Source organism: Arthrobacter sp. BG3, from assembly GCF_056680185.1.
In genome coordinates, this window is sequence record NZ_CM155270.1 from 3,714,591 (window position 1) to 3,938,346 (window position 223,756).

205 protein-coding genes, 8 tRNA genes, 1 other RNA gene, 6 pseudogenes and 1 riboswitch (2 of these 221 only partly in view) are annotated in these 223,756 nt (G+C 65.7%); of the genes and pseudogenes, 136 read left to right on the plus strand and 84 right to left on the minus strand.

Annotated elements, in window-relative coordinates; genetic code table 11:
• The 14 genes from rpsP to AC1MFL_RS16730 form a co-directional block, all read left to right on the plus strand.
• Window positions 1-150 carry the end of a 30S ribosomal protein S16 gene (rpsP, locus tag AC1MFL_RS16665; protein WP_463962816.1) on the plus strand. The gene continues 273 nt to the left of window position 1, outside the view, so the window shows 150 of its 423 coding nt (coding positions 274-423); its start codon lies off the left edge, out of view; it ends in the stop codon at window positions 148-150.
• Window position 151: 1 nt separating this feature from the next.
• On the plus strand, window positions 152-394 hold the full coding sequence (locus AC1MFL_RS16670) for an RNA-binding protein (protein WP_056426755.1): 243 nt from the start codon (window positions 152-154) through the stop codon (window positions 392-394).
• Between the two features lie 113 nt (window positions 395-507).
• Window positions 508-1,122 (plus strand): ribosome maturation factor RimM, encoded by a 615-nt coding sequence (gene rimM / locus AC1MFL_RS16675; RefSeq protein ID WP_479811240.1) that lies wholly within the window; start codon window positions 508-510, stop codon window positions 1,120-1,122.
• A complete protein-coding gene (gene trmD, locus AC1MFL_RS16680) occupies window positions 1,123-1,932 on the plus strand; it encodes a tRNA (guanosine(37)-N1)-methyltransferase TrmD (RefSeq protein ID WP_479811242.1) in 810 nt (269 codons plus the stop codon).
• A 257-nt stretch (window positions 1,933-2,189) separates the two neighbouring features.
• A complete protein-coding gene (gene rplS / locus AC1MFL_RS16685; protein ID WP_301227500.1) occupies window positions 2,190-2,549 on the plus strand; it encodes a 50S ribosomal protein L19 in 360 nt (119 codons plus the stop codon).
• Window positions 2,550-2,654: 105 nt separating this feature from the next.
• Complete coding sequence (lepB, locus tag AC1MFL_RS16690; protein WP_479811245.1) at window positions 2,655-3,335, plus strand: signal peptidase I; 681 nt, start codon at window positions 2,655-2,657, stop codon at window positions 3,333-3,335.
• Complete coding sequence (gene lepB, locus AC1MFL_RS16695) at window positions 3,336-4,271, plus strand: signal peptidase I (RefSeq protein WP_479811247.1); 936 nt, start codon at window positions 3,336-3,338, stop codon at window positions 4,269-4,271. It begins immediately after the preceding gene.
• A gap of 12 nt (window positions 4,272-4,283) precedes the next feature.
• Window positions 4,284-4,955, plus strand: coding sequence for a ribonuclease HII (locus tag AC1MFL_RS16700; RefSeq protein ID WP_479811249.1), 672 nt, complete (start codon window positions 4,284-4,286; stop codon window positions 4,953-4,955).
• A 99-nt stretch (window positions 4,956-5,054) separates the two neighbouring features.
• Entirely contained in the window at window positions 5,055-5,381 is a 327-nt protein-coding gene (locus AC1MFL_RS16705; RefSeq protein ID WP_226761804.1) for a DUF2469 domain-containing protein, read from the plus strand.
• A gap of 136 nt (window positions 5,382-5,517) precedes the next feature.
• The gene (locus AC1MFL_RS16710) at window positions 5,518-5,874 is read left to right on the plus strand and encodes a YraN family protein (RefSeq protein ID WP_479811251.1); all 357 of its coding nucleotides are present in this window, start codon (window positions 5,518-5,520) and stop codon (window positions 5,872-5,874) included.
• Window positions 5,875-7,416 (plus strand): YifB family Mg chelatase-like AAA ATPase, encoded by a 1,542-nt coding sequence (locus AC1MFL_RS16715; protein WP_479811253.1) that lies wholly within the window; start codon window positions 5,875-5,877, stop codon window positions 7,414-7,416. It begins immediately after the preceding gene.
• Between the two features lie 76 nt (window positions 7,417-7,492).
• Window positions 7,493-8,683 (plus strand): DNA-processing protein DprA, encoded by a 1,191-nt coding sequence (gene dprA, locus AC1MFL_RS16720; protein WP_479811255.1) that lies wholly within the window; start codon window positions 7,493-7,495, stop codon window positions 8,681-8,683.
• Between the two features lie 112 nt (window positions 8,684-8,795).
• Window positions 8,796-9,722, plus strand: coding sequence for a tyrosine recombinase XerC (locus AC1MFL_RS16725; RefSeq protein WP_479811257.1), 927 nt, complete (start codon window positions 8,796-8,798; stop codon window positions 9,720-9,722).
• Between the two features lie 297 nt (window positions 9,723-10,019).
• Entirely contained in the window at window positions 10,020-10,523 is a 504-nt protein-coding gene (locus AC1MFL_RS16730) for a DUF3145 domain-containing protein (protein WP_024368243.1), read from the plus strand.
• Between the two features lie 120 nt (window positions 10,524-10,643).
• Here the strand turns inward: AC1MFL_RS16730 and fabF are convergent, their stop codons facing one another.
• The 6 genes from fabF to aceE all read right to left on the minus strand — a co-directional run bounded on the left by fabF (window position 10,644) and on the right by aceE (window position 18,698).
• On the minus strand, window positions 10,644-11,879 hold the full coding sequence (gene fabF, locus AC1MFL_RS16735) for a beta-ketoacyl-ACP synthase II (protein ID WP_301227482.1): 1,236 nt from the start codon (window positions 11,877-11,879) through the stop codon (window positions 10,644-10,646).
• Between the two features lie 155 nt (window positions 11,880-12,034).
• Window positions 12,035-12,280, minus strand: coding sequence for an acyl carrier protein (locus AC1MFL_RS16740; protein ID WP_011692310.1), 246 nt, complete (start codon window positions 12,278-12,280; stop codon window positions 12,035-12,037).
• 131 nt (window positions 12,281-12,411) lie between these two features.
• Window positions 12,412-13,473, minus strand: a complete 1,062-nt coding sequence (locus AC1MFL_RS16745; RefSeq protein ID WP_479811259.1) for a beta-ketoacyl-ACP synthase III — start codon at window positions 13,471-13,473, stop codon at window positions 12,412-12,414.
• Window positions 13,470-14,399: an ACP S-malonyltransferase gene (locus AC1MFL_RS16750; protein WP_479811261.1), complete on the minus strand. Its 930-nt coding sequence runs from the start codon at window positions 14,397-14,399 to the stop codon at window positions 13,470-13,472. Before AC1MFL_RS16750 ends, AC1MFL_RS16745 begins: the two co-directional genes overlap by 4 nt.
• An 87-nt stretch (window positions 14,400-14,486) precedes the next feature.
• Window positions 14,487-15,731, minus strand: a complete 1,245-nt coding sequence (locus AC1MFL_RS16755) for a PucR family transcriptional regulator (protein WP_479811263.1) — start codon at window positions 15,729-15,731, stop codon at window positions 14,487-14,489.
• Window positions 15,732-15,917: 186 nt separating this feature from the next.
• Window positions 15,918-18,698 carry a pyruvate dehydrogenase (acetyl-transferring), homodimeric type gene (gene aceE / locus AC1MFL_RS16760; RefSeq protein WP_479811265.1) on the minus strand — a complete coding sequence of 927 codons (2,781 nt, stop codon included), beginning with the start codon at window positions 18,696-18,698 and terminating at the stop codon, window positions 15,918-15,920.
• A 398-nt stretch (window positions 18,699-19,096) separates the two neighbouring features.
• Between aceE and AC1MFL_RS16765 the strand changes: the two genes are divergently transcribed.
• From AC1MFL_RS16765 to AC1MFL_RS16805, 9 genes and pseudogenes are all read left to right on the plus strand, one after another.
• The gene (locus AC1MFL_RS16765) at window positions 19,097-19,513 is read left to right on the plus strand and encodes a DUF3052 domain-containing protein (protein ID WP_226761795.1); all 417 of its coding nucleotides are present in this window, start codon (window positions 19,097-19,099) and stop codon (window positions 19,511-19,513) included.
• Window positions 19,510-20,028 (plus strand): peroxiredoxin, encoded by a 519-nt coding sequence (locus tag AC1MFL_RS16770; RefSeq protein WP_479811267.1) that lies wholly within the window; start codon window positions 19,510-19,512, stop codon window positions 20,026-20,028. The genes AC1MFL_RS16765 and AC1MFL_RS16770 overlap by 4 nt, the downstream gene beginning before the upstream one ends.
• Window positions 20,029-20,059: 31 nt before the next feature.
• Window positions 20,060-20,953 (plus strand): NAD-dependent protein deacetylase, encoded by an 894-nt coding sequence (locus tag AC1MFL_RS16775; RefSeq protein WP_479811269.1) that lies wholly within the window; start codon window positions 20,060-20,062, stop codon window positions 20,951-20,953.
• A gap of 81 nt (window positions 20,954-21,034) precedes the next feature.
• Window positions 21,035-21,110: transfer RNA gene (locus AC1MFL_RS16780), tRNA-Val, on the plus strand.
• A 96-nt stretch (window positions 21,111-21,206) separates the two neighbouring features.
• On the plus strand, window positions 21,207-22,325 hold the full coding sequence (locus AC1MFL_RS16785; RefSeq protein ID WP_479811271.1) for an acyltransferase family protein: 1,119 nt from the start codon (window positions 21,207-21,209) through the stop codon (window positions 22,323-22,325).
• A 92-nt stretch (window positions 22,326-22,417) separates the two neighbouring features.
• The gene (locus AC1MFL_RS16790) at window positions 22,418-22,696 is read left to right on the plus strand and encodes a hypothetical protein (RefSeq protein WP_301231347.1); all 279 of its coding nucleotides are present in this window, start codon (window positions 22,418-22,420) and stop codon (window positions 22,694-22,696) included.
• 249 nt (window positions 22,697-22,945) lie between these two features.
• Window positions 22,946-23,776, plus strand: coding sequence for a fumarylacetoacetate hydrolase family protein (locus tag AC1MFL_RS16795; RefSeq protein ID WP_479811273.1), 831 nt, complete (start codon window positions 22,946-22,948; stop codon window positions 23,774-23,776).
• 173 nt (window positions 23,777-23,949) lie between these two features.
• Window positions 23,950-24,747, plus strand: coding sequence for an IclR family transcriptional regulator (locus AC1MFL_RS16800; protein WP_479811275.1), 798 nt, complete (start codon window positions 23,950-23,952; stop codon window positions 24,745-24,747).
• Window positions 24,748-24,908: 161 nt separating this feature from the next.
• Window positions 24,909-26,257, plus strand: a pseudogene (locus AC1MFL_RS16805) (MFS transporter).
• Between the two features lie 806 nt (window positions 26,258-27,063).
• On the opposite strand, the gene AC1MFL_RS16810 reads toward AC1MFL_RS16805, so the two are convergent.
• Entirely contained in the window at window positions 27,064-28,128 is a 1,065-nt protein-coding gene (locus AC1MFL_RS16810) for a D-2-hydroxyacid dehydrogenase (protein WP_479811276.1), read from the minus strand.
• A gap of 63 nt (window positions 28,129-28,191) precedes the next feature.
• Between AC1MFL_RS16810 and AC1MFL_RS16815 the strand changes: the two genes are divergently transcribed.
• Genes AC1MFL_RS16815 through AC1MFL_RS16825 form a run of 3 tightly spaced genes read left to right on the plus strand, consistent with a single transcriptional unit; the run spans window position 28,192 to window position 30,978 of the window.
• A complete protein-coding gene (locus AC1MFL_RS16815; protein ID WP_479811277.1) occupies window positions 28,192-29,109 on the plus strand; it encodes an NAD(P)-dependent oxidoreductase in 918 nt (305 codons plus the stop codon).
• Window positions 29,110-29,122: 13 nt separating this feature from the next.
• The gene (locus AC1MFL_RS16820) at window positions 29,123-29,893 is read left to right on the plus strand and encodes an SDR family oxidoreductase (RefSeq protein WP_479811278.1); all 771 of its coding nucleotides are present in this window, start codon (window positions 29,123-29,125) and stop codon (window positions 29,891-29,893) included.
• The gene (locus AC1MFL_RS16825; RefSeq protein ID WP_479811279.1) at window positions 29,893-30,978 is read left to right on the plus strand and encodes an L-idonate 5-dehydrogenase; all 1,086 of its coding nucleotides are present in this window, start codon (window positions 29,893-29,895) and stop codon (window positions 30,976-30,978) included. The genes AC1MFL_RS16820 and AC1MFL_RS16825 overlap by 1 nt, the downstream gene beginning before the upstream one ends.
• A gap of 58 nt (window positions 30,979-31,036) precedes the next feature.
• Here the strand turns inward: AC1MFL_RS16825 and AC1MFL_RS16830 are convergent, their stop codons facing one another.
• Window positions 31,037-31,765 (minus strand): FadR/GntR family transcriptional regulator, encoded by a 729-nt coding sequence (locus AC1MFL_RS16830; RefSeq protein WP_479811280.1) that lies wholly within the window; start codon window positions 31,763-31,765, stop codon window positions 31,037-31,039.
• Window positions 31,766-32,005: 240 nt separating this feature from the next.
• Here AC1MFL_RS16830 and gndA point away from each other — a divergent pair, with 240 nt between their 5' ends.
• Complete coding sequence (gene gndA, locus AC1MFL_RS16835) at window positions 32,006-33,442, plus strand: NADP-dependent phosphogluconate dehydrogenase (RefSeq protein WP_479811281.1); 1,437 nt, start codon at window positions 32,006-32,008, stop codon at window positions 33,440-33,442.
• Between the two features lie 125 nt (window positions 33,443-33,567).
• Complete coding sequence (locus tag AC1MFL_RS16840; RefSeq protein WP_479811283.1) at window positions 33,568-34,401, plus strand: oxidoreductase; 834 nt, start codon at window positions 33,568-33,570, stop codon at window positions 34,399-34,401.
• A 39-nt stretch (window positions 34,402-34,440) separates the two neighbouring features.
• Here AC1MFL_RS16840 and epsC read toward each other — a convergent pair whose 3' ends face one another.
• The 3 genes from epsC to msrA all read right to left on the minus strand — a co-directional run bounded on the left by epsC (window position 34,441) and on the right by msrA (window position 36,592).
• Entirely contained in the window at window positions 34,441-35,025 is a 585-nt protein-coding gene (gene epsC / locus AC1MFL_RS16845; RefSeq protein ID WP_479811285.1) for a serine O-acetyltransferase EpsC, read from the minus strand.
• A gap of 38 nt (window positions 35,026-35,063) precedes the next feature.
• On the minus strand, window positions 35,064-35,999 hold the full coding sequence (cysK, locus tag AC1MFL_RS16850) for a cysteine synthase A (protein ID WP_479811286.1): 936 nt from the start codon (window positions 35,997-35,999) through the stop codon (window positions 35,064-35,066).
• Between the two features lie 68 nt (window positions 36,000-36,067).
• Window positions 36,068-36,592: a peptide-methionine (S)-S-oxide reductase MsrA gene (msrA, locus tag AC1MFL_RS16855; protein ID WP_479811287.1), complete on the minus strand. Its 525-nt coding sequence runs from the start codon at window positions 36,590-36,592 to the stop codon at window positions 36,068-36,070.
• Between the two features lie 79 nt (window positions 36,593-36,671).
• On the opposite strand from msrA, the gene AC1MFL_RS16860 reads away from it, so the two are divergent.
• A complete protein-coding gene (locus tag AC1MFL_RS16860) occupies window positions 36,672-37,595 on the plus strand; it encodes a Nif3-like dinuclear metal center hexameric protein (protein ID WP_479811289.1) in 924 nt (307 codons plus the stop codon).
• Between the two features lie 62 nt (window positions 37,596-37,657).
• The gene (locus tag AC1MFL_RS16865) at window positions 37,658-38,395 is read left to right on the plus strand and encodes a zinc ribbon domain-containing protein (protein WP_479811291.1); all 738 of its coding nucleotides are present in this window, start codon (window positions 37,658-37,660) and stop codon (window positions 38,393-38,395) included.
• A gap of 74 nt (window positions 38,396-38,469) precedes the next feature.
• Here the strand turns inward: AC1MFL_RS16865 and AC1MFL_RS16870 are convergent, their stop codons facing one another.
• Window positions 38,470-39,234: a YaaA family protein gene (locus AC1MFL_RS16870; RefSeq protein WP_479811293.1), complete on the minus strand. Its 765-nt coding sequence runs from the start codon at window positions 39,232-39,234 to the stop codon at window positions 38,470-38,472.
• 67 nt (window positions 39,235-39,301) lie between these two features.
• Window positions 39,302-40,153, minus strand: coding sequence for a slipin family protein (locus AC1MFL_RS16875; RefSeq protein ID WP_479811295.1), 852 nt, complete (start codon window positions 40,151-40,153; stop codon window positions 39,302-39,304).
• A gap of 113 nt (window positions 40,154-40,266) precedes the next feature.
• On the opposite strand from AC1MFL_RS16875, the gene rnpB reads away from it, so the two are divergent.
• Window positions 40,267-40,660: RNase P RNA component class A (gene rnpB, locus AC1MFL_RS16880), an RNA gene on the plus strand.
• A gap of 192 nt (window positions 40,661-40,852) precedes the next feature.
• Here rnpB and AC1MFL_RS16885 read toward each other — a convergent pair.
• Window positions 40,853-40,999 (minus strand): hypothetical protein, encoded by a 147-nt coding sequence (locus tag AC1MFL_RS16885; RefSeq protein WP_202129072.1) that lies wholly within the window; start codon window positions 40,997-40,999, stop codon window positions 40,853-40,855.
• Between the two features lie 214 nt (window positions 41,000-41,213).
• On the opposite strand from AC1MFL_RS16885, the gene AC1MFL_RS16890 reads away from it, so the two are divergent.
• The gene (locus AC1MFL_RS16890; RefSeq protein ID WP_479811297.1) at window positions 41,214-42,824 is read left to right on the plus strand and encodes a GMC family oxidoreductase; all 1,611 of its coding nucleotides are present in this window, start codon (window positions 41,214-41,216) and stop codon (window positions 42,822-42,824) included.
• On the opposite strand, the pseudogene AC1MFL_RS16895 reads toward AC1MFL_RS16890, so the two are convergent.
• Window positions 42,796-42,954 (minus strand): annotated as a pseudogene (locus tag AC1MFL_RS16895) (ISL3 family transposase); the annotation flags it as partial. The gene AC1MFL_RS16890 and the pseudogene AC1MFL_RS16895 sit on opposite strands and share 29 nt — an antisense overlap.
• A gap of 190 nt (window positions 42,955-43,144) precedes the next feature.
• On the opposite strand from AC1MFL_RS16895, the gene AC1MFL_RS16900 reads away from it, so the two are divergent.
• From AC1MFL_RS16900 to AC1MFL_RS16915, 4 genes are all read left to right on the plus strand, one after another.
• Window positions 43,145-43,726, plus strand: coding sequence for a dihydrofolate reductase family protein (locus tag AC1MFL_RS16900; RefSeq protein WP_479811299.1), 582 nt, complete (start codon window positions 43,145-43,147; stop codon window positions 43,724-43,726).
• A 480-nt stretch (window positions 43,727-44,206) separates the two neighbouring features.
• Window positions 44,207-45,703, plus strand: a complete 1,497-nt coding sequence (locus AC1MFL_RS16905; protein ID WP_479811301.1) for a glyceraldehyde-3-phosphate dehydrogenase — start codon at window positions 44,207-44,209, stop codon at window positions 45,701-45,703.
• 77 nt (window positions 45,704-45,780) lie between these two features.
• Window positions 45,781-45,990 (plus strand): hypothetical protein, encoded by a 210-nt coding sequence (locus AC1MFL_RS16910; protein ID WP_479811303.1) that lies wholly within the window; start codon window positions 45,781-45,783, stop codon window positions 45,988-45,990.
• Window positions 45,991-46,139: 149 nt separating this feature from the next.
• Entirely contained in the window at window positions 46,140-46,943 is an 804-nt protein-coding gene (locus AC1MFL_RS16915; protein WP_479811305.1) for an HNH endonuclease family protein, read from the plus strand.
• Between the two features lie 247 nt (window positions 46,944-47,190).
• Here the strand turns inward: AC1MFL_RS16915 and AC1MFL_RS16920 are convergent, their stop codons facing one another.
• Together AC1MFL_RS16920 and AC1MFL_RS16925 are read right to left on the minus strand one after the other, a co-directional pair.
• Window positions 47,191-47,712, minus strand: coding sequence for a hypothetical protein (locus AC1MFL_RS16920; protein ID WP_479811307.1), 522 nt, complete (start codon window positions 47,710-47,712; stop codon window positions 47,191-47,193).
• Window positions 47,709-48,689 carry a 1-phosphofructokinase family hexose kinase gene (locus AC1MFL_RS16925; protein ID WP_479811309.1) on the minus strand — a complete coding sequence of 327 codons (981 nt, stop codon included), beginning with the start codon at window positions 48,687-48,689 and terminating at the stop codon, window positions 47,709-47,711. Before AC1MFL_RS16925 ends, AC1MFL_RS16920 begins: the two co-directional genes overlap by 4 nt.
• Before the next feature lie 196 nt (window positions 48,690-48,885).
• Here AC1MFL_RS16925 and ppk2 point away from each other — a divergent pair, with 196 nt between their 5' ends.
• Window positions 48,886-49,734: a polyphosphate kinase 2 gene (ppk2, locus tag AC1MFL_RS16930; RefSeq protein ID WP_479815535.1), complete on the plus strand. Its 849-nt coding sequence runs from the start codon at window positions 48,886-48,888 to the stop codon at window positions 49,732-49,734.
• A 67-nt stretch (window positions 49,735-49,801) separates the two neighbouring features.
• On the plus strand, window positions 49,802-50,506 hold the full coding sequence (locus tag AC1MFL_RS16935; RefSeq protein ID WP_479811311.1) for an alpha/beta fold hydrolase: 705 nt from the start codon (window positions 49,802-49,804) through the stop codon (window positions 50,504-50,506).
• Between the two features lie 9 nt (window positions 50,507-50,515).
• On the opposite strand, the gene def is transcribed toward AC1MFL_RS16935, so the two are convergent.
• The 4 genes from def to orn form a co-directional block, all read right to left on the minus strand.
• Window positions 50,516-51,088: a peptide deformylase gene (gene def / locus AC1MFL_RS16940; RefSeq protein WP_479811313.1), complete on the minus strand. Its 573-nt coding sequence runs from the start codon at window positions 51,086-51,088 to the stop codon at window positions 50,516-50,518.
• Between the two features lie 38 nt (window positions 51,089-51,126).
• Entirely contained in the window at window positions 51,127-52,281 is a 1,155-nt protein-coding gene (locus tag AC1MFL_RS16945) for an acyl-CoA dehydrogenase family protein (RefSeq protein WP_479811315.1), read from the minus strand.
• A 106-nt stretch (window positions 52,282-52,387) separates the two neighbouring features.
• Window positions 52,388-52,460: transfer RNA gene (locus AC1MFL_RS16950), tRNA-His, on the minus strand.
• Between the two features lie 156 nt (window positions 52,461-52,616).
• Window positions 52,617-53,264: an oligoribonuclease gene (gene orn / locus AC1MFL_RS16955; RefSeq protein WP_479815537.1), complete on the minus strand. Its 648-nt coding sequence runs from the start codon at window positions 53,262-53,264 to the stop codon at window positions 52,617-52,619.
• Window positions 53,265-53,464: 200 nt separating this feature from the next.
• On the opposite strand from orn, the gene mptB reads away from it, so the two are divergent.
• A complete protein-coding gene (gene mptB, locus AC1MFL_RS16960; protein WP_479811317.1) occupies window positions 53,465-55,021 on the plus strand; it encodes a polyprenol phosphomannose-dependent alpha 1,6 mannosyltransferase MptB in 1,557 nt (518 codons plus the stop codon).
• Between the two features lie 6 nt (window positions 55,022-55,027).
• On the opposite strand, the gene AC1MFL_RS16965 is transcribed toward mptB, so the two are convergent.
• The gene (locus AC1MFL_RS16965; protein WP_479811319.1) at window positions 55,028-55,708 is read right to left on the minus strand and encodes a DNA alkylation repair protein; all 681 of its coding nucleotides are present in this window, start codon (window positions 55,706-55,708) and stop codon (window positions 55,028-55,030) included.
• 44 nt (window positions 55,709-55,752) lie between these two features.
• Between AC1MFL_RS16965 and map the strand changes: the two genes are divergently transcribed.
• Window positions 55,753-56,520: a type I methionyl aminopeptidase gene (gene map, locus AC1MFL_RS16970; protein ID WP_479811321.1), complete on the plus strand. Its 768-nt coding sequence runs from the start codon at window positions 55,753-55,755 to the stop codon at window positions 56,518-56,520.
• 13 nt (window positions 56,521-56,533) lie between these two features.
• Here the strand turns inward: map and AC1MFL_RS16975 are convergent, their stop codons facing one another.
• Window positions 56,534-56,860: a GNAT family N-acetyltransferase gene (locus AC1MFL_RS16975; RefSeq protein WP_479811323.1), complete on the minus strand. Its 327-nt coding sequence runs from the start codon at window positions 56,858-56,860 to the stop codon at window positions 56,534-56,536.
• 119 nt (window positions 56,861-56,979) lie between these two features.
• Window positions 56,980-57,504, minus strand: a complete 525-nt coding sequence (locus AC1MFL_RS16980) for a LapA family protein (protein WP_479811325.1) — start codon at window positions 57,502-57,504, stop codon at window positions 56,980-56,982.
• Between the two features lie 347 nt (window positions 57,505-57,851).
• Here AC1MFL_RS16980 and AC1MFL_RS16985 point away from each other — a divergent pair, with 347 nt between their 5' ends.
• Window positions 57,852-58,868 (plus strand): magnesium and cobalt transport protein CorA, encoded by a 1,017-nt coding sequence (locus AC1MFL_RS16985; protein ID WP_479811326.1) that lies wholly within the window; start codon window positions 57,852-57,854, stop codon window positions 58,866-58,868.
• Between the two features lie 83 nt (window positions 58,869-58,951).
• Here the strand turns inward: AC1MFL_RS16985 and AC1MFL_RS16990 are convergent.
• Window positions 58,952-59,024, minus strand: a tRNA-Arg gene (locus AC1MFL_RS16990).
• Window positions 59,025-59,273: 249 nt separating this feature from the next.
• Here AC1MFL_RS16990 and AC1MFL_RS16995 point away from each other — a divergent pair.
• Both AC1MFL_RS16995 and ettA read left to right on the plus strand, forming a co-directional pair.
• The gene (locus AC1MFL_RS16995) at window positions 59,274-59,846 is read left to right on the plus strand and encodes a single-stranded DNA-binding protein (protein WP_479811327.1); all 573 of its coding nucleotides are present in this window, start codon (window positions 59,274-59,276) and stop codon (window positions 59,844-59,846) included.
• A 129-nt stretch (window positions 59,847-59,975) separates the two neighbouring features.
• Complete coding sequence (gene ettA, locus AC1MFL_RS17000; RefSeq protein ID WP_301230150.1) at window positions 59,976-61,658, plus strand: energy-dependent translational throttle protein EttA; 1,683 nt, start codon at window positions 59,976-59,978, stop codon at window positions 61,656-61,658.
• Between the two features lie 85 nt (window positions 61,659-61,743).
• Here ettA and tesB read toward each other — a convergent pair whose 3' ends face one another.
• Window positions 61,744-62,724: an acyl-CoA thioesterase II gene (gene tesB, locus AC1MFL_RS17005; RefSeq protein WP_479811329.1), complete on the minus strand. Its 981-nt coding sequence runs from the start codon at window positions 62,722-62,724 to the stop codon at window positions 61,744-61,746.
• Window positions 62,725-62,787: 63 nt separating this feature from the next.
• Between tesB and AC1MFL_RS17010 the strand changes: the two genes are divergently transcribed.
• On the plus strand, window positions 62,788-63,447 hold the full coding sequence (locus AC1MFL_RS17010; RefSeq protein WP_479811331.1) for a DUF8185 domain-containing protein: 660 nt from the start codon (window positions 62,788-62,790) through the stop codon (window positions 63,445-63,447).
• A gap of 87 nt (window positions 63,448-63,534) precedes the next feature.
• Complete coding sequence (locus AC1MFL_RS17015; protein ID WP_479811333.1) at window positions 63,535-64,239, plus strand: Pr6Pr family membrane protein; 705 nt, start codon at window positions 63,535-63,537, stop codon at window positions 64,237-64,239.
• Window positions 64,240-64,278: 39 nt separating this feature from the next.
• On the opposite strand, the gene AC1MFL_RS17020 is transcribed toward AC1MFL_RS17015, so the two are convergent.
• The 4 genes from AC1MFL_RS17020 to pepN form a co-directional block, all read right to left on the minus strand.
• Window positions 64,279-64,737 (minus strand): globin, encoded by a 459-nt coding sequence (locus tag AC1MFL_RS17020; RefSeq protein ID WP_479811335.1) that lies wholly within the window; start codon window positions 64,735-64,737, stop codon window positions 64,279-64,281.
• 4 nt (window positions 64,738-64,741) lie between these two features.
• Window positions 64,742-65,401, minus strand: a complete 660-nt coding sequence (locus AC1MFL_RS17025; protein WP_479811337.1) for a mechanosensitive ion channel family protein — start codon at window positions 65,399-65,401, stop codon at window positions 64,742-64,744.
• Between the two features lie 243 nt (window positions 65,402-65,644).
• The gene (locus tag AC1MFL_RS17030; RefSeq protein WP_479811339.1) at window positions 65,645-66,130 is read right to left on the minus strand and encodes an OsmC family protein; all 486 of its coding nucleotides are present in this window, start codon (window positions 66,128-66,130) and stop codon (window positions 65,645-65,647) included.
• A complete protein-coding gene (pepN, locus tag AC1MFL_RS17035) occupies window positions 66,127-68,685 on the minus strand; it encodes an aminopeptidase N (protein WP_479811341.1) in 2,559 nt (852 codons plus the stop codon). Before pepN ends, AC1MFL_RS17030 begins: the two co-directional genes overlap by 4 nt.
• 144 nt (window positions 68,686-68,829) lie before the next feature.
• Between pepN and AC1MFL_RS17040 the strand changes: the two genes are divergently transcribed.
• The 3 genes from AC1MFL_RS17040 to AC1MFL_RS17050 all read left to right on the plus strand — a co-directional run bounded on the left by AC1MFL_RS17040 (window position 68,830) and on the right by AC1MFL_RS17050 (window position 71,358).
• On the plus strand, window positions 68,830-69,831 hold the full coding sequence (locus AC1MFL_RS17040) for a hypothetical protein (protein ID WP_479811343.1): 1,002 nt from the start codon (window positions 68,830-68,832) through the stop codon (window positions 69,829-69,831).
• Between the two features lie 118 nt (window positions 69,832-69,949).
• A complete protein-coding gene (locus tag AC1MFL_RS17045) occupies window positions 69,950-70,441 on the plus strand; it encodes a ribose-5-phosphate isomerase (protein ID WP_301230168.1) in 492 nt (163 codons plus the stop codon).
• Complete coding sequence (locus AC1MFL_RS17050; protein WP_479811345.1) at window positions 70,441-71,358, plus strand: Fpg/Nei family DNA glycosylase; 918 nt, start codon at window positions 70,441-70,443, stop codon at window positions 71,356-71,358. Before AC1MFL_RS17045 ends, AC1MFL_RS17050 begins: the two co-directional genes overlap by 1 nt.
• A gap of 309 nt (window positions 71,359-71,667) precedes the next feature.
• Here AC1MFL_RS17050 and AC1MFL_RS17055 read toward each other — a convergent pair.
• Window positions 71,668-71,738, minus strand: a tRNA-Gly gene (locus tag AC1MFL_RS17055).
• Between the two features lie 131 nt (window positions 71,739-71,869).
• Here AC1MFL_RS17055 and AC1MFL_RS17060 point away from each other — a divergent pair.
• From AC1MFL_RS17060 to AC1MFL_RS17095, 8 genes are all read left to right on the plus strand, one after another.
• Window positions 71,870-71,944, plus strand: a tRNA-Pro gene (locus AC1MFL_RS17060).
• A gap of 68 nt (window positions 71,945-72,012) precedes the next feature.
• Complete coding sequence (tig, locus tag AC1MFL_RS17065) at window positions 72,013-73,407, plus strand: trigger factor (RefSeq protein ID WP_479811347.1); 1,395 nt, start codon at window positions 72,013-72,015, stop codon at window positions 73,405-73,407.
• A 244-nt stretch (window positions 73,408-73,651) separates the two neighbouring features.
• Window positions 73,652-74,293, plus strand: a complete 642-nt coding sequence (locus tag AC1MFL_RS17070; RefSeq protein WP_226761225.1) for an ATP-dependent Clp protease proteolytic subunit — start codon at window positions 73,652-73,654, stop codon at window positions 74,291-74,293.
• Between the two features lie 38 nt (window positions 74,294-74,331).
• Entirely contained in the window at window positions 74,332-74,991 is a 660-nt protein-coding gene (locus AC1MFL_RS17075; RefSeq protein WP_226761217.1) for an ATP-dependent Clp protease proteolytic subunit, read from the plus strand.
• Window positions 74,992-75,207: 216 nt separating this feature from the next.
• Window positions 75,208-76,488 (plus strand): ATP-dependent Clp protease ATP-binding subunit ClpX, encoded by a 1,281-nt coding sequence (gene clpX, locus AC1MFL_RS17080; protein WP_479811350.1) that lies wholly within the window; start codon window positions 75,208-75,210, stop codon window positions 76,486-76,488.
• A gap of 104 nt (window positions 76,489-76,592) precedes the next feature.
• A complete protein-coding gene (locus AC1MFL_RS17085) occupies window positions 76,593-77,237 on the plus strand; it encodes a mycothiol-dependent nitroreductase Rv2466c family protein (protein ID WP_479811352.1) in 645 nt (214 codons plus the stop codon).
• Between the two features lie 403 nt (window positions 77,238-77,640).
• Entirely contained in the window at window positions 77,641-79,491 is a 1,851-nt protein-coding gene (locus AC1MFL_RS17090; protein ID WP_479811354.1) for a glycoside hydrolase family 15 protein, read from the plus strand.
• A 136-nt stretch (window positions 79,492-79,627) separates the two neighbouring features.
• Complete coding sequence (locus AC1MFL_RS17095) at window positions 79,628-79,924, plus strand: putative quinol monooxygenase (RefSeq protein WP_479811356.1); 297 nt, start codon at window positions 79,628-79,630, stop codon at window positions 79,922-79,924.
• Window positions 79,925-80,016: 92 nt separating this feature from the next.
• Here the strand turns inward: AC1MFL_RS17095 and valS are convergent, their stop codons facing one another.
• Window positions 80,017-82,635, minus strand: a complete 2,619-nt coding sequence (valS, locus tag AC1MFL_RS17100) for a valine--tRNA ligase (protein ID WP_479811358.1) — start codon at window positions 82,633-82,635, stop codon at window positions 80,017-80,019.
• A gap of 72 nt (window positions 82,636-82,707) precedes the next feature.
• Here valS and AC1MFL_RS17105 point away from each other — a divergent pair, with 72 nt between their 5' ends.
• Both AC1MFL_RS17105 and AC1MFL_RS17110 read left to right on the plus strand, forming a co-directional pair.
• On the plus strand, window positions 82,708-83,082 hold the full coding sequence (locus tag AC1MFL_RS17105) for a DUF488 domain-containing protein (protein WP_479811360.1): 375 nt from the start codon (window positions 82,708-82,710) through the stop codon (window positions 83,080-83,082).
• Between the two features lie 91 nt (window positions 83,083-83,173).
• A complete protein-coding gene (locus AC1MFL_RS17110; RefSeq protein ID WP_479811362.1) occupies window positions 83,174-83,935 on the plus strand; it encodes an SDR family oxidoreductase in 762 nt (253 codons plus the stop codon).
• 106 nt (window positions 83,936-84,041) lie between these two features.
• Here AC1MFL_RS17110 and AC1MFL_RS17115 read toward each other — a convergent pair whose 3' ends face one another.
• On the minus strand, window positions 84,042-85,028 hold the full coding sequence (locus AC1MFL_RS17115) for an endonuclease/exonuclease/phosphatase family protein (protein WP_479811364.1): 987 nt from the start codon (window positions 85,026-85,028) through the stop codon (window positions 84,042-84,044).
• Between the two features lie 364 nt (window positions 85,029-85,392).
• Between AC1MFL_RS17115 and ileS the strand changes: the two genes are divergently transcribed.
• From ileS to ndk, 4 genes are read left to right on the plus strand one after another with little or no spacing between them, the layout of a single operon-like run.
• On the plus strand, window positions 85,393-88,770 hold the full coding sequence (ileS, locus tag AC1MFL_RS17120) for an isoleucine--tRNA ligase (protein ID WP_479811366.1): 3,378 nt from the start codon (window positions 85,393-85,395) through the stop codon (window positions 88,768-88,770).
• Window positions 88,771-88,773: 3 nt separating this feature from the next.
• The gene (locus tag AC1MFL_RS17125; RefSeq protein WP_479811368.1) at window positions 88,774-90,132 is read left to right on the plus strand and encodes a bifunctional folylpolyglutamate synthase/dihydrofolate synthase; all 1,359 of its coding nucleotides are present in this window, start codon (window positions 88,774-88,776) and stop codon (window positions 90,130-90,132) included.
• A 3-nt stretch (window positions 90,133-90,135) separates the two neighbouring features.
• A complete protein-coding gene (locus tag AC1MFL_RS17130; protein WP_479811370.1) occupies window positions 90,136-90,579 on the plus strand; it encodes a DUF4233 domain-containing protein in 444 nt (147 codons plus the stop codon).
• Between the two features lie 39 nt (window positions 90,580-90,618).
• A complete protein-coding gene (gene ndk / locus AC1MFL_RS17135; RefSeq protein WP_479811372.1) occupies window positions 90,619-91,038 on the plus strand; it encodes a nucleoside-diphosphate kinase in 420 nt (139 codons plus the stop codon).
• A gap of 159 nt (window positions 91,039-91,197) precedes the next feature.
• On the opposite strand, the gene AC1MFL_RS17140 is transcribed toward ndk, so the two are convergent.
• The gene (locus AC1MFL_RS17140) at window positions 91,198-91,869 is read right to left on the minus strand and encodes a vitamin K epoxide reductase family protein (protein WP_479811374.1); all 672 of its coding nucleotides are present in this window, start codon (window positions 91,867-91,869) and stop codon (window positions 91,198-91,200) included.
• 473 nt (window positions 91,870-92,342) lie between these two features.
• On the opposite strand from AC1MFL_RS17140, the gene AC1MFL_RS17145 reads away from it, so the two are divergent.
• From AC1MFL_RS17145 to AC1MFL_RS17205, 13 genes are all read left to right on the plus strand, one after another.
• Window positions 92,343-95,654 (plus strand): Rne/Rng family ribonuclease, encoded by a 3,312-nt coding sequence (locus AC1MFL_RS17145; RefSeq protein ID WP_479811376.1) that lies wholly within the window; start codon window positions 92,343-92,345, stop codon window positions 95,652-95,654.
• Between the two features lie 105 nt (window positions 95,655-95,759).
• Window positions 95,760-95,857, plus strand: a riboswitch (TPP riboswitch).
• Window positions 95,840-97,432 (plus strand): bifunctional hydroxymethylpyrimidine kinase/phosphomethylpyrimidine kinase, encoded by a 1,593-nt coding sequence (locus tag AC1MFL_RS17150; protein WP_479811378.1) that lies wholly within the window; start codon window positions 95,840-95,842, stop codon window positions 97,430-97,432. (Overlaps the previous riboswitch by 18 nt.)
• A gap of 354 nt (window positions 97,433-97,786) precedes the next feature.
• The gene (gene rplU / locus AC1MFL_RS17155; protein WP_024368343.1) at window positions 97,787-98,095 is read left to right on the plus strand and encodes a 50S ribosomal protein L21; all 309 of its coding nucleotides are present in this window, start codon (window positions 97,787-97,789) and stop codon (window positions 98,093-98,095) included.
• 61 nt (window positions 98,096-98,156) lie between these two features.
• Complete coding sequence (rpmA, locus tag AC1MFL_RS17160) at window positions 98,157-98,420, plus strand: 50S ribosomal protein L27 (protein ID WP_120949928.1); 264 nt, start codon at window positions 98,157-98,159, stop codon at window positions 98,418-98,420.
• A 117-nt stretch (window positions 98,421-98,537) separates the two neighbouring features.
• Window positions 98,538-100,124: a GTPase ObgE gene (gene obgE / locus AC1MFL_RS17165; protein ID WP_301230200.1), complete on the plus strand. Its 1,587-nt coding sequence runs from the start codon at window positions 98,538-98,540 to the stop codon at window positions 100,122-100,124.
• Window positions 100,114-101,283 carry a glutamate 5-kinase gene (gene proB / locus AC1MFL_RS17170; protein WP_479811380.1) on the plus strand — a complete coding sequence of 390 codons (1,170 nt, stop codon included), beginning with the start codon at window positions 100,114-100,116 and terminating at the stop codon, window positions 101,281-101,283. Before obgE ends, proB begins: the two co-directional genes overlap by 11 nt.
• An 89-nt stretch (window positions 101,284-101,372) precedes the next feature.
• Window positions 101,373-102,665: a glutamate-5-semialdehyde dehydrogenase gene (locus AC1MFL_RS17175; RefSeq protein WP_479815539.1), complete on the plus strand. Its 1,293-nt coding sequence runs from the start codon at window positions 101,373-101,375 to the stop codon at window positions 102,663-102,665.
• Between the two features lie 80 nt (window positions 102,666-102,745).
• Entirely contained in the window at window positions 102,746-102,988 is a 243-nt protein-coding gene (locus AC1MFL_RS17180) for a hypothetical protein (RefSeq protein WP_479811382.1), read from the plus strand.
• A gap of 55 nt (window positions 102,989-103,043) precedes the next feature.
• On the plus strand, window positions 103,044-103,703 hold the full coding sequence (nadD, locus tag AC1MFL_RS17185; protein WP_479815541.1) for a nicotinate-nucleotide adenylyltransferase: 660 nt from the start codon (window positions 103,044-103,046) through the stop codon (window positions 103,701-103,703).
• 7 nt (window positions 103,704-103,710) lie between these two features.
• A complete protein-coding gene (locus AC1MFL_RS17190; protein ID WP_479811384.1) occupies window positions 103,711-105,168 on the plus strand; it encodes a hypothetical protein in 1,458 nt (485 codons plus the stop codon).
• A 99-nt stretch (window positions 105,169-105,267) separates the two neighbouring features.
• On the plus strand, window positions 105,268-105,669 hold the full coding sequence (gene rsfS, locus AC1MFL_RS17195) for a ribosome silencing factor (protein WP_226759703.1): 402 nt from the start codon (window positions 105,268-105,270) through the stop codon (window positions 105,667-105,669).
• Between the two features lie 142 nt (window positions 105,670-105,811).
• Window positions 105,812-105,884 (plus strand) — tRNA-Ala (locus AC1MFL_RS17200).
• A gap of 196 nt (window positions 105,885-106,080) precedes the next feature.
• A tRNA-Ala gene (locus tag AC1MFL_RS17205) sits at window positions 106,081-106,153 on the plus strand.
• A 113-nt stretch (window positions 106,154-106,266) separates the two neighbouring features.
• On the opposite strand, the gene AC1MFL_RS17210 is transcribed toward AC1MFL_RS17205, so the two are convergent.
• A complete protein-coding gene (locus tag AC1MFL_RS17210) occupies window positions 106,267-106,725 on the minus strand; it encodes a DoxX family protein (protein ID WP_479811386.1) in 459 nt (152 codons plus the stop codon).
• Window positions 106,726-106,811: 86 nt separating this feature from the next.
• On the opposite strand from AC1MFL_RS17210, the gene AC1MFL_RS17215 reads away from it, so the two are divergent.
• The 4 genes from AC1MFL_RS17215 (at window position 106,812) to AC1MFL_RS17230 (ending at window position 110,988) form a co-directional block, all read left to right on the plus strand.
• Window positions 106,812-107,165 (plus strand): zinc ribbon domain-containing protein YjdM, encoded by a 354-nt coding sequence (locus AC1MFL_RS17215; RefSeq protein ID WP_479811388.1) that lies wholly within the window; start codon window positions 106,812-106,814, stop codon window positions 107,163-107,165.
• A gap of 5 nt (window positions 107,166-107,170) precedes the next feature.
• The gene (locus AC1MFL_RS17220) at window positions 107,171-108,403 is read left to right on the plus strand and encodes an FAD-dependent oxidoreductase (RefSeq protein ID WP_479811390.1); all 1,233 of its coding nucleotides are present in this window, start codon (window positions 107,171-107,173) and stop codon (window positions 108,401-108,403) included.
• 16 nt (window positions 108,404-108,419) lie between these two features.
• Window positions 108,420-109,652 carry a class I SAM-dependent methyltransferase gene (locus AC1MFL_RS17225; RefSeq protein ID WP_479811392.1) on the plus strand — a complete coding sequence of 411 codons (1,233 nt, stop codon included), beginning with the start codon at window positions 108,420-108,422 and terminating at the stop codon, window positions 109,650-109,652.
• 133 nt (window positions 109,653-109,785) lie between these two features.
• Window positions 109,786-110,988 (plus strand): ROK family transcriptional regulator, encoded by a 1,203-nt coding sequence (locus tag AC1MFL_RS17230; protein WP_479811394.1) that lies wholly within the window; start codon window positions 109,786-109,788, stop codon window positions 110,986-110,988.
• A gap of 46 nt (window positions 110,989-111,034) precedes the next feature.
• On the opposite strand, the gene AC1MFL_RS17235 is transcribed toward AC1MFL_RS17230, so the two are convergent.
• Complete coding sequence (locus tag AC1MFL_RS17235) at window positions 111,035-111,238, minus strand: hypothetical protein (RefSeq protein WP_479811396.1); 204 nt, start codon at window positions 111,236-111,238, stop codon at window positions 111,035-111,037.
• Between the two features lie 412 nt (window positions 111,239-111,650).
• Here AC1MFL_RS17235 and AC1MFL_RS17240 point away from each other — a divergent pair, with 412 nt between their 5' ends.
• Together AC1MFL_RS17240 and metE are read left to right on the plus strand one after the other, a co-directional pair.
• The gene (locus AC1MFL_RS17240; RefSeq protein ID WP_479811398.1) at window positions 111,651-112,610 is read left to right on the plus strand and encodes a methylenetetrahydrofolate reductase; all 960 of its coding nucleotides are present in this window, start codon (window positions 111,651-111,653) and stop codon (window positions 112,608-112,610) included.
• 61 nt (window positions 112,611-112,671) lie between these two features.
• Complete coding sequence (gene metE, locus AC1MFL_RS17245) at window positions 112,672-115,014, plus strand: 5-methyltetrahydropteroyltriglutamate--homocysteine S-methyltransferase (RefSeq protein ID WP_479811400.1); 2,343 nt, start codon at window positions 112,672-112,674, stop codon at window positions 115,012-115,014.
• Window positions 115,015-115,107: 93 nt separating this feature from the next.
• Here metE and AC1MFL_RS17250 read toward each other — a convergent pair whose 3' ends face one another.
• Window positions 115,108-115,614, minus strand: coding sequence for a DUF2004 domain-containing protein (locus AC1MFL_RS17250; RefSeq protein WP_479811402.1), 507 nt, complete (start codon window positions 115,612-115,614; stop codon window positions 115,108-115,110).
• A gap of 99 nt (window positions 115,615-115,713) precedes the next feature.
• Between AC1MFL_RS17250 and AC1MFL_RS17255 the strand changes: the two genes are divergently transcribed.
• Entirely contained in the window at window positions 115,714-117,132 is a 1,419-nt protein-coding gene (locus AC1MFL_RS17255) for an aldehyde dehydrogenase family protein (RefSeq protein ID WP_479811404.1), read from the plus strand.
• Between the two features lies 1 nt (window position 117,133).
• Here AC1MFL_RS17255 and AC1MFL_RS17260 read toward each other — a convergent pair whose 3' ends face one another.
• The gene (locus tag AC1MFL_RS17260; RefSeq protein ID WP_479811405.1) at window positions 117,134-118,078 is read right to left on the minus strand and encodes a LysR family transcriptional regulator; all 945 of its coding nucleotides are present in this window, start codon (window positions 118,076-118,078) and stop codon (window positions 117,134-117,136) included.
• Window positions 118,079-118,258: 180 nt separating this feature from the next.
• Here AC1MFL_RS17260 and AC1MFL_RS17265 point away from each other — a divergent pair, with 180 nt between their 5' ends.
• The 16 genes from AC1MFL_RS17265 (at window position 118,259) to AC1MFL_RS17340 (ending at window position 135,398) form a co-directional block, all read left to right on the plus strand.
• Entirely contained in the window at window positions 118,259-119,656 is a 1,398-nt protein-coding gene (locus AC1MFL_RS17265; protein ID WP_479811406.1) for an NAD(P)/FAD-dependent oxidoreductase, read from the plus strand.
• Window positions 119,653-120,384, plus strand: a complete 732-nt coding sequence (locus AC1MFL_RS17270; protein ID WP_479811408.1) for a DUF1365 domain-containing protein — start codon at window positions 119,653-119,655, stop codon at window positions 120,382-120,384. The genes AC1MFL_RS17265 and AC1MFL_RS17270 overlap by 4 nt, the downstream gene beginning before the upstream one ends.
• Complete coding sequence (locus AC1MFL_RS17275; protein ID WP_479811409.1) at window positions 120,381-121,757, plus strand: class I SAM-dependent methyltransferase; 1,377 nt, start codon at window positions 120,381-120,383, stop codon at window positions 121,755-121,757. Before AC1MFL_RS17270 ends, AC1MFL_RS17275 begins: the two co-directional genes overlap by 4 nt.
• A gap of 526 nt (window positions 121,758-122,283) precedes the next feature.
• A complete protein-coding gene (nrdH, locus tag AC1MFL_RS17280; protein WP_226759717.1) occupies window positions 122,284-122,523 on the plus strand; it encodes a glutaredoxin-like protein NrdH in 240 nt (79 codons plus the stop codon).
• Window positions 122,524-122,564: 41 nt separating this feature from the next.
• On the plus strand, window positions 122,565-123,071 hold the full coding sequence (nrdI, locus tag AC1MFL_RS17285) for a class Ib ribonucleoside-diphosphate reductase assembly flavoprotein NrdI (protein ID WP_479811410.1): 507 nt from the start codon (window positions 122,565-122,567) through the stop codon (window positions 123,069-123,071).
• Between the two features lie 38 nt (window positions 123,072-123,109).
• Window positions 123,110-125,230, plus strand: coding sequence for a class 1b ribonucleoside-diphosphate reductase subunit alpha (gene nrdE, locus AC1MFL_RS17290; protein WP_479815543.1), 2,121 nt, complete (start codon window positions 123,110-123,112; stop codon window positions 125,228-125,230).
• A 36-nt stretch (window positions 125,231-125,266) separates the two neighbouring features.
• Window positions 125,267-126,061 carry an NUMOD3 domain-containing DNA-binding protein gene (locus AC1MFL_RS17295; RefSeq protein WP_479811412.1) on the plus strand — a complete coding sequence of 265 codons (795 nt, stop codon included), beginning with the start codon at window positions 125,267-125,269 and terminating at the stop codon, window positions 126,059-126,061.
• Entirely contained in the window at window positions 126,058-127,032 is a 975-nt protein-coding gene (gene nrdF, locus AC1MFL_RS17300) for a class 1b ribonucleoside-diphosphate reductase subunit beta (RefSeq protein ID WP_479811414.1), read from the plus strand. Before AC1MFL_RS17295 ends, nrdF begins: the two co-directional genes overlap by 4 nt.
• Window positions 127,033-127,593: 561 nt before the next feature.
• Complete coding sequence (locus AC1MFL_RS17305) at window positions 127,594-128,823, plus strand: SAVED domain-containing protein (protein WP_479811415.1); 1,230 nt, start codon at window positions 127,594-127,596, stop codon at window positions 128,821-128,823.
• 45 nt (window positions 128,824-128,868) lie between these two features.
• Window positions 128,869-130,020, plus strand: a complete 1,152-nt coding sequence (locus tag AC1MFL_RS17310; RefSeq protein WP_479811417.1) for an SMODS domain-containing nucleotidyltransferase — start codon at window positions 128,869-128,871, stop codon at window positions 130,018-130,020.
• A complete protein-coding gene (locus AC1MFL_RS17315; RefSeq protein WP_479811419.1) occupies window positions 130,001-130,426 on the plus strand; it encodes a type II CBASS E2 protein in 426 nt (141 codons plus the stop codon). The genes AC1MFL_RS17310 and AC1MFL_RS17315 overlap by 20 nt, the downstream gene beginning before the upstream one ends.
• Before the next feature lie 98 nt (window positions 130,427-130,524).
• Complete coding sequence (gene istA / locus AC1MFL_RS17320) at window positions 130,525-132,114, plus strand: IS21 family transposase (RefSeq protein ID WP_479810432.1); 1,590 nt, start codon at window positions 130,525-130,527, stop codon at window positions 132,112-132,114.
• Window positions 132,114-132,881, plus strand: coding sequence for an ATP-binding protein (locus AC1MFL_RS17325; RefSeq protein WP_479815314.1), 768 nt, complete (start codon window positions 132,114-132,116; stop codon window positions 132,879-132,881). The genes istA (AC1MFL_RS17320) and AC1MFL_RS17325 overlap by 1 nt, the downstream gene beginning before the upstream one ends.
• 348 nt (window positions 132,882-133,229) lie before the next feature.
• The gene (locus AC1MFL_RS17330; protein ID WP_479811421.1) at window positions 133,230-133,409 is read left to right on the plus strand and encodes a hypothetical protein; all 180 of its coding nucleotides are present in this window, start codon (window positions 133,230-133,232) and stop codon (window positions 133,407-133,409) included.
• Between the two features lie 388 nt (window positions 133,410-133,797).
• Entirely contained in the window at window positions 133,798-134,751 is a 954-nt protein-coding gene (locus AC1MFL_RS17335) for a hypothetical protein (RefSeq protein ID WP_479811423.1), read from the plus strand.
• Between the two features lie 149 nt (window positions 134,752-134,900).
• Window positions 134,901-135,398 carry a hypothetical protein gene (locus AC1MFL_RS17340; RefSeq protein ID WP_479811425.1) on the plus strand — a complete coding sequence of 166 codons (498 nt, stop codon included), beginning with the start codon at window positions 134,901-134,903 and terminating at the stop codon, window positions 135,396-135,398.
• On the opposite strand, the gene AC1MFL_RS17345 is transcribed toward AC1MFL_RS17340, so the two are convergent.
• On the minus strand, window positions 135,371-135,685 hold the full coding sequence (locus tag AC1MFL_RS17345; RefSeq protein WP_479811427.1) for a PASTA domain-containing protein: 315 nt from the start codon (window positions 135,683-135,685) through the stop codon (window positions 135,371-135,373). The two genes, AC1MFL_RS17340 and AC1MFL_RS17345, sit on opposite strands and share 28 nt — an antisense overlap.
• A 234-nt stretch (window positions 135,686-135,919) precedes the next feature.
• Here AC1MFL_RS17345 and AC1MFL_RS17350 point away from each other — a divergent pair, with 234 nt between their 5' ends.
• Window positions 135,920-136,267 carry a hypothetical protein gene (locus AC1MFL_RS17350; RefSeq protein WP_479811429.1) on the plus strand — a complete coding sequence of 116 codons (348 nt, stop codon included), beginning with the start codon at window positions 135,920-135,922 and terminating at the stop codon, window positions 136,265-136,267.
• A gap of 434 nt (window positions 136,268-136,701) precedes the next feature.
• Here AC1MFL_RS17350 and AC1MFL_RS17355 read toward each other — a convergent pair whose 3' ends face one another.
• From AC1MFL_RS17355 to AC1MFL_RS17370, 4 genes are all read right to left on the minus strand, one after another.
• Complete coding sequence (locus AC1MFL_RS17355; RefSeq protein WP_479811431.1) at window positions 136,702-136,902, minus strand: hypothetical protein; 201 nt, start codon at window positions 136,900-136,902, stop codon at window positions 136,702-136,704.
• Between the two features lie 173 nt (window positions 136,903-137,075).
• On the minus strand, window positions 137,076-137,201 hold the full coding sequence (locus tag AC1MFL_RS17360; protein ID WP_268753761.1) for a hypothetical protein: 126 nt from the start codon (window positions 137,199-137,201) through the stop codon (window positions 137,076-137,078).
• Window positions 137,202-137,473: 272 nt separating this feature from the next.
• Window positions 137,474-137,908, minus strand: a complete 435-nt coding sequence (locus AC1MFL_RS17365; protein WP_479811433.1) for a helicase associated domain-containing protein — start codon at window positions 137,906-137,908, stop codon at window positions 137,474-137,476.
• A 287-nt stretch (window positions 137,909-138,195) separates the two neighbouring features.
• Window positions 138,196-138,513 carry a hypothetical protein gene (locus AC1MFL_RS17370; protein ID WP_479811435.1) on the minus strand — a complete coding sequence of 106 codons (318 nt, stop codon included), beginning with the start codon at window positions 138,511-138,513 and terminating at the stop codon, window positions 138,196-138,198.
• Window positions 138,514-139,297: 784 nt separating this feature from the next.
• On the opposite strand from AC1MFL_RS17370, the gene AC1MFL_RS17375 reads away from it, so the two are divergent.
• Window positions 139,298-139,822 carry an HAD domain-containing protein gene (locus tag AC1MFL_RS17375; protein ID WP_479811437.1) on the plus strand — a complete coding sequence of 175 codons (525 nt, stop codon included), beginning with the start codon at window positions 139,298-139,300 and terminating at the stop codon, window positions 139,820-139,822.
• Here AC1MFL_RS17375 and AC1MFL_RS17380 read toward each other — a convergent pair.
• Window positions 139,819-140,622 (minus strand): metallophosphoesterase family protein, encoded by an 804-nt coding sequence (locus AC1MFL_RS17380; protein WP_479811439.1) that lies wholly within the window; start codon window positions 140,620-140,622, stop codon window positions 139,819-139,821. The genes AC1MFL_RS17375 and AC1MFL_RS17380 overlap by 4 nt on opposite strands.
• Window positions 140,623-141,040: 418 nt before the next feature.
• Complete coding sequence (locus tag AC1MFL_RS17385; protein ID WP_479811441.1) at window positions 141,041-141,505, minus strand: hypothetical protein; 465 nt, start codon at window positions 141,503-141,505, stop codon at window positions 141,041-141,043.
• Between the two features lie 298 nt (window positions 141,506-141,803).
• Here AC1MFL_RS17385 and AC1MFL_RS17390 point away from each other — a divergent pair, with 298 nt between their 5' ends.
• From AC1MFL_RS17390 to AC1MFL_RS17405, 4 genes are read left to right on the plus strand one after another with little or no spacing between them, the layout of a single operon-like run.
• Entirely contained in the window at window positions 141,804-142,583 is a 780-nt protein-coding gene (locus AC1MFL_RS17390) for a TnsA-like heteromeric transposase endonuclease subunit (RefSeq protein ID WP_479811443.1), read from the plus strand.
• A 5-nt stretch (window positions 142,584-142,588) separates the two neighbouring features.
• Window positions 142,589-144,814: a Mu transposase C-terminal domain-containing protein gene (locus AC1MFL_RS17395; protein WP_479811445.1), complete on the plus strand. Its 2,226-nt coding sequence runs from the start codon at window positions 142,589-142,591 to the stop codon at window positions 144,812-144,814.
• Entirely contained in the window at window positions 144,811-145,923 is a 1,113-nt protein-coding gene (locus AC1MFL_RS17400) for a TniB family NTP-binding protein (RefSeq protein WP_479811447.1), read from the plus strand. Before AC1MFL_RS17395 ends, AC1MFL_RS17400 begins: the two co-directional genes overlap by 4 nt.
• Complete coding sequence (locus AC1MFL_RS17405) at window positions 145,907-147,928, plus strand: zinc-ribbon domain-containing protein (protein WP_479811449.1); 2,022 nt, start codon at window positions 145,907-145,909, stop codon at window positions 147,926-147,928. The genes AC1MFL_RS17400 and AC1MFL_RS17405 overlap by 17 nt, the downstream gene beginning before the upstream one ends.
• 275 nt (window positions 147,929-148,203) lie before the next feature.
• Here AC1MFL_RS17405 and AC1MFL_RS17410 read toward each other — a convergent pair whose 3' ends face one another.
• The 5 genes from AC1MFL_RS17410 to AC1MFL_RS17430 form a co-directional block, all read right to left on the minus strand.
• Window positions 148,204-149,934 (minus strand): ATP-dependent nuclease, encoded by a 1,731-nt coding sequence (locus AC1MFL_RS17410; protein WP_479811451.1) that lies wholly within the window; start codon window positions 149,932-149,934, stop codon window positions 148,204-148,206.
• 93 nt (window positions 149,935-150,027) lie between these two features.
• Window positions 150,028-153,255, minus strand: a complete 3,228-nt coding sequence (locus tag AC1MFL_RS17415) for a type I restriction endonuclease subunit R (RefSeq protein ID WP_479811453.1) — start codon at window positions 153,253-153,255, stop codon at window positions 150,028-150,030.
• A gap of 66 nt (window positions 153,256-153,321) precedes the next feature.
• A complete protein-coding gene (locus AC1MFL_RS17420; RefSeq protein WP_479811455.1) occupies window positions 153,322-154,542 on the minus strand; it encodes a restriction endonuclease subunit S in 1,221 nt (406 codons plus the stop codon).
• Window positions 154,539-156,167, minus strand: a complete 1,629-nt coding sequence (locus AC1MFL_RS17425) for a class I SAM-dependent DNA methyltransferase (protein WP_479811457.1) — start codon at window positions 156,165-156,167, stop codon at window positions 154,539-154,541. Before AC1MFL_RS17425 ends, AC1MFL_RS17420 begins: the two co-directional genes overlap by 4 nt.
• Entirely contained in the window at window positions 156,167-158,230 is a 2,064-nt protein-coding gene (locus AC1MFL_RS17430) for a hypothetical protein (protein WP_479811459.1), read from the minus strand. Before AC1MFL_RS17430 ends, AC1MFL_RS17425 begins: the two co-directional genes overlap by 1 nt.
• Before the next feature lie 237 nt (window positions 158,231-158,467).
• On the opposite strand from AC1MFL_RS17430, the gene AC1MFL_RS17435 reads away from it, so the two are divergent.
• The 3 genes from AC1MFL_RS17435 to AC1MFL_RS17445 all read left to right on the plus strand — a co-directional run bounded on the left by AC1MFL_RS17435 (window position 158,468) and on the right by AC1MFL_RS17445 (window position 160,320).
• The gene (locus AC1MFL_RS17435) at window positions 158,468-159,124 is read left to right on the plus strand and encodes a hypothetical protein (RefSeq protein WP_479811461.1); all 657 of its coding nucleotides are present in this window, start codon (window positions 158,468-158,470) and stop codon (window positions 159,122-159,124) included.
• 45 nt (window positions 159,125-159,169) lie between these two features.
• On the plus strand, window positions 159,170-159,829 hold the full coding sequence (locus tag AC1MFL_RS17440) for a DUF4352 domain-containing protein (RefSeq protein ID WP_479811463.1): 660 nt from the start codon (window positions 159,170-159,172) through the stop codon (window positions 159,827-159,829).
• A gap of 131 nt (window positions 159,830-159,960) precedes the next feature.
• Window positions 159,961-160,320 carry a DUF898 family protein gene (locus AC1MFL_RS17445; protein ID WP_479811465.1) on the plus strand — a complete coding sequence of 120 codons (360 nt, stop codon included), beginning with the start codon at window positions 159,961-159,963 and terminating at the stop codon, window positions 160,318-160,320.
• Window positions 160,321-160,523: 203 nt separating this feature from the next.
• On the opposite strand, the gene istB is transcribed toward AC1MFL_RS17445, so the two are convergent.
• The 5 genes and pseudogenes from istB to AC1MFL_RS17470 form a co-directional block, all read right to left on the minus strand.
• Window positions 160,524-161,303 carry an IS21-like element helper ATPase IstB gene (gene istB, locus AC1MFL_RS17450; RefSeq protein ID WP_479811467.1) on the minus strand — a complete coding sequence of 260 codons (780 nt, stop codon included), beginning with the start codon at window positions 161,301-161,303 and terminating at the stop codon, window positions 160,524-160,526.
• Window positions 161,300-162,840: pseudogene (istA, locus tag AC1MFL_RS17455) on the minus strand (IS21 family transposase). Before istA (AC1MFL_RS17455) ends, istB begins: the two are co-directional and overlap by 4 nt.
• A 257-nt stretch (window positions 162,841-163,097) precedes the next feature.
• Window positions 163,098-164,948, minus strand: a complete 1,851-nt coding sequence (locus AC1MFL_RS17460; RefSeq protein WP_479811469.1) for a hypothetical protein — start codon at window positions 164,946-164,948, stop codon at window positions 163,098-163,100.
• A 159-nt stretch (window positions 164,949-165,107) separates the two neighbouring features.
• Window positions 165,108-166,796 (minus strand): hypothetical protein, encoded by a 1,689-nt coding sequence (locus tag AC1MFL_RS17465; protein ID WP_479811471.1) that lies wholly within the window; start codon window positions 166,794-166,796, stop codon window positions 165,108-165,110.
• Window positions 166,797-167,040: 244 nt separating this feature from the next.
• Window positions 167,041-168,237: a DUF805 domain-containing protein gene (locus tag AC1MFL_RS17470; protein ID WP_479811473.1), complete on the minus strand. Its 1,197-nt coding sequence runs from the start codon at window positions 168,235-168,237 to the stop codon at window positions 167,041-167,043.
• Between the two features lie 425 nt (window positions 168,238-168,662).
• Here AC1MFL_RS17470 and AC1MFL_RS17475 point away from each other — a divergent pair, with 425 nt between their 5' ends.
• The gene (locus AC1MFL_RS17475; RefSeq protein WP_479811475.1) at window positions 168,663-168,887 is read left to right on the plus strand and encodes a transposase; all 225 of its coding nucleotides are present in this window, start codon (window positions 168,663-168,665) and stop codon (window positions 168,885-168,887) included.
• A 93-nt stretch (window positions 168,888-168,980) separates the two neighbouring features.
• A complete protein-coding gene (locus tag AC1MFL_RS17480; RefSeq protein ID WP_479815545.1) occupies window positions 168,981-169,310 on the plus strand; it encodes a helix-turn-helix domain-containing protein in 330 nt (109 codons plus the stop codon).
• Window positions 169,311-169,409: 99 nt separating this feature from the next.
• Here AC1MFL_RS17480 and AC1MFL_RS17485 read toward each other — a convergent pair whose 3' ends face one another.
• Complete coding sequence (locus AC1MFL_RS17485) at window positions 169,410-169,607, minus strand: hypothetical protein (protein WP_479811477.1); 198 nt, start codon at window positions 169,605-169,607, stop codon at window positions 169,410-169,412.
• A 597-nt stretch (window positions 169,608-170,204) separates the two neighbouring features.
• Between AC1MFL_RS17485 and AC1MFL_RS17490 the strand changes: the two genes are divergently transcribed.
• Window positions 170,205-170,879 (plus strand): PspA/IM30 family protein, encoded by a 675-nt coding sequence (locus tag AC1MFL_RS17490; RefSeq protein ID WP_479815547.1) that lies wholly within the window; start codon window positions 170,205-170,207, stop codon window positions 170,877-170,879.
• Between the two features lie 131 nt (window positions 170,880-171,010).
• The gene (locus tag AC1MFL_RS17495) at window positions 171,011-171,490 is read left to right on the plus strand and encodes a hypothetical protein (RefSeq protein WP_479811479.1); all 480 of its coding nucleotides are present in this window, start codon (window positions 171,011-171,013) and stop codon (window positions 171,488-171,490) included.
• 234 nt (window positions 171,491-171,724) lie between these two features.
• On the opposite strand, the pseudogene AC1MFL_RS17500 reads toward AC1MFL_RS17495, so the two are convergent.
• Window positions 171,725-172,606: pseudogene (locus AC1MFL_RS17500) on the minus strand (IS3 family transposase); the annotation flags it as partial.
• Window positions 172,607-173,378: 772 nt separating this feature from the next.
• Window positions 173,379-174,290, minus strand: coding sequence for a MurR/RpiR family transcriptional regulator (locus tag AC1MFL_RS17505; protein ID WP_479811481.1), 912 nt, complete (start codon window positions 174,288-174,290; stop codon window positions 173,379-173,381).
• A gap of 134 nt (window positions 174,291-174,424) precedes the next feature.
• Between AC1MFL_RS17505 and AC1MFL_RS17510 the strand changes: the two genes are divergently transcribed.
• The 4 genes from AC1MFL_RS17510 to AC1MFL_RS17525 all read left to right on the plus strand — a co-directional run bounded on the left by AC1MFL_RS17510 (window position 174,425) and on the right by AC1MFL_RS17525 (window position 179,399).
• On the plus strand, window positions 174,425-175,816 hold the full coding sequence (locus AC1MFL_RS17510) for an MFS transporter (RefSeq protein WP_479811482.1): 1,392 nt from the start codon (window positions 174,425-174,427) through the stop codon (window positions 175,814-175,816).
• Complete coding sequence (locus tag AC1MFL_RS17515; protein ID WP_479811484.1) at window positions 175,803-176,258, plus strand: GAF domain-containing protein; 456 nt, start codon at window positions 175,803-175,805, stop codon at window positions 176,256-176,258. The genes AC1MFL_RS17510 and AC1MFL_RS17515 overlap by 14 nt, the downstream gene beginning before the upstream one ends.
• Window positions 176,255-177,487 (plus strand): metal-dependent hydrolase family protein, encoded by a 1,233-nt coding sequence (locus tag AC1MFL_RS17520; RefSeq protein WP_479811486.1) that lies wholly within the window; start codon window positions 176,255-176,257, stop codon window positions 177,485-177,487. The genes AC1MFL_RS17515 and AC1MFL_RS17520 overlap by 4 nt, the downstream gene beginning before the upstream one ends.
• 553 nt (window positions 177,488-178,040) lie before the next feature.
• A complete protein-coding gene (locus tag AC1MFL_RS17525) occupies window positions 178,041-179,399 on the plus strand; it encodes an IS110 family RNA-guided transposase (RefSeq protein WP_479811488.1) in 1,359 nt (452 codons plus the stop codon).
• Between the two features lie 180 nt (window positions 179,400-179,579).
• On the opposite strand, the pseudogene AC1MFL_RS17530 reads toward AC1MFL_RS17525, so the two are convergent.
• From AC1MFL_RS17530 to AC1MFL_RS17540, 3 genes and pseudogenes are all read right to left on the minus strand, one after another.
• A pseudogene (locus tag AC1MFL_RS17530) lies at window positions 179,580-180,344 on the minus strand (ISL3 family transposase); the annotation flags it as partial.
• A 222-nt stretch (window positions 180,345-180,566) separates the two neighbouring features.
• A complete protein-coding gene (locus AC1MFL_RS17535) occupies window positions 180,567-180,770 on the minus strand; it encodes a cold-shock protein (protein ID WP_479811490.1) in 204 nt (67 codons plus the stop codon).
• Window positions 180,771-180,879: 109 nt separating this feature from the next.
• Complete coding sequence (locus AC1MFL_RS17540) at window positions 180,880-181,086, minus strand: hypothetical protein (protein ID WP_479811491.1); 207 nt, start codon at window positions 181,084-181,086, stop codon at window positions 180,880-180,882.
• A gap of 63 nt (window positions 181,087-181,149) precedes the next feature.
• On the opposite strand from AC1MFL_RS17540, the gene AC1MFL_RS17545 reads away from it, so the two are divergent.
• Window positions 181,150-181,332 (plus strand): hypothetical protein, encoded by a 183-nt coding sequence (locus AC1MFL_RS17545; protein ID WP_479811493.1) that lies wholly within the window; start codon window positions 181,150-181,152, stop codon window positions 181,330-181,332.
• A gap of 136 nt (window positions 181,333-181,468) precedes the next feature.
• On the opposite strand, the gene AC1MFL_RS17550 is transcribed toward AC1MFL_RS17545, so the two are convergent.
• From AC1MFL_RS17550 to AC1MFL_RS17565, 4 genes are all read right to left on the minus strand, one after another.
• Entirely contained in the window at window positions 181,469-182,548 is a 1,080-nt protein-coding gene (locus AC1MFL_RS17550; protein ID WP_479811495.1) for a hypothetical protein, read from the minus strand.
• Window positions 182,549-182,601: 53 nt separating this feature from the next.
• Window positions 182,602-184,392, minus strand: coding sequence for a selenocysteine-specific translation elongation factor (gene selB / locus AC1MFL_RS17555; protein WP_479811497.1), 1,791 nt, complete (start codon window positions 184,390-184,392; stop codon window positions 182,602-182,604).
• A 3-nt stretch (window positions 184,393-184,395) separates the two neighbouring features.
• Window positions 184,396-185,727 (minus strand): L-seryl-tRNA(Sec) selenium transferase, encoded by a 1,332-nt coding sequence (gene selA, locus AC1MFL_RS17560; protein ID WP_479811499.1) that lies wholly within the window; start codon window positions 185,725-185,727, stop codon window positions 184,396-184,398.
• A 37-nt stretch (window positions 185,728-185,764) separates the two neighbouring features.
• A tRNA-Sec gene (locus AC1MFL_RS17565) sits at window positions 185,765-185,859 on the minus strand.
• Window positions 185,860-185,922: 63 nt separating this feature from the next.
• Between AC1MFL_RS17565 and selD the strand changes: the two genes are divergently transcribed.
• The gene (gene selD / locus AC1MFL_RS17570) at window positions 185,923-186,927 is read left to right on the plus strand and encodes a selenide, water dikinase SelD (protein ID WP_479815548.1); all 1,005 of its coding nucleotides are present in this window, start codon (window positions 185,923-185,925) and stop codon (window positions 186,925-186,927) included.
• Between the two features lie 34 nt (window positions 186,928-186,961).
• On the opposite strand, the gene nrfD is transcribed toward selD, so the two are convergent.
• From nrfD to AC1MFL_RS17600, 6 genes and pseudogenes are all read right to left on the minus strand, one after another.
• The gene (gene nrfD / locus AC1MFL_RS17575) at window positions 186,962-188,050 is read right to left on the minus strand and encodes an NrfD/PsrC family molybdoenzyme membrane anchor subunit (RefSeq protein ID WP_479811501.1); all 1,089 of its coding nucleotides are present in this window, start codon (window positions 188,048-188,050) and stop codon (window positions 186,962-186,964) included.
• The gene (locus AC1MFL_RS17580) at window positions 188,047-189,057 is read right to left on the minus strand and encodes a 4Fe-4S dicluster domain-containing protein (protein ID WP_479811503.1); all 1,011 of its coding nucleotides are present in this window, start codon (window positions 189,055-189,057) and stop codon (window positions 188,047-188,049) included. Before AC1MFL_RS17580 ends, nrfD begins: the two co-directional genes overlap by 4 nt.
• Complete coding sequence (fdh, locus tag AC1MFL_RS17585; protein ID WP_479811505.1) at window positions 189,058-192,372, minus strand: formate dehydrogenase; 3,315 nt, start codon at window positions 192,370-192,372, stop codon at window positions 189,058-189,060.
• Window positions 192,373-192,514: 142 nt separating this feature from the next.
• A complete protein-coding gene (locus AC1MFL_RS17590; RefSeq protein WP_479811507.1) occupies window positions 192,515-193,189 on the minus strand; it encodes a phosphatidylserine decarboxylase in 675 nt (224 codons plus the stop codon).
• A gap of 145 nt (window positions 193,190-193,334) precedes the next feature.
• Window positions 193,335-193,649: pseudogene (locus AC1MFL_RS17595) on the minus strand (phophatidylserine decarboxylase associated domain-containing protein); the annotation flags it as partial.
• A 109-nt stretch (window positions 193,650-193,758) separates the two neighbouring features.
• On the minus strand, window positions 193,759-194,013 hold the full coding sequence (locus AC1MFL_RS17600) for a hypothetical protein (RefSeq protein ID WP_479811509.1): 255 nt from the start codon (window positions 194,011-194,013) through the stop codon (window positions 193,759-193,761).
• Window positions 194,014-194,595: 582 nt separating this feature from the next.
• On the opposite strand from AC1MFL_RS17600, the gene AC1MFL_RS17605 reads away from it, so the two are divergent.
• The 6 genes from AC1MFL_RS17605 to AC1MFL_RS17630 all read left to right on the plus strand — a co-directional run bounded on the left by AC1MFL_RS17605 (window position 194,596) and on the right by AC1MFL_RS17630 (window position 199,920).
• A complete protein-coding gene (locus AC1MFL_RS17605; RefSeq protein ID WP_479811511.1) occupies window positions 194,596-194,955 on the plus strand; it encodes a hypothetical protein in 360 nt (119 codons plus the stop codon).
• Between the two features lie 916 nt (window positions 194,956-195,871).
• On the plus strand, window positions 195,872-197,053 hold the full coding sequence (locus AC1MFL_RS17610; RefSeq protein ID WP_479811513.1) for an NAD-dependent formate dehydrogenase: 1,182 nt from the start codon (window positions 195,872-195,874) through the stop codon (window positions 197,051-197,053).
• A gap of 119 nt (window positions 197,054-197,172) precedes the next feature.
• Complete coding sequence (locus tag AC1MFL_RS17615) at window positions 197,173-198,087, plus strand: LysR family transcriptional regulator (protein ID WP_479811515.1); 915 nt, start codon at window positions 197,173-197,175, stop codon at window positions 198,085-198,087.
• Window positions 198,088-198,142: 55 nt separating this feature from the next.
• Window positions 198,143-198,727, plus strand: a complete 585-nt coding sequence (locus AC1MFL_RS17620) for an HPP family protein (RefSeq protein WP_479811517.1) — start codon at window positions 198,143-198,145, stop codon at window positions 198,725-198,727.
• Between the two features lie 296 nt (window positions 198,728-199,023).
• The gene (locus AC1MFL_RS17625; RefSeq protein WP_479811519.1) at window positions 199,024-199,197 is read left to right on the plus strand and encodes a hypothetical protein; all 174 of its coding nucleotides are present in this window, start codon (window positions 199,024-199,026) and stop codon (window positions 199,195-199,197) included.
• Between the two features lie 108 nt (window positions 199,198-199,305).
• Entirely contained in the window at window positions 199,306-199,920 is a 615-nt protein-coding gene (locus AC1MFL_RS17630) for a carbonic anhydrase (protein ID WP_479811520.1), read from the plus strand.
• 165 nt (window positions 199,921-200,085) lie between these two features.
• On the opposite strand, the gene AC1MFL_RS17635 is transcribed toward AC1MFL_RS17630, so the two are convergent.
• Window positions 200,086-201,408: an alpha-amylase family glycosyl hydrolase gene (locus AC1MFL_RS17635; protein WP_479811522.1), complete on the minus strand. Its 1,323-nt coding sequence runs from the start codon at window positions 201,406-201,408 to the stop codon at window positions 200,086-200,088.
• A 237-nt stretch (window positions 201,409-201,645) separates the two neighbouring features.
• Complete coding sequence (locus AC1MFL_RS17640) at window positions 201,646-202,419, minus strand: hypothetical protein (RefSeq protein WP_479811524.1); 774 nt, start codon at window positions 202,417-202,419, stop codon at window positions 201,646-201,648.
• Window positions 202,420-202,757: 338 nt separating this feature from the next.
• Between AC1MFL_RS17640 and AC1MFL_RS17645 the strand changes: the two genes are divergently transcribed.
• The 4 genes from AC1MFL_RS17645 to AC1MFL_RS17660 all read left to right on the plus strand — a co-directional run bounded on the left by AC1MFL_RS17645 (window position 202,758) and on the right by AC1MFL_RS17660 (window position 205,952).
• The gene (locus AC1MFL_RS17645; RefSeq protein ID WP_479811526.1) at window positions 202,758-203,894 is read left to right on the plus strand and encodes an acyl-CoA dehydrogenase family protein; all 1,137 of its coding nucleotides are present in this window, start codon (window positions 202,758-202,760) and stop codon (window positions 203,892-203,894) included.
• Window positions 203,895-204,206: 312 nt separating this feature from the next.
• Entirely contained in the window at window positions 204,207-204,812 is a 606-nt protein-coding gene (locus AC1MFL_RS17650) for a DUF1326 domain-containing protein (protein WP_479811528.1), read from the plus strand.
• 67 nt (window positions 204,813-204,879) lie between these two features.
• Window positions 204,880-205,602, plus strand: coding sequence for a DUF2182 domain-containing protein (locus AC1MFL_RS17655; protein WP_479811530.1), 723 nt, complete (start codon window positions 204,880-204,882; stop codon window positions 205,600-205,602).
• A 29-nt stretch (window positions 205,603-205,631) separates the two neighbouring features.
• Window positions 205,632-205,952: a hypothetical protein gene (locus AC1MFL_RS17660; protein WP_479811532.1), complete on the plus strand. Its 321-nt coding sequence runs from the start codon at window positions 205,632-205,634 to the stop codon at window positions 205,950-205,952.
• Window positions 205,953-206,018: 66 nt separating this feature from the next.
• Here AC1MFL_RS17660 and AC1MFL_RS17665 read toward each other — a convergent pair whose 3' ends face one another.
• The 3 genes from AC1MFL_RS17665 to AC1MFL_RS17675 form a co-directional block, all read right to left on the minus strand.
• Window positions 206,019-206,678, minus strand: coding sequence for a DNA alkylation repair protein (locus tag AC1MFL_RS17665; RefSeq protein WP_479815550.1), 660 nt, complete (start codon window positions 206,676-206,678; stop codon window positions 206,019-206,021).
• A gap of 103 nt (window positions 206,679-206,781) precedes the next feature.
• Window positions 206,782-207,648 (minus strand): PhzF family phenazine biosynthesis protein, encoded by an 867-nt coding sequence (locus AC1MFL_RS17670; RefSeq protein WP_479811534.1) that lies wholly within the window; start codon window positions 207,646-207,648, stop codon window positions 206,782-206,784.
• A 131-nt stretch (window positions 207,649-207,779) separates the two neighbouring features.
• On the minus strand, window positions 207,780-208,424 hold the full coding sequence (locus AC1MFL_RS17675) for a hypothetical protein (protein WP_479811536.1): 645 nt from the start codon (window positions 208,422-208,424) through the stop codon (window positions 207,780-207,782).
• A 270-nt stretch (window positions 208,425-208,694) separates the two neighbouring features.
• Between AC1MFL_RS17675 and AC1MFL_RS17680 the strand changes: the two genes are divergently transcribed.
• Window positions 208,695-209,366, plus strand: a complete 672-nt coding sequence (locus AC1MFL_RS17680) for an endonuclease/exonuclease/phosphatase family protein (protein ID WP_479811538.1) — start codon at window positions 208,695-208,697, stop codon at window positions 209,364-209,366.
• A gap of 352 nt (window positions 209,367-209,718) precedes the next feature.
• Here the strand turns inward: AC1MFL_RS17680 and AC1MFL_RS17685 are convergent, their stop codons facing one another.
• Together AC1MFL_RS17685 and AC1MFL_RS17690 are read right to left on the minus strand one after the other, a co-directional pair.
• A complete protein-coding gene (locus tag AC1MFL_RS17685; protein WP_479811540.1) occupies window positions 209,719-210,015 on the minus strand; it encodes a hypothetical protein in 297 nt (98 codons plus the stop codon).
• 125 nt (window positions 210,016-210,140) lie between these two features.
• Entirely contained in the window at window positions 210,141-210,587 is a 447-nt protein-coding gene (locus AC1MFL_RS17690) for a cupin domain-containing protein (protein WP_479811542.1), read from the minus strand.
• 3 nt (window positions 210,588-210,590) lie between these two features.
• On the opposite strand from AC1MFL_RS17690, the gene AC1MFL_RS17695 reads away from it, so the two are divergent.
• The 3 genes from AC1MFL_RS17695 (at window position 210,591) to AC1MFL_RS17705 (ending at window position 212,428) form a co-directional block, all read left to right on the plus strand.
• Window positions 210,591-210,920 carry a hypothetical protein gene (locus AC1MFL_RS17695; protein WP_479811544.1) on the plus strand — a complete coding sequence of 110 codons (330 nt, stop codon included), beginning with the start codon at window positions 210,591-210,593 and terminating at the stop codon, window positions 210,918-210,920.
• The gene (locus AC1MFL_RS17700; protein WP_479811545.1) at window positions 210,920-211,996 is read left to right on the plus strand and encodes a phenylacetate--CoA ligase family protein; all 1,077 of its coding nucleotides are present in this window, start codon (window positions 210,920-210,922) and stop codon (window positions 211,994-211,996) included. The genes AC1MFL_RS17695 and AC1MFL_RS17700 overlap by 1 nt, the downstream gene beginning before the upstream one ends.
• 216 nt (window positions 211,997-212,212) lie before the next feature.
• Window positions 212,213-212,428 carry a hypothetical protein gene (locus AC1MFL_RS17705; RefSeq protein ID WP_479811547.1) on the plus strand — a complete coding sequence of 72 codons (216 nt, stop codon included), beginning with the start codon at window positions 212,213-212,215 and terminating at the stop codon, window positions 212,426-212,428.
• 39 nt (window positions 212,429-212,467) lie between these two features.
• Here AC1MFL_RS17705 and AC1MFL_RS17710 read toward each other — a convergent pair whose 3' ends face one another.
• The gene (locus tag AC1MFL_RS17710) at window positions 212,468-214,882 is read right to left on the minus strand and encodes an alpha/beta fold hydrolase (protein WP_479811549.1); all 2,415 of its coding nucleotides are present in this window, start codon (window positions 214,880-214,882) and stop codon (window positions 212,468-212,470) included.
• Window positions 214,883-214,951: 69 nt separating this feature from the next.
• Between AC1MFL_RS17710 and AC1MFL_RS17715 the strand changes: the two genes are divergently transcribed.
• Both AC1MFL_RS17715 and AC1MFL_RS17720 read left to right on the plus strand, forming a co-directional pair.
• Entirely contained in the window at window positions 214,952-215,584 is a 633-nt protein-coding gene (locus tag AC1MFL_RS17715) for a TetR/AcrR family transcriptional regulator (RefSeq protein ID WP_479811551.1), read from the plus strand.
• Between the two features lie 26 nt (window positions 215,585-215,610).
• Complete coding sequence (locus AC1MFL_RS17720; protein WP_479811553.1) at window positions 215,611-216,468, plus strand: 3-hydroxyacyl-CoA dehydrogenase; 858 nt, start codon at window positions 215,611-215,613, stop codon at window positions 216,466-216,468.
• A 31-nt stretch (window positions 216,469-216,499) separates the two neighbouring features.
• On the opposite strand, the gene AC1MFL_RS17725 is transcribed toward AC1MFL_RS17720, so the two are convergent.
• Window positions 216,500-218,662: a transglycosylase domain-containing protein gene (locus tag AC1MFL_RS17725; RefSeq protein WP_479811555.1), complete on the minus strand. Its 2,163-nt coding sequence runs from the start codon at window positions 218,660-218,662 to the stop codon at window positions 216,500-216,502.
• A 366-nt stretch (window positions 218,663-219,028) separates the two neighbouring features.
• On the opposite strand from AC1MFL_RS17725, the gene AC1MFL_RS17730 reads away from it, so the two are divergent.
• The gene (locus AC1MFL_RS17730) at window positions 219,029-219,286 is read left to right on the plus strand and encodes a hypothetical protein (RefSeq protein ID WP_479811557.1); all 258 of its coding nucleotides are present in this window, start codon (window positions 219,029-219,031) and stop codon (window positions 219,284-219,286) included.
• Window positions 219,287-219,296: 10 nt separating this feature from the next.
• Here the strand turns inward: AC1MFL_RS17730 and AC1MFL_RS17735 are convergent, their stop codons facing one another.
• Together AC1MFL_RS17735 and AC1MFL_RS17740 are read right to left on the minus strand one after the other, a co-directional pair.
• On the minus strand, window positions 219,297-220,145 hold the full coding sequence (locus AC1MFL_RS17735; RefSeq protein ID WP_479811559.1) for an SDR family NAD(P)-dependent oxidoreductase: 849 nt from the start codon (window positions 220,143-220,145) through the stop codon (window positions 219,297-219,299).
• A gap of 122 nt (window positions 220,146-220,267) precedes the next feature.
• Window positions 220,268-220,864 (minus strand): TetR/AcrR family transcriptional regulator, encoded by a 597-nt coding sequence (locus tag AC1MFL_RS17740; RefSeq protein WP_479811561.1) that lies wholly within the window; start codon window positions 220,862-220,864, stop codon window positions 220,268-220,270.
• A 141-nt stretch (window positions 220,865-221,005) separates the two neighbouring features.
• Between AC1MFL_RS17740 and AC1MFL_RS17745 the strand changes: the two genes are divergently transcribed.
• Both AC1MFL_RS17745 and AC1MFL_RS17750 read left to right on the plus strand, forming a co-directional pair.
• Window positions 221,006-221,518: a cupin domain-containing protein gene (locus tag AC1MFL_RS17745; protein WP_479811563.1), complete on the plus strand. Its 513-nt coding sequence runs from the start codon at window positions 221,006-221,008 to the stop codon at window positions 221,516-221,518.
• Window positions 221,519-221,530: 12 nt separating this feature from the next.
• Entirely contained in the window at window positions 221,531-222,631 is a 1,101-nt protein-coding gene (locus AC1MFL_RS17750; protein ID WP_479811565.1) for a HoxN/HupN/NixA family nickel/cobalt transporter, read from the plus strand.
• Between the two features lie 16 nt (window positions 222,632-222,647).
• Here the strand turns inward: AC1MFL_RS17750 and AC1MFL_RS17755 are convergent, their stop codons facing one another.
• On the minus strand, window positions 222,648-223,436 hold the full coding sequence (locus AC1MFL_RS17755) for a glycoside hydrolase family 16 protein (RefSeq protein ID WP_479811566.1): 789 nt from the start codon (window positions 223,434-223,436) through the stop codon (window positions 222,648-222,650).
• 15 nt (window positions 223,437-223,451) lie between these two features.
• Window positions 223,452-223,756 carry the 3' end of an SDR family NAD(P)-dependent oxidoreductase gene (locus tag AC1MFL_RS17760; protein ID WP_479811568.1) on the minus strand. The gene runs 466 nt beyond the window's last position, so the window shows 305 of its 771 coding nt (coding positions 467-771); its start codon lies off the right edge, out of view — the gene reads right to left on this strand; it ends in the stop codon at window positions 223,452-223,454.

Genomic DNA, 223,756 nt, shown 5'->3' on the forward strand with positions numbered 1-223,756 from the left:
ACCTTGAAGACCAAGGCTCCCAAGGCTGCCTTTGTGACCCCGGAAAAGGGTTCCGTGATTATCCCGGAAGCCATCACCAAGAAGGCCAAGAAGGATGACGCTGCCGAGGCTCCCGCCGACGCCGCAGCAGAGACCACCGAGGCTGAGTAACTTGCTGGCAGAAGCGCTCGAACACCTCGTCCGGGGGATCGTTGACAGTCCTGAGGATGTCAAGGTCAGTGCGAAGAACAACCGCCGCGGGGACACCCTCGAAGTGCGCGTTCATCAGGACGACCTCGGACGGGTGATCGGCCGCCAGGGCCGCACCGCACGCGCCTTGCGCACTGTGGTGGCAGCGCTGGCGGACGGCGAGCCGGTCAGGGTCGACGTCGTCGACACCGACCGCCGCCGGTAACGCTTTCAGCAATACTTGTCTTGAGCCCGGCCCCTTCACCAGATAATGGTGGAGGGGCCGGACTGCTTTCCCCAGTAGATCCACAGAATCACCAACCCCGAACAGAGGAACAGATGCAGCTTCAGGTGGCACGAATCGGCAAGCCCCACGGCATCCGCGGCGAAGTAACCGTCCAGGTGCTCACGGACGCGCCCGGCGACCGCTTCGTCGCGGGGACCCAGTTCGTGGTGGAGCCGGCCTCGGCCGGTCCGCTCACCATCATCAGCGCACGCTGGAACAAGGACATCCTGCTGCTCGCCTTCGAGGAAATTGAGACGCGCAACGAGGCGGAGGCCATCCGCGGCGCCAAGCTGTTCGTCGAAACCGAAGAACTCAACGACGATGAGGACGACGAGGGCTGGTACGAGCACGAGCTCGAAGGCCTGGAAGTCCGCGTCGGCGACCAGGTGGTCGGCAAGGTCTCCGGCCTGCACACCCTCCCGGTCCAGGACCTGCTCGTCGTCACCGCCACGGACGGCCAGGAAGTCCTGATCCCCTTCGTGGAACAGATCGTCCCCGAGGTCAACGTCGGGGACGGCTACATCCTAGTCACCCCGCCTCCGGGCCTCTTCGAGGTCAACGCCGAGGACGAGGCCAAGTCCGAGGAGGAGCCGAAGCCGGTGGACGGGCCGAAGCCCGCGGGAACCGACACCACTGAAGGCCGCGCCGGCGCCGGGGACAGCGCCTAGATGAGGATCGACGTCGTCAGCATCTTCCCCGACTACCTGGCACCGCTGGAACTCTCGCTGATCGGCAAGGCCCGCCAGGACGGCCTGCTGGAGCTGAACGTCCACGACCTCCGGGACTTCACCACGGACCGCCACCGGACCGTCGATGACACCCCGTACGGCGGCGGCGCCGGCATGGTCATGAAGCCCGAGCCCTGGGCGCAGGCGCTGGCAGCCGTCGCGGCCGACCGTCCTGCGGGGGCTGCGAAGCCGGTCTTGATCGTGCCCTCACCGGCGGGCGAGCGGTTCACCCAGGCCACGGCCCACGAACTGGCCGAAGAGGACCGGCTGGTGTTTGCCTGCGGCCGCTACGAAGGCATCGACGAACGCGTTATGGAATGGGCCGCCGGGCACTTCACGGTCCGGCCCGTGAGCCTTGGCGACTACGTCCTCAACGGCGGCGAAGTGGCGGTGCTGGCCATGGTGGAGGCCATCGGCCGCCTCCTGCCTGGCGTCGTCGGCAACCCGGAGTCACTCGTGGAGGAATCACACGCCGACGGGCTGCTGGAGTACCCCGTCTACACCAAGCCCTCCAACTGGCGGGACCGCGAGGTGCCTGCGGTGCTGCTCAGCGGCAACCACGGCAAGATTGCCCAGTGGCGCCGGCACGAACAGTACCGGCGCACCGCCGAACGCCGCCCGGACCTGCTTGAGGCGTTCGACGCCGCCAAGCTGCCCCGCGCTGACCGCACCGCTTTCGCGGACCTCGGGTACGACGTCGTCGACGGCCACCTGGTGCGCCGCGCCGCCGCCGGCGGCGATTCCGGCTGAGCGGACCGGCCTGAGCGGACTGGCCTGGGCGGATTGGCTGGAAAGCCCCGGATGTGGCAAAATTGGTCCTTGTGCCTGCTGGGTGCGAACCTGCCACAGGGGGAGCGTCACCAACAGCGCGGCACCCCGGCCCCGCCAATTCCTGGCAGTGCCGGATTCACAAATTTTCGACGGGACGTTCCGGGCCGCATTTGCGCCTGGGCTTCGCCGCCGTGACCCAACGTGAAGGACCTGTGGCGTTCACCAGGAGTGAATCAATGCATATCCTCGATTCCGTAGATGCAGCGTCGCTGCGCACCGATGTTCCCGTCTTCCGCGCGGGTGACACCCTCAAGGTTCACGTGAACATCATCGAAGGCAAGAACTCCCGCGTCCAGGTCTTCCAGGGCTTCGTCCTGGGCCGCCACGGCGACGGCCTGCGCGAAACCTTCACCATCCGCAAGGTCTCCTTCGGTGTTGGCGTGGAGCGTACCTTCCCGGTGCACTCCCCGATCATCGATAAGATCGAGCTCGTCTCCAAGGGCGACGTGCGCCGCGCCAAGCTGTACTACATGCGCAACCTGCGTGGCAAGGCCGCGAAGATCAAGGAAAAGCGCGACTTCCAGCCCTCAAAGTAAGTCCTTTCAGGCTTCCACCGCGGGTCCACGGACCGTGTCCGGCCAGCGCCGGAGCATCCGCAACAGCGCTGTTCACGTCAGAAAAGCGCAATAAGGATACGGACCATGGAACACACAAAACGCCAGCCCAGGAAACTCGGCTGGCGTTTTGTGTTGCCGGCTGTGGTCCTTGCCGTCATCATCAGCGGACTGGTCCGGTCACTGTGGCTCGACGTCTACTACATCCCCTCCGCCTCGATGGAGCCCCTCTTCCGCGAGGGGGACAGGATCCTCGTGTCCCGGACGGACTTCCAGGCCGAACCGGTGGGCCGCGGCGACATCGTCGTCTTCGACGGCCGCGGCTCCTTCGCCCCGCTGAACAGCGGCCAGGGCCCGGTTCTGGATTTTCTCGGCGGCGTCGGGCACTGGATCGGCCTCTCCGGCGGCGAGAACACCTACATCAAACGCGTCATCGGGCTCCCCGGTGACCACGTGGCCTGCTGCGACGCGGGCGGCAAACTCACAGTCAACGGCCAGCAAGTTGCGGAACCCTATCTCTATGCGGGCGACGCGCCGAGCGAACAGAAGTTCAGCGTGACCGTACCCCCGGGGCGGCTCTGGCTGATGGGGGACCACCGGTCCATGTCGGCCGATTCCCGCAGTCTCCTGGGGGCCCCTGGCGGCGGCATGGTGCCGCTGGAGCGGGTCGTCGGCAGGCCCATCCAGATCATCTGGCCGCTTGATAGATTTACAGCAGTAGCACGGCCCGCCGAGGCCGCCACGACAACAGCGAAGAACGGACAGTAGATGCCCGAGACCGGACCCCGGACTCCTGATCCGCGGGAGCAGGACCCGCCCAGGGTTACCGCCTCAGCGGTCCCCGCCGCCGAGCACCCAACCCCTGCTCCGGCGCAGGAAACTCGGGAGCGGGAAACTCCGGCGCAGGACGCTCGGGGGCAGGATGCTGCGGCGGGCTCGGCCCCGGACCGTGACATCCCGGCTGCGGGCGGCCCGTCCCATGCGGGAGCCACATCGAAACGTGCGCGCCGGGCGAAGTCCCGGGAGCGCCACAGCCCGCTGTTCCTCTGGGTGAAAGAGGTGGCCACGGTGGTGCTCGTCGCCATCGCGCTGTCCTTCCTGATCAAGACCTTCCTGTTCCGGGCCTTCTATATCCCGTCCGAGTCCATGGTCAACACCCTGGACGTGAATGACCGGATCTTCGTCAACCTCCTGGTCCCGGAGCCGTTCGCCCTGCAGCACGGCGATGTCGTGGTGTTCCGGGACACGGAGGGCTGGCTCGCCCCTGCGGCGGAGAAGGCATCCGGCCCGTTCACGTGGGTGCAGGACGGACTGACTTTCATTGGCCTGCTGCCGGATAATTCGGAACAGCACCTCGTCAAGCGCGTCGTCGGGCTGCCCGGGGACCATGTGGTCTGCTGTGATGCCGGCGGCAGGCTTATGGTCAATGGCGCGCCGCTGAGCGAGAGCTACATCAACCCTGCCGAAGTGCCCCAGGTCCGGAATTTTGACGTAGTGGTCCCTGCGGGCAAGGTCTGGGTCATGGGCGATAACCGGAACCACTCCGCCGACTCGCGCTCCCACGCGGACAGCAACGGCGGCTTCGTGAACATCGCCGACATCGAAGGCAAGGCTGCGGTCATTGCCTGGCCGCTTAACCGCATCACCGCCCTTGACAACTACCCGGACGTCTTCCGCGACGTGCCTGCCCCGGCAGGAAAGTAGCTGGAGCCAGACATGTCCGACGCCCCCACCCTTGACTACGAGCGACGCTTCCGCAGCTCCGGCGCCCGGCTCCTCGCCGGCATCGACGAAGTGGGCCGTGGCGCCCTCGCCGGGCCCGTTAGCGTGGGCATCGCCGTCGTGGATCTCTACCAGCAGAAGCTGCTTGCGGACGTGCGCGACAGCAAGCTGCTCAAGGTGTCGGACCGTGAACGTCTCGTGCCGCTCGTCCAAAGCTGGAGCGTGGCGTCCGCCGTCGGGCATGCCTCGGCGAACGAAATCGACGCGCTCGGCATCATTGCCGCCCTCCGGCTTGCCGGCACGCGTGCCTGGCTCGCGGTCCTCGCCGCCGGGGTGACCCCGGACGTCGTGCTCCTGGACGGCAGCCACAACTGGCTCTCGCCCGCGGCCCAGCCGTCCCTGTTCGACGACGGGCCGGCGGAGCCTGGTTGCGACGCGCCCGTGCACACGCTGGTCAAGGCGGACATGCAGTGCCTGAGCGTGGCCGCGGCATCCATTCTGGCCAAGGTGGAACGTGACGGCATGATGCGCGAACTGCACCGTGAATATCCAGCCTTCGGCTGGGACGAGAACAAGGGCTATGGCACGGCCACACACAAGGACGCGCTCCGGGCCGCCGGACCCACGCCCTACCACCGGGTGAGCTGGCAACTGCTCGCAGACTGACGCCAGCGCCGGGTTGCCGGCAATGCAACCGGGCGGGCCGGACGTGCTGCGGGAGGCATCGTGGCGCGCGGGCGCCGCCGGATGGTGCAAGATGGAATCATGAGTGCCGAGGACCTTGAAAACTATGAGACCGACATGGAGCTGCAGCTCTACCGCGAATACCGCGACGTTGTCGGGCTGTTCAGCTATGTGGTCGAGACCGAACGGCGTTTCTATCTGGCCAACCACGTTGACCTGCAGGCCCGCAGCGCCGATGGCGAGGTCTACTTCGACCTGACGCTGCAGGACGCCTGGGTCTGGGACGTCTACCGATCCGCCCGATTCGTCAAGAGCGTCCGCGTGATCACGTTCAAGGACGTCAACGTCGAGGAGCTCCCGCGCAGCGAGGAACTCGCCCTGCCCAAGGTCGGCGACCTGGGGAACTGATATTTCACGGTAACTAGCGCGGCGCAGCCGGGCGGCGGCGGCTCACTCCTCCTCCACACCCCGGCCCTTGCAGCGGCTATCCACATAGCGCACTGACGCTCTGGGATGCCCGCCCGCGGCGGTGCACGCTGGTTCCATGAGAGCTAAAGACGTGCTGGGGCGGCGCGGTGAGGAACTCGCAGCCGGTTATCTCACAGCCCAGGGCATGCGGATCGTGGCGCGGAACTGGCGGTGTTCTGCGGGTGAAATCGACATTGTCGCGCTCGACGGCGAGACCCTGGTCATCGCCGAAGTGAAGACCCGCAGGTCCCTCGCCTACGGCCATCCTTTCGAAGCCGTCGGCGTGGACAAGGTGGCGCGGCTGCATCGGCTGGCCAATGCCTGGTGCCGGGACCATGAGCTCCGGATGCCGCTGCGCCGGATCGATGTGATCGCCGTCCTCGACGACGGCATCGGCGACCCCGCCGTGGAACACCTTAAAGGGGTGGGGTAGGTGGCGCTGGGCCGGACCTACTCGGTGGCCCTCGTCGGGCTGAACGGCTACATCGTGGAGGTAGAGGCCGACATCGGCCAGACCCTGCCGGCATTTGTCATCCTGGGACTTCCCGACGCGGCGCTTAACGAGGCCAAAGAGCGGATCCGCTCCGCTGCCCAGAACTCCGGAATCCCCTTGAGCCGCCGGAAGATCACGGCCAACCTCATCCCGGCGTCGCTGCCCAAGCGGGGGTCCGGCTTCGACCTGGCCATCGCCATGGCCGTCCTGCTGGCCTCCCGCGATGTCCGGTCCACCGGCCGGACCGTCTTCATCGCGGAACTGGGGCTGGACGGCAGGCTGCGGCCGGTCCGCGGAGTCCTGCCCGCCGTCATGGCCGCGGTGCGCGCAGGCTACTCGGACGTTGTCGTGGCGCAGGCAAACGCCGCCGAGGCGGAACTCGTGCCCGGCGCCCGCGTGCAGGGCTACGCCACACTGGCCCGGTTGGCCTTTGATTTCGGCGCCGATCCGCAGCGGCTCGCCCTCGACTTTGAACCCGAGCCAGAACCTGGTGAACCTGACGCCGGAGCTGACACGCACTCCTGCGCACCACCGGACATGCGTGACGTCGCCGGGCAGGGGGACGCCAGGAGAGCCCTCGAAGTCGCCGCCGCCGGCGCCCACCATCTGCTGCTGACCGGGCCGCCGGGCGCGGGGAAAACGATGCTGGCTGAACGGCTGCCCGGGCTCCTGCCGGACCTGGGTGATGCCGAGGCCATGGAAGTGACCGCCATCCATTCGCTGTGCGCACTGGGCTCAGCTTCCCTTCAGCTCGTGCGCAGGCCGCCCTACGAGAGCCCGCACCATACCGCCACGGCGGCCGCGATCATCGGGGGCGGCACCGGGCTGCCGCGGCCCGGGGCCGCCTCGCGGGCGCACCGCGGGGTGCTGTTCCTCGATGAGGCCCCCGAATACGAACGCCGGGTGCTGGACGCGCTGCGGCAGCCGCTGGAGAGTGGCGAGCTGGTGCTTCATCGTTCGGCAGGAACAGCAGCCTACCCGGCCCGCTTCCAGCTGGTTCTTGCGGCCAACCCGTGTCCCTGCGGCAAAGCAACCGGCAAGGGGATCGACTGCATCTGCACCCCGACGATCCGCCGGCGCTACCTGGCCCGGCTCTCGGGGCCGCTGCTGGACCGGGTCGACATCCAGCTGCAGCTTGAGCGGGTGTCGCTGGCCGACTTTGGCCGGCCGGGGGCCGAGGAGGACACCGCCACCATCGCAGCCCGCGTCCACGCCGCGAGGCAGCGCCAGCTCGGGAGGCTGCTGCCGTTCGGAATGGAGACCAACGCCCAGGTGCCCGGCCGGTTGCTACGGGGTGCCCTTCGGCTCGGCGCCCCCACCACCCGGATCCTGGACCTCGCGATGGAACGCGGGGTGCTCACGGCCCGCGGCTACGACCGCGTGCTGCGTCTGGCTTGGACCCTGGCTGACCTCGGACACCGGGATATCCCCGCGGCCGACGATATCGGACTGGCCCTTAGCCTTCGGCAGGCCGCCGCGTGACCGGGGGCCGCACGAAGCCGCCGCGGGAACTGCGGCGGCACGACCAACCGCCACCCAGTGAAAGGACAACAGCACCATGACAGAGAGCGAACGGACCGCACGGGCGGCGTTGTCCCGACTGTTCGAGCCGCAGGACGCCGCAGGCCTCGCACTCGTGCATATCGCCGGGGCGGAGGACGGACTGCGGATCGCCACCGGCGAGCTGGCCGCCGGTGCGGAGATGGAACGGGAGATGTTCCGGCTGCTGGACCAGAACAGCCAGGGCAGCGGCTGGAGCGGCGTGGCGGTCGCCCGAAAGCGCTGGGCGCCGAGGGTGCCGGACCTTGCCCCGGCGCGGGACCTCGCAACCATGCAACGGCTCGGCGGGCGGGTGATTATTCCTTCGGACGACCTGTGGCCCCGGCAGCTGGCCGACCTCGGCCTGCAGGAGCCGATTTGTCTTTGGTGGCGCGGCGTCGAGCAGCAGCTCCCCCCGGCCAGCAAATCGATTGCCCTCGTCGGCTCCAGGGACAGCACCGCCTACGGCTCCGCCGTGACCGGCGACCTTGCATATTCGCTGGCCCAGCGCGGATTCACGATCGTCTCGGGCGGCGCCTACGGGATCGATGCGCACGCCCACCGGGCTGCCCTCGCCGGCGGCTCCGCCGGCAGCATCCCCACGATCGCCGTAATGGCGGGGGGAGTGGACCGTTTCTATCCGTCCGGCAATGAGGATCTGCTCCGGGCAGTCGCGAACCAGGGCGCGGTCCTGGCCGAGGTCCCGCCCGGGTCCGCGCCGACGCGGTACAGATTCCTGCAGCGCAACCGGCTGATCGCCGCGCTGGCATCGGTCACCGTGGTGGTGGAGGCGAGATGGAGATCCGGTGCGCTCAACACCGCGCACCACGCGGAAACCCTGGGCAGGGCCGTCGGCGCAGTGCCCGGCTCTGTGCACAGCGCCAATTCCGCCGGTTGCCACCGGCTACTCCGGGAAGGCGGGGCGGTCTGCGTCACCGATGCGGCGGAGATTGCGGAGCTGGCCTCGCCCAGCGGTGAAGCGCTGCCCGAGGCCAGGGCAGGCCGGGCGGCAGTGCAGGACGGCTTGACCCTGGAGGACCTCATTCTGCTGGATGCGCTGCCCCTGCGGTCCACCACCTCGGTGGAAAAGCTCACCGTTGTCGCGGGACTGAGCGCGGATTCGGTGCGGGCGGGCCTGGGCCGGCTCGGGCTGCTGGGTCTGGCAGAGTCGCAGCGTGGAGGCTGGAAGCGGTCAGGCAGCGCAGGATAAGTACTGGCCGGGTTCCCGACGCTGGACGGGCGCGCATCCGCAGGGACCGTGCAGACCAGCGGCTCGCCGCAGGGATCCTTGACCGCCGGGCGAATCCTGCAAGAGTGGGGGAGTGCCCACCCAACAGCTCCCGACCGGCCTGGCCACCGCAGCCCGGGGCTTCGGCCGCTACTTGGAGGCGGAGCGGGGACGTTCGGCGCACACGGTGCGCGCCTACCTCTCCGACGTCCGCAGCCTCCTGGAGCATGCGGCCTCCGAAGGAGTTGACGACCTCCCCGGGCTGGAGCTCGGCACCCTGCGGCGCTGGCTCGGAGCCCAGAGCGAAGGGGGCATGTCCCGCGCCACCCTGGCCCGGCGCTCCGCCACCGCCAGGGCCTTCACCGCCTGGGCCGTCCGTGAGGAATTCATCCAGGCGGATCCCGCCCTGCGGCTGAAGGCACCAAAAAGGGAAAAGTCCCTGCCCGGAGTGCTGCACCAGCAGCAGGTCCTTCGGCTCGTGGAAGATGCTGAGTCTGCAGCCGCCGAGGGCGGGACCATGCCGCTGCGGGACCGGGCCATGGTTGAACTGCTGTACGCCACCGGCATCCGGGTCGGCGAGCTGGCCGGCCTCGACGTGGACGACCTCGATCCCGACCGCAGGACCCTGCGGGTGCTGGGCAAGGGCAACAAGGAACGCACCGTGCCCTACGGCCTGCCCGCCGCGCTCGCCGTCGACGACTGGCTGCGCCGGGGCCGGCCCTCCCTCGCCACGGACACCTCCGGCCCGGCGCTCTTCCTCGGTGCGCGCGGCCGGCGGGTGGACCAGCGGCAGGTCCGCACTGTCGTCCACGACCTGCTGGCGGCCCTGGGGGACACCGCCGCGACCGGGCCCCATGCCCTGCGGCACACCGCCGCGACGCACCTGCTCGACGGCGGGGCAGACCTCCGCGCGGTGCAGGAAATCCTGGGCCACAGCAGCCTGGCCACCACCCAGATTTACACCCATGTCTCCGTCGAGAGGCTGCGGCAAAGCTACCAGCAGGCCCATCCGAGGGCCTGAACCCGCAGCATCCGGCCGCCCCGGACCCCGGCAGAGTCCATACGTGACGCCGCGCGGCGCGCCGGTAAAGACGCGCCGAATTGCACTGGCGTAATTAGGTGGGGTACGGCAGAATAAGATTCACGTCCGGCAACTTTCAAGTGTCGCTTGAAGCCCTTTGGCATCAGGTTCCACGGGGAAACCGGGTATTAACTTAATAGTCTGGCAAGGACCACCGCTCACTACGGACCCGCGCAACAGACAGACATCCAGGCAGAGGTCGTTGGGGAAGACGTACCTACAGCTATGGAGGATGGAATGTCTGTTGCACTAACCCGCGGTGTGTTGTTCGTTCACTCGGCCCCAACTGCCCTGTGCCCCCACGTTGAGTGGGCCATAGGTTCTGTTGTGGACAAGCGGACGGATCTTGAGTGGACCGCTCAGCCAGCAGCGCCCGGAATGTTCCGGGCCGAGCTGTCGTGGACCGGAAACCCGGGCACGGGGGCGCAGTTGGCGTCCGCTCTCCGAGGCTGGGCGCACCTGCGCTACGAGGTCACCGAAGAGCCCAGCCAGGGTGTTGATGGCGGCCGCTGGTCGCACACGCCCGAGCTTGGCATTTTCCACGCCGCCACGGACGTGCACGGCAACATCATGGTCTCCGAAGACCGCATCCGCTACGCCTACGAATCCGGCGCCGGCGACCCCTCCGCGGTCTACCATGAGCTCTCCCTCGCCCTCGGCGAAGCCTGGGACGAGGAACTCGAGCCGTTCCGGCACGCTGCCGAAGGCGCCCCGGTGCGCTGGCTCCATCAGGTCGGCTAGCTCCCACCGCAGCCGGGACACCGCAAAGGCCCCATAGCAGCCCCAGACGACAGATGGCGGCAAATGTTCCCGAGGAACATTGCCGCCATCTTGGCGTACAGCGCCGGATCCGGTCCGGAGCTAGATGCTCCGCACCGCTATCACGGCGTTGTGGCCGCCGAAGCCGAAGGAATTGCTCAGCGCCGCGATGCTGCCGGACGGCAGGTCGCGGGCGGTCGTGACGACGTCGAGCGGGATCTCCGGATCCTGGTGTTCGAGGTTGATGGTCACCGGCGCCTTGCGGTCGTAGATGGCCATGACGGTCAGCACGGCTTCCACCGCACCCGAAGCGCCCAGCAGGTGCCCCATCTGCGACTTGGTGGCGGAGACTGCCACGCTGTCCAGCTGCTTGCCCAGGGCGGCCTTGAGGGCCGCGTACTCGGGCTTGTCGCCGACGGGGGTGGAGGTGGCGTGCGCGTTGACGTGCACCACGTCCTCAGGCTGGATCCGGCCGTCGAACATGGCGGCCTTCAACGCCCGGGTGGCGCCGAGGCCCTGGGGGTCGGGTGCCGTGATGTGGTACGCGTCGGCGGTGACCGAGGTGCCGGCCAGCTCGGCGTAGATCCGGGCGCCGCGGGCCAGGGCGTGTTCCTCGGCCTCCAGCACCAGGGCGCCGGCGCCTTCACCCATGACGAAGCCGTCGCGGTCGAGGTCGTAGGGGCGGGAGGCGTGCTCGGGATCGTCGTTGCGGCGCGAGAGCGCCTGCATGGAGGCGAACGCTGCGATCGGCATCGGGTGGATGGCGGCTTCCGCGCCGCCGCAGACGACGACGTCGGCCTTGCCGGAGCGGATCAGGTCCAGGCCCATGTGCACGGCTTCGGTGCCGGACGCGCAGGCGGAGACGGGGGTGTGGGCGCCGGCGCGGGCGCCCAGGTCCAGGCTGACGGCTGCTGCGGGGCCGTTGGGCATCAGCATGGGCACGGTCATCGGCAGGACGCGGCGGGGGCCCTTTTCGCGCAGGGTGTCCCAGGCGTCAAGGAGGGTCCAGACTCCGCCAATGCCGGTGGCGAAGGCCACGGCCAGGCGGTCGTGGTCGACTTCCGTGATGCCGGAGTCGGCCCAGGCCTCGCGGGAGGCGACGACGGCGAACTGGGTGGAGGGGTCCATGCGCTTGGCCTCGACCCGGCTCAGGACCTCAGTGGCGGGGGTGGTGGCGCGTGCGGCAAAGTGGACGGGCAGTTCGTACTTGGCCACCCAGTCATCTTCAAGCGTGTGCGCGCCGGAGACGCCCTTGAGCGCATTCTTCCACATCGTGGGGACATCGCCGCCAATGGGTGTGGTGGCACCCAGACCGGTAATGACTACTTTGCGTGCCATGGGATCACTCTCTGTCGGTGCGCCAGCCGTGTCCGGCACCTGGGAGAGGTTGCCGGGGCCCGCGTTTGAAAAACTCTGGGGTGGTGCAGTGGATGATGCTGCAGTTGGCGCGGTCCGGGGGTGCAGTTGCGCCCCCGGACCGGCCGTGGCCTGAACTAGGCCTGTGCGTTCGCGATGAAGCTGACGGCGTCGCCGACGGTCTTGAGGTTCTTGACCTCTTCGTCCGGGATGCGTACGCCGAACTTCTCTTCAGCGTTGACGACGATGGTCATCATTGAGATGGAGTCGATGTCCAGGTCCTCGGTGAAGGACTTGTCCAGTTCGACGGCCTCGGTGGCCAGGCCGGTCTCTTCGTTGACGATTTCAGCCAGGCCGGCCAGGATCTCTTCGTTGCTCGCCATTGATGGCTCCTTTTCTGTTGTTGTCCCGGGCTGCCGGGGTGCCGGCAGCCCGGGACGGAAATGATTCAAACCGAGGGTTCGGCTTGCGGTGCGATTTAAGGCTGGGGGAAAGCTGGGGGGAGCAAGGACTCCTACGGAAGCACGATCACTTGGGCACCGAAAACCAGCCCGGCGCCGAAGCCGATCTGCAGTGCAAGCCCGCCGCTGAGCTGCGGGTTTTCCTGCAGCAGGCGGTGGGTGGCGAGGGGGATGGAGGCTGCGGAGGTGTTGCCGGCGTCGGCGATGTCCCGCGCAATGATGACGTGCTCCGGCAGCTTGAGTTTCTTGGCCATCTCGTCGATGATCCGCATGTTCGCCTGGTGCGGGATGAAGGCCGCGAGGTCCTCGGCAGTGATCCCGGCGACGTCCAGTGCCTGCTGGGCCACCTTGGCCATTTCCCAGACTGCCCAGCGGAAGACCGTCTGGCCGTCCTGGCGGAGCGTGGGCCAGACGGCCGCGTCGGTGACGGCAGCTTCTTCGGCGCTCAGGGCGCCTCCCTGCCGGCCGGCGGTGGCGAGCTCGCGGAGGTCCAGCATGGAGTGGGTCATGCCGATCGCATCCCACTTGCTGCCGTCCGAGCCCCACACCGACGGGCCGATGCCGGGCGTGTCGGAGGGGCCGATCACGACGGCGCCCGCGCCGTCGCCGAGCAGGAAGGAAATGGTGCGCTCGGTGTTGTCGATGACGTCGGACAGCTTTTCCGCGCCGACCACGAGGACATAGTTGGCAGCGCCGGAGCGGACCAGCGCGTCGGCCTGGGCAATGCCGTAGCAGTACCCGGCGCACGCGGCGGAGATGTCAAAGGCCGGGGCCGGTGTCGCGCCGAGGCGGTCGGCGAGGCTCGCTGCGGCGGACGGGGTCGCGTAGGGGTGCGTCACGGTGGAGACGATGACGGCGCCGAGCTGGGACGCCTCGATGCCGGCTTTTTGCAGGGCCTCGCGGGCAGCGCCTTCGGCCATGTCGATGACGCTGACGTCGGCGGGGGCGCGGTGGCGGGTGATGATGCCGGTGCGCTGGCGGATCCACTCGTCGGAGGAATCGATCCACTGGCAGACGTCATCGTTGGTGACGATCACGTCCGGCCGGTACGCGCCGACTCCCATAACGCGGGTGTTCTCGTGCAGGGGAGCCTGCTTCAAGGTGGGAACGCTCATGCCTGTCCTTCCAGTTCTGCGAATAGAGCCAGGGCGGCGGACAGGTCGTCCGGGGTCTTGACGGTGACGGTCTTCACGCCCGGCATGCCGCGCTTGGCGAGGCCGGCCAGCGTTCCGGCGGGGGCAAGTTCAATGACGCCGGTCACGCCACGCTTGACGAGTGTTTCCATGCATCGGTCCCAGCGGACCGGGCGGGACACCTGGGCAATCAGGCTCTCCACGGCGGTGTCACCGTCGGTGACTTGCGCGCCGTCGAAGTTGGAGAGCAGGGGGACCTGCGGGTTCCGCGGGTGCAGCTTGGGCCGGAGCGCCCGCAGCGCCGCGACGGCGGGGGACATGTGCGAGGTGTGGAACGCGCCGGCGACTTTCAGCGGAATGACCCGGGCCTTGGCCGGGGGGTTTTCCGCGAGGGCCTTGAGCTGGTCCAGGGTTCCGGCGGCGACGGTCTGGCCCGCGCCGTTGACGTTGGCAGCCGTGGCACCGCAGGCCTCGATCGCGGCCAGCACCTCGGCGGGGTCGCCGCCCACCACCGCGCTCATGCCGGTGGGCGTGGCCGCCGCGGCGGCTGCCATGCCGTTGGCACGTTCCCGGACGAAGGTCATGGCTTCGGTTTCCGTCAGCACGCCGGCCAGGGCGGAGGCCGTGATTTCGCCGACGGAGTGGCCGGCGAGGATGACCGGCAGAGTGGCGAGTTCGACGTCGAACAGCGACTGCGCGGTCACCAGCCCGGCGGCCACGATCAGGGGCTGCGCCACGGCGGTGTCCTTGATCGTCTCTTCATCCGAGGTGGTGCCGTGGGCGGTGAGGTCGATGCCTGCGATTTCGCTCAGGGCGGCCAAGTGGCCTGCGACGGGGGGCAGTTCCAGCCAAGGGGCGAGAAAGCCGGGGGTCTGGGAGCCCTGTCCAGGGCAGACGATTGCAAGCACGTATCCAGCTTTCCAAACTACGGCGTGATTATCGGTGCATTCATGCACCAAGCTCACAGGGTCACTTTGTAGGAAGTCTACAACTGCTCAGGGGTTGTTACGCGACGGCTGCCGTTCGGTGGCGGGCTTCGGCGGGGTCGCGAGCCGGCCCACGACGAGGGCGGTCTGGAGCACAAAGGCCTCCCGCGGCAACAGCGGATCCCAGCCCGTGACGTCACAGACGCGCTTGAGCCGGTAGCGCACGGTGTTGGCGTGGACGAAGAGTTCACGCGCCGTGGCTTCGAGGGAATGGCCGAGCTCGAGATAGGTGCCCAGGGTCTCCACCAGCCCGTTGGAGGCCGCGAGCAGGGGCCGGTAAATATTTTTGACCAGGGAACGCCGGGCGGCGTCGTCGCCGGAGATCACGCGTTCGGGCAGGAGGTCATCGGCAGCCACCGGACGCGGCGCGGCGGGCCAGGCGCGGGCAGCAGTCAGCCCGGCAAAGGCGGACTGGGCGGAGCCGCTGGCCTCCAGCAGCGAAGCCGCTTCGGCGCCGTAGACGACCGGCCCCGGGGCGAAGAGTTCAGCGAGTTTCAGGTAGGCGGTCTCGCGGTCGTGGAGCCCGCCGAGGATGAGTATGAGCCGGTCGCCCTGGATCCCGACGAGGGCGTCTTCGGCGAAGCGCCCGGCGGTGCGGCGCAGTTCGCTGACGTAGCTGGCGTTCGGTTCGGACGGGGAATTGCCCACCATGACGGTGAAACGCTCCTGTGCCTTCCAGCCCAGGGCGGCAATCCGGGACCGCAGCGCATCGGTATTTTCGCCGCGCAGGATCGCATCCACGATGAGGGCTTCGAGCCGGGTGTCCCACGATCCGCGGGTTTCGGCGGCTCGGGCGTAGACGTCTGCGGCGGCGAAGGCCACTTCCCGGGAGTACCGCAGCACCGCCTCGCGCAGCGCGCCCTGGTCCGCTTCGGGGGCGATCACGGGGACCTGGTCCTCGACCACCTCAACGACGATCCGGATCAGCTGGAGGGCCTTTTGCAGGCTGATGGAGCGGGTGAGTTCGGTCGGCGCGGTGCCGAAGACGTCGGACAGGATCCACGACGGCGAGCTGGGGCGCTCGTACCAGGTGACGAAGGCGGCGATGCCGTTCTGGGCCACCATGCCCAGGGCGGAGCGTTCGTCCGAGTTCAGCCGGCTGTACCACGGCAGGGACTTCTCCAACTGGCGCAGCGTCGTCGTGGAGAGCTGCCCGACGCTTCCCCGAAGCTTCTTGAGCGTCTCGACCTTCTCCGGGGGCATCGCCCTCGAGGCGGGCTTGCGTTTCGCGGGAGTGGTGATCGGCTCGGCCATGTATCGAGCATACGGTGCGGCCCGCCCAAGCTCCATTTGTGCGAAGGCTACAAGGCGCCTTGTGCTGGATCACAGCGGCGCTCCGCAGCCGTGCCGGTTCCCGGACGGGCACCGGAATGCTGTTTAACGCCGACGGCGGCCCCCGCCTTCCGGTGGGGACCGCCGTCGTACGCTGTTGGACTGACCCTAGGAGTCGCCGCCGGCGTTGCCGGTGGTGCCGGCGTTGACGTTGTGCAGGCGGTACTTCTCGATTGCCTGGGCCGGAGCCTGGGCATCGACCTCGCCGCGGCGGGCCAGCATCTGCAGGGAACGGACAACCACGGAGTGGATGTCGTTCTTGAAGAAGCGGCGGGCTGCGGCGCGGGTGTCGGAGAAGCCGAAGCCGTCCGCGCCGAGCGAGGCGAACTCGTTCGGGAGGAACTGGCGGATCTGGTCCGGGACGGCCTTCATGTAGTCGGTCACGGCCACGATCGGGCCGGTGGCGCCGGCGAGCTGCTGGGCCACGAACGGGACGCGGGCCGGCTGGCCGGGGTTGAGGAAGGCTTCTTCCTCGGCGGCCATGGCGTCGCGGCGCAGTTCGGTCCAGGACGTGACGGACCAGACGTCCGCGGAGACGCCCCAGTCCTCGGCGAGGATCCGCTGGGCCTCCAAGGCCCAGGGCACCGAGACGCCGGAGGCCAGGATCTGCGTGCGCGGGCCGTCAATCTTGGCCGGTGCCAGCAGGTAGATGCCCTTGATGATGCCCTCGACGTCGACGTCCGCCGGCGCTACAGGCTGGGAGATCGGCTCGTTGTAGACCGTGATGTAGTACATCACGTTCCGCGACGGGTCGTTGTCCGCCAGGCCCGGACCATACATGCGGTTGAGGCCGTCGCGCATGATGACGCCGATCTCGTAGCCGTAGGCAGGGTCGTAGGTCAGGACCGCCGGGTTGGTGGCGGCCAGGATCGGGGAGTGGCCGTCGGCGTGCTGCAGGCCTTCGCCGGTCAGCGTGGTGCGCCCGGCGGTGGCACCGATGATGAACCCGCGGGTCATCTGGTCCGCGGCGGCCCAGAAGGAATCGCCCGTGCGCTGGAAACCGAACATCGAGTAGAAGACGTAGATCGGGATCAGCGGCTCGCCGTGCGTGGCGTAGGACGTGCCGGCGGCGGTGAAGGCCGCCACCGAACCGGCCTCGTTGATGCCGGCGTGCACGATCTGGCCGGAGATGGACTCCTTGTAGGCCAGGACGAGCTCGCGGTCCACCGACAGGTAGTTCTGACCGTTCGGGTTATAGATCTTCGCCGTCGGGAAGAACGCGTCCATGCCGAAGGTTCGCGCCTCGTCCGGGATGATCGGCACGATCCGCTGGCCGAATTCCTTGTCCCGCATGAGGTCCTTGAGCAGCCGGACGAATGCCATGGTGGTGGCTGCCAGCTGCTTGCCGGAGCCGCGGTTCGCGACCTCGTAGACCTTCTCCTCCGGGAGCTTGACCTCTGAGTGCTTGGAGCGGCGTTCGGGGACGAAGCCGCCGAGCGCGCGGCGGCGTTCCATGAGGTACTGGATCTCGGGGGAGTCCATGCCGGGGTGGTAGTACGGGGGCCGGTAGAGGTCCGCTTCGAGCTGGTCGTCGGTGATCGGGATGCGCAGGTGGTCGCGGAAGGCCTTGAGGTCCGCGAGGGTGAGCTTCTTCATCTGGTGCGTCGCGTTGCGGCCCTCGAAGTGCGTGCCCAGGCCGTAGCCCTTGACCGTGTGGGCCAGGATGACGGTGGGTTTGCCCTTGAACTCGGTCGCGGCCTTGTACGCGGCGTAGACCTTGTTGTAGTCGTGGCCGCCGCGCTTGAGGTTCCAGATCTGGTCGTCGGTGAGGTCCTGGACCATTTCCTTGGTCTGCGGGGTCTGCCCGAAGAAGTGCTCGCGGACGAACGCGCCGGACTCGGCCTTGTAGGTCTGGTAGTCCCCGTCGACGGTTTCGTTCATGATCTTCACGAGCGAGCCGTCCTCGTCCTTGGCCAGCAGGTCATCCCACTCCCGGCCCCAGACGACCTTGATGACGTTCCAGCCCGCGCCGCGGAAGAACGCCTCGAGTTCCTGCATGATCTTCCCGTTGCCCCGCACGGGCCCGTCAAGGCGCTGGAGGTTGCAGTTGATCACGAAGTTGAGGTTGTCCAGCTTGTCGTTCGCGGCGAGCTGGAGCAGGCCGCGGGACTCGGGCTCGTCCATTTCCCCGTCACCCAGGAACGCCCAGACCTGCTGGTCGGAGGTGTCCTTGATGCCGCGGTTCTGCAGGTACCGGTTGGACTGGGCCTGGTAGATCGCGTTCATCGGCCCGATGCCCATCGAGACCGTGGGGAACTCCCAGAACTCCGGCATCAGCCGCGGGTGCGGGTAGGAGGAGAGGGCATGTCCTTCCTTGGACTTCTCCTGCCGGAACCCGTCCAGGTCCTCCTCGGAGAGCCGGCCCTCCATGAAGGCCCGGGCGTACATGCCGGGGGAGGCGTGGCCCTGGAAGAAGACCTGGTCCCCGCCGCCGGGGTGGTCCTTGCCGCGGAAGAAGTGGTTGAACCCGACCTCGTACAGGGTCGCGGCCCCGGCATAGGTCGAGATGTGCCCGCCGACGCCGATATCGGCCCGCTGCGCCCGGTGCACCATCACCGCGGCATTCCACCGCAGCCACGCCCGGTACTTCCGCTCGATTTCCTCGTCCCCGGGGAACGGCGCTTCCTGGTCCACCGGGATGGTGTTGACGTAGTCCGTGGTGGTCACCATCGGAACGCCCACACTCTGCGCGCCGGCCCGCTGGAGCAGGCTGCGCATTATGTACTGGGCACGCTCGGTGCCCTGATCCTGAATCAGCGAATCCAGGGACTCCAGCCACTCGGCGGTCTCTTCCGGATCACGATCAGGCAGCTGGTTAGTCAACCCGCTGAGGATATGGGAGGTCTCTTCTCCTGCAGCCACGTCCAACCTCTCTTTGAGCGCATTCATCGGCACCCTCAGCTCCGGCAGGGTAACTGCCTGGCGTGAACGCGACGTGTGCGACATATCGGTTACAACTGCCCGGTCATGTGCGCCGGGCAAGGTCCAATCACAACTACTCCCGCCGGGTGTCAGCGGGACGGTTGCCCTCGCGGGCGTAGTCGTCATCAGCCACTCTAGCTCTCACGTCTCGGGGATGCGTAGCTGTCCCGTGGGGGTCCAGTCGTATTTGACCGGCATACTGGTTGTGTGACGACGCACCGCCCGGCGGTGCTCGGATCGCCGTGTGTGACGCAGAATATGGCGGATCGCGGGGCCAACAGCTTGAAGCGCAGGCGCAAAGGGTGTTGGCTTGGAGTAATGGAAATCACTAGAGCTTTTGAAAACACCAAGCATAGGAGCAACACGTGAGCGAGGCCGACGCCGCCACTTCGGTAAATGTGGCGGAAAAACTGGGTTTCAAAACCGGTGACCTGATTCAGGAATTCGGTTATGACGACGACGTCGACTTCGACTTGCGCGACGACATCGAAGATCTCACCGGCTCGGAACTCTTCGATGAGGACGACCACGAAGTAGTAGATGCCGTCATTCTTTGGTGGCGTTCCGGCGACGGTGACCTCGTTGACACCCTGGTTGACTCGCTGACCACCCTGGCTGAGGGCGGCGTGATCTGGGTGCTGACCCCGAAGTCCGGCCGGGTGGGCTATGTTTCACCGGCGGACATCCAGGACGCCGCACCCACCGCAGGGCTGCACTACACCACCTCCGCCGGCGTCTCCAAGGACTGGAGCGCCACCCGGGTCACGCGGAAGAACAAGTGACCCAAGCCGGCGCGGTCCGCATCATCGGGGATGAGGCAGTCCGGGCACAGGCTGTGCCGGCTGTCGGCGATGTTGCCCCCGACTTCGTGCTGCTGAACCAGTTTGGCGAACCCGTGGCGCTCTCGGAGCTCCGCGGCCGGAACGTCGTGCTGGTGTTTTTCCCGTTCGCCTTCTCCGGCATCTGCACGGGTGAGCTGTGCGAAATCCGGGACAACCTGGCCTTGTTCGAGGGTGCCGACGCCGTCGTGCTGGGGATCTCGGTGGACAGCAAGTTCGCCCAACGGGCCTACGCGGAGAAGGAAGGCTATGCCTTCGACCTGCTGGCGGACTTCTGGCCGCACGGGGCCGTCGCCGAACAATACGGGGTGTTTGACCCCGCAAGCGGCATGGCCAAGCGTGGAACCTTCATCATCGACGCGAACGGCATTGTGCGCTACGTGGTGGTGAATCCCCGCGGCCAGGCCCGGGATTTCGCAGAGTACCGCTGCGCCCTGGCAGGACTCGGCCGGAGCTGACGCGGTGAGGACGCGGCGGCCCGGGATCGGCATGACTGGTTTTGCCAGCCTGCCCCCGGTCCCCGCCGGGACGCCGGCCCGGGACGAGCTTGCGGTCCTGCAGGAAATCCATGACGTTCTCGCGGGGGAGCGATTCGCCCTGTTGACCGGTGCTGGACTGAGCACAGACTCCGGCATTCCGGATTACCGCGGGCCGGGCGCCGCCCCCCGGGCTCCCATGACGTACCAGGAATTCATCGGCGAGGCGGACAACCGGCGCCGCTACTGGGCCCGAAACCACATTGGCTGGTCCCACCTGCGCCGGGCCGATCCCAATGACGGCCACGCCGCCGTCGCCCGGCTGGAGCACCGCGGCCTGCTCACCGGACTCATCACCCAGAACGTGGACCGGCTCCACGAGGATGCCGGAAGCGTCAACGTGGTGGACCTGCACGGCCGCTTCGACCAGGTGGTCTGTCTCGCCTGCCACCGGCGTTACAGTCGGACACTGCTGGCCGGGGTGCTGGAGGAGCTCAACCCGGGCTTCCTGGAACGGGCGCTCTCCGGCGGCATGGTCGAAATGGCCCCGGACGCCGACGCCACCGTCGAGGACGCCGCCCTGATCGAGAGTTTTGTCGTGGCCCACTGCCCGGCCTGCGGGGGCACACTGAAACCTGATTTCGTCTACTTCGGCGAAAACGTCCCGAAAGACCGGGTGGAACGCTCGTACGCCATGGTGGACGAGGCCGGCGCGCTCCTCGTTGCCGGATCCTCACTGACCGTGATGAGCGGCCTGCGGTTTGCCCGGCACGCTGCCAAGCACGGGAAGCCCGTGGTGATCATCAACCGGGGCCAGACCCGCGGGGACGAGCTCGCCGCGGTCAAGCTCGACGCCGGCGTCAGCGAGGCCCTCACCTGGCTTGCCGACGAGCTCCCGCCGCTCTGAACCCGATTGGCGTTCTGCCCGCTGCATCCGGTACAGTAACTGTTCGTTGGTTCAAGCGCTGAGGCTTGGAACCAGCAGTTTGGGTCTTTAGCTCAGCTGGTAGAGCGCCACGTTTACACCGTGGATGTCATCGGTTCGATCCCGGTAGGACCCACCAAAGAAAACCCCGCTGTTGCAGGCCGAAAAGCCCGCACGGCGGGGTTTTGCATGCTCCGGCAGCCGGTAACATCGATCCCTGACGCTAGGAAGTCCCATGAGCTCGCCAGTGTCGGAAATGCGTTTGAATTCGTTGACCGGACTGCGGTTCATCGCCGCACTGATCGTAGTTTTGTACCACATTTCGGCGTTCTTGATTCCTGAAATATCACGCTTCATCGTGCTCGGGTACACGGGCGTCGCGTTTTTCTTCGTATTGTCCGGCTTCGTTCTTGCCTGGTCCTACCGGCCAACGACCGGCAAGCGCGTGTTCTACTGGCGCAGACTGGTCAGGATTTGGCCTCTCCATGCACTGACAACCCTGCTGGCCGCTGCCTATTTATCCGTCAACGACGGCGCCGTGTCCTTTGACCGGCTTCCGGCCGTACTGCTGCTGGCTCACGCGTGGAATCAGGAATGGGCCAACGCCTTCAATGGGGTCTCCTGGTCGCTCTCGGCCGAGGCGTTCTTTTACCTGTGCTTTCCCCTTCTCGCCGCGTGGCTGTCCCGCTTCAACGTCCACGCGGTGCTGGGTGCAGCGGCCGCGATCTTCGGCACTGCTGCTGTCGCCTACTCGCTCCTGTTCACCTTCTCGAAGGCTGCGCCGTGGGGGGATCTTCTGTACATCCTGCCGGCATTCAGGATGGTGGACTTCGCCATCGGCGTGTGCCTGGCGTTCGCATTCCGCAGGGGGTGGCGGCCAAAGTTCGGAGCAACCACCGGGGCGCTTATCGCGGGTGGATCCTTCGTGCTGTGGGAGGCGATCGTTCCGTTGGTCCCGTCTCTCTTCCGACCGGAAACTGCAACCCTGCTGATGATTCCCGGCATCGCTGCCCTGGTGGCGGGTTTTGCCAAGCGCGACCTCGCCGGAGGCGCGGGACTATCCAGCACGCCTGTGATGGTCCGCCTGGGGGAGTGGTCTTTTGCCCTGTACCTCATCCATGAACTGGTTATCCGGGCGGCATTGATGCTGCACCCGCTTCGCCTGCACCAACGTGTTGGCGTTTCCCTGGGCGTCCTTGCCGTGTCCATCGCTGTGTCGGCACTGCTCTACACGCTCGTCGAACGTCCCATCGAGAAGCGGCTGAGGCCGCTGGTTGGACGGCGCAAGGCCGACTCCGGCGTCAACGGGCAGGGCAACAGCTCCGACCGACAGGAGACGCTCTCGCGGCTGTAGCGCGCAGGGTCTGCCGGCAGGATCCGGCTCCCGGTCCGCCAGGCCGCAAAATGTCACAGCCCCGCCCTACATTGGCTGCTATGGAACACATCATGGTGAAATCTGGTCCCGATGGCAGGCCCCGGGCAGTTGTGCGCGGCGGCCGCGAATGGATCATCGGTGCGGAGCCGGTCCGCTGGTTCGAGCGGGTGAGTTGGTGGGAGGCGGAGCGCCGGATGCCCAAGGGGCTGAGCCGCGTCGACGTCGAGGTCTGGCAGATCCAGGCGAGACTGGGTCGGAATTCGGGTTCTGCCCTCACCACGATGGAAATCATCCGTGACGGTCTGGGCGGCGGCTGGCGGCTGCGGGAGGCCGTCGCGGACGCGGCGTAGGCGCGGCATCGCGGGCCGGAAGTGCCGGGGCATTGGAAAGGCTTTCCACCGCGACTATTGGGGGATGCCGCGGTGGAAAGCCTGTAATGAATATACCGTGAATTTTCGGAAATGTGAAACAGGGGGCGGAAATTCGAAGCCGCAGAAATGCCTATTCGCTGGCGTAACTGCCAGCATGGGCGGCCGCGTAGGAGTGGCCTGGACTGACTCATTCCGTCCGTGCCGCGGCGCGCGCCCTAGGATGTCTTCATGAACGCCACGAGTACCCGTCGAATGGCCCGGGTCCGTCCGCTCTCGCACGTTTCCAAGGCCGAGCAGTTTTTCGTCGCCAACGTCGCCCCGGACTTCGACAGCGATGCCGGAAGGGTTTGGACGGTGATCGACTCGCCGTTCCCGGGTTCCCCGGCGAACGCCGGGAGCGTCCCGCGCAGTGGTTGGGGAACCGGCGACACGGTTGAGGAGGGCTCGTTCATTTTCCTGTCACCAAGCGTCCCGGCCAACGTCTTGGGGATGGCGCACAACACCGGCCCGTCCGGCCGCAATCTCCCGCCCCGGGCCTTCCTCAAGGCCGCAACCAGCGTGGTCGGCCCGGGAGATGGAATAGAACTGGGGCCAGGCGTCGGCCGTGTTGAACCGGAAGCGGAACTGACAATCGTCATCGGAAGCAAAGTCCGGGGGCTGACGCTCAGGAACGCTCGGAGTGCAGTTCTGGGTTTCACCATTGGTAACGATGTCTCCGCCCGGGACCTGCAGAAGTCGGACGAATTGTGGACCAGCGCCAAAAGCCAAGATACGTTCACTCCGGCAGGCCCCTGGACTGTAACGGGACTGAACGACGCCGACCTGGTTATCGGGATCAGGCACAACGGCGTTGAGCTCAAAACGGCGAGCTCCGCTGACCTCGGCTGGGGGGTGGACGAAATCCTCGTGTACCTGACGTCCTTTATGACGCTGTACCCTGGCGATCTTGTACTGACGGGCTTCCCGGCCGAATGCGCGCGGCTAGTCCCTGGCGACACCGTCACTTGTCATATCGAAGGCATCGGCGAGCTCACGAATCCCGTGGTGGCCGTCGCCTGATGGCGGGCGGCTCCCGTCCCGCCGCTCGTACGTATCCCCTTCCCCCATCGAGTTTCAGTCCCCTGAGGGCGCGCTGCTGTGCGCCTTCACACTATGATGGTTAGTGTTCAACTGACTGAACAGCACCGAATGTGTGGCGCCGTCGCCATACGCGCGATCCGTGAAGGAGAATCATGGCCGATTCCCGAGTTTCCCGCACCACTGACGGGCCGGGGAGCGCCTCACCCGCGCCGGCGGTCACCCGTGCCGCTGCTGTGCTGGAGGCGCTGGCCTCCTCTGCCACCGGGCGACTGACGCTGAGCGACCTCGCCAGGGAACTGGGCATCCCCAAATCCTCGACCTCGAACCTCCTGCTTGCGCTCGAGGAGGCAAGGCTCATCAACCGCCAAGGTGCCGAATTCACGCTCGGACGGAAGCTGGTTGAGCTGGGCGCGGCATACCTGAGCAGGCTTGACGAGGTCCAGGAGTTCTACCGGTTCTGCGAACAGGCGCCTACCCTTTCCGGCGAAACGGTCCGCATCGCCATGCTTGATGGAAGCAACGTTATCTACCTGGCGCGGTACGAAGGTCATCCCGCAGTCCGCCTCACTTCGAACATCGGGGACAGGATGCCGGTGTCTCTCTGCGCTGTTGGCAAGGCGCTCATTGCGCGGCTTCACGACCATGACGTGGCAGGGATGTTCCCTGATGACGCACAGCTGCCGGTCCTGACTCCGAAGTCCCTGCGCACCGGGGCCGAGCTAAAGGCCCAGCTCGCCGTCATCCGGGAACAGGGCTACGCCTTCGAGGATGAGGAATCAACCACGGGGGTCGTATGCCTGGCCGTCGCGGTGCCCACCCGTGGGGCGCACGGTCCCAGTCTGGGCTTGTCTGTCACCGCGCTGAAGGCGACCTACTCGGAGGAGCAGGGCGCGTTGATGGTGAAGGAGCTCAAGGAGCTGGCCCGGTCCCTGGGTAATCCCATGGGGTAGCGCCGGCCAACGAGAGCACGTGCCCGGAAAATAAATCTGATTAGTCATAGGCCAAGTGATCAGCCTGCTGTACGCTGTTCAACATGGTGATCGCCCCTTTTGAGGGTTGGTCATATCCCACCAGGCCAACGGGGGTCTGGAGTGTTCTTAAGGGAGTGCTTGTGACAACTAGTACTAATACACCGCTGGCCGAAGCGGACGGCGCCGTCGTCGATCCGGAACAGCTGCGAAGGGCAACTCTTGCCAGCTCCGTGGGCTCCGCCCTGGAGTACTACGATTTCTACATTTACGGCCTGGCCTCGGCCCTGATCTTTGGCCCGCTCTTCTTCAAACCTCTTGGCGACGACGGTGCCCTGATAGCATCATTTGCCACCTACGGGGTGGGGTTTGCGGCCCGGCCCTTCGGCGGAATGATCTTCGGGCACATCGGCGACAGGTTCGGCCGCAAGCTGGTTCTCATCCTCACGATCGGTCTGATGGGCACGGCAAGCTTTGCCATCGGGCTGCTGCCGACGTTTGAACAGGCAGGCATGCTGGGAGCCGTACTCCTCGTGACGCTGCGCATCCTTCAGGGACTGGGCGCCGGAGCTGAGCAGGCGGGCGCCACCACGCTGATTTCCGAAGTCGCACCGCGGAGCCGCCGGGGCTTCTTCGCCTCGCTGCCCTTTGTCGGGATCCAGCTCGGTACTCTCCTGGGCGCCGGAACGTTTGCCCTGATAGCCATGGCGGACAAGGCGGTCCTGGAGGGCTGGCTGTGGCGGGTGCCGTTCCTGGCCAGCCTGATCCTGATTGCGGTGGCCATCTTCATTCGGCTGCGGCTCAAGGAAACACCGGTCTTTCAGGAGCTGGAAAAGCACAAGAGCGTGGCCAAAAACCCCCTGGGCCAGCTCTGGAAGCACTCCAAGAAGAACGTGCTGATCGGCATCGGCCTGCGGATGGGCGAGAACGGCAATTCCTCGATCTACTCCGCCCTGCTCATCGCCTTCATGGCGTCAAAGGACGGGGTTTTCCCGGGGGACAAGTTCATTGGCCCGGTGGGCCTGCTTATTGCCGCCGGCTTCGCCGCCGTTATGGTGGTGACTTTCGGTGCGCTGTCTGACCGGTTCGGACGCGTACCCGTCTACCGCTACGGTGCGCTCTTCCAGGCCCTTATCGCACTGCCGGCGTTCTACCTGGTGACGCTGGGCAATGTCACCCTGGTCTGGATAGTCATGGTGGTGGGCATCGCCCTGGGCGTTCAGTCCATGCTCGGGCCGCAGTGCCCGCTCCTGCCCGAACTCTTCGGCTCCCAGTACCGGTTCACCGGCGTGGCCATGAGCCGGGAACTCTCCGCGGTCTTCGCCGGCGGACTGGTGCCCCTGGTGGGCGCCGCACTCCTGGCCGCCACTGATCATTCCTGGCTGGTGCTCGCTATCTACTCATTGGTTCTGGCCGCCATCTCCTTTGTCACCACATTCTTCACCCCGGAAACCGTGGGGGCGACCTCCTCCTGACGGAGGACGCCAGCTAGGCGCTCCGTGGCGCCCAGCCGCCAGCTGCCGGTACCACGGCCGCGGCCCTTCCACCCGGGAGGGCCGCGGCCTTCCCGGGTTTCGGGGCGTGCCTGGTGTGCGGGATGGCTGCGGTGCAGAGATGCTTGGGGATGTGGGAATTGCACAGCCGCAGGGCTGACTTTGCGACGCTGCAAATGCCCGGTGAGGCGGGAAATATCGGGCGACATGGGTTTTTCGGGGCGCCGAATAGGCCGGAGGGCGCCGAGAACGAGTCGCGTCGCGGGGAAGAAGCCGTGTCGCCGGACGGAAATTGTGGGCTCCGGAGTGGCATGGTGACGCGGAGAATGCCTGATGACGCGGCACATTCCAGGTGACGCGGTAATACCGGGGCGCCGGGCAAGCAGGGCGTCGCAGGGCGGGCAGCGCGTCGCAGGGCGGCCAGCGTGTCGCAGGGCGGACACCGTGTCGCAGGGCGGCCAGCGCGTCGCAGGGCGGCCAGCGTGTCGCAGGGCGGACACCGTGTCGCAGGGCGGACACCGCGTTGCCGGGGGCGAACCCGGTCGTCAGTCCTCCCGCACGCTTACGCGCCAGGGGCGGCCCCGCCGTTTGACCTGCACCTCCGAAAGCCAGATTCCCTTTTCGAATCCAAATTCTTGGGGTTGCAGTTCGTTTCGGAGGGACCGCCCTGATGGGCGCGGAACTGGCCACCCGGCCAGGACCTCAGGACCGGACCGCCGGCCCGGACCTCAGGACCGGACCGCCGGCCGCGGAAGGCCCGGCGGATGGACCGGCGGAAGGCCCGGCGGAAGGCCCGGTGAAAGACCTAGTAGAAGTGAACCGTGTCCACGACGTGGGGGAGCTCGCCGCCGTCGAGGAACGTGCGCAGGTTGCCGCAGAAGCGTTCCGTGATCAGCCGGTTCTCGGCAGCACTGAGGGCCGAGGTGTGCGGGGACACCATCACCCGGGGGTGGTCCCACAGCGGGCTGTCCTGCGGCAGCGGCTCCACGGCAAACACGTCGAGGCATGCGTACGAGACCTGGCCGTTGTCGAGTGCCTCCAGCAAGGCCTCCTCATCCACAACCGTGCCGCGCCCCACGTTCACCAGAATTGTCCTTGGCTTCATCGCCGCAAATATCTCGCGGCTGAAGAGCTTCTCGGTGGACGGCGTGCCGGGCAGCGTGTTCACGACGGCGTCCGCCGTGGCCAGCAGAGCCGCGAGGCCATCGTTGCCCGCGATTTCCTCGATGCCGTCGATGGGCTCCACGGACCGCTTGGTGCCGCTGACGGTCATTCCCAGCGCACGGGCGATCCGCGCCGTCTCAAGCCCGATCTCGCCGAGCCCGGTCACCACCAGATGGGAGCCGTTGACCAGCCGGGTGGGAGTGCGCAGCTCGGGCCAGACCCTGGCCGCCTGGTCCTGGGCCAGTTCCGCGCTGCGCTTGAAGCCGTTGAGGATCCCCAGCGCGGCGAACTCGGCGAGCGGCAGCGCGTGAACGCCGGCGGAGGTGGTCACCTTGAACTTCTGCAGTGTCCCGGCGTCGAGCCCCGACGCCTTCACGGCGCCGCCGGCGCCGGCCGCCATCGCATGGATCCATTCGAGGCGGGGGTTGCTGCCGGCAATCCGGGCGAGGCCCGCCGGGCTCTCGTTGGGGAACCCGTACAGGACCTGCGCCTTGTTGAGCATGTCCCAGTAGCGTTCCTCCTGCTCCGGGGTGCGGCGGAAGGCCGGATCCCCGGAGTGGTCAGCAGGAAAGCGTTCCGGCGGCAACAGCCCGGGTTCGTAGAGGACGGTTACGGAGGGATCTACGGCGCGGATGCGCTCCACAAGCTCTGCTGCGAGCGGGACTGCGATCGCGACGGTGGTTTTAGGCGTCATGGTGTTCATCATACTGAATGGAGGCTAGGATACTGAACGGATTTCGGAGAGAAAACCACAACGAAGTGAGGCAGCATGGATTGGCACCGGAAGAAAGCCGGCTTTGTGGGCCTGGGCCTGATGGGTTCGCCGATGGCGGCGAACCTCCTGAAAGCCGGCTGGGCCGTCACGGCCTGGAACCGGTCCCCGGCGGCCCTTGAGCGGTTCGAGGCCCTCGGCGGCGCCCGGGCGGCCGCGGTCGAAGAGCTCCGCGACGCGCCGGTCATCATTTTCATGCTTCCGGATCTGTCCTATGTCGAGGAGGCGGCCGCGGGACTCCTGGCCGCCTGGGCTGCGGAACCGCCGGCGCCCGGGACCACCGTGGTCGTCATGAGCAGCGTCTCGCCGGCCGCGGTGCAGGACTTCGGCGCCAGGGTGGCCCGGGAGAGCGGCGGAAACGCCGTCGTCGTCGATGCTCCCGTCAGCGGCGGGACCCAAGGCGCCGTCGACGGGACGCTGGCCATCATGGCCGGTGCAAGCGAAGGGGACTTCCAGCGGCTCCTGCCGCTTTTCAGCGCGATGGGCCGCACGGTGCGCAGACTCGGACCGCTGGGGTCGGGATCGCTTGCCAAGGCGTGCAACCAGCTCATCGTGGGAACCACGACGGCGGCCCTCGCCGAAGCCGCGGAGCTCGCCGAACGCTCCGGCCTGGACGTGGCGGCACTCTACGAGGTGCTCGCGGGCGGACTGGCCGGCAGCAGTGTCCTGGACAAGGTGGGGCCGCGGCTCGCCGCCAAGAACTACGACCCCACCGGCCCCGCCAAGTTCATGCACAAGGACCTCTCCTTTGTGCTGGAAAGCGCCGCCGCCGTCAACTCAGCGGTACCGATGGCGGAGGCCGGCGTCGGGCTGTATGCGGAGCTGGTGCGGCAGGGGCTGGGCGAGAAGGACCTCGCGGCCGTCCGCCAGACCATCTCAAATCTCAGCGGCATCACCGCAGCCCCGACGAAGTGAGGAACAGCGAACCATGAGTGGACTATTTGACCTGACTGGCCGGACCGCACTGGTCACCGGCTCCAGCCGGGGAATCGGCAATGCCCTGGCCCGTGCGCTGGCCGACGCCGGCGCCACGGTGGTGCTCAACGGCATGAACGCCGAACGGCTCAAGGCAGCGGAAGCTGCTTTGGCTGCCGACTACCCGCCCGGGCGGGTCCACAGCTGCGCCTTCGACGTCACCAGCGACGACGAGGCAGCCCGGGGCGTGGCCTGGGTGGAAGAGAACGTCGGCCCGCTGGAAATCCTGGTCAACAACGCCGGCATCCAGCACCGTGTCCCGATGCTCGAGCTCGATGTCGCGGACTGGGACCGGGTGATCTCCACGGATTTGACCAGTGCGTTCCTCGTGGGGCGTGCCGCCGCGCGGCACATGATTCCCCGCCGCCGGGGCAAGATCATCAACATCTGCTCGGTGCAGACGGACCTCGCCCGGCCCACCATCGCCCCCTACGTCGCGGCCAAGGGCGGCCTCCGGAACCTGACCCGGGCAATGACGGCGGAGTGGGCCGGATCCGGGCTGCAGATCAACGGCATTGCACCGGGCTACATCCACACCGAAATGACGCAGAACCTCGTGGATGATGAGGAGTTCAACGCCTGGATCCTGGGCCGGACCCCGGCGAACCGGTGGGGGACAGTGCAGGACTTGGCCGGCCCGGCGGTGTGGCTTGCATCCGCCGGCTCGGATTTCGTCAACGGCCAGACCATCTTCATCGACGGTGGAATGACGGTGGTGGTCTGATGGGTGGTGGTCTGATGGCCGGGGGCGTCCCGGAACTGCCGGCAGCAGCGGCTGCGGTGGTGGCCCACGCAGCGGGCGACCTCAGGATCGAGGATGTGCCCGTGTCCGCGCCGGCTCCCGATGAAGCGGTGGTCGAAGTCGCATTCGGCGGCATCTGCGGTTCGGACCTGCACTACTGGATGCACGGCGCTGCCGGTGAGTCGGTCCTCCGGCAGCCCATGATCCTGGGCCACGAGATTGTGGGAACCGTGCTCGTCGCCGCCGCCGACGGCACCGGGCCAGGGCCGGGCACGGCTGTCGCCGTGCATCCCGCCACACCCGGCCCGGGCGCCGTCCGGTACCCCGAAGACCGTCCGAACCTGTCCCCGGGCTGCACCTACCTGGGCAGCGCCGCACGCTTCCCCCACACCGACGGGGCCTTCACCCGGTACGCCACCCTTCCGGCCCGGATGCTGCGTCCCCTGCCCGAAGGCCTGGGGCTGAGGACGGCCGCGCTGGTGGAACCGGCCAGCGTCGCGTGGCATGCAGTCTCGCGTGCCGGCGACGTGGCGGGAAAAACGGCACTCGTGATCGGCTGCGGCCCCATTGGCGCCCTGGCCGTGGCTGTGCTCAAACGCGCGGGAGCGGAGCGGATCGTGGCAGTGGACATGCACACCATGCCGCTGGAGATAGCCCGTGCCGTGGGCGCGGACGAAACCCTCAAAGGCGGCGATGCGGAGGCCATCGCCGCGGTGGAGGCAGACATCGTCATCGAGTCCTCCGGCAGCCATCACGGACTGGCGTCCGCGGTCCAGGGTGCAGCCCGGGGCGGAAAGGTCGTGATGGTGGGGCTCCTGCCCTCCGGCCCGCAGCCGGTCCTGATCTCGCTGGCGATCACCCGCGAACTGGAGCTGCTGGGTTCTTTCCGCTTCAACGACGAAATCGACGAGGTCGTGGCCGCCCTCGCGGACGGGTCACTGTTCGTGGACCCGGTGGTCACCCACACGTTCACGCTGGACCAGGGGCTGGAGGCCTTCGAGGTGGCCCGGAACGCGGCCGAGTCCGGCAAGGTATTGCTGGACTTCAGGCCCTCCGCTGACAACTGAGCGGTGGGCTGTGGACCGGGCTGTGGACCGAGCCGCAGGCGTGGCGGTGCCTGCGGTCCTAGGGCCGTTGCACCGGGACGAACACCCTGGGCTGGTCCTTCCACTCGGGTTCCATTTCCGAAATGGTCTCCCGCATGATCCGGTCCGAGGCCCCGCGGGCTGCCGCGGGGTTGCCGCTGGCGATCGCCTCGGCCAGGTCCACGTGCCACAGCAGCGCCGTCGCCCGCGGGTGGTCCGGCATCAGGCCGTGCACGGTGCGCCCGGTCAGCGTCTCAGCCACCTGGCCCACCAGGTTTGCAAACATTTCGTTTCCGGAGCCGGTGAGCAGCAGGGAATGGAAATGGATGTCCAGCTCCAGGAACCTCGGCACGTCCCCGGCCTGCCCGGCGTCGCGCATCGCGTGCGACACCTCCACGAGCTCGCGGCGGATCTCCTCGGGGGCGTTGGCGGCGGCCAGTTCGGCGGCCACGGGTTCGACGGCGGTGCGCAGCTCTGCGAGGGAGCGCAGCTGCGCGCCGCGGCCTTCCCCGGCGAGGCGCCAGCGGATGACCTGGGGGTCGAAGGGGTTCCAGCGGTTGGCCGGCAGCACGCGGATGCCCACACGTTTCGTCGTTTCGACGAGGCCGAGTGACTGAAGGACACGCACCGCCTCGCGGACCACCGAACGGGAAACCTTGAGTTCATCCTCGATGTGCTCGGCCAGCATGATGTGGCCGGCCGGGAGTTCGCCGGCGACGATGCGTGTGCCGAGGTGCTCGATCGCACGCTGGTGGAGGCTGGTTGACATAGTCGTAAGCATAGTGCGGCGCACCCTGTTCCAGCCGCCGTTTCGCCAAGGACCGGCGGAGAGGGCGCCGAAAATCATAGACTGTTTGTGACGCGCCATATTCCGCCACGTGGGCAGGGCTTTCCAGCTCCCCCCGGAAATACATATGGTCTATTGACAGCCACTGATCCCAAGAAGATGGGTCCCGCCTCCCGCGCGGGACGAACTGCACGAGTTGCACAGAAATGAATTGGAGTTTTGATGTCAGCACACATCGGTGTCACCGGCCTTGCGGTGATGGGGGCCAACCTCGCCCGCAACCTGGCCCGGAACGGCTTCACCGTTGCCCTGCACAACCGGTCCGTCGAGAAGACCGACGCCCTGCTGGAGAAGCATGGCACGGACGGCGACTTTGTCCGCACGGAGACCCTGCAGGAGCTCGTCGACGCGCTGGAGAAGCCGCGCCGCGTGCTGATCATGGTCAAGGCCGGCAAGCCGGTCGATTCCGTGATCGAACAGCTCGAGCCGCTCCTGGAACCGGGCGATATCATCATCGACGCAGGCAACTCCCACTATGAGGACACCCGCCGCCGGGAGGCCGCGCTTGCCAAGAAGGACCTGCACTTCGTCGGCATCGGCGTCTCCGGCGGCGAGGAAGGTGCCCTCAACGGCCCCTCGATCATGCCCGGCGGCTCGAAGGAGTCCTACGACGCCCTGGGCCCGCTGCTGGAGAAGATCGCCGCCCACGTCGACGGCAAGCCCTGCTGCGCCTGGATCGGCACCGACGGCGCCGGCCACTTCGTCAAGATGGTCCACAACGGCATCGAATACGCCGACATGCAGGTCATCGGTGAAGCGTTCGACCTGCTGCGCTCCGGCGCAGGGATTGAACCGGCCGAGCAGGCCAGGATCTTCGCCGAATGGAACCAGGGAGACCTCGCCTCCTTCCTGATCGAGATCTCCGCCGAAGTCCTCGGCCACGTGGACGCGAAGACCGGCAAGCCGTTCGTCGACGTCGTGGTGGACGCGGCCGGCCAGAAGGGCACCGGCCGCTGGACGGTCATCTCCGCACTCGAGCTGGGCTCCCCGACGTCGGGCATCGCCGAATCGGTCTTCGCCCGGGCCCTGTCCTCCCAGACGGAGCAGCGGAAGCTGGCCCAGGAACTGCTCGCCGGCGGCGAGGCCGACGTCGAGATCCCCGAGAGCTTCGTCGAGGACGTCCGGCAGGCGCTGTACGCCTCCAAGCTGGTCTCCTACGCGCAGGGGCTGGACATGCTCACCTCGGCCGCCAAGGAATACGGCTGGGACCTGAAGCTGGACGAGATCGCCTCCCTGTGGCGCGGCGGCTGCATCATCCGCGCCGAACTGCTCAAGGAGATCACCAAGGCCTACGCCGCGGCGGAGAAGCCGGCCAACCTGCTCTTCGCCCCGGCCTTCACCAAGGCGATCGCCGACGTCCTCCCGGCCTGGCGCCGCGTGGTCTCCACCGCGGTCCAGCTCGGCATCCCGGTGCCGGTGTTCTCCTCCTCGCTGGCCTACTACGACGGCCTGCGCCGCAAGCGCCTGCCGGCCGCCGTGATCCAGGGCCAGCGTGACCTCTTCGGGGCGCACACCTACGGCCGTGTCGATGCCGAAGGTACCTTCCACACCCTCTGGGGCGAGGACAAGTCTGAAATCGAGGCAGTGGACACCCACTAGTCTTCCCGCCGACGCGAACGGCCGGTGCTCCCCGTTACTCTGGGAGCACCGGCCGTTCGTGTTCCCCCGGGATCCTTCCCGGCGTCCGTCCCACCACCCGCCCCCGCAAGCCAGGAGACCCGCAGATGTCCCAGCCCGTAGCATTCGTCACCGGTGCGTCCACCGGAATCGGTTATGAGACCGCCTGGAAGCTCGCGGCGCACGGATTCACCGTCTATGCCGGGGCCCGCCGCGTCGAGAAGATGGAGCCCCTCAAGGCCCACGGGGTGACGGTCCTGGCGCTGGACGTCACGGACGAGGAGTCCATGGCCGCCGCCGTGGAGCAGGTTATTGCCGCCCACGGCCGGGTCGACGTGCTGGTCAACAATGCCGGCTACGGTTCCTACGGCTCGCTGGAGGAAGTGGAGCTGGCCGAGGGCCGGCGGCAGTTCGACGTCAACCTCTTCGGGCTGGCGCGGATGACCCAGCTGGTGCTCCCCGGAATGCGGGCCGCGGGGCGGGGGAGGATCATCAACGTGTCCTCGATCGGCGGAAAGATGTACGAACCGCTGGGTGCCTGGTACCACGCCACGAAGTTCGCCGTCGAGGGCCTGAGCGATTCACTGCGGATCGAACTCAAGCCCCACGGCATCGACGTGTCAATCATCGAGCCGTCGGGGACCGAATCCGAATGGGGCGCCATCTCCGGCGACAGCCTGCTGGCCACGTCCGGCCACGGGCCCTACATGGACCAGGCGAAAGTCGTGGCGGCTGCGCTGGCCTCCACCGTGGGTTCCACCATGTCCACGCCGCCGCACGTCATTGCCGACGCCATCGTGCACGCCGCGACGTCCCCGAAGCCCAGGACCCGGTACCCGGTCGGCAAGGGCGCCCGGGCCATCCTGCTGCTGCGGCGGCTGCTGCCGGACCGTGCCTTCGACGTCGTGATCTGGAACATCTACAAGCGGTTTCCCGCATAGCGTCCGCGCCGGGGCCCGTCCCGGCGGCAGCTGGGCCTACTAGATCCGGTATTCGATCAGGTATTCGGCCGGGTCGACGGCGGCCTTGGTCTCACGCTGCGCGTCCCGGTGCCGCCAGGTGGCCGGCACCCCCGTGAGGATCGATTCCGCCGGGGCGTCCTTGACCACCACGGCGTTGGCGCCCACGGCGCTGTCCCGGCCGATGGTGATGGGTCCCAGAATCTTGGCCCCGGCCCCGATGACGACGCGGTCCTCAAGGGTGGGGTGGCGCTTGACCTTGGCCAGGGAGCGGCCGCCGAGGGTCACGCCGTGGTAGATCATGACGTCCTCGCCGATTTCGGCGGTCTCCCCGATGACCACCCCCATGCCGTGGTCGATGAAGAAGCGGCGGCCGATCGTGGCCCCGGGGTGGATCTCGATCCCGGTGAGAAACCGGGCCAGCTGGGAGATCAGCCGTGCCGGAAAGCGGAGCGCCGGGTTCTGCCACAGCCGGTGCGTCAGCCGGTGCGCCCAGATTGCGTGCAGGCCGGAATAGGTGAAGAAGTTCTCGACAGAGCCTCGAGCCGCCGGGTCGTGCGACCGGGCGGCATCGAGGTCTTCCTTCAGTCTCGCGAAGAAGCTCACAAAGACCTTTCTACGAAATCGGGGATAGCGGGCTGGACTCAGCCACGGATGTCGTCGTACAGCACGGTGGAGATGTACCGCTCACCGAAGTCGCAGACAATAGCAACAATCAGCTTACCGGCGTTCTCCGGGCGCTTGGCGAGCTCAAGGGCTGCCCAGACAATCGCGCCTGAGGAGATGCCGCCGAGGATGCCTTCCTTGACGCCGAGCTCGCGGGCCACGCGGACCGAGTCCTCCAGGGTGGCGTCGATGACCTCGTCATAGACGTTCGTGTCCAGGATTTCCGGGACGAAGTTGGCGCCGAGGCCCTGGATCTTGTGCGGGCCCGGAGCCCCGCCGTTGAGGATGGGGGAGTCCTTCGGCTCGACGGCGATGATCTGCACCTCGGGCTTGCGCTCCTTGAGCACCTGTCCGACGCCGGTGATGGTTCCGCCGGTGCCGACGCCGGCGACGAAGATGTCTACCTTGCCGTCGGTGTCCGACCAGATTTCCTCGGCCGTGGTCTGGCGGTGGATCTCCGGGTTGGCCTCATTGGCGAACTGCTGGGCCCAGATCGAATTTTCCGTGTTCGCGACGATCTCCTGGGCCTTCTCAACGGCGCCACGCATGCCCTCGGAGCCGGGAGTGAGCACAATTTCGGCGCCATAGGCGCGGAGCATGACACGGCGTTCGGTGGACATTGTCTCCGGCATGGTCAGGATGACCTTGTAGCCGCGGGCAGCGCCGACCATGGCCAGGGCGATTCCGGTGTTGCCGGACGTGCCTTCAACGATGGTGCCGCCGGGCTTGAGTGCACCGGACTTCTCCGCGGCGTCGACGATCGCGACACCGATCCGGTCCTTGACGCTGTTGGCCGGGTTGTAGAACTCCAGCTTGACCGCCACGGTGGCGTCAAGGCCTTCGGTCAGCCGGTTGAGCCGGACCAGCGGGGTGCCGCCGACCAGCTGGGTAACGTCGTCATAGATCCGTGCCATGGGTGTCTGCGCCTGTCTGTTGAGGAGGGGATACTGAGGTCAGCCTAACGAGGGGCCGCGGGCCCCAGCTAAGCATTAAGCCATGCTGAGTAATATTTCCTGGCTTTGGCCAGTTTCGGGTTGATGATCACCTGACAGTAGCCCTGCTCCGGGAACTTGGCGAAGTAGTCCTGATGGATTTCCTCGGCCCGGTGGAACACCGGCAGCCGGCTCACCTCCGTCACGATCGGATGCGCCCACAGCGACTGGTTCCGCTCGATCGCCTCCTCGAAAAGGATCTTCTCCTCGGTCGTCTCATAGAACATCGAAGAGCGGTACTGGGTCCCGACGTCGTATCCCTGACGGTTGAGCGTGGTGGGGTCATGGAGTGCGAAGAACATGTCCAGGATGACCTCCGCCGGGGTGACCTCCTCGTCGAAAGTCACGGCCACCACCTCGGCATGGCCGGTGGTTCCGGAGCAGACGGTGTAGTAGTCGGGATTGCGGTGATGGCCTCCGGTGTAGCCCGAAACTACAGCGCTGACACCCTTGGTTTTCTGGTAAACGGCGTCGAGGCACCAGAAGCAGCCTCCGCCGAGGACAAAAGTTCTCATGCTCTCTTCAATGGTTGAAGGGCCCCGATGATTCCCGACGGCTGCGGGGAGGGCCCGCCGATAGGGTAAAAATGGGGGTATGGAACCTGTACACACCGACGTTTCAGCTGGCCCCCCCGAGGGAACCAACGGTGCCGGCGACGGATCCGGGGAATCCCCCGAGGCGCCCACCCTGGGCATGGTCCTGCTGGCCGTGGAAGAACTCTGGCCCGAATCCCTCGCGGAGGACTGGGACGAGGTGGGGCTCGTCGTCGGCCGCCCCGCCGCCGAAGTGCACAGGATCCTCTTCGCCGTCGACCCGACCCTCGAGGTGATCGAGGAGGCCATCGACTATGGCGCCGAGCTGCTGATCACCCACCATCCGCTGCTGCTCAAGGGGGTCACCTCGGTTGCGGCAACCACCGCCAAGGGCCGGGCCGTGCACCGCCTGATTGAATCGGGGACGGGGCTGCTCACGGTACACACCAACGGGGATTCAGCCGTCGGCGGAGTCTCTGATGTCCTGGCCGACGCCCTGGGGCTGCAGAACGTTGCCCCGCTGACCCCGGCCGCGAACGGCCTGCCGGAGGAAGGCATCGGACGGGTCGGTGACCTGGCCGAGGTCCAGACCCTGGGCGACTTCGCCGCCCGCGTCTTCGGCATCCTGCCCTCGGTTGCCGGCGGGGTGCGCGTGTCCGGGGACCGGGACGGGCTGGTTCGGCGCGTGGCGCTCTGCGGCGGCGCGGGTGATTCGCTCTTCGGCCAGGTCCGGGCCAGTAACGCCGATGTCTTCCTGACCGCCGATCTGCGGCACCATCCGGCGTCGGAGGCCCGCGAGGCGGCGGTCAACGACCGGCCGTACCTGATCGACGTTTCCCACTTCGCCAGCGAGTGGCTGTGGCTGCCTGCCGCGGCGGAGGCGCTGGGCAATGTGCTGAACGACCAGGGGCACGACGTCGACATCCGGGTCAGCACCACCAACAGCGATCCGTGGGACTTCATTCTGACTCCGGGCGGGGACTAGAGTCTAGGGAGCGCCGAATAGGTGCCCGGCTCCGGCCGGCAGGGAACAAGCGGAGGTAAATAGTGGCCAAGGCAGCACCGGCGGAACAGTTGAAGTTGCTCGAATTGCAGGGACTTGACGCAAAACTCAAATCCCTGTCCAACCGCCGCCGAAGCCTTGAAAGCGACTCCCGGATCACCGATCTTGAAGCAGCACTCAGTGTGGCCACCGGTGAACTCGGGGCTGCGAAGATGGCTGTCCACGACGCGGAACTCGAGCTCAAACGTGCCGAAGCGGACGTGGAGCAGGTTGCCACCCGGATCGAACGCGACGAGGCCAGGCTTAACAGCGGCACCGGCCTTTCCAAGGACCTCGTGGCCCTGCAGCGCGACCTGGTGTCCCTCAACAAACGCCGCTCGGACCTTGAGGACGTCGAGCTGGAAGTGCTGGAGCGGCTGGACTCCCTCCGCCTGCGCCAGGCCAGCCAGCAGCAGATCGTGGATGACATCCAGGGCTCCTTCGGCTCCATCCGCTCCGAGCTGGACGAGCAGCTCGCCGAGATCGCCGCCGAGGCCACGGTGGTGCGCGGCAAGCGCGCCGAGTTCGCCGAGGGGCTCGACGCCGGCCTGCTGGCCATCTACGAGAAGACCCTCGCCAAGCGCGGTGTTGGAGCAGCCCGCCTGTTCCACGGGACATCCGAGGGCTCGGGCATGCAGTTGAGCCCCGGCGACCTCGCCGAAATCAAGGCCGCGGCCGAGGACGACGTGGTGTTCTGCCCGGATTCCGGCTGCATCCTGGTGCGTTCCGCCGAATGGGCCTAGCCACCCATCTAGCTCGCAGCAGGGGCCGTTTTGAACACTCAAAACGGCCCCTGCTGCGGTATTAGTGCTGCGGGTTAGGCGGGGAGGATGAGGTTGAGGGTGTGCGGCTTCCGGGCCGTGCCCGCGACCAGTTCGGTGGTCCACTTCTCGGCGGCGGCTTGTCTCAGCTGGGAGGGAGTCTGCGGCGCCTTGCCCCGGCGGGCCAGCATGTGCCGGGCGAGTTCGCCCCGGGTGTGCTTGGCGAAGTGGCTGACCACTTTCCGTACCCCGTGGACCTCGGTGAACACGTTGACGGCAACGGTCTGCGCCGGCGGGGGAGTCCACGCGGCGGCGTAGGTGCTGGAGCGGCAGTCCACCAGCAGTTCCCCTTCCGCGGCGACGGCGAGGGCCGCAGTGAGCTGCGGCTTCCAGAAGGACGCCAGGCGCCCGACGTCGGGCAGCGTGGTCGCCATCGACAGCCGGTAGGCGGGCACCCGGTCGCCGAAGCGGATGGCCCCCCAGAGCGCGGAAATGACCAGGACGCACCCGTCGGCTTTCTTCCGCTGCGCCGGGGTGAGGGAGTTGTAGTCCAGTGCGTCGTAGAGCACGCCGGAGTAGACCTGATGGGCGGGGGCCGCCGGCTCGGCGTGCAGCCTCGTGTTGCGTTCGACGTCGGCCCGCAGCGAGGCACCGACGCCAAGAAGCGCCAGCGCGTCCTCATGGGCACTGACCGTGCCGAGCCCCTCCAGCACCTTGGCCCGGTACGCGTTCAGCCCGGGGAAGCTCAGGGTGGTCCAGTCGACGGCGTCGCCGGCCGTGGCAGGGGTCTTGCCTTCGGAGGGCGGCAGCAGAATCAGCACCGTCCAATCTTAGCCGCGCCCGTGGTTCCGAAGGCGCCCGTCTGGACGGGGCCGGGGTACCCGCGGGCTACACCGCCTTGAATGGTGGAGCCTGGGCCGGGGGAGCCGGTGGAGCCTGTGCCCTGGAAGCCTGGGCTGCCTGGGCTGCCTGGTTTTCGCGGGCGAGGAAGGCGGACAGCTCCCCGATGGTGCTCATCAGCGGTGCCGGGAAGACGACTGTCGAGTTCTTGTCCACGGCGATTTCCACCAGGGACTGCAGGTTCCGCAGCTGGAGCGCGAGCGGGTGCGCCATCATCGTGTCCGAGGCGTCACCCAGGGCCGTAGCGGCTATCGACTCACCCTCGGCGGAAATAATCTTCGCCCGCTTTTCACGCTCGGCTTCGGCCTGGCGTGCCATGGCGCGCTTCATGGTCTCCGGCAGCTGGATGTCCTTGAGCTCCACGAGGGTAACCTCGACGCCCCACTCCAGTGTGAGGGCGTCGAGGATCTCGCGGATATCGCTGTTGATGCGCTCCGTTTCCGAGAGCGTCTGGTCCAGGCTGTGCCGTCCGACGACTTTCCGCAGGGTGGTCTGGGCGATCTGGTTGATGGCCGCCGACACGTTTTCGATCGCCACCACGGACTTCACCGCGTCAACGACCCGGTAGTAGGCCACCGCGGAGATGTCCACGCTCACATTGTCCTGGGTGATGATTCCTTGTGACTGGATGGGCATCGTCACGATCCGCAGGCTGACGAGGGTGAGCTTGTCGATAACCGGGATAATAAGACGCAGACCGGGCATCCGGACGCCGACCACCCGGCCGAGCCGGAACAGGACCCCCTGCTCGTACTGCCGCACAATTCGGATCGCCATTTTGGCCAGTATGATTACCAGAGCCGCGGCGACCAGCCACATGATAATGGCGGTCCAGTCCATCGGAATCGTTCCTTACCTGGGAGGATACTTCCTTTCTAAATTCTCCCACCGGAGGCCCGAAAAGGATCCGGCGGGAGGGCAGTTGCCGGGGAGACCGTAGAATGAACAGCGGATGGGTTGACCAGGCGGCCGCGCGTCACGCAAGTGGCTCGAGGAACGTCCGGGCTCCGCAGGGCAGGGTGGTGGGTAACGCCCACTCGGGGTAACCCGCAGGCCAGTGCCACAGAGAACAGACCGCCTGCATGCGGCGCGTGCGTGCACGGGCTGCAGGGCAGGTAAGGGTGAAACGGTGGTGTAAGAGACCACCAGCTTCCCGGGTGACCGGGAAGGCTAGGTAAACCCCACCCGGAGCAAGGCCAGACAGGGCACGTTTGAGGGCTGCTCGCCCGAGTGCCCGGGTAGGCTGCTGGAGGGCGTCGGCAACGGCGTTCGTAGATGGATGGCCGCTACTCCCGCGCTGGCAACGGCGCGGGAACACAGAACCCGGCGTATCGGTCAACCCATCCATTCACACCGCAGGGAGTATCCCTGCGCCCCCGCTGCTTGCTTCGCCCGGGGGCGCCCCCGCTTCGCCGGGGTAGTCCCCGCAAGGCCGGGCCGCCGGGCATTCGCCGCCGCCCTCCTTGCAGGCAAACGAAAGCGGCGCCCGGCACCGTGTGGTGCAGGACGCCGCCGAAAAAACCGGGCAGAGAATCAGGCCTAAGCCTTCCGCTTCACCCAGCCCCAAACCCCGGTTGCCACAAAAAGGACCAGGCCAATGACGGCCAGCCAAAGCAGGCCCTTGACGGCAAAGCCAAGAATCGAAAGAACGAGCCAGATGATAAGTAGTGTGATTATAAGTCCCATGCGAACATCCTACGGGGCAAGGCTCCCGATCCGCGGATTCTAGGGCACTGGCGGGTCCTGCCGGCCTCCTTCGACGTCCGGATGGCCGCTCACGCAGTGGACCCCCCGCGGCGCTGGAGGCTGAAGCAAATGCTTGACATCATCCCTGCGGCGCCAGAGACTGCAGTCAACGTTTCAAGCAACGGTGCAGCCAACCAGAAGCATAGGAGTCAACGTGCCGGATGAGGAAGCATACGACTATGTCATTGCCGGGGGCGGCAGCGGTGGCAGCGTCCTGGCCGGCCGGCTCAGTGAAGACCCCTCCGTCCGGGTCCTCCTGCTCGAGGCGGGCAGGTCCGACCGGCACCCGTTCATCCACGTCCCAGCGGGATTCCCGAAACTCAAGGGCGGACCCTACCAGTGGGACTACGCAAGCATTCCGCAGCGGCACAGCAACGGCCGCCGCATCCCGCTCGCCCAGGGCCGGGTGCTGGGCGGCGGGGGGTCCATCAACTCGCAGGTCTTCACCCGCGGCGTGGCCGAGGACTATGACAGCTGGGTGACGGACTTCGGCTGTGAAGGGTGGTCTGCCGATGAGGTGGGCAAGTACTTCGTGCGCTCGGAATCGAACAGCCGTCTCTCGGCACCGCACCACGGGACCCTGGGCCCGCTCGGGGTCTCCGACCTGCTGCGCCCGCACAAGCTCTCGGCGGCCTTCGTGAAAGCGGGGCAGGAATTCGGCCTGCCCTACAACAGCGACTTCAACGGTGCCGAGCAGTACGGCGTCGGCTTCTACCAGACCACCACGAAGAACGGCCGCCGGTGCAGCGCGGCTGTTGCCTATCTCAAGCCGGCCCGCAAGCGGCCCAATCTCACCATCCGCGCCAACGTGACCGTCTCCAGGGTGATCATCCGGGATGGCCGGGCCATCGGAATCCAGGCGATCGAAGGCGGCAGTGCGCGAACGTACAGCGCCAACCGCGAAGTGATCGTCTCCGCCGGCGCCTTCGGCTCGCCCAAGCTGCTGCAGCTCTCGGGCATCGGGGACCCGGCGGATCTTGCCGCAGCCGGCATCGACACCGTCCACGCCCTGCCCGGCGTCGGCAAAAACCTGCACGACCACTGCGATGTCGACATCGTCTACGAACTCAGGGACTACCACAGCCTGGACCGGCTCAACCAGATGCGCCCCGCAACGGTCCTGGCCGGCGTCGAGTACCTGGCTTTCCGTTCGGGACCGTTCGCGTCCACCCTGGTGGAGGCCGGGGGCTTCAGCTACGCAAACAAGGACGAGAAGACCCCCGACCTGCAGTTCCACTTCCTGCCCGCCGCGCGGGTGGGGACCGGCGCAGCGGCCCTGCGGCCCGGATTCGGGGCCACGTTGAACTCGTATTTCCTGCGGCCCAGGAGCCGGGGAACGGTGCGTCCCGCGTCCTCCGACCCGGCACAGGCGCCGCTCATTGATCCGAACTACCTCGCCGACGACTACGACCTCGAGATGGCCATCGCCGGCGTGCAGCAGAGCCGCGAGATCATGGAGCAGTCATCAATGGCCGCGCTGGTTAAGGCGGAGCACATTGGCGACGGCACCCGGGTGGAAACCGTCGACGAGTACGTGAAATTCGTACGCTCCTACGGGCGGACCTCGTACCACCCGGTAGGCACCTGCGCCATGGGAACCACCGACGAGTCTGTGGTGTCGCCGCGGCTCAAGGTCCATGGGCTGGAGGGGTTGCGCGTCGTTGACTCCTCGATCATGCCCCGGCTTGTGAGCGCCAATACGCAGGCACCGACCATCATGATCGCGGAAAAGGCCGTCGACATGATCCTTCAGGACGCCCGGTAGGACACCACCTCTCATCCGACCCGCCGGGCTCGACGACGCGACAGGCCAGAACAGCACGGTCCGGCTCGAACCGCTGTCCGGTCACTTCGGGACCGGGCTCGGCGAGTCGGCAGAACACGGTCAGATCAGGGCGGCAAAGCCCGCCCCGGGGGTAGCGTCAGGCTCGTCGAGGTCTTCCGGATGGGCAGCGTGAGAACTTCCATCTTCGGGAGACCTCGACCCCTACCCGGCCACCGGCGCGCCGGCCGCCGCTGTCGACGACATCACACGCCCGCTACTCACGCGCTATTAGGGGGCACCCCAAAGCAAAGGAGAGCCCCGTGGGGAAGGTGGTCATGTACAGCTCGGTGTCGGTGGACGGCTTCATTGCGGACGAGAACGACCAGCCCGGGCCGCTGTTCGACTGGTTGTCCAGCGGTGACGTGCCGTTGGACGAGAGCGGCGAGGTTAAGGTGTCGCAGACGTCCTACGACTACACCCGGCCGTACTGGGACCAGATCGGGGCGACAATCGTGGGCCGCCACGTCTTCGACATGACGGACGGCTGGGACGGGAAGCCTCCGGGCGGGGTCGACCACGTGGTCGTAGTGACGCACCGGCCGAAGCCCGAGGGCTGGGACCCCGAGGCGCCGTTTCACTTCGCCGACGGCGTCGAGGTTGCCGTGGCCAAGGCGCAGGAGTTCGCGGGTGACCGCATCGTCGAGGTCGCCGCTGGCGATGTCGGTGGCCAGGTGCTTGCCGCGGGCCTGGTCGACGAGGTGCGGATGGACGTCGTACCCGTCGTGTTCGGGTCGGGCAAGCGCTACTTCGGGTCGGTCCACGCGCAGCACCTGTTGGAGGATCCCGACGTGGTGATTCAGGGCAACCGGGTGCTTCACCTGCGCTATCGGGTGCGCCGTTGACCGGTCTGAGCGGGTACGCGAAGAAGTCCACTGCGAACGGTGACACAAGATCGGGCCTCCGGCTGCGTTTGCACATGGCTGCCCCGGGACCGACTCGCCAGCCAACATCCAGCCAGCGATGACGACGCCGGAACCTCCGACGCCGGAACCTCCGGCGGAGCCGCCGAGGGGCAGCCGGTACACAGCAAGACCCCCGTCAGGAGTGCCCCAATCTTGAACATCATCCCAGCGCCGGCGGCGCGCTGTGTGAGTCATTTCACGCGTCACCGGGGACCGGGCTGAGCAGTGCCGCCGGTAGACTGGATGCTGAACGTAGAAGTTCTGCCGCCGGGTCTGCGTTCGCAGCCGGTGGCTTTTCTTTGCTCGACACAGGCGCCCGGGGTGGACCGAATCCCCGCCGGCGCCGAGGTTCCGGACACCCTCCGGCAGCCGACTTCCGCATACGACGTCGTATGCAGTGGATTCTAGGAAGGTATTTCTGTGAGCCAGACGTCAGATTCTTGTCTTGATACGTGGATGGGCCGGGAGGCGCTCGCCGAGGCCATGATCCCGGTGATCGGCCGGCTGTACCGCGAGAACAATGTGGTCACCTCCATCCACGGTCGCAGCCTGATCAACAAGTCCACCATGAACATCCTTAAGGCGCACCGCTTCGCCCGCCGGATGAGCAAGGAAGAACTGCGCCTCGAGGAAACGGCTCCGCTGCTGGACGCCCTGACCAAGCTTGAGCTCGGCGCTGCTGCCATCGACATTGCCCGACTCACCGAGAAGTACCGGGTCGAGGGAAATGGCGCCACCCTGGACGAGTTCCTCCGTGTGGAACTCGCCGAGGTTGTTGGCAAGCGCGGCGGCGACGACCGCACCAGCACCGACGTCGTCCTCTACGGCTTTGGCCGGATCGGCCGGCTCCTGGCCCGCCTCCTGATCGAAAAGGCCGGCGGCGGCCATGGCCTGCGCCTGCGCGCCATCGTGGTGCGCCGCGGCTCGGACAACGACCTCGCCAAGCGCGCCAGCCTGCTGCGCCGCGACTCGGTCCACGGCTCCTTCGAGGGCACCATCAAGGTGGACCTCGAGAACGACACCATCACCGCCAACGGTGTCCAGATCCAGGTCATTTACTCGGACAACCCCGCGACGGTGGACTACGCCGCCTACGGCATCCACGACGCTCTTGTCGTCGACAACACGGGACGCTGGCGCGACGCCGAGGGCCTGTCCCAGCACCTGCAGAGCAAGGGCGTTTCCCGCGTGCTGCTCACCGCTCCGGGCAAGGGCGAACTGAAGAACATCGTGCACGGCATCAACCACGGCACCATCACTGACTCGGACAGGATCGTCTCCGCGGCATCCTGCACCACCAACGCCATCACCCCGGTGCTGAAGGCGATCAATGACCGCTACGGCGTGGTGCACGGGCACGTCGAGACGGTCCACTCCTTCACCAACGACCAGAACCTGATCGACAACTTCCACAAGGGTGACCGCCGCGGACGCTCCGCCGCGCTCAACATGGTCATCACCGAGACCGGGGCCGCCAAGGCCGTGGCGAAGGCCCTGCCGGAACTGCTGGGCAAGCTCACCGGCAGCTCCATCCGCGTCCCCACCCCTGACGTGTCCCTGGCCATCCTGAACCTGAGCCTGGAAAACGGCACCACCAAGGACGAGGTCAACGACTACCTGCGGGAAATGTCGCTGCACTCGGAACTGCGGAAGCAGGTCGACTACATCGATTCGCCCGAGGTTGTCTCCACGGACTTCGTCGGCTCCCGCCGCGCCGGGATCGTCGACGGCCTGGCCACCATCTCCAACGACAAGAACCTCGTGCTCTACGTCTGGTACGACAACGAGTTCGGCTACAGCTGCCAGGTGGTCCGCGTCATGGAGGAAATGGCCGGCGTGAACCCGCCGTCATTCCCGGCCAAGGATGCAGCAGCAACCCTGGAGGCGGCCGGCCTTCCCGTCGAGGTCACGGCCTGACGGCACGCCGCTGACTTTGTTCCGCCTTCCCGGCCGGTCCTCTGGAATCGGCCGGGAAAGGGCACCACAATGGTGCAATGGAACAGAACTCTGCAGTAGAGCACGAAACCACCCTGGAACACGCGCTCGACGTCGCGCGGCGGAACGTCAAGGAAGCCAAACGGCTCCTCGATGACGCCCGTGCCAAGCATGCGGCTGGTGAGGTAGACGATGCGCGGGTCCAGCAACTTGAATCGCTGATGGCCCTCGCCAACGAAGACCTTGTGCGCGTGACGAAAGAGAATTAGCAGGGCACCCTTCCTCCACACTGTGGACAACGGCCCCGGCGGCGGGCGCCGGGCCTAAGCTTCGGGGGTGGAAGGACTTCGCACCACCCCGGACCCCACGGCGCGGCCCGGAAAAGGCACGCCGGGGAGCATTCTTCCGGGATGAGCGCATGAGCCTCACCTGGGCCGAATTCCGGCGGGCACGACGGCGGTCCCGCCAGGCGTGGGTCCTGTTGACCGCCGCCGCAGTCGCGCTGGTCGCAGGGCTTGGCTGGTTCTTCACCGCCGGGCAGTTTGCCGCACTCGACGCGCCCGCTGACGGACCCCGTGAGGCGCCCGTGCTGGCAGCCGGCTGGATGAACGCCGTCCCCTCCGTACGGTCCGTTCCGCCGGGCCCGGCCGCGGAGTTGCTGGAAACGCTGGAAGTCAAGGGCCGCGCGGCCCAGGACAATTACGACCGGAGCGCCTTCGGCCAGGCCTGGCTGGACGCAGACCGCAACGGCTGCGATACCCGCAATGACATCCTCCGCCGTGACCTGCCGGACGCCGAATTTGCCGAGGGTTCCCGCTGCCTGGTGGCCGCCGGATCCTTCCGGGAACCGTACACCGGCCGGCAGACCACGTTCCGACGGGGAGCCGCGAGCAGCAAGGCGGTGCAGGTGGACCATGTCGTGGCCCTGGGGGATGCGTGGCAAAAAGGTGCCCAGCAGTTGACCGCGGGGCAACGCGAACACCTGGCGAACGATCCGCTGAACCTGATCGCCGTTGACGGCCGGGCCAATCAGGACAAGGGCGCATCCGACGCCGCCACCTGGCTTCCGCCGAACAAGTCCTTCCGCTGCCACTATGTCGCCCGGCAGATCTCCGTCAAGGCGGCCTACCGGCTGTGGGTCACCCCCGCGGAGAAGGAGGCGATGAAGCGGATCCTGGGCTCCTGTCCCGGGCAGCAGACGATTGGTGCGGCCGCTCAGTAAGCTTCAGCCATGGATATCGGCGTACCTGAGCGGCCGCGTGGGCGGGGACGGCGTCCTCCGGCTGAGCGGCTCCTTCTCCGCCCCAGCCGCCCCGGACCGGGGCTGGCAGATCAACATCAGCCCGGGGGAAGGGCGGGTCACCATGCACAACGTCGTCCCCGGGAACGATCCCTACAGGTCATTGAACTCAACCTGGTGACCCGGGGCCTCGCGCTGAGCCCACCGTCCTTTCATTCGGCGGGCGCCGCTAGATCAACAGCCTTACGGGGCCGGCGGTTTCCGGGCCACCGCAGGCCTCACTGCCGCCCACCAGGGTCCAGCCCGGCTCCAGTTCGCGCTGGGCCAGGACGCTCCCGTCCGCGGAGTATGCCTTGAGGGTCACCGTCCGCGGGGACCGCATCAGGAGGCTGACCTCCCAGGTCCGGTCATCGACCCGGGACGCTGTGAAGGGGCTGTCAGCCAGCCCGGACGGAGCCGGTCCGGACCGAGTCGGTTCAGGCGTCACCGGCAGGGTTGCGGCTGGCGGTGGCGCGGCGCCCGGGCTGACCGCGGTCTCAGGAATGCGGACCGGGCCATCAGCGCGGACCGAGCAGACGTCCTCTGCGCAGAACTCAACCAGGCTGACCGTCTCAATGCTGCCGTCCAGCGACACCGTCAGGGAATTGAACCAGGCCAAGGCTGGGCAGGCGTTCGGCACGGAGCCGGAACAGCCCGCAGTTGCCACGGCAAGAACCAGGGCCACCGCCAGCCTGGCCAGTCCGGGATTCACCGCGCCGTGCTCCCGTCCATGGCATGGGCCGCCAGTTCGGCTTCCAGGCGTTCGACGTCCTCGCGGTGGCAGAGTTCGGTGGCGAGTGTGGTCACCGTGGCGCTGCCGGCGGCGACAGCGGCCCGGAGCGCGTCCTCCACGTTGCGGCCCTGGGCCAGGCGGAGCACGAAAGCGGCCAGGAAGCTGTCGCCGGCCCCGACGGTGCTGGTCACCTTCACCCGGGGCACGGCCATCCGCAGAACCCCGGATTTCGAGGCGAGCACGGCCCCTTCGCCGCCGAGGGTCAGGGCGACGTGTTCCGCGGAGCCGTCCGCGACGAGCGCCGCGGCCGCCTCGACCTGGCTTTCGTCGCCCTCCAGGGTGGTGCCAAAGTGCAGCCCCAGCTCCCGCCGGCTCGGCTTCACCAGGAAGACCCCCTCGGCGAGGGCTTCGGCCAGGGCCGGTCCGGAGGCGTCCACGATGCAGCGCGCATCCTGCTGCCGTGCCAGCCGGGCCACCCGGGCGTAGAAGTCCTCGGGGACGCCCGGCGGCAGGCTTCCGCTGGCCACGACATACCCGCCCACGGGAATCGAATCCGCCACGAGCGCCAGGAACAAACGCCACTCGGGCTCACTCAGCTCGGGGCCCTGCAGCACGAAGCGGAACTGCTTGCCCGTCGTCGTCTCATCGACGGTGAAGTCCTGGCGGGTGCTCCCTTGGATCGGCACGGCCAGGGTGGGGACGCGTTCGGCTTCGATGAGCCGGCGGTACGCCTCTCCGGTGGGTCCCCCGGCAGTGTAGACCGCCAGGGTCCTGCCGCCGAGGCGCTGGACCACCCGGGAGACGTTCACGCCGCCGCCGCCCGGGTCCAGGCGGCTGGCGCCGCAGCGCAGCTTGTGGCCGCTGATGACCTGCTCGGTGGTGGTGCTGACGTCAAGCGCGGGGTTTACGGTGAGCGTGAGGATGGGCTGCATCGCCATCGGTCGGGGGGCTTCCATGGCCCAAGCATAGGAGCATGGCGTCGCCCGTGTCCCCGGCCGGCCATCCCCTTGTGCCGCAGCCGCCCGCTCCGCGAGAATGGGCGCGGCAGGATATGCGGCACGAACGTCCGCCGCAACGAGTGGATCGGGAACCATGGCACAACGCAAGGGCGGCGACGGCAAGGCCGGCGGCGGCAAGGCCCGGTCCGGCAAGATGAAGTCCGGCCGGAAGGGCGGCAAGGAGCGCGCGTCGGACCGGTCCGGGCGGTTGCCCCTCAGCGTCTATGAAGCCGAACTTTTCCGGCTCCAGGCCGAGCTCGTCGCGCTGCAGGAATGGGTCACCAGCACGGGCGCGCGCGTGCTGGTGATCTTCGAGGGACGCGACGCCGCGGGCAAGGGCAGCGCGATCAAGCGGGTCACGGAGTACCTGAACCCGCGCGTTGCCCGCATTGTGGCGCTGCCGGCCCCGACGGAGCGGGAGCGCGGTGAGTGGTATTTCCAGCGCTACGTAAAGCATCTTCCCGCCGCCGGGGAGATCGTCCTGATGGACCGTTCCTGGTACAACCGGGCCGGCGTGGAACATGTGATGGGGTTCTGCACCCCGACGGAGCACAAGCGCTTCATGGCCCAATGCCCGGTCTTTGAACGCCTGCTGGTGCAGGACGGCATCCTGCTGTTCAAGTACTGGTTCTCGATCAGCCACGCCGAACAGGAACGCCGCTTCAAGTCCCGGCTGGATGATCCGATGCGGCAATGGAAGCTCTCGCCGATGGACCGGGAGGCGATCCTCCGCTGGGAGGACTACTCCCGGGCCAAAGATGACATGTTCATGCAGACGGATACCGCCGAATCGCCCTGGTACGTGGTCGAGGCGGAGGACAAGCGCCGGGCACGGATCAACCTGATTGCCCATCTGCTCTCCAGCATCGACTACACGGAGGTCCGGAGGGAGCCGGTGACCCTGCCGGAAAGGCCGAAGGCCGTCAACTACACACGCCCGCCCCGGGATCTGTTCCGTTACGTTCCGGACCACGCCTCCATCCTGCAAAAACCGGAGGAATAGCCGGCGGGCCGGGGAATCCTGAAACGGACGGGTGCCGCGCGCCGTCCGGGGCAGGTAGGGTACCGGCATGGACATCATCCTGGTACCCGGATTCTGGTTGGACGCCTCTTCCTGGGAGGAGGTGACCCCTGCGCTGGTTGCGGCCGGGCACCAGGTCCACCCCCTGACACTTCCCGGGCTGGAATCGGCCGGAGCGACGCGGGCCGGCATCGGGTTGCGCACCCACATTGACGCCGTCGTGGCGGAGATCGATGCCATTGAGGCCCCGGTGGTCCTGGTGGGCCACTCGGGCGGGGGAGCCATCATTCACGGCGCCGTCGACGCCCGGCCGGACCGGATCGTCCGGGCCATCTACGTTGACAGCGGTCCGCTCGGCGACGGCGGCGTCATCAACGATGACCTGCCGGATGACGGCGACGAGATCCCGCTTCCGCCGTGGGAGATGTTCGACGATGAAGACCTCACCGATCTTGACGGGGAGCTGCGGGCGATGTTCCGGGCCCGTGCCATCCCGCAGCCGAAGGGGGTGGCCCAGGACCGGCAACGGCTGCACAACGAGCGCCGCTACGACGTCCCGGCGACCGTCATCGCCTGCGAGTTCCCCTCCGCCATGCTCATCGAAATGATCGGGGCCGGGCACCCGTACGTCGCGGAGCTTGGGCGGGTCCGCGACGTCGACTACGTGGACCTTCCCACCGGGCACTGGCCGCAGTTCACCAAGCCGGCGGAGCTGGGCGCGGCGATCCTGGCCGCCGTCGACCGGAGCGGGTGAGCCAGTACTTTAGTGCCCGAACGGGTCCGGATCCACGCCGGGCATCCAGGTCAGCCCGGGGACGCCCCAGCCGCTCTTCTTCGCCTGCTTCATCGCCTTGCGGGCGTAGCGGTCGATCAGCCGGTTGATGTAGAGCTTGCCGTCGAGGTGGTCGTACTCGTGCTGGATTACCCGGGCAAACCAGCCCGTCGCCTCGAAATCGACCGGGTTGCCGTCCCCATCGAAGCCCTGCACCCGGGCCCATTCCGCGCGCTGGAGCGGGTACTGGCCGCCGGGGAAGGACAGGCAGCCTTCCTCGTCCTCGTCCGGATCCGGCAGCGCGCCGGAAATCTTGGAGAGGGTCAGGACCGGGTTGACGACGACGCCGGACGGCGGGGCGCCGTCGTCGTTGTCGTACTTGTAGATGAACAGGCGTTTGCCGACTCCCACCTGGGGCGCGGCGAGACCGACGCCGTTGGCGGCGTCGTTGGTCTCGAACATGTCGGAGATCAGGGTCCGGAGCTCGTCGTCGAAGACTTCAACCTCGGCGGCCCTGCGGTGCAGTACGGGCTCGCCCCAGATCGTGATGGGCAGAACGGTCATATCGGGAAAGTTCCTCAGGTGCTGTGTTGAGCGGCGGGTCAGCCGGCGATGGTGCGGCCGACGACGTCGCGCATGATTTCGTTGGTGCCGCCGAAGATGGTCAGCAGCCGGGCGGCCAGGAAGGCCTGGGCCACGGGATATTCCAGGATGTAGCCGTAGCCGCCGTGCAGCTGGAGGCAGCGGTCGGTGACTGACTTGGCGCGCTCGGACGCCCACAGCTTCGCGCGGGCGGCGGAGGCGGCGTCGAGCTCCCCGGCGTTGAACGCCCGGATGGCATGGTCCACGTAGGTTTCGGTCACCTCGACCTCGGTAAGGATGTCGGCGAGTTCGAAACGGGTGTTCTGGAAATCGATGACCCGCTCGCCGAAGGCGTTGCGGTCCTTCGTGTAGCGGACGGTCGCTTCGTAGATGGCGCGGACGACGGCGGAGCCCGCCACAGCGATCGCGAGCCGGCCCTGGGGGAGCTGCTCGGCGGCATATTGCAGGCCCTTGCCCTCGTCGCCGACGAGGTCCGCGTGCGGAACCCGGACGTTGTCGAAGAACAGCTCGGCGGTGTCCGAAGCCTTGAGGCCCATCTTGTCCAGCTGCTTGCCGGTGGCGTAGCCCTCACCCTTGCGGACCATGAACAGGGAGAAGGAGTCCTGCTTGCCCCGGCCGGTGCCGCCGTCGGTGCGGGCCAGGACCAGCGAGGCGTCCCCGGAGATGCCGTTGCCAATGAAGGTCTTCTGGCCCGTGATCAGCCAGTCGTCGCCGTCGCGGACGGCCTTGGTGCGGATGCCGCGGAGGTCCGAACCCGCGCCGGGCTCGGTCCAGGCGATCGAGGTAACCGTCTCGCCGGAGACCATGCCGGGAAGCCAGCGGCCCTTGAACTCGTCGGAGCCGTAGGCCAGCAGATGGGGGAGGACCATGTCATCGTGCAGGTGGAAAGCCAGTCCCACGGCGAGGTGGTTGCTCTTGGCGAATTCCTCGTCCAGCACGGCGCGGAAGCGGTAGTCGTCCATGCCCATGCCGCCGAACTCCTCCGGAACGGCCAGGCCCAGCAGGCCCTGCTCGCCGGCTGCTGTCCACAGGTCCCGGGACATCATGTGGTCCTGGTCCCACTGGGCGTAATGCGGCGCCACGGCCCGGGTGTTGAACTCGGTCGCCATCTCACGGAACATCTCGTGGTCTTCTTCAAAAAGCGTGCGCTTCATCGCGTTTCCTTCCGGTCACGATTCCATGGACAGACAACAAAGGCCGCACCGGATATCCGGTACGGCCTTCGTCTAAGGTCGGACAATTACTGCCGTCCTTCATGAGGGTGAGCGACGGGGGTTGAACCCGCGACCTCCTGGACCACAACCAGGCGCTCTGCCAACTGAGCTACGCCCACCATGTGCCCCGCCATGCCCTCCGGCGGACCGGCTGGCTGAAAAGGCAACGACAAATAGCTTACCTGCTCTTGGGGGCTGCTTTTGCCATTTTTCGGCATTTCGCCAAAATTTTCCTGAAACGTGGCGCAGATTACTTACTGGCAGCCGCCCGGGGGTTACGTCCCCGGCGTTACGGCGGGGGCCTCGGCGGTCGCCTCGCCGGGGGCATTGGGGGTCGCCTCGGCGGAAGCCGGTTCGTCCGCCGTCCCCATGACCTTCCTGGCGATCCCCTGCGCCGTGGCGCTGTCCGGCCCCGGCGCGGGGACGAACACGGCCTCGCGGTAGTAGCGCAACTCATCGATGGAATCCTGGATGTCGCCGAGGGCGCGGTGGCCGCCGAGCTTCGCGGGGGACTGGAAGTAGGCCCGCGCGTACCAGCGCCGGGAGAGTTCCTTGATGGTGCTCACATCGATAACCCGGTAGTGCAGGTGCTCCACCAGTTCGGGCATGTCGCGGACCAGGAAGACCCGGTCCGTTCCCACCGAGTTGCCGCCCAGCGGGGCCTTCTTGGGGTCCGGCACCCACTTCTTGATGTAGTCCAGGACGATGGTCTGGGCCTCTGCCATGGTCTTGCCGTGGGGGAGTTCGGCCAGGAGGCCCGAGCGGGTGTGCATGTCGCGGACGAAGTCGTTCATCTGCGCCAGGGCCGCGTCATCGGGTTTGATGACGACGTCGACGCCGTCGCCGAGGATATTGAGCTCCGAGTCCGTTACCAGCGCGGCCACCTCGATGAGGGCGTCGTTGATGGTGTCCAGGCCGGTCATTTCGCAGTCGATCCAGACGATGCGTTCATTAGATATAGGCACGCGCCCAGCCTACCGTTTCGTTGCCGCCGGGCGGTCCGGTGCTAGGATTTCGGTTACGCGGGCGTCGATATTTTTCGTAATCGCGGCGTGCCCCGGGCCGGTTCCCACGGCCGGCTGAGGGTGCAGAAGAGCCCCACAACAGATTGGACGATCCTGAGATGACGGTGCCTGTGCCTGCGGCGGGGAAAACGGCTGCCGGCACGTCCCCGACGGCGGCTGTTGCTGAAGTGGACAATGCCCGCTCACCGCTGCTCGCGGGATTCGTCGGCTCCCTGTTTATGGCGTTCGGGTCGCTTGGCGTGGGCTGGCTTGCGCCGGTTTCCGAGCTCCGCCGCGTTCCGCTGTTCATCTGGATGCGCACCGAAGCGGTCGGCGTCGCCCTGTGCATAGTGCTGCTGGCGGTCGGCGGCATGCTCCTCGTCCGTGCCTGGCTCAGGCTGGGCCAGCGCGTGCGGGTCTGGGGAGCCGAGGCCCGCAAGGCCACGCTGCAGGCTGTCGCCCTGTGGGGGCTGCCGCTGATGTTCTCCGTGCCCCTGTTCAGCCGCGACGTCTACGCCTACATCGGGCAGGGCCGCCTCATGGTGGAGGGCTTCAATCCGTACGAAAACGGCATCTCCGCGCTGTCGAACTATTTCCAGCTCGGGGCCGACAAGATGTGGACCGAAGCGCCGGTACCGTACGGCCAGCTCTTCCTCTGGATCGAGCAGTTCGTGGTCTGGTCCACCAACGTGCACCCGGAAGCCGGCATCATGCTGTTCCGTCTCGCCGCGCTGGCCGGGATCATCCTGTGCATTATCTACGTGCCGAAGCTAGCCGAACTGCACGGCGTCAACCCGCACCGCGCCCTGTGGCTGACCGCCGCCAACCCCCTGTTCCTCACCAACTTCATCGCCAGCGTCCACAACGACGCGCTGATGATCGGACTGGCCCTGGCCGGGCTGTACTACTGCGCCACCCGCCGGGTCATCCTCGGACTGGTCCTGGTGACGCTGTCCATCTCGGTCAAGCCCATCACGATCGTCTTCCTGCCCTTTATCGGCCTGCTCTGGGCGGGAAAGAATGCCGGCTGGCCGCGGAAGTTTATGTTCTGGGCCCTCACTGCCGGCATCAGCGTGGGCCTGCTGTACGCCATGAGCATGGTCAACGGCTTCGGTTTCGGCTGGATCAACGGGCTCTCCGCCCCGGGCAGCATCTGGATCTGGTACGCTCCGGTCGGGCTGCTGGGCCTCATGGTCGCCTCGATTTTCAACGCCTTCGGGCTCGACGGCTGGGGGCTGGCCAAGTGGGTGTACGACGCCGGGAAGCTGCTGGCGCTCGGCATCATCGCCTGGCAGATCTTCCGCGGCGACTATGACCGGCTGATCCGCCGGCTGACGCTCGCGTTCGCCGCCGTCGTCGTCCTGGCCCCGATGATCCAGTCCTGGTACGTCGTCTGGCTTATTCCGCTCTTCGCGGTCACCGGTATCCGTGACGACTGGCAGGTCAAGGCCCTGTACTTCATCGTCTCCTTCTTTATGGTGTACGCGATCTCGGACCAGCTCGAAGTCTTCCCCTACCTGCAGACCGCTGACCTCGGCCTGGCGCTGGCCCTCGCCCGCAACGCCGCCGCGATCATCGCCCTGCTCTTCGCCCTGTACCTGATCTTCCTCGACCCCAAGACCAAGCTGCTCTTCAGCAAGTCCGAGGAACCGGTCACCACCCGCCCGGTTATCTGAGCCCGGTCAGCTGAGGTTGCGCACGGCTTCCCGGCGGGAGAGCGGGCTCAGCGCCTCGCCGTGCCGCGCCGTGAAGTCCCGGACCCAGTCCGGGTCCGTGGCGGAATAATCACGCAGGGCCCAGCCGATCGCCTTCCGGATGAAGAACTCCGGGTCGGCCAGGTTGGGTTCGATGACCGCGGCCAGCAGGGCAGGATCCGTGGCCGATCTGGCGCCCAGTTGCGCCGTAATGGCGGCCCGCCGGATCCAGAAGTCGGGGTCTGTGCTCCAGCGGCGGAGCGCCGCGGACATTTCCTGCCGGTGCGTCTGCAGCAGCCGGCAGAGCCGGTGTGAGACCCCGTCCACCAGATCCCACCAGGCGCCGCTGCGGATGATCTCCTCGTAGAGCGGCAGCATGCTCAACTCGCCGGCGGCCAGCCTCAGCCCGGTGAGGTCGATGGCCGCATAGCGTTCCTCCCGCCAGCCTGCGTCCCGCCACAGCTCCAGTACGGTGGACTGCAGCTCCCCGAGGGAGCCGGGGGGCGCGTCCTTCGCGGCGGCCCTGACGATCCGCCGCACCTCCGGAACCCGCACGCCCAGCGAGGGCATCACGGACTTTAGATAGGCCTGCGCCCCTGCCGCCCTGGCGGGATCGGCGGCACCGCGCAGCTGTGACCGGATGGCGGAAATCAGTTCAGCGTTGGCCATGAGGCAACTTTAGCCATGCCTCGGCTGGCCCTACAGTTGAAGGCATGTCGATGATCAAGAGCCCAGCCGAGATTGCCCTGATGCGCGAAGCCGGCAGGGTGGTGGCAAACACGCTGGAACGCGTCCGGGCTGCTGCCGCCGTCGGCGTGTCCCTGAAGGAACTGGACGGGCTGGCCGCAGCGACGATCGCCGACGCCGGGGCGACGCCGGCGTTCCTGAACTACAAACCGCGGTGGGCTTCGGTGCCGTTCCCCGGGGTGATCTGCACGTCCGTGAACGACGCCGTGGTGCACGGCATCCCCAACGACTACCGGCTCCGGGACGGAGACCTGCTCAGTGTGGACTGCGGCGCGTTCCTTGACGGGTGGTGCGGCGACGCGGCGATCAGCTTCATCGTGGGAACCGCCGACCCCGTGGACCAGGCCCTGATCGATGCCACCGACGCAGCCCTGGCCCGCGGCATCGAGGCCGCCCGGATCGGGAACAAGATGGGGGACCTCGGCTACGCGATCGGCGGGGCATCCCGCCGCGCGGGCTACGGCCTGCTGGCCGACCACGGCGGCCACGGCATCGGCACGACCATGCATGCCGAACCGCATGTCCCCAACGACGGCCGGCCCGGCCGCGGAATCAAGCTGACCGAGGGGCTGGTTATCGCAATCGAGCCGATGCTGATCCTGGGCGGCAAGGACGACTACTTCCACGACGACGATGAATGGACCCTCCGCTCGGCCAACGGCCGCCGCGCGGCCCACAGCGAGCACACCGTGGCCATCACCAAGGACGGCCCGGTCATCCTGACGCTTCCATAGCGTCCGTTGGCCCTTAGGCCCTTAGGCCCTTAGGGCTATTGGAGCTCTTGGGCCTCTTGGACGGCGCCGGCCCGGGCGGAGCCAGGCGGACGACGCCGTGGGCGAGGGCGTGCTCGACGGCGGCCGCCAGCAGCGCCCGCGCCACACCGGTCCGGCGGCGTCCGGGAGCGACCACAAAGCAACTCACGGACCATACCTGGTCCCCGCCGGGATTCCCGGCGCGGAAGGCCAGCACCCCGGGAGCCGGGGCACCGCCGTCGAACTTGTCCCGCAGCTGGGCTTTCCGTTGCTCCGGGGTCGATGCTGACCACTGTGTCCGGTCAGGGCGAAGAACCGGCACCAGTAGCGGGACGGCTCACCGCGGACGCCGAAGAGACGCTCGACGTCGGCCCAGCCGCCGCGGCAGTGGTCACGGCCACCTGCCGGCCGGGTTCAGCCCATGGTTGGCGCCCGGGGGCGTCAGCGCGTGCGGGTGCCGTTGCCGGCCGGCCGGTTGACGCGCTGGCGATGGGCTGCGAGCCGCAACTGGATGATGCGGGCGGCTCCGGCGATGGCGACCAGCACACCGCCGCCGACTGCCGCGATGAACAGGGCGATGCCGAGCGGGACCGAGCCTTCGAGGCCAAAGAACTTCACCTGGACATATTCCTGGTTCTGCAGGATGAACGCGATCAGCAGGATCAGCACCACCAGCGCGCAGGCAACCGCGGCCCAGACCATTCCCGCACGGGTGACCTGACGCGTTTCAGGGGCCGGAGCCGGCGTTTCCGGCTCCGCTGCACGGGGAGTTTCCACACGCGGGGCTGCCGTTGCGGAAGCCGGCGCGCCGGAAACAAGGTCGGTGCTGCCGGCAGGGGCCTCGGTGCTGAAGCCCTCCTCGGCGTACCCCGACGGGCCGTCAGCCGCTGCCGGGTACTGGGCGGGCACAGCATCGGTGGAACCGTTGGGATCGTGCGGATCGAATCCGCGGGGTGTCTGGGTCATAGCGGCCATACCTTTCGCTTGCGGGCAGGGCGCGCAGGCTTTCCCTGGAGGTCCTGCCTGTCCACTTAATACTAAGTGTGCTGATGTCAGGCGGGGGTATTCGGGAGAGGGCGCGTTGCAACAAGGTGTGGGCCGCGGATGCGGCCCTCATTGGGAGGCGGTCCAGGCGAACCGCACCATGCCGATGATATGGCCAGGATGTCCGCGAGGAGTGCTGACGGGCGGGCGGCGGCACCGGAATTCGCGTGGAGCCGCCGGGGGGGGGGGGGGGGGGGAAGGCGGCTGTTGGCATGGGGCGGAGGACGGTATAGCGTCGCAGCCAAGGGATGCCTGGAGGAGGCGCGGCCGTGAGCATTGTCGACAACGCGGTGTACGTGGACGGTCACCGGACCGCGGACCCGGAAAGCCTCGATGAGACATATTTCATCCTGCGGCAGCGCCAGGGCATGGCCTGGATCGGGCTCTACCGGCCGGATGCGGAAGAACTGCAGTCCGTGGCCGACGAATTCGATCTCAACCATTTGGCCGTCGAAGACGCCCTTGCCGGCCATCAGCGGGCCAAGCTGGAACACTACGGCGAAACGCTTTTCCTGGTCCTCCGCCCGGCGCGGTACCTGGAAGCCCAGGAGAAGGTTGAGTTCGGCGAGATCCATGTCTTCCGCGGGGCCGACTTCCTGATTACTGTCCGCCGGGCCGAATCGCCGGACCTGGCCCGGGTCCGGCGCCGGATGGAATCCGAGCCCGGGTTCCTGGCCCTGGGCCCGGACGCCGTGCTTTACGCGATTCTGGACCAGGTGGTGGATGAGTACGAGCCGGTGGCCGCCGGCGTGGAAAACGACGTCGACGAAATTGAGGACGAACTTTTCGCCGCGGATCCGGGCGTGTCGCGCCGCATCTACGAACTCTCCCGCCAGGTCATCATGTTCCAGCGGGCAACGGCGCCCCTGACCATGATCCTGCAGTCATTGATGGCCGAGACGCCGGACCATCGGCCCAATTCCGACCTGCTGGACCACTACCGGGACGTCCTGGATCACGTGTTGCGGCTCAGTGAGCGGATCGCTGCTTTCCGCGCCCTGCTGCAGAATGCGCTCGCCGTCAACTCGGCGCTGGTGGCCCAACGGCAGAACGACGAAATGCGCTTGCTCACGGAGTCGAGCTACGCCCAGAACGAGCAGGTCAAACGGATCTCCTCGTGGGCGGCCATCCTGTTCGCGCCGACGCTGATCGGCACAATCTATGGCATGAATTTCCGCAGCATGCCGGAGCTCGACTGGGCCTTCGGCTATCCGATGGCGCTGGGACTGATGGTGGCCATGGGCCTGGTGCTCTACTGGACCTTCAAGCACAACAAGTGGATCTAGCGGTCAGTGCCGGCGCCCGCGCCTGCCGGCCGTGGCCGCGGTTCCGGCCCGCGGCAAGTGCCGCAGGCCAGAGCCGCTCTGTGTGCCCCAGGAGGGAATCGAACCCCCGACCGGCGGATTAGAAGGCCGCTGCTCTATCCCCTGAGCTACTGGGGCACGTCGGCGTGCCAGCCCGGCTGCTGCCGGGGGACGCCTCAAAAAGTTTACATTGCCCTGCGGGTGTCCGCCGTCAGGAACACCCGGCCGCCCCGGCACCCGCATGCCAGGGCTGCAGCTTGGCCTTACTCGGCGGCGGCCCAGCTTCGGGTTATCCACATGGCGCAGCTGGCCCCTCGCGGAGGGCCGTCCCTGGCGCGAAGCTGAAAGAGCCTGCTAGGGCACGACATTTCGAGACAGGACATGAGCATGAGTGACAACATCACGGTCCGTGGCTTCGTGGCCACGGAGCCCAAGAGCTCGACGACGCCGGGCGGCGTGGCGACGGCGAACTTTCGGCTGGGGTCCAACCCGCGGCGCTTCGACCGCGCCACGAACGCCTGGATTGACGGGGACACCAACTGGTTCACGGTTCAGGGGTACCGGCAACTGGCCGGAAACATCGGCTGCAGCATCAAGAAGGGCCAGAAGGTCATCGTCGTGGGGCGGCTTAAGCTGAGGAGCTGGGAACATGAGGGTCGGATCTATCACTCGGCTGAAATCGACGCCGAGTCCGTCGGCCACGACCTCACTTGGGGTTCCGCCAATTACATCCGCACCGCCGGCAACGGCTCGCAGGCCGCGGCCAGTCCAAACGGCCGGGAAGCAGACTTCCCTGAGGGAAACCGCGACGGTGGCCAGGAGGACGACCTGTCCTACGACGAGCCCGACGACAACGACGGCGACGAGACCGCAGCCCACAATGTCTTCGTCGATGACATCAGTGGCGAGGCGGAGGAGTTCGACGAAGAGACTGGCGAGCTGAAAGGGGCGGCCGCCTGAAGCGCCACGGTTCTGCACCGCCCAGCCCCGGTGTCACTCCACCTGGGGCTGGGCCAGGGCCGCGGGAAGGTGGCGGATCATAACGGCGTGAATGTGAGTTATCCCGGCTGAACCACTAGATTTGTAGGCATGGCGGAATTTATCTACACAATGACCAAGGCCCGCAAGGCTGTTGGCGAAAAACTCATCCTCGATGACGTAAGCATGTCCTTCTTCCCGGGGGCCAAGATTGGCGTCGTCGGCCCGAATGGTGCAGGTAAGTCCACCATTCTCAAGATCATGGCCGGTCTGGACACGCCCTCCAACGGCGAGGCCCGGCTCAGCCCCGGCTACAGCGTCGGCATCCTGCTGCAGGAACCGCCGCTGAACGAGGAAAAGACCGTCCTGGGCAACGTCCAGGAAGGTGTCGGTGAGATCTACGGCAAGATCCAGCGTTTCAACGAGATCTCCGAAGAGATGGCCAACCCCGACGCCGACTACGATGCCCTCCTCGAGGAAATGGGCCAGTTGCAGGAAGCGATTGATGATGCTGATGCCTGGGACCTCGATTCCCAGCTCGAGCAGGCCATGGACGCCCTCCGTTGCCCGCCGGCCGACGCCGACGTCACCCTGCTCTCCGGTGGTGAGCGTCGCCGTGTCGCCCTCTGCAAGCTCCTGCTCCAAAAGCCTGACCTGCTGCTCCTCGACGAGCCCACGAACCACCTTGACGCCGAGAGCGTGCTTTGGCTGGAACAGCACCTTTCCAGCTACCCCGGCGCAGTGCTTGCAGTAACCCACGACCGGTACTTCCTTGACCACGTGGCCCAGTGGATCGCCGAAGTGGACCGCGGCCACCTGTACCCGTACGAGGGCAATTACTCCACGTACCTCGAGAAGAAGCGCGCCCGTCTGGAAGTCCAGGGCAAGAAGGACGCCAAGCAGGCCAAGCGGCTCACCGAGGAACTGGAGTGGGTCCGTTCCAACGCCAAGGGGCGCCAGACGAAGTCCAAGGCCCGGCTGGCCCGCTACGAGGAGATGGCCGCCGAGGCAGACCGCACCCGCAAGCTGGACTTCGAAGAGATCCAGATCCCGCCGGGACCGCGCCTGGGTGGCCTCGTCCTGGAGGCGAAGAACCTGCAGAAGGGCTTCGAGGACCGCACCCTGATCGACGGACTTTCCTTCACCCTGCCGCGCAACGGCATCGTCGGCGTCATCGGCCCCAACGGCGTCGGCAAAACCACCCTGTTCAAGACCATCGTCGGGCTCGAGCCCCTCGACGGCGGCGAACTCAAGGTTGGCGACTCCGTCAAGATCTCCTACGCGGACCAGAGCCGCGGCGGCATCGACCCGAACAAGACCCTGTGGGAGGTTGTCTCCGACGGCCTCGACTTCATCCAGGTCGGCCAGGTCGAAATGCCGTCCCGTGCCTATGTCGCCGCCTTTGGCTTCAAAGGCCCGGACCAGCAGAAGAAGGCAGGGGTGCTCTCCGGTGGTGAGCGCAACCGCCTGAACCTGGCCCTGACCCTCAAGCAGGGCGGAAACCTGCTGCTGCTCGATGAGCCGACTAACGACCTCGACGTCGAAACCCTCAGCAGCCTCGAAAACGCCCTGCTCGAATTCCCGGGCTGCGCCGTCGTGGTTTCGCACGACCGTTGGTTCCTTGACCGGGTTGCCACCCACATCCTCGCCTACGAAGGCGACGAGGAGAACCCCTCGAAGTGGTACTGGTTCGAAGGCAACTTCGAATCCTACGAGGAGAACAAGGTCGAGCGCCTGGGCCCGGATGCAGCCAAGCCGCACCGGGTGACCCACCGCCGCCTCACCCGCGACTAAGCCACCGGCTGTGACCGCGAGGCACTGAGCGGAATTGAAGAAGGCCGGCTCCCCACGGGGGAGCCGGCCTTTCGCATGCCGCGGGTCAGGCGCGTTCAGCCTTGCGCATCTGGTGCTGGAGGACCTTTGACTGGACGGCACCCTTGACCTTGTTCTTGAGGTCCGTGGGGACCCGGATCATGCCCTCCTGGGCCACCGTGGCCACGTGCCGGCCGTCGCGGCTGAAGATCTTGCCGGTCGCGAGGCCGCGGGCACCCTGGGCGCTGGGGGACTCCTGGACGTAGAGCAGCCACTCGTCCACCCGGACCGGCCGGTGCCACCACATGGCGTGGTCGAGGCTGGCCACGGACATGCCCGGGGTAATCCAGCTCATCCCATGCTTGCGGAGGATGGATTCCAGCAGGGTGTAGTCGCTGGCATAGGCCAGAGCGGCGCGGTGCAGGTCCGGATCGTCCGGCATGGGCCCGAAAGTCTTCATCCAGACTGCGTTGCGCGGTTCCTTGGTGCCCTTGGCCGAGACGTACAGGGCCGGGTCGACGTGCCGGATGTCGAAGGGCCGCTCGTAGGCCCAGTGGCGTGCCACGGGGTGGTCGAACTTGCCCAGCAGGTCAGCCGTGCTGGGAAGCGACTCCGGCCCGGGGATGCCGGCGGGCATTTCCGACTGGTGTTCGATTCCCTCGTCCTCGTCCTGGAACGACGCGATCATGGACAGGATGGGCATGCCCTCCTGGTATGCGTGGACGCGCCGCGCCGAGAAAGACCGGCCGTCCCGGAGCCGCTGCACGCCGAAGGTGATCGGCTTGTTGGCGTCCCCCGGGCGCAGAAAATATCCGTGCATCGAGTGCACGCCGCGCCCCTCGGGAACCGTCCGGCTCCCGGCGACCAGCGACTGCGCCAGGACCTGGCCGCCGAATACCCGGTGCCGGGGCTGCTGCTGGGAGGGGCCCATGAAGATGTCTTCGTCTGTCCGGGCGCCTTCCAGATCGCCAAGGTTCAACAATTGGAGGAGCGAGGAGGTGGGGTCCTGTGTCGGCGGCCCCTGCAATCCGGCTTCGGCTTCAGTCATGGTTCGACTCTAGACGTCCCGTCGGCGCGGTCCCAAAGAGGCACAGCCGGTAGAGTCGATATTGTGTCTGACGTCCTAACCCAGCCCCTGCAGTTCACCGATCCGCGCGACCTTGCCGATCTGCGCACCTTCGCGACCCGCGCCCGGTCGATCGACGACGGCGCCATCCGCCTCCAGGCGTCCGGCCCGGTGCTCGCCGCCTACGTGTGCGTGCTGCGGCCGCGCCTGCTGGGGGAGTCGACCCCGACGATCCTCGGGCTGCGCACCATGGCCCTGGCGCAGCCGGCGGACACCGATGTCACCGTTCCGATCTCGGCAGTGCTGGACAGGCTGGCGCGTGCAGGGGAGAACGACGTCGAGCTGCCGCTGCCGCCGGTGACCGTCACCGAATCGTGGGCCGGCGTCGGTGCGCCCCGCACCGGTTGGGCAGCCGTTGCCACGCTCCGCGACTCCGCGCTGCGCCAGTCCGCCGAAGCCGGCATCACCGAGGTCGCCGCCATCATCCCGGACAAGCCCGGAGCTTTGATCGTCAACAACGCCCGGGCCGCGGTCTGGGGCAGGGAACTGCCGGGTGCCTCCGGTCTCCCGCTGGGCGCCGCGTTTGCGGCCCTCACCCTGGGCTTCCTGGCGGACGGCGAACAACAGCTTTTCCGGGCCGGCCGCTGGTTCCGGCTCAGCGGAGCCCGCGGGCACGTGCTGGCCCGCACCGGCTCGGGCCTCTAGGGCCCCGTGCTGGCCCGCACCGGCTCGGGCCCCAGGACCGTTCGTTCTGGCCTGTGCCGGCCTTGACGGGCCTGACATACTAAGCGCATGAGCGGCTTGTCGGTGCTGGATCCCCCGGTTGAACGACACCTTGGCTTCAACGATGCGCTGCATCCGGACCGCATCTGGATCCGCGCGCTCCGCTTCGTGGTCGGCGTTTTCGTACTCGTCGCCCTCGTCCGGAAGACGTACGATGCGACGCTCCCCGGCAATGACGTGGACGTCGCCCAGCTCTACTCGGAATTCACGGTCCAGTCGAACCTCGTCCTCGGACTGGTGCTCGTCGCGTCCGCAGCGCTGCCGCGGACCCGGCTGCCGGGGTGGTGGGACCGCCTGTTCGGGGCGCTTGCTTTGTACCTGGTGATGACGGGCCTCATTTACGTCCTACTCGTGGCGCCGCCGGGGGAGCCGTGGTGGAGCCTGGACATGTACTGGCCCCAGCTCGTACACCACCGCGTGGCCCCACTGTTCGCCGCGCTTGACTGGCTGCTCATCACGCGGACCGTGCGCGGCACATGGCGGCGGCCGATCGTGTGGCTCGCCTACCCCGCGGCTTTCCTCGTCTTTTCGTGGGTGCGCGGAGCCATCGACGGCTGGTACGTCTACGACTTCCTAGATCCGACGCTCGGCGGTTGGCCGGCCGCGCTGACGACGACGGCGCAGGTGCTCGTGGCGTTCCTCATCGTCGCGGTCCTATTGCATCTGGCCGGGAATGCGCGCTCCGCGCTCGCAGTGCGGAGCGGGCGCCGCTGATCCCGGCCCCACGCCTCATAGGACGGCGGAGGACCGCCCTCAGGCTCCGGACGGGCTGTTCACCATGGAGAGGGCCGCCCGCTCCATGTAGTCCCATAGCGTCCCCTCGTGCAGCGGCGGGAGCTCCAGCGAATCCACCGCGCTGCGCATGTGATGCAGCCAGCGGTCCTTGGCTTCCGGCGTCACCCGGAAGGGCTGGTGCCGCATCCGCAGGCGGGGGTGCCCGCGCTCCTCGCCGTACGTCGTCGGGCCGCCCCAATACTGCTCGAGGAACATCAGAAACCGCCGTTTGGCGGGGCCCAGATCCTCTTCGGGATACATCGGCCGCAGCAGCGGATCAGCCGCCACGCCGTCGTAGAACACGTCGATGAGCTTCACGAACGTCTCGTGGCCGCCCACCGCGTCATAGAAGTTGTCCGTGTAGCCGGGCTTGCTGAACGGATCGTTCTGCAGCAACTGCTGGGGCTGGCGGGGTTCGCCGGCGCTGGGGATTGTCATGGCTCTATTCTCCGGCCTTCTGCTGCGGGGTGCTGTCGGCCTCGCCCGGCGCCGGTGCATCGGGCGGAACGTACGTGCCCTGGGAGCGGTTGCCCACCCGCAGGATCTCGCCGTTGCGCAGGTACCAGATGGTGCCGTCCTCCGCCCGGACCCGGGTGATCCGCAGGTTCATCGCCTCCACCGTGCCCACGACCTCGGAGGTCTCGATGACGTCGCCGATGCCGTACTGGTCCTCCATGGTGATGAAGATGCCGGCCAGGAAGTCGCGGATCAGCTGCTGGGCGCCGAAGCCGATGGCGATACCGAGGATTCCGACGCTGGTCAGGATCGGCGCCACGTCCACGTTGAGGTTCTTGAGCACGTACACGCTGGTGAGGACGGCCACCAGGACGCCCACTACGCTGTTGAGCAGTGCTCCGATGGTGTTGGCCCGCTGCTCCCGGCGCTCGTGGTCCAGGGCACGGAAAGCGGGAGCCACCCAGCGGAAGTGCGGCTTCTTGAAGAACGTGCTGCCCGCGGCGACGCGCTTGGTGATTCCGACGATCACGAACGACGCCACCAGCCAGACGGCAATGCCCACCCCCACGCTGATGAGGACACCGGGCACGTTGATGGCTGAAATGTCCGGAGGGGTGATGGGATCTGTCGTGGTCATGCTGAACATCGGCGGGGGTACTCCTTGTAGCTGCGGTCCTGCTGCCGGCCGTTAGCGCCGGCCTGCGCGTGCTGCGCGGCGGCCGGCTTTCGGCGGGCGCACAACGCTCTGGTCTCATTCAACATTAGCGCCGTGGCGCGCCTCCATGCGCATCCTGGCTGTCACCCTGCCGGGTCAACGCCTCCCAACGGCCCGGACCGTTCAGCCGGACCGTTCAGCCGGACTAAAGCCGGACCGTGCAGCCCCGGCCGTTCAGCCCGTCTGGCCCCCGACCAGGGAGCCCGGCTCGTGCAGCACCGGGAAGTTGACGCTCCGGGCGATGAAGCAGAGCCGGTTCGCGCCGGCGTGCAGCTCCGCCATAAGTTCCTCCGCCACCGGGACCGCCAGCGTCACCCGGGGCTTGAGCGTGGCCGATTCAAACTGTCCGCTGCCGTCGCGGTTGGTCCGCATCAGGGCCTCGGCCCGGTCCTCGTACGCCGTCACCACCACCCCGTGCTTCACCGCGACGTGCAGGAAGGAGAGCATGTGGCACTGGGACAGGGCCGCCAGCAGCAGCTGTTCCGGGTTGTAGCGGCTGCGGTCGCCGTGGAAGGCCGGGTCGGCGGAGCCGTGCAGGACGGGCAGCCCGGGGATTTCAACGTCGTGGTCCCGTGAATAGCCACGGTACGACGCCGTCCCCTCTCCGAGGTTCCCGGTCCAGCGGACTGTCAGCGCATAGCGGTGTTCATCGAGGCTCATGCGCCGACGTCCGCCTGGCGGGCCCGGAGCGCGCGCGCCACGCCGTCGCGGTTCTCCAGCATCATCCGCCGCAGGGCCGAGCTGTCTTCCGGCAGCGCGGCCAGGAACTCGTCGGTGCGGTCCACGGTGGCCTGCGTGGTCAGCTGTGCCGGGTAGAGCCCGACGACGATCTGCTGGGCGAGCGCGTGCGTGCGGTCCCGGACGATCCCCGGGACGGCGTCGAAGTATTTCTCGGCGTACGGCTCCAGCAGGGAAGTGTCCAGCACCCGGGTGAACCCGCTGACGGCCGAACCCTGCAGCGCGTTGGACAGATCGCCCCTGACCACAATCGAGTCCCAGGCCGCGGCCTTGGCCTCCGGCGTCGGGATGGCGGCCGTGGCGAGGGCCGCCGCGTTCTGCCCGGTGGCCGTGTTGTCGTGCTCCAGCTCGGCGTCGATCTTCGCCTGGCCGGCGCGGCCGCCGGCGACCAGGGAGGTAATCAGTTCCCAGCGCAGGTCCTGGTCCACGGTGAGACCGTCCAGTGTGAGGCTGCCCTCCAGCAGTCCGGACACGGTGTCGAGCTGGCCGGCGCTGCGGGCCAGCAGTGCATAGGACTTGACGAACTGCAGCTGCGCGTCGGAGCCGGCCGGGACGCCTGCGGCGAGCTCCCAGAGCCGGTCGGCGGCGGCAACCGTGGTGGCCTCCTTGTGCTCCGCGGCCACATAGAAATTCAGTGTGGTGGCCAGCTGGCGCAACTGGACCAGGATCACGGAGGAATCGGATTCCTCGGCGATGTTGGCCAGGATCAGTTCCACGTAGCCGCGGGCCGGGGTTTCGCCGTCGCGGGCCGCATCCCAGGCCGAGCCCCACACGAGGGTGCGGGGAAGGCTCTGGCTGAAGTCCTTGAGGTGGGCCGTGGCCGCGGCGAGGGACGCCGGGTCGAGGCGGACCTTGGCGTAGGCGAGGTCGTCGTCGTTGAGCAGCACCAGGTCCGGCCGGGGGAGCCCGGCCAGCGTCGGCACCTCCGTGCGCGCGCCGTCGACGTCGAGTTCCTCGCGGTGCACGCGTTCCAGCTTGCCGGCGCCGTTGAGGTTGTAGAAGCCGACGGCGAGCCGGTGCGGGCGGATGGTGGGCTGGGCCTCGGTGGCGGACTGCAGGATCGCGAAGGAGGAGATGGTGCCGTCCTCGCCCACGGACAGCTCGGGCTTGAGCGTGTTGACGCCGGCGGTCTCCAGCCAGAGCCGCCCCCACTGATCCAGGTCGCGGCCGCTGGCCTTCTCAAGCTCGGCCATCAGGTCACTGAGTTCGGTGTTCTGCCAGGCGTGCTTGCGGAAGTACTCGCGGACGCCGGCCATGAATTCCTCCGGACCCACCCATGCCACGAGCTGGCGGAGCACCGAGGCGCCCTTGGCATAGGTGATGCCGTCGAAGTTCACCTCGACATCCTCCAGGTCATTGATCTCCGCGAAGATCGGGTGGGTCGTGGGGAGCTGGTCCTGGCGGTAGGCCCAGGACTTCTCCACCGAGGCAAAGGTGGTCCAGGCGCGGTCGAATTTGGTGTTTTCCACAGCGGCCAGGTGGGACATGTACTCCGCGAAGGACTCATTGAGCCAGAGGTCGTTCCACCAGCGCATGGTCACGAAGTCCCCGAACCACATGTGGGCGAGCTCGTGCAGCACGGTGATGGCGCGGCGCTCCACCTGGGCGTCGGTGACCTTGCTGCGGAAGACGTAGCCTTCCAGGATGGTCACGGCCCCGGCGTTCTCCATTGCCCCGGCGTTGAACTCCGGCACAAAGAGCTGGTCGTACTTCTCGAACGGGTAGGGGCAGCCGAACTGCGCTTCGAAGAACTCGAAGCCCTGACGGGTCAGTTCGAAGATGTTGTCCGCGTCGAGGTACTGCATGAGGGACTTGCGGGCGAAGACGCCCAGCGGGGTGACTTTCCCGTCGGCGGAGACGACCTCGCTGCGGACGGACTGGTACGGCCCGGCGATGAGCGCCGTCACGTAGGAGGAGAGCCGCGGGGTCGGGGTGAATTCCCAGACGGAGCGGGCGCCGCCGTCGGTGCCGGGGATGGTCTCGACCGGCACGGGAGTGGGGGAGTTGGACACGACATCCCAGTGCGAGGGGGCGATGACCGTGAACGTGAAGCTGGCCTTGAGGTCGGGCTGTTCAAACACGGCGAACATCCGCCGGGAATCCGGTACCTCGAACTGGGTGTAGAGGTAGACCTCATGGTCCACCGGGTCCACGAAGCGGTGCAGGCCTTCGCCGGTGTTCATGTAGCGCGCTTCGGCGACGACCAGCAGCTCGTTCTCCGCCGCGAGGTCCGGCAACTGGATGCGGACGCCGTCGGAAACCTCTGCCGGGTCAAGCTCGCGCCCGTTAAGGGTCACGCCCAGCACGGCGTGGGTCACGGCATCGATGAAGGTCGAGGACCCCGGCTTGGCCGAGAACTTCACGGCGGTTGTGGTGCCGAAGACTTTGTCCCCGCGGCTCAGGTCGAGTTCGACCTCGTAGGAGTCGACGGCGATCAGTTCGGCACGCTCGCGTGCCTCGGCGCGCGTCAGGTTCATTCCAGGCAAAGTTGGGCCTCCGGGGATGCTTAGGGACGGGAAACTCGTTACTGTGAAATCATTCTTTCACTTCTGCGGTGCTTGGCAAGTTGTCCGGGTCACACCAAGATACAACGCCGAACCGCCGGGGGTAGCGTTGGGGATATGGGAAAGCTTCGGGATTCTGTGGACGCCAGGGCAATGCGCTTCGCCATCGGGTTCCCGGTGATGCTCGCGGCGGCGTTTGTGGTCTGTTCGTTGCTGATCCGCTCCGACCTGCCCGAGCCGCTCGCGGTCCGCTGGACCGGGAGCGTTGCGGTGGACTTCGCCCCGTTCGGGGTCGTCGTCGGAGCCGGGGCGGCCATGATCGTGCTGATCGGCTGGGCCGTGCTGGTGCAGGCGGCGCCGCTGTCCCGTCCGGCCATCATGCGCCGGATCATGATGGGCGCCGGACTGTTCGTCAGCCTCTTCGTCACCACCGTTCTTGCCGCAGTGCTGGTCGGGCAACTCGGCCTGCAGGATGCGAGGCAGGCCCAGGTGGACGTTGCCGTGCTCGCCATGGGCAGCGGCGCAGCCCTCGGCCTGGGCTTCGTCATGGGTTTCGTCTTCAAGGCCGACGAGCGCTGGTCCACGGACGACGACCGGGCCATCCAGGCCGCCCTGGACCGCGAACGTGATCCCGATCTGGCCCGGGACTCCATGAGCCTGTGGGTGCACGCCCGCAGTTCGGTCTTCGTGATGCTCGGGATCGCCACCCTGCTTCCGGCCGCCCTCCTCACCGCCGCAGTGCCCTGGCTGGCTGCGCTGCTCGCCGCGCTGGCCCTGCTCGCCGCCGCCTGCCTGTTTGCCCGCCTCCAGGTGGACCGGAGCGGTCTCCGGGTCTTCGCCGCCGGAATCGTCCGGGTCATGGATGTCCCGGCGGCTGCCATCGAGGCCGCGACGCCGAAGGAGGTCAGGGCCGCCGACTATGGCGGCTGGGGTTACCGGAGCAAAGGCCCCTCCACAGCGCTGCTGGTCAGCAGCGGACCCGCCGTCGTCGTCGACCGCTCGGACGGGCGGACCCTGACCGTCAGTGCCGGCAGTGCCACGACGGCGGACAATGTCGCACAGGTGATCTCGCGGGTCGCGGCGCGGGCCCGCCGGGCCGGCGGCGGCACTGCTTTGTGAAGCCCGGCCGGCCGCTGAACAAGCCCGCCGGCCCGCGCCCTAGTAGGCTGGTCACTGCCCTCCAGACCGCCGGCAGCCCACGTGATTCCACTGATCTGCCCCACTGAACGGAAATGCCGTGACCCCAACCGATCTCCCGCGCGTGCACATCGCCACCGACCACGCCGGTATGGAACTCAGCGCCCATCTCGTCCGGCACCTCGGCGCCAAGGGCTACGAGGTGGTCGACCACGGACCCAAGGTCTACGACGCCCTGGATGACTACCCGTCGTTCTGCATCAACGCCGCGCTCGCAGTGGTGGCGGACCAGGAAGCAGGAACCAGCGCCCTCGGGATCGTCCTGGGCGGCTCCGGCAACGGCGAGCAGATTGCCGCCAACAAGGTCAAGGGCGTCCGGGCAGCACTGGCCTGGAACCTGTCCACCGCGAAGCTGGCGCGCGACCACAATGACGCCAACGTGGTCGCCGTCGGCGGCCGCCAGCACAGCGTCGACGAGGCCACTGAAATCATTGAAGCGTTCCTGGCCGAACCCTTCAGCAACGACGAACGCCACGTCCGCCGGATCGGCAAAATCGCCACCTACGAGCGCACCGGCGAGGTCGTCGCCTAGTGCCGGAAGGGCATTCCGTCCACCGGCTGGCCCGACAGTTCGGGGACGTCTTCACGGGGGAGCGGCTGGCGGTGTCCAGCCCGCAGGGGCGTTTCGCCCAGGGCGCGGCGCTGCTGGACGGCCACACCCTCGCCGGCTCGGCCGCGCACGGCAAGCACCTCTTCCTGGAGTTCGAGCACGGGCTGCTGCTCCATGTCCACCTCGGCCTCTACGGCGCCTGGGACTTCGGCGGCGACGCAAGCTTCCGTGGAGCGTCCAGCATCGGCGCGCCCCGCAAGGTGGGGGAGCGGGAGGTCTACGACGACGGGGAAGCGGCTGGGCCGGCCCAGTACCAGGGGCCGCCCGCACCGGTCGGTGCCGTCCGCGTCCGGATCGCCAGTGCCCACGGCTGGGCCGATCTCCGCGGTGCGACCACCTGCGAGACGGTCACGGAAGCGGAGGCGGAGGCCGTGCTGGCACGGCTCGGTCCTGATCCGCTGCGCAACCTGCCCGGCGACCGGGAGTCATTCGTCACCGGGCTCCTGGCCAGGCGCACGCCGCTGGCGGCCCTGCTGATGGACCAGAAGGCCATTGCCGGCGTCGGGAATGTCTACCGCGCCGAACTGCTGTTCCGGCAGCGCCTGGACCCCTGGCTGCCGGGGCAGCGGCTGTCCGAGGAGGCAGCGGGCCGGCTCTGGGACGACACCGTCGCAGTGATGTCCGACGGCGTCCGCGACGGCCGGATCATCACCACGCCCCCGCGCTACTGGGACTCGGCCGGGGCCGGGGGATCCCGCGGCGGCCTGCCCGCCCCGGAGGAGTCCCACTTCGTCTACCGGCGGCAGGGACTCGACTGCCGTGACTGCGGAACGCCGGTGGCCCTGACCGAGCTCGGCGCCCGCAAGCTGTACTGGTGCCCGGCCTGCCAGACCGGCTGACGCACAGGCTGGGAGCTGACGCACAGCCTGGAACAGCGGTGGGACCCGACGTGAGCCGGCGTTACCCCCGGCGGGGCGCCTTTGGCTGCGCCCGGGGGCGCCTTTGGCTGCGCCCGGGGGCGCCTTTGGCTGCGCCCGGGGGCGTCTTTGGCCGCATTTCCGGGCCTTAGACCCGCTATTTGCGGCGTGTCCGTGTCAAAGTGGCCCCGAACCGCGCCCAAGGCGGCATGGGCGGACGCCCGGGAGCCGTGGCTCGGCACCGGAGATGAAAAAAGCCCCTCCGGAGAGGGGCATTTCGTCATATTTCGGAGGGGACGACGGGAATCGAACCCGCATCATCAGTTTGGAAGACTGAGGCTTTACCACTAAGCTACGTCCCCGGGAATATGCTGGAACTTCAGCAAAACTTCCGGACGGCTGTTGAAGCCGGATACAACTAAACCTAATTCAGGGCCCTGGTGTCAAATGTGCAAACCGGCGCAATTTGACCGTAGACTGTTCTGTGCACTTACGGGGTGTAGCTCAGCTTGGCTAGAGCGCCTGCTTTGGGAGCAGGAAGTCGCAGGTTCAAATCCTGTCACCCCGACTCTGCAAGTACTGCCAGACCCTTGGCAGTGCAGAACCCCACCCCCTAAAACCAGGAGTACTTAGACTGTGAAGAGCGCTGTCGAGAACCTCACCCCCACGCGGGTCAAGCTCAATGTTGAGGTCCCCTTTGAGGAATTGAAGCCCAGCATCGCAGAGGCATACAAGACTGTTGCTTCGCAGATCCAGGTTCCCGGTTTCCGCAAGGGCAAGGTCCCCTCCAAGCTCATTGATCAGCGCGTTGGCCGCGGCTACGTGCTGGAGACTGCCATCAACGACGGCCTCAACGGCTGGTACCAGGCAGCCGTTCAGGAAACCGGCATCCGCCCGCTGAGCCGCCCCGAGGTCGAAATCACCGAGGTGCCGGACCCGTCCGCCACCGACGGTGAACTCAAGTTCCACGCCGAGGTTGACGTCCGCCCCGAGATCGAACTGCCCGACTACGCCGGCATCAAGGTTGAGGTTGCCGCCGCCGAGTCCACCGACGCCGACGTCGACAAGGCCCTGGACGAGCTCCGCGGCCGCTTCGGCACGCTGAAGTCCGTGGACCGCCCCGCCGCGGACAAGGACTTCCTGACCATCGACATCACCGCCACCATCGACGGCGCCGAGGTTGATTCCGCCACCGGCCTGTCCTACCAGGTTGGTGCCGGCACCATGCTTGAAGGCCTCGACGAAGCCGTCACCGGCCTCAGCGCCGACGAGGACGCCATCTTCGACACCACCCTCGTGGGCGGCGAGCACGCCGGCGAGTCCGCCCAGGTCAAGGTGGTCGTCAAGTCCGTCAAGGAGCGCGAGCTTCCCGAGGCTGACGATGACTTCGCCCAGCTGGCCTCCGAATTCGACACCCTGGCCGAACTGCGCGAGGACCTTGCCAAGCAGGCAGCAGAGTCCAAGGTCGTCGAGCAGGGCGTCGAAGCCCGCGACAAGGTCCTCGACAAGCTCGTCGAACTCGTAGCGGTACCCGTCCCGGACTCCGTCGTCGAAGAGCAGCTCGAGCAGCACTTCAACGCCGAGAACGCCCACGGCGAAGGCGACCACGACACGGAGGAGCACCGCGCCGAGGTCAAGGCCAACACCGAGCGCGCCTTCCAGAACGAGATCATCCTTGACGCCATCGCGGAAAAGGAAGAAGTCAACGTCAGCCAGAACGAGCTGATCGACTACATCGTCACCACCGCCGGCCAGTACGGCATGGATCCGAACCAGTTCGCCCAGATCATCGATCAGAGCGGCCAGGTCCCGATGATGGTCTCCGAGGTGCGCCGCCGCAAGGCACTGGCCGTTGTCCTGGGCCAGGCCGAGGTCACCGATTCCGAGGGCAACAAGGTTGACCTGAGCGACTTCGTCCGCCCCGGCGGCGAAGAGGCGCCGGTTGAGGCTGCCGAGACCGAGGAAGCCGCTTCCGGCGAAGCTGCCACCGAGACCGCGAAGAACGATGACCCGGCAGCAGTGAAGTTCTAACACTTTCTGTTCCCGTAATTCCGCCGCACCCCCGGATCTTTGATCCGGGGGTGCGGCTTTTTAAGCCCACGATGAACCCTCCCGGCCAATCGTGCGCCGTCAGCGAACAGCCCCGCGCCTGAGCACAAAGCAGGCGCGAAAACCGTTAGTGTCCATGTAGGAAAGTTCAGTGATGTCGTCCAGTGGCGTCACCGTCGCCAGCGAGAGGTAAGTACATATGTCACAGCAAGCAGGGGCACCCCGGATGGCTACTGTCGATCCGGCAGCCCAGGATAACTACATTTACAACCGCCTGCTGAAAGAGCGCATCATCTGGCTCGGCTCCGAGGTCCGCGACGAGAACGCCAACGCGATCTGCTCGCAGCTGCTGCTGCTCTCGGCCGAGAACCCCGAGAAGGATATCTACCTCTACATCAACTCACCGGGCGGCTCCGTCACCGCCGGCATGGCCATCTACGACACCATGCAGTTCATCCCGAACGACGTCGTCACCGTCGCCACCGGCCTGGCCGCCTCGATGGGGCAGTTCCTGCTCTCCTCCGGCACCAAGGGCAAGCGCTACGCCACCCCCAACGCCCGCATCCTGATGCACCAGCCCTCCGGCGGCATCGGCGGCACGGCCTCGGACATCAAGATCCAGGCCGAGCTCATCCTGCACATGAAGAAGGTCATGGCCGAACTGACGGCCGATCAGACCGGGCAGACCGTCGAGACCATCCTCAAGGACAATGACCGCGACAAGTGGTTCACGGCCAAGGAAGCCCTCGAGTACGGCTTCTTCGACAAGATCGCGGCGCACGCCGGATCCGTGGCCGGCGGCGGCGGAACCAACGCAGACTCCACCGGCTCGGTCACCGACTCGACCGACACTGCCACCGAGAACTGACCGGCACGTAGACAGCAATGAATTCAGGAGCAATGAACATGAACTACAACTTCGGTTCGACTGCCGGTAACCTGCCGAGCAGCCGCTACGTGCTGCCGCAGTTTGAAGAGCGCACCCCCTACGGCTTCAAGCGCCAGGACCCGTACACCAAGCTGTTCGAGGACCGCATTATCTTCCTCGGTGTCCAGGTTGACGACGCCTCCGCTGACGACGTGATGGCACAGCTGCTGGTGCTCGAGTCCACCGACCCGGACCGCGACATCACGCTGTACATCAACTCCCCGGGCGGCTCCTTCACCGCCATGACCGCGATCTACGACACCATGACGTATATCCGCCCGGAGATCCAGACCGTCTGCCTCGGCCAGGCCGCCAGTGCCGCCGCCGTCCTCCTGGCCGCCGGAACGCCGGGCAAGCGCCTCGCCCTGCCGAACGCCCGGGTCCTGATCCACCAGCCCTCGCTGTCCGGCGGCCAGGGCGGCCAGGCCTCCGACCTCGAAATCCAGGCCGCCGAGGTCATGCGCATGCGGTCCTGGCTCGAGGACACCCTGGCCAAGCACTCCGGCCGGACGCCGGAGCAGGTCAATAACGACATCGAGCGCGACAAGATCCTCACTGCGGCCGAGGCCATGCAGTACGGCCTGATCGACCAGGTGCTGGATTCCCGCAAGATGAAGCCCCAGGCAATCACCAAGTAGCGGATCATCGTGTAACAAGCAGTACCCGACGCCGGTGCGGCCCACTTTTAAGTGGCCGCACCGGCGTCGGCTTTCCACCCAACAGGCCCAAAGTGACCTAGAGTGGAACATGTCACGGCTCCGTCCCGGAGGGATGGTCCGTGATTCCAGTAATGGGTGCAGCGCTGCGCAGGAGAACTACAGAGCCGGCAGCAAGATACTAAAAGGGGTTCACATATGGCTCGGATTGGCGAGAGCACGGATCTGCTGAAGTGTTCTTTCTGCGGAAAGAGCCAGAAGCAGGTCCGGAAGCTCATTGCCGGGCCCGGCGTCTACATCTGCGACGAGTGCATTGAACTCTGCAACGAGATCATTGAAGAAGAACTCGCCGAAGTAGCCGACCTGGGCAGTTTCGAACTGCCCAAGCCCCGCGAGATCTTCGATTTCCTGCAGGAATACGTGATCGGCCAGGAGCCTGCCAAACGCTCGCTCGCCGTCGCCGTCTACAACCACTACAAACGCATCCAGGCCGGGCACGCCCCCAAGAGCGGCAGCCTCGCCGAGGGTGTGCACCACGACGACGTCGAGATCGCCAAGTCCAACATCCTGCTGATCGGCCCGACCGGCTGCGGCAAGACCTACCTCGCGCAGACCCTGGCCCGCCGCCTCAACGTCCCGTTCGCCGTCGCCGACGCCACCGCGCTGACCGAAGCCGGCTACGTCGGCGAGGATGTCGAGAACATCCTGCTGAAGCTCATCCAGGCCGCTGACTACGACGTCAAAAAAGCCGAACAGGGCATCATCTACATTGATGAGATCGACAAGATCTCGCGCAAGAGCGAAAACCCCTCCATCACCCGGGACGTCTCGGGCGAGGGCGTGCAGCAGGCCCTGCTGAAAATCCTGGAAGGCACGGTCGCCTCGGTCCCGCCGCAGGGCGGCCGCAAGCACCCGCACCAGGAATTCATCCAGATCGACACCACCAATGTGCTCTTCATCGTTGCCGGCGCGTTCGCCGGACTCGAGGAAATCATCGGTTCCCGCTCGGGACGCAAGGGCATCGGATTCGGGGCGCCGCTCAACGAGGTCAAAAACAACACCGACTCCTACGGCGAGGTCATGCCCGAGGACCTGCTGAAGTTCGGGCTGATCCCGGAATTCATCGGCCGGCTCCCGGTCATCACCACGGTCTCCAATCTGGACCGGGCAGCGCTGATCCAGATCCTGTCGACCCCCAAGAATGCCCTCGTGAAGCAGTACCAGAAGATGTTCCAGCTCGACGGCGTCGAACTGGTCTTCGAGGAGGAGGCGCTGAACACGATCGCCGATCAGGCGCTCGAACGCGGCACCGGCGCCCGCGGGCTCCGCGCCATCATGGAGGAGGTCCTGCTCCCCGTGATGTTCGACCTGCCCAGCCGCGACGACATCGCCACTGTCGTCATCACCGAGGACGTCGTCTCCACGAAGGCAGCGCCCACGCTGATCGCCCACGACGTCAAGCGCCGCAAGTCCGCCTGATCCGGAATAAACACGCGGCACGCACCGCTGCCACCTGTGACACGCCATGCCGTTGACCCGGCGCAGTGCACCGTTTCCCCGCAGACTTCCCTAGGAGATCACCTGTGTCTGAATCCCTGAACAATCAAGCAGAGACCACAGCAGAGACCAAAAGCGCGGACTTCTGGTTCGACCCGATGTGCCCTTTCGCCTGGGTGACGTCCCGCTGGATCGGCGAGGTGGAGGGCGTCCGTGACATCCGCACCGAATGGCACGTCATGAGCCTGGCCGTGCTGAACGAGGGCCGTGACGAACTGCCCGCGGAGTACAAGGAGTTCCTGGTTAAGGCCTGGGCCCCGGTCCGGGTGATCACCGCGGCCGCCGAGCAGCACGGCAACCAGTACGTCAAGGCGCTCTACGACGCCATGGGCACCAAGATCCACAACGAGGGCAACAAGGACATCGCCGACGTCATCGCCAAGTCCCTCGCCGAGGTTGGCCTGCCGGCGGAACTGGCGGCGGCAGGAGAAAGTGAAAAATTCGACGCCGCGCTGCGCACAGCCCACGAGGCCGGGATCACCCTGGTGGGCCAGGACGTGGGCACGCCTGTCGTCTCATTCAACGGAGTTGCTTTCTTCGGCCCCGTCCTTACCCGCATCCCGCGGGGCGAGGAAGCAGGGCGCCTGTGGGATGCCTCGGTGACGCTGGCGTCGTTCCCGTATTTCTTCGAGATCAAGCGCAGCCGGACCGAAGACCCGGTCTTCAACTAGCGCCTCCCGCAGGGCGCAGAACGGCGCTCCCGGGCAGCGACGGGCCCCGGAAGAACTACTCCCATGTAGTTCATCCGGGGCTCTTGCGCATCCGGAACGACGGGAGAACAATTGAACTTACCCACTTCGCAAGAAGCGGGACGCAGGAACCAAAGATTCAGTGACACTCATCCGACGCAGCCTTCGGCAAAGTCAGATGTTGGCTACCAGTGACGAGGTAGGAAGACCTGAAAATCCAAGGATCTTGCCAGATTGCCTAAGACGTCACGTGGCAATCGAAAAGTCGAAGCCCCACCAACGGCAACACGCTGATGGGGCTTCCCCTTTGCCCCAAAACAGGCAGGCCCACCAACAGCCGGCCCAGGAACAGGCCCACGAACAGGCCCACGAACAGGGTGTGCCCATGAGCAGTGAGCCCATTGACAGCTACGCGCTGCTGTCCGACTGCTCCTCCGCGGCGCTGGTCAGCGCGTCCGGTTCCGTTGACTGGCTGTGCTTCCCGCGTTTTGACAGCCCCTCGGTGTTCGGACGGCTGCTGGGCCGGGAGGCGGGGTTCTGGTCGATCCGGCCCGTTGGGGCGCACACCGTTACCCGCCGCTACCTGGGCCCGACCATGGTGCTCGAGACGACCCACACCACGCCGGAGGGCAGCGTCACTGTCACCGACGCCCTCGTGCTCGGCGACGGCAGGCGGGGACATGACCTCGGGGCGGATTCGCCCGGAACCCTGCTGCGCCAGGTGTCCTGCCGCCAGGGCGCCGTCGACGTCGACACTGTCCTGAGCGCCCGGCCGGACTATGGCCTGTCCCGGCCGCGGCTGGACGCAGTGGATGGCGGCATCCTGATCAGTGCGGGTGCGATGACGCTGTCATTCTCGACACCGGTTCCCTTCCGGACCGCCACGGACTCCGCCCTGGCCAGGGTGGCCCTCCGCCCCGGGGACGTCCTCGGCTTCGCCCTCCACTCCCGAGCCGGGGCGGGCGGGGATCCTGTGTTGTGGAGCCAGGCCGAGATCACCCGCCGGCTCGAGGACACCGTGCAGGGCTGGAGCAGCTGGTCCGGCATGCACCAGAACTACCGCGGCCCCTGGCAGGACCTCGTCGCCGGCAGCGGACGCCTTCTACAAGCGCTCACCTACTACCCGACCGGGGCCATCGTGGCCGCCCCGACGACGTCGCTGCCCGAGGTGGCGGGAGGCGCCCGCAACTGGGACTACCGGTACACCTGGATCCGGGACGCGAGCATGACGCTGCAGGCACTCTGGGTGGCCGCGTGCCCGGATGAGGCCGGAAAGTTCTTCCAGTTCCTGGCGACGGCCGCCGCACGCCAGCTCGCCGCTGGCGAGGAGCTGCAGATCATGTTCGGTGTCGGCGGGGAACGCGAGCTCCCCGAGCGCGACCTTGCGCACCTGCCCGGCTGGCGCGGCAGCACTCCGGTCCGGGTGGGCAACGGCGCGTGGAACCAGCGCCAGCTCGACGTCTACGGGGAGCTGCTCGACGCCGCCGCCACACTGCCGGAGTATCTCGCGGAACTCGCACCGGAGACCCGCCTGTTCCTGGCCGATGCCGCCGATGCCGCCGCCGCACGGTGGCGTTCCGCCGACCACGGCATCTGGGAGGTGCGCGGGGAGCCGCGCCACTACCTCCACTCCAAACTCATGTGCTGGGTGGCCGTCGACCGGGCCATTGGGCTCGCCGGCATCCTCGGGGCACCCGGGAGGGTGCGGCGCTGGTCAGCGGCGCGCGGGCAGATCGCGGCCTCCATCCACACCGAGGGCTGGAGTCCCGCCGCGAATGCCTACACCCAGGCCTACGGCTCCGATGATCTCGACGCATCGGCCCTGATGCTCGCCATCGTGGGGTTCCTCCCGGCGGACGACCCTCGGATGCTTGCCACGATCGACGCGGTCGAACAACGGCTCACCGATTCACGGGGCCTGGTCTACCGCTACCGGGCCGACGACGGGTTCGCGGGGGAGGAAGGGACGTTCCTGCTGTGCACGTTCTGGCTGGCCCATGCCCTGGCCCTCGCGGGACTGACGCGGCGCGCCCGCGCCGTCTTCGAACGGGCCGCCGGGTTCGCCACCGACCTGGGCCTCATGGCCGAAGAAGTCGCCCCGGACAGCAGCGAGCTGCTGGGAAATTTCCCGCAGGCATTCAGCCACATCGGCCTGGTCAATGCCGCCTGGGCCATCAGCGAAGCGGAACGGCAACGCCCGGGTCCCGGCGCCGGGCAGCGGAAGCAAGCGCGCTGAGCGGATCCGAAGGAACAACCCCGGTGGCGCCGCTGTTGCTTCCAGTGGCAGGGCATCGGTCCCGGTGCCGGGAGGCCCAGGTATCCCGTCCGGTAGTGTCCTGTGTCCCGTGCCCATCTGCGAACATTGGAGCGACATGCCCATCACTGCCCACCTTGACCTGTTCCTCAAAGCGGAATCCCTGCCCACTGCGCCCGCCGTGCTCCGCGACGTCCTCACCGATACGCGGGCGTTTGACGGATGCCTCGGCGTCGAGGTGCTGGTCGACAGCACCGATCCGGCGCACGTTCTGGTGGTGGAACAGTGGGCGTCGCTGGAACACGACTCCGCCTACCGCGCGTGGCGGGCAAGCGACGACGGCGCGAGCGGGCTGGGAGAGCTCCTGGCCGCCTCGCCGGTGCTGACGCGCTTCGAGACCTCCTTCGGGGTCTAAGCCCCAGGACCGCAGGACCCTGTCAACACAGCGGGGGCTCCCCGCCCGGCCTGAGCCGGGCCGGGAGCCCCCTTGTGTCGCTGCGGCTGCCGCTATGCCTGCGCGGGCTCCTCGGCCGGCGCCAGGACCACGTCGCTGACGGTCAGCTCGCCGTCGCCGCCCACCAGGGTCAGCTCCCGGGCGTTGGCGGCTGCCTTGAGGTCGGCCAGGCCGGCCTTCAGCTGCATGGTGAGCGAGTCCGGGGCGGTAATGGTCGCGGAGAGCACCTCGGTGCGCTGTTTGACCTTTGCCTCGGACTTGGCCTTGCGGATGCCGCTGAGTGCGGTCCCGACGGTGGCCAGCAGGCTGGTGTCGCCGTCGATCGCGATGGCGTACGGCCACTCGGCCCGGTGCACGGAACCGGCCCGCCACCAGCTCCAGACTTCCTCCGTGGCGAAAGGCAGGAACGGGGCGAAGAGCCGCAGCAGCGTGTCCAGGCTCGTTGCCAGCGCTGCCAGCACGGAGGCCTGTTCGGCCTCACCCGCGGCACCGTAGGCACGGTCCTTGATGAGCTCCACGTAGTCATCGGTGAAGTGCCAGAAGAAGCTCTCGGTGATCTGCAGTGCCCGGGCGTAGTCGTAGTTCTCGAACGCCTTTGTGGCCTGCTGGACCACGTCGGAGAGCTGGGCCAGCACGGCCCGGTCCAGGGGGTTGCTGAGCACGGAGAGATCCCGGGAAACCACGGAGTTCTCGGTGGCGCCCAGGTTCAGCACAAATTTCGAGGCATTCAGCAGCTTGATCGCGAGCCGGCGGCCGATCTTCATCTGCGCGATCTCGTAGGCAGTGTCCGCGCCCAGCTTGGCCGAGGCCGCCCAGTAGCGGACAGCATCCGAGCCGTACTCCTCCAGCACGTCGGTCGGAACGATCACGTTGCCCTTGGACTTGGACATCTTCTTGCGGTCCGGGTCCAGGATCCAGCCGGAGATGGCGGCGTGCTTCCACGGCGCGGAGTCCTGCAGGGCGTCGGCGCGCACCGCGGAGGAGAACAGCCACGTCCGGATGATGTCGTGGCCCTGCGGGCGCACGTCGAAGGGGTAGACCTTGGCGAAGAGCGCCTCGTCGGTGCTCCAGCCGCCCACGATCTGCGGGGTGAGCGAGGAGGTCGCCCAGGTGTCCAGGACGTCGGCGTCGCCGGTGAAGCCGCCCGGCACGTCACGCTGGGCTTCCTCGTAGCCGGGGGCCGCGTCCGCTGCGGGGTCCACCGGCAGCTGCGCGTCGGACGGCACGATCGGAGCTGCGAAGTCCGGGTTGCCGTCGGCGTCCAGCGGGTACCAGACCGGCACCGGCACGCCGAAGAAGCGCTGGCGGGAAACAAGCCAGTCGCCGTTCAGCCCGGAGATCCAGTTCTCGAAGCGGGAGCGCATGAACGCGGGGTGGAAGTCGATCTCGTGGCCGCGGGCAATGAGCCGCTCACGGCGTTCCGCGTCGCGGCCGCCGTTGCGGATGTACCACTGGCGGGAGGTCACAACCTCGAGGGGCTTGTCGCCCTTCTCGAAGAAGTTCACCGGGTGCATGATCTTCTTCGGTTCACCCTCGAGGAGGCCGGCGGTGTTCAGGAGTTCCACCACGGCTTCCTTGGCGCTGAAGACGGTCTTGCCCGCGATCGCACCGAAGCTGGCGCGGCCTTCGGCGGTGGCGATCCACTCCGGGGTTTCGCCGATGATGCGGCCGTCGCGGCCCACGATCGCGCGGGTGGGCAGCTGGAGTTCGCGCCACCAGGTGACGTCGGTGAGGTCGCCGAAGGTGCAGACCATGGCGATCCCGGAGCCCTTGTCCGCCTTGGCAAGCGGGTGGGCCCGGACTTCCACCTCGACGCCGAAGAGCGGGGAGGTGACCTTCTTGCCGAACAGCGGCTGGTACCGCGCGTCGTCGGGATTCGCCACGAGGGCGGCGCAGGCGGCCAGCAGTTCCGGGCGGGTGGTCTCGATGTAGATCTTCTCGCCGTCCTCGGTGAAGAACGGGTACCGGTAGTAGGCGCCCGCGACCTCGCGGTCCTCGAGTTCGGCCTGGGCCACCGCGGTGCGGAAGGTGACATCCCAGAGGGTGGGTGCCTCGGCCATGTAGGCGTCGCCGGCGGCGAGGTTCGCCAGGAATGCGCGCTGGGAGATGGCCCGGGACTTGTCATCGATCGTGCGGTACGTCAGGTCCCAGTCCACGGACAGGCCCAGCGTCTGGAAGAGGTTTTCGAAGACTTTCTCGTCCTCGACGGCGAGTTCCTCGCAGAGTTCGATGAAGTTCCGGCGCGAGACGACGTCGAAGTCGCGCTGGTTCTTGGCGGGCTCGGCGGGCGGCCGGTAGCCGGCGTCGTACGCGGTGGTCGGATCGCAGCGCACACCGTAGTAGTTCTGCACGCGGCGCTCGGTGGGCAGCCCGTTGTCGTCCCAGCCCATCGGGTAGAACACGTTCTTGCCGGTCATGCGCTGGTAGCGCGCCAGGACGTCGGTCTGGGTGTAGGAGAACATGTGGCCCACGTGCAGCGAACCCGACGCCGTGGGCGGGGGAGTGTCGATCGAGTAGACCTGCTCCCGGGTGGTGTCCGGGTTGAACTTGTAGGTCCCTTCGTCAAGCCAGCGCCGGGTGAGGGCGTCTTCCAGCCCCTCCAGGGCGGGCTTGTCCGGAACGTTGATGGGGGCAGTGGTGGGCGTGTCTGTACCCTGAGTGTCTTCAGCCATGGGGCAATTCTTCCACGGTCCGTCCCGGGAGGCCGCCGTGGCCTGCCGCGGGGGGTGCAGTAGCATGCGCAGATGGGCAATTCTCAGGGAAGTTCCGCCGCACGTTTCGCCATCAAGCGCATCTATGACGAGCCCGCCGACGACGACGGCTGCCGGGTCCTGGTGGACCGGCTCTGGCCGCGCGGGGTCAGCAAGGAACGCGCCCAGCTGGACCTATGGCTCAAGGACGTGGCGCCGTCCGCGCCGCTGCGGACCGAGTTCGCGCACATGCAGGAGCGCTTCGCCGACTTCCGCGCCGCCTACGAGGCGGAGCTCGACGGCAACCCCGCCGTGCAGACGCTGCGGGACCTGGCCGCGGAACACGGGAAGGTGACGCTGCTGTTCGGGGCGAGGGACCCGGAGACCAACAATGCCCGGGTCCTGCAGGAGTTCCTGGCGCGGGACTGACCCGGATTCACCCGGATTCACCCGGGTTCACCCGGCTTCATCCTGCGGGTGCCCGCCGGGATGGCCGCGCGCTTGCCGTTAGGGTGGTGCCATGACTGAAGGAAACCAGAACAAAGCAGCAGTTGTCACCGGCGCCAGCACCGGTATTGGCGAGGCCACTGTCCGTGCGCTCCGGACCGAGGGCTGGACCGTGTACGCCGTCGCCCGCCGTGCGGACCGGCTGGCGGCGCTCGCCGCGGAAACCGGCGCCGTCGCGCTCCCGGCAGACGTGACCGACGACGCCGACGTCGCCCGGCTGGTGGACGAGGTGACCCGCGCCGGCGGCATCGACACGCTCATCAACATCGCCGGCGGCGCCCGCGGCGCCGACCGGGTGGCCGAGGCCAAAACCGAGGACTGGGAATGGATGTTCGAGGTCAACGTCCTGGGCACCATGAAGCTCACCCGGGCGTTCCTCCCGATGCTGCGCGCCTGCGGTGAAGGCACCGTCCTGAACCTGACGTCGACGGCGGGCCTGTCCGCCTACGAGGGCGGCGGCGGCTACAACGCAGCGAAGTTCGCCCAGCATGCGCTCACCGGCGCCCTGCGCCTCGAAGAAGCCGAGCACAACCTCCGCGTCATCGAGGTGGCGCCCGGCCTGGTCCAGACCGAGGAATTCGCGCTGAACCGCCTCGGCGGCGACCAGGCGGCGGCCGAGAAGGTCTACCAGGGTGTCGAGAAGCCGCTGACCGCGGCGGACGTTGCCGACGTCGTCCGGTACGCCGTCGTGGCGCCGCACCACGTCAACCTCGACCAGATCGTGATCCGCCCGGTCGCCCAGGCCGCCAACTACAAGCTGATCCGCAAGGCCTAGCCTCCCGCAGCGCTGCGCATAACGGGCGCCGGAGCGGCAACGCGGGGTCACTTACGGCCCATAAACCGGGGGTTTATGGGCCGTAAGTGACCCCGCGTTGTTTGGTCTAGCCGGTGGTGGGGACGATCAGTGTTGCCATGATGGCCGCGTGGTCCGTGCCGGGCACCCGGTGCACTGCATAGTCGGCGCTGAGCACCGAGGGGCTGGCCACCAGGTGGTCGATCGTGATGCCGGGGAGGGCATAGTCCTCCATCGGCCAGGTAGGGACCAGGCGTGAGCCCTGAAACATGCCCACGTCCACCATTGCCCGGCCCCCGCCCTGCAGGAGCCGGCGGAATTCGGCGTGGTCATAGCTGGCGTTGAAGTCGCCGGCCAGCACCAGGTTGCCGGGCCGGGAGACCAGCTGGCCAAGAGCCGCGAGGTCACTGCGCCACTTCGGCAGGCCCACGCCCACAGGTGCCCGGGTATGGACGTTCGTCAGTTCCACGACACCGCGCTGCCCGTGGGACTCCGCGGTGACCCGGATCAACGGCATCGGGAAGTGGGAGCCGGGTACCTTCCCGGTGGCCGCCAGCCTGTGGACGGAGTAGACCGCATTCCCGGCGGCGCCGCCCGCCGGAGCGCTGATCCTGTTCGGCAACAGCGTGGCCAGCCCGGCCGCGGCCAGCCGGTCTTCGAGCGCTTTGGTGTACTCCTGGATTGTCAGCAGGGTGATGCCGTTGTCGCGGACCAGCCGGACGATTTCCGCCGCGTCGGCTTTGCCGAGCTTGGCGTTGAGGCTCATCGTCCGCAGCTCCACCGTGCCCTGTGCGGCATCCGGCGCCGCCCGGGCGTAGTCCAGCGGGACCAGCCAGAAGAGCTGCACGGCCACGAGGCCGGCCGCGGCGCCCGCCATCCACCTGCGGCGGCCCAGCACAGCGAACACCAGCGAGGCGCCGGCCGGCAGCACCAGCCACGGGGTATAAGAGACCAGCTGGACCACGGTGGTGGGCCAGTCCCGCGGCACGGCACGGAAGAAAGAGACCACCACGACGGGTGCCGCGGCGAGCCCGGCCATGATCCGCCAGCCGGCGGCAGCACGGCCGGCAGGCATTCGCGGGGCGCCTTGGCCCCGGGCCCGGAACATCATGGGATTCAGTGTAGGCATTGCGGGCCCGTGACAGTTGTTAGACTTCTGGTAGCAGCTTTGACCCGGCCATCACCGGTGAGCTTCCGGAAGAACGCCCCGACGCCGCAACTTTGATGACAAGATGCGCGCCAGGGCCGGTAGAACCGGACGGGTAAGCCCGTGACAGCAGTAATGAGCGGCCGGCGCCGGAGCTCTGTCCCACCACAGGGGCCCGGCGGCGGTAAGTGAGGTGGTACCGCGGTGCCGGTGTTGTCGAAAGACAGTGCAGGGGCCGTCCTCGCATCCTGAATGAATCCATTTGTTCACCAGCTCAACCCAGGATGTCGAGATGACTTATTACCCGAAGGCCTCCGCCGCACCCGGCGCAGGCGCCACCGCCTCTGCTTCCAGCACCTCCGGTGTGTCGGCCTCCGTGAAGTTCCCGGAGATCGAAGAACGCATCCTCAAGTACTGGGATGAGGACGGCACCTTCCAGGCCAGCATCGACCAGCGGGACGCTGATCTTCCCGGCGGCAAGCCCGGCAGCAACGAGTTCGTCTTCTATGACGGCCCCCCCTTCGCCAACGGCCTGCCGCATTATGGCCATCTGCTGACCGGTTACGCCAAGGACCTTGTCGGCCGCTACCAGACCCAGCGCGGCCGCCGCGTCGAGCGCCGCTTCGGCTGGGACACCCACGGGCTGCCCGCCGAGCTGGAAGCCATGAAGCAGCTGGGCATGACGGACAAGACCCAGATCGAGACGATGGGCATCGACAAGTTCAACGACGCCTGCCGCGCGTCCGTGATGAAGTACGCCGATGAGTGGAAGAGCTACGTCACCCGGCAGGCCCGCTGGGTCGACTTCGAGAACGACTACAAGACGCTCAACGTCGAGTACATGGAGTCCGTGCTCTGGGCCTTCAAGCAGCTGCACGAAAAGGGCCTGACCTACAACGGCTACCGCGTGCTGCCGTACTGCTGGAAGGACGAGACGCCGCTGTCCAACCATGAGCTCCGCATGGACGACGACGTCTACAAGAACCGCCAGGACCAGACCGTCACGGTCACCTTCCCGATCACCGCGGGGGAGTCGGAGCTGTCCCGGCAGCTCGCCGGCGTGCAGGCGCTCGCCTGGACCACCACGCCCTGGACGCTTCCCACCAACCTGGCGCTCGCCGTCGGGCCCGCCATCAACTACGTCGTCCTGCCGGCCGGACCGCACGGCGTCAAGGCCGCCGCGGCCGACGCCCCCGTCACCGGCAGCTTCCTGCTCGCCGGGGACCTGCTGGGCGCCTACGCCAAGGACCTTGGCTACGGCGACGGCGCCGAGGGCGCGGCGGCTGCCGAGGCCGCCGTCACCTCCCGCCACACCGGCGCCGAGCTCGAAGGGCTGAGCTACGAGCCGCTCTGGGACTACTTCCACGACGTCGAAAAGTACGGCACCGAGAACGCCTGGCGCTTCCTCGTCGCCGACTACGTCACCACCACGGACGGCACCGGCATCGTCCACCAGGCCCCGGCCTACGGTGAGGACGACCAGAAGGTCTGTGAGGAGGCCGGCATCCCGGTGGTCCTCTCTGTGGATGAAGGCGCAAAGTTCCTGCCGCTCTTCGGCCACGGCGACCTCGCCGAAATCGCCGGGCTGCAGGTGTTCGAGGCGAACAAGCCCATCACCCAGGTGCTCCGTGCCCAGGGCCGCCTGGTCCGCCAGGCCAGCTACGAGCACAGCTACCCGCACTGCTGGCGCTGCCGCAACCCGCTGATCTACCGCGCGGTGTCGTCCTGGTACGTCGAGGTCACCAAGTTCAAGGACCGCATGTCCGAACTGAACCAGGAGATCAACTGGATCCCCGGCAACGTCAAGGACGGCCAGTTCGGCAAGTGGCTCGCCAACGCCCGCGACTGGTCCATCAGCCGCAACCGCTACTGGGGCAGCCCCATCCCGGTCTGGCAGTCCAGCGACCCGGACCACCCGCGCACCGACGTCTACGGCTCGCTCGCCGAGATCGAGGCCGACTTCGGCCGGCTGCCGATGAACAACGAGGGCCAGGTGGACCTGCACCGTCCGTTCATCGACGAGCTGACCCGCCCGAACCCGGACGACCCCCGCACCCCGGAAGAGGGCCAGTCGGTGATGCGCCGTGTCGAGGACGTCCTGGACGTCTGGTTCGACTCCGGCTCCATGCCCTATGGCCAGGTGCACTACCCGTTCCAGAACGAGGAATGGTTCGACACGCACAACCCGGCGGACTTCATCGTCGAGTACATCGGCCAGACCCGCGGCTGGTTCTACATGCTGCACATCCTGTCCACCGCGCTGTTCGACCGGCCGGCCTTCCGCAACGTCATCAGCCACGGCATCGTCCTGGGCTCGGACGGGCAGAAGATGTCCAAGAGCCTGCGCAACTACCCGGACGTCTCCGAGGTCCTGGACCGCGACGGCTCCGACGCGATGCGCTGGTTCCTGATGTCCAGCCCGATCCTGCGCGGCGGCAACCTCGTGGTTACCGAGCAGGGCATCCGCGACGGCGTCCGCCAGGTCATCCTGCCGCTGTGGAACGTGTACAGCTTCTTCACGCTCTACACCAACGCCGCCAACTCAGTGGACGGGAAAGCGCATGGCTACGACGCGAAGCTGCGCTACGACGGCTACGCCGACACCCTGGACCAGTACCTGATGGCCAACACCGGGGACCTGGTCCGGAACATGACCGCGCAGCTGGATGCCTACGACATCTCCGGCGCCTGCGATGAACTGCGCAGCTACCTGGACATGCTCACCAACTGGTACGTCCGCCGCAGCCGGCAGCGTTTCTTCGACGAGAACGTCGATGCGTTCGACGCGCTCTACACCGCGCTGGAGACGGTCTGCCGCGTCTCCGCCTCGCTGCTGCCGCTGATCTCCGAGGAGATCTGGCGCGGGCTCACCGGCGGGCGTTCCGTGCACCTGGCCGACTGGCCGGACGCGGAACTGTTCCCGGCCAACCCGGGCCTCGTCGAGGCGATGGACCGGGTCCAGCAGATCTGCTCCACGGGATCCTCGCTGCGCAAGGCCGCAAACCTGCGGGTTCGCCTGCCGCTGCAGGAGCTCACCGTCGTGGCCCCCGGCGCGGACGCCCTGGCAGGCTTCGCCGCCGTCGTCGCCGATGAACTGAACCTGCGCTCGGTCCGGCTGCTCGACGCCGAGGCCGCCTCCCCGGAGGAGTTCGGCATCGAGCAGAAGCTGGTGGTGAACGCCCGGGCTGCAGGTCCGCGGCTGGGCAAGAACGTGCAGCAGGCCATCAAGGGCGCCAAATCCGGCGACTGGTCCGTGCAGACCATCGACGGCGTCGACGGTGTTGTTGTGTCCGGCGGGCTCGCCCTTGAGCCGCAGGAATACACGCTGGAAACCGTCGTGGCGGAAGCCGCGGAAGGCGAGGGCTCCCGCGCGGCGGCGGTCCTGCCCGGCGGCGGCTTTGTGGTCCTCAACACCGAGGTCACGCTCGAGCTCGAAGCCGAAGGTGCGGCCCGCGACATGGTCCGCGCCATCCAGCAGGCCCGCAAGGACGCCGGACTCAACGTCAGCGACCGGATCCACACCACGGTTACCGCCAAGCAGGACATCGTCGATGCCCTGCTGGCCAACGCCGAACTCGTCAAGACCGAGACCCTGACCATCGAGCTGGACACTGTTGCGGCCGACGTCAAGGAACCCCAGGTCACTGTTGCCAGGAAAGTTGAGGCGTAGTCCATGACCGACGAATTCTCCGTAGAAAGCGTCTACGCCGAGCTGCTGGGACGGGCGCCGGAAAACAAGATGGAGCCGCGGCTCGCCCCGCTGCACCGGGCGATGGACATCCTGGGGGAGCCGAACAAGGCGTTCCCGATCATCCATGTCACCGGCACCAACGGCAAGACCTCCACTGCCCGCATGATCGAGGCGGGGCTGCGCGCGCACGGGCTGAGCACCGGGCGGTACACCAGCCCGCACCTGTCCAAAGTGACCGAACGGATCAGCATCGACGGCGCCCCGGTGCCGGATGAGACCTTCGTCCGGATCTGGGACGAAATCCGCCCGTACCTGGCCATCGTGGACAGCGAACTCGAGGCCGAGGGCCAGCCGCGGCTGACCTACTTCGAGTGCCTGACCATCCTCGGCTTCGCCATCTTCGCCGACCAGCCGGTCAACGTCGCCGTCATCGAGGTGGGCCTGGGCGGCATTACCGACGCAACCAACGTCGGGGACGGCCAGGTCTTCGTCGTCACCCCGATTTCGCTGGACCACACGGACCTTCTGGGCGACACCACGGAGGAAATCGCGCGCGAAAAGGCCGGCATCATCAAGCCCGGCGGTTTCCTGGTCAGCGCCGCGCAGCCCCGGGACGCGGCGCAGGTGCTGCTGGAAAAGGCCAAGGAAACGAACGTCCCGTTCCGCTTCGAGGGTGTCGAGTTCGGCGTCGAAGCCCGCACCGTCGCCGTCGGCGGCCAGATGGTCACCATCCAGGGCATCGCGGGCCGCTACGAGGACTTGCTGGTCCCGCTGCACGGCGCGCACCAGGCCGAGAACGCCGCCGTCGCGATCGCCGCGCTGGAGGCCTTCTTCGGCGCTGAAAAGGCGCTCGACGCCGGACTCGTGCAGGAGGCCTTCGCCTCGGTCACCTCGCCCGGACGCCTCGAGGTAGTGCGCACCGCGCCGACCATCATCGTGGACGCCGCGCACAACCCCGAAGGCATCCGGGTCTCCGCCGAGGCCATCCACGAGGCCTTCAGCTTCACCAAGCTTGTGGTGGTGGTCGGCATCCTGCGCGAAAAGGACGCCGAGGAAATCCTCCGCCAGCTCAAGGAATCCCTCGGCGACCTGGCCGCCGAATACTGCGTCACCCAGTCCAACTCGCCGCGCGCCGTCCCGGCCGAGGACCTCGCGGAACTCGCCGTCGAGCTGGGATTCGGCGAGGACAACATCCACGTCGCGGAGAAGCTCGACGACGCCCTCGAATGGGCGGTGGAACGTGCCGAAGCCAACGATGACCTCGCTGGCGGCGTCCTCGTCACCGGCTCCATCACGCTCGTCGCGGAAGCCCGGATCCTACTCGGAAAGGCGGATGCCTAGACCATGGCGAAACTCACCAAGGCCCAGCGCGAATGGCGCCCGGGCATGCCCAGGAAACGCCGCTCCACCAAGGTCATGTTCGCCTCCACGGTGCTGCTGCTGGAAGCTTTTGTGGTGCTTTTCGGCACCCTCACCGTGTTCGGGCTGCGGCGGGACGAGTTCCCGCCGGTGCTGATCTTCTCCGTCGGGATCGCGCTGTGCCTCGTGTACGCCTTCACCTGCGCGGTGCTGACCAAGCCGTGGGGGGTTGCACTGGGCTGGATCCTGCAGATCGTGCTGATCCTGACCGGCATCCTGGAGCCGGCCATGTTCGTGGTCGGCGGCCTCTTCGCGGTGGCCTGGTGGTACGGCATCCGCACCGGCATCCGGATTGACCGGGAGGCCGCACAGCGCGAACGCGACCAGGCCGCCTGGGATGCAGCCCACCCCGAAGGCCAAAGCAACTAGACTTATTTCCGAATCCCACCACCACACATTGGAGCAGCTGTGAGCATTGAGCGCACCCTCGTCCTGATCAAGCCCGACGGCGTCACCCGCAACCTGACCGGCAGCATCATCGCCCGCATCGAAGCCAAGGGCTACACCCTGGCCGAGCTCAAGAAGGTCGACGCGAGCCGCGAACTGCTGGAGCAGCACTACGAGGAGCACGTAGGCAAGCCCTTCTACGAGCCGCTCGTCGAGTTCATGCTCAGCGGACCGGTCGTCGCCGCGATCTTCGAGGGCCACCGTGTGGTCGAGGGCTTCCGCTCGCTCGCCGGCACCACGGATCCGACGACGGCGGCTCCCGGCACCATCCGCGGCGACTTCGGCCGCGACTGGGGCCTGAAGGTGCAGCAGAACCTGGTCCACGGCTCGGATTCCGTGGACTCCGCGGAGCGCGAGATCAAGATCTGGTTCAAGGGCTAAGTCCCGGGACCCACCCCCGCGCACCGGGCCCCACCCCTCGCCGAGGTCCATGCCCCCGCCGAGGTCCCCGCCGGCGCCGAGGTGACAGTTAAGGCCAATGTTCAGGACGAACATTGGCCTTAACTGTCACCTCGCGCTGGTTAACGGCGGTCCCGCGGCCTAATAGCCGGAGGTCCCGATGAAGACCTGGATGAAAGCGAAGAAGATGGTGGCGACCACGGCCACGTAAAGCAGCGCCGAGATGATCCAGCCGGAGTCGCCCAGGACCCGCGTGGGGCCCGCGGGCAGCCGGATCACGCCGTGGCTCACATTGCGGACGGTGACCCAGACGAACAGCGGAATCATCGCTGCCCAGACGACCATGCAGAACGGGCACAGGATGTGGATGGAGTACAGCGCCTGCGACCAGAGCCACCCCACGAACGCGAAGCCCAGGGTGACGCCGGTCTGCAGCCCGAGCCAGTACCAGCGGGCAAAGCTCGCACCGGCGAACAAGCCCATGGCCGTGGTGATAATGACCGCGAACGCGACGATGCCCATGAACATGTTGGGGAAGCCGAACACCGACCCCTGCCAGGTCTGCATGACCTGGCCGCAGGAGATCCAGGGGTTCACATCGCACACCGTCACGTGGCTGGGGTCCTTGAGGACTGCCAGCTTCTCCAGCACCAGGGCTCCGGAGGCAAGCCAGCCGACGACGCCGGTGATCAGCAGGAGCCACGCGAACGGGCGGTCGCGGGTCATCGGAGGCAGCGGCCGTTCCGCCGCGGCCGTGCTGGAGCTTTGCTGCCTCGCGGCTGCCTCGCCGGTGGCACTGGAGATGCTGGGCATGAAATGAATGTCCTTCGGGTCGGGTGCAACTGGTCAGATTGTATCGCCGCTGGCTGGACGAAGGCCGGGATGCGTTGTGCCGTCAGCAGTGATTCGGTACACGGTGTGGGCCGGATGACTTGCATACGCCTGCTTTGGCGGGTCCTGTGAGACAATGATCGTGGCTGGAACCCGATCCACATCCGGATTCCGGTCCGGCGACTTTGTTCCCAAGACCGCCAATGATGAGCAGGGAGCTACGGATCCTCTGATCCGGGCTGTCCCGCAATGCCATTGGACGGCACCTGGTTGTGGCGTGTAGATCAACGGGTTTCAGAACAATTCCGCCGGCCCTCCAGGGCTGCCGCACCCCACTGCCGGTGCGAACCTGAGGGTATCCAATTGACTTCTGTCAATGCCTGCGGGTGTTGACAAATATTTGCCCCAACGGGTGCCGAATGTGGCGGCAGCCAGGGGCAGGAGTGTCGCCACATATGGATAATGACCAGGTTGTCACGGGCAACGAAGAAGCACTTGTTACCGCTACACGGACAGCTGACGCAGCGGCCGTAGCTACGCCGCCGAAGCGGCCGGTACGGACCCGCCGCAAGGCCCTTCCCAAGGCCGGTGCCGCAGCGGACGCTGCAGCGGACGCCGCAGTCACCGCCGAGGGTGCAGAGGCTCCGGCCGATGCAGCTCCTGCCGCCGAAGCCAAGGCCAAGGCGCCCGTCCGGCGCTCCCGGGCCCGCAAGGTCGCCGAACCGGCCGAACCCCTTCCCGCCTTCGCCCCGGAAACCGCGGCGCCCATCGCCGAGGCACCGGCAGCAGAGACTCCGGCTGCTGAGACGCCGGCCGCCGAGGCCGCCGAAGTGCCGGTCAAGAAGCCGGTCCGCCGCCGCGTCAGCCGCGCCAAGGCAGGTTCCCCCGTCGCGAAGACCCCCGCCGCGGAGGCTCCTGCTGTAGAAACTCCCGCCGCGAAGACTCCCGCCGCGGAGGCTCCCGCCGCGGAGGCTCCTGCTGCAGAGACTTCCGCCGTCGAAGCCCCCGCCGCGAAAGCGCCGGCCGCGGAAGAAGCTGTGGCAACGGAGACCGCCGCTGCCGCCCCCGCCGCTGACACGGCCGCCCCGGTAGCGGAGACGCCCGCCGAAGCACCTTCCGCCTCCTCGCTCTTCATGGAGCCCGGAGCGGTCACCTCCATGATTTTCCAGGCTCCCGACCTGGCCGCCGTCGTCCGCCCGGTCCCTGCCGCCGCCCCTGCCGCCGCGGCAGTGGCCGAAACGGAAGAAGAAGAAGGCGAAGAAGAGGGCGAGGGCGAAGATGCCGGAAGCCGCCGCCGCCGCCGCAGCCGGGGCCGCCGCGGACGCAGCAGCCGCGGTTCCGACGGCGAGACCGGCGCCGGGACCGACTCCGAAGACGCCGGGGAGGAAGCGGAAGAAGGCTCCGAGGAACAGCTCGAAGACGGCGTGACGTCGCGCCGCCGCCGTCGCCGCCGCCGTGGTGACCAGGACCTGGAACTGACCGGCGGGGAAGACAACGACCCGCCCAACACCGTGACCCGCGTCCGTGCGCCCCGCGCGGCCACCGAGGCGCCGGTCAACAACCGCGTCACGTCCCTCAAGGGCTCCACCCGGCTCGAGGCGAAGAAGCAGCGCCGCCGCGAATCCCGCGACACCGGCCGCCGCCGCACCGTCATCACCGAGGCCGAGTTCCTGGCCCGCCGCGAATCTGTCGACCGCCAGATGATCGTCCGCCAGCGCGACGACAGAATCCAGATCGGCGTCCTCGAGGACGGCGTCCTGGCCGAGCACTTCGTCTCCAAGACCCAGCAGGACTCCCTGATCGGCAACGTGTACCTGGGCAAGGTCCAGAACGTGCTGCCGTCGATGGAAGCCGCCTTCGTCGACATCGGGCGCGGCCGCAACGCCGTGCTCTACGCCGGTGAAGTCAACTGGGAGTCCGTCAACCTCGAGGGCAAGCAGCGCCGGATCGAAAACGCGCTGAAGTCCGGGGACTCCGTGCTCGTCCAGGTCACCAAGGACCCGGTCGGCCACAAGGGCGCCCGCCTCACGAGCCAGATCTCGCTGCCCGGCCGCTACCTCGTGTACGTTCCCGGCGGCTCCATGACCGGCATCTCCCGCAAGCTGCCCGACGTCGAACGCAACCGCCTGAAGCGGATCCTCAAGGACCGGCTGCCGGAAAGCGCCGGCGTCATTGTCCGCACCGCGGCCGAGGGCGCGTCCGAGGAAGAGCTCACGCACGACATCAACCGGCTCCGCGCGCAGTGGGAAGGCATCGAGGGCCAGTCGACCTCCACCAAGCTCCTCGCCCCCGAACTGCTCTACGGCGAACCCGATCTGACCATCAAGGTGGTCCGCGACGTCTTCAACGAGGACTTCTCCAAGCTGATCGTCTCCGGCGAGGAAGCCTGGGACACCATCGAGGCCTACGTCACCTATGTGGCGCCCGACCTCGTGGGCCGGCTGGAGAAGTGGACCAAGGACACGGACATCTTCGCGGCCTGGCGCATCGACGAGCAGATCCACAAGGCCCTGGACCGCAAGGTCTTCCTGCCCTCCGGCGGCTCCCTCGTGATCGACCGCACCGAGGCCATGACCGTGGTCGATGTCAACACCGGCAAATTCACCGGCAGCGGCGGAAACCTTGAGGAAACCGTCACCAAGAACAACCTCGAAGCAGCCGAGGAAGTCGTCCGGCAGCTCCGGCTCCGCGACATCGGCGGCATCATCGTCATCGACTTCATCGACATGGTGCTCGAGTCGAACCGCGACCTTGTGCTGCGCCGCATGGTCGAGTGCCTGGGCCGGGACCGGACCAAGCACCAGGTGGCCGAGGTGACCTCCCTGGGCCTCGTGCAGATGACGCGCAAGCGGATGGGCACCGGGCTGCTGGAAGTCTTCGGCGAACAGTGCGAAACCTGCGCCGGCCGCGGCATCGTCACCCACGACGAGCCCGTCGAGCACCGCCGCGCCAACGTTGTTGCCGCCGAGCACCACGTCCCGCGGACCGAGCACCAGCCTGCCGCGCGGACCGAACGCAAGAGCCGCCGCCGCGGCAGGGGAGGCCAGGGCGCGGAGGAACAGCCCATCCCGGCAGCAGTCCACCCCGAGCCCACCGAGGCCGAGCGCCACGCCAAGGCAGAGGCAACCCGTGCGGCGCTGGCGAACATCGCCGCAGCGGCGCACGCCGCGCACCTGCATGACGGGGAGGCCCCGACCGCAGCCGACGCCGAGACCCGCCAGGCGGCCGTCGATGCAGTCGTCGAGCTGGCCGCAACGGAAGAAGCAGCCGGACGCCCCGCCGCCGTGCTGACCTTCGGCGGCGAGCAGGTCGCCCTGCCGTTCGTCGAGCACGCCGACCAGGCGGGTTCGCCGGCGCTGACCCTGGACCTCCTGACAGAGGCGTTCGCCCAGCTTGGCGAGGCCGAAGCAGCCCAGGAACCGGCCGTCAAGGCCGCCGCAGCTGCGGCCCCGCCCCGGACCGCGGCGGCAGCCCCGGCGCGCGCCGGCGGAACCGGACCGGGACGCGCCCCGGCTGCGGGCTCCCAGACCGAAGCGGAAGCCGAGGCCGGGACCTCGCGTGCCCGCCGCGGCCGCCGCAACCGGAGCGCCAGCCGCGCCCAGGGTGCCGCCAACGAGACCTCGGTGGAACAGCGCAGGGAAACCCCGCACGCCGCAGCCGTATCGGTGCACGAGGCCAAGGTCCCGGCCGCAACGACGCCGGCCGCCAAGCCGGCCGCGAGCGAGCCGATCATCCTCGGAGTGGGCGTTCCGGCCTCGGAGCTCTAACCCCGGAACAGTGCAGCACGGCCGCGGGTGCGGTCCGGACCGCGTAGCAATACGCACAGGTTCGGGCCGTGCCCGCGACTTCGTTAAGGGATGCGGCTAGGCTGGATCCCTGACACGGGGTGCCGCGCATCGAGCCGGCTGAGATCCAGACCCGTTGAACCTGTCCGGCTAGCACCGGCGAAGGGATGTCTCTCTTGACCACCGCCTCCTCGTTTCTTCCGTCTGCCCCCTCCGCTGCGGCGCCCCGGATCCCTCGGGTGCTGGCCATCGCCGGCTCCGACCCCTCCGGCGGCGCAGGGATCCAGGCCGACCTCAAGAGCATTGCCGCACATGGCGGCTACGGCATGGCGGCCATCACCGCGCTCACTGCCCAGAACACCCGGGGCGTCAGCGCCGTCCACGTCCCGCCGGCGGCCTTCCTGACCGCCCAGCTCGACGCCCTCAGCCAGGACATCAGCATCGACGCCGTGAAGATCGGGATGCTGGGGGACGCCTCCGTGATCGACGCCGTCCGCAGCTGGCTGGAGAAGGCCCGCCCCGGCGTCGTGGTCCTGGATCCGGTGATGGTGGCAACAAGCGGCGACCGGCTGCTGCAGGAGACCGCAGAGGAGGCGCTGCACACGCTCCTGCCCTACGCGGACCTCATCACGCCCAACCTCGCCGAGCTCGCCATCCTGCTCAGGGAGCCGCCCGCCAAGGACTGGGCCGCGGCGCTGGAACAGGGCAAGCGGCTTGCCGCCCAAACCGGCACCACCGTCCTGGTGAAGGGCGGGCACCTCGACGGCGGCGCCGGCACCGGGGACAACCCCGCCTCCCACGGGGGGTGCCCCGATGCTCTGGTCAACACCGGCGGACTCCTCGCCCAGGACGTTGTGGTGGTGCCTGGGGAGCGGGTACCCACCCGCAACAGCCACGGCACCGGGTGTTCGCTGTCCTCGGCGATGGCCACGGTGCAAACCCGGGTGGGGGACTGGGAGGCTGCGCTCCGCGAGGTCAAGCCCTGGCTGCAGGAAGCACTGCGCAGCTCGGAGAGGCTCGACGTCGGGACCGGCAACGGCCCGGTCCACCATTTCCATCACGTCCAGCAGCAGACCGAGGACCATCGCAGGACGGGCAGGGTACCGGCCGAAGGGCAGTTCGCTGCCGCCCTCCGGGACGCCGCAACCGCCGACCTGACAGCGATCTACTCCCTGGGCTTCATCCGGGCCCTCGCCGACGGGTCGCTGCCGGAGCACGAGTTCGCCTACTACCTTTCCCAGGACGCCCTCTACCTGAACGGCTATTCCCGGGTCCTGGCCCGTGCCGCCGCCATCGCCCCCACAGAGGCCGAACAGCTCTTCTGGGCCCGCTCCGCGCAGAACTGCCTCGAAGTGGAGTCCGAGCTGCACCGGACCTGGCTGAGCACCCGCACGGCCGACGTGACACCGGGGCCGGTCACCAAGTCCTATGTGGACCACCTGCTGGCCGCTTCGGTTTCCGGCAGCTACGCGGTGCTGGTGGCCGCCGTGCTGCCGTGCTTCTGGCTTTACGCCGAGGTCGGGGAGACCCTGCACGCGCAGTTCCTCGCCGCGGGAGCGCCGGAGTCGCATCCCTACGCGGTGTGGCTGCGCACCTATGCCGATGAGGAGTTCGCCGCCGCCACCCGGCAGGCCGTCGCCTACACCGACGCGGCGGCACGGGCGGCGTCGGAGAGCGAACGGGACGCCATGACCCGGGCCTTCCGGCAGTCGGCCCGCTACGAAGTCGATTTCTTCGACGCGCCGCGGCTGCACGCCTGACCGGGCGAGACCGCGGAAGCCTGTACGATAGGTGGGCACGGTTCCGGAAGTCGTTGCGGCAAGGCTCTGTCCATACAGAGTGGCGCCTATCACGTACCTCCCTTCGGAACCAGCCTCATTTGCGGCCGAAGGCAAAATTAGCGTAGTCTAGATCTTCGGTGCTTACGCCAACACTTGGGTTATGACCTTGAGGATGTTCCACTTGAATTTAAGTGCGAATGTCCACGGGATAGCTCATGGGTCCCCCCGGGGAACCCACCGGCGTAGAGGCACAGCGTGAGCCGGACCAGAAACTTTGGACCCAGGTTCCGCACGCAAATCTAGTAATAAACGTCGAGAGAAGTGAGTTCCCCAGTGGTGTACGCGATTGTCCGCGCAGGCGGCCGCCAAGAGAAGGTTTCCGTTGGAGACTTCGTTACCCTGAACCGCGTCCCCGGTGGAGCCGGCAGCACCTTTGAGTTGCCCGCACTGCTCCTGGTGGATGGTGACAAGGTCACGTCTGCAGCTTCGGACCTGGCCAAGGTAAAGGTTACGGCTGAGATCCTTGAGGACCTTCGCGGTCCCAAGATCGTCATCCAGAAGTTCAAGAACAAGACCGGCTACAAGAAGCGCCAGGGTCACCGTCAGGAATTGACCAAGGTCAAGATCACCGGTATCAAGTAACTACTCGTTACTGTTCAGGTTTTCAGCAGATTCCCCAGAATTTTAAGGCAGGCATTTCCAAATGGCACATAAAAAAGGCGCGAGTTCCACTCGCAACGGTCGTGACTCGAACGCCCAGTACCTCGGCGTCAAGCGCTTCGGCGGCCAGGTAGTTTCCGCAGGCGAGATCATCGTCCGCCAGCGTGGCACCCACTTCCACCCGGGCGCCGGCGTTGGCCGCGGCGGCGACGACACCCTGTTCGCCCTGACCCCCGGCGCTGTCGAGTTCGGCACCCGCCGCGGTCGTCGCGTCGTGAACATTGTGACTGCTGCAGCTGCAGAGTAACAACAAGTCTTAAAACGGTGGGGCGGGCCATTAGGTCCGCTCCACCGGTGTTTTAACCGCATTACAATCAACTTGGGGCTCTTTGGAGTCCCGGGGAACAGCACTGAGGAGATCCACGTGGCCAGCTTTGTAGACCGGGTAGTACTGCACGTATCCGGCGGTACCGGCGGTCACGGTTGTGTCTCCGTTCACCGCGAGAAGTTCAAGCCGCTCGGCGGTCCCGACGGCGGCAACGGCGGCAACGGCGGCGACGTCATCCTGCGCGTCGACCCCCAGACGACCACCCTGCTGGACTACCACCACGCCCCGCACCGCCACGCCACCAACGGCGGCCCCGGCATGGGCGACTGGCGCGCAGGCAAGCACGGCGAAACGCTGATCCTCCCGGTCCCCGTCGGCACGGTCGTGAAGTCCAAGTCCGGCGAAGTCCTCGCCGACCTCGTGACCGAAGGCGCCGAATACGTCGCTGCTGCCGGCGGCATCGGCGGCCTCGGCAACGCCTCGCTCTCCTCGCAGAAGCGCCGTGCCCCGGGCTTCGCGCTGCTCGGCATCGAAGGCGAGTCCAGCGACGTCGTCCTGGAACTGAAGTCCATCGCGGACATCGCCCTTGTCGGCTTCCCGTCCGCCGGCAAATCCAGCCTCATCGCCGCGATGTCGGCCGCGCGGCCCAAGATCGCTGACTACCCCTTCACCACCCTCATCCCGAACCTCGGCGTCGTCCAGGCCGGCGACGTCCGGTTCACGATCGCCGACGTGCCGGGCCTGATCGAAGGCGCCAGCGAGGGCAAGGGCCTCGGCCACCACTTCCTGCGCCACGTCGAACGCTGCGCCGCCCTGGTGCATGTCCTGGACTGCGGCACGCTCGAATCGGACCGCGACCCGCTTTCCGACCTCGCCATCATCGAAGCCGAACTCGAGAAGTACGCGGTGGACATGAGCTACAGCGGCACCGACGGCGAAGTCGTTCCGCTGAACCACCGCCCCCGCCTGGTTGCCCTGAACAAGGTGGACCTGCCCGACGGCAAGGACATGGCCGAGTTCGTCCGGCCCGAACTCGAAGCCCGCGGCTACAAGGTCTTCGAGATCTCCGCCACCAGCCACGAGGGCCTCCGCCAGCTCGGCTTCGCCATGGGAGAAATCGTCCAGGCCGCCCGCGACGCCCTCGCCGCCGCGCCGCCGAAGGTGCACGCCCCGATCCTGAAGCCGCGCGCCGTGAACGAATCCGGCTTCAAGATCCGCCGTGAAGAGAAGAACCTCGAACCGCTGTTCCGCGTCCTGGGCGAGAAGCCCGTGCGCTGGGTCAAGCAGACCGACTTCACCAACGAGGAAGCGATCGGCTACCTCGCCGACCGCCTCGCCAAGCTGGGCGTCGAAAACGAACTCTTCAAGCAGGGCGCCGTGCCGGGCGACACGGTCGTCATCGGCGAGGACGACGGCGTCGTCTTCGACTGGGAGCCGACCATGATGGCCGGCGCCGAACTGCTGGCCGCACCGCGCGGCACCGACGTGCGCTTCGCCGACATCGGCGACCGCCCCACCCGCGGACAGAAGCGCGACGAGCAGGTCGAACGCCGCGAGGCCAAGGCCGCCGCCCGCGCCGAGCTCGAAGCCGAGCGCAAGGCCGGGATCTGGACCGAATCCGTCAGCGGTCGCCGGCCCAAGCCGCTCAAGGAGAGCGCACTGGGCGAAGAAAATGAGGAGTGAACCCGCAGACGTGAGTGCTAGTTCCGCAGTACTGATCGAGGAACCCGCCGACGACAGGAGCGTGCTGGCCCGGGCGCGCCGCATCGTGGTCAAGGTCGGATCCTCGTCGCTCACCAGCATCAAGGGCGGCATCTCCGAAGAAGCGCTCATCGCCCTGTCGGATGCCCTTGCCGTCAAGAGCAATGCCGGCATGGAAATCATCCTTGTGTCATCGGGTGCCATCGCCGCCGGACTGGCGCCGTTGGGACTGGCCAAGCGCCCCCGGGACCTGGCCACCCAGCAGGCCGCCGCAAGCGTGGGTCAGGGCCTCCTGATGGCCCGGTACACCCAGGCATTCGGAGCCCACGGTGTCACAGTCAGCCAGGTCCTGCTCACGGCAGATGACCTCATGAGGCGCAGCCACCATACCAACGCGTTCCGCGCCCTGAACAGGCTGCTTAATCTTGGCGTGGTCCCGGTGGTCAATGAAAACGACACCGTCGCCACGCACAAGATCCGCTTCGGCGACAACGATCGGCTCTCGGCCCTCGTGGCCCATCTGGTCCGCGCCGATGCCCTGGTGCTGTTGTCCGACGTCGACTCGCTCTACGACGGGCCGCCGTCGAAGGGCGCCAAGCGGATTCCCCGGGTGGACGGCCCCGAGGACCTCGAAGGTGTCTCCATCGGCGCGCCGGGCAAGGCGGGAGTCGGAACCGGCGGAATGCAGACCAAAGTCGAGGCGGCCATCATGGCGGCCGACTCCGGTATCCCCGCGATGGTCACGTCGACAGCCAACGTGTCAGCGGCCCTGGCCGGCGAGGACGTCGGGACCTGGTTCACGGTGAACGGCGCACGCAAGCCGGTGCGGATGATGTGGCTCGCCCACCTCGCACACGTGCAGGGCCGGCTGGTCCTCGACGACGGCGCCGTCAGGGCCGTGCGCGACCGCCATACCTCGCTGCTCCCGGCCGGGATCTCGGCCGTGGAAGGTACTTTTGAAGCAGGGGACGCCGTGGAAATGGTCGCCGCGGACGGCACCGTCATTGCCCGCGGTCTGGTCAACTATTCCGCCGCCGAGCTGCCGCAGATGCTGGGCCGCTCCACGGTGGAACTCGGTGAGTCGCTGGGACGCGGATTTGACCGTGAGGTTGTTCATGTAGACGATCTGGTGCTGGTTTAGCAGGCGTGCCCGCCTAGACTTGAAGGATGACTGAGGCACTGATTCCCCAAGCTCCTGAGACTCCCAACGATGCCAGGCAGGCAGCGCCGATGCCCGAGCTGAAGAATATCCGTCCTTCAACCGCCGACGTCGAAGCTGCCGTCCACGCCATCGCCGACCGCTCCCGCCAGGCCGCCCGCAGTATGTCCCGCGCCAACCGGGCCTGGAAGGACCGCGGGCTCCGTGCCATCGCGGCCGCGCTGCTGGAGCGCAGGGCCCAGATCCTGGCCGCCAATTCCACGGACGTCGCCGCTGGGAAAGCCAACGGCACGTCTGCGGCCATGCTGGACCGGCTCACCCTCACGGAAACCCGCATCCAGGGCCTCGCCGACGCCCTGGAGAACCTCGCCAACCTGCCTGATCCGGTCGGCAACGTCGTGCGTGGCCAGACCCTCCCCAACGGGCTGCGGCTGCGCCAGGTCAACGTGCCCCTGGGCGTCGTCGCCGCCATCTATGAGGCGCGCCCCAACGTGACCGTCGATATCGCCGGACTCGGCCTGAAAAGCGGCAATGCTGTCATCCTGCGCGGCGGGACGGCGGCTGCCGCCACCAACGCCGCCCTCGTCACCGTGCTCCGCGACGCCCTCGAATCAGTGGGCCTGCCCGCCGACGCCGTGCAGAGCGTCGACCAGTACGGCCGCGAAGGCGCCAATGCCCTGATGCGCGCCCGCGGACGCGTCGACGTCCTGATTCCCCGCGGCGGCCGCGATCTGATCCAGTCCGTCGTCGCCAACGCCAAGGTTCCCGTGATCGAGACCGGCGAGGGCAACGTGCACATCTTCCTGGACGCCTCGGCGGATGAGCACATGGCCGTGGAGATCCTGCTGAACGCCAAAACCCAGCGGCCCAGTGTCTGCAATACCGTCGAAACGCTGCTGGTCCACTCCGCGTCGACCGTGCTGCCGGCCGTCGCCTCGGCCCTGCGCGCCGCCGGCGTCACCCTGCACGCCGACGAACGGATCCGCGCCGCGCTCCCGGCCTCGGTCGATTCGGTCCCCGCCACCGACGTGGACTGGGCCACCGAGTACATGGACCTGGACCTCGCCGTGGCGATGGTGGACAGCCTGGACGACGCCGTCAGGCACATCCGCACCTGGTCCACCGGCCACACCGAAGCCATCCTGACCAATGACCTCGCCAACGCCGAACGCTTCATTGCGGAGATTGATTCGGCCGCCGTGATCGTCAACGCCTCCACCCGGTTCACCGACGGCGGCGAACTCGGCCTGGGCGCCGAGGTGGGCATCTCGACCCAGAAGCTGCACGCCCGCGGCCCCATGGGGTTGACGGAACTGACCACCACCAAGTGGATCGTCCAGGGCGAAGGCCAGATCAGGGCCTAGCAACGCTGTAACATGGAACAGAAGTCCGAAACGGCGGGGATACCCGCCGTCGTCAAAATTTGAACTCACTAGGGGAGAACATGCTGTCGCAGCAGATCGCCACAATCGTCGCCGCCGCCGCCGGCGGAACAGGCCACGAGGAACTCGCACCAATTATTGCGCCGCCGTTCGTCATTGGCGCCATCATGTTCGCGCTCCTCATGGTCCTGCTGTTCATCACGCTGTCCTACTCCAACCTTGGCAAGCGCCACGCAGCCGTCGAGGAGCACGCGGACCCGCACCGCCAGCACCCGAACAAGCACGATCACGGCCAAGGGCACTAATATTTCCGCCATCGGGAAGCAGCGCGGCGCCCAGCGCCGCCTGCGTCTGGGTGTGATGGGTGGCACGTTCGATCCCATCCACCACGGCCACCTTGTCGCGGCCAGCGAGGTCGCGGCCAAGTTCAACTTGGATGAAGTGGTCTTCGTGCCCACGGGCCAGCCCTGGCAGAAGATGAGTAAAAAAGTCAGCGAGGCCGAGCACCGCTACCTCATGACCGTCATCGCCACGGCCTCGAACCCCCGGTTCACCGTCAGCAGGGTGGACGTGGACCGGCCCGGGCCGACGTACACCATCGACACCCTCCGGGACCTGCACACGCTGCGTCCGGACGCAGACCTGTTCTTCATCACCGGCGCCGACGCCCTGGCGCAGATCCTGTCCTGGAAGGACATCGACGAGCTGTGGTCCCTCGCGCACTTCGTCGGGGTCACCCGTCCCGGCCACGTCCTGGACGGGATGGGCCGCAAGGATGTCAGCCTGCTCGAGGTTCCCGCCATGGCGATCTCCTCAACCGACTGCCGCACCCGGGTGGCAGCCGGGAACCCCGTTTGGTACCTCGTTCCCGACGGCGTGGTCCAGTACATCGCCAAGTACGGACTATACGGCGGTGACCCGGACGGCGGTGACCCCAACGGCGGGGACACTTCCGCCGGCAATGGCGCCGCACGCTATGACCGCAGCACCGAGTTAGTCCAACCCGCCAGCACCGAATGAGTTTGCAATGAGTCAGGAACAGCCACCAATCCGCAGCCGTCGCGAACTGCGACAGGCCAGAGATGAACGCCTGGAAGCGAACCAGCAGACCGGAACCCCGGGTCCCGGTGCGTTTCGTCCTGCCTTGAATGACCCTGCCTCAAAAGACTCTGCCTCGAATCACACCGCCTCGAAAGAGGCTGCTGCGCCCGCTGCTGCCGGGAAAAACCCTGTCAACCCGGCTCCCGACAACCCGGCTCCCGCCGGCACGCCCACCGCCGGCCCGCCGCGCGCTGGCTTGGTGGACCCCGGCGAGCCCACCGCAGCCGAAGTGACCGGCCGCCGTCGGATTCCCGGCCCCGCGGACGCGATCCGCAGCGCCCCCGGCTCCGAGCGGTCCTCGCAGGTCCGCGCCCGGGACCGCGCCACCCTGCGCACCATCAAGGAACTTGCCGAAAAAGAAGGCCATCTCGCCGGCGGCGGGCCTCCCACCCGGCGCCAGCTCCGGCTGCTGCAGCTGGCCGCCGAAACGGCCCCGGCAACCTCCGCCAACCTGATCGTTCCCGCCTCGCCGCGGACCCGAGCCACCCCGGTCGTTCCCCGACCCGGCAAGGGGCCGGCTGCGCAGCCGGGCGTTTCGCCTTCCCCGGCTTCTGCTGCCAGCGCTAAAACCCCCGGGCAGACGGCCGGCGGCGCCCCCGCCGTCCCGGCCGGCCAGGGTCCCGAGGGCATGACCGTGGAACAGGCACTGGCCGCCCGGGAACTCCTGGCCCAGCAGGCGAAGAACCAGCTGGCCAAAATGGACCACATCAACGCGACCGACCCCGACGCCGTCGACCCGGACGTGCTCGCGGAGCAGATCGCCCTGGCCGAGCGGGCCGCCGTGCTGAACCGCCGGGCCGCCGCCAAGCAGAAGCTGGCCGAGCAGAACAGCAAGCCCGAGCCAGCACGGAATGATCCGACCACCGCCAACAACCTGGCCATGGTCACCCCCCTGGAATTCGTCCAGATCCCCGGCGTGGAGCGGCCCGTCATGAAGCGCCCTGCCACGTCCTACGTTCCGGTGGTCACCAATTCGGGTCCCCGGGTTGAGTCGCCCCGGAAGTCCGGCAAGCGCCGTCCGGCGCCTTCCCGCCAGCGAGGTGCAGGCTCCACGGCCGGCCGCGCCGAAGTGCTGGCCCGCGCCGAGGCCGCCGCCCTGGCCGCCGCTGCCCCTGAGGCATCAGCTCCGCCCGCCGCCTCCGCCCCTGGGGGATCAGCGCATCCCGCAGCGGCGAACACCGCCCCGGCCCGGTCCGAAGAAGACTTGGCCGGCAGGGCACCCGTCGCGGCGAATGCCGCGTACGGCCTCGACCCTCTGGACGCGGCCACCGCCGGCCTCGGCAGGGCACGGCGTCTGCGCATCGTGCAGGTGGCGGTGCTGGCCCTTGGCCTGATTGCACTGATCGCCGGCATCACGCTGATCATCACCGGCCTCTCCGGCTAGCTGCCCCGTACGGGCCGCTTCCCTGGCAAGCGGCCTCTCCACGCATTTCCACACACAAGCATTTCCACACACAAGCTTTTTCACCCAACAAGGAGTCCCGTGACTGCAACAGAATCATCCATCGCCACAGCCCGCCACGCCGCCCGAGCCGCCGCGGAGAAACTCGCCGAGGACATCATCGCGATGGACGTCAGCGAGCGTCTGGCACTGGCCGACATCTTCCTGATCGCTTCGGCACCGTCCGAGCGCCAGGTCAACGCCATCGTCGACGGCATCGAGGAGGAACTCTCCAAGTTCGATCTCAAGCCGATCCGCCGCGAAGGGCGCTCCGGCGGCCGCTGGGTCCTGCTGGACTACGGCGACATCGTCATCCACGTCCAGCACGAGGAAGACCGGGTCTTCTACGCGCTGGAGCGCCTCTGGAAGGACTGCCCCGTCGTGGACCTGCAGCTCGGGGACGACACCTCGGCAAAGGCAGCGGCCGCAGCCGATTCGGAGTAACAGCCGACAGGCAAAAGCGGAATATGCCCGATTTGGAATTTTCCGAAAGGCTGTTCTAAGATATTTGAGTTGCTTCGGAGAGATCCGGACAAAGAGCCGGAGCCGAAAGCGTTAGCTGGAGGGTTCGGAGCAACGAAAATTCGGGGCTGTGGCGCAGCTGGTAGCGCACCTGCATGGCATGCAGGGGGTCAGGGGTTCGAGTCCCCTCAGCTCCACCGGATGATCCGCCGGAATCGAAAGATTCCGGCGGATTTTTTTCGGTCCGGTACCAGGCGCCGGAAAAAGCCGGTGTCCCGGGGCGTTTGTCCCGGACCGGCGCGCCGATTCGCGTGAACCGGAATTGTGGTTTAAGATAAACAGGTTGCTTCAGGGAATACGGTCCTTCACGGGACGGTTCTCCCCGGCAAATTCGGGGCTGTGGCGCAGCTGGTAGCGCACCTGCATGGCATGCAGGGGGTCAGGGGTTCGAGTCCCCTCAGCTCCACCGAAGAGGTCCTGCTCATTGAGCAGGGCCTCCTTTTTTGTTGCGGGTTTTGTTGCGAGAGTCTTGCGGAGCCCCGCCGCCCGGGCAGCGGGTCCGTGCGGGCCCGCAGCCGATCACCTGCCGGTTCGCCGGCTTTCCCGCCAGGCCTGCCACGCGCCTGTGGACCACAGGGCCCACAGCACCAGCAGCGGCTGGAAGAGCAGGCGGATTCCACGGCTCAGGTCCGAATTGAGGCCAAACGAATTGGTGCCCGTGGCGAACTGCGAGATGTTGCCCGGGAAGACCGCCACGAAGAAGGCGGCAACAATCCAGCCGAGGGCCACCCGGCGCCGCCTGAGCAGCAGCAGGCCCACGCCGAGGGCGATCTCCACCAGCCCGGACGCGACCACGACGAAGTCCCTGTCCAGCGGCAGCCAGGGCGGCACCTGCGCATAGAAGGCCTCCCGGTTCCAGCTGAGGTGGCTGACGCCGGCCAGGACCAGGAACCCGCCCAGCAGCAGCCGGCCCGCGGTCCGCCAGCCGCTGCGCAGCCTGGAACCGCCGTGGTGGGACTGAACAGGGGTTTCGGCCATGAGGCGCCGCCTTCGCTGGGGAGAGGCCAGCTTAGCAATGCAGCTGCGCGGGCCCCGGCCCTGCCCGCTCGACTAATATTGGGGGCGTGAATGAGACCCTGCCCCCGTGCCCCGAATGCTCCAGCGAATACACCTACGAGATGGGGGCCCTCCTGGTCTGCCCGGAGTGCGCGCATGAGTGGTCACCGGTCCGGGAGGCAGAGGCCGGCGACCAGGAACCAAAACCGATCAAGGACGCCGTGGGCAACATCCTCGCCGACGGGGACACCGTCACGGTCATCAAAGACCTCAAAATCAAGGGCAGCTCCACCGTGATCAAGGTCGGCACCAAGGTCCGGGGCATCCGGCTGGTCGACGGCGTCGGAGACCACGACATCGACTGCAAGGTCGACGGCGTCGGTCCCATGCAGCTGAAATCCAGCGTGGTCAAGAAGATCTGACCGGCATGTCCGCAGGGATCGAGGGCGGGGTCCGGTCCGCCGACGTCGTGGTCATCGGCGCCGGCCAGGCCGGGCTCTCCGCCGCCTACCACCTGCAGCGCCGGGGCTTTGCCCCGGCCGGGACCGGCCCGGGAGACCGGGAACCGGCCGGCGGCCCGGCCCACAGCTACATCGTCCTCGACGCGGAAGACGGCCCCGGCGGGGCCTGGCGCCACCGCTGGAAGAGCCTGCTGATGGCCACCGTGAACGGCATCAGCGACCTGCCCGGCATCCCGCAACCCGACGTCGACCCGAGGGAAGCCAGCTCAAGCTTCCTGACCCGCTACTTCGGGGGCTACGAAGACCAACTCGCGCTGGCCATCGAACGACCCGTCAGGGCCCGGGCCGTCTCCCGGGAGGACAAAAACCCGGGCGGCCGGCTGCGGATCACCACCTCCCGCGGCGACTGGTCCGCGCGGGCCATCATCAACGCCACCGGCACCTGGACCCGCCCGTTCTGGCCGATCTACCCGGGCCAGGCCAGCTTCGCCGGGCGGCAGCTGCACGTCGCGGACTACGTCTCCGCCGAGGAATTCCGCGGCCGGCACGTGATCGTGGTCGGCGGCGGCATCTCCGCCGTCGGGCTGCTCGATGAAATCTCCCGCGTTACCAGCACCAGCTGGTTTACCCGCCGGGAGCCCGTCTGGCGGGACGCCGCCTTCGACCGGAAGGCCGGGCACGTCGCCGTCGCCCTTGTCGAGGAACGCGTGCGGCAGGGACTCCCGCCGCAAAGCGTCGTCGCCGTCACCGGCCTGATCTGGACCCCGGCGCTGCGCGCAGCCGCCGCCCGCGGCGTGCTGGAGCGCCAGCCCATGTTCAGCGCCATCGAGGCCGGGGGAGTGCGGCTGGCCGACGGCGGCTTCCTCGCAGCCGACGTGGTCCTCTGGGCCACGGGCTTCCGGGCCGAGCTCGAACACCTCGCCCCGCTGCACCTGCGCGGCCCAGGCGGAGGTATCGCCATGGACGGCACCCGGGTGGCCGCGGAACCGCGCGTCCATCTGGTGGGCTACGGGCCGTCCTCGTCCACGATCGGCGCCAACCGGGCCGGCCGGGCGGCTGTTGCGGGCACCCTGCAATTTTTCCGGGAGCAGGCCAAATTGCGGGGACAGGACAAATCGCGGGAGCAGGACAAATCGCTGGAACAGGATAAATTGGCAGGGGCCCCTCAACCTCCGGGCCCGGACACCCTGACTCATTAAAGGCGGCAGCTCGCGCGTGGCGGACAACGATCTTGAATCCCTCTTCTGGCGGCTGAGCCGGTTCCCGGATGTGGAAGCGGCCAACCTGCAGGCCTGGGACGCCACGGACAAGCTGCTCCTGGACACCGCCGTGGAGCTGCCCGCCACCGGATTCCTCCGCCCCGGCAGCCGGCTCGCCATTGTGGGGGACCGTTACGGTGCGCTGACCCTCGGGGCCCTTGCGCTCCGCGCCCGCCGCCCCGGCACCGCCGGTCCCGCCGGGGCTACCGGTCCCGCCGGGGCTACCCCCGACGCCGGCAACACCTTGACCGACCCGGTCCGTGTGCACCAGGACCTCATCACCGGCGAGCGTGCCCTCCGCCACAACGCCGGCAGGCTGGGTGTCACCGGCGGCTTCGAACAGTTTCCGCTCGGCGCCGGGCTCCTGGCCGGGGCCACCCTGGTGCTCGTCCAGCTGCCCAAGTCCCTCGCGGAGCTGGAGGAGATCGCCGACGCCATCGCCCGGCACGCCGACCCCGAGGTCGTGGTGCTGGCCGGCGGCCGGGTCAAACACATGAGCCTGGGCATGAATGCCGTGCTCGCGCGGCACTTCAGCGAGGTCCAGCCGCAGCGGGCCCGGCAAAAATCCCGGATCCTGCTGGCCCGCGGCCCCCGGCCGGCCACCGGCGCCCCGCCGTTCCCCGTCGCCGTAGACAACACCGAGCTGGGGCTGACCGTGTGCGCCCGCGGCGCTGTGTTTGCCGGCACCGGGCTGGACATCGGCACCCGGTTCCTGCTGGAGTTCCTGCCCCAGATGCCGCCGGCGCGGCACGCAATCGACCTGGGCTGCGGCACCGGGATCCTCGCGGCCATGTACGCCCGCCGCAATCCGGGCTCCCGGGTCACGGCCACCGACCAGTCCGCGGCCGCCGTGGACTCCGCCAGGGCGACGGCGGCAGCCAACGGCCTGGCCGCGCAGATCACCGTCCTCCAGGACGATGCCATGGGCCTGCTGCCTGCCGGTGACGCCGACCTGGTCCTGCTTAACCCGCCTTTCCACGTCGGCGCTGCGGTGCACGCCGGGGCCGGCCTCAAACTCATTGAGGCGGCCGGACGGGTCCTCGCGCCCGGCGGGGAGCTCTGGACGGTGTTCAACAGCCACCTGCATTACCAGCCCGCGCTGCAGCGCCTGATCGGCCCGACCCGTGAGGTTGGCAGGAACCCTAAATTCACGGTGACGGCAAGCGCCCGAGAATCCGCTGAACTATGAAGCTAGCGTGTGTGCGGCCGCAGGGGCGTAACGTACGATTCTGAGATAAGCATTACGTAGCCAAAGACGTTTAGGGGTATCAGTGACTGAGATCCGCCAGCCCTCGCCGAGGCGCGGAACCAATTTGCCCCGAATGGGGGACTTCAACCTCACGGTGATCCTCGACGCCATCAGGCGTTCCCCCGCCGGCCTGAGCCGGGTCGAGCTGGCCCAGATCGTCGGGCTGTCCCCGCAGACGATCTCCAACATCTCCCGCCGCCTGTTGGACCAGGACCTCATCTATGAGGCTGGCAAGGAAGGCACCGGACCGGGCAAGCCACGGACCATGCTCCGGCTCAATTCCTCCGGAATGTACGCCGTGGGCGTTCATCTGGATCCGGCCGTGACCACGTTCGTGGTGCTGGACCTGGTCGGGGCGGTGGTCAAGCATTCGCGGATCAAAACCCCGGCCGGCACCGACGCGGGGGCCGTCATTGAGACCATCGCCGCCGAAATCAAGCAGATTATCTCGGATTCCGGCGTCGACCCGGCGAGGATCGCCGGCCTGGGGATCGCCTCCCCCGGACCGATCGACCTCGAGGAGGGCACCGTCGTCGACCCTCCGCTCCTGCTCGGCTGGGACCGTGTGCCGCTCCGCGACGCCCTGGCCGCGGCCACCGGCCTGTCCACGATCGTGGACAAGGACGTGACCAGTGCCGCCGTGGCGGAGACCTGGGCGGGCGGCCCCAGCGGCGCGGGCAGCTTCATCTTTATGTACATGGGCACCGGAATCGGCTGCGGAATCGTGCTCAACGACGAGGTGGTGCGCGGCACGTCGGGGAACGCCGGTGAAATCGGGCATATCATCGTTGATCCGGACGGCGCGCCCTGCGACTGCGGACTGCGCGGCTGCATCAAGTCCACCTGCATCCCCCAGGCGCTGGTGGCCCAGGCCGTCGAAGCCGGGGTGCTGGACGGACCGCTCGCGAAAGTGACCGGCCCAGCCCTCCAGGAGAGCTTCCTCGCACTGTGTGCCGCCGCCGGCGCCGGCGACGCCAGGGCAATGCAGATCATCGACCACTCCGCCGTGCTGGTTGCCCGCGCCGTCTCGACCGTCACCAACGCCCTGGACGTGGACCGCGTGGTCTTCGGCGGGCCGTTCTGGACCTGCCTCTCGGGGCGCTACCTGGAACGGATCCCGGAGCTGGTCCGGGAAGGCAGCGCCACCCGGAAGATCCATGAGATCGAGGTGGTCGGCACCGGCGTCGGCGAGGATGTCGGCGCGGTCGGAGCCGCTTGCCTGGTGCTGGAGCACACGCTGGCACCCCGCTCCCAGCGTCTCCTGCTGGGAGACTAGGGCCGGCCGGCCGCGGCCAGGGACGCCGCGGCGAGGGACGCAGGCGTCAGTCGATGTCTTCGATGACGGTGCCGAAGGGGAGCGTCTCGTCCAGGTGCGCCTGGTGGCCGGTGGGGCCGCGGTTGAAGCAGACCCGGACACCGTGCGTCTTGTCCGCCGCCGACTGCATCAGAATGGGCCGGACCGTGTTGATGAAACTCTCGCTCTTGCCGGCGAGATACTCCTGGTAGCTGGCTGGAAGCTGGATCATGGCAACAGGATAGTCCTGCGCGGGCGCGTTGGGGAGGGCCGGAGGTCACCACCCCAGACCGGCCCGGGCGGCGTCCCGGAGCGAAGAATGTTCTATCCGGGGCCGAAATATGCCGTAAAGGTGCGTCTTAATTCGGGAACGGACTTGTCCGCCCTCCGGGTGGCCCGTAGAGTTCTATCCAAGTTACCTCAGTAACGTGTCAGCGATCCTCCGCTGAAGGCCAGCCCCACGGCGGCCCAGGAGGGTGTGGGTGCCCCCATGTGGGCCTGACATTTGCTCACGGACAACTTCGTATCAGGCGTAACAGTCGCGGCTGCGTCCTGCTGGAGTTCCCTCCGTGTTCCCCAAACTCAATTCACCGACGGCACCCGTTTTTGGGCAGAGCTGTCGGTGTTCACAGCCAAGGACGCAAATGTCTCCACCTAGCCTTATTGACATCCACCCAAATCTTGTTGGCACGGCGCCCGTTGCGCTGTCCTATGAGCTGTTCCCGCCGCGGTCGCCCGCAGCCGCGGAATCGCTCTGGAGGACCATCGGCGAGCTGGAAGCCACGGACCCGGACTACGTGTCCGTGACGTACGGCGCCAGCGGCTCCAACCGGAACACCGCCGTCGAACTCATCAACCGCCTCGTCCAGGAGACCACGCTGCGGCCGCTGGCCCACCTGACCTGCGTGGGCAACTCCCCGGAGGAGCTCGCCGAGATCATTGGTGAACTGCTCGACGTCGGCGTGCGGGGCATCCTGGCCCTGCGCGGCGACCAGCCCAAGGACGGCGGCGTCCCTCCCGAGGGATCGCTGCGCTACGCCCAGGACCTGATCGAGCTCATCCGCCGCGTCGAACAGCGCCGCTCCGCCCTGCTGTGCGCCGGGAAGGTGGCCGTCGGCGTCGCCGCGTACCCCACCCGGCACCCGGAGTCCCCGAGTGTTGCGCACGACGTCGAGGTGCTGCTCGCCAAGCAGCGCTCCGGCGCCGACTTCGCGATCACCCAGGTCTTCTTCCACACCGAGCAGTACGCGGACCTGCTGACCCGGGCCCGCCGGGCCGGCGTCACCATCCCGATCATCCCGGGCGTCATGCCGCTCACCAGCATCCGCCGGGTCACCCGCCTCGGCGAGCTGACCGGCGTCGAACCGGACCCGGCACTGATGGGGCGGCTTGCCGCCGCGGACAGCGACATCGAGCGCACCCGCATCGGGGTCAGCGCCACCGTGGACCTGGCCAACGCGGCCCTGGACGCCGGCGCCCCGGGACTGCACCTCTACACCTTCAATGAACACACCGCGGCTCTCGACGTGCTGGACAAGCTGGCGCTGCCCCGGCCGCGCCGCAACCACCTGCGCTCGGCCGGCGGCCGCCAGCTCGCCAGCTGACGGCGCCTGGAGCGCCTCACAACTTCCCTCCGCTCCACACCACCAACGCTTAGGACTTCCCATGACTGAAAACAACTCTCTCAGCCCCACTCCGTTCCCGTCCGCGTCGATCCTGGGCTACCCGCGCATCGGCCGCCGCCGCGAGCTCAAGAAGGCCGTAGAGGCCTACTGGGCCGGCAAGATCGACGCCGCCGCCCTGGACGCCGCCGCCAAGGACATCCAGCTCGGCACCGCCCGGCGCCTCCAGGACCTGGGCCTCACCGAAGCCGCCGCCGTCCCCGGCACCTTCTCCTACTACGACCAGGTGCTCGACGCCGCCGCCCACCTCGGCGCCGTACCGGCCCGCTTCGGCAACCTCCTGAACGCCGAAGGCCAGCTCGACATCGACGGCTACTTCACCCTGGCCCGCGGCACCAAGGACCAGCAGCCGCTGGAAATGACCAAGTGGTTCGACACCAACTACCACTACCTCGTCCCGGAAATCGGCCCGGAGACCAACTTCTCGCTGGCCTCCAACCGCATCGTCGAGGACTTCGAGTACGCCCTCGCCAACGGCGTTGAAACCCGCCCGTACATCGTCGGGCCGGTCACTTTCCTGCTGCTGAGCAAGGCCTCCGACGACGCCCCGGCCGGCTTCAGCCCGCTCTCCCGCCTTGAGGACGTCCTGCCGGTCTACACCGCCCTGCTGGAGCAGCTGGCCGCCGCCGGCGCGAGCTGGATCCAGCTCGACGAGCCCGCCCTCGTGGTGGACCAGGACATCCCGGCCGGGGAAATCCAGGCCGCCGTCGCCCGCTCCTACGAGGTCCTCTCCGCCGCCGCCAGCCGCCCGCAGCTGTTCGTCTCCACCCCCTACGGGGCGCTCAACGGCCAGCTCGGCACGCTCGCCACGACCGGCATCGACGCCCTGCACCTGGACGTCTTCAAGGGCGAAGTTCCCTCCGCCGCGGCCCTCGCCGCCCTGGGCGAGACGACCCTCGTCGCCGGCGTCGTGGACGGCCACAACATCTGGCGCAACGACCTCGCCGCCTCCGCCGGGAAAATCGCCGAGCTGAAGAAGTCCGTCGCCAAGCTCGCCGTCAGCACCTCCACCTCCACCGCGCACGTCCCGCACGACGTCGAGGAGGAAGTCCAGCTCTCCGCGCAGCTGCGCAGCTGGCTCGCCTTCGCCGACCAGAAGACCACCGAGGTGGTCACCCTCGCCGGCCTGCTGACGGACCCGGCAGCTGTCCAGCCGGCCATCGACGAGGCCACCCGCATCATCGCCGACCGCGCCACCGCGGAAGGGGTCCGCCGCGCCGACGTCCGGGCTCGCACCGCCGCCCTGACCGACGCGGACTTCAACCGCTCGGACTACGCGGTCCGCGAAGCCGCGCAGAGCCAGGCCCTGCACCTGCCGCCGCTGCCCACCACCACCATCGGCTCGTTCCCGCAGACCGGTGAAATCCGCACCGCCCGGGCCCGCGCCAACCGCGGGGACCTCAGCACCGGGCAGTACGAACAGCTGATGAAGGGTGAGATCAAGCGCGTCGTGGAGCTACAGGAAGAACTCGGCTTCGACGTCCTGGTCCACGGCGAGCCCGAGCGGAACGACATGGTCCAGTACTTCGCCGAGAACCTCGAAGGCTTCGACGTCACGGTGCACGGCTGGGTCCAGTCCTACGGCTCACGCTGCACCCGTCCCTCGATCCTGTGGGGCGACGTCACCCGCAGCGCCCCCATCACGGTGGAATGGGCCAAGTACGCGCAGTCCCTCACCAGCAAGCCGATGAAGGGCATGCTCACCGGCCCGGTGACCATCCTGGCGTGGTCCTTCGTCCGCGACGACCAGCCCCTCGGCGAGACCGCCAACCAGGTGGCCCTCGCGCTCCGCGACGAAATCGCCGACCTCGAAGCCGCCGGCATCAAGATCATCCAGGTCGATGAGCCCGCCCTGCGCGAACTCCTGCCGCTGCGCAAGGCCGACCAGGCCGCGTACCTGGACTGGTCGGTGAAGTCCTTCCGCCTCGCCACCGCCGGCGCCGGGGACGCCACCCAGGTCCACACCCACCTGTGCTACTCGGAGTTCGGCGCCATCATTGACGCGATCGACGGCCTCGACGCCGACGTCACCTCGATCGAGGCCGCGCGCTCCCGGATGGAGGTCGTCCACGACCTCGAGTCCCACGGCTTCGGCCGCGGCGTGGGCCCGGGTGTCTACGACATCCACTCGCCGCGCGTCCCGGGCGAGCAGGAAGTCACCGAACTGCTCAGCACCGCCGTCAAGCACGTCCCGTCCCGCCAGCTCTGGGTCAACCCTGACTGCGGCCTGAAGACCCGCGGCTACGCCGAGACCGAGGAGTCCCTGCGCAACCTGGTCACCGCCACCAGGGCCGTCCGCGCCGAACTGCTGGAAGCTGCCAGATAGCGGGCAGCCAACCGAGGGCTGGCTCAGCCAACCGGCTGAACCAACGACGGCGGCCGGTCACCTTTCACAGGTGGCCGGCCGCCGTCGTACGTTTCAGGATTCCCAGAGGATCTCGTCGTCCACGACGCCGTCCTCGTCCGCGGAGGCCACCAGGACCTCGTCGGTGAAGTGCTTGCCGAGCGTGAAGTCCAGCACGAAGTAGCGTTCCGGCTGGCCGGGGAAGATTCCCACATGGCCCAGCTTCAGCGCCTTGAGGAACACCGCGTCGGTGAGCTGGTCCTTGTCCTCGACACCGAAGACCGCCTTGAGGTGCTCGTCCTTGATCGCGCTGCAGTGGAAGTGCCGGTACTCCTGCGGGCTGGTGCCGTCCTGCTCGAGCTCCTCGGCGATCATTTCGCGGACCTGGTCCACAAGTTCAGGCAGGAAGCGCAGCCGGTGGTCAACTTTGTGCAGGGCCGCTTCGTCGAAGTGGTCATGCGCGTTGACATTCAGGTCAAGCTCCACGATCTGGCCCGCCAGTTCATGCTTGGCGGTGAAGTTGTGGTCCCTGCCGTGGTTGAGCTCGACCTCTCCGAAGTGCTTGCTCGCTACCTTGTTCATACCCTCAACATAGTCCTCAAAACCGCCCCATTCCAGCATTCCCAAGGTTTTATCCGGTACCGCACCCCTCCGGACGCCCGGTGCCGGTACATTGAGCGGATGCAAAACGTTGCCCCCGCCGTCGCCCGCGCCCGTGAACTTTTCGACACCGGGGCCACCCGTCCGCTGGCCTGGCGGCTGGAGCAACTGGCCAGCCTGCGCCGGATGCTGGCCGAGCGCCGCACGGAATTTGCCAAAGCCCTGGGCAGCGATCTGGGCAAGCACGGCACCGAGGCCCTGCTGACGGAAATCGGATTTGTCACAGCCGAAACCGGACACCTGGAAAAGCACCTGGAGGCATGGCTGCGGCCGCGCCGCGTGCCCGTGCCGCTGGCGGTCCAGCCGGCCAGGGCCTGGACCGAGCTGACCCCGCTGGGCGTTGTGCTGGTGATCGGCCCGTGGAACTACCCGCTGCAGCTGCTGCTGGCCCCGCTGGCCGGCGCCCTCGCCGCCGGCAACACCGTGGTGCTCAAGCCGAGCGAACACGCCCCCGCCACCTCGGCGGCCCTGGCCCGCTGGATCCCGGAGTACCTGGCCGGCGCGGCGGAGGTAGTCGAGGGCGGCATCCCGGAAACCGCCGCCCTGCTGGCGATGCCCTTCGACCACATCTTCTTCACCGGAGGGGAAGCCGCCGCCAAGGTGGTGCTGCGCGCCGCGGCGGAGAACCTGACACCGGTGACGCTGGAACTGGGCGGCAAGTCCCCGGCCTACGTGGACTCCTCCACGGACCTGGCCAAGGCGGCCAGGCGGCTCGCGTGGGGCCGCTTCCTGAACGCCGGGCAGACCTGCGTGGCGCCGGACTACATTCTGGCCACCGAGGAGGTGCTGGTTCCGCTGGAGCGCGAACTCGTCAAGGCGATCGGAGCACTCTTCGGCCCGGACTCCTCCCGCAGTGAGTCCTACGGCCGGATCGTCGATGACCGGCACTTCGCCCGGATCGCTGACCTCGCCGACAGCAGCACCGTGGTCCACGGCGGCGAACGGAACGCCGCCAGCCGCCACTTCGCCCCGACCCTGCTCCGGCCCGCGCCCGGGGACGCCGTCATGGGGGAGGAGATCTTCGGGCCGCTGCTTCCGCTGGTCCCGGTTGCCGGGCGGGAGGAGGCCATCCGTTTCATTAACGGCCGCGCCAAGCCGCTGGCGCTGTATGTGTTCAGCAACGACGCCGGAACCCGCCGGGAGTTCGCGCAGCGCACCTCCTCGGGCGCGCTCTGCTTCGACGTCCCGGCGGCGCACCTCTCGGTCCCGGGCCTGCCGTTCGGCGGGGTCGGCGGCAGCGGGATGGGCGCGTACCACGGCGAGCACTCGCTGCGGACGTTCTCGCACGAGCGGGCCATGCTGGCCAAGCCGTTGCGGCCGGACACCCTGGAACTGATCTACCCGCCGTACACCAGGACCAAGCACCGGATTATCAGCGCACTCGCCGGGGCAGGGCCGGGCCTCGGGAAGCGCCTGGGGAAGCTCCTCCGGAAGCGCTGACTCAGCCCTTTCGCGGGACGGTCGGGTTCGGCGCGGGCTTCAGGGCCGGGGAGTTGAAGGTGTCGGCCAGCAGTTCGACGAAGAGCTGGACCTGCGCGGTCTGTTTCTCATTGATCAGCAGGGCAAAGACGTTGCGGGCCAGCCGGATCTCGGGAACGTCCAGCACCACCACCCCGGCCGGGCGGTGCAGCAGGGCCAACTCGGGAACCAGCGCCGCGCCCAGCCCGGCCGCGGCCATCTCAAGGCTCGCGTGGAAGTCATCGCTGTAGGCCACCACCCGGGGGTGCAGGTTGCAGCTGGCAAAGAGCCGCTCGATGACAGTTGCGTCGGACGTGCCCGGGTGGTGCACAATCCACGGCATGTCGGAGAGGTGGTCCGCGGCGACCTTGGAATCCGTGCCGATGCCCCAGGCCGCGGGCAGCACCACACGGAAGTCGTCGTCGCCGATCCACTGCCGGTTCACGGTATGCGGCCAGGCGAGGCCGGACTGCCCCACCTGGTACACCAGGGCGACGTCGAGTTCGCCGCCGGTGCGCAGGCCCTGGATGGTCTGGGCAGGCTCCGCCACGGACACCCGCAGATCGATGCCGAGCTTCTTCCAGGCCGGGTTCGCCAGGATCCGCGGCAGCACATAGGTGGCCAGGCTGGGGAAGATCCCCAGCCGGAGTTCCTGCCGGGTGGTGTCCGCGGTGCGGGAGGCCGCCGCCATCAGTGCCTCGATGTCCGTGAGGACTTTGGCCGCATGCCGGGTCATGACCAGGGCGGCTTCGGTGGGCTGGATACTGCGGGCGGAGCGCTGGAACAGCTCGACGCCGGTGTCCCGTTCCAGCGCGGACATCTGCTGCGATACCGCCGACGCTGTGTAGCCGAGCCGGGTGGCGGCCGCCGCGAAGGAGCCCAGCCGGGTGACTTCGACGAGGGTCCGCAGATGGACGGGGTTAATCATGGGGGGGGGGTGCCCTTCGCCTGGGTTGCGGTGAGGCGGGACCGCAATCCCGCTTCATTCTGGCACATTTGCAGGGACAGAAAAGTTTGGAAGTCGCACACATCCGGCAGCCCCTCGGCGACGAATTGCCCGTAAGACGATTTACCAGGACGATCAGGCGAAGCCAACAGGAGCAGATCAGTGTCAGATGCAGCAGGGATCCCACAGGGCCGGCGGGTGGCCGTGATCGGCAGCGGGGTGGCGGGTCTGACCGCCGCGTATGTCCTGAACCGGCAGGACACCGTGACCCTGTTCGAAGCCGACTCGCGGCTCGGCGGCCACGCCCACACCCACGACGTGCCGCAGGCCGGCGGTCCGGTGCTCGGGATCGACACCGGCTTCATCGTGCACAATGAACGCACCTATCCCACGCTGCTGCGGCTTTTCGCGGAGCTGGGCGTCGAAACCCAGGACTCGGAAATGAGCATGTCCGTCCGCTGCGACGGCTGCGGCCTGGAATACGCCGGCGCCCGGGCCAAGGGCCGCGGCATCCTGCCCCGCCCCTCCACCCTGCTGCGCGGCAGGTACCTGCTGATGCTGCTGGAGGTGATGCGCTTCTACCGCCGGGCCCGCGCCCTGCTCGCCGAAACGCTTCCCTCAAACGAACCGGAACTGACCCTGGGCGAATTCCTGGCCCGGGAAAAGTTCAGCGGCTACTTCATCTCGCACTTCATGACCCCGATCGTCAGCGCCGTCTGGTCCTGCGACCCCACCACGGCGCTGGCCTACCCGGCCCGCTACCTCTTCACCTTCCTGGGCCACCACGGCCTGCTCGGCGTCTCCGGCTCACCGCAGTGGCGCACCGTCACGGGCGGCTCGCGCAGCTACGTGGAAAAAATTGCCGCCACCCTGCCGGAAATCCGCCTCGCCAGCCCGGTCACCGGGGTGAGCCGCCACGCGGAGGGGATGGAGCTGACCGTTATGACCGGTACAGGAACGCTGACCACCGAGACGTTCGACGCCGTCGTGATTGCCACCCACCCGGCCCAGGCGCTGGGCATGCTCACCGACGCCTCGGCTGCCGAGCAGGCCGCGCTCGGCGGGATGCCGTACTCGGTCAACCACACCGTCTTCCACCGCGATGACGCCGTGCTGCCGTCCAGTGACAACGCCAAGGCGTCCTGGAACTACCGGCTACCCTCCTGCGATGCCCGGCCGGACAAGGTCCTGGTCAGCTACGACATGACCCGGCTACAGCGCCTGGACCCCGCCGACGGCGGACGCTACATCGTCAGCCTGGGCGAATCCGAGCTGATCGCGGACCACGCCGTGCTGGAGCGCATGGTCTACGAGCATCCGCAGTACACCCCCGAATCCCTCCGGGCGCAGCAGCGGATCCTCGAACTCGGCGATGACCGGCTGGCTTTCGCCGGCGCCTACCACGGCTGGGGTTTCCACGAGGACGGCGCCCTCTCCGGGGTGAAGGCCGCGGAACGGCTCGGACGCAGCTGGGACGATCCCGCCGTCGCCCTGAACGAGGAGTACCGCGCCGTCGCCGTCGACCCGGACCTGCAGAGCGTCTCCGCGGAGGGCTCGTGAACGCCACCGCTGCCATCTACCGCACCTCCATCGCGCACGTGCGGCGCACCCCGCTGAAGAACGCCTTCACCTACCGCAGCTACAGCTGGTACGTCGACGTCGATCGGCTCCCCGCGCTGCCCCGCCTGCTCCGTCCGCTCGCCGGCTTCCGCGTGGCCGACCATCTGGGCGACCCCGGCGGCACGCTCCGCGGCAATGTGGAGGCGTTCCTGGCCACCCGGGGGATAGACCTCGACGGCGGCCGGATCACCATGCTGGCCAGCGCGCGGGTCTTCGGGCACGTCTTTAACCCGCTCAGCCTGTTCTGGTGCCACGACGCCGCCGGGGAGCTGCGCTGCGTCCTCGCCGAGGTGCACAACACCTACGGGGAACGGCACTGCTACCTCCTCGAAACCGACGCCGCCGGCCGGGCCAGCGTGCCGAAGGCGTTCTACGTCTCACCGTTCAACGACGTCGAGGGCCAGTACCGGATGAAACTGCCGGAACCGGCCGACCGGCTCGCCGTCTCGATCGTCCTGGAACGCGAGGGGCAGCAGCCCTTCATCGCCAGCATGGACGGCGAACGCCACGAGGCAAGCGTGCGGAACATCCTCGCCACGGCGCTCGCGGTCCCGCTGGCACCGCTGCGCGTCTCAGCGCAGATCCGCTGGCAGGGAATCAAGCTCTGGGCCCGCCGGCTGCCCATCGTCAAACGACCACACCACTCTTCACAGGAGGCAGTTCAGTGACCATGACCGAAGCGACCGGATCAGGCGCCGCCGCGCGCCGGACGAATGAGGCCGCAGCCCCCTACGCCGTCCCGCAGCCGCCCGCAGTGGTCGACGCCGCCATCTGGCCCAGCATCGCCACCGTCCCGTCAAGCCTCAAAGCACGGGTGGCCGGCCGGGCCGCGGACGCCATCTTCAAAGCCGCGGTCCGCCGGCTGCCGCTCGAGGTCCGCTACCCGGACGGCACTGTCCTGGGCAAGGCCGCCACACCCGGCGTGACGTACCCGGTCATGACCATGAACCGTCCCGGGGCCTTCGCGGCCCGGCTCGGCGACGGCGGGCTGATCGGCCTGGGCGAGTCCTTTATGGCCGGAGACTGGGACGCCGACAACCTCACGGCCGTGATGGAGGTCTTTGCCGCCCGCGTCGGGACGCTCGTGCCCGAGCCGCTGCAGAAGCTCCGGGCGTTCTACCTGCCCCGCCAGCCGCGGAAGGAACGCAACACCGAGCAGAACACCCGCTCGAACATCTCCCGGCACTACGACCTCTCCAACGAGCTCTTTGGCACGTTCCTGGACGAGACCATGACCTACTCCAGTGCGCTCTTCCCGGAATCGGGCGAGGCGCTGAAGTCCGTCGCCTGGGACGGTTTCCCGGCCGCGCAGCAGGCCAAGATCGACCGGCTGCTGGACAAGGCCGGCGTCACCCAGGGCACCCGGGTGCTGGAAATCGGCACCGGCTGGGGCGAGCTCGCGCTCCGGGCCGCCCAGCGCGGCGCCACCGTCTACTCCGTCACCCTTTCCAGCGAGCAGCAGGAACTGGCCCGCAAGCGCATCGCCGACGCCGGCTACACCGACGCCGTCACGATCGAGCTCAAGGACTACCGGGCCGTCGAAGGCGAGTACGACGCCGTCGTCTCCGTCGAGATGATCGAGGCCGTGGGCTTCGAATACTGGGCCACGTACTTCCAGACGATCGAACGCGTCCTCGCCCCCGGCGGGAAGGTCGCCATCCAGGCCATCACGATCGCCCACGACCGGCTCATGGCCACCCGCACCAGCTACACCTGGGTGCACAAGTACATCTTCCCCGGCGGCGTCATTCCCTCCGTCCGCGCCATCGAGGACATCACCGAGAAGCAGACCGGGCTGCGCGTGCGCGAACGCCTCGCCATGGGGGAGCACTACGCCCAGACGCTGCGGCTCTGGGAGGAGCGCTTCATGGCCCGCTCCGCCGACGTCCGGGCCCTGGGCTTCGACGAGATCTTCCAGCGCATGTGGCTGTTCTACCTCTGCTACTCCCGGGCGGGTTTCGAGACCGGGTACCTCGACGTGCAGCAGATCGTCCTGGACCGCCGGACAGTAGGCGAGGCCGGCAGCGGATCAGCCCAGTGATGGCGCCGTCCGCGGCGACTGACTGACAGCCGCTGTTAGACGCCTCACGCCGTGGAAGGCGGGCACCCCATGGGTGTCCGCCTTCTTCGTGTTTCCGGACACTACATCTAGTGCTTAACCGCACCCCGGACCCCGGTGCGTTCCGCCCGCGACACGCCGTCCACCACGCGACACGCAGGGGAGTTAATTGTGCAAAGGTACTCCACAGCCTGTGGATTTCGTCCTGCAAATTGGCGGAAATACGGACATTTTGAGGCACCCCGCCTGTGGACTGGCGGTGCATTAAATGACATACTTGTAATACATCATCTTGGGGTCCACATCGGGCTCTTGCACTACATGTAGTATCGAATTACAGTTCCAGCGGAGCAGCAGTGCTCGCCAGGCAAGCCAGTAACGGATCAGGATTCCTGTCCCGGAGCGGCCCGCCCGGACTACTGGCACCAGAGACTCAGCTCAACAGCCGCAGCTCCTGAGCAAGACACATTTCGCAGTACCAAAGACTTCAACAAAGGGGACAGGGACCATGACCGTAACGGTTTACACGAAGCCGGCCTGTGTTCAGTGCAACGCGACATACCGCGCGCTGGACAAGAAGGGCATCACCTACCAGAGCGTCGACATCTCGCAGGATGCGGATGCCCTCGAGCGACTGAAGGCCCTCGGCTACATGCAGGCACCGGTTGTCGTCACGGACCAGGACCACTGGTCCGGTTTCCGCCCCGACAAGATCGAGGAACTGGCGCAGGCCTACGCCGTCGCCTGAACCGCTTCGCAGAAAACACGTCAGATGAGGTGAGCGAGTCCATGGCACTGGCAACAGCCGCCACGACGCCGACAGCCGGCGCCGGGCCGGTGACGGCGGACGCCCGGAGCTCAGACACCGTCCGGACCACCCGCAGCCACCTCATCTACTTCTCTTCCACTTCTGAGAACACCGCACGCTTCGTCAGGAAGCTGGGCGTCGACGCGGCACGGATCCCCCTCCATCCGAGGGAACCCGCGCTCGTGGCCACCGAACCCTACGTGCTGGTGCTTCCCACCTATGGAGGCACCGGGGGAGAGGGATCCGTTCCGAAGCAGGTCATCCGCTTCCTGAACGATCCGCGCAACCGGCAACAGCTCCGGGGGGTCATCGGGGCGGGCAACACGAACTTTGGGGACAACTACTGCATGGCCGGCGACATCATCGCCGCGAAATGCCAGGTCCCGCACCTATATCGTTTCGAACTCATGGGGACGCCGGAAGACGTCAGCCGAGTACAACAAGGATTGGAAGAATTTTGGACACGACTGTCGCAAGAACAGAAGTAGCCGTGGAGAAGCACACCGTCCCCGGCGAGAAGCCGGTCATGCCGGCTGCCTTCCAGGGCCTGGGCTACCACGAGCTCAATGCCATGCTGAACCTGTACGGCCCGAACGGGGAGATCCAGTTCGAGGCCGACCGCGAGGCAGCGCACCAGTACTTCCTGCAGCACGTGAACAACAACACCGTGTTCTTCCACGACCTTGAGGAAAAACTCGACTACCTCGTCAAGAACGAGTACTACGAGCGCGAAACCCTCGACCAGTACACGATGAACTTCATCCGCGACCTCTACAACCGCGCGTACAAGAAGAAGTTCCGCTTCGAGACCTTCCTCGGCGCCTTCAAGTTCTACACGTCCTACACGCTGAAGACGTTCGACGGAAAGCGCTTCCTGGAGCGCTACGAGGACCGCGTCTGCATGGTGGCCCTGCACCTGGCCCGCGGCGACGAGCAGCTCGCCACCCAGATGGTCGATGAGATCATCGAGGGCCGCTTCCAGCCGGCCACCCCCACGTTCCTGAACGCCGGCAAGAAGCAGCGCGGCGAGCTGGTCTCCTGCTTCCTGCTCCGCATCGAAGACAACATGGAGTCGATCGGCCGTTCCATCAACTCCGCGCTGCAGCTGTCCAAGCGCGGCGGCGGCGTGGCGTTCGCGCTGACCAACATCCGCGAGGTCGGCGCGCCGATCAAGCAGATCGAGAACCAGTCCTCCGGCGTCATCCCCGTGATGAAGCTCCTCGAGGACAGCTTCTCCTACGCCAACCAGCTCGGTGCCCGCCAGGGTGCCGGCGCGGTGTACCTGCACGCGCACCACCCGGACATCTACCGCTTCCTGGACACCAAGCGCGAGAACGCGGACGAGAAGATCCGCATCAAGACCCTCTCGCTCGGCGTCGTCATCCCGGACATCACCTTCGAGCTGGCCAAGAAGGACGAGGACATGTACCTGTTCTCGCCGTACGACGTCGAACGCGTCTACGGCATGCCGTTCTCCGACGTCTCGGTCACCGAGAAGTACTACGAGATGGTGGACGATTCCCGGATCAAGAAGACCAAGATCAAGGCGCGCGAGTTCTTCCAGACCCTCGCCGAGATCCAGTTCGAATCCGGCTACCCGTACATCATGTTCGAGGACACCGTGAACCGGGAAAACCCGATCGACGGCAAGATCATCATGTCCAACCTGTGCTCCGAGATCCTCCAGGTCTCCCAGCCCACCACGTACCACGATGACCTGTCCTACGACCAGACCGGCAAGGACATCTCCTGCAACCTGGGTTCGCTGAACATCGCCAAGGCCATGGACTCGCCGGACTTCGGCCTGACCATCGAGACCGCCATCCGCGCGCTCTCGGCCGTCTCGGACATGTCCAACATCACCTCGGTGCCCTCGATCGCCCGCGGCAACGACCAGAGCCACGCGATCGGCCTCGGCCAGATGAACCTGCACGGCTACCTGGCCCGCGAACGGGTGCACTACGGTTCCGAAGAAGGCATTGACTTCACCAACATCTACTTCTACTCGGTGGTGTACCACGCGGTCCGCGCCTCCAACCGGCTGTCCATCCAGACCGGACAGACCTTCGGCGGCTTCGAGAAGTCCAAGTACGCCTCGGGCGAGTTCTTCGACAAGTACACGGACCGCGAATGGGTCCCGCAGACCGCCAGGGTTGCCGAGCTGTTCCAGAACATCCACATCCCCACCCAGGATGACTGGCGTGAGCTGAAGGCCTCCGTCATGGAGCACGGCATCTACAACCAGAACCTGCAGGCCGTCCCGCCGACGGGCTCGATCTCCTACATCAACAACTCCACCTCCTCGATCCACCCGGTGGCGTCCAAGATCGAGATCCGCAAGGAAGGCAAGCTGGGCCGCGTGTACTACCCGGCGCCGTACCTGACGAACGACAACCTGGAGTACTACCAGGACGCGTACGAGATCGGCTACGAGAAGGTCATCGACACCTACGCCGCCGCCACGCAGCACGTGGACCAGGGCCTGTCCCTGACGCTGTTCTTCAAGGACACCGCCACCACACGCGACATCAACAAGGCCCAGATCTATGCCTGGAAGAAGGGCATCAAGACCATCTACTACATCCGTCTCCGCCAGCTCGCGCTGGAAGGGACTGAGGTGGAAAATTGTGTCTCGTGTATGTTGTAATCAACTGAAGTAGGTTGATTTTCATTAGGGGATGAAATGATGGAAACGACGACGGCGGTGGGCGGCTTGGTTTACGGGATCCGGCTTCGGCGGGAGTTCGAGTACCGCTATGTCGGTATCACGACCAAGACGGCCAGTCGTCGTTTCCATCAGCACCTCCGAGTGGCGGCTGAGGGTCGCAAAACACCGTTCTACGATTGGCTCCGAAAACACGATCCGGCTGATCTCATCGTCGACGAGTTGGACTGGATCGAAGGCTTGCCCGAGCTTGGACAAGCCGAGATCGAGTGGATCAGCTACCTTCGACGCGAAGGGGACCGGCTGCTGAACCTGGCGGAAGGCGGTCTGGGGCCGACTGGTGTTGTGTGGACGGAAGAACAGCGCGAAGCCGCTCGCATCAGGAGCACGGGCCGTAAGGGGATTAGCCGGCCAGGAGCCGAGAACCCGTTCTATGGCGGCAAGCACAGCCTGGAGCAGCGTAAGAAGTGGGCGCAGGACCGCAAGGGAACTTACTCTGGACCGGAGAACCCGAACTTCGGGAAGTTCGGTCCGGACCACCCAGGATTCGGCCACTCGATGACCGAAGAAGCCCGCAATGCGCTCTCTGAAGCAAGGAAGGGTGCCGGCAACCCGAACTTCGGTAAGAAGGCCAGTGCGGAAACCCGTGCGAAAATGTCAGCAGTACGGAAGGGTCGTCCGATGCCTTCCAGCCAGCGCAGCGCCCATACCAGACATCACACCAACAAAGGCATCGAGAAAGCCGACTGCAGGTTCTGCGTCGAGGACTCAGCCAAACCCAGTCTCTCTTCAGAAAGCGAGTCGGAGTCATGACAGCAAAAGTAAAGCTTCTCACCCATGTTGACGCGATCAACTGGAACCGCATCCAGGACGAGAAAGACGTGGACGTCTGGAACCGCCTGGTCAACAACTTCTGGCTGCCGGAGAAGATCCCGCTGTCCAACGACGTTCAGTCGTGGGCGACGCTGACCCCGGACGAGCAGCAGCTCACCATGCGCGTGTTCACTGGGCTGACCCTGCTGGACACCATCCAGGGCACTGTCGGCGCCGTGTCACTGATTCCGGATGCGATCACCCCGCATGAAGAGGCTGTCTACACGAACATCGCCTTCATGGAGTCCGTGCACGCCAAGAGCTACTCCTCCATCTTCTCCACGCTGGCCTCCACTAAGGAGATCGACGAGGCGTTCCGCTGGTCCACCGAGAACGAGAACCTTCAGAAGAAGGCTCAGATCGTCATGGACTACTACCAGGGCGACGACCCGCTGAAGCGCAAGGTGGCCTCCACGCTGTTGGAGAGCTTCCTGTTCTACTCGGGCTTCTACCTGCCGATGTACTGGTCCTCCAGGGCCAAGCTGACGAACACGGCGGACCTGATCCGCCTGATCATCCGCGATGAGGCCGTGCACGGCTACTACATCGGCTACAAGTTCCAGAAGGGCCTGGAAGGCCTGTCCGAGGAGCGCAAGCAGGAGATCAAGGACTACACGTTCGAGCTGCTCTTCGAGCTGTACGAAAACGAAGTCCAGTACACGCACGATCTTTACGACTCCGTAGGCTTGGCCGAGGACGTCAAGAAGTTCCTGCACTACAACGCCAACAAGGCCCTGATGAACCTCGGCTACGAGGCCATGTTCCCGGCCTCCGTCACCGACGTGAACCCGGCCATCCTCTCGGCCCTGTCGCCGAACGCTGACGAGAACCACGACTTCTTCTCGGGCTCGGGTTCTTCGTACGTGATTGGCAAGGCTGTCAATACTGAGGATGACGACTGGGACTTCTAGTCCTCTGTAGATTGCCAAGCAACTTGGTCCTTTTGCCAAACTAGATGGTCCTGTGACAGCAAACTTGGTCCTTGGTCCTTTAGCTGTCACAGAGCCCACCAGTGGCATCCAGATCGGGGGCGATCAGTCGGCCAGCAAATCGCGACTTATTCTCGGGCTCGGGAATGAGCTACGCGATGGTCAACGCTGCCACAACCAACGACGACAACTCAGACTTCTACGCCGCCGCTGTGAGATGTCTGTGAGATTCCACGGTACTTGGCCATTTTCCAACTTAGATGGCCATGTTTCACAGTAGTTGGCCAACTGTTTCATACAGTTGGCCACCCGTGTGATCGAGTTGTGAGACTTCGACCTAGGAGCAAGTACGCCCTTCATCTTGGAAGCTCCGGGCCACCTATCAGGAAGATTTGCAAGTAGGCGGCCGGGCCGCTCTCGTCCACCCAGAAGTGGCAGGGTAGGTCTGGCGACTACTTCTCCTAGGTGGGTCAAACATATGTTCGCCCCTTGATCTACAGGCCCGCGTTACGGAGCGCTCTCACGAACCGAGGAACCCAAGCGATGTCCAAAGGATCCCCCTATGGAGCGGAGTCGTTCGCCTCCGCGGGCCAGTCTGAGCTGATCCCCGCCGTCGATCGTGGGGGAGGGCGCGTAGCCGTAAGCGATCCCGACGCCAGGCGGGTGTGGGTTGCCGCAGGTGGACGCTGCACCTTCTGCAAGGAGTTCCTCGCCGAGGACGAGACCACGGGTCAGCCTGTATACACAGGTCAACTGGCTCACATCGTGGGCGCTACCGCCGAAAAGGGCTCGCCGCGAGGGAGGAAGAGTTCCAAGACGCCCAGGGAACGGGCGCAGCCAGAGAATCTGATGCTGTTATGTGCTGGCGAGCATAAGGTCATTGACACCTTCGAGCACTGGGCGTTGTATGGCGAGGAGCAGTTGCTCGCATTCAAGACGCAGCACGAGCGGGACGTCCGCGAGCTGACCGGACTGCTGCGGAAGCCCAAGAGCACTGTGATCCGCGTGTCCGGTGACATCCGCGACCAAGCAGTCGACTTCAGCAAGCAAGCGGTGATCCGTGCTCTGCTGGAGGATCAGCGGTTCCCCGATTTCAGCCTCCATGACTACAGCCAGAACTGCGAGGTCGACCTCCGTGCCCAAGACGGCGAGGGCGACAGCGACCCCACCTACTGGAAGTCGACCGCCCTTACCCTCAAACAACGGCTGCGCCCACTGAAAAACCACTTGAAGACTTATGAGATCGACCACATCTCGGTCTTCGCACTCGCGCGCATCCCCATCCTCGTCCAGCTCGGCGCCTTGCTTGACGACGTCACCAACGTGACCGTTCACAACCGCCGCCGCGGAAGCGAACAGGGATGGGGCTGGTACGCGAAGGGCCCGACTGAGAACCTCCGTTTCGCCGTAACTGAGGTGCCCGGCGAGGGCGATCCGGTGGTCACATTCAGCGTCAGCGGGCCGGTTGACTTCGACGCACTCCCAGGAGAGCTGCAAGGCAAGCCGCGTTACGACATCCGCGTTGAAGGCGTGAAACTCAGCCCTGCGGTCCTTCGTAGCCCCGAGGACCTCGCCGGCTTGATCGAAACGTGGCGCGAGGTCCTGGCGACCCTCGAGACGAACCACCGAAACCGGCCGATCAGCTTGGTTCTCGCGGTCTGTGCCGCTGCCGCCGTCGAGATCGGCCGTGCCCACATGAGAGGAGCACACGCTCCGCTCCGGGTCTTCGATCGCATCGACAACACCTACGCCCTCACCCTCGAGACGAACTGATCGGGCCCCCGCCCTATTCCGACGAACCGACGAAAGCAGCCCCAGATGACCTTCCTCGCTGAGACCAAGGAAGAGCAGATCTCTCAGCTCATCGGCACCACCATCGAGCAGCTCGACATCACCGACGCTGCCTTCGAGGCTGCTGAGCGCTGCTACCACGACCTTGGCTCCCACCTCTCCGAGGCAAGCGCCGAGGTCCACGTCCAGGGCAGCTTCCTTCTCGGCACTGTTGTACGTCCGCACCACCGCGACGGCGAGTATGACTTGGACCTTGTTTCCCGTCTTGACGTGGCGAAGACCTCCATCACCCAACAGGAGCTGAAGGACCGGATCGGATCCTTGCTCGCCACGTACCACAAGGAGCACGACGGCGAGGCTTGCGAAAGCCCGAAGGAGATCTCCGAAGGACGGCGCTCCTGGTGCCTGCATTACGACAATTTCCACATGGACGTTTTGCCGGCCATTCCGGACGCCGCTTCCGCATCCGTGACGGCGATCGAGCTTACGGACCGTAACCTGCGGCTCTGGCAGAAGTCGGATCCGCTTGCGTACGTCGAGTGGTTCCGCGCACAGTGCGCCACGCAGTTCGAGGAAGAACGCGTCATGCTGGCCAAGTCCTTCGGGTCCGTTGAGGCCGTACCCAAGCACCGGGTGCGTACCCCGCTGCACCGCGTCGTGCAGATCCTCAAACGCCACCGTGACATCTACTTTGCCGACGACCTCGATGACCGGCCGCCCTCGAGCCTCATCACCACACTGGCCGGTCGGTCCTACCAAGGCGAGAAGGACCTCGTGACAGCGACATTGGCCGCAGTCCAGCGTATGCCCAACCACGTCGAGAGGCGCGGCGGGCAATACTGGGTGGAGAACCCAGCATGCGCGGGCGAGAATTTTGCGGACAAGTGGAACGACTACGAGGCCCGACGAATGAAGTTCGAAACCTGGCGAGCGGCGGTCGAAGAGGACCTCGCCGGCTTCGTGCAGGAGACGAACGGGGCGGTGGCCCTCCATCAGCGGATCGCGAAGGCTTTCGGCAATGAGCCGGTCGAGGAGGCCGTCAAGGCACTGGGAGCAAGGACCAACGTCGCTCGGGAGACAGGAAGAGTCCACTTCGCGAGCGGAGGGCTCCTCACGACAGCAGTGACTGCGACCGCAGTCCCGACCCATAGGTTTTTTGGTGGCGAGACCCCGCGGTAGGCAGCTGAGCATCACTCAGCAGGCCGTTTGCCTTCAACTGCGGTTTCCAGACGAGCGCCCGCCTGTGGTCAAAGCCGGCGCTATGATCTGGACAGTCAACCTGCAGCCAACGCCGATGAGCGTTCGGTACCAAGTTGCGATCCAGTACCGGCATCGTCAGCGCCCGAACGTTAAGGTCGTGGCCCCAGCACTCGAAACCCGCCAGCGTGAACCGCTGCCACATGTGTACCCAGGAAATGAGCTCTGCTTGTACTACAAGGACGAGTTCATTGGCACCGAGGACTTCATCGCCGACACGATCGTTCCTTGGACGAGTGAGTGGCTCTACTTCTATGAGTACTGGGTCACAAGCGGCGTCTGGTGGCGAGTAGCGCTTGTAGGTAGCGCTAGTCCAGGCATCTGGTAGCAAGATTCCGGGAACACGGTAGCGCCCGCCCTGGTGAACTGCTGTGCTGTGAGATGACAACGCATAAGGCGTTGTCGTCTCATTGTTAAGGGCGGGCCATGGCGGAATATCGTAAAATATTGGGGTTGTTGCTGGAGGGGAGGAGTTACCGCGAAGTTGTAGAGATCGCGGGGTGCTCGCATCGCGACGTGGCCCGGGTCCGGCAGGAGGTCCAGGAGCGGGGTCTCACCTCGGCGGTCGCGGTCAGTGACAGCGAGCTGGCGGATTGGTTCCCCGACGGGCGCCGGAAAGTGTCGGAGGAGTATGACCAGCCCGACTTGTCGCGGGTGCTGGCGTCTTTGAAAGCGAACCGGCACTTCACGTTGCTGCTGGCGTGGCGTCGCTACGTCGACACCAAGGACGCGGGGAAGAAGTACGGGTATTCCCAGTTCTGCGCCCTGTTCACTGGCTACCTGCGCACCCACGATCTGGTGGCGGTGCTGCGCCATGAGCCGGGGCGGGCGATGCTGGTGGACTGGGCCGGCGACACGATGGATGTCGTCGACACGATCACCGGCGAGGTGGTCCGGGCAATTTTGTTCGTCGCGGTGTTGCCGTTTTCGGGGCTGATGTTCTGCCGCGCATATGCGGATATGAAGTCCCCGGCGTGGCTCGACGCGCATGTTCAAGCGTTCGCGTTCTTCGGCGGCGTGACGCAGATCGTCGTGCCAGATAACCCGACGACCTCCACCCACCAAACCCATAAGGGCGATGCGGAGCGGGTCGTCAACGCGAGGTATCAGCAACTCGCGGATCACTACCAGACAGCAATTGTCCCGGCCAGAGTGAAGAAACCCCGCGATAAAGCCTCAGCCGAGAACGCGGTGAACGTGGTCAACAAACGCGTCATCGGCTACCTCGATGACGATGTCTTTACGACGCTGAGCGAGTTGAATACTGCGATCGAGGAGCGGGTGCGGGAGATCAACCACGATATCCGCCGCGCCGACGACACGACCCGGTGGGAGAGGTTCGACACCGAGGAGCGGGAGCTGCTCGGCCCTTTGCCCGATGCCGGGTTCGAGGACGTCGAGTGGAAGGAACTAAAGGCGGCCCGGAACTACCACGTCACCGCGGACACACAACGGTATTCCGTGCCCTTCGCGTTGGCGGGCAAGCTGCTGCGGGTCCGGCTGACGTCTTCCCGAGTGACGGTCTTCGACGGGCACGAGAGCATCTGCGAACACCCGCGGCTGACGGGCCGCAAAGGCCAGTACTCGACCTTGCCGGACCATGTCCCGCCGCGGCACCGCGATATTGATGGGTTGTGGTCCCGGCGGTGGTTCATCGACCGGGCGCGCAGCGTCGGGCCGGCAACAGTCACGGTGATCGAGCAGATCCTCGACGGTCAGGTGATCGAGGCGCAGGGCTACCTGTCGTGCCAGAACATCCTCGACGGGCTCGGCAAGAATAACCGGGAACGGTTGGAGGCGGCCTGCCAGGAGCTTGTGAACCGCAGCGCTCATCCGACTTACTCGACGCTGAAACGGTTGATGGCGGCGATCGATAATGATGCGAAGAAGCCCCGGCCGGTGATCCCGGCGGCCTCGACGCGCAAACGCGGCAGCACTGTCGTTTTCCGTGACACCATCTCGGACGTTTACGTTCGCGATGCCTCCCACTACGCACGCGACGAGGAGGGGAAGTGATGTTCACGAGCATCGATTACGACAAGTTCCGGGCCCTGCGGGTGACCCACGTCGCGACCCGGCTGGAGGAGCTCATCCAGGACGAAGGCAACGACACACTCACTCCCGAGCAGTTGTTTCTCACTGCGGTCGACGACGCGTTGGAGTCCCGCCGCATCAACAAGGTCGACAAACTCATCCGTCAGGCCGCCTTCCCGATCCCGGGGGCAACAGTTGCTGAGGTCGACTACCGCGACGGGCGAGGGATCACCCCGGTCAGAATGCGACGCTATGCCGCCCATGACTGGCGCTCCGATGCGACGAACCTGCTCATCATCTCGCCCACCGGAGGCGGGAAAACCTACCTTGCCTGCGCGTTGGCCATCGGTGCCTGCCAGAGTGAGCACTCGGTTCTCTACTTCCGGATGGACGACTTGGCACGGCGGCTCGTCATCGCCCGCGGCGACGGCATCGCCCACCAGAAGCTGTTGAACGAGCTCTCCAACATCGATCTGCTGATCATCGACGATTTCCTCACCGTCGGCATCGACAGCGACGCTGCCAGCGATTTGTTCGCGATCCTCGCGAACCGGGAGCACCGGCTTCCGACAATGATTGCCTCGCAGACGGGGCCAGCGCACTGGGTTGCTGAGCTGCCCGACCGGGTCGCAGCGGACTCGATCGTGAACCGCCTCGCCAACAACGCCCGGATCATCAACCTCGGTCAGATCGACATGCGCCGGCACCGCAACGACCAGGCCCGCGCCCACGAGGCCTACTGGGAGTAACACCGGCCGCGGCCCGGGCACAGCGCCCGGGCCGCTACCACCACGTCAGAACTGCGCTACCAGATGCCTGGACTAGCGCTACCATCAAGGACTACTCGCCAGTCTGGCTCGGCGCCGAGGCACCACATGCACCAGGGGTCGCGAAGGGGTAGGCGACGGCGTCGCGGGACCTTGGCCGATCGAAGACTCAGCCAAGCTCGAACGGGCGGCGCGGCTGGACGGCCTTCGACTACTCACTTGCAGATAGGCGCGCCCTCTCATCCGGAGGAACCCAACGAGTGAGAACGCGAGGCTGGACTGACAGACGCCTGGACTGGGACTTCTCACGCACCCGCAGTAACCGGCCGGATGGTCAACGGCCAAGCCAGGACCGTCATTAACGGAATCGAAGTGCCCGGTGCGGAGGTCGATACGGACCCGTTCGTGTACGGCATCGGAGCCCAACTGGCCGGCGGCGGCGTCGTGACCGCAGTGCTTCCCCGCGCTGAGTTCAAGCGCATCCAGGTCCAGTTCACAACCCGGAGCTAACGGCCACACCCCAGCGTCCGTGAGGGATCCCCTACCGGGAGCCAGGGCGTGCGCAGGACCAGCGGCATACGGGCACCTATCCCTGTGATACTTATCTTCTGCTGAAGATGCCGGTTCTACTGTGAGATGGCTAGCGACTTAGCACCAATAAACTGCCGTGATGACATCAGAACGACTAGAGGGATCAGAGGATGCCGCGAGACGGCTAAGGTCGACGTCGCTGCGCGATTTCCGAGATCCTAATACTGACAGCGACAAGACCAGGCGATATAAGCGATACAAGCGGTCAGTTTCCCGCGACGAAATAGCACTTCCCGGATTGGCGCGGTACGCGCTAGAACTAGTCGGTCTGCCGTCAACGGGGCCCGGTGAAAAGGTGGCGTGGTGGGTGAACTTCCTGTTCCAAGACCGCCAATGCGAACTTGCCCTAGAGAAGTTCGGCCTCCGGTTATACGTCGAGATCGTGGAGGACGGCGCCGAGGCCGATCGAGTGGCCAACAAAATCGTAAAGAAGCTCAGCTCCAGCATGCGGGCAGTTGAAAGCTTAGTCTTGGCCCCGGCCGCCCCAGGGCTGTTCCGTCACGGTAAGGCTACTGTAGTCAACCAGCACATCAGTCTGCGCCGAACCTATGAGTATTTTCGTGAACGTGCATCAAGCCCATTCGTCATCGAAGACGAGGTGAAGCATCTTGGTGCTGGCAATGGCATTGCGGGTGCAACGACCTTCCAGTCGGGGAAGTTGCTGATGCAACTGAACTCTTTCCATGACTTGGTAGCTTCAGTAAACGCCTACCTAAGTCTGCTCGAACACCAGATGGTGCTGGCGTTGCCCTTCGAAGGCTTCGACCCTTCTGAGCACTCTCTCGAGAAGTTCATAGGCTCCCGCTGGGGAGATAAGTACGCGCAACTCCTTGATCTGAATCGCAAGGATGACAAGCACTTCTACGACAGGTTGGTCGAGGTAGTGGAACGCTGGCGTAACACCTATTCCCACGGTGGATTTGAGAAGGGTCACGGCTCTTCGGTCTACCTTCACTACGAAGGGATCGGCGCCATTCCCGTAGGGCTTAGCTCCGCGACTGAACGCATCGGCATCTTCTTCATGCCTGCGACAGATGAAGACATCAACCATGTTTTTGAGCTATTTGACGAGCTCGACGCGTGGCTTAGTAGCACTCGCATGTGCTTCGCCATGGAGTGGATCACCTGTGGCCTGCACGTCCGCTTCGATCCCGAAGCCCGCGCCGAACTCGTCAAAGCAATGGCAAGCCCGGAACGATTCTCAAAATATGTCGAGTACAACGCCTGCCTGGAGGACCTTGCTGCGAATATGGACTACTGAGATCAACTTTCGCGGGGCTGCTGAGATTCTGAGGCTGATCGCCATGCTGCCTATATGCCCGGTGCAGGATGCCTCTGGGGGCGTACGTGGCGCACCGGGCCGACTCAGTAAGGAACAATGATCGCAGTTCCAACAAGGAGGCGGAAGCTTTGAAAAGGTTCTATGTCGCGTCGAGCTTCAGAAATATCGTCAACGTCCGGTACGTCGGGCAAACCTTGGTAAGCAAAGGCTACGTCAACACGTACGACTGGACCCAGAACGGGTCGGAGCGCGATGCGGGTACGGTCACCGTCGGTGATCTGCGCTCCATCGGGCAACATGAGAGAGATGCAGTGATGGGTGCCGACGTCGTCGTAATCCTGCTTCCAGGCGGGAAGAGCACGCATGTTGAGCTTGGCATCGCGATCGCTCTAGGCAGAAGGACAATCCTGCATTCGCCGGACGAAGTCATCAACAACCTTGAGACCACCAGCACGTTCTACCACCTGCCTGAGGTGGAGAAGTGCCACGGAACTCTAGGTAGGCGCCGCCATGTTCTTCACGGTTGCGCGATGAATGCGGGAGTCTGCTGGCAGAGGAGCTTTACGGATTCTGAAAAGGATCCCTCACCGGACATCTCTCACTCGTCCTTCCCAGCCTCCGCATGACTCTGCAATGCGGGGGTCGGCCCACCCGTTTGCTCCGGCACGCCGCTTCGGGCTTGCCCGTCCTGAATGAAACTGATCCTTATTTGACTCCCCGGCTCAAGGACCGACCCTGGGGACGGATCTTGGGAGGTCACCCAGAACAGCCCCGGCCACGTACGCGAACGGAGCCCCGGCCCGTCAGGGTCCCCGGCTGCGAGACCGAACCCAACGTTCGCCGCCATTTCTTGTGCAATATGCACAGGCTGCCCAACGAGATCGGGAACTGGCAGCATCTGATGTTCAACCATCTCGGCATCTCCTTTGAGCCTGAACAGCAAGAACGGTGAAATCGAACCTTATGCCCACAGAATACTGCTGATGTTCGGGGGGCGCCCGGGACAGGATAGGCTTTCGGGCGGCCTTCGTTCAGTTGACTTGAAACGCACACATAGCGGGTACATCCATGAATCATATTGGTACTTAAGTAACCAACTGTTACACTTTCTCCCATGACAATACTCACTGACCTAAGGGACGCCAGCATGGCTGTCCAGGCTGCAAACCTTCACCTCGACGAGGTCATCGTCCGCGCTTACGAACACCGAGTGAAGGTCACTGAGATCGCGCAAGCTGCGCGGCTCTCACGTATGCAGGTGCATCGCATCATCAATGTCCGCGGGGCGACGCTTCGCCTCCCTCCCTCCGATCACAACGGCGTCTACACCGATAGCGCAGGACGTAAGGGAACCGCGAAGCCCGAATGGCTGGTCGCGAGCACTGGCTCTGGGTCGGTTCGCGGATGGTACTTCAGTGAGGACGACGCGATAAACGCGACGGAAGAAGGGCAATACCATCGCCGGGTGACTCACTCGGAACGGGGCTGGGCGTGATCACCGAGACGCGACAAGTATCGGCTGAGTTCCCCGGCCTTCCCCGCAGGCATTGGTAACTTTCCTGTCTGCTGATTCAAGGTCGGAACTAGCCAGGAACGCTTCCTGAGTCGGTCCCCGCGTTCTAGGGTTGCGGTATGGCTCGGATGAAACCGCAGGAAGCGACGGCCGTGAACATATTGCTGGGATACTTCGCTGGCAGGGCCGAGCTACCGCCGGGGGAAATTGTGCGCTCCCTCGAGATCCTCCGCAAATCGGGCGCACAACCGCCTGCGGGGCGGTTGGGACGAGTTCGCGGTGCGTCGGCAATGGCCATACGCCTACGAAGATGGGGGCCGAGAGCAAGAAGGCGCAGACGCCTCTTCCGAAGACGAAACCTAGGGGCTCAGGATCCCCGTCGGTGATTTCGCCGGATTCGATCTCCTCGGCAGTGCCTAGCGGAAGTCGTAGTCCTCGTCCATTCCGCTAGAAAGCCATATATCCTCGGCGTCCGACTCGCTGAGATAATTGCTCAGCGCGGTGTCGTCACCGTTGTTGTGATCCTCACCGATTGTGCAACGGCAGTCCTCGCCGTAGGAGATGCCCGGTTCGTCTTCTATGTCAGTAAACTTCTGATGCTTCGCCCCTGTGGGCATCGGATCCTCACCTTCGTGAATTCGTTCGATCTATGAACGCCGCGGAGAGCGTGGCGGCATGCTGGCGATTCGCCGTATTAATAGAGGGCTTCCTCGAGGCCCTGACGGGTTTCCGCTAGTTTTGAGCCGCTAATCGTTTCTGAGGCCCTGTTCCCGAGTTGTTCCGGGCCGTCCTACTTCTTCTTCTCCTTCTTCAACGCGGCAAGCTTCTCGATATATTTAGCCTTCTCGTTGAGACGCTTCGCCTCTGCCCTGAGTTCTCTAGGGGTCTTATTCGTCGCGCCGGGTGGTCGTCCCACGACTGTCTCCATTCTTAATAAAAAACGATATTTTTATCGTATCCAACAAGAATGTAGCACGTCAGGAAAGTGCTGACCCTGAATCCGGGCATGCCCGTCCCAAAGGAGTCCGAGCGGTGGAGCGTCGTCCTCATCGCGAGACGCACGTTAGTTTGATCTGCCTTGGTTCCGGCATGATGGCCGGCGCCCGTTAGACGGTCAAACACCAGAGCGCCGGACAGGGCGTTGGCCCCTGGCATTCTTGCGAGGACCGGGCGAGGGCGACTGCCTAGTCAACGGCGGGCAGGACGGCCCCGGGTCCTCCCTGTCTGCCATCCGGGAACTGAGTCGTCCAGGAGCTTGATTTTCACGGGGTCGAGTTCGCCGCGACGGCGCTTGTACCGCTGGGTGTGGATCCACACGCCGAGGGTGTGTTCGTATTCGGATTCATAGTCGTGGTGACGCGGCCAGTCGTTTCCCTCCTTCCGGAAGTCCAGGAGCTGGGCTAATCGCTGGTGCCAACGGGCCTCGTCCGCCACTGCCCGATTGTTTTCGGCCCAGCCGGGCACCTGGGCGAGCCCGTGGCCGTAGGCCAGGTCAAGGGTGCCTTCCACTGCTTCGCGCCGGCGTTCGGAGAGCCACCGGGCCATCGACCGTTCATCCTTGTGCTCGGAGTGGTTACGGGGGAGCCGGGCTTCAGCCGAGATCCAGGCTATGACCACTTCCATGCGGGCGAGGTCCGCAGGGGAGGGGCAAGGAGTAGCTACGGCGCCGGCGGCAGCCTGGTGTTCGGCCTCAAGCCCCGGATCCTGGCGGCGGGCGACGGCTAAGTGGTATCCGACCGCGTCGGGAGGAACGCGAACGAGGGCAGCGTTTCGGGCTCAGTCCGAGCCGGTACATCAACACCCATTCCCCGTCAGGAGCGCGCCGCAGTCGCCTGTCCATGATGGACCCCATCTTGCCACGGCCTCCTCACAAGACGGGCGGGCACCGCAGGATCTAAGACACAGCAGTTTCATGATCCGGAGGTCGGCAAGGCTTCGATCCGCACAACAGGCGACGTCGTTCTGAGAGTAGGGATGTGGTCGTCGCGGACTTGGATCCAGTATTGGGCGGACGCGCCGACTACGCACGACTCCAGCATTAGCAGCTCCAATGTTTCGCCGTCACGGCGCAGCTGCGAGAAGCCGGCCTCCAGGTAGTCGACTATTGGCGCGGTGGCGGCCATGTGACGCTTCACTGTTCTGGCTGTCAGGTCCAGCAGGTATTGGCTGCCGGTAGCTGTGGTCACGATGTACCGGCCCGCATCGTCGTTCCGAAGCTCCTGCGTCATGAAGCGAGTTTAGCCGCGGTGAATGACGATGTGTCTGGGTCCAGGCGACGGGCAGGCCAGCTGGCAAGACACCAAGACTAAATAGCTGCAGCGGCCTAGAATCGGTCTATGACAGGCATGGCTGAACCGGTGGTCGCTGGGGCTCGCGCCTCTGTATGGCGGAAGGCGCGCGGCTGTCCCAGTGGCCGCTTGCCGGGGGCGGTGTGATGGCTGGCCGGCATGCCGCCCCCGACACAACTCTTCGGGGTGAAGTCTTCGCCACTCGGCACGATCTTTGTCCCTGTGGCCGTCGGGACCCGCGCGCGTTATCTCTTAGCGAACTGGCCCGCAATGCAAAGTCGTACCGGGATGTGCAACGTGCGGCGGCCCGCTTGCGGCTCGTGACGGACCGCCGTCTAGAGCGCGGCCCCACGCCGGCGTGGGTGGTGGATTTAGCAGCCGAGCACGGCGAACCGGTACTAGGACCGGGCTGGGTTGAACAAGCCATCGACCGTCTCGACAGGGAAGCCCGGAAACATTGCCCTTGCCGCTGCCATGGACGCAAGATGCAAGCGGAAGTAGATCATGCGGCCAGACAGGCCCGTAACATCAAGCGCGCTAGAGCGCGACTGCAAAAAACTCTTGACGAAAGGCTGGGTCGGCGCACGCCCGGCCCCATCTTGCTTCTGGCGGCCGAAGACGACGAATAGGATCGACGCGGGACGGGCCGCCGCTGCGCCGAGAGTTGCGACAGATTGCAAGAGCATCGGGGACGATTCACCATGCTGGGGCTACCATCTGCTATGTGGTCAATACGCTCTTACTCCTCGATATAGACGGTGCCGTCGTGCCGATGCGGCATTCAAAAGTTGTTCCCGCCGAGGATCAGGTGACCTACGAGTTGGCGATCCCGCCGAGGGTCCATGCCGGCGTCCCGGTCCGCCCCGCAGTTATCGAGGCGATCAAGGGGTGGGCCGCATCCGGGGTGGACGTTCAATGGTTGACGTCTTGGGGGTGGCGGACAAAGTGGCTTGACCAGGCCGATCTGCCACAGCTCCCTGTTTTTTACGACCCGGAGCCGGGCGAGGTCCTCATGTGGGGCCGCTCTGGTCTGTCGTGGAAGAGACCCGCTGTGGCCAAGTTCCTCAAGAAACAGACCGAGCCAGTCCGCCTGGTCTGGGTAGACGACGATGCGTTCTATGCAAGCTACGGCGACGAGCTGCACGCGACCTACGCCCATTTATCGGATCGTCTCCTGATCCAGCCCGACAGTTTCGTGGGGCACACGGACAAGGATCTCCGACGGATTGACCGGTTCCTCGCTCACTAGGTCTGACGCGCGCGGCCTGCGCCGCCCACAATCAGCGGCTCGATTTGCAACGGGGAACCGGGCCAAACCAGAACGGCATTGCCTTCACGGGAGCCGTTCATGTCCAGGACGTCGACCCGGGTTTCTACCCCGTCCGAATGGAGCATCAAGTCTGTGACACGCTGATGCCAGTGACCCGAGAAGACGTTGGGTGGCCGCAAGGCCTCCACAGCCAGCTGCAGCAGGTGGCGGCTTATCTGGGAACGGGCAACGTCCTCGGCTGGGAGATCCCACTCGCTCACCATGGGCACGCCGCCGGGAACGTCATGGGCGAGCAGGACGTCGAGCGGCCGGCCTGCGATGAGCCGTTCAACGTCCTGCGGCTCGACCTCTTCGATTTCGGGCCACCAGTCCATGCCCGTCTTCCTGAACGCGTGATCCACGGAAAACGCTCCGCCCAGGCCGCCGACGGTCAGGCCTTCCACGACCGTGTGGCCGGCGCGGGGGAGGTACTTGATCCGTGGCAGCACCGTCGCCAACCCGTCGGGACCAACCTCGAGGGCGCGCAGCTCGTTGTGGTTGTCGTGATTACCGTCAATAAAGACAATGTCGATTCCGAAGGCGGCCAAGTATCGGTCCAACTTGGCGTCGAACCTTCCTTTTCCCGCTCCCGGCCAGAGAACGCCGAGATCCCCTACCTGAAGGATCGTTTTGGCGCCCGCAGTACGGGCCGACCTGATCAAGTGCCGTGCCCACTGAAGGTCCCCGTGGAGATCACCGGCGACGACGAACGGCCTCTTGCCTTCAGCGCTACGGTCCACGCGGTTTTACCTCCTACTCGGTTGCCACGGCCGCTCGAACCACTCCAAGCTACGTCGTCTGAATGAAGGCGCTTTTGACCCGGCATCAAGTCCACCTGAGGCACGACCTTCCTCCGGGAACTCGGTGCTCCCGGCCCGGCATCGGATCAACAAGCAACTGACCCTGGCATCCCGGCCAATCCTCGCGAATAGCTCCATTCTCGACTCCATCATTGCCTTCCACCGCCGGGAAAACTCTCATGGAATCAACCGTGGGGCTCGACTGAAACTGCGATTCATCAACCGGCGAGCCGGCGAAGTGGGCCCAGTTCAGACTGCAGAACCAATTCCCACTCAAACGGCCTCTTCAAACGGTGGAGCAAACGGCGGAGGCCCTTGGGGCCTTGAAAGGAACATTGAACGGGAAAATGTTTGTTCTCTAGGGGGTCTTCGTGACCTGAGCCGAGTGGAGTTCCGCCAGATAGTTTCTCAGCTGCTCGGAAAGCGCCATGTGTCGCGCGATAGTGTCAATCATTGGCTCCACTCCGACCGGCTCTGGTATTGGCAGCGCCCGGTATTCCATCAGTGGGGGCACGATGGAGCCTAGAAGTCTGTCAGCGTCCGCTACGTCCTCGAGTCGCATGAGCGCTTCGCCCCGAAGAACCTTTGCCATACGGTCATAGCTGACGTTAGCAAGCTCTGCGTAGCTGCGGATGTTCTGTCCGTTCTCTCGGAGCCTTGCCATTATCTTGACTGAAATGGCATGTTGCAGGCGCGCAGTGGCGATCCGTTTTTCTTCCAGTTCCGTGCTGCCTTCGAGCCACGAGATTCTGATGACTTTGCCGAACTGCCGGCGGTCTGACGGAGCCGCCATGAGTCTGGGCTGAAAGCGAGGGTCGCTCATATTCCGATTCTAGTCGACAACCACCGCACCCTTACCCATGATTCAGCCTTTTAGGGGGTTGATTTCCGTCTAAAAGGCGGAGTAATTTCGGTACAAAGGGCATATGAACGACATCGTTTACCGGTTCGTAGTGCACTGACCTTCAGTAGCCGGTGCTGTGCCGGACGCCCGCGTCGCGATGGCGTCCGAAGGTGCTAACGGGGCGGTTCCGTTGAGAGGCGTGAAGGATTGCATGGCTTGCCCGGTCCCTGGGACGGCGCCGGCGAATTCGTATTGTTGTCTGACACAGGGACATCTGATGGTTGCTCAACAGATAGGCAGGAACCGGGCCAGGTCCTCGCATCCCTACAAGGGCGTCAGGATCAAGGACGGTTTCGAAGAGATCCGGTGGCGCTACCCGGAAACCGCGGTCGATGGGGAAGTCCACGTTGTTGACGGTGCGCCTTTCGCAGGGGACATCACGCGTGCTGTCCCGTCGCGCATCGGTTACAAGCATCCCGGAAGAGTCAACCATGAAGGCCTCTACATCGTTGGGCAAACCCAGCAGCCGGTCTGGTACGAATCGATGACCGAATACGAGGCTCTCATGCAGATTGAACACGCGATGCGTGTCTCAGCCGTTGCATCGCAGCCATGCTGTTTCCTGCTCCGCGGAGGTATCGCGCACTATCCCGACTACGCGATCCGGACGGGAGAGGGCCGCACGATCATAGTTGATGTCAGGGACATGGAATTTACCGAATTGCGTGACGTCGTCTCGTTCAACCGGACCGCCCATGTGTGCAAAGAGCTCGGCTGGGGCTACATCATTATCGAGCCCCTGTTTGGGCACGAGAAGCATGATCTGGTGTGGCTCGCTGGCTACCGCCACTCAGTCGCGGCGCCAAGCGATGAACTTCGGGCCCGGATCCTGGACGCGGCCAGTGAACCAATCGGACTGATGAAATTGGCCCGCGGGCTGGACCCGCACCTTGAATGGCGGCATCTGCCCGCTATTTATCACCTGATGTTCACGCGAATCCTCGCCTATAACCCCGCAGCACCGCTGGACGATGACACTGACGTCTGGAAAAGGTGAAGAACATGAGCAAAAACCCGCTTGAACTGAACTCTGCAGAGCCGATCACCATGGACGGCATCGACTACCTCATCGAGGGACGCAAGGGCTCCGAACTGGCCCTGTTTAACACACTGACCGGAGAAACACTGACCATGACGTACGCGGCGGTCATGAGACGGGCCGATCTGTCCGACATCCCTTTGGACCATTTAGGGGACATTCGCCTTTCCGGCGCGGAGCTACCCCCGCTCCAGAAACAACGAATGGACTTCCTGCTCCGCCACGTGGAAGAGATTGCCTACGGAAAACCGCATGATGCGACGAACTACCGTAAGGGCTATGACCCGGCAACGACCACGCAGGCTGAGCGCATCAACAGGAAGGCAGCGGAACTGGCTCCACTCCAGGCTCGCGGATTGTCTGGGTCCAACCTCAAAAAGCTGGTTCTCAAGCTGAAGAGACAGGACTCGACGGGGCTCGTCGACGGCCGTACCGTCAAAGTTGTCCATCCCTTCGCCAATATCGACGGACGGCTCCACAAAGCGATGGTGGCCCGCGTGAACGCGGCTCATGACCAGTCGACCCCGAATTTTCAACAGCTCGTCACAGACGTACGGGGAGACTGGATGGAGACCTACGCGGACGAGGTCGACGTGCTGCCCTCCGATAGGACCCTCCGCCGGAAATTCGCGCTCCTCACCAATCGCCGCTACACAACCGGGAGCGCGATCAATCGCCGTTCCAACGAAAGTTCACCCAAGCGATGCATGGCGCACCGGCCAGCATTCGCTCCCGGCGAGGAGGTCCAGGTCGACAACACCGTGCTCGACAACTTGGTACGCGGCGACAATGGCGAACTGTTCCGTCCCATGCTGACGACGTTCATCGACAAGGCAACACACTCAATCCTCGCCATCATGCTCACCAAGAGCGTCAAAGGTGTCGATCTCGCATACCTGCTCGCCAAGGCGCTGTCCATCCCCGACCTGCGGCCAGGACCGAACCTTCCTTTCAGCCTTAACGAGGTGCGGAGGCTGCCCTGGGCGCAGGCACTGCTCGAGTCAGAACTCGAGGGCAAGGACACAGGCCGGCCGATAATCATGCCGCGCCGGATCATGATGGACCTGGGAAAGGATTTCCAGTCCAACGCCTTTCTGGCCGCCTGCAGAGGCTTCTGCATCGACGTCACTAACGCGGCACCGGGCACCGGCTCGGACAAGCCAATCGTGGAACGGTTCCACCGCACAATTAAGGATTCGTTCTGTCGGTACCTCCCCGGCTTCACCGGTGGCGATTCGGGCAACCGGGGTCGGGAAGTCAAGGGCCGTAACAAACGGAAAACGGGTGCGAAGACGGAGACGTCATCCCCGATGAGCATCCATACGATGGCATATGTTCTTGACCTCTGGGTCCGGCACGTGTGGCAGAACCTGGAGACGGACGCCCTGCAGCACCCGGCCCACCCCGGCCGCCACTACAGCCCCAACACCATGTATGAAGCCTTGACGTACCGCAGCGGGTGCCTCTTCACTCCCATCACGCCAGCCACCTATGTCGGTCTGCTGCCGGTTGAAACCCGGGTAGTCAGCCGGACAGGACTTCAGGTCGGATACAGGCGCTACGACTCTAAGGCATTGGACTACTACCGGGGTAAGCCATCCGGAGAAAAGCTTATCGGGGATCTGTGGAGGGTCCATGTCGACCCAAACAATCCAGCTGCGGTATGGCTGGAGGTCCCGGACCTCGAGGTCTTTCCCGACGGTGGTTGCTACATCGAGTGCCCCTGGGTCAATTCCGACGCGTTCGACGCGCCGTTCTCGCGGGCGATTTTTGAGGCGGCAGACAACATTGCCGGATTGGGGCACCAGCTGCCAGCAAAAGACCGAAACGTCTTATCCCGGCAGCTAGTTAAGGGTGCCTTTGCGGCGGCGGAGAAGGAGCAGCGCGCCGCCGAGGAGCGGGACGCAGAAGAGAGACTGGCCGCCGAGCAGGGCATGCCCCGCCCCCGACCGGAAACCGTAGTAACGCCCGAAGACCCGCACCAGATGTGGGCCTCAGCGGGAAACGCCGGCGTTTACGAACTGTTCGACCCGGCGTCCGCTGTCGAAACGACGCATGGGAGGCGCCGCAAGGGGGCCCGCCCCGTCCGCGCCGCCACCACTTCCGGTCAGGATAGCGGCAAGGATGAGCCGGTACCCTCAGCACAAACACGGCAGCAAGAGCCCGGCCAGGCACGGGAGGGCCGATGACGACCGAAAGCAATTTCCGGCAGCTGCCCAAACCTATTGAACGCGACACGTCGCTCATGAAATGGGAGTCCCTGAATCGCGTTCTCGGTGCCGGGCGAAACCAGTTCACGTTGATGGACCGGGCAGTTTACGACGCCATGAACGACGGTCAGAGAGCGGCGTACAACTCCGAACGCATCAAATTCATGGCAGGCGGCATGACCGTCACCACCGGCACCATCAACGACCTCATTGCACAGTTTCTGAAGGCCGACATGATGAACGACGGAGCGCTGGCGGGGCGGCGGGGTGTGATGCTCTCAGCCCCCGCCTCCGCAGGCAAATCCACAGCCTGCCTAGCGTTGATCGAGTACTACCTGAGGCTTTACGAAAGCGAAAATCCGGGTGCAATCTCGGACGGGGCTGTTCCGGTCATTTACACTTCCGTCCCGGCCACCCGGACCATCAAAGGCATGCTCCAACGGATAGCGCGCTTTCTGGCGCTGCCCTTCCAAAAGTCAGATACCGAAACCGATTTGGCCGCGATGCTGCAAGAGGCTCTGCCTGCCGTCGGAACCAAACTCATCGTCCTGGACGAGGTTCAGATGCTCAACGGTGCCGAATCCACCTCACGTCCGGCCGTGAACAACCTCAAAGACCTCACAAACTACTTCGAAGGCACCATCGTCTACTCCGGCCTGAATCTAACGAGTTCCGGACTGCTGTTCGGGGACGCCGGACTGCAACTGACGCGGCGCGTGTTCAATGTCAACGTCATCGACCTCACCACAATCCATACCGAGCAAAAGCGAACGGAATGGACGAAAATCGTGGGTTCATTCGCTAAAGCGCTGCCCCTTTACGCCACAAATCCCGCCTCAGTGCAGTCCGACGCCGAATGGCTACACACGTTCACCGGCGGAGCCATCGGCACCCTGAAAGCCGTGCTGTTCGATGCAGCAGCCAAACTGATCTTCGAAGATGACCCGTCGAGCGAGAACCTCACGCGCGAGCTGCTCCAGGAATCAGTCCGCGACTACGCAGCGGAGTCCGGAGCGCGGTTCGCACCGCCCGCACCGCTGCAAGGCGCCAGGAACCGGAAAAGGATCGTCCGTGCAACTCACCATTGAGCTAGTGAGAGTGTTGCCGGCCCCACTGCGCATCAAGGCCTGGCCGGCTGAGACCGTCTACAGTTTTGCCAGCCGTCTGGAACGCCGGCTCAAGGCACACCGCGGAGTCATCAGCCACCTGGCCTACGCCGACATCACGCGCATCATCGGCAAGCGGGCGACAGCGCTGAAGACCACACAACGGATGGTCACCTTGTGCGAGATCATGTGCTGCGTGCCGGCCGGGACACTGACCACGCCGAGCAGCAACATGCCGTTCTCGTCGCACCACTGCAGCGAGTGCGTCGGCGCCTGTGCTGTCGAATACGAATGGAATCGGGGACGATACACCTGCGAGCTTCACCGGCGTTGGATCGCACCCTGCCCGTCACCAAAAAGACCATCGACCTATGAGCCACACCCGGTAGGGCCGTCCGCTCTGGAACACGTTGGAGAGGACATCGTTGACGCGGATCTCCGAATTGGAGCCCTCTTGGCCGAAGGCAGAGCTACCACCAGGCTGCTCGATGAGATTACGCGGCGCATCGACTCCATGAAAGGCCAGGAACACCATTCCGTACCCCGCCCCGGAGATCTCCCATTAATCTCCACGGTCCTGTCGGCCGTCACAGATCCAGCCGTGCAGGCCGCAGTACTGGACGAGACCGTATCCTTCGCCGAGCGGTACGCCCGCCTAGCCGCGGTATTGGAGGACGGGCTGACTGATGACAGCCCGGAGCTCTGTGACCAGGTTTGGCTTCTCCTGAGGCCAACCGCTGTCTGGGTCCGCACAACGTTTCTTCGGGAGGCCCAAGTAGAGGCGTTCGAACCGTTCGTTGTGCCTGACCCGACAGTTGACTTCTCTGCAGCGCGATACCCGCTGGATCCATTCCACCGCTCGATGGACTGCCTCCGGACAATTGGGAGGCAGGATCACCTTTGGTGGAACGACCGGTACATGCTTGCCCCACCATTCAAGGGCACTGCACCCCTCCTGATATGCGATAACGGGCACGTCCAGAGCAAACCCAAGGGGAAAGCGCGCAACTCCGCCTCCGAAGAATTTCACTGCGCAGTCTGCTGCGGCAAGCGAGTCGTTGCCGGCCTTAATTCGCTCGGCGATCTCATGCCAATTCTCGTTCCCGAGTGGAACCAGGCCTCCAACGGCGCCCTAACACCGTTCATGGTGCTGCCGGGGTCCAATCAGAGGGTCGCATGGACCTGCAACAACGGTCACAGTTACTGGGCGCAAATCAATGCCCGTGTGCTCCGTGGAACGCAATGCCAATATTGTGCCGGGGCGTTACTCCCCGGCACAAATGACTTCGCCACCACCCACCCCGAGCTGGCGGCCCTATGGGACCACGAAGAAAACGGGAACCTGAAGCCCGCCGACATTACAGCCGGTAACACCAGAATTATGGTTCACCTCCGCTGCCGCGACGGGCATTCGATGGTCCATACCGCGGCCTACTTCGTAACGTCGGCTGGCCGCTGCCAGGCTTGTCTAGGGACCGCACTTGTCGCAGGCGTCAATGACCTGGCAACGCGCCGGCCCGACGTCGCGGTCTGGTGGCACCCCACCAAAAACGGCAACCTCACCCCCGACATGGTAAAGCCCGGCAGCGATGTCGTAGTGTGGTGGCTCTGTGCCGACGGACACGCTTTCCCGGCCCCCGTCAGCCACCGTTGCAGATACACGAAGAGGACCTGCCTCTACGACACGGGCCGGGTTCTGCGGACAGGAGTGAACGATATAGCCACCAAGGAGCCGGACCTGGTCAAAGACTGGGACAGCACCCTGAACGCAAAGCACCCTTCCGAGACAGTCATGACCGACAACGAGTGGTGGTGGACGTGCGCTTACGGTCACACACAGCACACCGCCGTCGCCAACCGCCACAAATCCGGGGGATGCACACAATGTGCACCCGAAGACCGCGTGGCCCAGCCACACCGAAAGTTCAACCGAGGACGAAACGGCTGGGACACCGGCAGGCTGAAAGCAAGCCGCCCGGAACAGTAGAAGCACCCCTGCAAGAAACACGGGAGAGCGCAGCGCCCGACGTCAGCCATCCCTCGTGAGACCTTGCTGGCATCAGCAGCTAGGAGTCCAAGTAATGCAAATCAAAGACGCCTGTCCCCGTGAGCAAGGAGTCCTTCTGGTCGTGCGTGCGCCACCCGATCCCTCGTCACCCCTTGAACGACGGTCGCTGCAAATCAGACAAATCTTGGTGTTCAACGACCTCCGAATCTCCAGGACCGCGCGGTGCGTGGATTTCCGTGTTGAAACTGGGAAGCCTAGATCTTTGCTTCTATTCGAGTTATGAGCACATCGATGATTTCCGACCATGCAGGCTTCAGCGCGTCGGAAGGGGATGCTGCCACGAGATGAGCGGCTGCTGCCTTGATGTTGTCCATAGTGTCCAAGCCCACGATGGCTCCATGCCTTGTAAGTGCCGCCTCCAATCTCGTGGCCCATTTCTGCCGCCTAGGGTTTAGATCGGAAGGCTTGAGTCGGATTCCGACCACATCGAAGACTGCCTGAATGCTGATTTCTGGTTCGTACATATCCTCCAACTCAGATTCCTTCAATCCAACAGTCGAGAAGACGACGTAATCACCGTTTGATAGCAGGCCCTGACCGAGGCATTGGGAAATCGCTTGCTCCCCGGCCGCGTCTCTGTCGAAGGCAACGAATGTAGGAGTGATCGTTGGGCGCAAAGCTGACAACCTATTGGCCAGCTTTCCAGCTCCTTTGACCGGGATGAAGACGACTTCTTCATTTCGAATTGCAGTAGCAATCGAAGTGGAGCGATGAGACAGTACAGCTTTCAGGGCAGTTTCGTCAGTGAGCCCTTCGACCATGATGGCCAGGCGAGCAGAGACTAGGTTGTCAGTAACCTGCACTCCTAGGCACTCTCGCAGTTCACCGAGCGAACTGCAGGATCGAGCCGAATTCTTCTCAACGATGATGTTCGAAGAATAGTCGGCTCTATTCACCAGCAATGGGCTATGTGTGGAAACAACTACTTGTTGCTGTGAGGCGATAGCTGCAAGACGTTGGCGCACTTCATGTATGGCTTCCGGATGGAGATGTGATTCGGGTTCTTCAACCGCGAGGATAAATGACTCAGCCGCAGAGGCGGAGGTTGCTGATTCCTGCATGAGCGAGATAGCCGCCAAGCTCTGGATGCCATCTCCTTTCTGACTGAGTGAGGTTTCAACCCCATCGTCGAGGAATATGTCACGCACACGGAACACATCGCGACTATCTTGGGTGAGAATCCTGATTGAGTTCAGGTTGGGCAGGAATGTCTGGAGGGAAGATGCGAGTGAATTGTCGATCTGAGCTATCGCCGTATCCCGCAGCTGATTTAGCTCAGCAGTCAACCTCTGGTATTCGTCCTCAAGCGCGAGAGTACGGAGTTTGCGTCGCACCAGCCCGGTGACGAGCTGAGTGACGTCTTCAGATATACGCACAGCGGGGATATATTGGAAATCCAGGCCACTAGTGACCTCTTGGGCGATCTGTACCGACTTGGCAGCCAGAACAGACCCTCCGCGCCCTTGCTTCAGAATCTCCAGCTTAACGGAAGACTTGGTAAGAGTTAGCCGAATGGGCAGGGTTCCATTATTCTGCGATCCGGTTACATTCTTGAACTTTGTAGACTCTTCGGCTGTTAGATCAAAAGTGAGTCTGATGGTGGTCTGGCCAGTTGCATCGCCGAATTTCTTGTGGTGTCGGGGAAAGTCTCGAGCAAAATTAAATCTGGCCGTTCGGCCCGAAACAGGGAAGTCTGAGCTAAGCCGTTCTCTGAAGAGTTGCTCGTGTGCCACAGTGCTCTTGTCGAAATCTACTGGGAGCTTTGCCCACTCTTTTACATACGATACGCCCATGTCGATGGCTCTCAGAAGGTTCGACTTACCTTCATTATTTGGGCCGACAAGAACGGTAAAATCACCAAGCTTGAATTGTTCGGTCTTGATGATGCTTCTGAAGTTTGTAACTGAGAATTCTTTAAGTTTCACATTTCTCCACTGCTCGGGTGCAGACAGACACGGTCCACACATCAGTTAGGGGCCGTAGGCCTTCCTAGGTCCTCCGGTTGTAGACACAAGACGTTAGACGGCGCGCGCCTCGGCAAACCTTGGCGCCATGGATTCCATCTGCTCCATGACCAGCTTGATGGCCTCGGGCTGCTTGTCCGGCGGGTATCCGAATCGGACCAGGAGCCGCTTGATCGAGGACCGCAGCTTGGCCCGAACATCATCACGTACGGTCCAGTCGGTGCGCACGTCCCGCCGCATGACGGACACCAGCTCGCGGGCAATGTCAGCCAGGATGCCTTCCCCCTGGACTTCGACGGCCGATTCATTCGAAGCCACAGCGTCGTAGAAGGCTAGTTCGTCTGTATTCAGCGGGGGAGTGAACTGCGCACCACGGTTGCCTTCTGCGGCGACCTCCCGGGCAAGCTCCACCAGCTCAGCGATGACCTCCGCCGACGTGAGCTGCTGATTGGTGTACTTCTTCATCAGCTCGGTGATCCGCTCTGAGAAGGCGCGCTGGCGGATCACGTTGTTGCGAGTCGTCTTAGCCGACTCATCGGCGATGAGCTTCCGCAGCGCCTCGATGGCCAGCTGCGGGTTCCGTGCCTGTTGGGTCTTGGCAATGAACTCCGGCGTCAGGTCATCCAGCGACGGCTTCGGCATGCCGGCGGCCTCGTAGATGTCCAGGACCTCGCCCGAAGACGTTGCGGTAGCGATCAGATTGCCCAGCAACCTCTGGATTTCTTCCGGCACCGGCTCGCCGCTGGCCTGCCGGTCAGCGGCGTCGAACTTGGCCATGTACACCCGGGTCTCTTCGTAAACCTGGATCTCCGGCCGCAGCTCCGCCAGGGTTTCTGACCCCGAGCACAGCGCCCACGCCCGGGAGAGCTGGCTGGAGAATCGCCGGTACTTCGAGGCCAGCGTCTCCTCGCCTTCGGCGGTCTGGTTTCCGGGCGTCTCCGGGCTGCGCAGGTAGTTGGCTGCCCCCGTCGCGGCGGACACAAACGCCTTCGGTCCGCCCTTCATCAGCACGCCCTTCCAGTCGTAGCCGGCGAGCAGCCCCCGCAGGGTCTCCACCAGCCCAAGGGCGGCGCCTACCGCTTCGTCGACATCGCGGCCCACCGGCTTGTTCGCTTGGTCTGACTGCGTGTACTCGCCCAAAGCCCTGGCCAGGTTCTCCGCCAGCGGCGCGTACGCCACCAGCAGCCCGTCCTCCTTGCCACGGAAGGTGCGGTTCACCCTGGCCAGGGTCTGCATCAGCAGCGCGCCTTTGAGCGGCCGGTCCAGGTACAGGGTGTGCAGCGGCGGGGCGTCGAAGCCGGTAAGCATCATGTCCTTGACGATCACCAGCTCCAGCTCGTCGTCCACGTCCTTGAGCCGTTCCTTCACAGTGGCATTCAGCGAGTCGCGACGTACATGGTCGGAGACCGGCGGCACGTCGGACGCGGTCCCGGAGTAGACCACCTTGATCTTGCCCTTGGCCAGGTCATCAGAGTGCCAGTCCGGCCGCAGCTCCACGATGGCCGTGTAGAGCTTCGCGCAGATTTCCCGGGTCCCGCCCACGATCATGGCCTTGCCCGGCGCCTCGATAAACTTGCCCATCCGGGCGCTGCGGTTCTCCCAGTGCGCCACCAGGTCGGCGGCCAGCGCCGCGATACGCTGCGGCGCACCGTAGACGGCGTTCACGACGGCGACGCTCGCCTCGATGCGCGCCCGCTCGGTTTCGTCCAGCCCCAGGGTGGCCTCGTCGGCGGCCTGGTCCAGGATCTCCTCCGTGACGTCCGAAGCGAGCGCCACCTTGATCAGCCTCGGTTCGAAGTACACCGGCACGGTGGCGCCGTCCTCCACCGCCCGGGAGAGGTCGTAGATGTCGATGTATTCGCCGAACACGTCTTGGGTGTTGCGGTCATCGAACGAGATCGGTGTCCCGGTGAACGCGATCAGAGTCGCGTGCGGCAGGGCATCGCGGAGGTGCCGGGCGTAACCGTCCAAGTCGTCATAGTGCGAGCGGTGCGCCTCGTCCACCACCACGATGATGTTGCGCCGGTCGGACAGCAGCGGGTGCTCGGCGCCGGCGTCCTTCTCCGACTTGCTGCGGCCGAACTTCTGCAGGGTGGTGAAGTAGATGCCACCGGTGGTGCGATTGCTCAGTTCATCCCGGAGCTCGGAGCGTTTCTTGATCTGCTTGGGGGACTCTGCCAGCAACAGGCTGCGATCGAAGCCCTCGAACAGCTGGCCGTCGAGTTCGTTGCGGTCTGTGATAACGACGACGGTGGGGTTCTTCAGCTTGGGGTGCCGCGCCACCAGGTTGGCGTACAGCTCCATTTCCATGGACTTACCCGAACCTTGTGTGTGCCAGACGACGCCGGCTTTGCCGTTGCTTTCCACCGCCTGGACGGTGCTTCCGACTGCCTTTGTCACGGCGAAGTACTGGTGTGGCTTCGCGATGCGCTTGGTCAGCCCGTCCGATCCTTCATCAAACGCGGTGAAGTTGCGGACCAGCTGAAGGAACCGCTCCTGGTTGTAGAGACCCTGAAGCGAAGTCTCCAGCGCCGTCACAGCTTCGCCGTCCTCCATATACCCGGGCACGACGGGCACGCCGTCGTCGTCCACGTTCCAAGGCGAGAAGTGGTTGAGGGGAGTGAACGGCGTGCCGTACTTGGCCTGGATCCCGTCCGAGGCGAGCGTGAACACGCAGAAGCGGAACGCCATGGGGAACTCGCGCAGGTAGGTTTGCAGCTGGGCGTGCGCGGAGGCGACGTCGGCCGTGGCGCTGCCGGCCTTCTTTAGCTCGATGACGCTCACCGGCATGCCGTTGCAGTAGAGCACGACGTCGAAGCGGCGTTTGTAATCGCCCTGCACCAGCGTGACCTGGTTGACAGCGAGCCAATCGTTCTGGTCCGGGTCGGCGCTGAGCAGGTGGATGGTGGGATTGGCCTCGTTGCCGTCCGAGTCGATGTAGCTGAGCCGGTATCCGTCCACGAGGTACTTGTGGATGCGGTGGTTCTCGGTGATCGCGTCGTTAGACTTGGGCGAGGCGACTTCCGAGACAGCCTGTTGCAGGTACTGGGCCGGAACGGTCGGGTTGAACCGCTGCAGGGCCGCGAGCAGCCTCGGCCGGATCAGCAACTCGTCCCAGGTATCCCGCTCGCCCCTGCCGGGCGCGATGTTCTGCCCGGTAGTTGGCCGCCAGCCGAGGGGCTCGGCCAAACGGTCTAATGCCATGCCTTCCCAGTCAGCTTCGGAAAAGGCTACTGCGGGTGCTGCTGTCACGGTGGTTCCCCCTGATTGACCGGATGTCATGTTGAAATGTGTGCGCAAATCCTGCTTCGAGGTCGGAGACACTGCCTCAGATCAGCTCGTCCGACCTCATACACCGGCGTCCGCCAGCACTCTTCCGGCATCCTTGACCCGCAGATTGCCGGACATGAGCTGGGGCAGGACTACGTCGCGTGTGTTGGCCAATTTCGTGTTTTCCGACAGTGCATTGGCAGCTGCCATATGAAGTGGCTCCGCCACGGCGACAAACTCCTTCATGACGTGGGGCTCGGCAAGCCGTACTTTGAACTTCTTGAAATTACCGCGGCTCAACTCGAGGAATGTCGCGCCGTTTGCCAACGAAATGAATTCATCCACGCGGCTCTGCATTTCGTGGAAGAACCAGAAACGGAGTTCTGGGTCATTTGGCTGCACGACGATGAATCCTTGATTTACGGCCATCGGCTCTTGCGCCAGCGCAAACGCCCCGATGGTCGCTCGCGACGTCATAAGAATCGCGCCTGCCGGGTACAACTCGGAAGCACATGCATTGAGACCTGCGTCCGAGATCCGGCGGGAAGTGCTGGACAAGTAGGGACCCGGAAGCCCTGTTACATCCGTCGGTGTAGCCCACAGGACATCGCCGTTCCAGAATTCCGGTACCGAAGTACTCGGTGTGCCACCACCGCTCACCTTCGCAGTATCGCCAAACGTTCGTTCTGAAGGGGGCACGTGCCTGATGAGCCGCTGGTACTCGGCCGCGACCAGTCGCTCAGTAGTACCTGCCAACTTGTTGTTGGCGGCGATCTTGTCGTCGATGGCACCTAGTACCTCGGCGATAGCCCGCTGCTGGCTCAATTCGGGCACTTGGATTGATATTCCGCGGAGTGAAGTTAGGGGTTGCCCGATGCCAGGCGTTCCCACTGTCGACGCGCGCATCAAGAGCTCGCGCTGACCCGGTCCGCGGAAGTAGTAGAAAACGAAGCGCGGATCCACTTTGAGTTGATCGACCGTCAGCTTCATCATGCTGGAGGACAACAGCATCTGCCGTTTTCCAACGATGCCAACGCGACCGATGGCTCCACGATGAGGGAAAATTAGATCTCCCTCGTTCACCAAGCAAGCGGGAAACCGAGCCGCCGTTTCAGGCGCAACAAAGACCAAGTCGGACTCGTCTATTTCCCCGCCGTCTTTGATGTTCTGGCCGCGAACAACGGGAACTCCTGATGGGACATACAAATCCGCTTTGAGGCTTGACCCAAATGGCCCGATAGCTATCGAACGCTTATCCGGCGCTGCGATGTCGGCAATCGTGACAGTCTCGAGACTCACAAGATCCTCCCGAGCTGCGCCCGCACAACAGCAGCAAGCCGTTCGGATTCCTCGAACTGGTCGAACAGTTCTTTGGACAGCCGCGCGATCTTCTCCTCGATCGGTTCGCCGTCGTCCTCAACGTCGGCGGCTCCAACGTAACGGCCCGGCGTTAGCGCGTAGTCCGTAGCCTTGACCTCCGCGAGGGTGGCCGAATAGCAGAAGCCGGTTTCGTCCTCGTACGTCAATCCGGCCTCAACCGCCGACTCGGTGCCGCGCCAGGCGTGGTACGTGTTGGCGATCTTGGCGATGTCTTCGTCGGACAGTGCGCGCTCGGCGCGGTCCACCATGTAGCCGAGGTTCCGGGCGTCGATGAAGAGCACCTGCCCGGTGCGGTCCATGGAGCCGTTCTTGCCGGCGGTCTTGTCCTTCGCGAAGAACCAGGTGCACACCGGAATGCCGGTGCTGCGGAAGAGCTGGGTGGGCAGGGCTACCATGCAGGAGACCAGGTCCGCCTCCACGAGCTGGGCGCGGATGTCGCCCTCGCCGCCGGAGTTGGAGGACATGGAGCCGTTGGCCATGACCACGCCGGCGCTGCCGCCGGGTGCAAGTTTGGAGATGATGTGCTGGATCCAGGCGTAGTTGGCGTTTCCGGCCGGGGGCACGCCGTACTTCCAGCGGGGGTCGGATTCGGAGCGGGCCCAGTCCTTGATGTTGAAGGGCGGGTTGGCCATGATGAAGTCCGCGCCGTTGTTGCCCGTCAGTTCGGGGTGCTGGTCCCGGGCGAAGGTGTCGCCCCAGCGGGTGGCGAGGTTGGCGTTGAGGCCGTGGATGGCGAGGTTCATCTTGGCCATCCGCCAGGTGCGCTCGTTGAGCTCCTGGCCGTAGACGGAGATGTCCGAGCCCTCCATGTTGTGGGCTGCGAGGAACTTCTCGGCCTGGACGAACATGCCGCCCGAGCCGCAGCACGGGTCGTACACCCGCCCGCGGTGCGGTTCCAGGACTTCGACCAGGACGCGGACCACGCCGGCCGGGGTGTAGAACTCGCCGCCGCGCTTGCCCTCGGCCTTGGCGAACTTCTCCAGGAAGTACTCGTAGACCTCGCCGAGCAGGTCGCGGGCCTTGCTGGCGCCCTGGCCGGTGAAGCGAGCCGAGTTGAACAGGTCGAGCAGCTCGCCGAGGCGGCGCTGGTCCACGTTGTCGCGGTTGTAGATGCGGGGGAGTGTGGCGGCGAGGCTCTTGTTGTCGGCCATGATGAGTTCCATAGCTTCATCAATGAGCTGGCCAATGGACTTGGGTTCGGCGCCGTCCATCGCCGGCAGGCCCTTGGCGTTGTCGGCCAGATAGGTCCAGCGGGCCCGTTCGGAGACCCAGAACACGCCGCGGCCGGTGTACTCGTCGACGTCGTCGATCAGCTGGGCGATCTGTTCCTCGTTGAGCCCGTCCGCCTCCAGCTCGGCCTGGATCTGCCCGCGGCGTTCCTCGAAGGCGTCCGACACGTACTTGAGGAACACCAGGCCCAGGATCACGTCCTTGTACTGGGAGGCATCCATGGAGCCGCGCAGTTTGTCCGCGGCCTTCCAGAGGGTGTCCTTGAGTTCCTTCATCGTGGACGGGGCGAGGTCCACCTTCAATTTCGGGGGCATTACTGAATTCCTTCGGTCTGTGGTTCGGCGAGCTTACTGCTGGGGTTTATCAGGGTGAGGCTTCCGCCCGCTACGCCGTCCGTAATCAGGGTAGCGAGTTCTTCGAGCCGCTTGAGGCGTTCGCGGGCTTGCTGCTGTTCGTGTTGCAGCCGGGCCAGGGAACCGGTCAGTTTCTTCCGTTGGGCATCCGGGACGCGGCGCAGGCGCCACTGGCGCCAGGTCTTGTCCGCTGCGGAGAGCTTGTTGATGTCCGCGACGACGACGTCGGCCAGTAGCCCGCCGGGGTCCCCGGCGTCGATCCGCAGCACTCGGGCGGGGAATACGACGGCGGAGCCGCCTTGCATGTCCACCAGTGCGGCGGGCCTCGGGCTGGTGCAAAAGACGACGTCGCCGGGCTCGGTGAGGCGGCTCGCGGGATAGCTGGCGGCGAAGTCCAGAAGGCTGATGTGGCGGGGTGTGGCGGTGTGCGGGTCGAGCAGCTCCGCCGGCCCGAGTACTTGAGTCCCCCCGCTTGGCGCCAGATCCGCATCCTCGATCCGGTTCCCTTTGATGTATTTGAGGTTGCCGACGGCGATCAGTTCCTCGACGGAGGTGGGCGAAGACTTCGTGTCCGGATCTGCGGCCAGTACCTTCACGGCACCGGCTTGTCCGGAGTCGCCGGTCTGCAGCAGGCGCACAAGTTCCTCCACCCGAAGGGCATTCTCCGCGCCGCTTGAACTCGGCGGCGAAGCCGGGGATTGGGCTGCCGCCAGGGACTTCCTGCTGGCCAGCAGGAGGCGGGTCTGTACCAGACGGGCGAATCGGAAGGAGTGGGCGCGCACCGTGGCGCTGGTTCCCATGGAGGCCACAATGTCGCTGACCAGGTCCTGCCGGACGTCCTCGGTGAGGTCGTGGGCGTTGAGATCCGCCACCATGGTCCAGCGGTCGGCAATGGGCACCTCAGCGAAAGACGGTCCCAGCACCCACAGCGCCTGTGCCTCGCGTGGCTTGGAGCGCAGCAGTCCTTGGGGCAGCCGCACGATGGCGCGTACCCGGCCGGTACGTAGCAGCCCGGAACGGAGACCTCCCGCCCCGGCGGCCAGCGGAGCATCGCAGAGAACACGGGCCGGGGCGATGATGACCGCCCGCTGATGGTCGTCCATCTGTAGGACGAGTTGTTCAACCGCCGCTAGGACCTGTGGTGCGTCCATGCCGGGTTCGCCGGGTGATGGGTACTGCGCCACATGGACCACGGCTCCCTGCACGGCGAACTCGCCACTGGCCTCGACGCGGATCTGTCCGGAGTCCACACCATGCACGCGCAGGCGGCGACGCACGAGGCGGCCGGCTCCGCCGTCGTCGTCCGCGGTCAGAAAAGTGACTGGGGAACCCTCGCCGGAAGCGTGCACAACGCCCATCAGGAGATCGCTGCCGCCGCGGGTGGAGTCGGCAAACACGGGGTTCCCGCCGAGCGTCGCGGCCAGCTCGACGGCAGCAGCGGAAATCAGTCCAACCGCGGAGTCGGTAAGGGCGGTATCCGAGTGCTCCCGAAGCCCCGCCCGGAACCGTGCGGCAAGCAGCTGTTCAAAGGCGGCCGGCGCGTTGTAAGCACTGTCCACCAGCCGATCAGCGAACGCTGCCGTGGAAGCGAGCGACGCGCCCTGGGACTCCAGCTCTGAGTACAGGAACAGATCGTCAGGATCACACTCGTCTGCAAGATCCAGCAGGTCATCCGGGCTCAGTGGCCCAATCGCTACTCCTGTCATGGCCTTGAGCGTCAGCAGGGCCGTGAGAGCGGCAAGGGTGTTTCCCTCGACGCCGCTGGCGGCCGTGCCGGGCATCCGGGCGAAGGCGGCGGCGTCTTTCACGGCATCCTGGTTGTTGCCTCGTCCGGTTGCCTCCAACCATCGGGCAACCTGGTCGGCGTCGAAGAGTTCACGGCCGCCTTCCAGCGCCGCGGGCCCGGGAAACGGATGAGCCGACCCGGCGCTGCGTTTACGCCACATCGAAACGACAGGGCGCTGGACCTGCGCCAGCGCGGCCACGTCCGAAAGGGTCATGCGCAGGGCTTCTGCTTGGGTCATTTGCGCCTCCTTTCGACGTCGACCCCCAGCCTAGCGGTGCGCGGCGACTATTCCGGTGAAGTGCTGATAAGGGGGGTTATCAGTCTTCGTTCGTCCTGTTATTCCGGAGGCGCCGTAGCTTCGATTCTGCAGCTACGGAGGAATCGTCCGGTGCTGCGACGGCGGCGGGGAACCACGCATTGGGGGATCGGTTTCCCGCCGCCGCTCAGCAGCTACCCATGAACAGAGGAAGAGATCATGCCGAACACTGATATCAACCAGGCGGGCGAGCCGCAGCTCGATGAGGTTGGGCAAGCGCAGCCGTCGTCGGTCGCGGCAAAGCCTGTCAGGAAGAAGAGGGTCCTCCCGGCGGTGGCTGTTCTGGCGCTGTTGGCCGGCGGTGTCGGTATCGGCACGACGCTGCCGGACCCGAAGTCCAGCGACGCCTACGTGGCACTGGTCGGGGAGAAGGCGTCCGTGGAGTCGGACCGCGACTCGGTCAAGTCCAGCTACGAGTCGATGAAGTCCAAGTACGACACTCTGCAGAACGGCATGGCCGCCCGCGAGGCGAAGGTCACGGCACGCGAAGCAGAGGTCGGCAAGGCAGATGCAGCCGTGAAGAGTGCTGATGCGGTCGTCAAGAAGCGCGAAGAGGCGGTGACCGGCGCCGAGAAAACCAAGGCAGCCAACACCATCGCCGACGGCACCTGGACAGTGGGCAAGGACATCGAGGCCGGCACCTACCGGGCCACTGCCGACGTCGGCTCCTCCTGCTACTGGGGTATCTACGCGACCGGTAGCAACGGCAGCAACATTATCGACAACGATCTCCCCGGCGGCGGCCGGCCCTCAGTTGCGCTCGCCGGCGGGCAGGACTTCAAGTCCAGCCGCTGCGGCAAGTGGGAAAAGCAGTAACAGCCCCACGCTTCACATCATTCATTTACCTAAGAAAGGCACCTAATGTCTCACGAAGTTTCGGAACAGCCCTTGACCGCTGCGATGGCTGCGCCTCAGCCGCGGCCGTTCTTCAAGAAGAAGCGTTTCCTCATTCCTGCAGGTGTCCTGGTGCTTGGCATCGCCTTGGGCTCGTGCTCCGGAGGCTCCAAGCAGGCCAGCGATGCCACCCCGGCCGCGGCCTCGGCTCCTGCGGCAACAGCACCCGCTTCTTCGGCAGCCGCTGTACCGGCCGCTGCGCCGGCTGCCCCCGCCGCTCCACCGGCGGCGCCGGCCGGACCCGCCGTCGGCGCTCCGTTCAGCGTCAAGATGGGCAACGGCAACGTCGCGAAGATCACTATTGTCTCTGCCGTCCGCACGGACGCTGTCACCACCACGGCTTTCGCCACGGCACCAAAGAGTGGCAGTTACCTGCTCCTGGACGTCCTGTGGGAAACGGAGACAGGCAAGACCAGCTCCAACCCGTTCTACTTCTCGGCCAAGGACTCCAACGGGCGCAAGGCCGATCTGAGCCTCTTCGCGGACAACCAGCTTGGCTCCGGTGACGTTCTACCGGGTGACAAGACTCGGGGATTCATCGCGTTCGATATCGCGCCCGGTGCTTCGACAGTGATGATCTCCACGCCGCTGATGCAGGAAGCCGCTCGGATCCAGATTCCGGGGTAGTGCGGCTGAGGAGCCGTGTAAGGGGTGCCCGGCTCCCTCGGGACGCTTACAGTTTCAACTGTTCACTTTCGCGTTATCTATTGGGGGATTCCTTGGGCATCAACAAAGAGCACGTTTCGGCGTATGGGCAGATGCCCGTCGCAGAAGCCGGAACCATGGTGGCCACCGGCGCCGGGGCCGTCCCTGGGGTACAGATCTATGAGTTCCGTGGCGGGGCTGCTTCCTGGTTCGGCACGCAGATCCTCGGCGTCCTGATTACGATCTGCACCATTGGGATCTGCTACCCGTTCGCCTTGGTCCTTGTGGAGCGTTGGCGGGCGAAGAACACATATCTTCACGGCCGGCAGCTTCAGTTCGTCGGCACGGGGTGGGGCATCTTCGGGCTGTGGATCAAATGGGCGCTCCTGAGCATCATCACGCTTGGCATCTACACCTTCTGGGTTTACCCGAGGCTGATGCAGTGGAAGGTCGAAAAGACCGTCTTCGCGTAGACAGAAGCGGCCCTGCACCCTTCGGGGTGCAGGGCTTTTTCTTGCGCAGACCAAGGCCATCGCACCCGGTGTCAATGGCCAATAGTTCGTGCCCATGGACGGCCAGCAAAAATGCCCGCTGGTGGCCATGAAAACTGCCCGGTCATGGCCAGGAGATCTGCCCACCGGGTGTTCGGTGGCGTTGGCCATGTCGGGGTGTTGGTTTAGTTCATTGGGGTGGCTCCTTTTCCGGCCAGGGCCTGGCTGAGGCGGATCGATTCTCCTGAGGTTTGGCAGACGTGCGCGTGGTGCAGCAGCCGGTCGACGGTTGCTGTGGCGAGGGTTTTGGGCATGAGTTCGTCAAAGCCGGCGGGGTGCAGGTTTGAGGAGACCGCGATGGAGCGTTTCTCGTAGGCGGCGTCGACGAGGCGGTAGAGGCCCTCGGCGGCGTCGGTGCCGGCCGGCAAGAGTCCTATGTCATCGACCACCACTAAATCTGCGCGCAGGATCCGGGCGACGACTTTGGTGACGCTGTCATCGGAGCGGTGGGCTCGCATGAGAGCGCCGAGGTCCTCGAGCCGGAACCACACGACCCGCATACCGGCCTCGACGGCTTGCTGGCCGAGGGCTTCGAGGAAGAATGTTTTGCCCGTCCCGGAGGGGCCGCAGATCACGACGTTTTCCTTCCGCCCGATCCATTCCAGCGTCCGCAGCGCCTGCTGCGTCGGGGCGGGGATCGAGGAGGCAGCAGGGTCCCAGGTGTCGAAGGTCTTCCCGGTCGGGAAGCCCGCGGCCTTGCGCCTGGTGGCGAGCATGGACCGGGACCGGCCGGCGACTTCCTCGACGAAGAGGGCTTTGATGACCTCGGCCGGTTCCCAGCGCTGGGCGCGCGCGGTCGCGATCAGTTCCGGCGCCAACGCCCGCGCATGAGGCATCTTCAACTGCCGCATCAGCGCCTCCAGCTCCGGCGCCAGCACGGGTGCCGTGGTCGGGACCGGGCTCATGCGCTTTCCTCCAGGGCGCCGTCAACACGGGCGGCAACGGGTGGTCGGCCAATCGCCGCCCACCCGGCGGTGCCCTGGGTCAGGGACCGGATTTCCCCTGCGGCATGGGTGGTGGTGCGGGTGCTTGCGGCGTTCAGGATCGAGGCCAGGTCCTTGTTCGCGAAGCGGCCATGGATGGCCGCGGTCCCGAGGGCCTGATCGACTTCGGACTGCCCGGCGATCTTGGCCAGGGCGACCGCTTCGGCCATCTTCACGTTCATCCGGGCCGTGCCCGCCGCTGCGGCCTCAAGCAGCCAGGTGCGGGCACCGGCCCCGATGCGAAGGAACTCCGCTTCCGCGGCCGTCCTGGCTTTCGCCGTGTACTCACCCGGGATCCTGGGCCTATGGTCTGGGAAGTGGGCGTCATTGATCGCAGGGCTGCCCGGGCGGGCGCGCCGGTGCCGGGCGACTTCCACCGGCCCTTGGCTGCCGTGGTGGACGATGATGACCTGTTCGTCGGCTCCGGCGCCGTGGGCCCGGACGAACACCCGTGCGCCGAGCAGATACGCCGGAACGGAGTACTGTCCATTCTCGAAGGTGACCATCGGCGTGTTCCCCGGAACGGTGCGGGAGAGCCCGAACGCGACGGTGTGCGCGGTGTCCGGGATCCGGTGCAACCGCGGTGCCTCCTCGGTGAGCATCGCGGCGGGTTTGCGGCGGGTGGCCCGGTGCTCACGGGTGTTGACCTCGTCCATGAACGTCTGGCAGGCCGCTTCGATCTCGGCGAAGGAAGCGTATTCGGCACGCAGGTTGGTGTTCTTGGGCACGATGTCGGCCTTGGCGAGTTTCACCGAGGACTCCACGCCGCCCTTGGAGGCCGGGTCCGCGGGCTGGCAGGTCAACACCGTCACCCCGTAGTGGCGGGCGAAGTCGACCGTCTGCTGGTTGCGCACCGGGACCCCGGCGACATGGGACACCGTCACGGTCTTCTCGTTATCGGTCAATACATACGTTGGGGCACCGCCGATGACACGGAAGCTGCGGTCCAGCGCGGCGAACACGCTCGGCGCCGTCCGGTCCCGCAGCGCGATCACGATCCTGAAGCGGGACCACGCCAGCCAGGCCACGAACAAAACGGTCTTCTTCCCCTCGATCACGGGCCCGTCGCCGAAATCGTACTGAAGCCACATGCCCGGTTCCGTGATCCAGGGCCGGTGCACCCGGACATGGCCCAGCCGCCAGGCCGCGCGGACCTGCGCGACGGCCCGGCGGGTTGAGCGCTCCGAGCCCTCGTAGCCGAGGGCCTGGAGTTTCTCGTGGGCTTTGTCGGCGCGGATTTTGCCCTTGGAGGCCTCGATCCATTCCTCGATCTTGGGCAGGAACGCATCGGTGACCCGGCCCCGGTAGACCGGTTCGGCGATCGGCTGGCCGGCGTCGCGGGCAGCGACGTGCCTGGCCACCGTGTGGTGCGAGCAGCCGGGAGTTCCGCGGCGGCGCGCAACGATCCGGTCAGATCATACGCAGCAAGTATTTCCATGATTTCTCCGTCAAACTTCATTAGGGCCTCTTCCCGGGCGACTTTGGTGCGACTAGACACCGTCATCAAACACCGGGGAGAGGCTCCCGCCGCTTAAGCGTCAGGGTTCAGTAAGGAAGTGGGCAGATCTCATGGCCACCGACGGGCAGTTTTCATGGCCGCTAACAACCTGGTCAGCTTCAAGAGTTTCTTGGATACCGCCAGGATCATTTGACGGTCGGTGGCCGGGCCGTATGTTGTCGAAGCTCAAACTAGCCGAGGTGCGGGGGATCGATTCCCTACTTGATCAAGGCGATTCTCAGCGACGCCATCGTGTCCTTGAGCTTCTGAAAGTTGGGACCGGACATGAAAGCTCCGACTTCCTGTTCCGAATTGAACCCCAGTGACTGGGTCATGAGACCGACTACGGTGCCGACCCTGAAATGACTTCGCCCGGGGCAGTCCTCCCCGGTCGCGCCCGGGGTATCGGGCGCGTCACCGGCCAGCATGACGTACAGCATGAAGGGGAAGTCCTGGGGGTTGTACTGGCCCCTAGCAAATAGCTCCGAGACGATCGCAGCGTGCGTGTTCGCAGGTGCGGGAGCGATTCCGCGAAGGCTGACCCGCTCTTCCTCGAGCAGTTTGTATGGAACGGGGGCGCAGGCGCCTTCCAAGTTGTCGTCGCGGAACTGAAGCGTGAGCCGCGACTCTCCCTGGGCGTTCACGACCTTCACTTCTTCGTTGTAAAAACCCCTGTCGGGAAGCACCACCCACCCTTCCGGCAGGCGCATGCTGACGTTGATCGCGTGAGAGGAAGGGCCGCTCATCGTCGCGCCACCGGTGAGGGTTGTCGAGAAGTTGCTGCCTTGGGGAGGGATTGCGAGGACGGGCGCAGAGGTGACGATTGTCGCATCAAAGCTGGCGGCTGGCGCAATATTGAACTGCTGCATAATGCCATTAGCCGCTATCAGAACGATGCCGGCCAGCGCTTCGGGCGCTGCGGTAAGAAGCGCCAGAACGACCTGGAAGGCTCTAAAAGCATATGTGTCTGCGGCAGCCGCGAATACAGCTCCTGTGACCGTTGCCGCGCAGTCGAAAAAGGACGTGAGAAGACCGGTAGCCATCTGCTGCGCGTTACCTCCCTGAGCGGTCTGGAAGACAGTCTGCAGGCATTTGGCGTTGCCAACCGCGTCAAGCATGGCTCTCCCTGTCGCCGGTAAGGTTCCTGCAATCGAACTAACTAACTCCAGCACCTTCATCAGGACTCCGACGAAAAGCATGACGTAATACTGATTGAAATGGACCTTCACATCCGACATCGGCGGGCTGAGGGTGAAGGTGGCAGTGGCACCAGGCACTAGGACGGCCTGGCCCGGCTGTGTGAACTGGAGTAAATGCGCCAGATCCAGCGAGGCCACTGTTGCGGCTGACAACTCCGCCTGGTTGCTCGCCGTTGCCGCTGGAGTTGAGGAAACCAAGAACGGGACGGGGGAGTTTGGTGCCGCGGTTATGACGAGCGAACCGTTTGCCTCTCCGAGGCAAAGCCAAGCCGCAGGCGGGGAAATGGCGGTGTAGGTGGCGCCCCGGATGGTGACGGGTTTGTCTGCGCAATCCGGTTTCGGGGATTGGATGTTCCAGACCTCGCTAAGGCTGTCCCGGGCACCCTTTACGAGTGCAGTCAGATCAAGTTGTACCGGCCATATCCTGGACAGATGCGGTACTTGGGCTGTGACCGTCCCGGCATTCTGGTCCCATGCTGCCGCCACAAGGTCGGGCTTGTCCGCACCGTCGGACTGCATCGCCATGGCGATTGTCGTACCGGTATTCTGGGTCTGTTCTCCGACCAACTGCGCCCTGTCTACGGGAATGGTGACCATTATGGGCTTAGACGGTTGGAGGCCATCCCCGAGTTTGATTTTCAAGGGCTTCGCAAGGGGTTTCAGTTGTGCCCCACCGGATTCAACCTGGTGGCTGTCATCGACAGAAGCCTCCACGTGGGTTCCTGCGGGTGCCGCCCCGGCGGGCACAACAATCTTCGTGCCGGCCATCGTGACTTCAGCACCATTCTCTGAGACGACGGTGCCGCCACCCGACGGCTTCACGGGGGAGGGCTCGCACGATGTCAGCGCGAGACCGATGGAGGTGAACAAGGCTACGAAAGTAGCTGCTCGGGGAATGCGACGGCGTTTCATGGGCGGGCCTCTACAATTGGGGCGGAAAGCTGCCGGGCTGGCCGGCTCAAGCTACGACTACGCGATGCTGCGTGAGTCCTTCCAAATCACGGGCCTGCGCAATGGCAACGTGGGGGACTAGTGCCCAGCAGGCGAGCACGTATCTTGAGAAACAACGTGGACATCCTCGGGCGTCAAAGACAGGCTCGGAACGACACCAGGGATTGGCTTAGTGCTCAAGCGACCTGTCTTGTGAACCACAACGCAGGCCCCCGGTTCCCCGTCTGGGTTGGTACGCCAACTCACTCTCAGGGCCTGGTCTTCGAAGCTAATGGCATCCACATCCGAATGTTCCTTATGGTCAAGTTCAGAGAGGTCGAACCAACCCGCCAGCTGAAGATGCTGACCATAATTTGAGTAGAATGCCACGGTCGCGGGCCACGCCACTCCGCCTTTGCTGCACTGAAACACTAGAGCTGTGAGCCCCTGGGTGTTGGTGGATGAGTTCCCCACTGCACGAAGATAACTTCCGTCGCTGTTCTTTTGAAGCATGGTGAAGCCTGGGTCTGGTCCTCCCGGGGTCTTGGGGATGGTGAGCTCACCGTTGACGAGTTGTCCTCGCGGTCGTGTGCACATGGGGGGCGCCTCCACTGCGCCTAGGTCTGCTGGAGTCGGGCCAAGGAAGGCCTTGAGGGCTTGGTCGCTGGGCTGGAAAACGAATTGCCGCGCAACCGGGTCGAGCAGCAGATCAGTGAGTGCATCGGCAACAGGAGCCAACACTTGCACTGCTGCGTAGATCTGGGCCGCGACCAAGATGCTTTTCGCAGCAAGGTGGGCTTTCTTCTCGATTTCTGCGATGGTCGATGTCGGATTCCTGGTCGCCCAAAACTTGGCGGCGGCCTGCGCCACGGAATCGCTTTGGCCGGACAGACACGATGCAAGCGTTCCCATCAATCCCGGTAGCTCCGAGGCTTCAGACTTCAGGGATGAACTGGACAACACCAGATCCACGCCCCCATTGATCATCTCTGATGAGCATTGGGTCAGTGCCATGGACGTCGTTACGAGGGACAGCGCCGGGGCGACTGAAGCGTCCGAGACCTGGGTGTACAGCAGCCCGGCGAGAACATACGGAACTGTTGCGTCGACCTCGATGAGCGGTTTGGTTCGATTAGTGTGCCAAAAGTTGAGCAAATCGTTTTTGTTGAAGCGGAACGAGTACTCGCCGGTGGGCTGGATGAAGTACGTATCAGGGCTTGGGATCAGCGCATCCGGACCGCTCAGGACCATGGTCGCCCAGGTTTCGGGAGTGTCGCTCTGCCACAGGTCACTTTCGGCCCATACAGGCTTGACGGCCGTTGTGATCGAGGCGGCGGCGCCGCGGTTCAACTTGAGCTTGATTTCAAGGTCGTCCGGGTTTGCGGGGTCCGCTGTCGCGCACCACAAAACCGGCCCGTTGATGTCGTCATAGAACTGGGGGGCTGACTTGTCGTCCCAGGCCGGCGGTGCATTCGGGCATTCCGGTCGTGTCGTCCGGACGCCGACGAGTTTTCCGATGCCGTTGCTCAGGATGTCGAACAGCCCGTAGGTGGAAAAGTGCTCCAGCTTGGCAGTGACTGTGGTCCGGTCCGGGGACGTGTCGCTCGCCAGGGGAATCCATGTGAGGTTCTGAGTGTCCCAACGGGCGATGAACGGTGTCTTGTCGGCGGGTACGGGTTGGTCAATGGTGAAGGTCAGCATGGCACCGGAGGAAGGGAATGTTCCGTTGCCCATTTCGAGATCAACAGCCTTTTCCAGGGATGAGCCGGCTGGAACTGCGGCCGTCATGTCTGGTGTTTGAGGCTGACTCGTCGCGGTCGCGGACAGCCCGTTGGAGCTTCCGGGAAAACTTACCTGTGCGCGGACGGGGTCAGGCATTGAAGTTCGCGTGTCGGTAGGAGGTTGTCTCGGGGGGACCCGGTGCAGCCCGTCAGCGCCGTCATGCTCGCCACCGCCAGAAGGCAAACCACGCGGAACCAAAGGCTGGCTGCCGGAGACGGTCCCCGGGCGCCGGCTCCGAGTCTTGTGCTAATCATGAGCACGGACGAATGGACTGATCGGGCGCCGTCGTGTTGTCCAGGACCTTGACATAAGCCTCATCGGGAAACCGTGAAGCCGCTACACATGCCTGTGCCAAAGTATCGAACGGTCCTCCGTATACGGCGTAGATCATCGTTCCCGTGTTGGACATCTGGTACAGGGACGAGCAACTGCCGAGGGTGAGCAGGTATTTGGACCCGGGGTGGCTTGCAAGGTTGGCTTGTATGTCCTGTGCATAGCTCGATGGCGTTATGGACGAGTGGTAGAAGACAGCGAATCTTCCTCCACAGTCAACAGGCCGCAAAGGCGACGTAAGTCCAAGGTCACCGGGCTGTGGTGTCGCGGCTTGCGTTGCCGGTTGTGGCGCCGGTACAGGGGCCCGGAGTGATTGCGCCGGGCTGGCGGTGGCCTGCTGGGCGGGTGTCTCCGGCGTCAGCGCGGGCGCCGCGACCGGAGGTGTGGCCGGGGAAGCAGACTGGACTGAGTCCTGCATCGAGGGTTTCCACGAGTTTTCACCTAGAAAGATGCCGAGGAGGAGAACCGCGAAGACGAGGCTTCCGGCGGCGATCCCGGTAGTCTTCCGGCTCATCGTGGATAAGCTGAAAGCCGGCTTTGGCTCGCGACTTGGAGGCGGTTTCTGCCCTGACGAGTCAGCGAAATCGTCTTCAACCTTGTGGGAATCGAGCTTTGGCTCACCCGATTCGTAAGGTTGCCTGCCCGACGCTTCCAGTGCCGTCTTTCGGCGTGCCTGATAGAAGGGACGATCTGATTCACCGACTGGTGGCGCGACTGGAGGCAGCGGACCTGCCTCGGGCATATTAAGGTAGGGAATGGGCTTGGGTGGTGGGCCGTAACTGTTGTTAAACGGCTGGCTGTCGGTGCAAGAGAACACGAATATGACGATGTCCCCGACGAGTGGCACGGCTCTGATGAACAGCCACCAACCCGAGCGGCCAACGTCGTGGAGACGCCGGACCTGCACGGCCAAAAGCGGCAAGAAACAGGCCAACATGAAGATAACGGCGAGGAATCTGATGAGGTCCCATCCTGTTATCGCGATCAGGATGCCCCACGCCATGAGTGCCAGGAAGAACGCCAAACCTGACATCCAGAATTCTGACCGTCTGGCTCGACCAGCAAATGTTGCATAGTTGGACAGGCACGCTGAAACGGCTTCTCGAAGTGTCATTTTCTCTCCTCCGAAGAAAAGCGGACTTCTGGTTTCGAGACCGATGCGCGCCACCCAGCGTTTCCCCAGAAGAGCAGGGCCCGGAGGCGTCCACCCATTCTGCGCTTACAGCAAGCAAATGCCTAGAGCATCACGGCCGTCTCGCCGCGAGGGAGGGCCCACCATGTTGCCAGATGGGATGCGTTCGAAAAGCGTGTACCAAAGGTAGAGGTGGTCGCCTGCTTGCTGCGCCGGCTACAGAGTCGTCGATTGGCTTTCTACGACGCCGATATTCGGGTCTGCTGAATGTTTCATTGACACTTTGCCTGTGAGGATTTGATCCTTGCGGGTGGAAGGATGTTCATTATGCCCAGAGCTTTCCCGAAGAGCTCCGCCGCGATGTCGCTGCGGTCGCCCAGAAGGGCGAAGCGCCCATCACCCGGGTCGTGAAGGACTTCGGTGTTTCACCTGCTGCCATGCAGCGCTGGATGAAGATCGCCAACAGGGAAGACGGCGTGAAATCCGGCGGGGCGCCCGATGATTCGGCGAAGCTGCGGGAGGCCAGCAAGTGTATCCGGCTCCTGGAGCAGCAGGCCGAAGTCATGCGCCGTGCCATTGCCTATCTGCCCTGGGACATCAATCCAAAAAATGATGTACCCGCTGGTCCGTGAACTGGCTGCCGGGCACCCACCTACGTCCCGTCGCGGTGTCCCGCCGGGTACTGAATTTCTCCAGACAGGCCTACTACTATGTCACCGATCCGGATGCGCAGGCAGTGGCCGCTGACCGGACTCATCAGGGAGGTCCACACCGCCAGCCGCGGCACCCATGGATCCCGCCGGATACATGCCGAACTGACACGGGGCATGGACGTGCGCGTCAGCGGGCATCTGGTCGCGGAGCTGATGGCCCCGGCCGGAACTGCCGGCCTTCATGGGCCCGCCAAGGTCAAACGCCTGCGAGGCATCGCCACTGGCGATGACCTCGTGCACCGCAAATGGTCAACGCGATGGCGGGATTTGCTATCATCGCCAACGCCCCCATTCCGGGCTCGACTCCCGCACCCCGATCGAGCACGAGTCGCACTGCCATAACCCACCTTGGCCTCTATCTTGCCGCAGTACTACAGAGTCAACATTTTCATGAACCCTTTAGACAACCGCCGGGGGAGCACCATGGTATCAAACTGCTGTTCAGTACATGCCCTCAATCACGCTGACCACATGTTGCGGATTGAGGGTTACCGGATTTCCAGGCTCCTTGATTCCCATGGGGAGCGTTATTAGGCCCCCTTCCTTGAGGGCGCTATCAACGCGTTCCACTAGTTCGTTGAATTCGACCAAGACTCGATACTTGTCGCCGTTAGTCATTTCGAGCTGGTTCCAGGACATGATGTCCTCCTTTGATTGAGAGTGGCAGAAGGTATCTCATTGGGGCTCACCACCAGAGGATTTAGGTGCAGGGGCATGCCTCTCGGCCCCGGGTTTAGAACTCGCTTTGTTACTTCCGAAGGAGACCGAGGGTAGTAGGGGCAGCCATCAGGATTACCTTGTGACGTCGCAGACCCATCCCAGCAGGGCAAGCAATGGAGTAAGTTCTACTTGACCGGAAAGAGCGAAGTCAAGAGTCTTAGTGACTACGCAGTTCAAAAGCAGCAATTAACGGCTCGCACCCGACCTTGGAACCCCGGCAGGGCAGCTCTCACGCTTGGCGGCTTTGAAAGCCCCTCCCTGCCGAGTGCACTTCCGCTAGCTGACATGCAGTGAGTACCAAGGCAGCAGGGGGCCGGCAGTCGACGTTAGTCCGCTTGGCTGGGGCCGCGCGCCAACCAATTGGGCCACCCGGTTCTGTCCCCGCCACCGCGATCGACTGGGTCGCCAGGCTCCAGGTTGCCCATAAAAATGGGCGGCTGACTCAGGAACTGGTCAGCCCTGCGCCGCGACAACTTCGTGCAGGCCGGAGGCCGCTGCCAGACATACCCTGGTCGCATTCTGGCTCCCGGGACGCGGGATCTTCGGTATCCTGACCAGATGGTCCGGGACTACTCCGAGAACATCTCCGAGGCCGAGTCCGCCGTTGCCCAGACGATCGGCAGCCTGCGCCTGGCCGAGGATGACTACCGCACGGCCGTCAGCACCGCCCATGACTGGGGCATGAAGGCCATCGCCGCGTCTCGCAAGGCCGACGAGTACCGTGCCGCCGGGAACACCGCGGACGCCGACAAGTTCGACAACCTCGCCAAGGTCGGCATTCAGCGCCAGATGAGCGCCGAATCCGACGCGAAAACGATGGAACCTTCCATCACCTCGCAGTCCGCCGTCGTTGACCAGCTCAAGACCGGCCTGGGCCAGATGCACTCCAAGCTGGCCGAGCTGATCTCCAAGCGCAACGAGCTCAACGCCCGCGCCAGCACCGTCAATGCCCAAGCACAGATCCATGACGCGATGGCTGCCGTCACCGCCGGTGACCCGACGTCCTCGATCGGCCGGTTCGAAGAGAAGATCCGCCGCCAGGAGGCCACCGTCCGCGGCCAGCAGGAACTGGACTCCTCATCCATGGAATCCCAGTTCGCGTCCCTGGAAGACCTCGGTGAGCAGACCGAAGTGGAGGCTCGGCTCGCCGCGCTGAAGTCCGGCACCGGCCAGCAGGCCATCACGTACTGAACTGCCTCATCCGCTGCCCGGTTACCATCCCGCCGTGGCCGGGCGCGGCGCATACACTGGCTTCCGGCGAGCCCTCCCGTCCGCATCGGGATTCGTCCATCCACCCGCTTCGCACCTCATCAGGAGAACCCTTGAACACTGAAGGCCCCGTAGGCCCGCCGCTCCACACCGCACCGGTCGCCGGACAAGGTCAGCCGTACCTGGTGTACGGCTGTCCGCCGAAGCCCAAGGCGTCAGGGCTGCGGATCGCCACCGGTGTCGTGGCCCTCGTCATCGCCGCCTTCGGATTCATTCACGTCGCGGTCCGGCTCTTCACTAAGAGCTACGCTCCTCCCGCCCCGGCTGCCGGTTGGATGACCTTAGTCCTGATCGTCGGGGCCCTGGGCTGCCTGGTTACCGGCATCGTCATCCTGGCCAAGCAGCGCAAACGGGGCGGGACCACCCCGTGGCTCGTCGGCTCCTTCGCTGTCCTGATCGTGCTCGCCTGCCTGGGTATCAACGCGGACCTGAACCGCCCCACCCCGGGAGCGCAGGCCATCATGATCCCGTCCGCCAGCGCGGTGGCCGTCCTCGCCGGACTCGTGATCGTGCTGGAGAAAAAGCGCTCCTAAGCCTCACCACCTAACCCCAGCAGGCCCCGGCCCCGGCAACGGATCCGGGGTCTGCTGGCGTATCCGGCGCTATGCCGCACACAAGCGGTTATGACTACTGCATCGTTCCGCCCCCGTCAGGACGCCGGCATCCCTTCCCGCGGCGAATTCAACCGGTTCGTTCCCGAATCGCTGCGCATGGCGCACTTCCCGGACCCGAACGGGGACTGCCCCGGCTTTTGTTGAGTCGGGGTCTTAGGCCGCTGTGAGCGCGGTCCGGTTGATTGTTTCATATTCGATTGGGGTGAGTTTTCCCAGCCGTCTTTGCCGTCGCCGGCGGGGGTAGGTCCGCTCGATCCAGGTCGTGAGCGCCAGGCGGAGTTCCTGGCGTGTGAGCCATCTCTGGCGGTCCAGGACGTTTTTCTGCAGCAGCGAGCAGCAGCGAGAAGAACGACTCCACTGCAGCGTTGTCCGCGCACGCGCCCACCCTGCCCATCGAGCCTGTCAGTCCGTGGTGCCGAAGCGATTCAGCGAACCGGCGGGACCGGAACTGGGACCCGCGGTCCGAATGCACCACGGTCCTTGCCGGGCGGCATGAGCGCACCGCGTTCTCCAGTGCGGCCACCGCCAGCGAGGATTTCATCCGCGAGTCCATCGAGTACCGACGATTCTCCCGGAATAGACGTCCTTCACCGCGCAGAGGTAGAGCTTGCCCTCGGCGGTGGGGTGCTCGGTGATGTCGGTCAGCCACAGCTCGTTCACCGCCGCGGCGGTGAAGTCCCGCTCCAGCAGGTCATCGTGGATCGGTGGTCCCGGTTTCCGGTTCAGGCCACGCTTCTAGGAGAACACGGACCAGATGCCCTGGTCCCGGCACAAGCGCTGGACTCTGTTCTCGCCCGCCGTGATGCCTTTCTCCGGAAGCTCGTCGGCGATGAAACGGTATCCGAAGGCCGGATCGTCGGCATGGATGTCCCGAGCGGCGTTCACCAGATGCGCATCCGCCCAGTCACGTTCCGTCACCGGGCTGGACCTCCACCGGAAATAGCCTTGCTTGCTGAACCCCAACACCCTGCGGGTCACCGCCACGGGGATCCCCTCGGCGGCAAGGTCCGTGACCAGCGGGTAGATCTGTAATGGTCATGTGCCGGCCGGAGGCCGGCTGACAGGCTGGTCCCGGGCGGCGTGTGACCCAGGGTATATCTGACCCGCGCGTGCGGTGTCTTGGAAATGACTCGTCCGCGCCCGCCCCCGGGCACCGGTCTGCCCGCCGCGGATGACCTGATCAGAAGACTGTCCACGTCTGGTGTGACCCGTTACAGATGCGTCTTCGTAGCGACCCAGGCAGGCCCTGCCACCTGTCCGGTTCAATAGAAGGAGAACGTACGATGGCAACGGTCGCTGTTCTATTGTCGCCCGGTGGACGAATCTGTTCCATGGGCTGAGGTAGAGGCTTTGGGCAAAGGCCAGCGAGCAATAGCAGTCGTCCACCTCGACGGCTGGCCAGTTGCCCGTGAGAGTAAGTCAAGAACCGCGAAGTGCTTGCGGGCCAGGCCAATGGCTAGATCCACGGCCCCGTCCGGTCCGTTGCAATCCACGAGATCCTGGATCATGGCGCGCATTCTGGCGGTGAGTTTCCTGGACCCCCATCTTCCTCGGCCTCGGTACGGGTGAGCGTGACGGCGGTCAGTCCGGCGTGATCATGGAGGAGTCCCATAGCGCCACGCTATCGACGGGCGGGGCATCGCGGGAGGGGGCGGCCTCCGCGACGACCTGCCGACGGCTGAGGCTGCCGCCAAGCGGATGACCTCGGTGCGGGAACGCCTGCGCAGGTCCGTGGCAACATTGCCTTGGGGCAACCACGTCCTGCTGTCGGCGGAACTCACCGAGCCGAAGAACGTCTCGACGCGGTTCAGATTTGCGGTTGGATGCTGGGAACGGAGCGGTGGAGAAGCTTAAAGGTCCGCCAGTTCTCTTCGACTGCCATCAGGCTGCGCCTAGTCCTCTCGGGGTCCACAGCGGCAAGCGTTGCCACTATGCCCTGCTGGACAGCCATGGCGGCCGTCAGGGACGGGAAAAAGGACGTTCCTTCGGCGGGGGTGATGACTATCTCGTCGGCAGACTGTTCGAGCACGGGCGACATGTTGTCGGCAAGGACCACGACCCTTGCGCCCCGCGAGTGGGCTTGGGCCGCGGCAATTACGGCGAGATCGTAAAGACGCCAGTATGAACAAACGATGAGGACATCGCGTGATGTTATTTGCGAGATGTGATTGGCCACAGACGCCGGTCGATCGAGGAGTTCCCGCACCGGGTAGCCCGCGATCTGAATGTTGTGGACAAGTGCATGTCCTACGGCCGAAAAACTTCCCTGAGCTGTGACATAGATATTCTCCGCCTCTGCAATGAGTTGTGCGATCCGCACCACCCGACCCTCATCCGCCTTCCTCAGCGACACGGCCAGTGAGTCGGCATCCTGTCGCAGCGAGGTTTGAAAGGGAGATCCGCCGACCGCGTGAGCGTCGGAAACTTCCAACACTGACAGGTGAGCGATATGTCGCGCACGCAGGTCCCGTTGAAAATCCGGCCAACCACCGTATCCGAATCGCTGCGCGGCCCGCGTAACGCTAGATACGCTCGTCTGAGCCAAATTCGCCAGCTCTGCTGCTGGCATGAAGCTGGCTTTGGCCGGCTCCCGGACGATGAGGTTGAAGAGCTGCTGAGTGCTGGCCCCCAAGCCTTTCGCTGGCAGCAGCGACCGCAACCAGTCTTCCACCGTATCCGGATCCTTGTCATCCGGGCTTTGCGACACATCGCTGGACAATCGCAGCGAACCTCCTTCTGCAAAGAAAATTGCAATCGACTATTGCCTGCATTCATTCTTGCAGATTAGTGTGACCTACACCACCGATCTACCGTTCCCGCCTCATTATCACACTAGCTCTATAGGAGATCCGAGTGTCATTAACCGCAAGGCTCGACCGGCTGCCACTGAGCAAGCCGCACTACCTGTTGCTACTCATCGGAGGACTCGGCTACACCTTCGACGGAATGGACGCCGCAGTAGTTGCTTTTCTCATGCCGGCCGTCAAGGGCGTCTTCGCTTTGAGCAACGTCCAACTTGGACTCGTAGCCTCGGCAGCCCCCTTCGGTTTCCTTTTTGGAGCGGCCTTTGCCGGTGTCCTCGGAGACAGGATAGGAAGAAAGAAGGTGATGATGCTCGCGCTGGCGGTCTACGCCATAGCTTCGCTGGTCGCCGCAGCCTCGTGGAACTTCGAGATCTTCCTCATCGCTCGCGTTATTGCAGGAGCGGGAGCTGGCGCGGAGAGCGCAATCATCGCGCCGTTCCTCTCGGAATTCGTTCCAAGCAACCGCCGAGGCTGGTTTGTTGGCGCCCTCGCCGGGTTTTTCTCCTTCGGGTTTGTTTGTGCTGCCCTCATCGGCTTGATAGTTGTCCCACTTCCGGAAGGCTGGCGATGGGCCCAGGTCATCACCTTCCTGCCCATCCTGCTTCTTTTGTGGTGGCGACGGTCGCTACCTGAGTCGCCGCGCTTCCTCATCAATGTAGGCAAAGACGCCGAGGCGGAGCGTGTAGTGGTGAACTTCGAGCAGCGCGTGATGAGGGCCACGGGCGCAGCATTGCCTCCGGTGGATCCAGACCACGCAGAAGAGCCGGACCCGGTGAAATTCTCCTTGGGGAAGGCCCTCAGGTTCCTGTGGGGGCCGAGAATGTGGCGAATTACGGCGGTAACGTGGCTGATTTGGTTTGTGATCACATTCTCCTACTACGGTTTCTTCTCTTGGATCCCAACGCTGCTGGTAAGCAAGGGGCTGACCGTTACAACCAGTTTTACGTTCTCGCTCTATATTTACTTGGCTCAGATTCCCGGGTATTTCAGTGCTGCCTGGCTCAACGAGAAGTTGGACCGCAAAAACACCATTGCTCTTTACCTTGTCGGCTCAGCCATCAGCGCATACTGGCTTAGCACCATGACCGACCCGGTGTGGATAACAGTGGCGGGGATGTTCTTGTCCTTCTTCCTTAACGGGACGTATGCCGGTCTGTACGCCTACACTCCGGAGGTCTTTCCGACATGGCTGCGTGCAACCGGCGTCGGACTCAGCTCCTCTTTCGGACGGATCGGATCTATAACCGCACCCTTGATCATCGGATTCTTCGCCGCCCAATGGGGTTTCGCCGGAGTCTTCGGCATGACCACGGCTGTCCTGGCCGTCGGCGTCGTCTGCACTCTGCTGTTCGCCGTCCGAACCGCCGGACGCTCACTTGAAGACATCACAGTCACGGAAACGGCTATGGAACCCGTGGGGGCCCGCAATGAATCAGTATGAAATCGAATCCCTGGAATCCCTCTACGAAGTGGTGCAGGAGCAACTGGGCGTAAGGCTATTTACTGTCCTCGCGTTCAGAGACGACGGTGCGGAGATGGAGCGGATCTTCTCTTCCCATCCGGCTGAATACCCTCCGGGCGGACGTAAAGTCGTTGCCCGAGAGGTGGCCCCAGACTGGCTGGCAGCTTGCCTGACAGAGCAAGTGCCGTTTTTCGGGCGGACACCCGAAGATGTGGACCGGATCTTCAAGGACTCGGAGTTGATCCGCAGCCTCGGCTGCGGCTCGATCATCAACGCGCCGATTGTCGACCGGGGTACCACTGTGGCGGCACTGAACATACTCGATGCAGCGGGCACCTACACGGACGACGACGTCGCTGTGGCAGTCGAAATAGCCCGCAGCAGCAAGAACATGATCCTGGAGGCAATGAAAGAAAAATGACTGAACGCAACTTGCTTATCAGAAATGCCACTTACCTCGACGTAATTGAAGGTGTTTACCGGAAAGGCGACATCAGAGTCAGTGACGGCATAATCTCCGAAATAGGCGAAAGCCTCGCCAACGACGAGGCTGTCCAGGAATTGGACGCTAAACAGAGGTTTGTCCTGCCAGGACTCATCGACTGCCACGTTCACGTGACGGCAGCCACGGCAGATCTTGGCCAGCTCGGGGAATGGTCGCCAAACTATGCCGCACTCAACACTGCGAAAATTATGGGAGCCATGCTGGACCGTGGTTTCACAACGGTACGGGACGCGGCAGGCGCGGACTTCGGCCTTCACGATGCGCAGGCCGACGGTCTGCTTCGCGGGCCGAAGCTATTCTTCGGCGGAAAAGCGTTGTCTCAGACCGGCGGCCACGGAGATCCCCGTCCGCGCGGCCGCCACTCACATGACGGGCACTACTGCACCCCTCACATCGGCAGGATCGCCGACGGCGTGGATGCAGTCCGCCTTGCGGTAAGGGATGAGCTGCGCAAAGGTGCGCACCACATCAAGATCATGGTCGGCGGCGGCGTAGCCTCACCGACCGACCGGATCGATTCCACCCAGTACTCGATTTCAGAGATCGAAGCGGCTGTGGAAGAAGCCGATGCCGCGAACCGGTACGTAACGGCGCATGCCTATACCGGTCGCGCTATCAACCGCGCATTGCGTGCCGGAGTGCGGGGAATTGAACATGGGAACTTACTGGACGACGAGTCCCTGGAATTGTTCAAGGAACACAGCGCGTTCCTGACGATGACCTTGGTGACCTACTGGGCTTTGGAGCGGGAAGGCAGGGATTTCGGGCTGTCCCAAGAGAACTGGGAGAAGGTCGCATCCGTGCTGGACGGCGGCTACGAGGCCCTCGGCAAAGCTCACGAAGCGGGCGTCAACCTAGCCTACGGAACGGACCTTCTGGGCGGCATGCACGGCCATCAGGCGAAAGAGTTCGCCATCCGGGGCAAAGTCATTCCGGCTATAGACGTCATACGCAGTGCAACTGTCACTGCGGCCGCTTTGCTCCAGCGCGAGGGTGACCTCGGCGTGATCGCGATGGGCGCAGCTGGGGACTTCATCGTCACCAAAGAGGACCCACTGAAGGATTTGGACATCTTGGCTGAAAGCCGGCTGGATTTTGTTATACAGCAAGGGGAAATAGTTAGCTCACCTGACACTGATCACTAGCTGGACCTCTATTAGCAGCAGGGAGCGGTCCCGGGCGTCTGCCCTGGGCCGCTCTCTCATTTGCGCCGAATGGCTTCCCTATCTACAGGAGGCGGACGGAGGGCGACGAGACGAACGAGAGCAGCCCGCACGGTTTGCCGGCTTGTATCTCTTAAGTACCCCCTGTTGAGGTGGGTGGTCGTCGTTTACGGTGGCCTTGGGAGGGGCCGGGGTGGTTCCGGTTTTCGGCTGGGCGTCATGGCCCGTGAAAGAGATCGACGCCCCCGGCCTGTCTTCCAAGCAGACCCGATTGAGGGAATTGGTGGCCGGAGAAGAACGGTGCGCAGCACCGGTTTCGCCTCCGGGCTTGGCACCGGATGACTTACAAGCGCGGGAGCTGTATCCGACGCTTCCTCAGCAGTTGCGGGCGTGTGAGGGAGGTCGCCGCCGACGCTCAGATCAACGCATGACGGTTCTCCCAAAGGTGGGATGCCCGGCCTGGTGACTCGGCTGGTGGACCGGCAACGACGGGTTGTCCCATTGCACGTATTCGATGCGAAAAGGGAGAACCATCATGCAGGATCAGGATAAGCCCGCAGGACTCGTGCGGGCAGTGGCAGGTATCGACGCGGCCATCACGGCCCGGCACCATATCGCCGTCCGGGAGTTTTTCGACGACGGAACGGAGCGTCTGAGCCGTTTCACCGTTGACCCGACACTGGCCGGGATGGAGAGGCTCTCCCAGCGGTTGGCCGCCATTCATGCGCCCCTGACAGCGGTCGTGGAACCGACATCGATGACATGGCTGGCGCTGGCACTGGCCGTCGAACGGGCCGGCGGGCAGATGGAAATGATCGGCGCCCGGCACTCTGCACGGCTACGCGGGGCCATCATGGGCAAGAACAAGTCAGACGTCATCGACTCAGAAGTGCTCACCCAGGCCGGGGAGATCTTCGACCCACCACCGCTGGTCCTGGCATCTCCGGGACAGTTGGCGCTGCGACGTGCCGTGGTCCGCCGGGCCGGTGCCGTCATTGACGGCAACCGCTACTGGCGGCGGCTGCTGTCACTGGCACGGTGGGCCTTTCCCGATGTGTGGACCGCGTTCGCCGGATCGGAGTCAACAGCCCTTGCCGTGCTGGGTCGCTGGCCGGACCTGCGTTCCCTGGCGGCGGCCCGAGCGGCAACCCTGACCGGTGTGGTCGCCCAGCACACCCGCGATGTGTCCGACACGCCTGCCCGTGCCGCCGCGATCAAGGCCTCGGCCCGGGGATGGGCAGACTTCTGGGACGGACACCTGGACCTGGACGCGCTGGCCGTCGACGTCACCGAACACCTGACCGACCTGCAGGAGTCCCGGGCCAGGGTCGAGCGCTTCACGTCCCATGCGCGCAAGTGGTGGGAGCAGCTCTACGGCGATGACCCGCTGATCCTCTCGCTGCCGGGTGTCGGTCCGGCGACTGGTCCGTGCATCCGCGCCTACTTCGGCGACGGATCCGGATTCGACAGTGCCAAGAAGGCCGCCAACTATGTCGGCATCACTCCCTCGAACTGGTCCTCCGGGATGATGAACCAGCCCCGCCGGGCCATCAGTAAGGAAGGACCGGCACCGCTGCGCCTGGCCTTCTACCAGGCCGGCAGCGTCGCCCGGACCACGGACCCGCAGCTGGCCGCGTTCTACCACCGGCTCATGACAGAACACGGCCACTGCCACACCCAGGCCACCATCGCCGTCGCCAGGAAACTGGCCGAAAGGACCTGGAAAACCCTCATCACCGGGCAGATGTATGAGCTGCGTGACCTCGAGGGGAATCCCGTCACCAAACGGGCCGCGAAGGAGCTCATCGCCTCCCGCTATACCGTCACTCCCAAACAGCGCACCCAGTCCCGGTCCCACACCGTCGAAGCGAAACGGGCACGCCTGACACGGTAGCCAGCACCACCACCGATACCGTTCGGCAAGCGGCCTCCGGCCACAGGCGCTCTCCTGGCCACCACCAGCCCCGGCGAGCGTCACTCCCGGATGGATAGCCCCCACCGCCACCGGCGGAACACAGGTGACGGCGCACTCAACCCTGCCTGTCGTCCAGAGCCAAAAAAGGCTTGACAAGCGTTAGGGAATCTCTTCCACTTTTAGCGTGGCCGCAGGTGTCCAGCATGCTTGTTGGGCTGCCGTGTACAACAATAACCGGAGCCTGTAATGGTCATGATTTCGGTATCCGCGGGCGGCTCGTTTGAGGTTCTTGGCGCTGAGGTTGGCAGCTTCGCTGCGCGCGTTCGTGACCCTGGTCCGGCAGAACGTGAGGAGTTCTTTGCGCCACAATTTCAGGGTCAGGAACAGTGATTTCGCCTCTCGCATCCGGGTCGCTTTCACGGCGTTTTCGAGCTCGGCCCAGGCCCGGTGGAAGCCGTCGATGTGATCGGTCTTCAGCAGCTGGCGGACGTGTTCCTTGATGCCACGGACGACACCGGGTTCAAGGTCAGAGCCAATGATTTCCTGCATCCGTCCGCGCTGGGCGGAGGACATGTTTTTCCTGGTTGCAGGTCAGCAATTTCCGGTACTTCCAGGCCGGATTCGTGGCCCTGCCCCGCCTGCCGTGGAGGTCATGCGCGCGGCGCCGCCGGACCTCGGTGACCATCTGGTTCGCCCGCGCCACCACATGCCAGTGGGTCCACGGTGATGGCTGCCTTGGGCAGAACCTTGCGGACGGCCCGGCGGAACTCGGAGGACATATCCATCGCCACCAGTTCCACCTTGTTACGCCACCAGCGCGGTCGGGCCCCGATCCAGTCACGCACCGCCTGACCGCGGCGGCCGTCCACGATGTCCAGGATCGCCCCCGGTGTCCAGGTCCGTAAAAACGATCGACCAGGGCTCCTGGGTGAGGATACACCACCTGTTTTCGACGGGCAAGCACTCGAAGCGTGAGATCGGCAGGATCGTGGGGGCTTCCCGCGGAACGGTGGACCGGGCGCTGGAGTCGGATCGGGCGCCGAAGTACCAGCGGGCGGCCGGAGTGTCGAGTTTTGATGCGCTTGCGCCCGGATGCAGCGAGAGACCGGCCTGCCGCAGTGGCTGACCGGTCTCTCGTAACCTGCTTTAGAGCGGGGTGATGTTCTCTGCCTGGGGGCCCTTGGGTCCCTGGGTGATGTCGAACTGGACCTTCTGGTTCTCTTCCAGGTTCTTGTAGCCGCTGGATGCGATTGCCGAATAGTGTGCGAACACGTCAGCGCTTCCGTCGTCGGGGGCGATGAAACCAAAGCCCTTTTCGGAGTTGAACCACTTGACAGTACCTGTAGCCATGCTGATTTCCTTCACGGGTCGCTGGTCGGTTCCGCTTGTCGGATTGCCATCCCAGCCACTCACAGGTTCGAGCCTATGCGTGGGCTCCGGCAAAGGGCAAGCGCTTGCGTCAGAAGCGACGCTTCTTAGGCCGCGGCAACCAGGGAGCGGCCTCGCGGAGGGTCAGGCCTGCACCGCGCAGGTCGCAGCATTTGAGGCTCACTCCTTCCAGGAACACCAGCGGCAGTGCCGCCAAGAAGGTGCTGTCCACGCCGGAGAGGACGGCGTCGTCGTTGAATGAAGGCCTCAGCCATAGCCTGAGGTTGGACTGAGCCATCTCGGGACCTCGTACGCGATGCTGAGTACTGAATAACTTAGCCACTGAGGTGGACACGAAGACGTGTACCTTTCAGCTATTGACAGCGTGATACTTCACATTGAACGCCGCGGACATCGGGCCGCGGTTCTACTATCGCCAGAGCGATATGAGCCGATGCTTGATGCTTTGGAAGAAGTCGAGGACATTGCGGCGTTCGATGCAGCAATGGCGGAAGAAGGCGAGAACATTCCCTGGTACAAGTGAAGGCGGATCTGGGCTGGGCATGAGCCTCTACCGGATTGAGCTACGACCTGCGGCCATCCGCGCACTAAGGAATATTCATCCCGAGGGTAAAGAACGCATTCAAGGCGCGATCGCGCTGCTAGGCCAGGACCCACGGCTATCGCCGGTGCTGCAGGTCTGCCGTAGCGCCCCCTTTGAGCGTGAGCGCGGCCAGCCCCAGCATCTCGAGCCCGGTCCAAGCGAGCGTCCCGCCCCAAATCTCGGGGGAGAAGCTGAGCGCCCCGTCGTGGAGCGCCACACCGGCGAAGTACGCCGCCCAGAACACGACGGGAGAGAGCGCCGCCGCGGTCATGAGCCTTGCGTGGCGGCCCGGGGCCGGGCGGACCACCGCCCACACCACTCCCACGAGCACGGAACCGACGAGGGCCACCGGCACGAGCCAGGCGTCCCGCATCCCGACCATAAGCTGCATCGCTACGGAGGGGACGAATGCCATGGCCGCGGGCACCGCGGCGTTAAGGTGCCAGCGCAGCGACAGCAACAGGACGGGCACGAAGAGCACGACCGTTGAGACGAAAAACGATCCCAAGGCGACCATGATGCCCGACGACGTCGGAACCGTCACCGCGTGCTGGGCGGCGGGGCCGACGTACGTCTGGACGAGCCCATGGCGCGCGAAAACAGCGAACTCCTGCAGGATGAACGCCGCAACCATGCCGCAAAGCATCGCGCTCACGAAGGCCGGCACCAGCTGTGCCCGTGACCGCTCTGGCGCGTGCCATGCGGCGGAAAACGGCGCGCTGAGGATCAGGAATCCGCCCGCAGCGAGTCCCAGATGGGACGGGCTGAACAGCGCCTTGAGGTTCTGCTCAATGCCGAACACCGAATGCCAGGCGAAGTCGGCCGCCCCGGAGGCCAGGAAGAGGACGACGCCTGCAGCCGCGGGTCCGTAGCCAACCGGGATCGCATCCGTCCACCGCGCGCCCGGTGCGTGCCGGCGCCACGTCAGGGCGGCCAGCCAGAGGGCGCAGGCAGCAAAGCCCGAGTAGAGGACCGCGTGCCAGGGCGTGAAGAAGGTCTCAAGGTCGTGGAGGTTGTTGTGGGCCCAGCCGTCCACGTAGGTCCCGGCGAGGAGCCAGACCCCGGCGGCGAGGGTGATGGTGTCTTCAGTGACCGTCGTGGGACGGTGAACTGAAACCGGCGGAATGGCCAAGGCGTTAGCTGCTGCGGCGTCCATGGTTCCACAGTAGGACTCGCCGCTTTTTGGGGCGAGAGGCTAACCGCCCCGGGTCACCGCACCACGGTGCGGTGACCGGCATCCAGACGCCGGGTCCAGCCGCGTGAGTCCAGATATTCAAGCAGCGGAACCGCGACCCGTCGAGTTGTGCCGAGGGCTTGGCGTGCCTGGCTCGTGGTGAAGGGCTGCTCCAAGCGGGCCAGTGCGCGCATCGCAAAGGCCGGTGCCGTAGGCAGCAGCACCACCCCATCGCGCAACCGCAGCAGCCGCCCGGAGCGCTCGGCGGCAGCGAGCTCCCGCGCGCCCAGGCCCAGCGCGGCCAGCTCCTCGGCTTCCGGGGCATGGAAGGCGTCTGCAGTCAGCCTGCGCTCCAGCTCCGCGACCGCCGGCCCGACGGCGCCAAGGTTGCCTTGGGTGCCTGGCAGCCGGACGTGGCCGCCCTCCTGTTCGAGACCTGCTTCGCGGATGACCGGGTCAAGAAGCCGCTCATCGGGCAGGTTGAGGAGGTTCCGGGCCGCGCCCCGGGAAAGGCCCGGGGCGAGGGGATCGCGCTCATGCAGTTCCCCGAGGGCCGTGCGCAGCCGATGCTGCCATGCCTCGAAGAGGGGAGCGTGCACCCACCAGTCGCCGAGAACCCGGACGCCGGGGGGCGCTGCCTCGTGCGCAGACAACAGCCCGAGCCGACGCAGGTGTTCGTCCTGCACGGCCCCGCGGCCTGCCACTTCCCCAAGCACGTCTCCGGCGGCGTCCATGCCTGCGAGCCGCTCAGCCCAATGCACGCCGTCCCCGCGCCGCCGCAGGGCCGGCGGATCGGCGTCGAGCACCTGCGCGCCGCCCAGCACCGAGCGGGTCCCGGGGTCCCGCAGCACCAGACGGTCTCCGAGCACGAGCGGCAGGCGCCGGTCCAGGACAAGCCGGGCGTGGTCGGCACCGAAGGGGCGCAGCCGGGCCGGCACGGCAGCAGTGCCGGCATGCACCATGAGCTGCTCCGGTACGTCCGTATAGGCCACGCCGGTTGTGCGCTGGATGCCCAGGACGCCAGTGACAGGCCACGCGTCGGGAGTCAGCAGCGCGTCTCCCCGGCGGACGTCGGCGGCGGAAACATCGCGCAGGTTCAGCGCCACCCGGTTGACCGGCCCCACCGAGGAGTATGACTCGTCGCGGCTTTGCAGGCCGCGGACCACCACGGACCGCGAACCATCGTGGCCGAGCAGCTGCAGCCGGTCACCTTGAGCGAGCGTTCCCGCTGCCAAGGTTCCGGTCACCACGGTTCCGGCACCCTTGATGGTAAACGAGCGGTCCACCCACAGCCGGAGCCGCCCTGTGGCCGCGGGGGCGGGCACCCCGGCCAGAACACCGTCGAGCGTGGCACGCAGTTCGGCCAGGCCGGTGCCCTCGACGGCAGACACAGCCACTGCGGGCGCATTCGCCAGGCCTGTCCCGGCCAGCTCCCTGCGGGTCCGGGCGAGCACTTCGCCAACGTGCCCGGGCGCCCTGTCGGTCCGGCTGATGACCACGACGCCGTACTCAATGCCCAGCGCAGCGACGGCGTCCCGGTGGTCGCTTGACTGTGCCTGCCAGCCTTCATCGGCAGCGACGACGAAGCAGACGACGGGAGCCGGTCCGATTCCGGCGAGCATGTTGCCGAGGAATCGTTCGTGGCCCGGTACGTCCACGAAGGCAACATCCCGCCCGGAAGGCAGCGTGGTCCAGGCATAGCCCAGGTCAATGGTCAGCCCGCGGCGCCGCTCTTCCTCCCAGCGGTCCGGCTCCATGCCGGTAAGCGCGCGCACCAGCGTGCTTTTGCCGCAATCGACGTGTCCGGCGGTGGCAACGACATGCACGGTTCAGCCCGCCCCGCCTGCATCCGAACGCTTGAGGGTCGCCAGCGCCTGGCGCACCGCGTCGAGTATCCGGTCATCGTCCTCTTCGGGCACGCAGCGCAGATCGAGCAGGCAGGAACCGTCGTGGACGCGCGGGAGCACGGCCGGGTCGCCGGTGCGCAGGGGGCCGGCGAGCGCTTCGGGCAGCCGGACCGCCCACCCCGGCAGGGCGACCCCGGGTGCTCCGCCGCCGCCGACCCGGCCGTCGTGCGCGACGACCGGTACCCCGAGGGCCGCGGCGAGCCGGTCGGTACGGTTCCGCAACCAGTCCGGGTCCGCGTGCAGGGCCCGGACAACCGGCGGTGCTTCGCCCGCGACCGTCGCCTCCAGCGCAGCGAGGGCAAGTTTGTCGGCCCGCACGGCTCGGGCGAGCGGGTGGCGTGCCAGCCGGGAGATGATCTCCGTCCGGCCGAGCAGCAAACCGGCCTGGGGTCCGCCCAGCAGTTTGTCGCCGCTGGCGATGACGGCGTCGGCCCCGCTGGCCAGCGCGGTGGCAGCGTCCGGTTCTTCGGGAAGGTGCGGATCCGGCGCCAGCAGTCCACTGCCGAGATCGGCCACGAGGGCAACCCCGTGCGCCGCGGCCAGCGGGCTCAGTTCGTCCAATGAAACAGCGGAGGTGAATCCATCCACCCGGAAGTTGCTCGGGTGGACCTTGAGTACGCAGCCGGTGGCCGGTCCGAGGGCGTCGGCGTAGTCCCGCAGGTGCGTCCGGTTGGTCGTGCCCACCTCGCGCAGCGTCGCGCCCGTTGATTCGATCAGGTCCGGCAGCCGGAAGCCGGCGCCGATCTCAACCAGTTCGCCGCGGCTCACCACCACCTCCCGGCCGGCGGCGAGGGCCGTGGTGGCCAGCACCAGCGCCGCAGCCCCGTTGTTGACCACCAGCGCGTCCTCGGCAGCGGGGCAGGCGGCGAGCAATGCAGCCCGGGCACCGGCGCCGCGGCGGGCGCGGCTGCCGGTTGCCAGGTCGAGCTCCACGTCGACGTAGCCGCTGGCTGCGACAAGTGCTTCAACCGCGGCCGCAGACAGCGGGGCGCGGCCGAGGTTGGTGTGGACGACTACGCCGGTTGCGTTGAGCACCGGACGCAGGGTGGTCGCCGTGCGTGCAGCGACGGCGGCCAGCAGGGCCGGTTCCACCTGGCCGGGATCGAGTTCACCGCGCCGCGCCTGCTCCTGGGTTTGCCGGACGAGTTCGCGGATGAGCCGTGCACTCAGACGTTTCCGGGCCCCGCGGACGGCCGGCAGGGCCAGCAGATCGTCTGTGCGCGGAATCAGGCGGCGGGGATCGACCTGGTCCACAGTCCCTCCTCCTTCCGCGGCATTGCATGCCGGTGGTTGGCGGAGGCGGACGGGAATCGAACCCGCCAGGCCGAGATACTCAGCCTCACCGGTTTTGAAGACCGGGGGGCCCACCAGGACCCGGACGCCACCGGGATCAATCTAGCAGATCGCCCACGGGGGTAGCCTAGGGGAGTGAAAGAGACCGGGACGTCTATTCCGCAACTTAACAACGACGGCGTCGGCGCAGTCCGGCTCACCGGCTATGCCCACGGTGGTGGCTGCGCTTGCAAGATTCCGCCCGGCGAGCTCGAAGAAGCGGTGCGCGGCCTTACCGGCCAGCCAGGCGCGGACGTGCTGGTTGGTCTTGACAGCGGCGACGACGCAGCAGCCGTCCTGGTGCGCGGCGACCTGGCGGTGCTGTCCACCGCCGACTTCTTCACTCCCGTGGTCGACGATGCCTTTGACTGGGGCCGGATCGCTGCCGCCAACGCGCTCTCGGACATTTACGCGATGGGCGGCCGCCCGATCATGGCGATCAACCTCGTCGGCTGGCCCCGCGGCGTGCTGCCGCTGGAGTTGATGACTGAAGTACTCCGCGGCGGCCTGAGCGTCGCCACCGAGGCGGCGTGCCCGGTGATTGGCGGGCATTCGATTGACGATCCGGAGCCGAAGTACGGCATGGCGGTCACCGGCGTCGCCCATCCCGACCGGTTGCTGCGCAACGACGCCGCCCAGCCCGGGCTGCCGCTCACGCTCACCAAGCCGATCGGCGTCGGACTGCTCAATAACCGGCACAAGCAGACCGGTGAAGTGTTCGCGGAAGCGGTAGCGACGATGACGCGCCTCAACCGCGACGCCGCCGAGTCCGCGGTGGCAGCCGGCGTGCGTGCGGCCACGGACGTGACGGGCTTCGGCCTGCTTGGACATCTGTACAAGATGTGCCGCGCCTCCGGAGTGGGGGCAGTGATCGACCGGACGGCGGTGCCACTCGTCGACGGCGCCCGGGAGGCTCTGCGGGACGGCTTTGTCTCCGGCGGGACGCGGCGGAACCTCGACTGGGTGCGACCGCACCTACGGTTCGCCGCGGGCGTCACCGAAGACGAGCTGTTGCTGCTGGCGGATGCACAAACCTCCGGCGGCCTGCTCGTCGTCGGCGAGGTGCCCGGCTATCCAGTAATCGGCCACACCGTCGCCGGCCAGGGCATCGAAATCCGCTGAACCCAACCTCCCCCAAAACCACCTCAGACGCCCGTCAGCCGGCCGTAGTGATCGAATCTCCGGTGATGCCGGCGGCGCGGCGGGCGGCGAGACGGTTCTTCTGCGGTTCGATCGTGTAACGCGGGTCCCTGGCCGAGGAAAGGCCGGCCTCGAACACGCCGAACCGGGTCAGCGCCGAGGCGGCCAGCAGTGCCAGCCCCGAAGCTGCGGCCACCGCCCGGTTGCGTCCGCCCAGCAGTGTCCCCAGTCCGCCGGCAGCCGCCAGCCGCTCGCTCCATTTCAGCATGACACCTGCCTTGCCCTGGTGCAGGGGCTCGGCCACCACCGGGTCCATCCGGTGCTCCATCACCCGCATGGCAACCACGTCACCCATCACGCCCAGCACGGCAAGTTTTCGGGCCGGACCCGCCTCCTGTACCGGAGTCGTGATCATCGCGAGCCCGGCAGAAGCGAGGGCCGCGGAACTCACGAAAACGAATGGCAATTCCTCGTGCGCGGCGTTCCAGGTCGGTGTCGCCGTGTCACCGAGCAGGACCGCCGTGTACGCCGCCAGCGGTCCGGCGAAAAGCGCGGCCTCGAAGCCCGCCGGTCCCTCGACCGCTTGAAGCAAGTTCCGCAACGGACCCAGCGGCAACCGCGCCCCGGTCATCCGATCGACTTCCGCTGCCGCCGAGACGGCCGCACCGACGCTGAACGCGCTCAGGATCCACGAGCCCACACTCATCGGTGAGGTCAGCTTGATGGTCCGCAGCATGTTCAGGAAGCGCTCCGGCCTGCCCAGATCCTTCAACAGGGCAACAGTGCCCAAGCTCGCCGCCGTCAGGGCACTCAGCCGGGCATTCCGGCGCAGCGTCGGCCGCCCGGTCAGCTGGCCGCCGAGACCCAGCAGCGCGGAACCGGCTGCGACGCCGCCAAGGAACAGGTAGGCGGCCACATCTTCGGTCCAGGGTGCCGGCTTGACCACCGGACGGCCGTAGTACGAGGTGAATTCCGGCTCCGGGACCATAGGCATTTCACGGGAACCGTCACCGCCGTCGCGGCGGCCGGGGCCGCGCTTGCCGCCAGGCCGGCGGCGGCGGGCAGGCTCGGGCGGCCGAAAGCTGTCGAACTCAGAGTGGGTCACGCGCGCCCTCCCAGGAAAGCCAGCGCCGCAGCGGCGACCATGCCGGCGACGGCCATACCGGCCCGACGGTACATCTGCGGCAGATCGGCTGTGGGCACTCTCGGATCCGGCGGAAGTCCGTACACTTCCGGTTCGTCGAGCAGGAGGAAGACCGCTCCGGTTCCGCCGACGCCGTCGAGTTCGTTCGCACCATAGAGCCTGGCTTCCGTGAGCCCCTGCTCGTGCAGCGAGACCACCCGTTCCCGGGCCGTCTCCACCATGTCGTCGTGGTTGCCGAATTTGATGGATGTCGTCGGGCAGGCTTTGGCGCAAGCGGGCGTCTCATCGTTGACCATGCGGTCGTAGCACAGCGTGCACTTCTGGGCGACGCCGACGTTGGGGACGGCGGGATGCTTGGCGTGCTGCTCCTCCCGCTGGGCTGCCACCGCCACCATGCCGTCACTGCGGCGCTCAATCACGCCGAACGGACACCCGGCGACGCATGTTCCGCAGCCGTTGCACACATCGTCCTGGACCACCACAGTGCCGAACTCCGTGCGGAAAAGCGCTCCGGTCGGGCAGACATCCAGGCACCCGGCGTGCGTGCAGTGCTTGCAGACATCGGAGGACATCAACCAACGGAAGTCTGCCGTGTCCGGCGGCGTCGTATCCACATTCGCCAGGTCCGGCCCGGTGGACGCTGCAGTCGGGGGAGGGCCGATGCGGGGCATGCCGAGGTTGACGAGCGCGCGCCCGGACTCCCGCGCCTCGGTAATGCGTTCCTGGCCCTGTTCAACGAAGGCGACATGCCGCCAGGTGCTGGCGCCGAGCCCTCCGGTGTTGTCATAGGAGGATCCCAGCAGCTCCAGGTTCCCGTCTTGGGGGTTGTGGTTCCATTCCTTGCAGGCCACTTCGCAGGCCTTGCAGCCGATGCAGATGGAGGTGTCTGTGAAGAACCCCTTGCGCGGCTGCTGATGCTCCCACCGGGCGTCGGCGGCGGGGTCGGTCGGTCCGGACAGCTGGCCCATCTAATCCTCCAACGTCGAGTCGGTATCCGGAACGCTACCGCCCGGATCGGTAACGAGTCGGTTTCCGGTCTCGGTCGTCGCTCCGGCCCGCGCCTGGTACTCAGCAACCAGGTCAAGGAGCTCCGCCCCGCGCGGCCGGCGGCCCGGGCGGATGTCACAGGAAGCGGCCTTGGATTCCTGGATCTGGACGTTGGGGTCCAGCGTCACGCCCAAGAGGTCATTGGCCGCGTCACCGCTGACGACGGCATCCGCTCCGACGCCCCAATGGTAGGGCAACCCGATCTGATGGACGGTGTGGCCGCCGACGGCCAGGGGCCTCATCCGTTCGGTGACCAGCACCTTCGCCTCGATGGCGGAGCGGGCCGAAATGATCGTGGCCCACCCGTAGGGCTCGAGTCCGCGCTCAGCGGCCAGCTCGGGAGAGACCTCGCAGAACATTTCCGGCTGCAGCTCCGAGAGGTAGGGCAACCAGCGGCTCATTCCGCCGGCAGTGTGGTGTTCGGTGAGCCGGTAGGTGGTGAAGACGTAGGGATAAACGTCCGAGCCACTGGTACCGGCGCTTGGTGCACTGAGGTTGTCCGCGCGGGGGTACACCAGCCGGGCCGGATTTTGCTGTTGCGGGTAAAGGCCATTGGCCACCGGCGATTCCTGCGGTTCGTAGTGGGTGGGAAGGGGTCCGTCGACGACGCCCTTCGGCGCGAACAACCAGCCCTTGCCATCTGCCTGCATGATGAAGGGGTCATCTCCGGCCAGGGCGGCCGGACCGCCGAGATCGGGGTCGGGTTGGCTGCCCGGAGCACGGTCAACCGGGAAGTCGGGCACGTCGTCTCCGACCCACCGTCCCTGCTCCTGGTCCCACCAGATGTATTTCTTCCGCTCGCTCCACGGTTTACCGGCAGGGTCGGCCGACGCCCGGTTGTAGAGGATCCGGCGGTTGGCCGGCCACGCCCAGCCCCATTCCGAAGCGGCAGGTCCCTGCTCCTGGCCCGGTTTCCGGTTGGCGGCATGGTTTTTGCCGTCGGCGTACACGCCGGTGTAGATCCAGCAGCCTGCCGACGTGGAGCCGTCGGCGCGCAGCTCCGTATATGCGGAGAGCGGTTTGCCCGCGTCCGGGCCACTGAGGTGGCGGCCGTTGATCTCGGCCAGCACCGCCTCGCCGTCGGGCTCGCCGTGTTCGTCGGTGGGGTAATCCCAGGTGAGGTCGAGCAGCGGACGGTCGCGTTCGTCCTCCGAACCCGCCAGTTTTTCGCGGATCCGCTGGCCCAGCTCGAAGAAGAACTGCAATTCACTTTGGCACTCACCAGGCGGTGCCACCGCCTGGTGCCGCCACTGCAGCAGCCGTTGGGTCTGCGTGAACGAGCCGGCCTTTTCCACGTGGGTGGCTGCAGGCAGGAAGAACACCTCGGTCTCGATGTCTTCCGTGCGCAGTTCCCCCGATTCGATCTCCGGGCCGTCCTTCCACCAGGTCGCCGACTCGATGAGATTCAGGTCGCGCACCACCAGCCATTTCAAGTGCGACATGCCCAGGCGTTGCATGCGGCCGTTGGAGGAGCCCACGGCGGGGTTCTGTCCGAGCAGGAAGTAGCCCTCCACCTTGTCCTCGAGCATGTCCATCACCGTCTGGTACGTGCCGTGCGCTCCGGTCAGCCTGGGAAGGTAGTCGTAGGCCCAGTCGTTCTCCGCGGTCGCGGCCTCGCCCCACCAGGCCTTCAGCAGGCTGATGGTGTAGGAGTCGGCGTCCGCCCAGAAGCCCTTCTGCTTCTTCGACGCGATCGCATCCAGGTATTCGCTGAAGGTGTCATGGCGCCCGGCGCTGGGCATTGGCAGGTACCCGGGCAGCAGGTTGAACAGGGTCGGGATGTCCGTGGAACCTTGGATGCTTGCATGCCCGCGCAGGGCCATGATCCCGCCGCCCGGGCGGCCCACGTTGCCGAGCAGGAGTTGCAGGATGGCGGCGGCCCGGATGAACTGCGCTCCGAGTGAGTGCTGGGTCCAGCCGACAGCGTAGGCAAAGCACGTCGTCCGTTCCCGGCCCGAGTTTTCCGTGATGGCGTGGGCCAGATACTCAAAGTCCGCGACATCGATGCCACACATGTCCTGCACCATCTCCGGGGTGTAACGGGCGTAGTGCCGCTTGAGGATCTGGAAAACGGTCCGGGGGTCCTGCAGGGTATCGTCACGCTGCACCTGGGCGTGTTCCAGGGCAGGACCGCCGCTGCCGAACTGGTCTCCCGCGGCACGATCCGACGCATGGGAACCGTGCTCGGTGCCTGCCCCGGGCTCGCCGATGGTGCCTTCGCCCTGTTCCGCGTACGACCATGACGCCGTATCGTACGCTCCCGTCTCCGGATCGTAGCCGGAGAACAGTCCGCCCAGATCCTCGGCGTCGCGGTAGTCGGCATGAACCAGCGTGGCCGCGTTGGTGTACGCGCTCACGTACTCCTTGAACCACAGGTCGTGCGTGAGGACGTAATTAATCAGCGCGCCTAGGAGCACAACGTCAGAGCCGGCCCGGATGGGAATGTGCTTGTCCGCGACGGCCGAGGTGCGCGTGAATCTGGGATCGACGTGGATGACCTTGGCTCCGCGGGCCTTGGCCTCCGCAACCCACTGAAATCCCACAGGATGGCATTCGGCCATGTTGGAACCCTGAATGATGATGCAGTCGGCGTTGGCCATGTCTTGCAGTGATTGCGTTGCACCACCGCGTCCAAACGAGGCTCCCAAACTGGGAACCGTGGAAGAGTGTCAAATACGTGCTTGGTTCTCGATCTGCACTGCTCCGGCAGCCGTGAAGAGTTTCTTGATCAGGTAGTTCTCTTCGTTGTCCAGGGTTGCCCCGCCCAGTGAGGCTATGCCCATCGTGCGGCGAAGCAGCCGGCCTTGTTCGTCTTCCTGTTGCCACGTCCTGCGGCGGGAATCGACGAAGCGGTCCGCCACCATGTCGACGGCAGTTTCGAGATCCAGATGCTGCCACTGGGTGGAGCGTGGCGCACGGTAGAGCACGCCGGTCTGCCGGCCCGGCGAGTTGACTAACTGCTCGCTCGCAGAGCCCTTGGGGCACAACCGGCCGCGGGAAATAGGCGAATCGGGATCGCCTTCGATCTGAACGACATTTTCGTCCTTGACGTAGACCCGCTGCCCACAGCCCACGGCACAATACGGGCACACGCTCTGCACGACGCGGTCTGCGGTGGCCGTCCTCGGGGTGATGTCCCTCGTCCGCGGGGAGGTTACTGCCGGGCCGCGGCCCAGCAGGTCGCCCGTACTGAACTGCCGGACGACCGGCCACTGAAGAAAACTGCGCCGAGCCATGGCAGGAGCCTACACAATCCGGGGCGCCAACGACAGAGTGTTGATGCAGCTCACCATGCTGCCCGTCGCCTTCGACGTCGCCGCGCAGGTATGCCATTGGTGACGCTCCGTCCGCCCCACTACCGCGTTGTTCAGCAGCCTCCTAGGGCTTCTTCATGAGTACCGGGCGGCGGGAGGCTTCCCACAGAAATCCCGTTCGGTCAGCCTCAGGACCTGGCGGTTGCAAGCTTGGACCGAACCCGCACGAGGGGTGCTTTCGGGTCCTGCGGTGGGGGATAGCGGTCAGGGCGAATTGGTCGATGACACCGGGCTGGAAGACGAGGCATTCTGTTGAGCCACCGAACTGGAAGTACCCCAGCTCATCGCCCTTCTTCACGTGGCGGCCAGGGACGATCTCCGGATTGATGACGCAGGAGGAGACCTCGATCATGCCCACGGGGATCACTGCCATGAGGCCGATCACGGGGTCGTCGGCCTGGATCAGGATGATGGCCCGGGCCGCGACGTGGGCCAAATATGATTGCGAGAGGGTCGGCTCGACGGCGTCGGCCCCCTCGGACTCCGCCTCGGAGAAGTACGTGCCGTCCTTGAGGTAGGCCCGCACGATCGTGCCGGCGACGGGCGCGTGCCAGCGGTGATAGTTCAATGCGCTCAGGAACGCCTGGTACACCGTTCCGCCGACAAAGTGATCCACTGACTCGTCCCGGGCCAGCAGGTCCTCGAGTGAGTAGGGAGGGCTGGTTCTTGACCCAGAACCGGCTCTGGCGTTGGACGTCGGAGCTGATCTTGTAGGGGGTCGACTCGCAGGCGCTGACAATGACTTTGTCGTCGCCGGGTGCAGCGACGGGTCTGGAGGTCGAGGTGAGCCGGCGGGCGAAGAAATCGTTCCACGATGTAAAGCCCCAGTGTTCAGCGAGGGCGTCGTGTTGGTAGCCGTCCATCCCGACGACCTGCCGCGCTGTCTCCGACATCCACCCGGACGGCGAGTCGTTTAAGACGTACAGCGACTCCTCTCTGGTCAGGAACACGCACCAGGCGTCCAGAATCTTGCGGAACATGGCGACGATCCGCGGATCGCGGTGGGCAGCGAACCCGGCCTCGGTACCCATGGTCCAATCGAGGATCGCCGTCAACGGTGTGGTGACCATGCCGCCTTCGCTGAACTCCGGGGCCATCGTGAGGACCTCGTTGATCAGCCGGAGCATCTGGTCAACGCTCGTGAGATGCCGTTTGCGGTAGGGCTTCGACTTCGGAACCTGCTCGATCATCTCCGTCATTTAGAGACGGACGACCGGATCGCTGGCAATCAGTTCCTGGAACTCCACAGGCGGCATATCCGCGGAAGTTGCGCCCGAGAATTGCAGAATTACCGGCTCTTGATCGTGCCTACACCAGGTCCGGGGAGCTGCTCACTATGTAATCCAACGCGGCGGCCCCGGACATGGCGAGAGTGTTGTCCTCAGGCTTGATCCGGTGTCCGGCAAGGGCCGCCCAAAGGTCCTCGGCGGGGTACGGCTTGATTTCATTTATCAGGCACCAGCTGGTGTACAGGCCGTACAGCTCTTCCTTGGCCAGGCCGCCGTCGGTTTCCCGGTCGCTGGTCAATGCCTCTGTCAGGAACCGGTCAAAATGCGCGTTCATGTCTGTTCCTTTATGCCGTGTGCATCGCCAGGATGCAGCAGGTCATCACCCGTTGCCAAAGTTGAATTTAGGCCAGCGAGACCACGCTGTCCAGTTCAGCCCAACCGCCGTGCCGCGCCTGTTCGACAGGCCAGGCCGGGGGAGAGGCACTACCCCGAATGCGGACAGGTCCCACGTGTGTGTTGGGAGGCACAGGGGAAGGTAGCCCGGCACCACGACACGCCGTGCGGACCGGTGCGAGACACGGGGCGAGACTCGGAACCCGCCACACCAGAAGATTGGCTTCCCGGCGAAACCGATTTCCTCCCGGAGCGGCCCTTCGGGTGCCAGGGGATCCCTGCCGGGCCCAGCGCGGAGCGCCTTTGACCCATCCCCACTAAGGGCTGGATGGGGCGTCCACCTCTGCTCTCCTTCGGCTCAGGTGAGATCGACCGCCAGCCTGTCGATGCCGGCCAACATGGAAACGGGCAAGCAACGCGCATTCCTCGTGGCAAACGTTCCCGGCGCTCAGGATTCTCCCAGAGAGCGGGGCTAAAGTCCCGTCGGCGGGGCTGTCCCGCCTACTTTTTGAGGAGAATAAACGTGGGACCGGTAAAGAGCCTTTGGTCGATGGTGCAGGGTGATCCGGTTTTCATGCGGAGGGTCAATGGCTGGCTCGCTGTTCTCTGGATCCTGATGATTCCCATCTCGCTCATGATGGGCTGGCTGGACTCGGTCATGTACGTCTCGGCGCTCTCCCTCTGGGCGCTCGTCTCGGGCCACTGGTCTGCATGGCAGGCCGCCCGGGTTGAAGTGGCCCAGATGGAGGATGCGGAGAAACGCGACAAGGAAGACCTCGTCGCCGAAGTCGTTGCCGCGCTCCTCGCCAGGACCAACGTCGAACCGGCTTCCGCGGCCAGCCAGGAGTCCGCAGTTTCATCTGCGCCTGTCCGGACTGCCTGAACAGCCGGTGAGCCGGTGGACGTCCTGAAAGTCCCGCCGGGCTGACAGGACACTGCCGTCCAGGACCCCAGGCGAACGGACCCCCGCGGTGTCCGATAGGATCCCGTATCTGAGGATCACCGGCGGCCCCTGACGCCGGAAGGTGATCCCGGTGAGGGTGGTGAGCGGCGCAATTGCAGAGTTAGGGAGAGGCCTTTTCCGGGCGGTGGGCCCGGAGGTGGGACACCGCCTGCTGGAGCTCCTCCCTTGAGTCCATGGCAGGGGGACGAGTCTCAGGATGATGGGCCAGGATTCAGACGCTGCTGTGTTCAAGCTCCCGGCGATGTCCTTGGTCTTCCCGCTTTTCGGCCTGATCTTAGGCCTCGGAGCCGTCCAGGGCTACTTAAACCTCGCTTCCGAATGGAGGGGGCGGAAGCTACGAAAGCTCAAGGGCCTGCCGAAGCCCTGGTTCACCGCATTCGACGACTACGAGTGGTTCACGGCGCATCCTTCACCCCTGGTTTCGCCGGGGAGTCAGAGGTCTCCTGCACCAACCGCCCGGCGCCCGGGTCCACCGTGGAGGTGGCCTACAACCCCGCCGACCCGACCCCGAGCACAGATCACCGGAGAGCATTCGTATCGCCGTCCTGGCCCTGACGTCCTGTCGCTGCTTGCCATCCTCCTGATCAGTGTCCACTTCCGATGAATTCCGGACAATTCGGAGACTTCGGTCCCTGGGCTGGCGGTCAATGCTGCACGAAGCCGCGCGCGACGTCCTACAGGTCCGCTGCAGGGGCCGCCTGCCCCCTTCTGGGCGGAGCTGATCATTCGGTTTAGCCGAACGGCTGGTCGAAGGTGCCTCATGGACGCCGAACAAGTGCGGTCATAGTGTGAAAACACAGCGTGATCGTCGCGCGGTGAAAACGAAAGAAGTGTCATGGCCAAGGTTTTGCTCGTCCTCTACCCGGATCCCGTGAACGGCTACCCCACCTCCCCGAAAGACTATGCACGGGACACTGTCCCTGCGTTGACCGACTACCCGAACGGCCAGACGCTCCCCACACCCGAAGCCATCGACTTCACACCAGGCGAGCTGCTGGGATCGGTTTCCGGCGAGCTGGGCCTGCGCACGTATCTCGAGGCCGCTGGCCACGAACTCGTTGTTATCAGCGACAAGGACGGCGCTGACTCTGATTTCGACCGCGAGCTGGTCGACGCCGACGTCATCATTTCCCAGCCCTTCTGGCCCGCATACCTCACCCCGGAGCGCATCGAGAGGGCCAAGAACCTCAAGATCGCCATCACCGCCGGCATCGGCAGCGACCACGTTGACCTCAAAGCCGCCAATGAGCACGGCATCACGGTCGCCGAGGTCACCTACTCCAACAGCCTCGCCGTCGCCGAGCACACGGTCATGCAGGTGCTGGTCCTTGTCCGCGACTTCGTGCGCCAGCACCAGATCGCGGTGGAGGGCGGCTGGAACATTGCCGAGGCGGTGGAGCGCTCCTATGACCTTGAAGGCATGGACGTGGGCATCTTCGCCGCCGGGCGTATCGGTCGCGCCGTGATCGAGCGCCTGGCGCCGTTCGGCGTGCACCTGCATTACACGGATCGCTTCCGGCTGCCCGCGGAATACGAGGAGAAGTACAACCTGGTGTTCCACGAGAACATCGAGGGCCTCGTCAAGAACATCGATGTCCTCACCGTGCACGCACCGCTGACTGGTGAGACCGCAGGTCTCCTGGACGCGGCGCTGCTGTCCACCATGCGCCGCGGCGCTTACATCGTGAACCCGGCCCGCGGTGCCATCGCGGACCGCGACGCGATCGTCAACGCCCTGGAGTCCGGCCAGCTGGCCGGTTACGCCGGCGACGTGTGGGCGCCCCAGCCGGCCCCGGCTGACCACCCGTGGCGCACCATGCCGCACAATGCGATGACCACGCACACCTCCGGCACGTCCCTGCCCGCGCAGGCCAAGTACGCTGCCGGCACGCGCGAGATCCTCGAGGACTTCTTCGCGGGGCGCGCCATCCGCACTGAGTATCTCATCGTCGAAGGCGGTACCTACGCCGGTACCGGAGCGCATTCCTACGCCAAGCAGGCGGAGCCGGCCCGGTAGGGTCGATGCGGAGGCCGCTTGCCGCTCACTGCGGCGGCCGGCACCGCTCAACCGGCGGCCAGACGCCCGGACACCGGTAATACGGTCCCGGGGCCACGCCACCTAACAGACGGGATGTCATGCTCCTGACCCAGCTCGAGTACTTCGTGGCTCTGGCGCGCGAGGCGCACTTTGGGCGGGCGGCCGCGGCCTGCTTCGTCTCGCCGTCGACACTCTCGGAGTCCGTGCGCAAACTGGAGGTAGAGCTCGGGGTGCCGCTGGTGCGGCGCGGACACGCATACGAGGGGCTCACCGCCGAGGGGGAGCTGGCTCTGCCGTGGGCGCGGCGCGTCGTGGCGGACCAGGCCGCGCTGACCGAGGAGCTCTCCGCGGCCCGCGGGAAGCTCACCGGCACTGCGCGGATCGGCACGATCCCGTCGGGGATCGCTGCCGCCACGCAAGTGGTGTCGGCGCTAACGGAGGCCCATCCATTGGTGCGCTCGACGGTGCGGACCGGCCTGAGCAGCGAGGACGTCGTGGCACGGTTACGGGCTTTCGACCTGGATGCCGGGATCATTCACCCCTCGGCCGCGGATGGCCCGGACCTGGTGGCGGCGGGCCTGCCGGACGCTACCAGTGTCGTGGTTGCCTCGCCGGGAATGTTCGACGAGGCGTTGGATGCCGTGAGCGGCTCGATGCTGGCTTCCGTGCAGCTGGGGCTCTTGGCACCGGGGATGCGGGCGCGGCAGCTTGCCGATGAAGCGTGGCGGGAAGCCGGCCTGGATGTGCGGCCCTCCGCTGAAGCGGACTCCATCGAGGCGCTGCTAGGGCTCGTGGGGTCCGGGATGTGGGCCGTGGTGGTGCCCGAGTCCGCCGTAGCCACCCGGCGAAAGGACCCTTCGATTCACGTCCTGCCGCTGACGGAGCCCCGGATCTCCACGCCTTTGTCCGTAGTGCGACTGGCCACCAAACCGGTGCCGGCGCTCATGCGCGCACTGGACGACGCCGCACGGGCCGTGGTGGCCCGGCCGCGTCCATCTTCAACACATATGTAGCCGGACCGGGATTGCCGGGGCCGGTGCCCCATCGCGATCTGAAAGGTCCCCTATCATGTCCCACGTCGATACCCCTCCCCAGAAGACAGAGACGGGAATACGGTCCGCTGCGCTGTCCTCCCCGGTCCAGGTAACGACCCGGGCCCGCACCTGGGCCTTTGTCCGGCGCCTGGTGACGCCGACGCAGCCGCGCGCGCCCTGGTCTGCGATTCTGATGGCAGCGCTTGCCGGAGCGCTGACCATTACGGTGCTGTCGCTCACCGGGGACGCGGTCGGCACGCCCATTCTCATCGCAGCGTTCGGCTCGTCCTGCGTCTTGGTCTTCCTCTTGCCGGAGGCACCGCTGTCGCAACCCATCAACGTGGTCGGTGGCCACATGGTCTCGGCGCTGTGCGGCGTCGTTGCGCATGCTTTCCTTCCCACCGCGTGGTGGAGCCTGGGCCTGGCCGTCGGCGCGGCCATGGCGGCAATGGCCGCGCTGCGCATCATCCACCCGCCGGCCGGTGGTACCCCTATCGCAATCCTGTTGGCCCACGAGGGGTGGGGCTACCTGCTGACACCGATCTTGGCGGGTTCGCTTATTCTGACGGCGTGCGCCCTGCTGTACCGGGTGCTGCTCCGGGCTCGCGCCGCAATGTAGACGCATTGACGGCGCCGCTAATCCTGTGAGCCATCCGCCCCGTCCCTGTGTCGCCCGGCGATCGCGGCCTCTCGGAGTCGTACTCGTCCTCGGGCGCCCCGTGGTCCATTACGACGAGCAGGTCGTGGGCCTTGAAGAGTTCGGTGATGGCGGCCTGGCGGCGGGTGTATTCAGGGCTAATAGGGTCCCTGGCCGTCAGCCTAAGAGGAATCGAAGCCGCATGGCTGAGAGGCGATGTCAGCAGGAGGGGGCCGCGCCTTTCCTCTATCCCGACGTGGGCCTGCTTGCATGGAGACATGACTGAGCAGCCGCCGCCAACGGCGCTGCCACGGACCATCTTCGACGACGACAAAACCAGGCACCTCCACGAGCAGATGGCGTGGTTCTCCCAGCCCGACGGCACCCCCCTGCTGCAGGGCCTGACCTGCGGGCAGCGGGGCCGGAACCTTCGCACGTCTTCCGCGGCCTGAGCGGCAGCGAAGTGTCCTGGCGCATTTCCGACCACTATCCGGTCTGGGTGAGTTCCTGCTCGCCCGGGCTTTCCGTCCACGCGTGGACGCTCCCGTAAGGTAAGTAGGGTGACTAACAGCATCAGCCCGGCCCAAGCATGGCAGCGCCTGCTTGAAGGCAACGAACGTTTCGTCTCTGAAGAGGCCCACCACCCTAACCAGGGTGCCGCGAGGCGAAGCGAGCTGGTGAACACACAGAACCCCTTTGCGGTCATCTTTGGCTGCTCGGATTCCCGGCTCGCCGCAGAAATCATCTTTGACCTCGGACTCGGCGACGCCTTCGTGGTCCGCACCGCCGGGCATGTGCTCGACGACGCCGTTCTCGGATCGCTTGAGTTCAGCGTCTCGGTCCTCAACGTCCCGCTCATCGTCGTCCTTGGCCACGACAACTGCGGCGCCGTCGCCGCCACGAAAGAGGCGGTGGAAACCGGAGAGATGCCGCCTCGCTTCATCCGGGACCTCGTCGAACGCATCACGCCATCCGTGCTGGCCTCTCTGCACGAGGACAAGACTGAGGTCAACGACATGGTCGTCGAGCACGCCAGGCAGACCGTGGACCGGCTGCTGGAAAGCTCCCAGGTGATCTCCGCCGCGGTGAAGGATTCCTCCACTGCCGCGATCGCCGTCGCGTACCGACTGGAAGAAGGCCGCGCGCAGCTCGTCTCGGAGCCCGGACTCTTCTAGCCCGGCAAGCCGGCGCTGTGCTTGACAGGGCGCCCTCCAAGGCGGCGACTAAATTGGGAGAATCCAAATTTGAGGCTAAATAGGATCCATGGAACCTGTAGGAAAGTGACTGGTGAGCGAATAAATACGACTTGGTAATCGAGTGTGTCCGTCCTCGTGTCCGCCTTAGCCGAGGACGGCCCACCCCCGCGGCGGGACCATGACAGCGTTCGCACCGACATCCAGTGCCGCTTGGCCGGCGAGCAACGAGGTGGCCCCTGCCGAGCTGACCCGCTGGGTCTCATGCGAGAGGTTCAGTGCGACCACGAGTGCATCACCGTCGAGCGCGACGCGGTACACAAGCACCTCATTGGCGAGCTGGAGGACTTCCGTGGTTGCTCGGTGCAGCCACGGGTTCCGTCTCCGCACCCCGATGAGCTCCTGGTGCACGGCGAAGATGGGTCCTCCAAGCGCCGAGAGCTGGTCGGGGGTGGACGGGAAGAGCGGCCTCACGTCGTCGTCTCCCCCTGCCCTGTCCTCCTTGACGCCCCGGTAGCCCTGCTCGTCGCCGTAGTAGATGGACGGCGTTCCGCCGACTGTGAGCAGGACGACGACGGCGTGCGGCACGAGCGCTGCATCGGTGAGCTTGCTCGCGATGCGCGTGACGTCGTGGTTACCGATGAAGGTGAGCGGTACGTAGGAGGCCAGGAGCGCGTTGTGTCGTTCGAAGGCGGCTGCGAGTTCGTAAAAGTTCCCGTCGTTGAGGGAACTCCAGACAGCCTTCCAGAGCTCGTATTGCGTGGCGGAATCGAGTCCGCCGGACCGGACCTCCGCTGCGTAGTCGCCGTGGATGTATTCGCCCACAAAGTACGCGTCAGGATGGGATGACCGGACGCGCGCTGTCACTGCGGCCCAGAACGACGACGGCACGGCATAGGCGGCGTCGAGTCGCCAACCGTCCGCACCACGGTGCAGCCAGTGCTCCATGACGTCCACCACGAAGTCGGCGACCGCCGGCTCCTCATGGTTGAGCGCCACGAGGTGGTGGTGGCCCTCGAAGTCGCGATACGTCGGTTCGACGCCGGCCGCGTCACCGTCGGGCCACTCCAGCGAGAACCAGGAGGCGGTGTCCGCCGTCCGCCCGCGGGCAAGGACCTCCTGGAACGGCGCGAAGGAACGCCCGGTGTGGTTGAAGACGCCGTCGAGGAGTATGCGCAACCCGCGGCGGTGCGCCTCGGCCACCAGGGTGTCGAAGTCCTGCTCGGATCCGAGCCGGGGATCGATCCGAAAGTAATCCGTGGTGTCGTAGCCGTGCGTCTCCGATTCGAAGATGGGGCCAAGGGCGAGGCCCGACGCCCCGAGCTCTACCGCGTAGTCGAGCCATGGGACAAGGTCCAGCAAACGGTGCTCGGCGGCGGGTTCCGCCGTTCCGGTCTTCTCCGCGCCGACGAAACCGAGGGGATAGACGTGCCACCAGATGGCGTGTTGGACCCAGTCAGGTTCGTTCATGGCGATGATGCCCTTCCGTCCGTTTCCGGCCGGCCAGGGAGGGCCGGCGGGCTGGCCCGGGCGGGGCCGGCGTCCCGTCCAGCCTATATCGACCGGGAGGCGGCCGCGCGGTGTGGGGCTGCTGGATTGCAGGCCGAAAGGGGCCAGTCCTTGGGAGGAAAGAGCTGACTCGGCGGCGACATTGTTGACTCCAAGGGGCTGCATGCGCGCCTAGCCGGGATTCGACAGTCCGGTGACCTATTTCCGGGGAACTCCGGCGGCAGCCTCGGCTGCCGTCAGGGCCTTGCCGAATGCCGCCACAGCGGATTGGTAATTCGCCGCATGGCCGTCTGATTTTGCCTGTTCGGCTTCCCGCATTGCCCTGATCATGGCCGCGGTGGCAGGGAAAGCAGTGTCGGACATGGCTGGAAAGTCGAACTGGAGGTGCGGGTCAACCTCGTAGGCCAGCCACCGGCCCCTGAGACGCTCATGCTGTGCAGCAGCGGCGCTGAAGGCCTGAGCATCAACTAATGACAGCCCGGTTAGGCTTGCGGTGGCCATGCCAGCCGCCTCCTCCGCTGTCCGGGTGGCCTCTTTCTGGCGCTGCAGCGCCTGTGCGACCCCAAGCCCTCCGGGGCCCTTGAGCCGGTGCTTTAGAACCATGTTGTTCTCGTAAACCCGGATTTCCTCTGGGGTCATGCTGTCGAGTTCCATAGCGCTTTGACTGACTACGTCGGCAGGGCCTCTCCGGCTGGCGAGACTGCTGTCCGGGACGGGGAACACGTACTTGCCTCCGAGGAAGCCCCCGAGCAAAACACCCAAGACAGCCCAGTCTGGTAGGCCTGCTGAGCCCGTCGACCCGGCAACAAAAAAGGCGCTCCAGTTGGTTATGGCCTGGCCGGTGGTGAACGTCAGGCGGGTCTTTCCGAGCCGCATCACCCTGCGGTGCCTGTTGAGCTGCTGGTAGTGAAATGAACGTGCTCTTGCGATCCAATCGCGTGCTCGGTTCACCAGTTGCGGGCTTTCAGTCATGATGACGAGGTTACCGGTCTCCACAGACACTCGACGGACGTCGACCGTCGGCCCGTCCGCAGTCCTCCCTGTGAGCCCTTCGAAAAACGAAACGACGCCGCACCCAGACGCGCGCGGGGTCGTTTCGTTGGCCAAGACTGCGGAAAAGGCCCTGCGCGTTAGTCCAACGTGCGGGGCCTTTGTTCCTGAACAGCTTTCGACTATCTCTGGGCTCAGCGCTTTTCGGCCGGGACCCGACGGCCGAATTATCGGGATCATCAGGAAGCAGGAAGTCCTAGTAATTACTAGGTCTTCCTACTATATTGAGGACACAATCCACATCTTCGACAGGACTGGGCATGTTTGAACTCAACGAGGACCAGCAGGCACTGGTCCAGATGGTGCGGGACTTCGCCAACGAGGCGTTGGCTCCTCACGCTGCCAAGTGGGACGAGACCAAGCACTTCCCGGTGGACGTGCTGGGCGAGGCTGGCGCGCTGGGCATGGGCGGCATCTACGTCCGGGAGCAGTTCGGCGGCTCCGGGCTGACGCGCAGTGATGCCGTGCTGATCTTCGAAGAACTGGCCAAGGCCGATCCGACGATTGCCGCCTACATGTCCATCCACAACATGGTGGTGTGGATGATCGACTCGTTCGGAAACGATGAACAACGCGCCGAGTGGGTGCCACAGATGGCATCCATGGGGGCGCTGGGCAGCTACTGCCTCACCGAGCCCGGTGCCGGCTCCGACGCTGCAGCGCTGAGCACCAAAGCGGTGCGTGACGGCGGAGACTATGTGCTCAACGGCGTCAAGCAGTTCATCTCCGGGGCAGGATCCTCCAGCTACTACATCGTGATGGCCCGCACGGCCGACACCGGAAGCCGCGGCATCACCGCCATCGTCGTCCCGGCGGACACGCCGGGCCTGTCTTTCGGGGCGAACGAGAAGAAGATGGGGTGGAACGCCCAGCCGACCCGCCAGGTGGTCTTTGACAATGTCAGGGTTCCGGTTGCCAACCGGCTCGGCGAGGAAGGCAGCGGTTTCGGGATTGCGATGAAGGGGCTCAATGGCGGCCGCATCAATATAGGGGCCTGTTCCTTGGGCGGCGGACAAACGGCCCTGGATAAATCGGTGGCCTACCTCAAGGATCGGCAGGCGTTCGGCGGTCCGCTGATCAACCAGCAGGCCCTGCTGTTCCAGCTCGCCGATATGGAAACGGAGCTCGTCACCGCCCGGGCGCTGCTCTGGCGGGCAGCGGACGCGCTGGACCGCGGGGCGCCCGACGCCGTCAAGCTTTGTGCCATGGCCAAACGGGTCGCCACGGATGCCGGGTTCAACGTCGCCAACAGCGCGATCCAGCTCCACGGGGGCTACGGCTACCTCTCCGAGTACGGACTGGAGAAGATCGCCCGGGACCTGCGCGTCCACCAGATCCTGGAGGGCAGCAACGAGATCATGCGCATGATCGTCGGGCGCATCGTGGTGGGGGACTAGGCCGTCGGCCGTGTCTCTTTACTGGCGTAGCCAGATCGGGACTGCGTGGAGGGCGAAGTCCACGGGGCGGCCGCTGCGGGCGCCTTTGCATTTGCGGGTGGCGATCTGGTCCCGGGTTAGGGAATGACGGTCTTGATTTTCCGGGGACTTGGGAGTGTGCCGTGGGCCCTGCCCATGCGCTGGCACCCGCCCCCAGTGAGGCTCCCGGCCGGCGCCACAACCACCGCAGTACAGCGGCATTTCTTGTTGACGCCGACTCTGGCCGGAGGGAAACTGTGAGCATGGGGGGTTTCCATTTGGAGGGAGCCTCAAATGACATGGCGAATCGAAGGCACATACTTCGAAAACTGCAATTGCGATATGGTCTGCCCCTGTACGACCTCCGGCCTGACATTCCCTGCGGACAACGACCGCTGCAACGTCGCGCTGGCTTTCCACGTCCGCCGGGGCGAGATTAACGGCGTCGACGTCGGCGGCCTCAACGTCTGCGTGGTGGCCGATGCGCCTGCGGTGATGGGCGAGGGCGGGTGGAAAGTCGGGGTCCTGATGGATGCAGCGGCTTCCCCGGAGCAGGCAGAAGCGCTCGGGAAGGTGTTCGGCGGGCAGCTGGGCGGGCCGATGGAGGGTCTGGGTCCGTTGATCGGGGAAATGCTGGGCATCGAGTCCCGCGAAATCACCTACGCCGATGAGGGCCTCGGGCACAGCGTCCGGATCGGCGGGGCCGTGGACATGGCAGTGGAGGACTTCGTCTCTCCCCTCGATACAACCGGCGCCGGGGTGAAGGTTAGCGGAGTCGGTTTCCCCGCCGACACGCTGGCGGCCGGCCGCGCCGTCACGTCCACCGTGGATGCTTTCGGGATGGCATGGGACAACGCCGGTAAGAACTCCTTCTCGGCACCGTTCGCCTGGTCGGCCTGAATTGCCGGGGCAAGCCCATGTAAGGATCCGCAACCACGCTGCACTGCTGGTGTTGCTTGGGGGCGCGGTGATCGCATGGTATTTCACCATCCTGGAGTTCCGGGACATGCCTCCGGGACCCGGGGCGATGGGGTTCGGCTTCGCCGGGTTCCTCGCGGCCTGGACGCTTATGATGGCGGCCATGATGCTGCCATCCCTGGCCCCGCTGACGGCCGTCTACCTCCGGTCCATCCATGCGACAAGAAGCGCCCCGGGCCGGGCGGCACGTACCGTTGCGCTGGTTATCGGGTACCTGTTGTCATGGTCCGCGTTCGGCGCAATCGCGTTTGCAACGGCCGTGCTGGCCGCCGAGCTGGCGATGCGAGCCCCCGAAGCCGCTCCCTGGGTGGGCGCCGGAGTTGTGGCAGCTGCCGGAATCTACCAACTGACCCCACTCAAGGATTTCTGTCTCCGCCACTGCCGCTCGCCGGTAGCCTTCCTGCTCCATGTCGCAGGATACAAGGGCCGGCTGCGTGATGTTCGCGTCGGTATTTACCACGGACTGTACTGCATCGGGTGCTGCTGGGGACTGATGGTGGTACTGACGGCCGTGGGCGTGATGAATCTGGGCTGGATGGCGATCATCGCAGCAGCCGTGCTGCTGGAGAAGACGTGGAGCCGCGGGCGGGCGCTCAGCAGGTTCATCGGAGCAGCGCTGATCATCTTCGCATTCTTCGTCCCCGCAAATCCCGCCCTCCTGCCCGGGTTGTACATGTCGTCCGGGATGCAGGCGTTCGGCGCCTGGCCTTAAAGTATCTGCTCTCGGTCGTCGGCGGCTCGATGTCCCTTACCGACAAGACACGACGAGGCAGCAAGCTCTTGCCGCCGCCGCCTCGGGCCCTCGGTCTGCCGGGTGTTCCGGGCTACGGAGGACAAGAAATCCTGGCCGTGCTCCTTGACTTCGACACCAAGGACGTTGCCACCGTCTTTCTGGAACGGCTGCGCAGCCAGGTGTGGGACAACCCGGAGGTGAGTGGGCAACTGACGTCGGCAGCGCCGACAGCCAGGATTCTGGAGGAACCTAATCCACAAAGCAGAAAACCCCCGGCAGTCGTGATGACTGACGGGGGTTTCGCGTTTGTCCTCTCTGCCTTTTTCTAGACAGAAAGATAAACTAAGTAAGCTTAGCACTAAGCTGGCGGAAGTCCTGGCAGAACACGAACCGTCCTACAGATCGGACTGCCGGCGCACCATCTCATTAATCCACACGGGCGCGAACGGCGACGTGCAGCCCGGGGGAGTCGGGTAGTCCTTGAGTACTTCCAGGCGCTCACCGATCCCGATTGCTCGGGCGCGCTGCTCGGCGTGCTCGATGCCGATCTGAGCCAGGCAGTGGTTCATCGCCCACTGCTGGCGGTCCGGGGCATCCTTTATCCCCGCTTCAATGATGTCCAGCAGTCCTGCCAGGTCGAGACCCTCGGGGTTCTTTGCCACGCGTTCGGTGGTCAGGGCCCACCCGGCACTCGCGACCACCGGGTCCGGATCGGTGAACCAGGCCAGGCGCAGATGTTCGGCGTGAGGGTTCTTCTTCACCACGTAGTTCACGAGCCAGTCGTGCACCTTGGGAGTCCGCGCCTCGCGCAACATAACGTCCAGCTCGGCACGCTCGAATGCCTTCGGCCGGCAGATCAGGATCGCCAGCAGTCTCCCCGGGGTGTCATCCGTCTCCCAGAGCCGACATGCCAGTTCGTGCTGCGTCTTCAGCCGCTTCGCGAGCGCGCGCAGCTGGCCGAGGTTCACGCCGTGATCGTCACCGTGCTTCTTGTTCACCTCTCGCGCCCTTGGGTCCTCTGGTGCGGCCAGCTCGGCCATCACCTCGGCCACCATAGTCCCGGTCGGAGTCTCGGCCACTGCACCCTCCTGTCAGTCAGATGTGGGATTGAGCCTACTAGGCGATGACGACGGGTGACCGGCCGCCCGGCAGCGCTTTTCAGGGGTGGGCGGGAATCCGGACGGCCCCGCCGCTGACCACTATCCCGCCGGCAGCGGGAATGTCCACGGTGAGTAGGCCAGGCCGGCCCACGTGCCGTCCCTGGTGGACCAGGACCCTCGATGGGGGCTTGGCCAATCCCAGGATGCGAAGGTAGCCGCCGACCGCAGCCGCCGCGGATCCTGTCGCAGGGTCCTCCGTGATGGCCCCCACTGGGAACAGATTCCGGGCTTCGAATTCGCCATCCGCAAGACTGTGCAGGATCGTCACCGTTGCGACCCAGCCCTGAACGTCCATGAGGCTGCGCACCGCCTCCGGATCGAAGACAAAGGAATCGAAAAGGCTACGGTCGGTGAAGACCAGCACCGGATGCCAGTTCCCCGAATACGCGATCCTCGGCGGATAGGCCGGATCGAGATCGCCTGGCCCGGCGCCGAGCAGCCCGAGGAGTTCGGCCAGGACGGCGTCGTCGAATTCGGCCAGCTGTGGCCCAACGGCGGTGAACGATGCGGTGATGTCGGCGCCGTCGCCTGCTGTCTTGATGACAATGGGGCCGACGGAGGTGTCGAAGGTGAAGGGTCCTGCCCCGTCGCGTGCGCTCAGCGCAACGGCGAGCGCAATCGTCGCGTGGCCACAGAACGGCACCTCGGCGATCGGGGAGAAGTACCGAACCCGGCTCCGGCGCGGGTCCCCTTCGACGACGTGCTCCGTCACAAAAGCCGTTTCGGCATACCCGACGGCGGCCGCCACCGCCAGCATTCTTTCTTCATCCAGATGGCTGGCATCGAGGACCAGACCGGCAGGATTGCCGCCATTTGGCGAAGAGGAAAAGGCCGCATATCGGAGGACTTCGGGGGTGTTTTCCATACCCCGATCCTCCCACGCCTCGCCAGCGAATCCGGGGCCTGCCACTCATGGGGACGGCCCACCGCCGTGTCCCCCGGTCACCCGGCGGCCACGTCTGGGTTCAGAGGCCCCCAGCCGGAGCCGGCCCCAGATCAGGTGTCAGGGACATCCTCTGGGAACTCTTCGCGGTACACGAGGTAGTGCCGGTCCGTCAGAGCAAGCGTGCCCCGGATCATCCGGTAGGGCCGGTACAGATGTTCGTAGGGGTCCTGCACGATGGTCTCCGGCAGGTCAGTCGCTTTGCGCAGCAGGTCGTTGACGTCATCCAGCGATTCAAGATGGTGGGTCCGGCCGGGCTGTCGCACCTTCCAGGTCCAGCCTTCGACCACCCCGGTGGTCGTTTCTTCAAGCATTTCGAAGAGGGATGCCAGGAACTCGATATCAGCGTCCGGCATCACACGTTCCAGGGGGTACCTTTGGGGATCCTCCAGCTGTGCGGCGTCCCAGGCCTCCCGCAGCCAATCAATATCGGCCTTGCCTGAGGATTGTCCAAGCTGGAGATGTCCGTTCTCATCATCGAGCAGCGGATAGCGGTTGCCTGCCCTGTCGATGATGGTTTCATTCCGGTCGGCGTATTCGAGGTTTCGGACCACGGCTTCGGCTGAGGGCGCGTAGTTGAACAATCCGCCGTCCACAGTAATGAAATCCGTATCCCCGCTCTCTGTTCCGGCACTGGCACGGACGGCGAACCAGGGCACCGCCGGTATCCAGAGATTGGCTCTTCGCCATATCCCCATCTGATCCTCCATTCGTTCCAAGCCGGGGCCGGAGGACCCCGCGCTCTCCGGACAGCGGTCTTTTCTTAGGATCGCTGCCCGCGGCCGGATTGGTCAGAGACAAAGGTCCTGACGATGGAGCCTACGGGCGTGAGCTGGCGATCCTTGTGATGTTCCTGGCTGGCTACGTTTGCTTCGCCGTGGTCGTCCCTGACAGCCGGCGGGTCATCGTTTCCGATCGGGCTGGCCGAGGTCCGATAAAATTCCTGCAGTCGAATAAAAAGGAACCCAGTGCGAATCGTCTCGTGGAACTGCTCCATGGCATATTACAAGAAACGTCACCTGATCGAGGCGCTGCAACCCGACGTCCTAATTCTCCAAGAAGTCGCAAAGAAAGACATTTCCTCAGCTGCGCACCCCTTTGCGGCTTGGACGGGCAGCAACCCAAACAAAGGTCTCGGAGTGTTGGGTATCACCAGCGCTCGTTACAAAGTTACGGAGTTCGCGGACCCCAACCTGCCCTGGCATCTGGCGTTTTCGGTGGACGGACTTAACATCGTTGCCCTATGGGCACATCAGCTGAATCGCGACCTGAAGTATGTCCGCATCACCCACCAAATTGTCGATCGGCACGCTGGCTTCCTTTCGGGCGAAACGGCGTTGCTGATGGGGGACTTTAATAGCAACTCCGTCTGGGACAAGCATCATCCTGGAAGGAATCACAGCATGCTGGTCGAAAAGCTGGGCGGGCTTGGTCTGAGCAGCGTGTACCACCGCAACGGTGTGACGGGCGAAGGGGCGGCGTCGACCAAAACTTACTTTCACACCCGGAACCAGAGATTCGGGCATCACATCGACTATGCGTTCCTGAGCGATGGCATGCCAGCCCAACTCAAAGTGGGGGACCCGGAAGACTGGTTGGCACATAGCGACCACATGCCGCTGACCCTGGATATTGAGTAAGAACCTGCGCTTGAAGTTTCCGAAGCCTTCTCGCCGCACTGTTTTGCACGGTGGAGCACACAAGGGGAACGACAGGACATGGCCCACCCCCAACAGGCTCGGGCCATATCCCGCCGGTCTTATTCCGGTCCCAGGCTGGTACCGGAGGTATGCATCCCTTGCGCGGTGCGGGCGCGCTGATGGAGTTCGTGATCGACGAGGCCGAGGAGCTCTCCGGGGGCGGTTGCTCCTCCGAGTTCCTGGACCTGTCGCAGCGAGTGGCTTAACTTCGCCAGGACTTCCGTCGGCACAAGGGGCCATCTTCTGAAGGTGTGGAACACCCTGTCGCGGCGCCCTGGACTGGCCTTCCCTGTCACGCGGCCAGCTTCGCCGCGAGGTCCGGACGGCGGTACCCGTGGCGGGTGTCCAGCGGATGCGGGGGGAGGGTTTTGGCTCCGGATTCCGTGAGGGTCCGAAGCGCCTCCGGGGAGTTGGTATGCAGCAGATCCAGGTCCAAATGAACGGCAAAGCCTGGCAGGACGCGACCGGCGCGCCCCACTAATGCCACCAGGGCACGGACATTGTTGGGGGTGAGTCTTCCGGTAGGTCGGAAGGTGACGGTGGTTGCGTCCATGTCGACGGCAACGGTGACTGCAAGTTTGGTGGTCATAGGGAAAAGGTCCTCTACGAAGCACTGACGGCCGCTTGCTTGACCTCTTCCAGAATACCGAGATTGCCGCAGGCGACCAGTCTTTGTGAGGCACGTCACGCATTTCCGCAGTTCGTTACTTGGATCTAGGGAGTCTCCAGGCCCGGCAGTTCGATGCCTTGCTCCTGGGCGAACGTCATGATGTTTGGCGTCATCACCGCGCTCTGCTGCTTCGCCTCCTCGGTAGGGGTGAAGGCCACAGACTCGCTCCCGGCAAACCCGATCGGCGTGTGCCCGGGCTCGATGACGAACCCGTCACCGGCCTGAAAAATCTCCTCGACCCCGTCGCCTCTCCGGACGCCGAACTTCCCTTTGATGACGTAGCCGAGGTGGTTCGCCTGGCACCGATCTCCTGCTCGTAAGCGTCCACATAGCCGGGGAACTCCTGGTGGGACGAGGCGGCGCCCTTCGATGGCTTTGACCTCTTCTTTCCAGAGACCAAGGTCCTGGGCGTTTGATCGCGCACACTGGAGAAGCGGGCGGTCACTGCCGAATGGCTCTGTCCGGGGGGCGGCGACGAGCTCTAGGGTCATGCCATGCAGATACGACGGAGGCCGGGTTCCGGGGACCGGGGGAGTAACGCTGCCTGGGTGTGGTGGGACTCCCGCCGGGCCCACCGGCAAGGCCTGGAGGCGGTCCGGCACCGGCAGCGGGCGCGCCTGGCTGACCTGGTCGCCTACGCCCGGCAGAACTCGGCTTTTTACCGTGACCGGTACCAGGGGCTGCCTGAGCATATTGAGGATGTCACTTTGTTGCCGGTTACGAACAAACGTGAACTCATGGCCCACTTCGACGAGGTGGCCACAGATCCGGCAGTGACCCTCGCGGGTGTCCAGGAGTTCGTTGCGGACCCGAGCCGGGCCTGATGGGCATCCTGACTGCAAAGTGGCTGACCTGGCGGGGTGCGGTTCGACTCGTGGGACGCGGGGCGCGGTCCGCCGAGGTGATCGCCACCGGCGGGCACTTCCTGTCCGTGGCCGCCGGCACCCGGGAGAAACGGGAAAAACCACGGCGTCACCGCGGAGTGGGAATATTCTCAGTCCACACCGCCCTGCCCCGGCTGGTGACGGAGCTCAACGGCTTCGACCCTGCCCTGCTCGGGGGTTATGCCAGCGTGTTGCGCCTGCTGGCCACCGAGCAGCAGGCCGGGCGGCTGCAGGTGCACCCGGTGCTGGTGCTCAGCACCGCCGAGGGATTGCCGCCGGGTGAGCGGGACCGCCTGGAACGGGTGTTCGGGTCTGTGGTGCGGGAGGTCTACGGGTGCACCGAGTCCGGCTACTGCGCCTACGGGTGTGCCCGGGGCTGGTTGCACCCGCTCGAGGACTGGGTGATTGTCGAACCGGTCGACGCCGACTACCGGCCCGTGCCGCCAGGGGCTGTTTCGCACACGGTACTGATCACGAACCTGGCCAACCGTGTCCGGCCGATCATCCGCTACGACGTCGGCGACCGCATCCTGGTCAGGCCGGATCCCTGTCCTTGCGGGGACCCGGCCCCGGCGATCCGGGTGCAGGGACGGGCCTCGGACGTGCTCACCTTCCCCGCCGCCGGCGGCAGCGGCACGGTGACGGTACCCCCGCTGGCGCTGGGGACCGTCGTCGACCGCACCCCGGGGGTGGAACTGTTCCAGATCGTCCAGACCGCCCCCACCAGATTGTCGGTGCGGCTGCGCCCGGACGCGGGCGCAGACCCCGAACGGGTCCGGGCCGGCGTCCGAGAGGGGATTACCGCCGTGCTTGCGGACCTCGGCCTGGAACACGTCACCGTGGAATCCGCCCCGGAGCCCCCGACCAGACCACCGGCGGCAAGTACCGCACCGTCATCCCGCTGCCGCCATGACCGCCGTCGTCATGACGGCCGAACTCACCGGCGAACCCGCGGACTGAGGATAGGGCTGGGCCGTCCGTTGTCCGGGCCAGAAGCGGAATGGGGCCGCGGGTAGTCCCCAGCAGGGGTATTTGTCCGGCGGGCGTCTTTTTCCACGGAAAACCTGAAGCCTTTTTGGTGGGCCCGACACCGAGGAATTTCGGGGATTATGGCCCTAGTCTTCCTCAAGGGAACTGCGTTGACTTGTGGGCTGGGGCGGGCACCACATCCCCTCGCAGCACGCCATGTTCCACCCGAAACCGCACAGCGAGAAGGAAGGCGGCATCCTCAGATGCACATTAAGGACCATTGGGACCATCTGGACCCTGCCACGCGGAAGTGGCTCATTGACAACCCCGGGTGCCAGATCCTTCCCAGGACCATCACCGCAGTTGTCTCCAAGGCCGCGGGCGAGAATCTTGCCAGTGGACACCACGGCGAAACGGCCATATCCCAGGAGGACCATGAGTTCATCCGGTCGAAGGCGACCGGGGTCGCGAACGCCTGAACCACACCGTCATCGCGGGGTCACACGAAGGGCGCAGCTCTACGCCAGAGAGGCGCCTTTCGCGTGGCGGCCCGCCACGACCCGGGACAGGAACTCCTCCACAACCGTGGCGAACTCATCGGGCCGTTCGATCTGCGGCATGTGTCCCGTGTTCGGGAAGACGTGCGACTCGGCGCGTGGCAGCGCCGCGGTTGCCGCCTCGAGGTGGCTGAACGGGAGGACGTGGTCGTGGTCGCCCCAGACCACGAGCGCGGGAAGGTCCAACTGCGCCAGGGCCCCCACGAGGGCCGTCCGCCATCCGGCCCTGATGCCGGAGATCGTTCCGAGATCGCGGGCGATGTCGAGGACCGACTGGCGGTGCGCCGCCCGTTGCGACAGAGCGAAAGCATGCTCCACGCGGGCATCCGTCACCAGGTCCTTGTCGTAGAAGATGGACTGGGCCGTGCGGCGGGAGGCCGTTTCGTCGGGACGCATGAGCAATGCCGCGAGCGGCCGGACCGTGAGCAGGCGCAGCACCAGTGCAACCTCTTTGCCGAACCCGGCGCTGTCGGCAAGAACGAGGGCTGAGACGCGGTGCGGATGGTCGGCAGCGAGCTTCATGGCGACGGCACCTCCGAGCGAGTTGCCGACCACGGGAAGCGGCTCATGCACCCCGAGAGCGTCGAGGAAGGCAGGGAGGGCGCCGGCGAGCTTCGCCAATGTGGCCGGTCCGGGGATCCGTTCGGAGTAGGCGAAGCCGGGGAGGTCCACGCTGTACACGGTGTGGCGTGACGAGAGCCGCTGGTGCTGCTCGGTCCAGTCATCGAGGCTCTGGCCAATGCCGTGCAGCATTAGCACCGGGTCCCCGTCGCCGGTCTTCCGGTAGCGCAGGCGGGTGCCCGCGACGTCGATGTATCCAGTTCCGGGGAGCGCGAGAGGGTCCTGGGGCGCCGGGGTTCCCCGTCCGGGCGCAGCCACCGGCTGCCCGCGCCGGCCGAAACGAACATGGTCCGTCAGTCGGCCGGCCCTGAGCAGGGCGAAGTCGCGCACGTAGTTCTGGTGCAGCCGCCATGGCGAGCCGGTGCCCTGCCGGGGAAGATCTCCGGCGCCGCGAAGAATGTAACCGGCCTTCAGGTCGATCAGGGACGTCAGCTCAGCGTTCGCGACCTCGGCTGGCGCCTTGGGCGCAACCCACTGCAGGTTCCGGCGCTCGAGGTACTTCAGCAGCCTGCAGATATAGCCTGCCACCAGGTCCGCTTTCAGGGTCCAGGAGGCGTTGGTGTAACCGACGGTGAGCGCGAAATTGGGAACGCCGTCGAGCATCATGCCCTTGTAGGTGAGGGTTTTGCCTACGTCCACCGGCTCGCCGTCGACGGTGAGGGTCATGCCGCCAATGACGAGCAGGTTCAGCCCTGTTGCCGTGACAATCACGTCGGCCGGGATCGATCCCCCCGACACGAGGTCAATCCCGTCCGGGGTGATCCGCGCGATCCTGTCGGTCACGATGTCGGCCGTGCCTGCGCTGATGGCGCGGTAGAGGTCGCCGTTGGGGATCGCGCAGAGCCGCTGGTCCCATGGCTCATAGGACGGGGCCAGGTGCGTGTCGACCGGAAAACCCTCCGGCAGCTTGGCGATGGCTGACTTGCGGAGGATTGCCTTCATCGTCTCCGGCCGGCGCCGGCTGAGCTGGTACGTGAGCATCGAAAAGAGAATGTTCTTGGCCCGTACGACGTCGTAGGCCAGTTGCGCGGGCAGCTTGCCCCGGAGGTGGTCGGCCAGGTGGTCCCGGGACGGCACGGGGGCGATGTAGGTGGGGGAGCGCTGCAGCATGGTGACCTTGGCGGCCGACTTCGCCATCGATGGCACGAGCGTCACCGCGGTTGCCCCGCTGCCGATGATCACCACCTGCTTGCCGTCGTAGTCGAGGTCAGCGGGCCAGTGCTGCGGGTGGACGATCGATCCGGCGAAGGTCTCAGCACCCTCGATGGCCGGGGTAAAGCCTTCGTCATAGCGGTAATAGCCCGAGCAGACGGACAGGAATGAGCAGGTGAACGTGGCCGTCTCGGCGCTCGACGCCGGACCGTCGTGCCGGAATTCGCCGCCGGACGTGCGGACGGCCGTGACCGTCCACAGCGCGGTGTCGCTGGACCACCCGGCCGAGATCACATGGTGGTCCAGCCGGATCCGCGATGCGAGGCCCTCGTCCGCCACCGTCGCCTCGATGTAGTCGCGGATCGAATCGCCGTCGGCGATGGCCTTGGCGCCGGCCCAGGGCCGGAAGGAGTAGCCGAGCGTGTACATGTCGCTGTCGGAGCGGATGCCCGGGTATCGGAACAGATCCCAGGTGCCTCCCACCGCGCCGCGCGATTCAAGAATAGTGAAGGTCTTTCCGGGTATGTCGCGTTTCAGCCGGCTGGCAAAACCTATGCCGCTCAGCCCGGCCCCGACAATTAACACATCGACGTGTTCACTCATGAAGCCAAACTATCGACTTAAAGTTGACAGAGTCAACACGGTGTTGAGAACCCGGGCTAGGATGGGCCCATGGTTCAACGAGGAAGACGTACCGCAAAGGTCTCGGGGGATGAGCGCCAGGACGCAATACTGGTCACGGCCGAGGCGCTCCTCGGCGAGCGCGCCTTCGACGACATATCGATCGAGGATCTGGCCCGCGGCGCCGGGATCTCGCGCCCCACGTTCTATTTCTACTTCTCCTCCAAAGACGAGGTTCTGCTGGCCCTTCTGGACCGGGTCATCACCGAGGTGGAACACCGGGTGGGCGGTCTGCCGCGGGATTTCGAAACCGATCCCGCAGGAGCGTGGACCCGTTCCATTGGGATGTTCGTCGAGGTGTTCGTGAACCACCGCGGCGTGGCCACTGCGGCGATCGCGGCGCGCGCCCGCAACGATGAGGTGCGGGCGCTCTGGTCCAGGTCGATGCAGTCCTGGGCCGACTTCTCAACCGACGTCATCAGGTCTGAGCAGGCCCGGGGGGCCGCACCCGGCGGCATTGACGCCCATGACCTCGCAGTCAGCCTCAACCTGATGAACGAGCGGGTGATCACCGCGGTCCTCAACCAGGAGAGTCCCGCCATCGCGGAGTCCCGCGCCCTGGACGTGCTCTCAACCATTTGGATCCGCAGTATCTACGGGTCCGTCGACCCCGGCCGCCGCTAGCCCCCACGTCAAAAGGAACACCTCAAATGCCCGAAATCAAGACGCTGACCGTGCTCGGCACCGGAGTGCTCGGATCGCAGATCGCCTACCAGGCCGCGTTCCACGGATTCGCTGTCACGGCCTACGACATCGACGACGAAGCCCTCGAAAAGGCCCGGGCCCGCTTCGCGCACCTCGCCGGCATCTACCGGGAACAGAAGGTTGCCGGCGCCGAGGAGGGCCAAGCCGAGGCGGCTCTTGCCAACCTCCGCCTCACCGCTGACCTTGGCAGTGCCGTCGCCAACGCAGACCTGGTGATCGAGGCAGTTCCCGAACTGCTGGAGCTCAAGCGGGACCTCTACCGCAAGATAGCGGAGCTCGCCCCGGCCAAGACGATCTTCGCCACGAACTCCTCAACCCTGCTGCCCAGCGACCTCAAAGATTTCACCGGCCGCCCCGACCGCTTCCTCGCCATCCATTACGCCAACAACATCTGGGTGCAGAACATCGCCGAGGTGATGGGCACCGCCGCAACCGATCCGGCGGTGTTCGACGCCGTCGTCGGGTTCGCCCGGAACAGCGGGCTGGAGCCGATCGAGATCAAGAAGGAGAAAGCCGGCTACGTCCTGAACTCGCTTCTGGTCCCTCTCCTGAACGCGGCCGCCGGTCTGCTGCTGCAGGGCATCGCCAGCCCGGAGACGATCGACAAAACCTGGCGCATTGCCACCGGAGCGCCGAGCGGACCGTTCCAGATTTACGACGTCGTTGGCCTGGGAACCGCCTACAACATCGCCGCGTCCTCCCCGGACGCAGGCTCGCAAGCATTTGCGAAGTACCTGAAGGACAACTACATCGACAGGGGCAAGCTCGGCGTCTCAACAGGCGAAGGCTTCTACACCTACTGAGTCCGCCGGCGCCCTGCTGCGGCGCCGCACCTCACGGAAGCGGCGGTTCAGGCTTGGTCATGGACTCGGGCGGTGGGGCGAACGGCGCGGCGGGGTACAGTCCGCCCACCTGCTGCATGTAGTTCGCCCACTGCGGGCCGGCGAGCATGTAGCCGTCGATGTTCTTGTAGAACTTGCCGTTGATGGTGACGTTCTGGCCCGGCCGTTTCTGGCCCTCCAGGGTGTCCCCGAAGAAGGACGCGGTGGCCAGGCCGCTGGTGTAGCCGACCACCCAGGTCGCGCCGTTGGTGTTGGAAGTGCCGGTCTTGGCTGCGGCGGGGACCTGATTCTGGACCTTGGGTTCGATGTAGATTCCGGACCCTTTTTTCAGCACGTCCTGGAGTACGGAGTTCACGCCGCGGGCCACCTCGGGCTTGACCGCGCTGCGGCAGTCGCTGGTCTCGGCCGGAAGCTTCCGTCCTGATGCATCGGTCACGTCCGCGATGGCGATCGGGGCACAGTATTTGCCCTCAGCGGCGAACGTCGCAAATGCATTGGCCAAAACGAGCGGTGCCACACCAATGGCGCCCAGCAGGTTGCCCAGCTGGTGCATGTTCACCGGAGCGTTGTCCACGCCGCTGTGAAGGCCCACGGCATCCACCATTCTCTGGATGCCGCAGAAGTCCAGTTCCGCGGCCTCGGCGAAGGTCGCCGTGTTGATGGAGTTGTAAAGCCCGTAATTGACGGGCATTTTGCGGTAGTAGCCCTCGTCGTTGTTCTGGAGATCATCTGCGGCGCCGAGGGACTTTTGGGCCGTATCGTAGGCGCCAAGGACCTTTCCGCAGCTGGACTTCCATGGGAAGTCCAGGGGATAAGTCCGCCGGGCGGCATCCACCTCGGCGACCATGGACTTGCCTTCGTTGAGCCATTCGGCGAAGGTGAACGGTTTCATCGTGGACCCGGGCTGGAACCCGCCGGCGCCGTTCAGGTCGTTGCCACTGGCGTCCTTGGCGTCCACGTTGAAGTTCAGCTGGGTATCGAACTTCCCGGGTTCGGGAAGGAACACGGTGTTTTGCGCCATCGCCAGGATCTTGCCGGTGCCCGGCACAACCGTGACCAGCGACGCACCCCACCTGTCCGGGTTGGCCCCGGCAGTGGCATCGACCTGCGCCTGCGCCGCCGCCTGCAGCCGGCTGTCCAGCGTGGTGGTGATGGTCAGGCCGCCGCGGTAGAGCTTTTTCTCGCGATCCGTGGCGTCGACACCGTACGCCGGGTTGTTGAGGATCAGGTGCGAAACGTAGTCGCAGAAGTATGGTGCCATGTCAGCCGCAGAGCACCCCTGCTTTGCGGGCGTGATCTTCAGATCGACACCGCTGGCGACGGCGGCGTCATGGTCATTTTGGCGGATTTTCCCCTCGCTGAGCATTTTGTCCAGGACCTGGTTGCGTCGCTTGACGGCGTTTTCCGGATGGGTGGTGGGATCGTAAAAGCTGGGGCTGTTGACCAGGCCGGCGAGCAGTGCAGCCTGCGGCAGGGTGAGGTCCTTGGCGGAGGTACTGAAGAAATGCCGGGCTGCGGCCTCGATGCCATACGCGTCCCGGTTGAAGAACACGATATTGAGATAGCCCTCGAGGATCTGGTCCTTGGTGTATTTCTTTTCCAGCTCGATGGCGAGCTTCATCTCCCGCACCTTGTCTCCGATGCTTTTTTGCCCGCTAAGGACCACCTGATCGCCCCTGTCCGCCGACAGCAGGGACTCATTGATCACGTTCGTTACGTATTGCTGGGTCAGCGTGGACGCGCCCTGCCTGCTGCCGCCGGTCAGGTTGGCGGTGAGCGCCCGGAGAATCCCTTGGGGGTCGACACCGGCGTGCCTGTAGAAACGGCTGTCCTCGATGGCGACAATCGCGTCCCTAATGTAGGGGGACATCTGCTCCAGCGGGATCTTCACGCGGTTCTCCGCGAAGAAGGTGGCGATCGGCTTCCCGTCCGCGCTCAGCACCTTGGTTGACTGCGACGGCGGATCAACCGCCAGCTCAGCGGGCAGGTTGTTGAAGAAGATGATTGACCTGCTGACGGCAATGCCGGCAGCAGCGACGCCAGGGACCGCCAGGCTGGCGACCAGAATCCCGCAGATCGCGCTCACTGTCAGGAATCCGAGGACCCTCCAAAGGGCCGCGGCCAGACGAGATCCGATTCGTTTCTTCGGCGCCATGTTTGACCAGCTATCGCGCTCAAAATGTGTGATCAGAATACGCCGGAACGGCACCGAAGGGCCAGCGGGTGAAGGACTCGGGCGGGCACTCCGGAAACGACGACAAGACCCCAGCCAAGGACTCTTCGACTGCTTACCTGGCAGTGGTGCGGCCTCGCCTGCTGCGCGCGGGCGCCACCGCAGAGGAAGCGGACGGGCCCTATCCGGGGGACGGGCTCATCCCGGACGGCACCCGGAGCGCCACCATGGCGGTGACGATCCGAGTGGCAGCACATCGCCGTCGGCGACCATCTGGCGGGCACTCCGGACGGCAGCCAGTGGTGGGAGGTAGCGGCCCTGGACCCAGAGCGGTTCCTCGGGCTGCGCATGTCGCTTGACCTGCGGGGCCGCCCGTTCGATCCGGCGGGACGGCGGCCCCGTTACTTCACCGACTCGCTGTGGGGATTCGAGCTGAAGGACACGGCAGGCGGGCGCACCCGGGTTGTCGTCAGCGGGTACTGGTCATTCCGGCCGAAATGGCTGCAGCCCGTTCTGAGTATTCTGTTACTGGAGCCCTCGCATTGGGTCATGCAGACCCGTCAGTTTTCAAACCTCAAACGCCGGGCCGAGCCGGAAAACGTGTGAGCTGACCGTGTCAGCCGTGGCGGTCGGGGTCCAGGACGGTGACGTCCAGGGGCATGCGGTTGGCGCGGCGGAGGCGGCCGGCAAGCACGTTGCGCACCCCGCGGGTCACCATGGTGGTCCTGGTCAAATACCGGAACTCGGCGGCGTCCGAGGTGACGAGGTCCAGGAGGGGGCGCGCGGCGTCGTCGGGGGTCTGCCCCCACAGCCCGACGACGACCTGCAGTCCTCCCAGCCGGTGCTCGTACCCGGGCTGGGACGTGACGTGCCCCAGCATGTCCGTCACCACCAGGCCCGGGTTCATGCCGTGCACCCGGACGCCGGTGCCTTTGGTCTCCAGCCGCAACGTCTCGGTGAACTGGCGGACCCAGCGTTTGCTCGACGCATATGCGTTCTGCAGCGCCACCGCCCCCTGGTCGCCCTGGCCGTAGACGTTGACGAGGTCCCCGTGGCCTTGGCCGAGGAACACCGGCAGCGCAATCCTCGCCCCGTGAAACGTGCCGAGGATGTTCGTGCGCACCACCCGCGTGAAGTCGTCGACCGGCGTGGACGCCGTGGGCCCGAAGACACCGGAGGTCCCGGCGTTGTTGACCCAGATGTCGAGCGTCCCGCGGCTCTGCGCCTCGTCGCGCAGGGCTTCGACGTCCGCCAGCTCACCCGTGTCGCAGCGCCGTCCGGACGCCGCGATCCCCTCCGCACGCAGCCGCTCGACGGCGGCCGCGACGGCGTCGTCCGACCTGGACGCCAGCACCACCGCCGCGCCTTGATGCCCCAGCAGCCTGGCCATGGCAAACCCCAGGCCCCGCGTCGATCCGGTCACGACCGCCACGCGTCCGCGGAGTACATCCCCTTGCGAATCCATCCTTCTCTCATACGCGCAGCGGCCATGGAGAGCAAGAGCCCCGGCGTTGCGACAGTTCCGGGGTGCTGGGGTGCTGGGGTGCCGGCGGGCCCGGCGGATGCCAGCGCGTGAACCGGCGCCGTCTACCGCCCTCTAGCCTCCGCGTTCTCCGGCGTGGCTGCGCCGGTTGCCGCCGAGGTGCTGGCTGCCGCAGTGATCAGCGCGGCCATGACTTCGACGGCTTCATCGTTGGACAGCCCGTTGTCATGGCAAAGCGATCGCCAGGTCCAGAAGGAAACCGCGTGGCTGAGGGTGGCGTTTAGCTTGCGGTTCCTGTTCGGCTCGGGAAACGGCTCGAGAAGGATATCCCGGAAGTGGGCGTTCCTGGCCTCGAGGCCTGTGCGGTGTGTTTGCGGGAGCGCATCCCAGTCCCCGTAGATTCGGGTGAGCATGGCCTCGCCGTCGCAGTAGTACCGGTACAGGTCGGACAGGCCGACGGTCAGGCGTTCGAGGGGGTCGCCATGCCGGGACCATTCCGCGGAGTCCGGCAGTTGCTGTTGTGAGAGCCAGTGCGAGGAGCAGGCACAGAATAATGCCTCGTCATCGGGGAAGTGCCGGTAGACCGTCAGCCTGGTGACCCCGGCCTTCTCGGCGACACCCGCGATCGTGGTGCGGGCCGGTCCAACGGACCCGTGCAGGGCCACAGCCGCGTCGACGATGCGCTGATGCGTGCCGCTCATCTTTTCGGTCCTTTTGCTCATTTCGTAGCGGCGATTTTTGGATGAACGCTCGTGTTCACTCAATGTATTGACTCTGCTCCTTCCCGGACGGACAATTTCAGTACACACCATTGTATATCGAAATTGGGAAGGTGGTCTGTGATGGACCTTGAGAGGGCTCCGCGGTTGACCGTCGTGCAGCCGGGCCAGGGGCGGGAGGGCAGTCTCGGCTCGATCGGGGTGGTCTTCAAGCTCTTCGGCGAACACACCGATGAACAGATCTCCATCGTCGAACACCCGTTCACCGTTGGGGCCCTGGTCCCCCCGCACACGCATACAAGGGAGGACGAGTACTCGATCGTCATCGAAGGCGAGATCGGGTTCCGGTCCGGCGATCGCGAGGCGGTGCTGGGAGCAGGGGGCTACATCACCAAACCCCGGGGCGAGCTCCACACGATGTGGAACGCCGGCAAAGCCCCCGCCCGGATGATCGAGATCATCAGCCCGGCCGGATTTGAACATTTCTTCTGGGGACTGGCCGATCACTTCGAAGCGGGTCCGCCGGATCCCGAGGTCATTGGCAAAATGGCCGCAGAATACGGACTCCAATTCGGCGAGCCGCCCTGGCTGCCGGACATCATCGCCCGGTACGGGCTGACGCCTCCAATGGGCTGACAGGAGCGGGGCATGGACATCCCGGATTCCCGTGGGCGGCCCAAGCCCGGTGGCAGCGGCATCGTGCCCCGGAAGCCGGTGTCTCCCGTCGCAGCCATGGGCGGCACCGTGATCGGGCTGCATGTGGTGGGCTGGGGCGTGCTCGTGTTCAGTATTGTTCCGCAGAACCTGCACATCAGCTCCACGCAGGTCTTCGGCGTGGGGATCGGGGCGGGCGCGTATCTGCTGGGCATGAGGCACGCGTTCGACGTCGACCATATTGCGGCCATTGACTGCACCACCCGTAAGCTCCTGGGCGAAGGCCGCAAGCCGCTATCTGTCGGCTTCTGGTTCTCACTCGGCCATTCCAGCGTTGTCTTCGGCCTGTGCGCGCTACTGGCCGCCGGAGCTCAGTATCTGGGCGGCCTGCTCGGTGAGGATGCCTCACCGGCGCGCGAAGCCCTGGGATTTGTTGGCACGGCTATCTCAGGAGTTTTCCTCTATATCCTGGCGGCACTCAACGTGGTCGTCCTGCTCCGCACCGTGACGGAATCACGCGGGGTCCGCAACGGACACACGGCGGATCCTGCGGGCGGTTCCCCCACCGGCGTGATGGTCCGAATCCTCCGGCCGGTCATGCAGAGCATCAAGCGGCCCTGGCAGATGTACGTAGTGGGAATGCTTTTCGGCCTGGGCTTCGACACCGCCACGGAGGTGACCCTGCTTGTCGTGGCGGTGGGCGCGGCTACAACGGCGCTTCCCTGGTACGCCGTCCTCATCCTGCCGACGCTCTTCACCGCCGGAATGTGTCTGTTGGACACCTTGGACGGGTGGTTCATGAGTTTCGCCTACGGCAGGGCGTTCTCCAGGCCGGGCCGAAGGCTCAGGTACAACTTCGTACTAACGGGAGTCTCAGCTGCTGTCGCCCTGGCCATTGGGACCGTGGAAGTAATGTCGGTGACGACGGCCGGCAGCGCCGCTGCCGGCCGGGTGGCAGTCGGGACGGGCAGCATCGATCTCACCGGACTGGGTTATCCGGTGGTTTCGCTGTTCATACTCATCTGGCTCGTGGCGGTCTGCGCCGGGAAGTTCCACGGCGGCAGGAAGCCCCGGGCACCGAGGACCTCCGGCTGACTGCCGGCCCGTGCTGCTACTTCCAGGCCCTGACGTAGTCGACCTTCACTGTGGAGGCCTTCCCGTAAGCGGTGCTGGTGCTGGCTTTGCCGACATTCAGGACCAGGTACTGCGGGGCGTTGCCGTCGTCGGTGCGGAAGGACTTGACCTTGACGCCGTCCACGTAGACCTCGGAAATGTTGTCCTTACGCCACAGGCCGTAGGTATGGAACTTGTCGCCCCAGTAGCCCGGAATTGCTCCCTGGGGCTGATTTCCCGAGCCTGAGTGGTAGTTGGACGTCAGCTTTCCCTCGATCACTTCGGCAATGTCGATCTCGCCCGTTGCCGGCCAGGATTGCCCGGTGGTCCACCAGGAGGGAAAGTTGTGGAGCGCCTTTCCGTTGCCGGGGAAGGAGATGCGGGCCTCCACGTAGCCGGTGCCGAACTCGTAACCGGTCTTGGCGGCGTCCTTCGGGTTCGACGACACAAGGGCGCCGGTGCCGGAGTTCGAGAGCTTCAGCGATAGGTGCCCGGCGCCGACCGAGACGTTCTTGGGGTCGGTCTTGACCTGGTTCGCTCGGCTGCCGCGGAACCAGGAGCGGGACCACTTGTTCGTGTCGAGGGTGGTCCCGTTGAACTCATCGCCGAAGGTCTGGGTCCACGCGCCGGGGATCCCCAGAGGCATCGGTGCGGACTGGGTCGAAGCAGGTTGCGCAGCAGGAACGGTGGCTGCGTCACCGTCGGCGGCGACCGCGCCGAGGGCCGCTGTGAGGGACAGTGCGGCCGCCATCGCCGTAGCGGCAAAAAACGTGGTGAGTCTCTTCATGGCTACTCCCGGAGATCATCGAAACAGTGTGATGCCGGTCAGTTCAGCGAGTTTATTCAGGAGCCGGTCCTGGAAGCCGGGGTCGAGGGCTGCGGGGGCAGGGGGGTGCCGCTTCCGGTGGTGCCAGTACCCGCCGTTGGTGAGGGCGGCGGGATCGTGGCTGGTGGCCAGCCATGTTTGCGTCAGATATCCCATTTCCAGGTCGTCGGGCGCGCCGGGGCCGCCCATTTTGGTGGGGACCCAGCCCGGGTCGACGGCGTTGCTCAGCACGGCGGGCCAGCTGCGCGCGACAGCGAGAGCGAGGGCGGTGATGTACAGCT

What these genes read in the sequence shown, in the direction of transcription:
- AC1MFL_RS17310 (WP_479811417.1), top strand. Translation starts at nt 128,869, where the DNA reads ATGACCTTCCTCGCTGAGACCAAGGAAGAGCAGATCTCTCAGCTCATC.
- AC1MFL_RS16775 (WP_479811269.1), top strand. Translation starts at nt 20,060, where the DNA reads ATGACTGGTTTTGCCAGCCTGCCCCCGGTCCCCGCCGGGACGCCGGCC.
- AC1MFL_RS16810 (WP_479811276.1), bottom strand. Translation starts at nt 28,128, where the DNA reads ATGATGAACACCATGACGCCTAAAACCACCGTCGCGATCGCAGTCCCG.
- orn (WP_479815537.1), bottom strand. Translation starts at nt 53,264, where the DNA reads ATGACCGGCCTGGACACCATCAACGACGCCCTCATCGAGGTGGCCGCG.
- AC1MFL_RS17115 (WP_479811364.1), bottom strand. Translation starts at nt 85,028, where the DNA reads ATGCCTGCCGGCCGTGCTGCCGCCGGCTGGCGGATCATGGCCGGGCTC.
- AC1MFL_RS17720 (WP_479811553.1), top strand. Translation starts at nt 215,611, where the DNA reads ATGCCCGAAATCAAGACGCTGACCGTGCTCGGCACCGGAGTGCTCGGA.
- rplS (WP_301227500.1), top strand. Translation starts at nt 2,190, where the DNA reads ATGCATATCCTCGATTCCGTAGATGCAGCGTCGCTGCGCACCGATGTT.
- AC1MFL_RS17625 (WP_479811519.1), top strand. Translation starts at nt 199,024, where the DNA reads ATGACTGAGCAGCCGCCGCCAACGGCGCTGCCACGGACCATCTTCGAC.
- AC1MFL_RS17220 (WP_479811390.1), top strand. Translation starts at nt 107,171, where the DNA reads ATGTCCGCAGGGATCGAGGGCGGGGTCCGGTCCGCCGACGTCGTGGTC.
- lepB (WP_479811247.1), top strand. Translation starts at nt 3,336, where the DNA reads ATGCCCGAGACCGGACCCCGGACTCCTGATCCGCGGGAGCAGGACCCG.
- metE (WP_479811400.1), top strand. Translation starts at nt 112,672, where the DNA reads ATGACTGAAAACAACTCTCTCAGCCCCACTCCGTTCCCGTCCGCGTCG.
- AC1MFL_RS17750 (WP_479811565.1), top strand. Translation starts at nt 221,531, where the DNA reads ATGGACATCCCGGATTCCCGTGGGCGGCCCAAGCCCGGTGGCAGCGGC.
- valS (WP_479811358.1), bottom strand. Translation starts at nt 82,635, where the DNA reads ATGGCTGAAGACACTCAGGGTACAGACACGCCCACCACTGCCCCCATC.
- AC1MFL_RS16840 (WP_479811283.1), top strand. Translation starts at nt 33,568, where the DNA reads ATGTCCCAGCCCGTAGCATTCGTCACCGGTGCGTCCACCGGAATCGGT.
- AC1MFL_RS16710 (WP_479811251.1), top strand. Translation starts at nt 5,518, where the DNA reads ATGAGAGCTAAAGACGTGCTGGGGCGGCGCGGTGAGGAACTCGCAGCC.
- AC1MFL_RS17305 (WP_479811415.1), top strand. Translation starts at nt 127,594, where the DNA reads ATGTCCAAAGGATCCCCCTATGGAGCGGAGTCGTTCGCCTCCGCGGGC.
- AC1MFL_RS17040 (WP_479811343.1), top strand. Translation starts at nt 68,830, where the DNA reads ATGGGAAAGCTTCGGGATTCTGTGGACGCCAGGGCAATGCGCTTCGCC.
- AC1MFL_RS16825 (WP_479811279.1), top strand. Translation starts at nt 29,893, where the DNA reads ATGGGTGGTGGTCTGATGGCCGGGGGCGTCCCGGAACTGCCGGCAGCA.
- AC1MFL_RS17180 (WP_479811382.1), top strand. Translation starts at nt 102,746, where the DNA reads ATGCTGTCGCAGCAGATCGCCACAATCGTCGCCGCCGCCGCCGGCGGA.
- def (WP_479811313.1), bottom strand. Translation starts at nt 51,088, where the DNA reads ATGACCGTTCTGCCCATCACGATCTGGGGCGAGCCCGTACTGCACCGC.
- ileS (WP_479811366.1), top strand. Translation starts at nt 85,393, where the DNA reads ATGACTTATTACCCGAAGGCCTCCGCCGCACCCGGCGCAGGCGCCACC.
- AC1MFL_RS17745 (WP_479811563.1), top strand. Translation starts at nt 221,006, where the DNA reads ATGGACCTTGAGAGGGCTCCGCGGTTGACCGTCGTGCAGCCGGGCCAG.
- AC1MFL_RS17345 (WP_479811427.1), bottom strand. Translation starts at nt 135,685, where the DNA reads ATGGTTGAACATCAGATGCTGCCAGTTCCCGATCTCGTTGGGCAGCCT.
- AC1MFL_RS17725 (WP_479811555.1), bottom strand. Translation starts at nt 218,662, where the DNA reads ATGGCGCCGAAGAAACGAATCGGATCTCGTCTGGCCGCGGCCCTTTGG.
- AC1MFL_RS17610 (WP_479811513.1), top strand. Translation starts at nt 195,872, where the DNA reads ATGGCCAAGGTTTTGCTCGTCCTCTACCCGGATCCCGTGAACGGCTAC.
- AC1MFL_RS17715 (WP_479811551.1), top strand. Translation starts at nt 214,952, where the DNA reads ATGGTTCAACGAGGAAGACGTACCGCAAAGGTCTCGGGGGATGAGCGC.
- AC1MFL_RS17600 (WP_479811509.1), bottom strand. Translation starts at nt 194,013, where the DNA reads ATGAACGCGCATTTTGACCGGTTCCTGACAGAGGCATTGACCAGCGAC.
- AC1MFL_RS17700 (WP_479811545.1), top strand. Translation starts at nt 210,920, where the DNA reads ATGGGCATCCTGACTGCAAAGTGGCTGACCTGGCGGGGTGCGGTTCGA.
- AC1MFL_RS16705 (WP_226761804.1), top strand. Translation starts at nt 5,055, where the DNA reads ATGAGTGCCGAGGACCTTGAAAACTATGAGACCGACATGGAGCTGCAG.
- map (WP_479811321.1), top strand. Translation starts at nt 55,753, where the DNA reads ATGTCGATGATCAAGAGCCCAGCCGAGATTGCCCTGATGCGCGAAGCC.
- proB (WP_479811380.1), top strand. Translation starts at nt 100,114, where the DNA reads ATGAGGAGTGAACCCGCAGACGTGAGTGCTAGTTCCGCAGTACTGATC.
- AC1MFL_RS17260 (WP_479811405.1), bottom strand. Translation starts at nt 118,078, where the DNA reads ATGATTAACCCCGTCCATCTGCGGACCCTCGTCGAAGTCACCCGGCTG.
- msrA (WP_479811287.1), bottom strand. Translation starts at nt 36,592, where the DNA reads ATGAGAACTTTTGTCCTCGGCGGAGGCTGCTTCTGGTGCCTCGACGCC.
- AC1MFL_RS17130 (WP_479811370.1), top strand. Translation starts at nt 90,136, where the DNA reads ATGGCGAAACTCACCAAGGCCCAGCGCGAATGGCGCCCGGGCATGCCC.
- AC1MFL_RS17210 (WP_479811386.1), bottom strand. Translation starts at nt 106,725, where the DNA reads ATGGCCGAAACCCCTGTTCAGTCCCACCACGGCGGTTCCAGGCTGCGC.
- cysK (WP_479811286.1), bottom strand. Translation starts at nt 35,999, where the DNA reads ATGGCACGGATCTATGACGACGTTACCCAGCTGGTCGGCGGCACCCCG.
- AC1MFL_RS16700 (WP_479811249.1), top strand. Translation starts at nt 4,284, where the DNA reads ATGTCCGACGCCCCCACCCTTGACTACGAGCGACGCTTCCGCAGCTCC.
- AC1MFL_RS17390 (WP_479811443.1), top strand. Translation starts at nt 141,804, where the DNA reads ATGGTTGCTCAACAGATAGGCAGGAACCGGGCCAGGTCCTCGCATCCC.
- AC1MFL_RS16885 (WP_202129072.1), bottom strand. Translation starts at nt 40,999, where the DNA reads ATGGGACTTATAATCACACTACTTATCATCTGGCTCGTTCTTTCGATT.
- ppk2 (WP_479815535.1), top strand. Translation starts at nt 48,886, where the DNA reads ATGAAGTCCGGCCGGAAGGGCGGCAAGGAGCGCGCGTCGGACCGGTCC.
- dprA (WP_479811255.1), top strand. Translation starts at nt 7,493, where the DNA reads ATGACAGAGAGCGAACGGACCGCACGGGCGGCGTTGTCCCGACTGTTC.
- AC1MFL_RS16830 (WP_479811280.1), bottom strand. Translation starts at nt 31,765, where the DNA reads ATGTCAACCAGCCTCCACCAGCGTGCGATCGAGCACCTCGGCACACGC.
- AC1MFL_RS17140 (WP_479811374.1), bottom strand. Translation starts at nt 91,869, where the DNA reads ATGCCCAGCATCTCCAGTGCCACCGGCGAGGCAGCCGCGAGGCAGCAA.
- AC1MFL_RS17650 (WP_479811528.1), top strand. Translation starts at nt 204,207, where the DNA reads ATGACATGGCGAATCGAAGGCACATACTTCGAAAACTGCAATTGCGAT.
- mptB (WP_479811317.1), top strand. Translation starts at nt 53,465, where the DNA reads ATGACGGTGCCTGTGCCTGCGGCGGGGAAAACGGCTGCCGGCACGTCC.
- AC1MFL_RS17350 (WP_479811429.1), top strand. Translation starts at nt 135,920, where the DNA reads ATGGCTGTCCAGGCTGCAAACCTTCACCTCGACGAGGTCATCGTCCGC.
- AC1MFL_RS16785 (WP_479811271.1), top strand. Translation starts at nt 21,207, where the DNA reads ATGAGCTCGCCAGTGTCGGAAATGCGTTTGAATTCGTTGACCGGACTG.
- AC1MFL_RS17705 (WP_479811547.1), top strand. Translation starts at nt 212,213, where the DNA reads ATGCACATTAAGGACCATTGGGACCATCTGGACCCTGCCACGCGGAAG.
- AC1MFL_RS17090 (WP_479811354.1), top strand. Translation starts at nt 77,641, where the DNA reads ATGAGCAGTGAGCCCATTGACAGCTACGCGCTGCTGTCCGACTGCTCC.
- AC1MFL_RS17250 (WP_479811402.1), bottom strand. Translation starts at nt 115,614, where the DNA reads ATGAACAAGGTAGCGAGCAAGCACTTCGGAGAGGTCGAGCTCAACCAC.
- nrdE (WP_479815543.1), top strand. Translation starts at nt 123,110, where the DNA reads ATGCCGGCTGCCTTCCAGGGCCTGGGCTACCACGAGCTCAATGCCATG.
- AC1MFL_RS16935 (WP_479811311.1), top strand. Translation starts at nt 49,802, where the DNA reads ATGGACATCATCCTGGTACCCGGATTCTGGTTGGACGCCTCTTCCTGG.
- AC1MFL_RS17665 (WP_479815550.1), bottom strand. Translation starts at nt 206,678, where the DNA reads ATGGTGGCCGAGGTGATGGCCGAGCTGGCCGCACCAGAGGACCCAAGG.
- AC1MFL_RS17620 (WP_479811517.1), top strand. Translation starts at nt 198,143, where the DNA reads ATGTCCCACGTCGATACCCCTCCCCAGAAGACAGAGACGGGAATACGG.
- AC1MFL_RS17295 (WP_479811412.1), top strand. Translation starts at nt 125,267, where the DNA reads ATGATGGAAACGACGACGGCGGTGGGCGGCTTGGTTTACGGGATCCGG.
- nadD (WP_479815541.1), top strand. Translation starts at nt 103,044, where the DNA reads ATGGGTGGCACGTTCGATCCCATCCACCACGGCCACCTTGTCGCGGCC.
- AC1MFL_RS16910 (WP_479811303.1), top strand. Translation starts at nt 45,781, where the DNA reads ATGGAACAGAACTCTGCAGTAGAGCACGAAACCACCCTGGAACACGCG.
- AC1MFL_RS17075 (WP_226761217.1), top strand. Translation starts at nt 74,332, where the DNA reads ATGAACTACAACTTCGGTTCGACTGCCGGTAACCTGCCGAGCAGCCGC.
- AC1MFL_RS17520 (WP_479811486.1), top strand. Translation starts at nt 176,255, where the DNA reads ATGACTGAACGCAACTTGCTTATCAGAAATGCCACTTACCTCGACGTA.
- AC1MFL_RS17235 (WP_479811396.1), bottom strand. Translation starts at nt 111,238, where the DNA reads ATGATCCAGCTTCCAGCCAGCTACCAGGAGTATCTCGCCGGCAAGAGC.
- AC1MFL_RS17480 (WP_479815545.1), top strand. Translation starts at nt 168,981, where the DNA reads ATGCGCAGGCAGTGGCCGCTGACCGGACTCATCAGGGAGGTCCACACC.
- AC1MFL_RS17030 (WP_479811339.1), bottom strand. Translation starts at nt 66,130, where the DNA reads ATGAGCCTCGATGAACACCGCTATGCGCTGACAGTCCGCTGGACCGGG.
- AC1MFL_RS17105 (WP_479811360.1), top strand. Translation starts at nt 82,708, where the DNA reads ATGGGCAATTCTCAGGGAAGTTCCGCCGCACGTTTCGCCATCAAGCGC.
- AC1MFL_RS16815 (WP_479811277.1), top strand. Translation starts at nt 28,192, where the DNA reads ATGGATTGGCACCGGAAGAAAGCCGGCTTTGTGGGCCTGGGCCTGATG.
- AC1MFL_RS16945 (WP_479811315.1), bottom strand. Translation starts at nt 52,281, where the DNA reads ATGAAGCGCACGCTTTTTGAAGAAGACCACGAGATGTTCCGTGAGATG.
- rpmA (WP_120949928.1), top strand. Translation starts at nt 98,157, where the DNA reads ATGGCACATAAAAAAGGCGCGAGTTCCACTCGCAACGGTCGTGACTCG.
- AC1MFL_RS16730 (WP_024368243.1), top strand. Translation starts at nt 10,020, where the DNA reads ATGTCTGTTGCACTAACCCGCGGTGTGTTGTTCGTTCACTCGGCCCCA.
- AC1MFL_RS17660 (WP_479811532.1), top strand. Translation starts at nt 205,632, where the DNA reads ATGTCCCTTACCGACAAGACACGACGAGGCAGCAAGCTCTTGCCGCCG.
- AC1MFL_RS17615 (WP_479811515.1), top strand. Translation starts at nt 197,173, where the DNA reads ATGCTCCTGACCCAGCTCGAGTACTTCGTGGCTCTGGCGCGCGAGGCG.
- AC1MFL_RS16875 (WP_479811295.1), bottom strand. Translation starts at nt 40,153, where the DNA reads ATGGACTGGACCGCCATTATCATGTGGCTGGTCGCCGCGGCTCTGGTA.
- nrdI (WP_479811410.1), top strand. Translation starts at nt 122,565, where the DNA reads ATGGCACTGGCAACAGCCGCCACGACGCCGACAGCCGGCGCCGGGCCG.
- AC1MFL_RS17190 (WP_479811384.1), top strand. Translation starts at nt 103,711, where the DNA reads ATGAGTCAGGAACAGCCACCAATCCGCAGCCGTCGCGAACTGCGACAG.
- AC1MFL_RS17230 (WP_479811394.1), top strand. Translation starts at nt 109,786, where the DNA reads ATGGGGGACTTCAACCTCACGGTGATCCTCGACGCCATCAGGCGTTCC.
- AC1MFL_RS17740 (WP_479811561.1), bottom strand. Translation starts at nt 220,864, where the DNA reads ATGAGCGGCACGCATCAGCGCATCGTCGACGCGGCTGTGGCCCTGCAC.
- AC1MFL_RS16980 (WP_479811325.1), bottom strand. Translation starts at nt 57,504, where the DNA reads ATGACCCAGACACCCCGCGGATTCGATCCGCACGATCCCAACGGTTCC.
- AC1MFL_RS17435 (WP_479811461.1), top strand. Translation starts at nt 158,468, where the DNA reads ATGCCGAACACTGATATCAACCAGGCGGGCGAGCCGCAGCTCGATGAG.
- lepB (WP_479811245.1), top strand. Translation starts at nt 2,655, where the DNA reads ATGGAACACACAAAACGCCAGCCCAGGAAACTCGGCTGGCGTTTTGTG.
- trmD (WP_479811242.1), top strand. Translation starts at nt 1,123, where the DNA reads ATGAGGATCGACGTCGTCAGCATCTTCCCCGACTACCTGGCACCGCTG.
- AC1MFL_RS17070 (WP_226761225.1), top strand. Translation starts at nt 73,652, where the DNA reads ATGGCTACTGTCGATCCGGCAGCCCAGGATAACTACATTTACAACCGC.
- AC1MFL_RS17325 (WP_479815314.1), top strand. Translation starts at nt 132,114, where the DNA reads ATGTTCACGAGCATCGATTACGACAAGTTCCGGGCCCTGCGGGTGACC.
- AC1MFL_RS17400 (WP_479811447.1), top strand. Translation starts at nt 144,811, where the DNA reads ATGACGACCGAAAGCAATTTCCGGCAGCTGCCCAAACCTATTGAACGC.
- AC1MFL_RS17365 (WP_479811433.1), bottom strand. Translation starts at nt 137,908, where the DNA reads ATGGAAGTGGTCATAGCCTGGATCTCGGCTGAAGCCCGGCTCCCCCGT.
- AC1MFL_RS17640 (WP_479811524.1), bottom strand. Translation starts at nt 202,419, where the DNA reads ATGACTGAAAGCCCGCAACTGGTGAACCGAGCACGCGATTGGATCGCA.
- AC1MFL_RS17020 (WP_479811335.1), bottom strand. Translation starts at nt 64,737, where the DNA reads ATGACAATCCCCAGCGCCGGCGAACCCCGCCAGCCCCAGCAGTTGCTG.
- AC1MFL_RS17465 (WP_479811471.1), bottom strand. Translation starts at nt 166,796, where the DNA reads ATGACGGCCGCAGTTCCAGCCGGCTCATCCCTGGAAAAGGCTGTTGAT.
- AC1MFL_RS17540 (WP_479811491.1), bottom strand. Translation starts at nt 181,086, where the DNA reads ATGGCTCAGTCCAACCTCAGGCTATGGCTGAGGCCTTCATTCAACGAC.
- AC1MFL_RS17395 (WP_479811445.1), top strand. Translation starts at nt 142,589, where the DNA reads ATGAGCAAAAACCCGCTTGAACTGAACTCTGCAGAGCCGATCACCATG.
- AC1MFL_RS17735 (WP_479811559.1), bottom strand. Translation starts at nt 220,145, where the DNA reads ATGGATTCGCAAGGGGATGTACTCCGCGGACGCGTGGCGGTCGTGACC.
- AC1MFL_RS16965 (WP_479811319.1), bottom strand. Translation starts at nt 55,708, where the DNA reads ATGGCCAACGCTGAACTGATTTCCGCCATCCGGTCACAGCTGCGCGGT.
- AC1MFL_RS16860 (WP_479811289.1), top strand. Translation starts at nt 36,672, where the DNA reads ATGGAACCTGTACACACCGACGTTTCAGCTGGCCCCCCCGAGGGAACC.
- AC1MFL_RS17425 (WP_479811457.1), bottom strand. Translation starts at nt 156,167, where the DNA reads ATGCCCCCGAAATTGAAGGTGGACCTCGCCCCGTCCACGATGAAGGAA.
- AC1MFL_RS17430 (WP_479811459.1), bottom strand. Translation starts at nt 158,230, where the DNA reads ATGACCCAAGCAGAAGCCCTGCGCATGACCCTTTCGGACGTGGCCGCG.
- AC1MFL_RS17710 (WP_479811549.1), bottom strand. Translation starts at nt 214,882, where the DNA reads ATGAGTGAACACGTCGATGTGTTAATTGTCGGGGCCGGGCTGAGCGGC.
- AC1MFL_RS17470 (WP_479811473.1), bottom strand. Translation starts at nt 168,237, where the DNA reads ATGACACTTCGAGAAGCCGTTTCAGCGTGCCTGTCCAACTATGCAACA.
- AC1MFL_RS16745 (WP_479811259.1), bottom strand. Translation starts at nt 13,473, where the DNA reads ATGAGCGTTCCCACCTTGAAGCAGGCTCCCCTGCACGAGAACACCCGC.
- AC1MFL_RS17525 (WP_479811488.1), top strand. Translation starts at nt 178,041, where the DNA reads ATGCAGGATCAGGATAAGCCCGCAGGACTCGTGCGGGCAGTGGCAGGT.
- AC1MFL_RS17485 (WP_479811477.1), bottom strand. Translation starts at nt 169,607, where the DNA reads ATGTCCTGGAACCAGCTCGAAATGACTAACGGCGACAAGTATCGAGTC.
- nrdF (WP_479811414.1), top strand. Translation starts at nt 126,058, where the DNA reads ATGACAGCAAAAGTAAAGCTTCTCACCCATGTTGACGCGATCAACTGG.
- gndA (WP_479811281.1), top strand. Translation starts at nt 32,006, where the DNA reads ATGTCAGCACACATCGGTGTCACCGGCCTTGCGGTGATGGGGGCCAAC.
- AC1MFL_RS17695 (WP_479811544.1), top strand. Translation starts at nt 210,591, where the DNA reads ATGCAGATACGACGGAGGCCGGGTTCCGGGGACCGGGGGAGTAACGCT.
- nrdH (WP_226759717.1), top strand. Translation starts at nt 122,284, where the DNA reads ATGACCGTAACGGTTTACACGAAGCCGGCCTGTGTTCAGTGCAACGCG.
- AC1MFL_RS16925 (WP_479811309.1), bottom strand. Translation starts at nt 48,689, where the DNA reads ATGGAAGCCCCCCGACCGATGGCGATGCAGCCCATCCTCACGCTCACC.
- AC1MFL_RS16740 (WP_011692310.1), bottom strand. Translation starts at nt 12,280, where the DNA reads ATGGCGAGCAACGAAGAGATCCTGGCCGGCCTGGCTGAAATCGTCAAC.
- AC1MFL_RS17025 (WP_479811337.1), bottom strand. Translation starts at nt 65,401, where the DNA reads ATGTTCAGCATGACCACGACAGATCCCATCACCCCTCCGGACATTTCA.
- AC1MFL_RS17685 (WP_479811540.1), bottom strand. Translation starts at nt 210,015, where the DNA reads ATGACCACCAAACTTGCAGTCACCGTTGCCGTCGACATGGACGCAACC.
- AC1MFL_RS17125 (WP_479811368.1), top strand. Translation starts at nt 88,774, where the DNA reads ATGACCGACGAATTCTCCGTAGAAAGCGTCTACGCCGAGCTGCTGGGA.
- AC1MFL_RS17015 (WP_479811333.1), top strand. Translation starts at nt 63,535, where the DNA reads ATGAGCGGCTTGTCGGTGCTGGATCCCCCGGTTGAACGACACCTTGGC.
- AC1MFL_RS16800 (WP_479811275.1), top strand. Translation starts at nt 23,950, where the DNA reads ATGGCCGATTCCCGAGTTTCCCGCACCACTGACGGGCCGGGGAGCGCC.
- ettA (WP_301230150.1), top strand. Translation starts at nt 59,976, where the DNA reads ATGGCGGAATTTATCTACACAATGACCAAGGCCCGCAAGGCTGTTGGC.
- AC1MFL_RS17175 (WP_479815539.1), top strand. Translation starts at nt 101,373, where the DNA reads ATGCCCGAGCTGAAGAATATCCGTCCTTCAACCGCCGACGTCGAAGCT.
- fabF (WP_301227482.1), bottom strand. Translation starts at nt 11,879, where the DNA reads ATGGCACGCAAAGTAGTCATTACCGGTCTGGGTGCCACCACACCCATT.
- AC1MFL_RS17515 (WP_479811484.1), top strand. Translation starts at nt 175,803, where the DNA reads ATGAATCAGTATGAAATCGAATCCCTGGAATCCCTCTACGAAGTGGTG.
- AC1MFL_RS16915 (WP_479811305.1), top strand. Translation starts at nt 46,140, where the DNA reads ATGAGCCTCACCTGGGCCGAATTCCGGCGGGCACGACGGCGGTCCCGC.
- AC1MFL_RS17255 (WP_479811404.1), top strand. Translation starts at nt 115,714, where the DNA reads ATGCAAAACGTTGCCCCCGCCGTCGCCCGCGCCCGTGAACTTTTCGAC.
- AC1MFL_RS17150 (WP_479811378.1), top strand. Translation starts at nt 95,840, where the DNA reads ATGTCTCTCTTGACCACCGCCTCCTCGTTTCTTCCGTCTGCCCCCTCC.
- AC1MFL_RS17580 (WP_479811503.1), bottom strand. Translation starts at nt 189,057, where the DNA reads ATGGGCCAGCTGTCCGGACCGACCGACCCCGCCGCCGACGCCCGGTGG.
- AC1MFL_RS17240 (WP_479811398.1), top strand. Translation starts at nt 111,651, where the DNA reads ATGTCTCCACCTAGCCTTATTGACATCCACCCAAATCTTGTTGGCACG.
- rimM (WP_479811240.1), top strand. Translation starts at nt 508, where the DNA reads ATGCAGCTTCAGGTGGCACGAATCGGCAAGCCCCACGGCATCCGCGGC.
- AC1MFL_RS17415 (WP_479811453.1), bottom strand. Translation starts at nt 153,255, where the DNA reads ATGACATCCGGTCAATCAGGGGGAACCACCGTGACAGCAGCACCCGCA.
- AC1MFL_RS17355 (WP_479811431.1), bottom strand. Translation starts at nt 136,902, where the DNA reads ATGCCCACAGGGGCGAAGCATCAGAAGTTTACTGACATAGAAGACGAA.
- aceE (WP_479811265.1), bottom strand. Translation starts at nt 18,698, where the DNA reads ATGAATGCGCTCAAAGAGAGGTTGGACGTGGCTGCAGGAGAAGAGACC.
- istA (WP_479810432.1), top strand. Translation starts at nt 130,525, where the DNA reads ATGGCGGAATATCGTAAAATATTGGGGTTGTTGCTGGAGGGGAGGAGT.
- AC1MFL_RS17690 (WP_479811542.1), bottom strand. Translation starts at nt 210,587, where the DNA reads ATGACCCTAGAGCTCGTCGCCGCCCCCCGGACAGAGCCATTCGGCAGT.
- AC1MFL_RS17370 (WP_479811435.1), bottom strand. Translation starts at nt 138,513, where the DNA reads ATGACGCAGGAGCTTCGGAACGACGATGCGGGCCGGTACATCGTGACC.
- AC1MFL_RS17440 (WP_479811463.1), top strand. Translation starts at nt 159,170, where the DNA reads ATGTCTCACGAAGTTTCGGAACAGCCCTTGACCGCTGCGATGGCTGCG.
- AC1MFL_RS17670 (WP_479811534.1), bottom strand. Translation starts at nt 207,648, where the DNA reads ATGGAAAACACCCCCGAAGTCCTCCGATATGCGGCCTTTTCCTCTTCG.
- AC1MFL_RS17730 (WP_479811557.1), top strand. Translation starts at nt 219,029, where the DNA reads ATGTCGCTTGACCTGCGGGGCCGCCCGTTCGATCCGGCGGGACGGCGG.
- AC1MFL_RS16755 (WP_479811263.1), bottom strand. Translation starts at nt 15,731, where the DNA reads ATGGCCGAGCCGATCACCACTCCCGCGAAACGCAAGCCCGCCTCGAGG.
- AC1MFL_RS17330 (WP_479811421.1), top strand. Translation starts at nt 133,230, where the DNA reads ATGGTCAACGGCCAAGCCAGGACCGTCATTAACGGAATCGAAGTGCCC.
- AC1MFL_RS17675 (WP_479811536.1), bottom strand. Translation starts at nt 208,424, where the DNA reads ATGGGGATATGGCGAAGAGCCAATCTCTGGATACCGGCGGTGCCCTGG.
- AC1MFL_RS17145 (WP_479811376.1), top strand. Translation starts at nt 92,343, where the DNA reads ATGGATAATGACCAGGTTGTCACGGGCAACGAAGAAGCACTTGTTACC.
- AC1MFL_RS17550 (WP_479811495.1), bottom strand. Translation starts at nt 182,548, where the DNA reads ATGGACGCCGCAGCAGCTAACGCCTTGGCCATTCCGCCGGTTTCAGTT.
- AC1MFL_RS17755 (WP_479811566.1), bottom strand. Translation starts at nt 223,436, where the DNA reads ATGAAGAGACTCACCACGTTTTTTGCCGCTACGGCGATGGCGGCCGCA.
- AC1MFL_RS16820 (WP_479811278.1), top strand. Translation starts at nt 29,123, where the DNA reads ATGAGTGGACTATTTGACCTGACTGGCCGGACCGCACTGGTCACCGGC.
- clpX (WP_479811350.1), top strand. Translation starts at nt 75,208, where the DNA reads ATGGCTCGGATTGGCGAGAGCACGGATCTGCTGAAGTGTTCTTTCTGC.
- AC1MFL_RS17095 (WP_479811356.1), top strand. Translation starts at nt 79,628, where the DNA reads ATGCCCATCACTGCCCACCTTGACCTGTTCCTCAAAGCGGAATCCCTG.
- istB (WP_479811467.1), bottom strand. Translation starts at nt 161,303, where the DNA reads ATGAGCCCGGTCCCGACCACGGCACCCGTGCTGGCGCCGGAGCTGGAG.
- pepN (WP_479811341.1), bottom strand. Translation starts at nt 68,685, where the DNA reads ATGAACCTGACGCGCGCCGAGGCACGCGAGCGTGCCGAACTGATCGCC.
- AC1MFL_RS17635 (WP_479811522.1), bottom strand. Translation starts at nt 201,408, where the DNA reads ATGAACGAACCTGACTGGGTCCAACACGCCATCTGGTGGCACGTCTAT.
- AC1MFL_RS16995 (WP_479811327.1), top strand. Translation starts at nt 59,274, where the DNA reads ATGAGTGACAACATCACGGTCCGTGGCTTCGTGGCCACGGAGCCCAAG.
- tesB (WP_479811329.1), bottom strand. Translation starts at nt 62,724, where the DNA reads ATGACTGAAGCCGAAGCCGGATTGCAGGGGCCGCCGACACAGGACCCC.
- AC1MFL_RS17535 (WP_479811490.1), bottom strand. Translation starts at nt 180,770, where the DNA reads ATGGCTACAGGTACTGTCAAGTGGTTCAACTCCGAAAAGGGCTTTGGT.
- AC1MFL_RS17110 (WP_479811362.1), top strand. Translation starts at nt 83,174, where the DNA reads ATGACTGAAGGAAACCAGAACAAAGCAGCAGTTGTCACCGGCGCCAGC.
- AC1MFL_RS16790 (WP_301231347.1), top strand. Translation starts at nt 22,418, where the DNA reads ATGGTGAAATCTGGTCCCGATGGCAGGCCCCGGGCAGTTGTGCGCGGC.
- AC1MFL_RS17445 (WP_479811465.1), top strand. Translation starts at nt 159,961, where the DNA reads ATGCCCGTCGCAGAAGCCGGAACCATGGTGGCCACCGGCGCCGGGGCC.
- AC1MFL_RS17645 (WP_479811526.1), top strand. Translation starts at nt 202,758, where the DNA reads ATGTTTGAACTCAACGAGGACCAGCAGGCACTGGTCCAGATGGTGCGG.
- AC1MFL_RS17385 (WP_479811441.1), bottom strand. Translation starts at nt 141,505, where the DNA reads ATGAGCGACCCTCGCTTTCAGCCCAGACTCATGGCGGCTCCGTCAGAC.
- AC1MFL_RS16795 (WP_479811273.1), top strand. Translation starts at nt 22,946, where the DNA reads ATGAACGCCACGAGTACCCGTCGAATGGCCCGGGTCCGTCCGCTCTCG.